Source organism: Thioalkalivibrio sp. ALJ3 (genome assembly GCF_000377205.1).
Classification (GTDB): Bacteria; Pseudomonadota; Gammaproteobacteria; order Ectothiorhodospirales; family Ectothiorhodospiraceae; genus Thioalkalivibrio.
Genome location: NZ_KB897905.1, coordinates 583909 through 812555 on the forward strand (window position 1 = coordinate 583909; position 228647 = coordinate 812555).

At 65.2% G+C, this 228647-nt stretch carries 202 protein-coding genes and 1 tRNA gene (2 of these 203 only partly in view); 101 read left to right on the plus strand and 102 right to left on the minus strand.

Annotation, left to right across the window (positions count from 1 at the left end; translation table 11 throughout):
• On the plus strand, positions 1 to 109 hold the end of the coding sequence (locus C935_RS0102810; RefSeq protein ID WP_018860994.1) for an AmpG family muropeptide MFS transporter. 1319 nt of this gene lie to the left of the window's left edge; 109 of the gene's 1428 nt are visible here — the last part of the coding sequence; the start codon falls outside the window, past its left edge; its stop codon occupies positions 107 to 109.
• A gap of 154 nt (positions 110 to 263) precedes the next feature.
• Here C935_RS0102810 and C935_RS13320 read toward each other — a convergent pair whose 3' ends face one another.
• The 6 genes from C935_RS13320 to C935_RS0102840 all read right to left on the minus strand — a co-directional run bounded on the left by C935_RS13320 (position 264) and on the right by C935_RS0102840 (position 4751).
• Entirely contained in the window at positions 264 to 428 is a 165-nt protein-coding gene (locus C935_RS13320; RefSeq protein ID WP_012981484.1) for a hypothetical protein, read from the minus strand.
• A 92-nt stretch (positions 429 to 520) separates the two neighbouring features.
• On the minus strand, positions 521 to 1033 hold the full coding sequence (locus tag C935_RS0102820; RefSeq protein WP_018860995.1) for a peptidylprolyl isomerase: 513 nt from the start codon (positions 1031 to 1033) through the stop codon (positions 521 to 523).
• 16 nt (positions 1034 to 1049) lie between these two features.
• A complete protein-coding gene (locus C935_RS0102825) occupies positions 1050 to 1400 on the minus strand; it encodes a hypothetical protein (protein WP_018860996.1) in 351 nt (116 codons plus the stop codon).
• Between the two features lie 157 nt (positions 1401 to 1557).
• Positions 1558 to 3456, minus strand: coding sequence for an adenylyl-sulfate reductase subunit alpha (gene aprA, locus C935_RS0102830; RefSeq protein WP_018860997.1), 1899 nt, complete (start codon positions 3454 to 3456; stop codon positions 1558 to 1560).
• The gene (gene aprB, locus C935_RS0102835; RefSeq protein ID WP_038029702.1) at positions 3456 to 3935 is read right to left on the minus strand and encodes an adenylyl-sulfate reductase subunit beta; all 480 of its coding nucleotides are present in this window, start codon (positions 3933 to 3935) and stop codon (positions 3456 to 3458) included. The genes aprA and aprB overlap by 1 nt, the downstream gene beginning before the upstream one ends.
• A 42-nt stretch (positions 3936 to 3977) precedes the next feature.
• The gene (locus C935_RS0102840; RefSeq protein WP_018860999.1) at positions 3978 to 4751 is read right to left on the minus strand and encodes a hypothetical protein; all 774 of its coding nucleotides are present in this window, start codon (positions 4749 to 4751) and stop codon (positions 3978 to 3980) included.
• 571 nt (positions 4752 to 5322) lie between these two features.
• Here C935_RS0102840 and sat point away from each other — a divergent pair.
• Positions 5323 to 6513 (plus strand): sulfate adenylyltransferase, encoded by a 1191-nt coding sequence (sat, locus tag C935_RS0102845; protein ID WP_018861000.1) that lies wholly within the window; start codon positions 5323 to 5325, stop codon positions 6511 to 6513.
• Positions 6514 to 6580: 67 nt separating this feature from the next.
• Here sat and C935_RS0102850 read toward each other — a convergent pair whose 3' ends face one another.
• Together C935_RS0102850 and C935_RS0102855 are read right to left on the minus strand one after the other, a co-directional pair.
• Complete coding sequence (locus C935_RS0102850; protein ID WP_018861001.1) at positions 6581 to 7186, minus strand: CBS domain-containing protein; 606 nt, start codon at positions 7184 to 7186, stop codon at positions 6581 to 6583.
• A 132-nt stretch (positions 7187 to 7318) separates the two neighbouring features.
• A complete protein-coding gene (locus C935_RS0102855; protein WP_018861002.1) occupies positions 7319 to 7855 on the minus strand; it encodes a metallophosphoesterase family protein in 537 nt (178 codons plus the stop codon).
• 237 nt (positions 7856 to 8092) lie between these two features.
• On the opposite strand from C935_RS0102855, the gene C935_RS0102860 reads away from it, so the two are divergent.
• From C935_RS0102860 to C935_RS0102870, 3 genes are read left to right on the plus strand one after another with little or no spacing between them, the layout of a single operon-like run.
• Positions 8093 to 10957 (plus strand): molybdopterin oxidoreductase family protein, encoded by a 2865-nt coding sequence (locus tag C935_RS0102860; RefSeq protein ID WP_018861003.1) that lies wholly within the window; start codon positions 8093 to 8095, stop codon positions 10955 to 10957.
• The gene (locus tag C935_RS0102865; protein ID WP_018861004.1) at positions 10954 to 11685 is read left to right on the plus strand and encodes a 4Fe-4S dicluster domain-containing protein; all 732 of its coding nucleotides are present in this window, start codon (positions 10954 to 10956) and stop codon (positions 11683 to 11685) included. The genes C935_RS0102860 and C935_RS0102865 overlap by 4 nt, the downstream gene beginning before the upstream one ends.
• Before the next feature lie 17 nt (positions 11686 to 11702).
• Positions 11703 to 12686 carry a DmsC/YnfH family molybdoenzyme membrane anchor subunit gene (locus tag C935_RS0102870; RefSeq protein ID WP_018861005.1) on the plus strand — a complete coding sequence of 328 codons (984 nt, stop codon included), beginning with the start codon at positions 11703 to 11705 and terminating at the stop codon, positions 12684 to 12686.
• 70 nt (positions 12687 to 12756) lie between these two features.
• Here the strand turns inward: C935_RS0102870 and C935_RS0102875 are convergent, their stop codons facing one another.
• On the minus strand, positions 12757 to 13923 hold the full coding sequence (locus C935_RS0102875) for a hypothetical protein (protein WP_018861006.1): 1167 nt from the start codon (positions 13921 to 13923) through the stop codon (positions 12757 to 12759).
• 149 nt (positions 13924 to 14072) lie between these two features.
• On the opposite strand from C935_RS0102875, the gene adk reads away from it, so the two are divergent.
• Positions 14073 to 14729 carry an adenylate kinase gene (adk, locus tag C935_RS0102880; protein ID WP_018861007.1) on the plus strand — a complete coding sequence of 219 codons (657 nt, stop codon included), beginning with the start codon at positions 14073 to 14075 and terminating at the stop codon, positions 14727 to 14729.
• 103 nt (positions 14730 to 14832) lie between these two features.
• Here the strand turns inward: adk and C935_RS0102885 are convergent, their stop codons facing one another.
• The 4 genes from C935_RS0102885 to C935_RS0102900 form a co-directional block, all read right to left on the minus strand.
• On the minus strand, positions 14833 to 16041 hold the full coding sequence (locus C935_RS0102885) for a 6-phosphofructokinase (RefSeq protein WP_018861008.1): 1209 nt from the start codon (positions 16039 to 16041) through the stop codon (positions 14833 to 14835).
• 267 nt (positions 16042 to 16308) lie between these two features.
• Positions 16309 to 17184, minus strand: a complete 876-nt coding sequence (locus C935_RS0102890; protein ID WP_018861009.1) for a dienelactone hydrolase family protein — start codon at positions 17182 to 17184, stop codon at positions 16309 to 16311.
• Between the two features lie 63 nt (positions 17185 to 17247).
• On the minus strand, positions 17248 to 18123 hold the full coding sequence (locus tag C935_RS0102895) for a dienelactone hydrolase family protein (protein ID WP_026278607.1): 876 nt from the start codon (positions 18121 to 18123) through the stop codon (positions 17248 to 17250).
• 105 nt (positions 18124 to 18228) lie between these two features.
• Positions 18229 to 18693: a tRNA (cytidine(34)-2'-O)-methyltransferase gene (locus tag C935_RS0102900; protein ID WP_018861011.1), complete on the minus strand. Its 465-nt coding sequence runs from the start codon at positions 18691 to 18693 to the stop codon at positions 18229 to 18231.
• Here C935_RS0102900 and C935_RS0102905 point away from each other — a divergent pair.
• Positions 18692 to 19684, plus strand: a complete 993-nt coding sequence (locus C935_RS0102905; protein WP_018861012.1) for a dihydroorotate dehydrogenase — start codon at positions 18692 to 18694, stop codon at positions 19682 to 19684. The genes C935_RS0102900 and C935_RS0102905 overlap by 2 nt on opposite strands.
• A gap of 32 nt (positions 19685 to 19716) precedes the next feature.
• On the opposite strand, the gene ntrC is transcribed toward C935_RS0102905, so the two are convergent.
• The 6 genes from ntrC to C935_RS0102935 form a co-directional block, all read right to left on the minus strand.
• Positions 19717 to 21153, minus strand: coding sequence for a nitrogen regulation protein NR(I) (gene ntrC / locus C935_RS0102910; protein ID WP_018861013.1), 1437 nt, complete (start codon positions 21151 to 21153; stop codon positions 19717 to 19719).
• Entirely contained in the window at positions 21153 to 22250 is a 1098-nt protein-coding gene (glnL, locus tag C935_RS0102915) for a nitrogen regulation protein NR(II) (protein ID WP_018861014.1), read from the minus strand. The genes ntrC and glnL overlap by 1 nt, the downstream gene beginning before the upstream one ends.
• Positions 22251 to 22427: 177 nt before the next feature.
• The gene (locus C935_RS0102920; protein WP_018861015.1) at positions 22428 to 23084 is read right to left on the minus strand and encodes a DUF4124 domain-containing protein; all 657 of its coding nucleotides are present in this window, start codon (positions 23082 to 23084) and stop codon (positions 22428 to 22430) included.
• An 87-nt stretch (positions 23085 to 23171) separates the two neighbouring features.
• Positions 23172 to 24008, minus strand: a complete 837-nt coding sequence (locus C935_RS0102925; protein WP_018861016.1) for a hypothetical protein — start codon at positions 24006 to 24008, stop codon at positions 23172 to 23174.
• Positions 24008 to 24406 carry a DUF2782 domain-containing protein gene (locus C935_RS0102930; RefSeq protein ID WP_026278608.1) on the minus strand — a complete coding sequence of 133 codons (399 nt, stop codon included), beginning with the start codon at positions 24404 to 24406 and terminating at the stop codon, positions 24008 to 24010. Before C935_RS0102930 ends, C935_RS0102925 begins: the two co-directional genes overlap by 1 nt.
• Before the next feature lie 2 nt (positions 24407 to 24408).
• Positions 24409 to 25134 (minus strand): TIGR00730 family Rossman fold protein, encoded by a 726-nt coding sequence (locus C935_RS0102935; protein WP_018861019.1) that lies wholly within the window; start codon positions 25132 to 25134, stop codon positions 24409 to 24411.
• A gap of 118 nt (positions 25135 to 25252) precedes the next feature.
• Here C935_RS0102935 and polA point away from each other — a divergent pair, with 118 nt between their 5' ends.
• From polA to C935_RS0102950, 3 genes are read left to right on the plus strand one after another with little or no spacing between them, the layout of a single operon-like run.
• Positions 25253 to 27970, plus strand: coding sequence for a DNA polymerase I (gene polA, locus C935_RS0102940; protein WP_026278609.1), 2718 nt, complete (start codon positions 25253 to 25255; stop codon positions 27968 to 27970).
• A gap of 14 nt (positions 27971 to 27984) precedes the next feature.
• On the plus strand, positions 27985 to 28482 hold the full coding sequence (locus C935_RS0102945) for a hypothetical protein (protein WP_018861021.1): 498 nt from the start codon (positions 27985 to 27987) through the stop codon (positions 28480 to 28482).
• 10 nt (positions 28483 to 28492) lie between these two features.
• Complete coding sequence (locus C935_RS0102950; RefSeq protein WP_018861022.1) at positions 28493 to 29140, plus strand: SCO family protein; 648 nt, start codon at positions 28493 to 28495, stop codon at positions 29138 to 29140.
• A 259-nt stretch (positions 29141 to 29399) separates the two neighbouring features.
• Here the strand turns inward: C935_RS0102950 and yihA are convergent, their stop codons facing one another.
• Positions 29400 to 30014 (minus strand): ribosome biogenesis GTP-binding protein YihA/YsxC, encoded by a 615-nt coding sequence (yihA, locus tag C935_RS0102955; protein ID WP_018861023.1) that lies wholly within the window; start codon positions 30012 to 30014, stop codon positions 29400 to 29402.
• Positions 30015 to 30174: 160 nt separating this feature from the next.
• Here yihA and C935_RS0102960 point away from each other — a divergent pair, with 160 nt between their 5' ends.
• From C935_RS0102960 to C935_RS0102995, 8 genes are all read left to right on the plus strand, one after another.
• Complete coding sequence (locus C935_RS0102960; RefSeq protein WP_018861024.1) at positions 30175 to 30798, plus strand: cytochrome c; 624 nt, start codon at positions 30175 to 30177, stop codon at positions 30796 to 30798.
• A 265-nt stretch (positions 30799 to 31063) separates the two neighbouring features.
• On the plus strand, positions 31064 to 33121 hold the full coding sequence (locus C935_RS0102965; protein WP_026278610.1) for a cytochrome c biogenesis protein ResB: 2058 nt from the start codon (positions 31064 to 31066) through the stop codon (positions 33119 to 33121).
• A 25-nt stretch (positions 33122 to 33146) separates the two neighbouring features.
• Positions 33147 to 34319, plus strand: coding sequence for a c-type cytochrome biogenesis protein CcsB (gene ccsB, locus C935_RS0102970; RefSeq protein WP_018861026.1), 1173 nt, complete (start codon positions 33147 to 33149; stop codon positions 34317 to 34319).
• Positions 34320 to 34952, plus strand: a complete 633-nt coding sequence (locus C935_RS0102975) for a thiol:disulfide interchange protein DsbA/DsbL (RefSeq protein WP_018861027.1) — start codon at positions 34320 to 34322, stop codon at positions 34950 to 34952.
• Positions 34953 to 34996: 44 nt separating this feature from the next.
• Positions 34997 to 36640, plus strand: coding sequence for an acetolactate synthase large subunit (locus tag C935_RS0102980; RefSeq protein ID WP_018861028.1), 1644 nt, complete (start codon positions 34997 to 34999; stop codon positions 36638 to 36640).
• A 50-nt stretch (positions 36641 to 36690) separates the two neighbouring features.
• Positions 36691 to 37545, plus strand: coding sequence for an endonuclease/exonuclease/phosphatase family protein (locus C935_RS0102985; protein WP_018861029.1), 855 nt, complete (start codon positions 36691 to 36693; stop codon positions 37543 to 37545).
• 114 nt (positions 37546 to 37659) lie between these two features.
• On the plus strand, positions 37660 to 38940 hold the full coding sequence (locus C935_RS0102990) for a diguanylate cyclase (protein ID WP_018861030.1): 1281 nt from the start codon (positions 37660 to 37662) through the stop codon (positions 38938 to 38940).
• Positions 38937 to 39824: a PfkB family carbohydrate kinase gene (locus C935_RS0102995; RefSeq protein ID WP_019572136.1), complete on the plus strand. Its 888-nt coding sequence runs from the start codon at positions 38937 to 38939 to the stop codon at positions 39822 to 39824. The genes C935_RS0102990 and C935_RS0102995 overlap by 4 nt, the downstream gene beginning before the upstream one ends.
• 30 nt (positions 39825 to 39854) lie before the next feature.
• Here C935_RS0102995 and asnB read toward each other — a convergent pair whose 3' ends face one another.
• The 8 genes from asnB to C935_RS0103035 all read right to left on the minus strand — a co-directional run bounded on the left by asnB (position 39855) and on the right by C935_RS0103035 (position 47647).
• Positions 39855 to 41873 carry an asparagine synthase (glutamine-hydrolyzing) gene (gene asnB, locus C935_RS0103000; protein ID WP_018861032.1) on the minus strand — a complete coding sequence of 673 codons (2019 nt, stop codon included), beginning with the start codon at positions 41871 to 41873 and terminating at the stop codon, positions 39855 to 39857.
• An 88-nt stretch (positions 41874 to 41961) separates the two neighbouring features.
• The gene (locus C935_RS0103005; protein WP_018861033.1) at positions 41962 to 43035 is read right to left on the minus strand and encodes an aspartate carbamoyltransferase; all 1074 of its coding nucleotides are present in this window, start codon (positions 43033 to 43035) and stop codon (positions 41962 to 41964) included.
• Entirely contained in the window at positions 43032 to 43154 is a 123-nt protein-coding gene (locus C935_RS13425; RefSeq protein ID WP_018861034.1) for a hypothetical protein, read from the minus strand. Before C935_RS13425 ends, C935_RS0103005 begins: the two co-directional genes overlap by 4 nt.
• Positions 43151 to 44617 carry a sodium:solute symporter family protein gene (locus C935_RS0103015; RefSeq protein ID WP_018861035.1) on the minus strand — a complete coding sequence of 489 codons (1467 nt, stop codon included), beginning with the start codon at positions 44615 to 44617 and terminating at the stop codon, positions 43151 to 43153. The genes C935_RS13425 and C935_RS0103015 overlap by 4 nt, the downstream gene beginning before the upstream one ends.
• Positions 44614 to 45357, minus strand: a complete 744-nt coding sequence (locus C935_RS0103020) for a cysteine hydrolase family protein (protein ID WP_017925589.1) — start codon at positions 45355 to 45357, stop codon at positions 44614 to 44616. Before C935_RS0103020 ends, C935_RS0103015 begins: the two co-directional genes overlap by 4 nt.
• A gap of 36 nt (positions 45358 to 45393) precedes the next feature.
• The gene (locus C935_RS0103025; protein WP_018861036.1) at positions 45394 to 46635 is read right to left on the minus strand and encodes a Zn-dependent hydrolase; all 1242 of its coding nucleotides are present in this window, start codon (positions 46633 to 46635) and stop codon (positions 45394 to 45396) included.
• A 69-nt stretch (positions 46636 to 46704) separates the two neighbouring features.
• Positions 46705 to 47103, minus strand: coding sequence for a hypothetical protein (locus tag C935_RS0103030; protein ID WP_018861037.1), 399 nt, complete (start codon positions 47101 to 47103; stop codon positions 46705 to 46707).
• Between the two features lie 25 nt (positions 47104 to 47128).
• Entirely contained in the window at positions 47129 to 47647 is a 519-nt protein-coding gene (locus C935_RS0103035) for a MarR family winged helix-turn-helix transcriptional regulator (RefSeq protein ID WP_038044398.1), read from the minus strand.
• Between the two features lie 411 nt (positions 47648 to 48058).
• Between C935_RS0103035 and C935_RS0103040 the strand changes: the two genes are divergently transcribed.
• The 4 genes from C935_RS0103040 to C935_RS0103055 all read left to right on the plus strand — a co-directional run bounded on the left by C935_RS0103040 (position 48059) and on the right by C935_RS0103055 (position 54761).
• Complete coding sequence (locus C935_RS0103040; protein ID WP_018861039.1) at positions 48059 to 49264, plus strand: hypothetical protein; 1206 nt, start codon at positions 48059 to 48061, stop codon at positions 49262 to 49264.
• Between the two features lie 156 nt (positions 49265 to 49420).
• On the plus strand, positions 49421 to 51040 hold the full coding sequence (locus tag C935_RS0103045) for a BCCT family transporter (protein ID WP_026278612.1): 1620 nt from the start codon (positions 49421 to 49423) through the stop codon (positions 51038 to 51040).
• A 199-nt stretch (positions 51041 to 51239) separates the two neighbouring features.
• Positions 51240 to 52652 (plus strand): hypothetical protein, encoded by a 1413-nt coding sequence (locus tag C935_RS0103050; protein WP_196799754.1) that lies wholly within the window; start codon positions 51240 to 51242, stop codon positions 52650 to 52652.
• A gap of 90 nt (positions 52653 to 52742) precedes the next feature.
• The gene (locus tag C935_RS0103055; protein WP_369771385.1) at positions 52743 to 54761 is read left to right on the plus strand and encodes a TonB-dependent receptor family protein; all 2019 of its coding nucleotides are present in this window, start codon (positions 52743 to 52745) and stop codon (positions 54759 to 54761) included.
• A gap of 114 nt (positions 54762 to 54875) precedes the next feature.
• Here C935_RS0103055 and C935_RS0103060 read toward each other — a convergent pair whose 3' ends face one another.
• Both C935_RS0103060 and C935_RS0103065 read right to left on the minus strand, forming a co-directional pair.
• Positions 54876 to 55604, minus strand: coding sequence for a rhomboid family intramembrane serine protease (locus tag C935_RS0103060; RefSeq protein WP_018861043.1), 729 nt, complete (start codon positions 55602 to 55604; stop codon positions 54876 to 54878).
• A gap of 54 nt (positions 55605 to 55658) precedes the next feature.
• On the minus strand, positions 55659 to 57164 hold the full coding sequence (locus C935_RS0103065; RefSeq protein ID WP_018861044.1) for a SulP family inorganic anion transporter: 1506 nt from the start codon (positions 57162 to 57164) through the stop codon (positions 55659 to 55661).
• A 262-nt stretch (positions 57165 to 57426) separates the two neighbouring features.
• On the opposite strand from C935_RS0103065, the gene C935_RS0103070 reads away from it, so the two are divergent.
• Positions 57427 to 57915, plus strand: a complete 489-nt coding sequence (locus tag C935_RS0103070; protein ID WP_018861045.1) for a universal stress protein — start codon at positions 57427 to 57429, stop codon at positions 57913 to 57915.
• Positions 57916 to 57930: 15 nt separating this feature from the next.
• Here the strand turns inward: C935_RS0103070 and C935_RS0103075 are convergent, their stop codons facing one another.
• Positions 57931 to 59433, minus strand: a complete 1503-nt coding sequence (locus C935_RS0103075; protein ID WP_018861046.1) for a YdiU family protein — start codon at positions 59431 to 59433, stop codon at positions 57931 to 57933.
• A gap of 138 nt (positions 59434 to 59571) precedes the next feature.
• On the opposite strand from C935_RS0103075, the gene C935_RS0103080 reads away from it, so the two are divergent.
• Positions 59572 to 60075 (plus strand): hypothetical protein, encoded by a 504-nt coding sequence (locus C935_RS0103080; RefSeq protein WP_018861047.1) that lies wholly within the window; start codon positions 59572 to 59574, stop codon positions 60073 to 60075.
• 49 nt (positions 60076 to 60124) lie between these two features.
• On the opposite strand, the gene argH is transcribed toward C935_RS0103080, so the two are convergent.
• Positions 60125 to 61561 carry an argininosuccinate lyase gene (gene argH, locus C935_RS0103085; protein WP_018861048.1) on the minus strand — a complete coding sequence of 479 codons (1437 nt, stop codon included), beginning with the start codon at positions 61559 to 61561 and terminating at the stop codon, positions 60125 to 60127.
• 106 nt (positions 61562 to 61667) lie between these two features.
• Here argH and C935_RS0103090 point away from each other — a divergent pair, with 106 nt between their 5' ends.
• The 4 genes from C935_RS0103090 (at position 61668) to C935_RS0103105 (ending at position 65313) form a co-directional block, all read left to right on the plus strand.
• Positions 61668 to 62708, plus strand: coding sequence for a sensor histidine kinase (locus tag C935_RS0103090; protein WP_018861049.1), 1041 nt, complete (start codon positions 61668 to 61670; stop codon positions 62706 to 62708).
• The gene (locus C935_RS0103095; RefSeq protein ID WP_018861050.1) at positions 62698 to 63423 is read left to right on the plus strand and encodes a LytTR family DNA-binding domain-containing protein; all 726 of its coding nucleotides are present in this window, start codon (positions 62698 to 62700) and stop codon (positions 63421 to 63423) included. Before C935_RS0103090 ends, C935_RS0103095 begins: the two co-directional genes overlap by 11 nt.
• Positions 63424 to 63546: 123 nt before the next feature.
• Entirely contained in the window at positions 63547 to 64494 is a 948-nt protein-coding gene (gene hemC / locus C935_RS0103100; protein ID WP_081616563.1) for a hydroxymethylbilane synthase, read from the plus strand.
• 3 nt (positions 64495 to 64497) lie between these two features.
• Positions 64498 to 65313 (plus strand): uroporphyrinogen-III synthase, encoded by an 816-nt coding sequence (locus tag C935_RS0103105; protein ID WP_018861052.1) that lies wholly within the window; start codon positions 64498 to 64500, stop codon positions 65311 to 65313.
• Positions 65314 to 65332: 19 nt separating this feature from the next.
• Here the strand turns inward: C935_RS0103105 and C935_RS0103110 are convergent, their stop codons facing one another.
• Positions 65333 to 66361 carry a CDP-6-deoxy-delta-3,4-glucoseen reductase gene (locus C935_RS0103110; RefSeq protein ID WP_018861053.1) on the minus strand — a complete coding sequence of 343 codons (1029 nt, stop codon included), beginning with the start codon at positions 66359 to 66361 and terminating at the stop codon, positions 65333 to 65335.
• A gap of 160 nt (positions 66362 to 66521) precedes the next feature.
• Here C935_RS0103110 and C935_RS0103115 point away from each other — a divergent pair, with 160 nt between their 5' ends.
• On the plus strand, positions 66522 to 67097 hold the full coding sequence (locus C935_RS0103115) for a hypothetical protein (protein ID WP_018861054.1): 576 nt from the start codon (positions 66522 to 66524) through the stop codon (positions 67095 to 67097).
• 34 nt (positions 67098 to 67131) lie between these two features.
• Here the strand turns inward: C935_RS0103115 and ubiD are convergent, their stop codons facing one another.
• From ubiD to dnaA, 8 genes are all read right to left on the minus strand, one after another.
• Complete coding sequence (ubiD, locus tag C935_RS0103120; RefSeq protein ID WP_018861055.1) at positions 67132 to 68595, minus strand: 4-hydroxy-3-polyprenylbenzoate decarboxylase; 1464 nt, start codon at positions 68593 to 68595, stop codon at positions 67132 to 67134.
• A 33-nt stretch (positions 68596 to 68628) separates the two neighbouring features.
• Positions 68629 to 69396, minus strand: a complete 768-nt coding sequence (gene xth / locus C935_RS0103125; protein ID WP_018861056.1) for an exodeoxyribonuclease III — start codon at positions 69394 to 69396, stop codon at positions 68629 to 68631.
• A complete protein-coding gene (locus C935_RS0103130; protein ID WP_018861057.1) occupies positions 69393 to 71441 on the minus strand; it encodes a M3 family metallopeptidase in 2049 nt (682 codons plus the stop codon). The genes xth and C935_RS0103130 overlap by 4 nt, the downstream gene beginning before the upstream one ends.
• Before the next feature lie 109 nt (positions 71442 to 71550).
• The gene (locus tag C935_RS0103135) at positions 71551 to 72078 is read right to left on the minus strand and encodes a hypothetical protein (protein ID WP_018861058.1); all 528 of its coding nucleotides are present in this window, start codon (positions 72076 to 72078) and stop codon (positions 71551 to 71553) included.
• Between the two features lie 6 nt (positions 72079 to 72084).
• Complete coding sequence (gene gyrB, locus C935_RS0103140; protein ID WP_018861059.1) at positions 72085 to 74517, minus strand: DNA topoisomerase (ATP-hydrolyzing) subunit B; 2433 nt, start codon at positions 74515 to 74517, stop codon at positions 72085 to 72087.
• A 65-nt stretch (positions 74518 to 74582) separates the two neighbouring features.
• Positions 74583 to 75656, minus strand: coding sequence for a DNA replication/repair protein RecF (locus C935_RS0103145; RefSeq protein WP_081616572.1), 1074 nt, complete (start codon positions 75654 to 75656; stop codon positions 74583 to 74585).
• Positions 75657 to 75679: 23 nt separating this feature from the next.
• A complete protein-coding gene (gene dnaN / locus C935_RS0103150; RefSeq protein WP_018861061.1) occupies positions 75680 to 76783 on the minus strand; it encodes a DNA polymerase III subunit beta in 1104 nt (367 codons plus the stop codon).
• 254 nt (positions 76784 to 77037) lie between these two features.
• A complete protein-coding gene (dnaA, locus tag C935_RS0103155) occupies positions 77038 to 78405 on the minus strand; it encodes a chromosomal replication initiator protein DnaA (protein ID WP_018861062.1) in 1368 nt (455 codons plus the stop codon).
• Between the two features lie 152 nt (positions 78406 to 78557).
• On the opposite strand from dnaA, the gene rpmH reads away from it, so the two are divergent.
• The 21 genes from rpmH to C935_RS0103260 all read left to right on the plus strand — a co-directional run bounded on the left by rpmH (position 78558) and on the right by C935_RS0103260 (position 98004).
• On the plus strand, positions 78558 to 78698 hold the full coding sequence (gene rpmH / locus C935_RS0103160; protein WP_012983964.1) for a 50S ribosomal protein L34: 141 nt from the start codon (positions 78558 to 78560) through the stop codon (positions 78696 to 78698).
• A 22-nt stretch (positions 78699 to 78720) separates the two neighbouring features.
• Positions 78721 to 79071, plus strand: coding sequence for a ribonuclease P protein component (gene rnpA, locus C935_RS0103165; RefSeq protein WP_018861063.1), 351 nt, complete (start codon positions 78721 to 78723; stop codon positions 79069 to 79071).
• Positions 79068 to 79325 carry a membrane protein insertion efficiency factor YidD gene (yidD, locus tag C935_RS0103170; protein ID WP_018861064.1) on the plus strand — a complete coding sequence of 86 codons (258 nt, stop codon included), beginning with the start codon at positions 79068 to 79070 and terminating at the stop codon, positions 79323 to 79325. The genes rnpA and yidD overlap by 4 nt, the downstream gene beginning before the upstream one ends.
• Positions 79326 to 79333: 8 nt before the next feature.
• Positions 79334 to 81040, plus strand: coding sequence for a membrane protein insertase YidC (gene yidC / locus C935_RS0103175; RefSeq protein ID WP_018861065.1), 1707 nt, complete (start codon positions 79334 to 79336; stop codon positions 81038 to 81040).
• A 7-nt stretch (positions 81041 to 81047) separates the two neighbouring features.
• A complete protein-coding gene (gene mnmE / locus C935_RS0103180) occupies positions 81048 to 82361 on the plus strand; it encodes a tRNA uridine-5-carboxymethylaminomethyl(34) synthesis GTPase MnmE (protein WP_018861066.1) in 1314 nt (437 codons plus the stop codon).
• A 151-nt stretch (positions 82362 to 82512) separates the two neighbouring features.
• Positions 82513 to 84387 carry a tRNA uridine-5-carboxymethylaminomethyl(34) synthesis enzyme MnmG gene (gene mnmG / locus C935_RS0103185; protein ID WP_018861067.1) on the plus strand — a complete coding sequence of 625 codons (1875 nt, stop codon included), beginning with the start codon at positions 82513 to 82515 and terminating at the stop codon, positions 84385 to 84387.
• On the plus strand, positions 84377 to 85006 hold the full coding sequence (gene rsmG, locus C935_RS0103190) for a 16S rRNA (guanine(527)-N(7))-methyltransferase RsmG (protein ID WP_018861068.1): 630 nt from the start codon (positions 84377 to 84379) through the stop codon (positions 85004 to 85006). The genes mnmG and rsmG overlap by 11 nt, the downstream gene beginning before the upstream one ends.
• A complete protein-coding gene (locus tag C935_RS0103195; RefSeq protein ID WP_018861069.1) occupies positions 85003 to 85758 on the plus strand; it encodes a ParA family protein in 756 nt (251 codons plus the stop codon). The genes rsmG and C935_RS0103195 overlap by 4 nt, the downstream gene beginning before the upstream one ends.
• A 327-nt stretch (positions 85759 to 86085) precedes the next feature.
• On the plus strand, positions 86086 to 86928 hold the full coding sequence (locus C935_RS0103200; protein WP_018861070.1) for a ParB/RepB/Spo0J family partition protein: 843 nt from the start codon (positions 86086 to 86088) through the stop codon (positions 86926 to 86928).
• Between the two features lie 132 nt (positions 86929 to 87060).
• Positions 87061 to 87447 carry an ATP synthase subunit I gene (locus tag C935_RS0103205; protein ID WP_018861071.1) on the plus strand — a complete coding sequence of 129 codons (387 nt, stop codon included), beginning with the start codon at positions 87061 to 87063 and terminating at the stop codon, positions 87445 to 87447.
• Positions 87448 to 87478: 31 nt separating this feature from the next.
• Positions 87479 to 88321: a F0F1 ATP synthase subunit A gene (gene atpB / locus C935_RS0103210; protein WP_018868129.1), complete on the plus strand. Its 843-nt coding sequence runs from the start codon at positions 87479 to 87481 to the stop codon at positions 88319 to 88321.
• A gap of 51 nt (positions 88322 to 88372) precedes the next feature.
• Positions 88373 to 88609 (plus strand): F0F1 ATP synthase subunit C, encoded by a 237-nt coding sequence (gene atpE, locus C935_RS0103215; RefSeq protein ID WP_012983953.1) that lies wholly within the window; start codon positions 88373 to 88375, stop codon positions 88607 to 88609.
• 53 nt (positions 88610 to 88662) lie between these two features.
• A complete protein-coding gene (locus tag C935_RS0103220) occupies positions 88663 to 89133 on the plus strand; it encodes a F0F1 ATP synthase subunit B (protein WP_012983952.1) in 471 nt (156 codons plus the stop codon).
• 9 nt (positions 89134 to 89142) lie between these two features.
• On the plus strand, positions 89143 to 89679 hold the full coding sequence (locus tag C935_RS0103225) for a F0F1 ATP synthase subunit delta (RefSeq protein WP_018861073.1): 537 nt from the start codon (positions 89143 to 89145) through the stop codon (positions 89677 to 89679).
• A gap of 13 nt (positions 89680 to 89692) precedes the next feature.
• Complete coding sequence (gene atpA / locus C935_RS0103230) at positions 89693 to 91234, plus strand: F0F1 ATP synthase subunit alpha (RefSeq protein WP_018861074.1); 1542 nt, start codon at positions 89693 to 89695, stop codon at positions 91232 to 91234.
• Positions 91235 to 91246: 12 nt separating this feature from the next.
• Positions 91247 to 92107 carry a F0F1 ATP synthase subunit gamma gene (atpG, locus tag C935_RS0103235; protein ID WP_018861075.1) on the plus strand — a complete coding sequence of 287 codons (861 nt, stop codon included), beginning with the start codon at positions 91247 to 91249 and terminating at the stop codon, positions 92105 to 92107.
• 58 nt (positions 92108 to 92165) lie between these two features.
• Positions 92166 to 93542, plus strand: a complete 1377-nt coding sequence (gene atpD, locus C935_RS0103240) for a F0F1 ATP synthase subunit beta (RefSeq protein WP_018861076.1) — start codon at positions 92166 to 92168, stop codon at positions 93540 to 93542.
• Between the two features lie 12 nt (positions 93543 to 93554).
• Positions 93555 to 93974, plus strand: a complete 420-nt coding sequence (locus C935_RS0103245; protein ID WP_018861077.1) for a F0F1 ATP synthase subunit epsilon — start codon at positions 93555 to 93557, stop codon at positions 93972 to 93974.
• Between the two features lie 127 nt (positions 93975 to 94101).
• On the plus strand, positions 94102 to 95424 hold the full coding sequence (gene glmU / locus C935_RS0103250; protein ID WP_018861078.1) for a bifunctional UDP-N-acetylglucosamine diphosphorylase/glucosamine-1-phosphate N-acetyltransferase GlmU: 1323 nt from the start codon (positions 94102 to 94104) through the stop codon (positions 95422 to 95424).
• Between the two features lie 323 nt (positions 95425 to 95747).
• Complete coding sequence (gene glmS, locus C935_RS0103255; protein WP_018861079.1) at positions 95748 to 97598, plus strand: glutamine--fructose-6-phosphate transaminase (isomerizing); 1851 nt, start codon at positions 95748 to 95750, stop codon at positions 97596 to 97598.
• A gap of 109 nt (positions 97599 to 97707) precedes the next feature.
• The gene (locus C935_RS0103260; RefSeq protein WP_018861080.1) at positions 97708 to 98004 is read left to right on the plus strand and encodes a hypothetical protein; all 297 of its coding nucleotides are present in this window, start codon (positions 97708 to 97710) and stop codon (positions 98002 to 98004) included.
• Positions 98005 to 98067: 63 nt separating this feature from the next.
• Here the strand turns inward: C935_RS0103260 and dtd are convergent, their stop codons facing one another.
• From dtd to C935_RS0103275, 3 genes are all read right to left on the minus strand, one after another.
• The gene (gene dtd / locus C935_RS0103265; RefSeq protein ID WP_018861081.1) at positions 98068 to 98511 is read right to left on the minus strand and encodes a D-aminoacyl-tRNA deacylase; all 444 of its coding nucleotides are present in this window, start codon (positions 98509 to 98511) and stop codon (positions 98068 to 98070) included.
• Positions 98508 to 99494 carry a prolyl aminopeptidase gene (gene pip / locus C935_RS0103270; RefSeq protein WP_018861082.1) on the minus strand — a complete coding sequence of 329 codons (987 nt, stop codon included), beginning with the start codon at positions 99492 to 99494 and terminating at the stop codon, positions 98508 to 98510. Before pip ends, dtd begins: the two co-directional genes overlap by 4 nt.
• Before the next feature lie 73 nt (positions 99495 to 99567).
• Positions 99568 to 99858, minus strand: a complete 291-nt coding sequence (locus tag C935_RS0103275) for a hypothetical protein (protein WP_018861083.1) — start codon at positions 99856 to 99858, stop codon at positions 99568 to 99570.
• A gap of 212 nt (positions 99859 to 100070) precedes the next feature.
• Here C935_RS0103275 and C935_RS0103280 point away from each other — a divergent pair, with 212 nt between their 5' ends.
• Entirely contained in the window at positions 100071 to 100865 is a 795-nt protein-coding gene (locus tag C935_RS0103280; RefSeq protein ID WP_026278613.1) for an ATP-binding protein, read from the plus strand.
• Positions 100840 to 101745: a lysophospholipid acyltransferase family protein gene (locus tag C935_RS0103285; RefSeq protein WP_018861085.1), complete on the plus strand. Its 906-nt coding sequence runs from the start codon at positions 100840 to 100842 to the stop codon at positions 101743 to 101745. The genes C935_RS0103280 and C935_RS0103285 overlap by 26 nt, the downstream gene beginning before the upstream one ends.
• 269 nt (positions 101746 to 102014) lie before the next feature.
• On the opposite strand, the gene glnA is transcribed toward C935_RS0103285, so the two are convergent.
• Both glnA and C935_RS0103295 read right to left on the minus strand, forming a co-directional pair.
• Positions 102015 to 103424 carry a glutamate--ammonia ligase gene (gene glnA / locus C935_RS0103290; protein WP_018861086.1) on the minus strand — a complete coding sequence of 470 codons (1410 nt, stop codon included), beginning with the start codon at positions 103422 to 103424 and terminating at the stop codon, positions 102015 to 102017.
• Positions 103425 to 103621: 197 nt separating this feature from the next.
• The gene (locus C935_RS0103295) at positions 103622 to 104893 is read right to left on the minus strand and encodes a cation diffusion facilitator family transporter (protein WP_026278614.1); all 1272 of its coding nucleotides are present in this window, start codon (positions 104891 to 104893) and stop codon (positions 103622 to 103624) included.
• 86 nt (positions 104894 to 104979) lie between these two features.
• Between C935_RS0103295 and glyQ the strand changes: the two genes are divergently transcribed.
• The 4 genes from glyQ to C935_RS0103315 all read left to right on the plus strand — a co-directional run bounded on the left by glyQ (position 104980) and on the right by C935_RS0103315 (position 109463).
• Positions 104980 to 105924: a glycine--tRNA ligase subunit alpha gene (glyQ, locus tag C935_RS0103300; protein WP_018861088.1), complete on the plus strand. Its 945-nt coding sequence runs from the start codon at positions 104980 to 104982 to the stop codon at positions 105922 to 105924.
• Between the two features lie 61 nt (positions 105925 to 105985).
• Positions 105986 to 108067 carry a glycine--tRNA ligase subunit beta gene (gene glyS, locus C935_RS0103305; protein WP_018861089.1) on the plus strand — a complete coding sequence of 694 codons (2082 nt, stop codon included), beginning with the start codon at positions 105986 to 105988 and terminating at the stop codon, positions 108065 to 108067.
• Positions 108068 to 108076: 9 nt separating this feature from the next.
• On the plus strand, positions 108077 to 108832 hold the full coding sequence (locus C935_RS0103310) for a 1-acyl-sn-glycerol-3-phosphate acyltransferase (RefSeq protein WP_018861090.1): 756 nt from the start codon (positions 108077 to 108079) through the stop codon (positions 108830 to 108832).
• On the plus strand, positions 108822 to 109463 hold the full coding sequence (locus C935_RS0103315; protein ID WP_018861091.1) for a hypothetical protein: 642 nt from the start codon (positions 108822 to 108824) through the stop codon (positions 109461 to 109463). The genes C935_RS0103310 and C935_RS0103315 overlap by 11 nt, the downstream gene beginning before the upstream one ends.
• A gap of 157 nt (positions 109464 to 109620) precedes the next feature.
• Here C935_RS0103315 and C935_RS0103320 read toward each other — a convergent pair whose 3' ends face one another.
• The 7 genes from C935_RS0103320 to C935_RS0103350 form a co-directional block, all read right to left on the minus strand.
• Complete coding sequence (locus C935_RS0103320) at positions 109621 to 110352, minus strand: ThiF family adenylyltransferase (RefSeq protein WP_018861092.1); 732 nt, start codon at positions 110350 to 110352, stop codon at positions 109621 to 109623.
• On the minus strand, positions 110349 to 111131 hold the full coding sequence (locus C935_RS0103325; protein WP_018861093.1) for a TatD family hydrolase: 783 nt from the start codon (positions 111129 to 111131) through the stop codon (positions 110349 to 110351). Before C935_RS0103325 ends, C935_RS0103320 begins: the two co-directional genes overlap by 4 nt.
• An 11-nt stretch (positions 111132 to 111142) precedes the next feature.
• Positions 111143 to 112177, minus strand: coding sequence for an NADP(H)-dependent aldo-keto reductase (locus C935_RS0103330; protein ID WP_018861094.1), 1035 nt, complete (start codon positions 112175 to 112177; stop codon positions 111143 to 111145).
• 14 nt (positions 112178 to 112191) lie between these two features.
• Complete coding sequence (locus C935_RS0103335; RefSeq protein ID WP_018861095.1) at positions 112192 to 113319, minus strand: FIST C-terminal domain-containing protein; 1128 nt, start codon at positions 113317 to 113319, stop codon at positions 112192 to 112194.
• Positions 113320 to 113336: 17 nt separating this feature from the next.
• Positions 113337 to 113795 (minus strand): hypothetical protein, encoded by a 459-nt coding sequence (locus C935_RS0103340; protein WP_018861096.1) that lies wholly within the window; start codon positions 113793 to 113795, stop codon positions 113337 to 113339.
• 110 nt (positions 113796 to 113905) lie between these two features.
• A complete protein-coding gene (locus C935_RS0103345) occupies positions 113906 to 114796 on the minus strand; it encodes a phosphoribulokinase (RefSeq protein WP_018861097.1) in 891 nt (296 codons plus the stop codon).
• Positions 114797 to 114845: 49 nt separating this feature from the next.
• Positions 114846 to 116684, minus strand: a complete 1839-nt coding sequence (locus tag C935_RS0103350; RefSeq protein ID WP_018861098.1) for an SLC13 family permease — start codon at positions 116682 to 116684, stop codon at positions 114846 to 114848.
• A 251-nt stretch (positions 116685 to 116935) separates the two neighbouring features.
• On the opposite strand from C935_RS0103350, the gene C935_RS0103355 reads away from it, so the two are divergent.
• The 3 genes from C935_RS0103355 (at position 116936) to C935_RS0103365 (ending at position 122245) form a co-directional block, all read left to right on the plus strand.
• Entirely contained in the window at positions 116936 to 117784 is an 849-nt protein-coding gene (locus C935_RS0103355) for a universal stress protein (protein WP_018861099.1), read from the plus strand.
• 356 nt (positions 117785 to 118140) lie between these two features.
• Positions 118141 to 120063 carry an ATP-binding cassette domain-containing protein gene (locus C935_RS0103360; protein WP_018861100.1) on the plus strand — a complete coding sequence of 641 codons (1923 nt, stop codon included), beginning with the start codon at positions 118141 to 118143 and terminating at the stop codon, positions 120061 to 120063.
• A 166-nt stretch (positions 120064 to 120229) separates the two neighbouring features.
• Entirely contained in the window at positions 120230 to 122245 is a 2016-nt protein-coding gene (locus C935_RS0103365) for a methyl-accepting chemotaxis protein (RefSeq protein ID WP_018861101.1), read from the plus strand.
• Between the two features lie 21 nt (positions 122246 to 122266).
• On the opposite strand, the gene C935_RS0103370 is transcribed toward C935_RS0103365, so the two are convergent.
• Complete coding sequence (locus C935_RS0103370; RefSeq protein WP_018868131.1) at positions 122267 to 124222, minus strand: GNAT family N-acetyltransferase; 1956 nt, start codon at positions 124220 to 124222, stop codon at positions 122267 to 122269.
• A 210-nt stretch (positions 124223 to 124432) separates the two neighbouring features.
• Here C935_RS0103370 and C935_RS0103375 point away from each other — a divergent pair, with 210 nt between their 5' ends.
• The 10 genes from C935_RS0103375 (at position 124433) to C935_RS0103420 (ending at position 135439) form a co-directional block, all read left to right on the plus strand.
• On the plus strand, positions 124433 to 125155 hold the full coding sequence (locus tag C935_RS0103375) for an SDR family NAD(P)-dependent oxidoreductase (RefSeq protein WP_026278615.1): 723 nt from the start codon (positions 124433 to 124435) through the stop codon (positions 125153 to 125155).
• A gap of 225 nt (positions 125156 to 125380) precedes the next feature.
• Positions 125381 to 125584 carry a cold-shock protein gene (locus C935_RS0103380; protein WP_018861104.1) on the plus strand — a complete coding sequence of 68 codons (204 nt, stop codon included), beginning with the start codon at positions 125381 to 125383 and terminating at the stop codon, positions 125582 to 125584.
• 213 nt (positions 125585 to 125797) lie between these two features.
• Entirely contained in the window at positions 125798 to 127366 is a 1569-nt protein-coding gene (murJ, locus tag C935_RS0103385) for a murein biosynthesis integral membrane protein MurJ (RefSeq protein WP_018861105.1), read from the plus strand.
• A gap of 336 nt (positions 127367 to 127702) precedes the next feature.
• A complete protein-coding gene (gene ribF / locus C935_RS0103390) occupies positions 127703 to 128665 on the plus strand; it encodes a bifunctional riboflavin kinase/FAD synthetase (RefSeq protein ID WP_018861106.1) in 963 nt (320 codons plus the stop codon).
• 32 nt (positions 128666 to 128697) lie between these two features.
• Positions 128698 to 131544 carry an isoleucine--tRNA ligase gene (gene ileS, locus C935_RS0103395; protein ID WP_018861107.1) on the plus strand — a complete coding sequence of 949 codons (2847 nt, stop codon included), beginning with the start codon at positions 128698 to 128700 and terminating at the stop codon, positions 131542 to 131544.
• Complete coding sequence (gene lspA, locus C935_RS0103400; protein ID WP_018861108.1) at positions 131544 to 132053, plus strand: signal peptidase II; 510 nt, start codon at positions 131544 to 131546, stop codon at positions 132051 to 132053. Before ileS ends, lspA begins: the two co-directional genes overlap by 1 nt.
• Before the next feature lie 3 nt (positions 132054 to 132056).
• Positions 132057 to 132491 (plus strand): peptidylprolyl isomerase, encoded by a 435-nt coding sequence (locus tag C935_RS0103405; protein WP_018861109.1) that lies wholly within the window; start codon positions 132057 to 132059, stop codon positions 132489 to 132491.
• A 15-nt stretch (positions 132492 to 132506) separates the two neighbouring features.
• On the plus strand, positions 132507 to 133457 hold the full coding sequence (gene ispH, locus C935_RS0103410; protein WP_018868132.1) for a 4-hydroxy-3-methylbut-2-enyl diphosphate reductase: 951 nt from the start codon (positions 132507 to 132509) through the stop codon (positions 133455 to 133457).
• A 146-nt stretch (positions 133458 to 133603) separates the two neighbouring features.
• The gene (gene purU, locus C935_RS0103415; protein ID WP_018861111.1) at positions 133604 to 134458 is read left to right on the plus strand and encodes a formyltetrahydrofolate deformylase; all 855 of its coding nucleotides are present in this window, start codon (positions 133604 to 133606) and stop codon (positions 134456 to 134458) included.
• 210 nt (positions 134459 to 134668) lie between these two features.
• Complete coding sequence (locus tag C935_RS0103420; protein WP_018861112.1) at positions 134669 to 135439, plus strand: S1C family serine protease; 771 nt, start codon at positions 134669 to 134671, stop codon at positions 135437 to 135439.
• Positions 135440 to 135489: 50 nt separating this feature from the next.
• Here the strand turns inward: C935_RS0103420 and C935_RS0103425 are convergent, their stop codons facing one another.
• From C935_RS0103425 to C935_RS0103450, 6 genes are all read right to left on the minus strand, one after another.
• A complete protein-coding gene (locus C935_RS0103425) occupies positions 135490 to 136608 on the minus strand; it encodes a nucleotidyltransferase family protein (protein ID WP_018861113.1) in 1119 nt (372 codons plus the stop codon).
• Positions 136598 to 137509: an HprK-related kinase A gene (locus tag C935_RS0103430; RefSeq protein WP_018861114.1), complete on the minus strand. Its 912-nt coding sequence runs from the start codon at positions 137507 to 137509 to the stop codon at positions 136598 to 136600. The genes C935_RS0103425 and C935_RS0103430 overlap by 11 nt, the downstream gene beginning before the upstream one ends.
• Positions 137509 to 137775 (minus strand): HPr-rel-A system PqqD family peptide chaperone, encoded by a 267-nt coding sequence (locus C935_RS0103435; protein ID WP_018861115.1) that lies wholly within the window; start codon positions 137773 to 137775, stop codon positions 137509 to 137511. The genes C935_RS0103430 and C935_RS0103435 overlap by 1 nt, the downstream gene beginning before the upstream one ends.
• Positions 137776 to 137818: 43 nt before the next feature.
• Positions 137819 to 138526, minus strand: coding sequence for a hypothetical protein (locus C935_RS0103440; RefSeq protein WP_018861116.1), 708 nt, complete (start codon positions 138524 to 138526; stop codon positions 137819 to 137821).
• Positions 138527 to 138874: 348 nt separating this feature from the next.
• Entirely contained in the window at positions 138875 to 139615 is a 741-nt protein-coding gene (locus tag C935_RS0103445; RefSeq protein ID WP_018861117.1) for a class I SAM-dependent methyltransferase, read from the minus strand.
• The gene (locus C935_RS0103450) at positions 139596 to 141056 is read right to left on the minus strand and encodes a VanZ family protein (RefSeq protein WP_026278616.1); all 1461 of its coding nucleotides are present in this window, start codon (positions 141054 to 141056) and stop codon (positions 139596 to 139598) included. The genes C935_RS0103445 and C935_RS0103450 overlap by 20 nt, the downstream gene beginning before the upstream one ends.
• A gap of 133 nt (positions 141057 to 141189) precedes the next feature.
• Here C935_RS0103450 and C935_RS0103455 point away from each other — a divergent pair, with 133 nt between their 5' ends.
• Positions 141190 to 142572, plus strand: coding sequence for a hypothetical protein (locus C935_RS0103455; protein WP_018861119.1), 1383 nt, complete (start codon positions 141190 to 141192; stop codon positions 142570 to 142572).
• A gap of 21 nt (positions 142573 to 142593) precedes the next feature.
• Here C935_RS0103455 and tviB read toward each other — a convergent pair whose 3' ends face one another.
• Entirely contained in the window at positions 142594 to 143883 is a 1290-nt protein-coding gene (gene tviB, locus C935_RS0103460; protein WP_018861120.1) for a Vi polysaccharide biosynthesis UDP-N-acetylglucosamine C-6 dehydrogenase TviB, read from the minus strand.
• A 500-nt stretch (positions 143884 to 144383) separates the two neighbouring features.
• On the opposite strand from tviB, the gene wecB reads away from it, so the two are divergent.
• Genes wecB through C935_RS0103490 form a run of 6 tightly spaced genes read left to right on the plus strand, consistent with a single transcriptional unit; the run spans position 144384 to position 150812 of the window.
• Positions 144384 to 145526 (plus strand): non-hydrolyzing UDP-N-acetylglucosamine 2-epimerase, encoded by a 1143-nt coding sequence (gene wecB / locus C935_RS0103465; RefSeq protein ID WP_018861121.1) that lies wholly within the window; start codon positions 144384 to 144386, stop codon positions 145524 to 145526.
• Positions 145527 to 145584: 58 nt separating this feature from the next.
• Positions 145585 to 146532, plus strand: a complete 948-nt coding sequence (locus tag C935_RS0103470; RefSeq protein WP_018861122.1) for a polysaccharide deacetylase family protein — start codon at positions 145585 to 145587, stop codon at positions 146530 to 146532.
• A gap of 13 nt (positions 146533 to 146545) precedes the next feature.
• Positions 146546 to 147541 (plus strand): polysaccharide deacetylase family protein, encoded by a 996-nt coding sequence (locus C935_RS0103475; RefSeq protein ID WP_018861123.1) that lies wholly within the window; start codon positions 146546 to 146548, stop codon positions 147539 to 147541.
• Complete coding sequence (locus C935_RS0103480; protein WP_018861124.1) at positions 147538 to 148536, plus strand: GNAT family N-acetyltransferase; 999 nt, start codon at positions 147538 to 147540, stop codon at positions 148534 to 148536. The genes C935_RS0103475 and C935_RS0103480 overlap by 4 nt, the downstream gene beginning before the upstream one ends.
• Positions 148533 to 149651, plus strand: a complete 1119-nt coding sequence (locus C935_RS0103485; RefSeq protein WP_018861125.1) for a sugar-transfer associated ATP-grasp domain-containing protein — start codon at positions 148533 to 148535, stop codon at positions 149649 to 149651. Before C935_RS0103480 ends, C935_RS0103485 begins: the two co-directional genes overlap by 4 nt.
• Positions 149652 to 149690: 39 nt before the next feature.
• A complete protein-coding gene (locus C935_RS0103490) occupies positions 149691 to 150812 on the plus strand; it encodes a sugar-transfer associated ATP-grasp domain-containing protein (RefSeq protein ID WP_018861126.1) in 1122 nt (373 codons plus the stop codon).
• A gap of 19 nt (positions 150813 to 150831) precedes the next feature.
• Here C935_RS0103490 and C935_RS0103495 read toward each other — a convergent pair whose 3' ends face one another.
• On the minus strand, positions 150832 to 151911 hold the full coding sequence (locus C935_RS0103495) for an ATP-grasp domain-containing protein (protein ID WP_018861127.1): 1080 nt from the start codon (positions 151909 to 151911) through the stop codon (positions 150832 to 150834).
• A complete protein-coding gene (locus tag C935_RS0103500; protein ID WP_018861128.1) occupies positions 151908 to 152483 on the minus strand; it encodes an N-acetyltransferase in 576 nt (191 codons plus the stop codon). Before C935_RS0103500 ends, C935_RS0103495 begins: the two co-directional genes overlap by 4 nt.
• 448 nt (positions 152484 to 152931) lie before the next feature.
• Between C935_RS0103500 and C935_RS0103505 the strand changes: the two genes are divergently transcribed.
• The 3 genes from C935_RS0103505 (at position 152932) to C935_RS0103515 (ending at position 157824) form a co-directional block, all read left to right on the plus strand.
• Entirely contained in the window at positions 152932 to 154047 is a 1116-nt protein-coding gene (locus tag C935_RS0103505; RefSeq protein ID WP_026278618.1) for a sugar-transfer associated ATP-grasp domain-containing protein, read from the plus strand.
• An 82-nt stretch (positions 154048 to 154129) separates the two neighbouring features.
• Entirely contained in the window at positions 154130 to 155596 is a 1467-nt protein-coding gene (locus C935_RS0103510; RefSeq protein WP_018861130.1) for a hypothetical protein, read from the plus strand.
• On the plus strand, positions 155596 to 157824 hold the full coding sequence (locus C935_RS0103515; protein WP_018861131.1) for a hypothetical protein: 2229 nt from the start codon (positions 155596 to 155598) through the stop codon (positions 157822 to 157824). The genes C935_RS0103510 and C935_RS0103515 overlap by 1 nt, the downstream gene beginning before the upstream one ends.
• 4 nt (positions 157825 to 157828) lie before the next feature.
• On the opposite strand, the gene C935_RS0103520 is transcribed toward C935_RS0103515, so the two are convergent.
• Together C935_RS0103520 and C935_RS0103525 are read right to left on the minus strand one after the other, a co-directional pair.
• Positions 157829 to 159670, minus strand: coding sequence for a hypothetical protein (locus C935_RS0103520; protein WP_026278619.1), 1842 nt, complete (start codon positions 159668 to 159670; stop codon positions 157829 to 157831).
• Positions 159671 to 159716: 46 nt separating this feature from the next.
• Entirely contained in the window at positions 159717 to 161108 is a 1392-nt protein-coding gene (locus C935_RS0103525; RefSeq protein ID WP_018861133.1) for a putative O-glycosylation ligase, exosortase A system-associated, read from the minus strand.
• Between the two features lie 190 nt (positions 161109 to 161298).
• Between C935_RS0103525 and C935_RS0103530 the strand changes: the two genes are divergently transcribed.
• Both C935_RS0103530 and C935_RS0103535 read left to right on the plus strand, forming a co-directional pair.
• Complete coding sequence (locus C935_RS0103530; protein ID WP_018861134.1) at positions 161299 to 162897, plus strand: acyl-CoA ligase (AMP-forming), exosortase A system-associated; 1599 nt, start codon at positions 161299 to 161301, stop codon at positions 162895 to 162897.
• 41 nt (positions 162898 to 162938) lie between these two features.
• The gene (locus C935_RS0103535) at positions 162939 to 164144 is read left to right on the plus strand and encodes a pyridoxal-dependent decarboxylase, exosortase A system-associated (protein WP_018861135.1); all 1206 of its coding nucleotides are present in this window, start codon (positions 162939 to 162941) and stop codon (positions 164142 to 164144) included.
• An 8-nt stretch (positions 164145 to 164152) separates the two neighbouring features.
• Here C935_RS0103535 and C935_RS0103540 read toward each other — a convergent pair whose 3' ends face one another.
• Entirely contained in the window at positions 164153 to 165952 is a 1800-nt protein-coding gene (locus C935_RS0103540; RefSeq protein ID WP_018861136.1) for an ABC transporter ATP-binding protein, read from the minus strand.
• Between the two features lie 567 nt (positions 165953 to 166519).
• Between C935_RS0103540 and C935_RS0103545 the strand changes: the two genes are divergently transcribed.
• Positions 166520 to 168127, plus strand: coding sequence for an amino acid adenylation domain-containing protein (locus tag C935_RS0103545; RefSeq protein ID WP_018861137.1), 1608 nt, complete (start codon positions 166520 to 166522; stop codon positions 168125 to 168127).
• 43 nt (positions 168128 to 168170) lie between these two features.
• Positions 168171 to 168884 (plus strand): class I SAM-dependent methyltransferase, encoded by a 714-nt coding sequence (locus C935_RS0103550; RefSeq protein ID WP_018861138.1) that lies wholly within the window; start codon positions 168171 to 168173, stop codon positions 168882 to 168884.
• Here the strand turns inward: C935_RS0103550 and C935_RS0103555 are convergent.
• Genes C935_RS0103555 through C935_RS0103570 form a run of 4 tightly spaced genes read right to left on the minus strand, consistent with a single transcriptional unit; the run spans position 168881 to position 171851 of the window.
• Complete coding sequence (locus C935_RS0103555) at positions 168881 to 169882, minus strand: glycosyltransferase (RefSeq protein WP_026278620.1); 1002 nt, start codon at positions 169880 to 169882, stop codon at positions 168881 to 168883. The two genes, C935_RS0103550 and C935_RS0103555, sit on opposite strands and share 4 nt — an antisense overlap.
• A gap of 8 nt (positions 169883 to 169890) precedes the next feature.
• Complete coding sequence (locus C935_RS0103560) at positions 169891 to 170775, minus strand: hydrolase 1, exosortase A system-associated (RefSeq protein ID WP_018861140.1); 885 nt, start codon at positions 170773 to 170775, stop codon at positions 169891 to 169893.
• Complete coding sequence (locus C935_RS0103565) at positions 170772 to 171599, minus strand: hydrolase 2, exosortase A system-associated (RefSeq protein WP_018861141.1); 828 nt, start codon at positions 171597 to 171599, stop codon at positions 170772 to 170774. The genes C935_RS0103560 and C935_RS0103565 overlap by 4 nt, the downstream gene beginning before the upstream one ends.
• Complete coding sequence (locus C935_RS0103570) at positions 171600 to 171851, minus strand: acyl carrier protein (RefSeq protein WP_018861142.1); 252 nt, start codon at positions 171849 to 171851, stop codon at positions 171600 to 171602. It abuts the gene before it with no gap.
• A 422-nt stretch (positions 171852 to 172273) separates the two neighbouring features.
• Here C935_RS0103570 and C935_RS0103575 point away from each other — a divergent pair, with 422 nt between their 5' ends.
• Positions 172274 to 173986: an asparagine synthetase B gene (locus C935_RS0103575; protein ID WP_018861143.1), complete on the plus strand. Its 1713-nt coding sequence runs from the start codon at positions 172274 to 172276 to the stop codon at positions 173984 to 173986.
• On the opposite strand, the gene C935_RS0103580 is transcribed toward C935_RS0103575, so the two are convergent.
• The 14 genes from C935_RS0103580 to C935_RS0103645 form a co-directional block, all read right to left on the minus strand.
• Positions 173980 to 175326, minus strand: a complete 1347-nt coding sequence (locus C935_RS0103580) for a phenylacetate--CoA ligase family protein (protein WP_018861144.1) — start codon at positions 175324 to 175326, stop codon at positions 173980 to 173982. The genes C935_RS0103575 and C935_RS0103580 overlap by 7 nt on opposite strands.
• Positions 175327 to 175328: 2 nt before the next feature.
• Entirely contained in the window at positions 175329 to 176564 is a 1236-nt protein-coding gene (locus tag C935_RS0103585; RefSeq protein ID WP_018861145.1) for a glycosyltransferase, read from the minus strand.
• Complete coding sequence (locus C935_RS0103590) at positions 176554 to 177771, minus strand: TIGR04063 family PEP-CTERM/XrtA system glycosyltransferase (protein ID WP_018861146.1); 1218 nt, start codon at positions 177769 to 177771, stop codon at positions 176554 to 176556. The genes C935_RS0103585 and C935_RS0103590 overlap by 11 nt, the downstream gene beginning before the upstream one ends.
• Positions 177768 to 178715 (minus strand): methyltransferase domain-containing protein, encoded by a 948-nt coding sequence (locus C935_RS0103595; RefSeq protein WP_018861147.1) that lies wholly within the window; start codon positions 178713 to 178715, stop codon positions 177768 to 177770. The genes C935_RS0103590 and C935_RS0103595 overlap by 4 nt, the downstream gene beginning before the upstream one ends.
• A gap of 2 nt (positions 178716 to 178717) precedes the next feature.
• A complete protein-coding gene (locus tag C935_RS0103600; protein WP_018861148.1) occupies positions 178718 to 180649 on the minus strand; it encodes an XrtA/PEP-CTERM system amidotransferase in 1932 nt (643 codons plus the stop codon).
• 1 nt (position 180650) lies between these two features.
• Positions 180651 to 181886: a TIGR03088 family PEP-CTERM/XrtA system glycosyltransferase gene (locus C935_RS0103605; protein WP_018861149.1), complete on the minus strand. Its 1236-nt coding sequence runs from the start codon at positions 181884 to 181886 to the stop codon at positions 180651 to 180653.
• Positions 181883 to 183427 carry an exosortase A gene (xrtA, locus tag C935_RS0103610; protein WP_026278621.1) on the minus strand — a complete coding sequence of 515 codons (1545 nt, stop codon included), beginning with the start codon at positions 183425 to 183427 and terminating at the stop codon, positions 181883 to 181885. The genes C935_RS0103605 and xrtA overlap by 4 nt, the downstream gene beginning before the upstream one ends.
• A complete protein-coding gene (locus C935_RS0103615) occupies positions 183424 to 184665 on the minus strand; it encodes a TIGR03087 family PEP-CTERM/XrtA system glycosyltransferase (protein ID WP_018861151.1) in 1242 nt (413 codons plus the stop codon). The genes xrtA and C935_RS0103615 overlap by 4 nt, the downstream gene beginning before the upstream one ends.
• Before the next feature lie 90 nt (positions 184666 to 184755).
• Positions 184756 to 185826: a FemAB family XrtA/PEP-CTERM system-associated protein gene (locus tag C935_RS0103620; protein WP_018861152.1), complete on the minus strand. Its 1071-nt coding sequence runs from the start codon at positions 185824 to 185826 to the stop codon at positions 184756 to 184758.
• A complete protein-coding gene (locus C935_RS0103625; protein WP_018861153.1) occupies positions 185810 to 186727 on the minus strand; it encodes an XrtA system polysaccharide deacetylase in 918 nt (305 codons plus the stop codon). The genes C935_RS0103620 and C935_RS0103625 overlap by 17 nt, the downstream gene beginning before the upstream one ends.
• A gap of 17 nt (positions 186728 to 186744) precedes the next feature.
• Positions 186745 to 187815, minus strand: a complete 1071-nt coding sequence (locus C935_RS0103630; protein ID WP_018861154.1) for an XrtA/PEP-CTERM system-associated ATPase — start codon at positions 187813 to 187815, stop codon at positions 186745 to 186747.
• Between the two features lie 2 nt (positions 187816 to 187817).
• Positions 187818 to 189248: a TIGR03016 family PEP-CTERM system-associated outer membrane protein gene (locus C935_RS0103635; protein ID WP_018861155.1), complete on the minus strand. Its 1431-nt coding sequence runs from the start codon at positions 189246 to 189248 to the stop codon at positions 187818 to 187820.
• A gap of 94 nt (positions 189249 to 189342) precedes the next feature.
• On the minus strand, positions 189343 to 190233 hold the full coding sequence (locus C935_RS0103640; RefSeq protein ID WP_018861156.1) for an XrtA-associated tyrosine autokinase: 891 nt from the start codon (positions 190231 to 190233) through the stop codon (positions 189343 to 189345).
• A gap of 120 nt (positions 190234 to 190353) precedes the next feature.
• Entirely contained in the window at positions 190354 to 191907 is a 1554-nt protein-coding gene (locus tag C935_RS0103645) for an XrtA system polysaccharide chain length determinant (protein WP_018861157.1), read from the minus strand.
• A gap of 354 nt (positions 191908 to 192261) precedes the next feature.
• Here C935_RS0103645 and C935_RS0103650 point away from each other — a divergent pair, with 354 nt between their 5' ends.
• The 4 genes from C935_RS0103650 to C935_RS0103665 all read left to right on the plus strand — a co-directional run bounded on the left by C935_RS0103650 (position 192262) and on the right by C935_RS0103665 (position 195621).
• Entirely contained in the window at positions 192262 to 192855 is a 594-nt protein-coding gene (locus tag C935_RS0103650) for a PilZ domain-containing protein (protein ID WP_018861158.1), read from the plus strand.
• 40 nt (positions 192856 to 192895) lie between these two features.
• On the plus strand, positions 192896 to 193714 hold the full coding sequence (locus C935_RS0103655) for an acyl-homoserine-lactone synthase (protein WP_026278623.1): 819 nt from the start codon (positions 192896 to 192898) through the stop codon (positions 193712 to 193714).
• Complete coding sequence (locus C935_RS0103660; protein WP_018861160.1) at positions 193704 to 194474, plus strand: PEP-CTERM/exosortase system-associated acyltransferase; 771 nt, start codon at positions 193704 to 193706, stop codon at positions 194472 to 194474. The genes C935_RS0103655 and C935_RS0103660 overlap by 11 nt, the downstream gene beginning before the upstream one ends.
• A 271-nt stretch (positions 194475 to 194745) precedes the next feature.
• Positions 194746 to 195621 (plus strand): ThiF family adenylyltransferase, encoded by an 876-nt coding sequence (locus tag C935_RS0103665; protein WP_018861161.1) that lies wholly within the window; start codon positions 194746 to 194748, stop codon positions 195619 to 195621.
• A gap of 128 nt (positions 195622 to 195749) precedes the next feature.
• Here the strand turns inward: C935_RS0103665 and pepA are convergent, their stop codons facing one another.
• Positions 195750 to 196586: a flocculation-associated PEP-CTERM protein PepA gene (pepA, locus tag C935_RS0103670; protein WP_018861162.1), complete on the minus strand. Its 837-nt coding sequence runs from the start codon at positions 196584 to 196586 to the stop codon at positions 195750 to 195752.
• Positions 196587 to 196815: 229 nt separating this feature from the next.
• On the opposite strand from pepA, the gene C935_RS0103675 reads away from it, so the two are divergent.
• Positions 196816 to 197484 (plus strand): class I SAM-dependent methyltransferase, encoded by a 669-nt coding sequence (locus C935_RS0103675; protein ID WP_018861163.1) that lies wholly within the window; start codon positions 196816 to 196818, stop codon positions 197482 to 197484.
• A gap of 90 nt (positions 197485 to 197574) precedes the next feature.
• On the opposite strand, the gene prsT is transcribed toward C935_RS0103675, so the two are convergent.
• The 5 genes from prsT to C935_RS0103700 all read right to left on the minus strand — a co-directional run bounded on the left by prsT (position 197575) and on the right by C935_RS0103700 (position 205993).
• Positions 197575 to 200355, minus strand: coding sequence for an XrtA/PEP-CTERM system TPR-repeat protein PrsT (prsT, locus tag C935_RS0103680; RefSeq protein ID WP_018861164.1), 2781 nt, complete (start codon positions 200353 to 200355; stop codon positions 197575 to 197577).
• A 34-nt stretch (positions 200356 to 200389) separates the two neighbouring features.
• Positions 200390 to 201727 (minus strand): PEP-CTERM-box response regulator transcription factor, encoded by a 1338-nt coding sequence (gene prsR, locus C935_RS0103685; RefSeq protein WP_018861165.1) that lies wholly within the window; start codon positions 201725 to 201727, stop codon positions 200390 to 200392.
• 26 nt (positions 201728 to 201753) lie between these two features.
• Positions 201754 to 203820 carry an XrtA/PEP-CTERM system histidine kinase PrsK gene (gene prsK / locus C935_RS0103690; protein ID WP_018861166.1) on the minus strand — a complete coding sequence of 689 codons (2067 nt, stop codon included), beginning with the start codon at positions 203818 to 203820 and terminating at the stop codon, positions 201754 to 201756.
• A 3-nt stretch (positions 203821 to 203823) separates the two neighbouring features.
• Positions 203824 to 205218, minus strand: a complete 1395-nt coding sequence (locus C935_RS0103695; protein WP_018861167.1) for a TIGR03013 family XrtA/PEP-CTERM system glycosyltransferase — start codon at positions 205216 to 205218, stop codon at positions 203824 to 203826.
• Between the two features lie 136 nt (positions 205219 to 205354).
• Complete coding sequence (locus C935_RS0103700) at positions 205355 to 205993, minus strand: XrtA/PEP-CTERM system exopolysaccharide export protein (protein WP_018861168.1); 639 nt, start codon at positions 205991 to 205993, stop codon at positions 205355 to 205357.
• Between the two features lie 494 nt (positions 205994 to 206487).
• Between C935_RS0103700 and C935_RS0103705 the strand changes: the two genes are divergently transcribed.
• The gene (locus C935_RS0103705) at positions 206488 to 207069 is read left to right on the plus strand and encodes a YdcF family protein (RefSeq protein ID WP_018861169.1); all 582 of its coding nucleotides are present in this window, start codon (positions 206488 to 206490) and stop codon (positions 207067 to 207069) included.
• Between the two features lie 59 nt (positions 207070 to 207128).
• A complete protein-coding gene (gene galE / locus C935_RS0103710) occupies positions 207129 to 208181 on the plus strand; it encodes a UDP-glucose 4-epimerase GalE (RefSeq protein ID WP_018861170.1) in 1053 nt (350 codons plus the stop codon).
• Between the two features lie 283 nt (positions 208182 to 208464).
• Here galE and C935_RS12945 read toward each other — a convergent pair whose 3' ends face one another.
• Positions 208465 to 208917: a very short patch repair endonuclease gene (locus tag C935_RS12945; RefSeq protein WP_018861171.1), complete on the minus strand. Its 453-nt coding sequence runs from the start codon at positions 208915 to 208917 to the stop codon at positions 208465 to 208467.
• A 59-nt stretch (positions 208918 to 208976) separates the two neighbouring features.
• On the opposite strand from C935_RS12945, the gene C935_RS12680 reads away from it, so the two are divergent.
• The 6 genes from C935_RS12680 (at position 208977) to C935_RS13325 (ending at position 218091) form a co-directional block, all read left to right on the plus strand.
• Positions 208977 to 210584 carry a DNA cytosine methyltransferase gene (locus tag C935_RS12680; RefSeq protein ID WP_018861172.1) on the plus strand — a complete coding sequence of 536 codons (1608 nt, stop codon included), beginning with the start codon at positions 208977 to 208979 and terminating at the stop codon, positions 210582 to 210584.
• Positions 210585 to 210829: 245 nt separating this feature from the next.
• On the plus strand, positions 210830 to 213469 hold the full coding sequence (locus C935_RS0103720; protein ID WP_038044407.1) for a Z1 domain-containing protein: 2640 nt from the start codon (positions 210830 to 210832) through the stop codon (positions 213467 to 213469).
• Entirely contained in the window at positions 213426 to 214475 is a 1050-nt protein-coding gene (locus C935_RS0103725; protein WP_196800527.1) for a PD-(D/E)XK motif protein, read from the plus strand. The genes C935_RS0103720 and C935_RS0103725 overlap by 44 nt, the downstream gene beginning before the upstream one ends.
• Positions 214472 to 216325 (plus strand): hypothetical protein, encoded by a 1854-nt coding sequence (locus C935_RS12950; RefSeq protein WP_081616565.1) that lies wholly within the window; start codon positions 214472 to 214474, stop codon positions 216323 to 216325. Before C935_RS0103725 ends, C935_RS12950 begins: the two co-directional genes overlap by 4 nt.
• Complete coding sequence (locus C935_RS0103735; protein WP_018861177.1) at positions 216322 to 217227, plus strand: hypothetical protein; 906 nt, start codon at positions 216322 to 216324, stop codon at positions 217225 to 217227. Before C935_RS12950 ends, C935_RS0103735 begins: the two co-directional genes overlap by 4 nt.
• A complete protein-coding gene (locus C935_RS13325) occupies positions 217228 to 218091 on the plus strand; it encodes a hypothetical protein (RefSeq protein WP_196800528.1) in 864 nt (287 codons plus the stop codon). It begins immediately after the preceding gene.
• Positions 218092 to 218279: 188 nt separating this feature from the next.
• On the opposite strand, the gene def is transcribed toward C935_RS13325, so the two are convergent.
• Complete coding sequence (gene def / locus C935_RS0103745) at positions 218280 to 218828, minus strand: peptide deformylase (protein ID WP_018861179.1); 549 nt, start codon at positions 218826 to 218828, stop codon at positions 218280 to 218282.
• A gap of 92 nt (positions 218829 to 218920) precedes the next feature.
• Between def and C935_RS0103750 the strand changes: the two genes are divergently transcribed.
• Both C935_RS0103750 and C935_RS0103755 read left to right on the plus strand, forming a co-directional pair.
• Positions 218921 to 219202 carry a type II toxin-antitoxin system mRNA interferase toxin, RelE/StbE family gene (locus C935_RS0103750; protein ID WP_018861180.1) on the plus strand — a complete coding sequence of 94 codons (282 nt, stop codon included), beginning with the start codon at positions 218921 to 218923 and terminating at the stop codon, positions 219200 to 219202.
• 1 nt (position 219203) lies between these two features.
• Positions 219204 to 219464: a helix-turn-helix domain-containing protein gene (locus C935_RS0103755; protein WP_018861181.1), complete on the plus strand. Its 261-nt coding sequence runs from the start codon at positions 219204 to 219206 to the stop codon at positions 219462 to 219464.
• Positions 219465 to 219590: 126 nt separating this feature from the next.
• Here C935_RS0103755 and C935_RS0103760 read toward each other — a convergent pair.
• The 5 genes from C935_RS0103760 to moaC all read right to left on the minus strand — a co-directional run bounded on the left by C935_RS0103760 (position 219591) and on the right by moaC (position 223860).
• Positions 219591 to 219666, minus strand: a tRNA-Phe gene (locus C935_RS0103760).
• A 92-nt stretch (positions 219667 to 219758) separates the two neighbouring features.
• Positions 219759 to 220034, minus strand: coding sequence for an oxidative damage protection protein (locus C935_RS0103765; protein WP_038040088.1), 276 nt, complete (start codon positions 220032 to 220034; stop codon positions 219759 to 219761).
• Complete coding sequence (gene mutY / locus C935_RS0103770) at positions 220018 to 221073, minus strand: A/G-specific adenine glycosylase (RefSeq protein ID WP_018861183.1); 1056 nt, start codon at positions 221071 to 221073, stop codon at positions 220018 to 220020. The genes C935_RS0103765 and mutY overlap by 17 nt, the downstream gene beginning before the upstream one ends.
• Before the next feature lie 70 nt (positions 221074 to 221143).
• Positions 221144 to 223372 carry an AsmA family protein gene (locus tag C935_RS0103775; RefSeq protein ID WP_018861184.1) on the minus strand — a complete coding sequence of 743 codons (2229 nt, stop codon included), beginning with the start codon at positions 223370 to 223372 and terminating at the stop codon, positions 221144 to 221146.
• On the minus strand, positions 223372 to 223860 hold the full coding sequence (gene moaC, locus C935_RS0103780; RefSeq protein ID WP_018861185.1) for a cyclic pyranopterin monophosphate synthase MoaC: 489 nt from the start codon (positions 223858 to 223860) through the stop codon (positions 223372 to 223374). The genes C935_RS0103775 and moaC overlap by 1 nt, the downstream gene beginning before the upstream one ends.
• 45 nt (positions 223861 to 223905) lie before the next feature.
• On the opposite strand from moaC, the gene moaD reads away from it, so the two are divergent.
• On the plus strand, positions 223906 to 224139 hold the full coding sequence (gene moaD / locus C935_RS0103785; protein WP_018861186.1) for a molybdopterin converting factor subunit 1: 234 nt from the start codon (positions 223906 to 223908) through the stop codon (positions 224137 to 224139).
• Between the two features lies 1 nt (position 224140).
• Positions 224141 to 224578: a molybdenum cofactor biosynthesis protein MoaE gene (locus C935_RS0103790; RefSeq protein ID WP_018861187.1), complete on the plus strand. Its 438-nt coding sequence runs from the start codon at positions 224141 to 224143 to the stop codon at positions 224576 to 224578.
• Positions 224579 to 224657: 79 nt separating this feature from the next.
• Here C935_RS0103790 and C935_RS0103795 read toward each other — a convergent pair whose 3' ends face one another.
• From C935_RS0103795 to C935_RS0103815, 5 genes are all read right to left on the minus strand, one after another.
• Complete coding sequence (locus C935_RS0103795; protein ID WP_018861188.1) at positions 224658 to 226010, minus strand: DegQ family serine endoprotease; 1353 nt, start codon at positions 226008 to 226010, stop codon at positions 224658 to 224660.
• 23 nt (positions 226011 to 226033) lie between these two features.
• Complete coding sequence (locus C935_RS0103800; RefSeq protein WP_018861189.1) at positions 226034 to 226948, minus strand: DnaJ C-terminal domain-containing protein; 915 nt, start codon at positions 226946 to 226948, stop codon at positions 226034 to 226036.
• Positions 226949 to 227190: 242 nt separating this feature from the next.
• Complete coding sequence (locus C935_RS0103805; RefSeq protein ID WP_018861190.1) at positions 227191 to 227622, minus strand: Hsp20/alpha crystallin family protein; 432 nt, start codon at positions 227620 to 227622, stop codon at positions 227191 to 227193.
• Positions 227623 to 227721: 99 nt separating this feature from the next.
• Positions 227722 to 227949, minus strand: a complete 228-nt coding sequence (locus tag C935_RS0103810) for a DUF2835 family protein (protein ID WP_018861191.1) — start codon at positions 227947 to 227949, stop codon at positions 227722 to 227724.
• Between the two features lie 13 nt (positions 227950 to 227962).
• Positions 227963 to 228647: the 3' portion of a YicC/YloC family endoribonuclease gene (locus C935_RS0103815; RefSeq protein WP_018861192.1), read on the minus strand. It continues 179 nt past the right edge of the window; the window shows 685 of its 864 coding nt (coding positions 180-864); its start codon lies beyond the right edge, outside the window; the stop codon is at positions 227963 to 227965.

A 228647-nucleotide genomic window follows, 5' to 3' on the forward strand; every position in this document is an offset into this window, starting at 1 on the left:
GCTGGCGCTTGCCCTGATGCGCTGGGCCAACCCGGACCGCATGGCCCAGCCTGGAAGGCCACCGGAACTGCAAGAACCGCCGCAGGAACAAGAACGCTCCCCTTCGTAGAGACTTACCGGGGTTCAAGACGCCCCCCCTCGCATGGCCCCGCAGGCCCAGACCTGAGCGACACAAAATCGCCCGCCGGCGATGAACATCGCGGGCGGGCGGCAGGTAAGGCTGCGCCCCGTTCGACAAGGGGCGGTTGTCGGCTACCCCGGCTTCAGGGGCGCTTCGGTGTGGTGTACTCGGCCTCTTTCTGGAAGGACTCCCAGATCGTTTCGTAACCGACAAACCCCTTTTCGTTAGGCGGCATCTGACGGGTCACGAGATAACGGGACTTGCCATCCGGGACCTGCGGGTGTTTCTTCTCGGTATCCTGGCTCATGTTTCATTCACCTCGCTTCGATGAAAAAAAGGGGATGGGACACTCACGTCTCGCTCCCCAGACATACTGACAGGCCGGGTGAACCGGCTCCATCACTCGATGGGCACCGCTCGTCCGCTGTCGATTTCCGGGCCCGACTCCACCTTGCCACCATGCTCGATTTCTTCAGCAGTGGCATCACGCACCAACAACACATTCAGCTTGAAAATCACCTGTCGGCCACACAGTGGGTTATTGCCATCGATGGTGATCGTCTTGTCGTCGAGCCGCGTAACCAGAAAGTTCTTGGTCTGGCCTCGATCGTTTTCCATCAGGATCGCCGTACCGACTTTGCGGTACTCCTCCGGCACGTTTTCGATCGCTTCCGTGATCACCAGGGACTCGTCGCGCGGACCGTACAGCGCATTGCAATCGATGGGGACCTCGATGGTTTCGCCCTGCGCCTTGCCCTCAAGCTCGCCCATCACCTTGGGCGACAGGACTTCATTGACGCCGTGCACATAACCCAGCGGGAACTCGACCTCGGTCAGGACCTGGCCGGATTTCTCGTCGATGACCTGATAGTTCAGTTCGACGTACTTGTTGTCCTTGATTACATCTGTCATTCAAAGTCCCGCAATCTCAAAAAATGGACGCACCGAAGATCCGCACCTCGCCTTCCTCGTAACCGAGGACCATGCGGCCAAGCCACTCGCCTTCCTTCTTCGTGCTGCGCACCCGGTACAGAACGGTCACGTGTTCGCCGCGACGGATGATGCCGAGGAAATCCCAGTCCTCCTTCAGGTTGCGGGTCAGTTCGCTCTGGGCGAACTGTTTGCCCACTTCAACCTCGTTAAGGCCGAACAGCAGATGATAGGAGAACCGGCGGACGAACTTGCCGTACTGGCCCTTGTTCGAGTACTTGATCAGATCACTCCACATGGGGTGGGCGATCTCCAAGATCTCCTCGTCGGAGTGATCGATGATGTTCATCGACGTCTCCTGCGGTGTCTGTGCTTCAGCTGCACTGGTCATGTTGAAACCCCCGGGGGGTGGCGGTTGAAAGAGAAGACCAACGCGCGAACGCGTTGGCCAACGCTGCTTCCGGTCGTGGTGACGGGGTCGCAGCCGACCCCGTCACGTTAGTACCCTAGGCTTCCGCTTTCTCGGGCTCGGCCGGGGCCTCGTCCTTGTCGACCAGGTGATAGCACGGCGCCTTCTCCATGGTGTACTCGCCGGTCTTCGGATCACGACGGGAGACCGTCAGGTGATGCCAGTTCTTGTCGTCGAGCTTCATGTAGTCGCCGCGATAGTAGTAGCCCGGCCAGCGCGTTTCCTTGCGGAACAGCGTGTGGTGGAAGACGCTCTCGGCCGTGCGTACGCGGTGCTTCAGCTCCCAGGCACGCAACAGCTCGTGGATGTCCTCCGCGGCCAGCTTTTCCAGGTCCTCTTCGAGGATGTGCATCTTCTTCAGGCCGATATTGAGCAGCTTTTCGTTGGTCATGTAGCTGACCGTCACGCCACCGCAGTATTCGTCCATCAGCTTCTGCAGGCGGTCAAGGCCCTGGCGCGGGTTGATGTAGTTCGGGTTGACCGAACCGGCAACAACCTCGTTGCGGTAGATCTTGTAGTGCTCGAGCGGTTTGTAGATCTCCTCTTTGCGCTTGTTGATCTGCGAATCGGAGACGCGGATACCGTCGGCCTTGCCATCGTCGATGTACTTGCAGGCAGCCTTCGCGGCCAGCCGGCCTTCGGTGAAGGAACCGGAGGAGAACGCATGCGGCGTCCCGCCCACGGCGTCGCCGGCACCGAACAGGCCTTCGACACTGGTCATGCGATTGTAGCCCCAGAAGTACTCGGGCGGGGAGACATCCTCCGGACCGGAGCACCAGGCGCCGCAACCCGTTGCGTGCGAGCCCATCACGTAGGGCTCCGAGGTGGTCAGCTCGGGGTTCTCGTTCTTGGGGTCGACGTCGGTGGCGGCCCACAGCACAGCCTGGCCGACGGTCATGCCCAGGAAGTTTTCCCAGCCCACCTCTTCAAGGTGCGGATCCTGGAAGGCCTCCATGGTAACCATGTGGATCGGACCACGACCAGCGTTCACTTCGTTGAGGAAGGCATGGTTGCGCAGGCAGGTCGGGATCGGACGGTGGGTCCGGTGGGAGGCCTCCGGATCGAGGTACTCCTTGCCGACCATCTCCTGTAGCCCTGGCCACCACTTGGACTCGTACTCTTCACCGTTGCAGTTCTGCGTACGGGTCTTCAGGTGCAGGAAGTAGGCACCGACCGGGCCATAGCCATCCTTGAAGCGGGCCAGCACGATGCGGTTTTCCATCTGGGTCATCTTGGCGCCGGCATTGATCAGCAGACCGTAGGCCGAACCGGAAGACCACGGCGCGTACCAGACGCGGCCCGCACCTTCACCGACCGAACGCGGCTTGAAGATCATCGAGGCGCCGCCCGCGGCAACGATTACCGTCTTCGACTTAAAGACGTGATAGTTGCCGGTACGCACATTGAAGCCCACGGCCCCGGCCACCCGGTTCTCCTTGGACTCGTCCATCAGGAGATGGGTGACACAGATGCGGTTGTAGATCGTGTCGGCGGACTTCTTGGCGGCCTCGGCCACGATCGGCTTGTAGGACTCGCCGTGGATCATGATCTGCCAGCGGCCCTCACGCTGGTAGGCCCCCGTCTTCGGGTCGCGCATCAGCGGGAGACCCCACTCCTCGAACTGGTGCACGGTGGAATCCACGTGGCGCGCCATGTCGAACAGCAGATCCTCGCGCACCATACCCATCAGGTCGATGCGGGCGTAGCGCACGTGGTCTTCTGGGTTGTTCTCGCCCCAGCGGGTCCCCATGTAGCAGTTGATCGCGTACAGGCCCTGCGCCACCGCGCCGGAACGGTCGATGTTGGCCTTTTCAGCAATCACGACCTTCTTGTCCTGGCCCCAGAACCGGGCTTCCCAGGCGGCACCCGTGCCGCCCAGGCCGGCGCCACAAACCAAGATGTCGATGTTGTCTTCGACGATTGTCTTGTAGGCCATCAGTAGTACACCCCTTCTTTCAGTTTGAGACCGGCGGCCTCAAGCGTGTGCAGATCCCCCTCATCCATGCGGATGTACTTGGGCTCGTTGAACAGCAACTGGCTGTCCCGCATCGACTTGTCCGGCGCGGGCACGTCGGCCAGCTGCGGGATGTGCTTGCCCCAGGGCTTGGTAGTGATCGGCGACAGGAAATTCTTTTCCCGACCATCGCGGAACTTGATCTTCCAGGCGATGGTGCCGCGCTCTTCGTCGCGGTCGACGCGCACGCTGTGGCCCAGAGGCGCGAAGTCCGCGTAGCCGCGTACGTCAATGGCGTGGTGCGGGCAGGCCTTGACGCAGGAATAGCATTCCCAGCACATGTTGGGTTCGATGTTGTAGGCACGACGGGTGGTTTCGTCGATATGCATGATGTCTGACGGGCAGATGTCCACGCAGTACCCACAGCCATCGCAACGGGTCATGTATACGAAAGTTGGCATGGTAGTCCTCGATCGATGCTGATGTTCGGGTAAATGGCTTTATTAGTAGTGGTTGGGCTCTTCGCGCTGGATACCCTTCCCCATGTCCATCGGCGCGTCACGCAGCAACTCCATCGAGTGGCGCTGCTGTTGCTCGGGGTCGTCGCGCGTGAGGGTCGGGAGGTTCTCGGCGGAACCATCAGCCCGGGTAAGGCGCTTCTGATAGGCCGCGGCGGGCTTGAAGAACATGTGCGCGAACTTGGACCAGTAGACCGTCGCGAACAGCGTCGTGGTGGCCGCCAGGAACAGCGCAAAGAACAGCCAGCCGAGCGCAGTACCCTGGGTCAGCGACCACAGGATGGCGAACGTCGACATCGCCAGCAGCGACACGATGAACAGGTCGGCACGGACCAGCTGGTACCAGCGGCGACCTTCGGAATTCACATCGACGCGAATGAAGAACCAGAACCAGTAGCCACCAAAGGCGAGCGACAGAGCACCCAGGTGCCACAGGACCGGCCACACCCCGGCTGCCGGCTCGGTCGCGTAACCAAAGATCAGCACGGCGGAGGAGACCACAAACACGATAAAGCCCCACATGGTGAAGAGGTGGGAGGCGCGACGCGTCGGATTCTTGAATTCGCCAGAGGTGATGACCTCTTTCCCGATGGTCTGCATCGCCATCGAAAATTTCTCGCCACCACTCACGGTACGGGTTGCGTTCTTTTCCCCTTTCTTGGCGTTCTCGAAGAAATACGTGGCGCTCCTCTTGTGCATCATGTCGAGGATCGTGCCAGCAGCCACCAGGATGACCATGAGCACGACATACCACTGCATTGCGGCTGGTGGAATAAACGCAGCCAGTTCGGCAAAGGGATTACTAGTGATCACGGCGTCAGGCCTCCTCAACATGTCCAATTGGCCCACCGAGTCTGTGATAAATCGATCTTGCGCTTCAAATCAAACTTGCTTGCCGCGACATAAGCGGAATGAATGGGTCGATATGCTAATTTAGGGAAACGCTAATCTATGGCGTCAGCCGCCGCTTTATCCCGTACTGGGATTCCACCCTGAGCCGGTATCTGTTTGGAAAGTCGTGGCACGCGGCCTTTGGCATCGTGCAACCCATGGTTGCGGGCCTGTCGACCACGAACGACCGGCCGGAGGCGCGGGGCCCCGGACCGAGCCGCGTCGACCCTGCCCACCACAGGCCCCTTGTGTCAGCGCAGGCTGGATAGGGGTCAAGTAACCCGGCGCTTTATGGACTATCTTGTGCTACGTTCGGGTTCGACTCGCACGGCGGCCAAACACGCGCCCGGCCGATCGCATGCGATCCGAGCACGACATCCGGCGGCTTCGGCCGCCCCATACATAGCCCACAACCAGCGTCGGCAGGAGACAAAGCCCCATGATCAAACCGCACGGTGCAGACACCCTGAAGCCCCTGTTTGTCTACGAACCCGAGCAACATCACGCCCTGTTGAAAGAGGCCGAAACCCTTCCCTCCGTGATGATCAGCTCCGCTGCCGCGGGCAACGCCGTCATGATGGGAGGCGGCTATTTCACGCCTCTGACCGGCTTCATGAACGTCGCCGACGCGATGAGTTGCGCGGAAAACATGAGGACCACCAGCGGGCTGTTTTTCCCGGTCCCTGTGGTCAACCTCCTGGAGAACGCGGATGCCATTCGCGGGGCCAAGCGCATTGCCCTGCGCGACCCCAACATGGAAGGGAATCCGGTTCTCGCGATTCAGGAAGTCGAGGCGATCGAGGAGTTCACGCCCGAGCAGATGGCGACCATGACCGAGAAGGTCTATGGCACGACCGACATGGAGCACCCCGGAGTGGCCGCCTTCAACAGCGTAGGCCGCGTCTGCGTGTCGGGTCCCATTCAGGTACTTCACTTCTCCTATTTCCAGGACGACTTCCCCGACACCTTCCGCACCGCCGTGGAGATCCGCAACGAGATCGCCGAACGCGGCTGGAACAAGGTGGTGGCCTTCCAGACCCGCAATCCGATGCACCGCGCCCACGAAGAGTTGTGCCGCATGGCGCTGGAGCAGCTCAATGCCGATGGCGTGGTGATCCACATGCTGCTGGGCAAGCTGAAACCCGGCGATATCCCGGCCCCGGTGCGGGACGCCGCGATTCGCAAGATGGCGGAGATCTACTTCCCTCCGAACACGGTGATGATCACCGGTTACGGCTTCGACATGCTCTATGCGGGGCCGCGAGAGGCGGTGCTGCACGCGCTGTTCCGCCAGAACATGGGGGCCACCCATTTCATCGTCGGTCGTGATCATGCCGGCGTGGGGGATTACTACGGCCCGTTCGATGCCCAGACCGTCTTCGATACGGACGTCCCGGACGGCGCCTTGGAGATCGAGATCTTCCGGGCGGACCATACCGCCTTCTCGAAAAAGCTCGGCCGCGTTGTGATGATGTGCGATGCGCCCGACCACACAAAGGAGGACTTCGTGCTCCTGTCCGGCACCAAGGTGCGCGAGATGCTGGGCCGCGGCGAGGCGCCTCCGGTCGAGTTTTCGCGCCCGGAAGTGGCGGAGATCCTGATGGACTACTACCAGAGCATCAACAAGTAGCGGGACCGGGCTGCGGCCCGGTTCACGAGGAGAAATGGTGGCGGGGAATCCCGCCACCGTTTTGCATTCAGTAGGTCTTCGACAATGCCGCCTGGATCTCGGCGAAGGTCCGTGCGACATCGAATGTCTGCACCGACACCCCCAGCTGGCGGCCAATCTGCGTGGCCGAGAACATACCCCGGATGCGGGTCTCACCAGTAGCCGGGTCAGTCTGCCCGACCAGCGCATGCTGACGCCCCCAGTCCTTCAGGGTCGCGATAATGTCGCCGACATCGGCCTGCATCACCCGCTGCATGTCCAGGAGATCCACGTCCTCCAGGGGCGCCATCAGGTCGCGCACTCGCAGGTCCTCGTGCCGCAGGCCACGCTCGTTGACCATCTGGATCGGGCGTTCTCCCTGCGTGTCACGCGCCGTGATCAGACCACGCACGCGCCGCGCATCGTCGACCACAATCAGCAACCGCACACCCTTGGCAATCATCTGCTCCGTCGCCTGACCCAGTGTCGCGTCGGGACCGATCGTGGCCACCGGCACGCGGCGGAAGTCGGTCAGCACACACAGGGCCGAGGAGGCCAGCGTGACCCGCGGTTCCTCGTCGGTTACCTGCTGCAGCCCGGTTCCGGGAGCCGCCTTGCTCGATGGCAGGGGTTTGTGCGGAAATTCTGCGGTCATCGCGTTTCTCCATCCAGGGTGGGAACCTAGACGATGCCCTGACAAACGCGTGCTGACAAGCCAACCCCGTGCGACACGAGCATTGCCGCGATATGCGACAGACGGGGATAGCCCCCAACGGCCCCCGACAGGTCACTGCGTTGCGGCCGCAGCCTCCTCCGGCGTCGGCCGGATCTCGAACGACATGCTGTCGAGGTCCCCCAGCGCCCAGGTAGCCTCGGGCGCACCAAGACCGGCCACAGTACCTGGATTGACGACCCAGGTGGTCCCGTCCTTCACATGCGGTTGCTGGCGAATTTCAGTCTCGTGGCTGTGCCCGCAGCAAACGAGATCGTAGTCTCCCGTGCAGGCCATTGCATGGGCGTAGTGGGGATAATGCGTGACAAAGATGCGGCGGCCACCGAGGGTGATGGTGGCATCCAGCCCGTAGTAATGCAGCAGGCCGTTGGACTGGTGGGCGATGCGCGAGATCGCGACCGGGTCACCCAGGTTGTTGCCATGCACCGCGTGGATCGGCACACCCAGCTTCAGCGAGGCGCGCAGCGTATTTCCGCCAATTACGTCACCACAGTGGATGACGGCCTCGGCCCCCGCGGCAATACCGGCCTCGATCGCCCGGGCCAGCATGGGGCCGCGGTCATGGCTGTCGGAAACAATGCATACCTTCATGGGATTCGCAGGCCTCTGTTTTCAAAATCCTGGCGCGAAACCATAACACTGCCGCGTCCATGCTCGCGGCCACTCCCAATCCGGGCCTCTCGCGAAACCGATCGCCGGATGCCCGATTGCTCCCGAAATGCCTTGTGGTGGACCCCCCGGAACTGCATAGTGGGAGTAACCCCGGGCGGCACACAGGGGGACGCAAGTATATCGTAATTGTCTAAACTTTCAAGGCGTTAACGATCTATGGCACAGACCCCGTCGCACGAAATCAAGAACACCACCTGTTACATGTGCGCCTGCCGTTGCGGCATCCGGGTGCACCTGCGTGACGGGGAGGTGCGCTACATCGATGGCAACCCCGAGCACCCGATCAACGAAGGCGTGATCTGCGCCAAGGGCGCCTCCGGGATCATGAAGCAGCACTCGCCGGCACGGCTGACCCAGCCGCTGCGGCGCAAGGCCGGCGCCGAGCGCGGCGATGCCGAATTCGAGCCGATCTCCTGGGAGGAGACCTTCGAGATCCTCGCCGAGCGCCTCGGGCACATCCGCGAGACCGACCCGAAGCGCTTTGCGCTGTTTACCGGGCGCGACCAGATGCAGGCCCTGACCGGGCTGTTCGCCAAGCAGTTCGGCACCCCCAACTACGCAGCACACGGCGGCTTCTGCTCGGTGAACATGGCCGCCGGCATGATCTACACCATCGGCGGGTCGTTCTGGGAGTTCGGCGGCCCCGACCTGGAACGCTCGAAGCTGTTCGTGATGATCGGCACCGCGGAGGACCACCACTCCAACCCGCTGAAGGTCGCAATCTCCAAGTTCAAGCGCCAGGGCGGGCGCTTTATCTCCATCAACCCGGTGCGCAGTGGCTACTCCGCGATCGCCGACGAATGGGTCCCGATCCGTCCGGGGACCGACGGCGCCCTGCTGCTGGCGCTGATCCACGAGATCATCAACAAGGGCCTGTACGACCGCGACTTCCTGGTGCGCTACAGCAATGCCGGCCAGCTCGTGAACATGGACGAGGAGCAGGACGAGTTCGGCATGTTCCTGCGTACCGAGAAGCCGCCTGAAGAAGGCTGCTACGACGCACAGAATCAGCTCTGGTGGGATCGCAAGACGGGTCGCCCGGTCGCCACCCATACCCCGGGGGCCGATCCCTTCCTGCTCGGCGAATTCACACTCGACGACGGGACACGGGCGAAGCCCTCGTTCCAGCTGCTGCAGGACCGGGTCGCGGAGTACACCCCGGAGTGGGCCGAGCGCGTCACCGGCATACCGGCCAAGGATATCCGCCGCCTGGCTCACGAGATGGGCGTGACCGCGCGTGATCAGCGCATCGAACTGCCGATCGCCTGGACCGACTCCTGGGGCGTGGAGCACGAGTCGGTCACCGGCAACCCGGTTTCCTTCCATGCGATGCGCGGGCTGGCCGCCCACTCGAACGGCTTCCATACCATCCGTTCGCTGTCGATCCTGATGTCGCTGCTGGGCACGATCGACCGCCCCGGTGGCTTCCGCCACAAGGCCCCGTTCCCGCGTCCGATCCCGCCCTGCGCCCGCACCCCGAAGGGGCCGGAGGGCGTGCAGCCCGGCAAGCCGCTGGACGGCATGGTGCTCGGCTGGCCGGCCAGCCCGGACGACCTGTTCGTGGACGACAAGGGCGAGCCGGTCCGGCTCGACAAGGCCTTCTCCTGGGAGTACCCGCTGGCCGTGCACGGCATGATGCACAACGCGATCACCAATGCCTGGCGCGGCGACCCCTACCCGATCGACACCCTGCTGATCTTCATGGCCAACATGGCGTGGAACTCGACCATGAACACGGAAGAGGTCCGCAAAATGTTGAACGACAAGGACGACAACGGGGAATACAAGATCCCGTTCCTGGTCGTCGCGGATGCCTTCCAGTCGGAGATGACTGCGTTTGCCGACCTGATCCTTCCGGACACCACCTATCTGGAGCGCCACGACGTGATGTCGATGCTGGATCGCCCGATCTCCGAGTTCACCGGCCCGGTGGATTCGGTGCGCATCCCGGTGGTGCCACCCAAGGGCGAGTGCAAGCCCTTCCAGGATGTACTGATCGAGCTCGGGTCGCGTCTGAAACTGCCGGCCTTCGTGAACGAGAAGGGCGACCGCAAATTCCGCGACTATCCGGACTTCGTGGTCAACTACGAGACCGAGCCGGGTTCCGGCATCGGCTTCCTCGCCGGGTGGCGCGGCAAGGGCGGCGAGAAGTCCCTGCGCGGCGAACCGAACCCCAACCAGTGGGAGATGTACGCGAAGAACAACTGCGTCTTCCAGTACGAACTGCCACGCAGCTACCAGTACATGCGCAACTGGAACAAGGGCTATCTCGAGTGGTCGCAGCGCAACCGCATCACGCGCTATGGCGAACCCGTGCTGATTCACCTCTACTCCGAGGTGTTGATGAAGTTCCGCGCCGCCGCCCAGGGCAAGGGGACCACACGCAAGGTGCCGGCGCACCTGACCAAGCGCGTCGAAACCTTTTTCGATCCACTGCCCTTCTATTACGACCCGTTGGAACACCAGTCCACGGACAAACACACCTACCCGCTGGCCGCGGTCACCCAACGGCCGATGGCGATGTACCACTCCTGGGACTCCCAGAATGCCTGGCTGCGCCAGATCCACGCCCACAACCTGCTGTACGTAAACGCGCGCACCGCGCGGGCCGCCGGCATCGAGGACGAGGACTGGATCTGGGCGGAAAGCCCCTGGGGCCGAGTGCGCTGCATGGCCAAGTACTCGGAGGCCGTCGAACCCGGCACCGTCTGGACCTGGAATGCAATCGGCAAGGCCGCGGGGGCCTGGAACCTGACCCCGCGCGCCAACGAGGCGCGCAAGGGCTTCCTGTTGAACCACCTGATCTCCGAGGAGCTGCCGGGGCATGACGGCCCGATCTCGAATTCCGATCCGGTCACCGGTCAGGCGGCCTGGTATGACGTCCGCGTACGAATCTACAAGGCCGAAGAAGGGGAGCCGCAGGAGACCTCCCCCCAGTTCAAGCCGCTCAAACCGTATCCCGGCCAGTCCACACGGGCACGTGTTTTGAACTTCTTTGCGGGCATAGGAGGCAAGAAATGACCCAACTCGCCCTCGTCATCGATCTCAACGTCTGCGTGGGCTGCCACGCCTGCGTGACCAGTTGCAAGGAATGGAACACCTCCGGCGACGCCGGTCCGCTGGTCGACCAGAATCCCTACGACGCGGACCCTACCGGTACGTTCTTCAACCGGGTGCAAACCTTCGAGGTGGGTGAATACCCGAACACCGAGACGGTGCACTTTCCGAAGTCCTGCCTGCATTGCGAGGAGCCGCCCTGCGTACCGGTGTGTCCGACCGGCGCCTCCTACAAACGCGAGTCGGACGGCATCGTGCTCGTCGACTACGACAAGTGCATTGGCTGCAAGTACTGCTCCTGGGCCTGCCCCTACGGCGTGCGCGAGGTGGACGCCGAAAGCAAGGTGATGACCAAGTGCACCCTGTGCGTGGATCGCATCTATGACGAGGAGTTGCCGGAATGGGACCGCAAGCCGGCCTGCGTGCGGGCCTGCCCGACCAATGCGCGACTGTACGGCGATATCCATGACCCCGAGTCGGTCGTCTCGAAGGCGATCCGCGAGGCGGGTGGCTACCAGTTGATGCCGGAATGGGGGACCAAGCCGGCCAACCATTACCTGCCACGGCGCAAGACCCAGCTGACCATCCGCGAGGACGAGGTGGAACGCGCGGACAATCCGCTGAAGATCGACAGTCAGTTGCCGAAGCCCGGGCAGGACGAACCCTCGCTCGACGACGTCACCAGCTGGTAAACAGGGACGAAGACACTATGCATCCAGCCTTCTCGGTCATTTTTCTCACCACCCTGATCGGCGCCGGACAGGGCCTGTTTCTCGGCCTGTTCGGTGCCGAAGCCCTGAGCCTGCTGGGCGTGCTGCCGCCCCCGGGTTCGGACTTCCTGGCGCTTGGCTCCGCGCTCGCGCTGGCCTTCCTGGTGCTGGGACTGGTCGCCTCGTTCTTTCACCTGGGTCGGCCGGAACGCGCCTGGCGCACCGCCACCAAGTGGCGCACCTCCTGGCTCTCGCGCGAGGTGATCGTGCTCCCGGCGTTCATGGGCCTGGTGTTTCTCTACGGCGCGGCCCATGCATTCGGGTTCAACCCGCCCCTGGGTACGCTGGCCGGAGACATACCCGTGCTGCCAACCATGGTGCTCGGTGCGATCGGGGCGTTGCTGGCCATCGTGCTGTATGTCACCACCGCAATGATCTATGCCTGCATCAAGTTCCTGCAGGAATGGCATTCGCCACTGACGGTGGTGAACTACACCGTGCTGGGCGCCGCCAACGGCTTTACCCTGGCCGCCGCCTATGCTGCCTGGGCCGGTGTCCCGCTGGTCGCCTTCATGGCGACGGTGGCGATCGTGCTGACCGTTCTGGGGCTAGGCACCCGCAGCGCGTCGCTGGTGCGCAACGCCCGCATCAAGTCGAAGTCGACCCTGCAGACCGCGATCGGGGTGAAGCACCCGAAGATCCAGCAGAAGTCCCAGGGCTTCATGGGCGGGTCGTTCAATACGCGGGAGTTCTTCCACCACATGTCGGCGGCATTTCTGCGCGGGATGAAGTGGATCTTCCTGCTAGGCGCGTTCGTGGTCCCGGCGATCCTGCTGCTGGTCGTGCTGGTCACTCGGGTCGACCCGGTCAACGTGCTGATCGCCGCGTTCGTGATTCAGTATCTGGGCATGGTCGCCGAGCGCTGGTTCTTTTTCGCCCAGGCCAACCACCCGCAGAACATCTACTACCAGTCAGTCGCCTGACCATGACCGGGGGCGGTCCGTCCGCCCCCGGTACATCATTCATTATCCGGGCACACCCGATCCGGCCCGGTCAGCCGGCAGGCCAGCCCTCGGTCGCAATCCCCTCGCCCAGGTCGACCTCGACCAGGCGGCGACGCACTTCCAGCAGCTTTTCTACAAGGGCCGGTTCGACACGCTCGTAGGCCTCCGCGTCCGGCACCCGGTTGACGACGACGCCCAACAGTTCGGTGATCGCGTTGCCGATTGAATTCTGACTAATGGTCACGATCAGACGACCCTCGTCATTGCGGTAGATCAGCTGCTTGAAGGCCGGCTGCCAGCGGATCGCATGGGCGTACTTGGCATCCGTGAAGCAGCGATCGCGTACCTTCTTCGCGGTCTTCAGGAAATCGTTGTTGAACAGCAGAACCTCCTCCACCGCATCGGGAAAATGTACGCCCTCGGGCATCGGCGCATTGCGGGTGGAGACCTGCGAAAAGAAGGTCCGGTAGAAGTCCAGAAAGCCCTGCAGGACCGCGTCGTATTCCCGCCAGAAGCGGATATCCTTCAGCGCCTCGACCCCACCCTGGATCTCCCAACTCGGGAGGCCGTGCGGGTAGCCGGTCAGCCCCAGGCGTGCCTGGTGATCCGTAGCGGGACGCAGGATTTGCAGATCCAGGGCCCGGGTAAAAAACGTCCGATAGACATCGCGCATATAGGCCTGGAACAAGCTGTGCTGGCCGCCATCGGTCAGGTTGGGGTTGCCGGGATCCGCCAGTGGCGCCTCGGTCAGCGTCGCCATGGGAAAGACGATGAAGTGATTGTGCAGCATGCGGATGCTGGGCACGCCCGGCGCGGTCAGCGGCCAAGTCGCGTCCAGGCTGGCCTCGCCCGCCAGCACCAGGGCCTCGGCCGGGTCCGGATACTGCTCCAGCATGTACTCGATGATCACCCCGTTCATCCGATTCCAGACATGCCGCACCGGCTCCGGCACCTGGGTGCGCCGCACTGGGCGCCCCATCGGGTCGAGGATGGTCTGCGAGGTGTTGTAGATGATGGAGCAGTCGAATTCGTTGCTGTGCCCCAGCGCCTTGCGGTAGAGCAGGAGGTTCTCCGGATTCACCAATAATCCGTTGTTGTGGACCAGGTCGGCGAGGTTTTCGGTGCTGTTGAAGAACTCGTTGGGCTTCATGCCTTCCGGGATATCCAGGGGGATAGGCCGAAAGGGCGTGGTGATCTCGCGGGGGCCGGCTTGCATGTCGGTCGATGACTCCTTACGGGGCGGGTGTCAGATAGGCATGGGCAGGCTTGTACCCACAACCACAACCCTTGTACTGTAACTTGCGCGGCTCGGAAGCGTCCGCCGCGACCTTAGCACAACCACCCACTCCTCATAGGAGCGAGAGTATGCGACTGATTCTGTTGGGGGCGCCCGGCGCCGGCAAGGGCACTCAGGCCCAATATATCTGCGAGAAGTACAACATCCCGCAGATCTCCACCGGAGACATGCTGCGCGCAGCCGTCAAGGCGGGCACTCCACTGGGTCTGAAGGCCAAAGAGGTCATGGATGCAGGCGGCCTCGTCTCCGACGACATCATCCTGGGCCTGGTGAAGGAACGCGTGGAGCAGCCCGACTGCTGCGACAGCGGCTTTCTGTTTGACGGCTTTCCGCGCACCATCCCGCAGGCCGAGGCGCTGAAGGAACAGAACGTGCCGCTCGACTTTGTGGTGGAGGTGGATGTCCCCGACGAAGAGGTGATCCGCCGCATGAGCGGGCGCCGCGTGCATCCTGGATCCGGCCGCACCTACCACATCGAGTTCAACCCGCCGAAGGTCGAGGGCAAGGATGACGTCACCGGCGAGGATCTGATCCAGCGCGAAGACGACAACGAAGAGACGGTGCGCAAACGCCTGGAGGCCTATCACAGCCAGACCCAGCCACTGGTCGAGTTCTACTCGAAATGGGCGGACAGCGGCGAGTCCGATGCGCCGAAGTACGTCCACATCAAGGGAACCGGATCGGTGGAAGACATCCGCGACCAGATCTTCAAGGCTCTGGGCTAAAAAAAGACCCGCCTGGCATTCCGGGCGGGTCGTCTTGATTGGGGCCGCGGCCCCGCGCCTACTGCCCCTGGCCCCGAACACGGGACCAGGGGCTTTCTTGTTACTAGCGACCGAGTACCTTGGTCACCTTGTTCTGACGCAGGCGATAGGCGTCCGGCATGCCCGAGCCCAGCAACGGGCGCAGATACATGCGGAAGGCGTCGGTGACGTCGGTGCCTGAGGCATCGATGAACTCGTCCGGCATGACCTTGGTCTTGCCGGCGACGGCCTCCAGCGGCACGTACTCGTAGTCCACCGAATAAAAGCCGGTACGCTTGATCGCGACCGAGCCGTCGCGGCCCTGCCACATCGCAAACTGCACGGCCTTCTCGCCCACCTCGCGGGCCTCGCGCTGGTCGACGTCCGAGACACAGCCAATAAAGGCACGTTGCAGATAGCCGAAGGTGTCGCCGCGCACGCGCTTGACCCCCAGCTTTTCCCGGATCTCGCCACAGAGCATGTCGGCCAGGGCGCCGGTGCCCGAGAGCTGAACATTACCGTGGGCATCCTTCTCGACATCCTTGGCGAGCTTGGTCGCAATCGGTTCTCCGTCCGCGTCGTGGATCCCCTCGCTGACCGCGATCACGCAGCGGCCGTAACGGTCCATGGTCGCCTTGACGTCCGAGAGGAAGCGGTCGACCTCGAACACCCGTTCGGGCACATAGATCAGATGTGGCCCGTCGTCCGGGAATTTCTTCCCGAGGGCGGAGGCCGCGGTCAGGAATCCGGCATGGCGGCCCATGACCACTGCCAGATAGATCCCCGGCAGGGCATAGTTGTCGAGGTTGGCGCCGACAAAGGCCTGGGCCACAAACCGCGCCGCCGAGGGAAAGCCCGGCGTATGGTCGTTCTCCACCAGGTCATTGTCGATCGTCTTCGGAATGTGCACGCAACGCATCGGATAGTTGGCCTTGCGCGCCTCCTCGCTGACGATACGCACGGTGTCGGAGGAATCGTTGCCGCCGATATAGAAGAAGTAGGTGATCCCGTGGGCCTTCAGGACCTTGAAGATCTCCTTGCAGTAATCGAGGTCCGGCTTGTCACGCGTGGAGCCCAGTGCCGAGGAGGGCGTCCGAGCGACCATCTCCAGGTTGTGGGTGGTCTCCTGGGTCAGGTCCAGGAATTCCTCGTCGATGATCCCGCGGACCCCGTGGAAGGCCCCGTACACCAGTTCGACGTCGGTAAACTTTCGGGCCTCGAGGACCGCACCCACCATGGATTGATTGATTACCGCCGTCGGGCCTCCACCCTGGGCGATCAGAACCTTGGCCATCCTTACTCCTCCTTATTGCGACTGCAGTGCGAACAAACCGGGGACCCGCCGCGAAGCGACCGGGGCTTCTCGATTTCACGAAGCCCGAAGATAGCAAATTCCACAACGCCCGTATGCAAACGTCTTCTTTATTATCAAAGGCTTATAAAGGAGGCTGACCGAGCCCGCCGGACCCCATGACGGGATGCGCAGGGCTCGGTTCGATCAGGAAGGGAAAGCGCCCGAGGGAGACGCCGAGCAAGGCCGGCGCCCCTTCCCCGGGCGATGTCAGTCGTCGCGCAGGTGCTGATTGACGAAGCGGGTGACGCGGATCATCGCGTCACGCGAGGCCAGGTCGTCGGCGAAGGTGCGGTTGTTGCCGTTACGAAAATCGAAGCCGCGGCCAACGCCCGGATACTCGATCCAGGTCACATCACCACCGCGGCTTTCCAGCCCGTCGGCGGCCATCTTGGCGGTCCGGTGGCGCTGATACTGCTCGTCCTCGCCGATCAGGATCATCATCGGGATCTCGAGCTGGTTCACCTCGTTGGCATAGCGATACACCTGATGGGGTTCGCCGAGGTTCGGGTCCTGCAGATGCGGGTAATAGCCAGCCCAGCAGGCGACATCTTCGACCTGCCGCTCGTAGGTCACCGCCACCTTCAGCGTCTTGTAACCCCCGCGCGAAAGAGACACCAGGCAGGCACGGTCCCCAACGATGTCGTCGCGCTCGAGCAGGACATCCAGACCCTTGTTCAGATCACCTTCCAGCTCGTAGTCATGATCCAGCGGATGGCTCTCCATGAAACGACCGGTGTACATGTCCGGCGCCATCACCACGAAGCCCCGCGCGGCCAGACGCTTCACATGAAACTCGGCCAGATCGCCCAGGCCTCGCCGACCGTGGGCCCAGAGGATGGCGGGGTAGGCCTTGCCATCGGCAGGACGCGCGACCATGGCCGGAATGTCCACGCCGTCGCGTTCGTACTCGAAACGCTCGACCTGCACCTCGTGGTTTTCAAGATCGGAATACAGGACACCATCCTCCCACCAGTCGTCATTCCACCACCAGTTGTCGGAACCGGTGGGTTCGTCCGCGGCGAGCGGTGCGACAATGAGGCTGGCGGCAGCCAGCAGGCTGAGCGAGCGCAGAGCAGAAAACATAAACCCCGGACCTTTTTTTGAGACCACGCGGGCTACCCGGCCGGCGCCCCTCCCTGGGCGATTTCAGTCGTCGCGCAGGTGCTGATTGACGAACTGGGTAACGCGGATCATCGCGTCACGCGAGGCCAGGTCGTCGGCGAAGGTGCGGTTGTTGCCGTTACGAAAATCGAAGCCGCGGCCAACGCCCGGATACTCGATCCAGGTCACATCACCACCGCGGCTTTCCAGCCCGTCGGCGGCCATCTTGGCGGTCCGGTGGCGCTGATACTGCTCGTCCTCGCCGATCAGGATCATCATCGGGATCTCGAGCTGGTTCACCTCGTTGGCATAGCGATACACCTGATGGGGTTCGCCGAGGTTCGGGTCCTGCAGATGCGGGTAATAGCCAGCCCAGCAGGCGACATCTTCGACCTGCCGCTCGTAGGTCACCGCCACCTTCAGCGTCTTGTAGCCCCCGCGCGTGATGGACACCAGACAGGCACGGTCACCCACGATGTCGTCGCGCTCGAGCAGGACATCCAGCCCCTTGTTGAGGTCGCCTTCCAGTTCGTAGTCGTGATCCAGCGGATGGCTCTCCATGAAACGGCCGGTGTACATGTCGGGCGCCATCACCACGAATCCCCGCGCCGCCAGACGCTTCACATGAAGCTCGGCCAGATCATCCAGGCCTCGCCGACCATGGGCCCAGAGGATGGCGGGGTAAGCCTCGCCATCGGCGGGGCGCGCCACCATTGCCGGGATGTCCACGCCGTCGCGCTCGTATTCGAACCGCTCGATCTCGACTTCGTGATTCTCGAGATCGGAATACAGGACACCATCCTCCCACCAGTCGTCATCCCACCACCAGTTGTCGGAACCGGTGGCTTCGTCCGCCGCGAGCGGCGAGACGATAAGACTGGCGGTGGCCACCAGACAGAGCGCACGAAGAGCAGAAAGCATAAATCCCGAACCCCTTTTTCTTTGAGGCCGCGAGGGCTACCCGGCCGGAGCCCCGCAGCGATGAGCTACGTCTCAGAGCTTAGAGCAAAGCGCGATGTCCTGCCTTTACTCCCCGCCCGGAAAACCAATCTGGCGCCAGGCCTCGTAGACCACCACAGCCACCGCGTTGGAGAGATTCAGGCTGCGGCTGTCGGGCTGCATGGGCAGGCGCAAGCGATGCTCGGGAGGCAGCGCTTCGAACACCGATTCGGGAAGACCGCGGGTCTCCGGGCCGAACAGCAGGGCATCGCCGGACCGGAACCCGGCCTGGTCGTAACGGGCCTGCCCGCGCGTGGTCAGGGCGAACACGCGTTGCGGCCGGGTCGATTCCCGCCACTGTTCGAGGCTGTCATACTCTTGCACCCGGGCCAGCTCGTGATAGTCGAGCCCGGCGCGGCGCGCGCGGGCGCTGTCCAGCTCGAAACCGAGCGGGTGGATCAGGTGCAACGCCGCCCCGGTGTTGGCCGCCAGACGAATAATATTGCCCGTGTTCGGCGGGATTTCCGGTTCATAAAGGACGATGTGAAGCATGAGTGATTCGCGCACCGATCCGCGGCTGGCCGTTGATTTCTGCGGGCTGCATTTGAACACGCCCCTGGTGCTGCTGTCCGGCTGTGTCGGCTTTGGCGAGGAATACACCCGGGTCGCCGGGTTCTCCAACCGCGACGCAGGTGCGATCTGTCTGAAGGGCACGACCGGCCAGGCACGCCTGGGCAACCCGCCGCACCGCGTCTACGAGACCCCGGATGGCATGCTGAACGCGATCGGGCTGCAGAATCCGGGCGTGGACAGGGTGGTGGACGAGATCCTGCCCGTGCTCGATTTTGAGGAGACGCGCTTTTTCGCCAACGTCTCCGGCTCGACCATCGAGGAGTACATCGAGGTCACCCGGCGTTTCGACGACTCGCCGATCGATGCCATCGAGATCAACATCTCCTGCCCCAACGTGAAAGAGGGCGGCGTGGCCTTCGGCAACGACCCGGAGATGTCCGCACGCGTGGTCGAGGCCTGCCGTTCGGTGACCTCCAAGCCACTGATCACCAAGCTCTCGCCCAACCAGACCGACATTGCCGAGAACGCGCGCCGCTGTATCGACGCCGGGACCGACGGCTTTGCAGTGATCAACACCCTGATGGGCATGGCGGTCGACGTCGAGAACCGCCGCGCGGTGATCGGCAACAACCAGGGCGGACTGTCCGGCCCGGCGATCAAGCCGATCGCGCTATTGAAGGTACAGCAGGTCTATCAGGTGGCCGCGCCGCACCACATCCCGATCATCGGCCAGGGCGGCGTGCTGACCGCGCGCGACGCGCTGGAATTCCTGATCGCTGGCGCCAGTACCGTGGGTGTCGGGACGGGGCTGTTCTACGACCCGCTGTGCCTGCCGAAGATCCTCGACGGCATCCGTGACTACATGGATCGCCACGGGATCGAGCAGGTCAACGAACTGACCGGAACCCTGCAGCTCAACAGCGGGATCTCCGCCTGCGCGGCACCGGCCCCGGAAGACCCCACGACCTGACCCGGCTCAAGGAAACACTGATCCATGTTTCCTTAGTCGTCGTCGATGCCCAGTTCCTGAATCTTGCGGGTCAGGGTGTTGCGGCCCCAGCCCAGCAGGGCGGCGGCCTGCTGGCGGTGGCCGCCCGTCACATTGAGCGCCTCGCGGATCACCGTGCGTTCCAGTTGCGGCAGCACCCGCCCGAGCAGGTCGCGCTCGCCTTGCTGCCAGTGCGTCCGTGCCACCTGAGCCAGGTCGCTGGTCCAGTCGCGGGGCGAGGGATGGTGCGTATCGGCCAACTCGCCGCGCACCTCCGCGGGCGGGCTCTCGTGATGCAGCTCGGCCGGCAGGTCGTCCAGATGCACCTCCCGACCCGAGGCCATGACCGTAAGCCAGCGGCAGGTGTTTTCCAGCTGGCGAACGTTCCCCGGCCAGGGCAGACGTTGCAGCTCGCGCACCACCTCCGGACGCATGGTTTTCGCCTCGACCCCCAGCTCGCGCGCCACCTCGGCCATGAAATGCTGCACCAGCAGCGCGATGTCCTCGGGGCGCTCGCGCAACGAGGGCACATGGATGCGGATCACGTTCAGGCGATGGAATAGGTCTTCGCGGAACAGGCCGGCGCGAACGCGCTCCTCGAGGTCCTGATGGGTCGCGGCGATGATGCGCACGTCCACGCGGATCGGGGTGTGCCCACCGACGCGATAGAAGGTGCCGTCCGCCAGCACCCGCAACAGACGCGTCTGCAGATCGAACGGCATGTCGCCGATCTCATCGAGGAACAGCGTGCCGCCATCAGCCTGCTCGAAGCGGCCCTTGCGGCTCTGACTGGCACCGGTAAAGGCGCCACGCTCATGGCCAAACAACTCGCTTTCCAGCAGATCTTTCGGGATCGCGGCGGTGTTCAATGCGATCAATGGCTGGTCGGCGCGCGGGCTGTGCTGGTGCAGGGCTCGCGCAACCAGTTCCTTGCCGGTACCGGATTCGCCATTAATCAAGACGGTGATGTTGCTGCGCGACAGACGCCCGATCGCGCGGAACATCTCCTGCATCGCCGGCGCCTCGCCGATGATGGGTGTGTCCTCGATCCGGGCACCTCCCTCGGCGTTTTGCTGTGCGGTCGCCCGCGCCTCCAGCGCCCGCTGAACCAGGGCCACGGCATCGTCGATGTCGAAGGGCTTGGGCAGGTACTCGAAGGCCCCCGTCTGGTAGGCCCCGACCGCGCTCTCGAGATCCGAAAAGGCCGTCATGATGATCACCGGCGGCGGATCCGGACGGGTCTGCATGCGCGCCAGAAAATCGAGGCCGTTAAGTCCCGGCATACGGATGTCGGCCACCACGGTATCCGGGGCCTCGTCCGTCTCGAGAGCGGCCCAGGCCGCGTCGGCCGTTTCGAACCCGCGCACCTGTATACCGGCACGCTGCAGGGCACGATCCAGCACCCACCGGATCGAGTCGTCGTCGTCAATGATCCAGACGATGGGGTCCATCAGGCAGCGGCCTCCTGGGTCTTTTCGGATTCGATGGGCAGCAGGATGTCGAACGAAGTGCCGCCCGGTCGGGAGTGACATTCAATGAGTCCGTTGTGCAACTGGATCAGGCTCTGCGCGATGGGCAGACCGAGCCCGGTGCCGGCGGCGCGCCCGGTCACCATCGGGAAGAAGATGCGCTCGCGGATCTCCTCCGGGATGCCGGGGCCGTTGTCCCGCACACTCAGGCGCGCCACCAGTCGGTGGCGGTGGCCGGAAATGGTGTACTGGCGCAATACGCGCGAGACCAGAGTGATCTCGCCACCCTCGTTCAGCGCCTGCACCGCGTTTTGCACCAGATTCAGGATGGCCTGCACCAGCATGTCGCGATCGGCGCGCACATCGGGGATGCTCGGGTCGTAGTCGCCGCGGATCTTCAGGCCCAACGGCAACTGCACGCTGACGAGGCCGCGCACATGCTCGAGTACTTCGTGCAGATTGACGGCCTCGAAACGGGGCAGGTTGTGAGGCCCGAGCATGCGATCGACCAGACCACGCAGCCGGTCCGCTTCGCGGATGATGATGCCGGTGTATTCCTTCAACCCGTCATCGTCCACCTCGCTGGCCAACAACTGTGCCGCGCCACGCAAACCACCCAGCGGGTTCTTGATTTCGTGCGCCAGCCCCCGGGTTACCGCACGCGTGATCGCCTGCTGCTTCTGTAGCTGCTCTTCCCGGCTGATGCGCTCATGGCGATCAATGGCATTCAACTCGAACAGAAGCTGTGGTCCCGAGCCGTCGTCGCCACGCAGCGGCGTGATGGTGATGTCCGCCAGAAAGGGCTCGGCGCGCAAGGGCTCCATCTGTCGTGCCCTCAGGGTGATCGGCTGATCGAGCGAAAGCACCGACCGCAGCCGGCTGGACAGGCTGCGGTCGAGCCGGAGCCACTGTCCCAGCCCGTGGCCGACAATGCGCTCGCGGCTGAGGCCCAGCAGGACCTCGGCCGCACTGTTCAGACTCACCAGGCGCAACTCGTCATCCGTCACCAGCACGGCGGTGGACAGGTCGTCCCACCAGGGCCAGGGAGCTGGAGCGGACTTGGCAACGGGATTGTTCATCAACGGACCTCAAGCAGGAATCGCGCCAAGCGGGGGTACCTCGCGGGTTGGATTGCCTGCGGGCGGGAAAGCGGTTATAGCGGATTCCATTAGGGCACCCAGCGAGGCCTGCCCCATTATAGTGCTTTATATGCACTATAATGGGGCGTTCGCTGCACGCCAATGGTGCGATCGGTGTCAGTTCGGCGGAGTCTGCGGGGCTTGCGGCTGCGGAGCCCGCGGGGCCTGCGGGGCACGAGGGGCCTGTGGCGCCCCGCCTTGGGGAAACTGCTGCGGACGCTGTTGCTGCTGCTGTTCGCGCGGAATGGCCATACGCAGCACGTTGAACTGAATGGGTTCGCTGCTGGCAAGCTCCTGCCCGGCGTCGTCCTCCACCCGGGCCTGCAGGCTGTACTCGCCGCGATCGAGACCCTCGAACGTGATATTGGAGCCACGGCTATCCCCAGCCTCTTCGCCGTTCAACAACCAGACCACACGGTGGCCGGCGTCGGCGTCCAGTGCCGGGTTCAGCTCGATCTCGGCAGTAACATTGCCATCGTTGGCTCGCACGCCGGAACCATCCTCCGGCTGCGTGATGGCGATGCGCTCGTAGCCTGGCGGCGCGTCCTCCTCCTGCTGCTGAGGTCGAACCGGGCGCTGCAGGATCTCGCGGGCGCCCTCCAGTGGCACACCGCGCATGGGTTCGCGCACATCGACCGACTCGCTGGCGCGGCCCTCGGGAGGACGGTCGCCAAAGTGCACATTGCCCTGGTCATCGGTCCAGCGGTAGATCTCGGCCTGGGTCAGCGCCGGGAGGCACAACGCGATTAGAAACAGCACCCAGACCTTGTTCATCGCCGATCTCCTTGGGCCGGTATCCTTGATCAGCCCCCTCTAGGGAGCACCGATCTGTCAGCCTGGGAAACACTGATCAGTGTTTCCCTAGGCGGCGCGCACCCACAATCCCTGCACGCGGGCCGCGTGCCCCTGCAGCGCAACGAGCCGTTGCCGCTCGGACTCGCCCGCCGCACCCGATTCGCGCCGGGCGATCCAGTCCTCCAGCGCCGCCAGGCGCAGCAACGTCGGTGCCGCGCCGCGCTCGATCGCGGCCAGCGGGCGCCTGGCATGGTAGCCCGCCAGCAACGCACGGTAGGCATCGCCACGGATCTCGCCCGCCTCGTCCACCGCGAGCGCCAGCGCGATGCGGGCGAGCTGCCAGAAAGCGGGCACCGGCGCCGGTGGCATCACCAGATCCGCGGGCCCCGCCCCATCCGGATAGACCCGCACCGAGTGCCAATAGCTCCCGGCCAGCGGCAGATCCTCGAAACGATAGAGGCTCTGGTGGCGGAGTTCGGCATCCAGCGTCTCCCGCTCGTCGGCCGACAGCGTCTGGCCCAGCGAATCGGCGCGTTCACGCAGCAGCTGTTGCAGCACCCCGCGGCGGTAGCCCGTGGCGTCCGGCATCGCACTCGCCGGATGCCGCGCCTGCCAGTTGGCGGCCTGCTGTCCCAGGGCATCGAGGCTTCCGGGGCCCTCGGCGGACAGCGGCTCGCGTAACGCCTGGCCCCGATCCAGCAACAAGGTTCGCATCCCATCGGCATCGGCCATGGCCAGCGGGCTGATGCCTGCGTCGTCAAGCGCAGCCTCGATACCGGAGGCGGCATCCGCCGACAAACGCAGACACTGAACGGGCTGCCCCGCCAGCAAGGCCTCGCCCTCGCGAAACTCGATGCTTACCCCGCAGGCCTCGGCACAGGCCTGGCAGTCGTTTTCGTTCATTACCATTGGAAGATCACCCAGGACGGCGGTACGAAATCGGGTTCCAGCTCGCGCTGTCGGCGATCGAGCAGGCCGTCGCCGGTGCTGTCGATCAGGTAGTAGGAGGGACCGGCCGCGGGGATCACCTCAACCATCACAAGCTGCCCGCCCATGCGGTACTCGCGCCGGGTCTCCCCATCGCGTTCGATGATCACGATGTCGGCCTCTTCCAGGCCGCGCTGCTCGCGCGCGCGTTCGTCGAGCACGGGCGGCGCGGGGTCGGCCTCGGCCTCGTCCGGCATCTCGGGCGGCGGCGGGGCATCGTCCCACTCGCGCTCCTGCTGGGCAATGGCCAAAGCCGGCGCGAGAAAAAGACCGGCCAGGATGGCGGCGGAATAATGGGGGTGCTTGGCGGCCATGCTCACAGCTCCATCATGCGTTTCTTTTCTTCCGCGGAAGGCTCGAAGCTGCGCGCCTCGTAATGCTCGAAGATCACGTCCACGACGTCTTCCGGGGCATCCACCAACGAGTATAGCTTCAGGTCCTCGGCATCGATTGTGCCTTCGGACACAAGAGTGTCGTCGAACCAGTGCAGAAGCCCCTTCCAGAACTCGGAGCCGACCAGCACGATCGGGATGCGCCGGGTCTTGCCGGTCTGCACCAGCGTCAGGATCTCCGCCAGTTCGTCCAGCGTGCCAAAGCCGCCAGGGAGCACCACGTACGCAGAGGCGTACTTCACGAACATCACTTTGCGCGAGAAGAAGTGACGAAACCCGAGGCCGATGTCCTGATAGGGGTTGGCGCTCTGCTCGTGAGGGAGCTGGATATTCAGGCCGATGCTTGGCGACCGGCCGGCGTAGGCACCCTTGTTGGCCGCCTCCATGATGCCCGGGCCGCCGCCGCTGACCACCGCGAAGCCGGCATCCGACAACTGGCGGGCAACCTCTTCGGCCAGCTGGTAATGCGGATGCCCCGGCGGAAAGCGCGCGGAGCCAAAGATGCTCACGGATGGTTTGATATGCGCCAGGCGCTCGAAACCCTCCACGAACTCCGCCATGATCTGGAAGATCTTCCAGCTCTCGCGGGTCAGGGCGGAATCGTCAATGGGGCGCAGGCCGGGGTGTTCGGCGCGTTCGCGGTCGTTCATGCGGCGGGTTCCTCGTGTCGAAGGCCAAGCGTAACGGCCGCCCCGGGTCCGTACAAATGGTCGTGGCCTGAGACGGGGCTGTAGAATGGCGCGCACCTTCCGTACGGATGCCGCATTGATGCCACAACCACCCCTTGTCCTGGTCGACGGCTCGTCATATCTGTTCCGGGCCTTCCATGCCCTACCGCCGCTGACCGCGCCGGATGGCGCCCCGACCGGGGCGATGATCGGTGTGGCGAACATGCTGCGCAAGCTGCGCGCGGACTACGGCCCGGAACACATGGCGGTGGTGTTCGACGCCAAGGGCAAGACCTTCCGCGACGACATTTACCCGGAATACAAGGCCACCCGCCCGCCCATGCCGGAGGAGCTCGCGGCCCAAATTGAACCGCTGCATGAACTGGTGCAGGCCATGGGGCTGCCGCTGCTGTGCGTCGAGGGGGTGGAGGCCGACGACGTGATCGCGACCCTGGCCGACCAGTCGGCCCGCGCCGGGCACGACGTGGTGATCTCGACCGGCGACAAGGATCTCGCCCAGCTGGTGAATGACCGCATCACGCTGGTCAACACCATGAGCGGGGTCACACTGGACCGTGAGGGCGTGCAGGAGAAGTTCGGCGTGGCCCCGGAGCAGATCGTCGACTACCTCGCTCTGATGGGCGACAGCGTCGACAACATCCCGGGCGTGGACAAGGTAGGCCCCAAGACCGCGGCCAAGTGGATCGCGACGTACGGCGACCTCGACACCATCCTGGAACAGGCCGGCGATATCGGCGGCAAGATTGGCGAGAACCTGCGCGCCGCGGCCGACCGCCTGCCCACCTCGCGGGAGCTGATCACGGTCAAGCGCGATGTCGAGCTGGACGTCGGCCCCGACGATCTCAACATCCGCGAGCCGGATCACGGGCGCCTGCTGGAGATGGTGCGCCGCTACGGCTTCACCCGCTGGCGCGCGGAGCTGGAGGGTGGCGAAGCCGAGGCCGGCGACAGCGCCGACAACGGGGGCAATCCGGGCCCGTCCCAGGCGAAGGGCGACTACCGCACGTTGCGCGAGGAGACCGAACTGGCCGAGCTGCTGGAACGCCTGGACAAGGCCGACCGGGTCGCCTTCGACACCGAGACCACGAGCCTGGATGCCATGCGCGCCGAGATCGTCGGCATGTCCTTCGCCTTCGAGCCGGGCACCGCGTACTACCTGCCGCTGGCCCACACCGGGCCGGATGCCAAGCCGCAGCTGCCACGCGAGAAGACGCTCGAGCGCCTGAAGCCGTGGCTGGAGTCGGAGCGCCACGGCAAGCTGGGCCACCACCTGAAGTACGACCGCAACGTGCTGGGCAATCACGGCATCACCCTGCGCGGCATCGTTGACGACACCCTGCTCGAGTCGTTCTGTCTGGATGCCGGAGCCAACCGCCACGACCTGGACTCCCTGGCCGAGCGTCACCTGGACTACCAGACCACGCACTACGAGGACGTGGCCGGCAAGGGGGCCAAGCAGATCCCGTTCGCCGAGGTGGATATCGGCATCGCCACCGATTACGCCGGCGAGGATGCCGACATCTGTCTGCAGCTGGATGCGGTGTTCCAGCCGCGCCTGCAGGCGGCCGAAGGCCCAGCATTTGTCTATCGCGAGATCGAGATGCCACTGGTCCCGGTGCTGGCGGATATCGAACGCGTGGGCGTAAAGGTGGACCCGGACCTGCTCGGCGAGCAGAGCCAGGAGCTGCTGGCCGAGATGGAGCGCATCGAGCGCGAGGCCTTCGAGGAGGCCGGCGGCGAGTTCAATCTCGGCTCGCCCAAGCAGATCCAGGAGATCCTGTTCGAGCGCCTGGGCCTGCCGGTGCTGCGGCGCACGCCCAAGGGCCAGCCCTCCACCGCCGAAGACGTGCTGGAGCAAATGGCGGACGACTACCCCCTGCCGCGCCTGATCCTCGAGCACCGCGGCCTGTCCAAGCTGCGCAGCACCTACACCGAGACCCTGCCCCGGCGCATCCACCCGGAGACCGGGCGGGTGCACACCTCCTACCACCAGGCGGGGGCGGCCACCGGGCGGCTGTCATCCTCGGAGCCGAACCTGCAGAACATCCCGGTGCGCACCGAGGCCGGCCGGCGCATCCGCCGCGCGTTCATCGCCGAAACGGGCCACCAGCTGCTGGCGGCGGATTATTCGCAGATCGAGCTACGTATCATGGCCCACCTGTCGCAGGATGCCGGCCTGCTGAAGGCCTTTGCCGAGGGCCAGGACATCCACCGCGCGACCGCCGCCGAGGTCTTCGGGCTGGACTCGGAACAGGTCTCCGGCGATCAGCGTCGCGCGGCCAAGGCGATCAACTTTGGCCTGATCTACGGCATGTCCGCCTGGGGCCTGGCGCGCAACCTCGGCATCGAGCAGGGCGAGGCGCGCGAGTACATCGAGCGCTACTTCAAGCGCTATCCCGGCGTGCACGACTATATGGAACGGGCGCGCGCCTCCGGGCGCGAGAACGGCTACGTCGAGACCCTGTTCGGCCGCCGCCTGTACCTGCCGGAGATCAACAGCCGCAACGGGGCGCGACGCCAGCAGTCCGAGCGCGTGGCCATCAATGCCCCGATGCAGGGCACCGCCGCCGACATCATCAAACGCGCGATGGTGGGGGTCGCGAACGACCTCGCAGGGGCGAAGATCGATGCCCGCATGATCATGCAGGTCCACGACGAACTGGTGTTCGAGGTGGCCGATACGTCGGTGGACGACCTGACCACGCTGGTGCGCAAGGCCATGAGCGGGGCCGCCGATCTCGAAGTGGAGCTGGTCGTGGACGTCGGTGTCGGCGCCAACTGGGACGACGCCCACTAGGGAAACACCGACTAATGTTCACCCACCGTTTCAACCGGATTGCCGCCTGGCTGGTGGCCCTGCTGCTGCTCGCGACGGCCTGGGTTCTGGCCGACCGTTACCTGGATGATGGCGGCTCGGTGGGTCTGCCGGTGGTCCAGCCGGAGGCCTGCGATCTGAATGCCGGGTCATGCACAGCCGAGTTAGCCGAGGGAGGCACGATCACGCTCGCCATCAGTCCGCGGCCTGTACCCATGCTGAGCGAGCTCCAGTTGCAACTGGTGCTGGATCAGCAGGCGCAGGAGGTCCTGGGGACGCACGATACGCTGGAACTCGATCTGGCGGGCGTGGAGATGTTCATGGGCTACCAGCGCCCGACACTGGAGCACACCGGCGAAGGCCGGTACCACGGCACGACCACCCTGCCGATCTGCGTGACTGAATCCATGACCTGGGCCGCCACGGTCATGCCCGCTGGCGCCCCGGACGAGGCCTTTGCACAATTCCGTTTTGTCACGGCGCGCGATCACTGATGAGTCCGTTATGAACCGTATACCCGTCAGCAGTCTGTTCTGGGCCTTCGCGGTGGTCGCCGCCGGAGCCCTGCTCGTGTACGTCACCCTGGAGCCGGGCGAGCCGCCGGCGCGCGATTTCGCGGGTCACGCACAACTGCCCGTTGCCGACGACGTACGGGGCGGACCCATCGAGCTGCCAGTGGCGACCCACGCGGAGCGCTTCGACCTGGACGACTACGCGGGCCAGTACGTCTGGCTGTATTTCGGCTATACCAGCTGCCCGGACGCCTGCCCGACCAGCCTGGGCTGGATTGGCGGGGCGCTGAACCGCCTGCCGGACGACATGCAGGGCCAGGTGAACGGCGTGTTGATCAGCGTCGACCCGGAACGTGATACCGAAGACCGTATGGCGGATTACGTGGGCCATTTTCATGCCGACATGCACGCGGCGACCGGGCCCGAGGACGACTTGCGGCCGGTGGCCGAGCGTTATGGCGTCTACTTCGAGCGCCATGCAACCGATTCCGCCATGGGCGATGTCATCGACCACAGCTCGTCCACCTACTTGATCGGGCCCGATGGCGAACTGCTGGAAATCCACCCTCACGGGACCAGCGCCGCCGAACTGGTCGAGTCCCTGCTGGGGCACGCGCAGTCCGGGGAAGACGCTGATTAAGGGGTGATTTCTTGTTGCCTGGCGCACGCGCTCAGGAGTGTGAAGCCAGTCACGGTCATTTAGGCGAACCGGTGGAACTCCAGCCGACAAACGCTTTCATATTCTACAAGCGCTCTAGCCCAGCGCGAGCCCGCTTCTCTCCCTGAGCGGGCAGGCCTCGCTCCCCCCTGTCGAGGCCGAATCTTGCCCCGGTCCCACCCCAAGGCCGGGGCATTTTTTTGTCTGGGGTTCATGGTTCGCGTCCGAAGGCGGGCCGCGGTCAGTCTGCAGCCGGTTGGAGCCACTCAGTCAGCAGACCGCGCAAATCGTCGACCCCCTGATTCTTCAATGAAGAAAAGGTCTGCAAGGTCGCTTCTACCCCCAACCCTTCCAGCTCGCGCTGGGTCGCGTGCAACTGTTTGTCGGCCGCCTGCCGCGAGAGCTTGTCAGCCTTGGTCAGCAGGCAATGCAACCGACAGCGGTCCAACGGCACCCATTCCAGCAGCTGACGGTCAAGATCGGTCAGGGGACGACGGATGTCCATGATCAGTACCAGCCCTGCCAGGCACTCGCGCGACTGCAGGTAATCCCCCAGCAGCCGATCCCAGCGCTGGCGCTGACCTGCGGACACCTTCGCGTAGCCATAGCCGGGCAGATCCACCAGTCGCCAGTCGTCCCCCGGAGGAAGTGCGAACAGATTGATCTCCTGGGTACGCCCCGGCGTGCGACCCACCCGAGCCAGGGCCTTGCGACCGCACAGGGCATTCAGGGCGCTGGACTTGCCGGCATTCGAACGCCCGGCGAAGGCGATCTCGATGCCGTCATCCTCCGGGAGCTGTTCGACCTGGGCCACGCCACGCAAAAAGCGGGCTTCACGGAATTGGGGTTCGGACACGAGAGAGCGTTCCTTGGCCGAGTGCGGTGCTCGGGATATTTTTGAGCGCAATTTAGCATTGTGCTATAAACTGCGCCGCTTATGTTGATCGCCCTGCCAAGGGGCACAAGGAACGCGGGTCCGACCCGGCACGCATATACATGCAGGAGAATTTTCGACCATGAACCACAAGCTTTCCGCTCTCTTTGCTGCCCTGTCCGTCTCCCTGCTGCTCCCGCTGTCGGCAGCCCAGGCAGGCGATCCCCAGCGCGGCCAGGGAATCTCCCAATCCTGCGCGGCCTGCCACGGGGCGGACGGCAATTCGACCAATCCGGAGTGGCCGAAGCTCGCGGGGCAGCACCCGAAGTACATCGTCAAGCAGCTGCGCGACTTCAAGGAGGGCGAGACCCGCTCCGACTCCCTGATGGCGGGCGAAGTCGCGGACCTGGACGAGCAGGACATGCGTGACCTGGCCGCCTTCTACGCCGAACAGTCCGGCACCACCGAGACCGCCGACGAGGACGTCGTCGAGCGTGGCGAGCGTATCTACCGGGGCGGCATCCCGTCGAAGGACGTCGCGGCCTGTATCGCGTGCCACGGCCCGAACGGGCAGGGCAACCCGGAGGCCATGTTCCCGAAAGTCGCGGGGCAGCACGCCACCTACAGCGCGAACCAGCTGCGCAAGTTCCGTGACGGCGAGCGCACCAACGACGCCGGCCGCATGATGCGCAACGTGGTTCAACGCATGTCCGACGAAGACATCGAAGCCGTGTCGCAATACATGGCCGGGCTGTCGTCCGACTGAGCGTGCAGGAGCGGCCGTGCAGTGCAGGCGGCGAACCTCCCAGGGAAGGGGCGGCCATGGCCGCCCCTTTTTTGCTGTCCAGGGCGGACAAAACCCGCCACCGCCGGGAATGGCGAACGGGTTGTGCACGTCACACAGATCGGACCACAGAGGTCGGCCGCTTCTCATAACAGGGTTTGCGCGAAACTTCCGTGCAGTTTGTCTAGGAAATTGAACCCAGACAGGGGTGCTTCGCATAGTCGCGAAGGCTAAAGCAGGTTACAAAATGTCGAATAACGAACAGGTGGCAGGTTCTTCCCCAGCAGCCACCGCCCGCAGCAAATCCGCCCGCGCTCCGCGACGCAGCCGCATCCTGGTCGAGTTCATGGGGTCAATGAATCTGGCGATCACCTTGCTGGTGGCGCTGGCCATTGCCTCCGTAATCGGCACCGTGCTCGTCCAGAACCAGCCTTATACCGATTATCTGATCGACTATGGCCCGTTCTGGCACGAGATCTTCGCCGGCATGGGGCTTTACCAGGTCTATTCCGCCACCTGGTTCCTGCTGATCGTCACCTTCCTGGTGGTTTCCACCTCGTTCTGCGTCTATCGCCAGAGCCCGGGGATCCTGAAGGACCTGCGACGCTACAACCTGCAGGTGAAAGAGAAATCCCTGCGTTCGTTCCACTCCAGCGCAACCGGCGAACTGGATCAGTCGCAGGACGAGTTCCTGGATCATGCCCGGCGCGTACTGAAGGCTCAGGGCTTCAAGGCACGCGAGAAGAAATCCGAAGGGCAGACGGTGATCGCGGCCATGAAGGGCCGCTGGAATCGCCTCGGCTACCTGCTGACCCACGTCGGCATCGTGGTGATCTGTGTGGGCGCGCTCGCGGACGGGCAGACCCTGCTCAAGGTAAACGAGTGGCTGGGCAATATCGAGATCGAGACCCGTGGCATCCCGGTGTCCGAGGTGCCGAAGTCAGCCTGGGTGCCCGTATCCAATCCCTCGTTCCGCGGGATGGTCGAGATCCCGGAGGGCTCCTCCGCGGATGTGGTGTTCCTGCCGATGCGCGAGGGCTATTTCGTCCAGCAACTGCCGTTTCGCATCGAACTGGAGGAGTTTCGCATCGAGCGTTTCTCCACCGGGGCGGAAAGCTCCTACGAGTCGGACCTGATCATTCATGACCCGAACCGCGATGAGCCCCTGCGCCACACAATCTCGGTCAACCACCCGCTAATCTACAACGGCTACGCGATTTATCAGGCCAGCTTTGCCGACGGCGGGACCAAACTGGACATCGAGGCCATCCCGCTGGGGGCGGAAGCGCTGCGTTCGCTGGAGGTTCCGGGCCGGGTATTCCAGGAGCAGGAGATCCCGACGCCGCAGGGTGACACGCGGACCATCGAGTTCATCGACTTCCGTGACGAAAACGTCGTCCCACTGTTGAACGAGGAAGGGCAGCGAGAAAACCGACACCTCGGTCCCGCATTTGACTTCCGCCTGATGGACCGCACCGGCCACGGGCTGTACTACCGCAACTACATGCGCCCTGCGTTGCAGGAAGGCGCGATGTACTTCCTCAGCGGCGTGCGCGAGAGCCCGGGCGACGAGTTCCACTACCTGTTCCTGCCAGCAGACGCCGATGACTCGCTGGACCGCTTCCGCACCTACCTGGCGATGCTGCACAACGCCGAGGTGCGCAATGCCATCGCGCGCGAAGTCGCGGCCGATGACCCCTCCGGTGCCGCGATCGCCCAGACCACGGCGGAACTCATGCGCCTGTTTGCCGAAGGCGGCTACGGGGCCGTGCACGCCGAGCTTGACCGACGCGTACCGGAAGAACAGCGCGAGCAGGTCGGACAGCTCCTCATGCGGGTGCTGCATGCCGGGTTGCAGGCCCTGTACATGGAGGTCCTCGAGGATGAGGGTGTCGTCTCGATCCAGGAAGAGGAACAGCGCTGGCTGGAAGACGCCGTCTCGGCGATTAACGCGATCAGCCTTTATGAATCACCGTTCTTCTTCCAACTCACGGACTTCGAGCACCGCGAGGCTTCGGGTCTGCAGATCGCACGTGCGCCGGGACAGAGCACCGTGTACACCGGCAGCGTGATGCTGATCATCGGGATCTTCCTGATGTTCTACGTGTCCTATCAGCGTCTGTGGATTATCGCCCGACGCCGCGAGGACGGCGACGGAACGCAGGTGACCATGGCCGGCACCAGTAACCGGCACAAGGTAGAATTCGAGAAACGTTTCGCGCATCTTAAGCGCTGGATCATCGATCAAAAGCCGGCCAACGGGTCCGACGATGATCACCGTGAATCAACCAATAAGAACGACTAACCGGTAGCAGTCGGAGGAGCGATCCATGTCAGTACCCCACGAGGCCCTGGATTTTGAACGGCCCAGCATCTTCCGGCGCATCCGGCCGCTCGACTGGGCATACTTTGCGCTGGTGCTCGCCGTTGCCGTAATCGCGCACTGGCAATATGGCCACCTGATGGATCGTTATGACACCGGCGGGCTGATCCTGGCCGCCGGCATGAGCGCCTGGCTGGGCTGGTTCTGGCGGCCCTGGCAGCTCTTTTCCATCATCGTCGCCGCGCTCTCGCTGTTCGGCGTCTGGCTGTACGGTGACGACCTGGCCCGCGGCAGTACGAATTTCTGGCTGAACTACGTGGGCTCCGGTCAGGCGGGCGTGATGTGGATGAGCGTGATGCTCTACATGGCCACTGCGACCTACATCCTGGGCCTGTTCAGCAAATCCGACTTCCCGTCTCGCCTCGGGGCCGCGTTCGCCTGGATTGGGTCGGGCGCCGGCCTGATGGCGCTGATGGTCCGCTGGCGCGAGATCTATCTGACCGATCCGACCTGGGGCTACATCCCGGTGTCCAACCTCTACGAGGTGTTCATCCTGCTCGCGGTGATGACCACGCTGATGTACCTGTACTACGAGCAGCGCACGGGCCAGCGCACCATGGGCGCGTTCGTGATGCTGGTGATCGCGGCCTCGGTGACCTTCCTGCTGTGGTACATGTGGGATCGCCAGGCGCACGAAATCGAACCGCTGGTGCCTGCCCTGAACTCCTGGTGGATGAAGATCCACGTGCCGACGAACTTTGTCGGCTACGGCGGATTTGCCATCGCGGCCATGCTGGGCGTGGCCTACCTGCTGAAACACCGCTTCGAGCGCACCCGACCGGATGCCGCGATCACCCACCGGCTGCCCAGCAAGGAGGCACTGGACGGCGTGATGTACAAGGCCATCGCGATCGGTTTCGCCTTCTTCACCATCGCGACCGTATTGGGTGCGATGTGGGCGGCCGAGGCCTGGGGCGGCTACTGGACCTGGGATCCGAAGGAGACCTGGAGCCTGATCCTGTGGCTGACCTACGCCTCCTGGCTGCACATGCGATTCACCAAGGGCTGGCGCGGACCGGTCATGGCCTGGTGGGCCATCATCGGCCTGTTCGTGACCACGTTCACCTTCCTCGGCGTGAACATGTTCCTGTCCGGCCTGCATTCCTACGGAGAGCTGTAAATGAGGCGTCGTGATTTCCTGAGTGCGATGGGTGGAGCCGGGCTGCTGCTGGCCACCGGCACCAGCCTGGCGGCCGAGTATCGGGACGGCCAGAACTTCCGTACGATTCAGCCGCCTGTGCCAACCGGCCTGGACGATGGCAAGATTCAGGTCGTCGAGGTGTTCTGGTACGGCTGCCCGCACTGCTACTCATTCGAGCCCTATGTCCAGGAATGGCAGAAGGGGCTGGACGACGATGTCGAGTTCGTTTATCTGCCCGCGCCGATGAACGATGTCTGGGCCCTCCATGCGCGCGTGTTCTACACCGCGCAAAAGCTGGATGTCCTGGACGAAGTCCACCAGGCCTTTTATGACGCCATCCATGACCAGGGGCGCGAGATGCGGTCGGAAAGCGCGATTTTGCGTTTTATCAGCCAGCGCGGCCTGGACGCCGACGAGTTCCGCGACGTCATGCGCTCGGAAGAGATTCGCCGCAAGGTCACCGAGGCCGGTCAGGATGTACAGGAGTACGGGGTCGAAGGCGTGCCCACGCTGGTCATCGATGGCGAGGCCATCGTGTCGGCCAGCATGACACGCAGTCACCAGGAGATGCTCGACGTCGCCGATTTCCTGATCGAACGGGCACGGGGCTGATCCCGGCCGTGCCCCAATCTCCTGTCGGCCGGGTGACGTAACGCGTGAGCACGACCGTCACCACGGCCCAGCGGCTGGTCGAATGTCTGGAACAGGAACAGGTCGAGCGTGTATTCGGCCTGCCCGGCGAAGAGAACATGGCCGTTCTCGACGCGCTGGCCGATTCCCCGATCGAGTTCATCACCACGCGCCATGAGCAGGGCGCGGCCTTTATGGCCGACGTGCACGGCCGTCTGTCCGGACATGCCGGCGTCTGCCTGGCAACCCTCGGCCCGGGTGCGACCAACCTGATCACCGGCGTCGCCGATGCCAACATGGACCACGCACCGCTCGTCGCGATCGCGGGCCAGGCCAGTACCCACCGTCTGCACAAGGAGTCGCACCAGGTCCTTGACCTGAAGGGCCTGTTCCAGCCGATCACCAAATACAGCTCCAGCGTGGTCGAACCCGAGATCCTGCCAGAGGTCGTGCGCAAGGCATTCAAGTGGGCCGAGGGCGGCAAACCCGGAGCCAGCTTTATCGAACTGCCGGAGAATGTCGCGGCGCTGCCGTGTCCCAACCCCCCTCTCCCGGCCCATGCCGGCCCCGAGGCCGTACCCGCCGAGGCCTCGCTGGAAGCGGCCGCTCGGCTGCTCAATTCGGCGCAGCATCCGCTCATCCTCGCCGGCAACGGCGTGATCCGCTCGGGCGCCAGCGGCGCGCTGTCGCAGCTCGCCTCCGCGTTGAACATCCCGGTGGCCAACACCTTCATGGCCAAGGGCGTACTGCCCTTCCGCCACCCGCTGGCCCTGGGCTCGGTCGGACTGCAAAGCCAGGATTTCGTGAACTTCGGCTTTCACAAGGCCGACGTGATCGTCTGCATCGGATATGACCTGGTGGAGTATCCGCCGAAGCTCTGGCATCCCACCGGGGACCGCACGCTGATCCACATCGACTCCGCTCCGGCCGAGGTTGATGGCCACTACAATGTGTCCGCCGAAGTGATCGGCGACCTCAACACCTGCCTCGCACGCCTGATGGATCTGGTCGACCCACGCGAGGAGACCATCCTGCGCCCGCTGCGTCAGAGCTTGATCGACGACATGAACGAGCACTGCGAGGACACCCAGTTCCCGCTGAAGCCGCAAAAGCTGATCTGGGACCTGCGCACGGCAGCGGAGCTGGATGCGGTGGTGATTACCGACGTCGGTGCGCACAAACTCTGGATGGCGCGCATGTTCCGCTGCGAACTTCCCAACACCTGCCTGATCTCGAACGGCTTCGCCAGCATGGGCATCGCCCTGCCGGGGGCCATCGCGGCGGCACAACTCTACCCCGAACGCCAGGTGATCGCGGTCACGGGCGATGCCGGCTTCCTGATGAACGTGCAGGAACTGGAAACGGCCGTGCGGCTGGGTCAAAACTTCGTCGTACTGATCTGGAACGACAACGCCTACGGCCTGATCGAGTGGAAGCAGGTGCGCGAATACGGTCGCAAGGCCTTCGTCGACTTCGGAAACCCGGACTTTGTCCAGCTGGCACGCTCGTTCGGAGCCAGCGGCGTGCGCATCGGCCCTGACGACAGCCTCGAGGCCGCCCTGCGCGAAGCATTGGCGGCGCCCGGCGTCACAATCATTGACTGCCCGGTCGACTACAGTGAAAACCTGAAACTGACGGAACGTTTGGGCGAACTGGTCTGTCCATTCTAGTGCCGCCCCCCATGGGTCGCGGTCGTCGCACAGGGATTACACCAACCGATATGGGCAACGCCTCTGGAGCCAACGCCGAAGTCGAGCCGGCTGTTCCGGCGCCGGCTTCGCCGGGCCTCACCTATCAGCACGAGCAGGGTGCGCAGCGCCTGCGCTTGTTGAGCTTCAATGCGCAGGTGGGTATACCGTCCTCGCGCCTGCACCACTATGTGACCAATAGCTGGAAGCATGTCCTGCCCTACAAGGGCCGGCTGGGCAATCTCGACCGCGTTGCCCGCTTTATCTCGGACTTCGACATCGTGGGCGTGCAGGAGCTGGATGGTGGCAGTTTGCGGTCGAATTTCGTCGATCTTGCGTCGTACCTTTCCGAACGTGCCCGATTTCCGCACACCTACAATCGCATCAATCGCGACCTTGGGCAGTTCGCCAAGCACTCACTGGCGCTTTTTTCACGGCTGGAACCACAACGCGTGGAGATGCACCGGCTGCCGGGCCCGCTGCCCGGGCGTGGCGCCATCGAGGCACGCTACCCAATGGGCGATGGCCAGGAGCTCGTCCTGTTTCTTCTGCACCTGGCGCTGGGTCGCCGAGCCAGACGGGCACAGCTCGACTATGTCGCCGAACGCATCCGCTCCGAACGGCACGCAATCGTGATGGGGGACCTGAATTGCCAGCAGGACAGCCTGGAGATTCGTCACCTGGTCGCTCGCACCGGGCTGATGGAACCGATGAGCTGCCCGGCGACCTACCCCTCCTGGGATCCGCGTCTGGTCTTCGACCATATCCTGCTGACACCTGACCTCCATGTCAGCGACATGCGCGTGTACAACGTCGCGCTGTCGGACCACCTTCCGGTTGGCATCGAGATCGAGCTGCCACAAAGCCAGGCACTGCGAAGCGCCTGACGGCGGCCGTCCCAACCAGATCCCAAGCGCCACCGTCGGCTTTGCTGGCAACGACAGCAAATCCGCGCTTAAATAGGGCCAATTCAAATTCCCCGAGTACCCCGAGACCCCGCCATGTCCGCCTCTGACTTCCGCAGGACCATCATCGACCTGGAGCGGAGGCTGGATGTCGAGCAGGCGCGGCAGGATGCCCTGCGCCGCGTCGCCCTGCGGGCCCTTTCGGTCGTCGCCGCCCGTGTCCCCGCGCTGGAGGGCGCCGCCCATGAGCTGACGCGCGCGATCGAGACGGATCCGGCGGATACCGCCTCGCTCGACCGACTCGGTGGCCAGCTGGCAGATGCCATGCGCTCCAGCGATCAGCGCGCGGACCTGGCGGATACCATCCTGAATGTGGTCGAGCGCGGCCTACATGGCTTCGAATTCCTCGATTCCGAAATGGGGGAGTTCGCCCGCGCGACCGATCACCGCGACACGATCGAAATCGAACGCACGCTGGCTCGCGTGTTCTCCGTCCTGCGCGACAAGTGCCAGACCGCACTCCACGAACGGGAGGAATTGACCGAGGTGGTCGGCGAGATCTGGAGCCGCCTGGAGGAGGTCGACCAGGCCCTGTCGGAGGACGAGGCGCGGGGTCAGCGGGCGCGGACCTCGCTAAGCGCACTGCACGAGGGGATCTCCGGCGATGTCCAGGCCCTCAAGGGCGACCTGAACGCCAGCGACGACCTGCAGAGCCTCCGGGCACGCGCGATCGCGGGACTGGATCGCGTCGTGGTCCGCGTAACGGAATTTCGCGAACAGCAGGAGGGCGAACTGCGCTCGGCGCTCGAGCGCAATCGCCACCTGCGCGGCAAGGGCCGCGCACTCGAGTCGCAGATCCAGGTCCTGCACAAGCGGCTTGAACAGGCGCGCGCGGAGGCCGCGCGTGACAGCCTCACCGGCCTCCCCAACCGCACCACATTTGAACGCATGCTCGAGGATCTCCGGGCCGCACTGGCCGACGGGATGCAAGCCAGCCTGGTGGTCTGGGACATCGACCGCTTCAAGGCGATCAACGACGAGTACGGCCACAATGCGGGCGACAAAGTGCTCAAGGCGGTGGCCGAGATCCTGGCCGAGGGACTGCACGGCTCCGACTTTGTCGCGCGCTACGGGGGCGAGGAGTTCGTGATGGTGCTTTACGGTTCGCCGGACGACGTGCGCGAACGTGCGGAGACGATCCGCCAGGCCGTGGATCGCCTGATCGTGCGTGCAGGCCATACCCGACTCAAGGTCACGATCTCGGCCGGCATGGCTTCGATCGATCCGGGTCTGCCGGCAGAGACCATTTTCGACCTGGCCGATCAGGCCCTGCTCAAGGCCAAGAAGAACGGTCGCGACCGCATCGAGCACGCATGACGACGAGGACCACGGAACCCGTGCTGGTCTTTGGAGAGGCCCTGTTCGACGTCTTCCCGGACGGACAGCAGGTACTGGGTGGCGCCCCATTCAATGTCGCCTGGAACTTGCATCAACTGGGCGCAACGGCCTGCTTTGTCGGCGGCGTTGGACGCGATGACGCGGGCGCCCAGATCCGCTCCGCGATGCGCGCCATTGGTATGGACGAACGCGGGCTCTATGACCACCCAAGCGCACCTACCGGGCGGGTCGATATCCACCTGGATCGGGGCGAGCCCAGTTACGACATCGTGCCGAACCAGGCCTATGACGATGTGTCCCCAAGTTGGGCCGAGACCCTGCCCGACCCGCCCGCGTTGCTGTACCACGGCACCCTGGCCCTGCGCGCGGGCAACCGCGGGCTGCTCGATCACCTGCGCAACCGGGCTCGACGCCGTTTCGTAGACGTCAATCTGCGCGCGCCCTGGTACTCGCTGGAGGATGTGCACACATGGGTGCGGGGTGCGGACGTCATCAAACTCAACCGCGATGAGCTGGATGAACTGATGCCCGGCTCCACGCCTGACCGGCGTGCACACGACCTCCTGCGCAAGGCGGAGGTCCGCGAGGCCGTAATCGTGACCCTGGGAGCCGAAGGTGCCGAGGTACATCCGGCGCATGGCGATGTGGTGAAGGCCCCGGCCCCGGACGTTACGGGGTTCCGCGATGCAGTCGGCGCCGGAGACGCCTTTGCCAGTGTCGCGATCATCGGGCTTGTTCAGGGCTGGGCCACACCGCTCATTCTGGACCGGGCGCTGGAGTTTGCCGCCCGCGTCTGCACGCTCCAGGGGGCCACCTCCCAGGATGCGGCGTTCTACCACGCCGCAAGGGAGAACTGGGAGTAGCGAGGGGCATCAAAGCCCCTACAGGGCCGTTCAGGGCCGCCAGCCGAACTCGTCGGCCTTCTGGCGGGCCAGCGCCGGGATGTCGGTGGCGACGAACTTCTCGTGCAGCACCTGCACCCCGATCATGTGGTTGATCACAGCATCCAGCTGGACCTGGGTGGCCGCCGGGGTGTTCTCGTCCTCGTGGATTTCGAACACACGACGCACACCTTCCGGGTCCAGCAGACCCGCCTCGGCCACCTTCTCGGGCGACAGGTAGCGATCGGCCAGGGCCTTCATCGCCGCCCACTTGACCGGGTCGGTGTGCGCCGGCGGGGCCATGAACGCGAACTTCTCGCGCTCGTAGAGCACCTTGGGCAGCAGGCCCTTCATCGATTCGCGCAGCACATACTTCTCGGTGCGGCCCTTGATGCGCATGGTCGGCGGAAGGTGGGCACAGAATTCGGCCAGGTGGTGGTCGAGGAACGGCGGGCGCGCCTCCATGGAGTTGGCCATGTCCATGCGGTCACCACCCCAGGTCAGGATCTGGCCCTCCAGCATGGTCTTGATCCAGACGTACTGGGCCTTGTCCAGCGGATGACGGCCTTCCAGCATGTCGTCATCCAGGGCGTTGGCGATCGCCTTGCCCGGCTGGTAGCCCTCCATGCGTTCGCGGCGTTTCGGGTGCAGCAGACCCGGGACGTGCTCGGCCGCTGCCAGCCAGGGCTGCAGGCACGACGGGGTAAAGCCCATCATCTTCGTAAACTCGGGGTCGTCGACCTCGTCCTCGGCCAGCATGGCGCCGGAGAACAGCTCGTTGGACTCGTTCAGCATCTGCTGCCAGGCGGCGCGGTCGGCCTCGGGCAGGGTGTCCAGGCCGTGCAGGAACATGTCGCGGCGGAAGGCCGGGTAGCCGCCGAACAGCTCGTCCGAACCCTCGCCGGTGACCACCACCTTGTAGCCCGCCTCGTTCACGTGGCGGCTCATCAGCAGCTTGGCCACGCCGAGGGTATTGTAGATGGTGCGCTCGGCGTGCCACAGGGCCTCTTCGAAGTTGTCGTAGAGGTGGTCGGCGTCCAGTTTCAGGATGTCCTGATCGGCGCCGACGCTCTCGGCCATCTCGCGGGCGATCGCGGTCTCGTCGTAGTCGTCGTTGTCGAAGCCGATGGTGAACGCCTTGACCGGCGACTGTTGGCTGGCCGAGGCCAGGCCCAGTGTGATGCAGGAGTCGATCCCGCCGGAGAGGTAGCAGGCCACCGGTACGTCGGCCTCCAGGCGCAGCTGGACCGCCTCCATCAACTGACTGCGCACACCCTCGATCCAGTAGTTCTCGTCGGTGTTCTCCTCTGGTGGGCGCTCGCTGGCCAGCGGGAAGTCCATGTCCCAGTACTTCTCCTGACGCACCTTCAGCTTGCCGTGGGCGCGCTCGACGATGACCATGTGGCCGGGCTTCACCTGCTGGATGCCCTCGAAGGCGGTGGTGCCCGGGACCATAGTCTGCATCAGCTGATGATAAAGCCCGTCATCGGCGAACTGGCGCGGAACATCGGGGTTGGCGAACAGCACCTTCAATTCGGAACCGAACACGAAGCTGCCGTTGGCCTCGGTGAAGTACAGGGGTTTGATGCCGAAGCGGTCGCGGATCAGCACCAGGCGATCATGCTCGCGGTCATACAGCGAGATCGCGAATTCGCCGCGGAAGTGCTTGATCGCGTCCTCCAGGCCCTCGCGCCGGTACAGGTGCATGACCATCTCGGAGTCGCTCTTGGTGCGGAACTGCACCCCGCGCGAGGTCAGGTCGGTGCGGATACGCTTGTAGTCGTACAGCTCGCCGTTGACTGCGGTCATGATCGATCCGTCGGTCATGCAGAACGGCTGGCGTCCGCGGTTCTCGTCCAGGTCGATGATCGACAGCCGGGCGTGCGAGAAACCCACGCCACGATCGTCCTGGGTGCGATAGCCAAAGCCGTCGGGCCCGCGGTGATACTGGATCGCGGCCATATTGACCAGGGTCTGCGGGTCCACCTTGCGATTGGGGTCGGCGTGAAAGATTCCGGCGATGCCACACATGGCATGTCTCCTTGGTTCGATTACGTGATGCGAGCGGGGCGCGGTTCATGGCGCGCCACGCCGCTCGCGGTTCAATTGCTACGCTGAATCAGTCGTCCGGGGTGTCCATGACGGCACTGATGCGGCGGACCACCGTGGTCAACAGCGCCATGCGCACGAACACGGCCCCGCGGGCCTGGGCGAAGTACCAGTTGTGCGGGGTGTCGTCGAGATCCGTGGACAATTCGTCACCGCGGGCCAGGGGGTGCAGGATGACCGCGCCCTTCTTGAGCGGCGAATTGCGGTCCAGTTTCAGACCCTCGCCCATGGATTCGAAGGTATCGCCCACCCAGGCAATCGCGTTGATGTAGACGACGTCCAGTTCCGGCAGCAGCGGGTCCAGTTCGTGCACTACGCGAAGTTTCAGGCCAGCCTCTTCCAGTTCTTCGCGCTGGCCGGGATCGAAGTTCTCGTCCTCACGCGAGATGATCGCTACCTCTTCGACCGCATCCGGGAACAGGCTCAGCATGCGCAGCAGCGAACGCACGGTGCGCATGCGCGAGGGCACCCCGATGATCCCGACCTTGATGCGGTTCTCCGCGGCCACGGAGCCGGTGAACAGTTCCGGTCGCCACTTGGCCAGGGTGTAGACATCGGCCAGGGCCTGGGTTGGATGCTCGTCGATGCCGTTGCCGGCGTTGACCAACGGGATACGCAGGTTCTCCAGCATGTTGTGCGCCGCCTCGCCATCCGAGGAACGCAGCACCAGCACGTCGCCGTAGTTGTTGAACATCTCGGCGATGTCCGCTAGCGACTCGCCCTTGGCGATGCCGGTGCTCTTGGGGTCGGTGATCGACATCACCGCCCCGCCCAGGCGATGCCAGGCACTCTCGAACGACAGCCGCGTGCGGGTTGAGGGCTCGTAGAACGCGCTGATCAGGATCTTGCCGGCCAGCGGCAGATGCATCAGTGCCGGCGTGGTTTCGTACTGCGCGGCCAGGCGAAAGAGCTGCAGCAATTCGTCGCGCGAGAACTGCTGACTGGAGACCACATGCGCGGCTGCCAGCTTCAGGAGCGGGTCCGGGTCTTCCTCCACCGCCTCGACTAGGGCCTTCGGCCGGTCGGTACCGGCGGCGCCGTCTTTCGGGTGGAGCACGTGCAATGGATCTTCTGTGTAGTTCACCAGAGGCGTCCTTTTTTCCAGTCGCGAATGAACATCGCCAGCAGCAGGATCGGGGTCAGTGTGGCCACCAGCGTGGCCACCACCACGATTACGGACAGGGCGGTCGTCGAGATGATCATGCGGTCCGGACCTCCTCGGCCGTGGCGTCGCGGGACAGGCGATCCCAGTCAAACGGCCGCGGCGCCAGCCAGGTACTCAGCACCATCACGGCCAGGGAAACGGCCGCGCCCACCAGTGCCGCGACATAAAAACCGATCAGGAAATAGCTGGCCAGCCCAATGCCCGACCCCAGTATCATCGACCAGGCCGCGCCGTGCGGGTTCGCGCGCCGCCAGTACAGCCCGGCCACAATCGGCCAGATCGCCGAGGCCACGAACGCACCCGTGAAGTACAGCAGCTCGGCCAGCGAGCCGATGATCGGCAGCTCGCCGCGATAGCTCGCAGCCAGCCAGGTCAGCAGACCCAGCAGCACGACGATCACCTTGGTCGCGCGGAACTGATTCTGTTCACTGGCCTGCGGGCGGATGTGGCCCCGGTAGATGTCGCGGGTAACCAGGTCCGAGGTGGCCGCCAGCAGCGAGTCGAGACTCGAGGCGAGCGCGGCGAAGACCACGATGAAAACCACGATCGCGCCGGTCAGCCCGAGCACCTCGGCCGCGACCAGCGGCCCGACCATGTCCGCGGCGGGCACATTGATGCCCAGTGCCGGCGTGGCGAGGGCGATGAAGCCGGCCACGATCGGGATCGGCAACCACAGCAGTCCGCCCAGCAGGTAGGCACGGAAGCCGACGTTGCGCCCGAAGGCGAACGCGCGCGACCACCAGACGTTGGAGTGGAAGATCTCGCCCACCCCGAACAGCAGGTTGTTGAACAGGAACATGATCGCGGCCGGGAACAGCAGGCTCAGCAGTTCCGGACGCTCTTCCATCAGGTTGAAGTGGATCGCCTCGAAGCCAACCTTGTCGATGGTCAGCCAGGCGATGAACGCCGCGCCGGCGATGATGATGATGGTCTGGATGAAGTCCGTGCCGATGACCGCGCGCAGACCGCCCAGCAGGGTGTAGATCACGCAGACGGCCAGGATCACGGTCATGCCCACGCGGTAGTCGATCCCGGCCAGGGCATTGATCAGCACCCCGCCGGCCATCGCCATCGAGACCAGCCAGCCGAAGGCGTAGATCAGAGAGACCAGCAGGAACACGCGCCAGGTGAAGGTGCCGAAGCGCAGGCGTATGAAGTCCCCGGAGGTGAAGCCGCGTGGCATCAGCTCGCGGATGCGACGCGCCAGCGGCGCGAACAGGACCAGGCCCAGCGCGCCCAGCGAATACCCGAGCATGCCCCAGACCCCCAGCTGCAGCGCCAGCTGCGGGGCAGTCATCGTAGTGTTGGCCGTCACCCAGGTGGCCATCGCAGTCGCGGTGGCCAGCGCGAGCCCCACGTTGCGACCGGCCAGCATGTGGTCCTCGGCGGTCTTGTTGTGACGACCCAGCCACCAGCCGAGCGCCACCCAGAGGATGCTGAACGCAATCAGCAGCCCCCAGGCGATGGAGGTCGGGAGGATCGGGTCGTCGAGGCCGGTCACGAGGCCTCCTTCACCTTCTTGATCTCGCGGATCGCCTCGTCGGTGGTCATCACGCGGGCGTAGCGATCCTTGATGGTGGTAATCGTCGCCTTCTGCATCTCCGGGGTCACCGTCGCGGTGGCGTCGTCCATCAACGTGACATAGAAGCCCAGATCACAGGCATCGCGCACGGCCGTGGATACACACTCGTTGGAGTACACGCCGACGATGAACAGCGCCGAAATGTTCAGGTTGCGCAGGATGTAGTGCAGGTTGGTCGAGTTGAAGACCCCGCTGGCGGTCTTGTCCAGCACGATCTCGTCGCCCACCGGTGCCACCTGCTCGACGAACTCCGCGTCCTTGGAGCCGGGCGCGGCATGCAGACCCAGGCGCTTGTGTCCCGGACTGCGGTCGCGGCCGTCGTGGGTCAGTGAGCGGATGCGCGTGTGGATGACCTCCAGCCCCTGCTCGCGAAACGCGTCCTGCAGCCGGCGCACGTTCGGCAGCACCGTCTGCTCCAGGCGGTTGAAGTAGTACTCCTGCGCCTCGGGCGGTACCCCCGACTGCACCGAGTCGGCGAACACGCCGTGACCGCGCGCGGCGTCGAGGTACTGCAGGTCGATACACAGCAGGGCGACGTGATGCTCGCGCAGCTCCTGACGCAGGACCGGGGTCGTGATCAGGCTCTCCTGGTACTGCTCGCGCAGCGGATCCAGGGAGTCGTAGTCGGTGAGCTGGGAGACGTTGTCGTTATTGGCCATGCCGAGCGGTCCTTGGGTCGCGGTGACGAGAAATGCTCACGAACGGGCGGCCAGGGCCAGGGCGCTTTGCAGCGTCAGGTTGGCGCCGGTCTCGATGTCCTCCCAGTTTGTCCATTCCGCCGCGGAATGGCTACGCCCCTGCAGGCTCGGCACGAAGATCATGCCGGTACGCGTGATCGCGCTCATGCTCTGCGTGTCGTGCGCGGCCCCGCTCGGCATGGTCAGGTACTCCAGGCCCATGCGTTCGGCCGTCGCCTCGATGGTCTGCACGATGCCCGTGTCGCAGCGCACCGGATCGATCTCGGAGAGCACATCGAACTCGAACATCAGGTCGCGCCGGCGCGCGAGGCTGGACAACGTGCGGCGGGCCGCGTGGGCCAGCGCGGTCAGGACTTTCTCGTCGGTATCGCGCACCTCGAAGGAGAACGTCGCCATGCCCGGCACGGTGTTCGCCGCCCCCGGCGAGAGCTCCACGCGGCCGATGGTCGCGCGCGAGTTCGGGCTGCCGTGTTCCTCCAGCAGTCGATTGATCTCGCCGCCGAACTCGGCCAGCCCCTGGAAGGCATCGATGCGCATGTCCATGGGCGTGGTGCCCGCATGGTTCGGCTGCCCCTTCAGGCGCACCTCCCACTTGAACAGGCCGGTGATCGCCTCGACCACGCCCACGCTCAGGCCGCGGCGATCCAGCACCGGGCCCTGTTCGATATGGGTCTCGATGAAGGCATGCAAGGTGTGCGGGTCGCGTCGGGCACTCAGCGCATCATCGGCGTTAAGTCCCCAGTCCGCCATCGCCTCGACCAGGGTGATGCCCTCGAGGTCACGGGCATGGCTGATGCTTTCCGGAGTCAGCTTGCCGGCAATCGCCTGGGAACCAAACATGCCGCCAAACCGGCCCTCCTCGTCGGTAAAGTCGATCACCTCGAGCGGATACTGCAGCTCGACCGCGTTCTCCTTGGCCGTGCGCAGGACCTCCAGCCCGATCAGCACACCGAGCGCACCATCCAGTGGCCCGCCACCGGGCACGGTATCGAGATGCGAGCCCATGGCGACCACCGGGCGCTTGCCGTCGTAGTCCAGGCGACCGTGCAGATTGGCGGCGCCGTCTTGCCAGACATCCAGCCCCGCGGCCTCCAGCCGGCCACGAAACCACTCGCGCCCGGCACGGTCACCCTCGCTGAAGGCACGCCGGTGCAGACCACGGTCGGCATCGCGCCCGATCTGGGCCAGGTCGCTGATGTCCTGTTGCAAGCGCGGCATGTTGATCTTGAGTTCGTGCATCGTGTTCTCCGTCAGGGCCTCCAGGCCCGGTCGCAGTGCACGCGGATCGACGGGGCGGGGCAGATGAATTCAGTCGCGCGGCCGGCCGCGCAGGATGGCCACGATCAGGACCAGGAAGACGACGCCACCCAGTACAAAGAAGCCGAAGGCCCGGGTCAGGCTGTGATGCGCCACCTCGACGCGGGCCTCGTCGGCCCAGTCGTCCGCGCCCTCGGCCCTGAGGCGAAAGCGATACTCGCCATCCGGGAGGCCGCTGATCACGCTGCTGGTATCCCCGCCGCGATAGATCACGCGGGCGTCATCGAAGTCCGGGCCGCTTGCCTGTTCGAGTTCGACTGGGCCCTCGGCGTTCCATTGCAGTGTCAGGCCGCCATCACGCGTGTCGCTGGGCGGGTCGTCGAATCGCGGCTCGGCCAGAGCAACCAGCGGCAACAGCAGCAACAGGCTGGAGAGCAGGAGAGAGCGCATGGCGCATTCCCGGCGGCAACGCCGCTCAGGTCTTCACCTCGAACGGCTGCAGACCGGCGCGAGGCTCGGTGGTGTTCATCGCCTCGACCAGCAGGGTCAGCCCCTGATCCAGCTCCGCCAGGCGCTCGGACGGGAGGGCGTGCAACGCGCGGTTCAACTCGCCCTGGGGGGCCGCCGGGGCATCGGACAGGAGCTCCTCCCCCTTGGGCGTGACATACAGCCGTACGATGCGCTGGTCCTTCTCCGGGCGGCGGCGCTCGACCAGCCCGCTGTATTCCAGCTTGTCCAGCAGGTTCGAGGTGGTCGAGGCATGGACCGACAGCCGGCGAGAAAGATCGCTGACATTCAGCCCAGGCGTACGCTGCAGCTCCCACAGGGCCCACAACTGCGAGGCGCTGATGCCACAGGCACGCTCGACGGCCCGCGAGTGCCCCTGCAGGGCGCGGATGATCACGCGCAGCTGACGGATCACGGAACGCGGCAGATCCGGTTCCCCTTCCGTCGCGGGGCGTTGAGGTTCGTTCTGGGCAGAAACAGCTGACATCACAGTCGGGCTCAGTGTGGCTATTGCCATATAGTTTTGTACAAAAATACTATTAGCGCAAGTCTGGGCTACTCAGTCATTGGACAAGACGTGTACATGCGTCTATCTAGGGGAGGGGCCACGGAGATGGTCCATTCGGCCAGGTACGGCGATCTATTCCTTGCCGGCAATGCCATCATTAAGGACCGCGCTCGCGGTCAGATCTTGGGACGCACTACTACAGGGGACAGGGACAGGGACAGGCAGGTCGGCATCAAGAGGAGTTTGACCAAACCGGCAACGTCCGCGAAGCGCGGCCATCCATCAGAGGAGTGCATATGCTGTACACCAATCCTCTCGCGGCGGGAATGGGTCAGTCGTCTCCCCAGAATGCTTGACCTCCCTGACGGACCTTTTCGGGAGGAGAACAGCATGGACAAGTACACGTTGTGCCGGCCCCTGGGTATGGGGCTGTCCGGAGCCATGGCGCTAACCTTGGCCCTTAGCCCGCAGTCCGCGGCCGCCGAGTACGACGGCATCCAGGTGGGGAATCTGACCATCGGGGGCGCCCTGCGGGCGAACTACATCCTGGGCGACTACCCCGATGGCGATCGCCGCGAATGGGGCAAAGGGGGCGACTTCACCCTGGATACCGCCCGCATCAACCTGGATTACGAGAATGGCGCCTGGCTCGGGAAGCTCGAGTATCGCTGGTACGAGGGATACAACATGCTGCATACCGGCTGGGTCGGCTATCAATTCGACAACGAGAGCCAGCTCGAAGTCGGCGTGACCCGCGCGCCCTTCGGTCCCGGACCCTGGGGTGTCTCCCAGAGCTGGTTCTTCGACCAGCACTATTACCTCGGCCTGTCGGACAACATGAACCTCGGCGCCAAGTACACGATGCCGATGGGCGACTGGACCTGGGATTTTGCCTATTTCTATTCCGATGCCGGTTCCTACTCGGGTGATACCGAAGACAGCGCCCGCTACTCCTACGACGTCGTAAACGAGACCGGAGACGGTTACGAAGAGCGTAACCAGGTGAATATCCGCGGCATTTACAGCATCCCCGATACCGAACACGAGGTGGGCTTCTCGGCGCAGTACGGAGAGCTGCGAAGTCGCGGGCCTCAGGATGACGGAGACCACTTCGCAGTATCCGGCCACATGGTCAACAGCTGGGGCAACTGGACACTAGCCAGCCAGCTGACCTATTACAAAATGGATGTGGACGAACACACGCTGCTCGACGGCAGCGTCACAGACCGCCGCATTGACATGGGCGCGTACGACTTTCCGAATACCGTGGCCACCGAGGGCTGGGTGCCGGCAATCTCGCTCAGCTACTACCACGAGACGCCAAACATCGGATGGCTCGACTTCGTGATCCCCTATGCCGAATTCAGTTCCGTGGTGAAGCGCGAGAGCGATTTCAACAACAGCGATCTTCTGGTTCTGGGTGCCGCCTGGGGCCGAGGCAACTGGTACATCTACACCGATCTCGCCTACTCCAACGGCAACGAGTTTGTTGGTGGCAACCGTCGGGGCGACAACCCGTTCGGCGACCGTCTCGGTGCTAACGAGGACGACAACTGGGAGGCCCGCTTCAACATCAACTTCGGCTACTACTTCTGACGCAGATGCAGGAAGTAGCGGGCTTCATGCGGATGAGACCATGCGCTTCGGGGCCACAAAAACAAGGCACATTCACGACGCCGGACCCCCGCAGCCCGTACACGGATGGACCAAAGGCTGTCGGCGGTTCCGGACCTGTTTTCCAAGGAGGAGATCGTGAGCGACAACGCACAAGATCCACAACGGGAGATCGAGGAGCTCGAAGCCCGTTACGAGACCGATCACGAGATCGGCGAACAGAACATCAACCCGCTGGGGCTGGATCTGCACAACCCGGTATTCGCCGTCAGCGCCCTGTTGATCCTCGTGTTCGTGATCCTGTCCCTGCTGTTCCCGGAACAGGCCGACGAGGGCCTGGGCGCCACGCGCGCCTGGATCGGCGAAACCTTTGACTGGCTGTTCCTGTCGGCCGGCAACCTGTTCGTGCTGTTCTGCCTGGCCCTGATCCTGCTGCCGATCGGGAGCATCCGGATTGGTGGTCAGGATGCGAAGCCGGACTTCGGGGTGCTGTCCTGGTTCTCGATGCTGTTCGCCGCCGGCATGGGCATCGGGCTGATGTTCTGGGCCGTGGCCGAACCGGTGGGCTACTTCACCGAGTGGTTCGGGACGCCGCTCGGCATCGAGGGCGGCACCGAGGCCTCCAAGCACGCGGCCCTTGGCGCCACGATGTATCACTGGGGCCTGCACCCGTGGGCGATCTATGCCGTGGTGGGCCTGGCCCTGGCGTTCTTTGCCTTCAACAAGGGCCTGCCGCTGACCATCCGCTCCGCGTTCTACCCGATCTTCGGCGAGCGGATCTGGGGCCCGATCGGGCATGTGATCGACACCCTGGCGGTACTCGCCACCCTGTTCGGCCTGGCCACCTCCCTGGGTCTTGGGGCGCAGCAGGCGGCATCGGGGCTGGAGTCGGTGTTCGGCATCGAGGCCGGGCTGAACACCCAGGTCGCGATCATCATCGGCGTTACCGTCATCGCCCTGTTGTCGATCATGCGCGGCATCCATGGCGGGGTGCGCGTGCTCAGCAACATCAACCTGACGCTGGCGGCCATCCTGCTGCTGTTCGTGGCCCTGTTCGGCGGCTTTATCGCCTTCCTCTCCAACACCGGCATCACGTTGAGCGCCTACGCCCAGTACATGTGGCCGCTCAGCAACCCGGTGGGCCGTGATGACCAGACCTTCTACCACGAGTGGACGATCTTCTTCTGGGCCTGGTGGATCTCCTGGTCGCCGTTTGTCGGCATGTTCATCGCGCGGGTCTCGCGCGGGCGCACGGTGCGTCAGTTCGTGACCGCGGTGCTGCTGGTGCCGACGGCCGTGACCGTGATCTGGATGAGTGCCTTTGGCGGGACCGGCCTCGATCAGGCCCGCGACGGAGTCGGCGCGCTGGCCGACGGCATCAGCGACTCCTCGCTGGCGCTGTTCCAGTTGCTGGAGCACCTGCCGCTGACCACGATCACCTCGCTGCTGGCGATCACCCTGGTGCTGGTCTTCTTCATCACCTCGTCGGACTCCGGCTCGCTGGTGATCGACTCGATCACCTCCGGCGGCAAGACCGATGCCCCGCAGTCCCAGCGCCTGTTCTGGGCCACGGTCGAGGGCGTGATCGCTGGCGTGCTGCTGGCGGTGGGTGGCGCGGCCGCGCTGCAGGCCCTGCAGGCCGGCGCGGTGAGCACCGGCCTGCCCTTCGTGATCGTGCTGCTGTTCATGTGTGTCAGCCTGATGATGGGGCTGTTCCACGAACTGAAGCTGATCCGGCTGAAGGAGGCGGCCGGGTAGTGCTCCATTCGAACGGATTTCGCCGCAATGCGTAATCCACGCCCCGCCGGTTCATGACCGGCGGGGCGTTTTTCCGTGGGCGAACGCACCGACCCTCTGCCGATGGTGCGATGCAATCGAAGCGGAACCGAAGTTTATGCGCCCGGTCCGGATAACAAAGGCCGGCCAGGCCCGGAGCTCACAGAAAACCAGGGAGTCCATGATGAAGCAGTCCGCAATCGCGGCGGCGGCCGCGTTTTCGCTCTTGGGGCCCGTGCTCGCACAGGCCTCGCCACTCGGGATCGCGCACGCGCTGGATAGTCAGGACCGTGTGCTCGTGCATGCCGACGGGATGACGGCCGATGATGCGTTCATGGTGCTCGGGGCGCTGGCGGTCAAGGGGCGGCTGATGCGCGACAGTGAGTTGGGGCATGACGGATACCGCCCCGAACTGGTCGATGACCCGATGCAGCAGGTCGGCGAGACCTGGCTCGGCCTGCTGGATACGGTGCACGGCAAGCTGGTGGAAGAAGGGCGCATCCGCGCCCAGTCCGGCAGTGACGACGAGGCCGATCCGGCGGCCTATGCCGATGCCGCGTATCTCTACCATATGCATCACAGTGGCGGACGTTTCGAACACCTGGGCCTGTACGACGAAATCACCCACAACCCGGCACCGCTGATGGCGGCGCTGACGGACCACCTGGTCAACGAACGCTACGCGGACGGCGAGGTGGCCGCCGCCAACGATTCGGATCTCGACGCCCTCGCCTTCGGCCTCGACGCCTTGCACGCCCCGGCCTACGCCTGGGTGCGGCAGGACAAGCCCGGTGGCGAGGACGACATGGGGCAACTGGAGCTCCAGACCCTCGCGGGCTGGCTGGGCCACTCGCGCGAGGACATGGTCGAGATCGCCCGGGCCATGGCGGACACCGCTGACGCGGCCTGGGACGACGATGCCGGGATGTTCGTCCGCAACCAGGGCGCGGAGTGGTCGGTGGACCAGGTCGGGGCGCTGCTGCGCGGCCTCAAGGGGATCTACGAGACGCTCTACCTGTTCGGGGATGCGGACGACCAGGCGCGCGCCGAGAGGCTGGCGGATCGCACCGCCTCTATCACCCGCGCCATCGTGGCCGAAGACGGGCCGATCCGCGACTGGGGCCTGCCCGCACGTATCGAGTTCGAGGACGGCGAGGCCCACGCGGCCTCCACCCACGTCGACGTCGCCGCGCAATGGCGGTTTGTCCACCAGGTCACCGGAGGCTTTTCCCTGCTGCGCGAACGCGAGGGGACCGCCAAGCTACTGAGCGAGCGCGCACCGGAGCTGGAAGACGAACTGGGTGCGGCGATTGACCGCCTGCTCGAGGGCGCTCTCGAATACCATCTTGGGTCCGACATCGTGCCCACCCGGCTGGCCTACAAGGATGGGTCGGTGACCGACCCGACCGTAACCACCCAATCCGTCACGGCCTTCATGATGGCCGTGGCCAACGGCTACCGCACGGGCGAGGCCTTCGACAACCCGGGTGCCTGGGGCGACGACGAGGCACTGGCCGAACGCAGCCGCGCGCTGTACGACGCCTTCCTCGATCATGGCGAGCTTCTCGCTCAGCAGCTGATCATCCGGGACTGACCCGCGATGCCCGGGCGGCTAGCAGGGGGGCGAATCCGGAGTCTCGGGGCCCCGGCTGCCCTGTTGCCGGTGCTGGGCCTGGCGGTCCCGATGGCCGTCGCTGAAGACGACGTGCCGGTGCTCGACCCGGTGGAGATCACGGTGACCGCGCCCAGGCTGGCCACACCGTTGGCGGACCTGCCGGCGGCGGTATCGCGCGTGGACGAGCGCCAGGCCACCGAAGGACGCCAGGGCCTGCAGCTGGACGAGTCGCTGAACCGCGTGCCGGGGCTGTTCGCCCAGAACCGCTACAACTTCGCGCAGGACGCGCGCATCTCCATCCGCGGTTTCGGCTCGCGGGCGCCGTTCGGGGTGCGCGGGCTGCGTATCCTGCAGGACGGGATCCCCGAGACCACGCCCGACGGCCAGTCACAGGTGGATGCGATCGACCTGTTGAACCTGCGCGACATCGAGGTCCTGCGCGGGCCCAGCGCCGCGCTGTACGGCAATGCCTCCGGTGGCGTGATCTCTGCGCGCACCCGCGACGGCCGCGACCCGCGTGGCTTTGGTGGCGGGGTCATGCTGGGCAGCTATGGCTATCGCCGCGCCGAGGCCATCGCCGAGCAGGATCACGGAACCCATCGCTATTCCCTGACCGCCCACGACTTCGCCATCGACGGCTACCGCGACCAGTCCACCGCCGAGAAGCGCTACCTGCGCCTGCACACCGCCTCGGAACTGGAGGCGGGTACGCTGAACTTCCACCTGCGCTACCTCGATGCCCCGCGCACCGACGACCCTGGCGGGCTCACGCGCGAGGAGATGCGCCAGAATCGGCGCGCCGCCGCGCCCCTGGCCACGGCCCTCGACAGCACCCAGGAGGCCGAGCAGCTGACGACGGGGTTGCAGTGGGAGCAGTCGCTCGGCCCCGGCGAGCTGCGCCTCGGCGGGTTCTGGACCCAGCGCGACTACGCGCAGCAACTGCCATTTCCCGGCGACTCGCGGGTAGCCTTTGATCGCGACTTCTACGGGCTCAACGCGCAGTACGAACAGGACATCGGCCCGACCCGGGTGCTGACCGGTATTGATCTGGAGGAACAGCGCGACGACCGCACCCGGCGTTGTACCGATATCCAGGGACAGGCGAACTGCCCGGGCGGCACCCCCTCGATCGACGATCTCGCGCTGGACCAGCGCGAACGCGCCCGCTCGCGCGGGGTGTTCGTGCAGACCGACACCGCGCTGGGGTCGGACTGGAACATGGTGCTCGGCGCGCGCCACGACCGTATCCGCATGTCCATCGATGACCATTTCTCCGAGCGGGTGGGCGAACCGGATCGCTCGGATGCGCGGACCTTCCGCGAGACCAGCGCGATGGCGGGGCTGATCTGGCACTTCCGGCCCGAATACCGAGCGTACGTAAACGTGGCCACCAACTTCGAGACGCCGACCTTCACCGAGTTCGCGAACCCCGAGGGCGGGGGTGGATTCAACGCCGATCTCGACCCCCAGCGAGCGCGCAGCATCGAGGTCGGAATCCGCCGCGAGACCGGCCGCCTGGCCTGGGATGCCTCGGTCTACGCGACCCGCGTGCGCGACGAGATCGCCCCGTTCGAAGAGCCCAACGTGGACGGGCGCACCTTCTACACCAACGCCGGGCGCACCGCGCGCAACGGCTTCGAGCTGGCGGTCGACTGGTCCGCAACGGAGCAGTGGACGCTGTCCAGCGCGCTCAGCCTGAACGACTTCCGCTATCGGGATTTCGTGGACCAGCAGGGCGAGCGGCGCGACGGCAATCGCCTGCCCGGGCTGCCGCGCGAGCAGTTGTTCGTGGAGGCCGGCTGGCGCCAGGGCCCGTACTTTGTCACCGTCGATGCGCTGTACACGGGCGGGCGCTACGTGAACGACGCCAACGACGAACGGGTAGGTGGACAAACCACGCTGAACCTGCGCGCGGGCCGCCACTGGCAGGACGGCAACGCCCATGTCGAGGCCTTCGTGGCCGCGAACAACCTGCTGGATGCGGACAACGTCGACAACATCCGCATCAACGACGGCAACCGCCGCTACTACGAGCCGGCCCCGGGCCTGACCCTGATGGCCGGCATGCGCATGACCTTCGGGCGGTAAGCGGGGCGGGGCCGGTGCGGTTCGCTGCGCTCACGGCACCCTACGAACCGTCGTCGCCGACCCCATCACCGTAGGATGCACTGAGCGCAGCGAACTGCATCAAGGACAGATGCCCTAATCACGCCGCCCGGGCCCCTCCGGCGGTTCTTTCGGCTCGATCTCGTCGAGCCGCCCCTGTTCGATCTTGCGCAGGGTCTCGGGGTCGGTGGGGTCGTCGTCCTCCCAGTCATGCCGGCGATACACCGGGAACGGGTCACGGCGATAGAGGAACCAGCCGCAGACCGCACCGACAACCGCGCCGAAAAGGTGCGCCTCGAACGAGACCTTGGGGCCGCTGGGGAAAACGCCCCAGAGCATGCTGCCGTAGAGAAACAGGATGATGATGGCCACCGCGATGGACAGCGCATCGCGCCGGCGAATCCCGATCACCACGGCGAAGAACATCAGCCCGTGGGTCAAGCCCGAGGCGCCAATGTGCAGCCCCTCGCGGGCGAACAGCCAGACGCCCAGCCCCCCCATCAGCCAGATCAGCGGGACTGCAACGCGCGTGGCGCGCGGGAAGCCGTAGAGCGTGAGCATGCCAAGCACCCACAGGGTCGGCACATTGGCGAGCAGGTGGCCCCAGGAGCCGTGGATCAGCGGCGAGGTGATGATGCCCAGCGCCCCGACCGCGTCGCGCGGCAGGATGCCCAGCCGCGACCAGTCCCCGCCGACCAGGTCGTGCAGGGCATGGATGACGATCAGGATGGCGGCCCCCAGCATGGGCCAGAGCAGCGCGCGCCGAATCCGCTCGCGCTCGGCCCGGGGGTCGGCCGGGGGTACCGGCCGGCGAAGGTTCATCATCCGCCTAGCCTGCCATGCCCCGGCGCGCGGTCCAATTTCTCCGGAAGTTGGGCGCTAATGCCCGCCGGGTTCTTGGCTGGCATCCTTGTCATGCAGGGCGAGGCGGTCGTGGAGTTCGCCGCTCTCGCCGCGCGGCGTCCTGACCTCGACCTCCATGCCGTTGCGGCGGAACTTGCCGACCACCTTGTCGATGGCGGCCACCGCCGAGCTGTCCCACAGCGAGGCGCGGGTCAGGTCGATCTCGATGTGGTGGATGCCCTCGCGGTAGTCGAAGCTGTCGATGAACTTGTCCACGGCGACGAAGAACAGCTGGCCACGCACGGTGTAGATGCGCGTCCGGCCGTCTTCGGACAATGCGCTGGTGACCTCGACCGCCTTGACCATCTTGCGCGCGAAGAAGATCGCGGAGAGCAGCACACCGGCGAACACGCCCAGCGACAGGTCGTGGGTGATCACGGTGGTGCCGACGGTCACGATCAGCACGGTGGCGTCGGTGCGCGGCAGCTTGTGCAGGGTGGTTAGCGAGCCCCAGTCGAAGGTGGCGATGGAGACCATGATCATCACCGCCACCAGCGCGGCCATCGGGATCATCGAGACCAGATCGCCGAGGAACACGATGAAGATCAGCAGGAAGATCCCCGCCGACAGCGTGGACAACCGCCCCAGCCCCCCGGACTTGATGTTGATTACCGACTGGCCAATCATCGCGCAGCCCGCCATGCCGCCGAAGCAGCCGGTGACGACGTTGGCGATGCCCTGGCCCTGGGCCTCGCGGTTCTTGCCCGACGGGGTGTCGGTCAGGTCGTCGAGGATGGAGGCGGTCAGCAACGACTCCAGCAGGCCGACGATCGCCAGCGCGAAGGCGGTCGGGAAGATGATCTGCAGGGTCTCCCAGTTCAGCGGGATGTCCGGGAACAGGAACACCGGCAGGCCGTCCGGCAGCTCGCCCATGTCGCCGACCTCCAGCGTCGGCAGGCCCATGAAGTAGACCAGGACGCTGAGCACCACGATCGCGACCAGCGGCGGCGGCAGCAACTTCGGGTAGCCCGGGATCATCGGCAGGCCGTAGAGGATCAGCAGGCCGGCGGTGACCAGCGCCCACATGGTGGTGTCGCCGTCCACCAGATAGGGCACCTGCGACATGAAGATCAGGATCGCCAGCGCATTCACGAACCCGACAAGCACCGTACGCGGGATGAACATCATGTAGCGGGCGAGCTTGGCCCAGGCGAACAGGATCTGGATGATCCCGGTCAGGATGGTCGCGGCCAGCAGGTACTGCAGCCCGTGTTCCGCCACCAGCGTCACCATCAGTAGCGCCATGGCCCCGGTCGCGGCCGAGATCATGCCGGGGCGTCCGCCGGCGAAGGCGATCACCACCGCCATGGTGAACGAGGCATACAGGCCCACGCTCGGGTCGACCCCGGCGATGATGGAGAACGCGATCGCCTCCGGGATCAGCGCCAGCGCGACCACGATCCCGGCGATCAGGTCAGCGCGCACATTGAACAACCAGATCTTGCGCTGGCGTTGCAGGAAGTCGGTCAGGGTCTGCTGCACGTGGGAATCCCCAATACGGATGCGCGCCGCTGTATCGACCGGGGCCGGGACAGGCGGGCGGACAGGCGCGAGGGGAGGCTCACCGGTATTCCACCTCTCGCAGGCGCGGTTGCAAGCGGTCTGATGCCAGTACAGACTGAAACCGCCGAAAGGGGGCGAAGTCTAGCACCTCGCACCACGACGCTGAACCGCGCGTCCCCTGTGGGGTCTCGCCGAGGCCCTTCCCACGACCAGCCCGACCACGACCAGTCCGAGGATCTCCATGCTGCAGCGCGTCATCATCGCCGTCGACTTCTCGCCTGCCTCCGCCGCGGCCCTGGCCGTCGCGCGGCAGCACTGCCCGGGGGCGAAGAAGCGCCTGCTCTACGTGATGAAGCCTTCGGACGTGGCGGGGCCCAGCGCGGCCGGCGCCTTCAGTGGCGCCGGTACCTCGCCGCTGAACGCGAAGGACATGCGTCACTCGGCAGAAGACAAGGTCCGCGCACAACTCGAGGACTGGGCCGAGGCGGACGACGAGGTCGCCGTGGCTATCGGCAGCGCACCGGAGGAGATCTCCCGCCATGCCGAGGAATGGGGCGCGGACATGATCGTGATGGGCACGCGCGGTCGCAGCCAGATCGCCAGCATGCTCTCCGGGTCCGCGACCGAGTGGCTGGTGCGCAACGCACGCCTGCCGGTACTGGTGGTGCACGACGTCCCGCTGTCCGAAGCCATGAAGGAAAAGCTGCCCCCGGAGGGCGCGGTCAACTGATTAGGCAGCGGATCATCAGGAGGAGCAGCTCAGCTGGATGCCGGCGGCCCAGGCGGGCGGCAGGTCCGCGTAGGCCTCGAACTCGGGCTGCTCGTCGAACGGGCGTTCAAGGATGGCCTGCAGCCGCAGCAGCTCGGAGGTATCGCCCGCCTCGGCCTGCTCGATCGCGGCCTGCGCCAGGTGGTTGCGCAGGATGTACTTGGGGTTGACCGCGTTCATCGCCGCCCGACGTGCCTCGAACGGGCGGGCCTCCGTCTCCAGGCGCGCCTGATAGCGCGACCACCATGCGCGCCAGGTCTCCGCGTCTTCCAGCTCGCCCTCAAGCTGTTCGCGGATCTCGGGCTGCTCCAGGTCCGGTAGCTGACGGAAGAAGCGAGTGTAATCGACGCCCTCCGCGGCCATGCGCGCCAGCAGGTCATGGATCAGCTCAAGGTCTCCTTCGCGCTCCTCCGCCAGCCCCAGCTTCGCGCGCATGCGCGTCAGCCAGGCCTGCTCGAACCGGGGCATGAAGTCCACCAGCAGTGCCTTGGCCCGCTCGATCGCGGCCTCGCGGGTGGTGTCCTGGAAATGGATTACCAGGGTCTCGGCCAGACGGATCAGGTTCCACTGCGCGATCGCCGGCTGCTGGTCGAAGGCGTAGCGGCCACCCTGGTCGGTGTGGTTGCAGATGTAGCCCGGGTCGTAGGCATCCAGGAACGCGAACGGGCCGTAGTCGATGGTCAGGCCCAGCAGGCTCATGTTGTCGGTGTTCATCACCCCGTGACAAAAACCCACGGCCTGCCAGTCGGCGATCATCTCGGCGGTATTCGCGATCACCTGTTCGAGCATCGCGGCCACCGGGTCGTCGGCGTCCGCCAGCTCGGGGTAGTCGTGCGCCAGCGCATAGTCGATCAGTTCACGCAGGCGTTCGCTGTAACCGTTGTAGAGGAAGTACTCGAAGTGCCCGAAGCGCAGGAAGCTGGGTGCCGCGCGCAGCACGATCGCCCCCGGTTCCACGCGCTCGCGCAGGACCTGGAGGCTGGAGCCGAACAGGGCCACCGCGCGGGTAGTCGGCACGCCCAGCGCGGCCATCGCCTCGGAGATCAGGTACTCGCGGATCGAGGAACGCAGTACCGCGCGGCCGTCGGCACCGCGCGAGTAGCGCGTGCGCCCGGCGCCCTTCACCTGCAGCTCCCAGTGTTCGCCGGAGACGGTTCGGACCTCGCCCAGGAGCTTCGCACGCCCGTCCCCCAGTTGCGGGACAAAGACGCCGAACTGGTGCCCGGCATAGACACTGGCGAGCGGGTCGGGGCCCTCCATCGGATGTCCTTCGGTGCAGGCCCCCAGCCACGGTTGGCTGGCCAGGTCGGTCTCGGCCAGCCCCAGGCGCTGGCACATCTCGGCGCTGGTCGCCAGGCACGTGGCATCCGGGAACGGGGCCGGCGCCGGACGGTCATAAAAGGCCTCCGGCAGGCTGGCAAAGCGGTTTACCCATTGCAGTTCGGGGGCGCTGGGTGCTGGGGCTTCGGCGCGGGACATCGATACCTCGGCAGATCGCGGCTTCAGGCGTTATGATGCGCGACGTTTCGATTTTGCACCTTTGGGCCCACACAGCCCGGGTGTTCCGTCACGCGGGCACGGCGTCCATGCCGGTGCCCCATTTCCGGGAGGAGACTCGTGACCGAAGAGCAGGACAATAAAAATCAGGGTGGCCTGAAGAACAGCGAGCGCCTGGCCTGGCTGGGCTTCATGCTGTTTTTCGTCATCATCCTCGCCATTTACATCGCCCGCGCCACCGGGCTGGAGCAGGATTTAACCGAGGCCCAGCGCGAGCTGTACCAGACGCAGGTGCAGCTGCAGGAGTACACCCGGCACGAGATTCCGCGCCCGGTCGAGCTGGGTCTGACCAATGCGCATATCCAGGATCTGCAGCGCCGCGGCATGGCACGTGCCGAGGAGCGCCTGCGTGACGATCTGATGGAGCATCCGGAACTGATCCCGCACGAGGCCGAGGGCGACGAGGGCTTTGCGTTCCGGCCCGACGGCATCCACGTGCTGAACCACCGCTGGGTACTGGCGAACTTCGAGGGCGACGGGGCCCATGGCCAGGTCCTGCTCGGCTACGAGGTGGTGCACGGGAACGTGATGTGGGAAGTGATCGACTCGACGCTGGACTACTAACGGTCCTGACCCATCAGGTGGTGCGGCTTCGCACCACTTCAATCTCGTCTCAGTCCAGCGTGCCCGCGAGATGTTCGCGCGCAGCCGCGACCTGGCGCCGGACCTGCTCCGGGGCCGTGCCGCCGGTCAGGTTGCGGGCGGCGGCCGACCCCTCGGGGGTCAGCACGGTATAGACGTCGTCGCCCACCGCATCGCTGATGGCCTGCAGGTCGGCCAGCGGCAGCTCCGCCAGATCGACCCCGCGCTCCTGCGCGACCCGCACCGCACGGCCCACGACCTCGTGGGCATCGCGGAAGGCCACACCCCGCCCGACTAGGTAGTCGGCGAGATCCGTCGCGGTGGCAAAGCCCTTGGTCGTGGCCGCCAGGGTGTTCTCCGCACGCACCTCCAGGTTGGGCACCATGTCGGCGAACGCGCGCAGCGAGCCGAGCAGCGTGTCCACGGTGTCGAACAGCGGTTCCTTGTCTTCCTGATTGTCCTTGTTGTAGGCCAGCGGCTGGCCCTTCATCAGGGTCAGCAGGGACATCAGGTGGCCGTAGACCCGGCCGGTCTTCCCGCGCACCAGCTCGGGCACATCCGGGTTCTTCTTCTGCGGCATGATCGACGAACCGGTGCAGTAGCGATCCGGCAGGTCGATGAACGCGAACTGCGCGCTGGTCCAGAGGATCAGCTCCTCGGCCTGTCGCGACAGGTGCATCATCAGGGTCGCCGCCGCAGCGGTGAATTCGATCGCGAAGTCGCGATCCGAGACCGCGTCCAGTGAATTGCGTGTAACGCCATCAAAGCCGAGCAGCTCGGCGGTGTACTCGCGATCCAGCGGATACGGTGTCCCGGCCAGCGCGGCCGCGCCCAGCGGGAGAACATTGACCCGCGCGCGGCAGTCGACCAGGCGCTGGGCATCGCGCTCCAGCATCTCGTACCAGGCCAGCATGTGGTGCCCGAAGGTAACCGGCTGCGCGGTCTGCAGATGGGTAAAGCCGGGCATCACCGTCGCGGCCTCGCGCTCGGCCAGATCCACCAGCCCGCGCTGGTAGCCCCGGATCAGGCCAAGGATGTCGTCGATGGAGGCGCGCAGCCACAGGCGGATGTCGGTCGCCACCTGGTCGTTGCGCGAACGGCCAGTGTGCAGCTTCTTGCCGACATCACCGATGCGCTCGATCAGCCGCGCCTCGATGTTCATGTGCACGTCTTCGCGGCCGATCTGCCAGTCGAATTCGCCGGCGGCGATCTCGTCACGGATGGCGTCCAGCCCCTGCAGGATCTGTTCGGCCTCGGCGTCGGTCAGCACGCCGACCTTCGCCAGCATGCGCGCATGCGCCTGCGAGCCCTGGATGTCCTCGCGGTACAGGCGCTGGTCGAACTCGACCGAGGCGGTAAAGCGTTCGACAAAGGCATCGGTGGGTTCGGAGAAACGGCCACCCCAGAGCTTGGCCTCGCCCTCGGGGGCCGGGGCCTGCGGCTTGTCGCGTGCGGAATCCTGCGTCATGGTGCACCCTGAACCGGGTTGGAAAGACACGGAAGTATAAGGGAGACACGTCACAGTGTCCCCCGGCCAACACAGGGATGGGCGGCACCCGGAGGGGAGACGGGTCGTGAGGGCACACAAGCCGGACGACGAAACAACCGAACTGGCGAATCCATCGCCGCTGCCGGATTTCTGCAGCGCCGAGACTCTGTTGCGCGTGTTGATGGTCGCGGTACTGCTGGCCCTGGCCGTGACCCTGCTGCGCGGGGGCGGGCAGGACTGGGTGCCGGGGCTGGCCCTGCATGCGCTGTTCATCTTCTGGGTCGCGCTGACCAGTCTGCTGATCCTGTGCGCCGGCAAGCGGCTGCTGGTGCGCCTGCCCCTGTGGGGCCAGATCGTCCTGCCCCCGCTGGTGCCGATCGCCAACACGGCGGCGGTCTTTCTGGGGGCCGAGGAGCTGCAGCTGGCAGACCCGGCCTGGCGCTGGCCGGCGATCGCGGTGGCCACAATCCTGAGCCTGGTGGCGATGCATTACCTCTACCTGCAGGCGGCCTGGCAGCGTGAGACCCAGGCCGTCTCCCGCGCTCGCGAGCAGGCCATGCGCGCGCGGCTGCGCCCGCACTTTCTCTACAACAGCATGAACACCATTGCCGGGCTGTGCCGCAGTGATCCCCCACGCGCGGAACAGATCACCCTGGATCTGGCGGATCTCTTTCGCGCCACCTTCGCCACCGGCAATCGCCAGGCGCTGCGTGCGGAACTGGAGCTGGTGCGGGCCTTCCTGAACATTGAGCAAACCCGCTTTGGCGAACGCCTGCAGGTGGAATGGGATTGCCCGGATCAGGCCGGCCTGGACGTCAGCGTGCCGACCCTGATCCTGCAACCGCTGGCGGAAAACGCGATTCAGCACGGGATCGGACCGGCCCGGGGCCCCGGCTTCGTGCGCGTTCGCTGTCGGCTCGACTCCGGCACGGTGATGCTGTCGTTGACCAACAGCGTCGACCCGGAGGCGCACAGCAAGGGGACCGGCACCGCCAGCGATGCCGTGCGACTGCGCCTGCACCATGCGTTTGGCGATCGGTTCCGCTTCGAAGCGGAGGCTAGGGAACGCGAATTCGAGGTCCGCATTCGCCTGCCACTGGAATGGGGGAAACGTCATGTCGACTGAAGCCTTGCGCGTCCTGATCGTGGACGACGAACCGATCGCACGCCAGCGCCTGGCCGGGATGATCAACGATGCCGGACACCAGGTGATTGGCCAGGCGGCCGAGGCGATCGGCGCACGCGACGCCATTAATCGCGAAGGGCCGGACCTGATCCTGCTGGATATCGAGATGCCCGGCGAATCGGGCATGGAGTTGGCCGCCGAAATCGGCGCGCAGCGCCCGGACCTGATGGTCATCCTGGTGACCGCACACGATCAGTTCAGCCTGGAGGCCTTCGAGGCCGGAGTACGCGACTACGTGCTCAAGCCCGTACGCGCCGAGCGCCTGACCCAGGCCCTGGAACGTGCGGCCCGGCACAAGGCCGGCTCGTCGGCACGCATGCCGCAGACCGTTCGCCTGACCATCGGGCGGCGCGAGGAACGCGTTCCCCTGGACCGGATCGGCTACTTCGTGGCCGAAGACGGTTACGTGATCGCCCGCGGCGAACAGCTCGAGGGGTTTGTGGATACCCGGCTGCACGAACTGGAGTCGCGGTTCGGAGAGGCGCTGCTGTGCGTGCGCCGGGGTTGCCTGGCAGTCCGCGCGGCGATCCGGGGGCTGGAGACGCGCGGTCCGGCCGACCACCGTCTGCTGTTTCACGGCGACATCGATCCGGTCGCCATCAGTCGGCGACAGCTTCCGCAGGTGAGGGCCTTCCTGCGCGGTGATCTGCCTTGAGAAGACACTGAAATCGGGCTTTCCTTAAAGAGGGATCGATAGCCCCGCGATCCGGGAGGATTCGGGCCACCGTGCCGAAACCGTTATACTACGGCGCTTTATCCTCCAGCCGCCGGACCCCGCATGAAACCCCTGCGCATCGCCACTCGAAAAAGCCCGCTCGCCATGTGGCAGGCGGAACATGTCGCCGCGCGCCTGCGGGAGCTGCACCCGGATCGGCCTGTGGAACTGGTCGGCATGACCACGCAGGGCGACCGCGTCCTCGACTCCCCACTGGCCCGCATTGGCGGCAAGGGGCTGTTCGTGAAGGAGCTGGAGATCGCGATGCTGGAAGATCGTGCGGACATCGCGGTGCATTCGGTCAAGGACGTGCCGATGGAGCTGCCGGCGGACCTGGTGCTTCCGGTGATCCTCGACCGGGAGGACCCGCTGGATGCGTTCGTCTCCAACACCTATGCCCATGTCGATGAACTGCCAGAGGGGGCGCGCGTCGGATCGTCCAGCCTGCGCCGCCAGTGCCAGCTGCGGGCGCGACGGCCGGATCTTCACATCACCGATCTGCGCGGCAACGTGAATACCCGACTGGGCAAGCTGGATGCCGGCGAATATGACGCAATCCTGCTGGCGGCCGCCGGGCTCAAACGCCTCGGGTTCGACGAACGCATCCGCGCCCGGCTGGAACCGGCGGTCAGCCTGCCGGCGGTAGGCCAGGGGGCAATCGCCATCGAGTGCCGCGAGAACGACCCGGAGATTGGGGCGCTGATCGCACCCCTGAACGACGGCGACACCTCCGACCGTGTGCGCGCCGAACGCGCGTTCAATCGTCGCCTGGAGGGCGGCTGCCAGGTACCGCTGGCCGCCCACGCAACCCTGGACGGCGACCGGCTGCACCTGGATGGTCTGGTCGGCGCGGTCGATGGCAGCCAGCTCCTGCGACGCCAGGTGGAAGGGCCGCGCAGCGACGCGGAGGCCCTTGGGGTGCAACTGGCCGAACAGCTGCTGGAACTGGGGGCCGGCGAGCTGCTGGCCGCCGCCCACGCCGAGAACGCAGCCTCCACGAAAGGATCCTGAAAAATGGCCGATCTGGATATCATGAAGCCCACCGCCGACGGCCCCCTGAACGGCTGCGGGATCCTGGTTACGCGGCCGGCGGCGCAGGCAGAGGAGTTCTGTAACCTGCTGGCTGGCGATGGCGCCGAGGTGATTCGCTTTCCGGTGCTGGAGATCCTGGCGCCCAGCGACCCGACCAATCTGCGCGCGGTGCTGGATCAGCTGGACTCCTTCGACATCGCGGTCTTTATCAGCCCGAACGCAGTGCAGCGGGTGCTGAACCTGGCGCTGGCCGACCACGCGTGGCCCGAAGGGACGCGGATCGCAGCCATCGGCAACCGCACCGCGAAGGAGCTGAAGGGCTTCGGCCTGAATGTGGACATCGCCCCGCCGCGGCGCTTCGACAGCGAGGCCCTGCTGGAACAGCCGGCGATGCAGGAGGTCACCGGCCAGCGCGTGGTGATCTTTCGCGGTGACGGCGGGCGCGAATACCTCGGCGATACGCTGAAGTCGCGTGGCGCTGAGGTCACTTTTGCCGAGGCCTATCGGCGCGGGCGACCGGACGGTGATACCGGCGCGCTGATGTATGCATTCTCGCGCGACCAGATCGACATCATCACCATCACCAGCGGCGAAGGCCTGCGCAATCTCTACGAGATGGTCGGGAAGCTCGGGCGCATGTGGCTGCGCAAGACGCCGCTGGTGGTGGGTTCCGAACGTATCGGCGAGATCGCGCAGGAGCTGGGGTTCAAGGCCGCCGTGGAGATCGCCGAGGATCCGACTGACGCCGCGATGCAGCAGGCGGTGCAGCGCCTGGCCGCGCAACTCGCGACCAGCTGATCAGCGAGGTCGCGCGCCCCTACTCGTGGGGCGCGGCCGGCTCGAAGCTGTCGTAGTAGAGCTGCTCGGTCGGCAGACCCGCGGCGAGGAAGGCGTTGGTTGCCGCCTCGATCATCGCCGGTGGGCCGGCCATGTAGACATCGAATCCGGACAGGTCCGGGTATTCGGCCAGTACCGCGTCGTGGGGCCAGCCCGTGACCGCCGGGAACCCGGCCGCCGTATCCGCCGGTACATCCGAGAGCACCGGCGTAAAGCGGAAGTGCTCGCCGTGTTCGGTGGTCATCCGGCCAAGCCAATCGGGGGCGTAAATCCCGTCTGAGCTGCGCGCACCCCAGAACAGATGATGCCGTCGGTCGAAACCCTCGACCGCCAGATGATCCAGCATTCCCTTGAGCGGGCCGAAGCCCGTGCCACCGCCAACGAACAGGCGCGGCCGCTGCGATTCCTCGTCGACAAAGAACGTGCCGAGCGGCCCCTCGATACGCAACAGCGCCTTGGGCTTCATCTCCTCGAACACCATCTTCGAGAAGCGCCCACCCTCCAGATTGCGCACATGCAGAACCAGTTGCTCGTCGTCATGCGGGGCATTGGCCAACGAGTAGCTGCGGCGACTGCCACCCTTGAGCAGGACATCCAGGTACTGCCCGGCGAGGAACTGCATGCGCTCGGTTGCAGGGAGCTGCAGGCGCAGCTCCATTACATCGTCTGCCAGGCGGTTCAACTGCGCGACACGACAGGGCAGCGTCTTCACGACAATGTCCTTGGCCGCGCCAATCTCGCGCACCTCGATCTCCAGATCATCCACCGGGACCGCCTGGCAGAACAGTGCCCAGCCGTCGGCCAGTTCGGCCTCGGTAATGCCCGGCGGCTTGTTCGGCCCGTGGTCGACTTCGCCCGCGATGACGCGACCCTTGCAGGATCCACAGGCGCCGTTGCGGCAGCCGTAGGGAAACGCAAAGCCCTGGCGCAGCGCGGCCTCGAGTACGGTCTCGTCGTCCTCGACCTCGAGCTGCTGCCCGCTGGGCTGGATGATCACGTCAAAGGCCATGCGCTGCTCCCGCTGCTGATCCAACAAGGGGGCTTATTGTCGCCACGGTCGGCGCGAACGCAAACAACCCCGGAAGCCGCATGCAGCGATGCTGCACGTGCAATCCACAGGCGGGATGGGGCAGACTCGGGGGCGCCAACCACAGGCAGGGAGAAAGGGAATGCAGGGAGAAAAATGGGCGGCCGCACTGGCCGCTGGCGGGCTGATGCTGCTCGGCGGCTGTGCGGCCAACGAAACCCGTGAAGCGGACTCGGGGGCCGATGCAGGCGCCGAAGCCGCCGAGGTCACTGATCCGGAGGTGATCGTGACGGTGCCGGACCGCTTCGCCTACAGCGAGGACGCGACAGTGGCGGAGGCCATCCGCCGCGAATGCGAGCTGGAGGAGCGCTTCCCCGGCTTCGTTCAGGAGTTCGGAGCGCGCCACGATGTGCGGGTGGAGACGGGGGCGGACGTAAGCCCCGGCGATGCCGGAAAGGTGCTGATGGTGGAGATCACCCAGGCCCGCAATGATGGCAATGCCTGGTCGGGACACCGTTCCCTGGCGGAGGCCGAAGGCACGCTGTACGAGAACGGCGAGGCGGTGGCCGAATTCACCTCGCGCCGGGTCTCCGGTGGCGGCGCATTCGGCGGGTTCAAGGGCAGCTGCTCGGTGATGGGGCGCACGGTTCGGGCCATGGGCGCCGACATCGCGGCTTGGGTGCGGCTACCCGAGGACGGCGCACACCTGGGCAACTAGGAGCCCGTCGGGTTCGGGCGGGGCGTAGCCAGGGCTACAGCCCCAGCTCGTGCCAGAGGGCGTCCACCCGCTCGCGTACGGCCGGATCCATCGTGATCGGTCGACCCCACTCGCGCTCGGTCTCACCCGGCCACTTGGTGGTCGCGTCCATGCCCATTTTCGAACCCAGCCCCGAAACGGGCGAGGCGAAATCCAGGTAGTCGATCGGCGTATTCTCCACCAGCGTCGTGTCACGCGCGGGGTCCATGCGCGTGGTAATCGCCCAGATCACATCGTTCCATTCGCGCGTGTTCACGTCATCATCGACGACGATCACGAATTTTGTGTACATGAACTGGCGCAGGAAGGACCACACGCCCATCATCACGCGCTTCGCGTGGCCAGGGTACTGCTTGCGCATGGAAACCACCGCCATGCGGTAGGAGCAGCCCTCCGGTGGCAGGTAGAAGTCCACGATCTCCGGAAACTGCTTCTGCAGGATCGGGATGAAGACCTCGTTCAGGGCAACCCCCAGGACCGCCGGTTCGTCGGGCGGGCGTCCGGTGTAGGTCGAGTGATAGATCGGCTGGTCACGATGGGTGATGCGGTCGATGGTGAATACCGGGAACTCGTCCACCTCGTTGTAGTACCCGGTGTGATCGCCGAACGGGCCTTCCGGCGCAGTGTCGCCGGGGTGGATGTGGCCCTCCAGCACAAACTCGGCCGATGCCGGGACCTCGAGATCGGAGCCGATGCAGCGGGTGACTTCGGTGCGGCTGCCGCGCAACAGCCCGGCAAAGGCGTATTCCGACAGCGTATCCGGCACCGGTGTGACCGCACCGAGGATGGTCGCGGGATCGGCCCCCAGGGCCACGGCAATGGGGAAAGGCTCGCCCGGGTGCGCCTGACACCATTCCCGGTAGTCGAGCGCGCCCCCGCGATGTGACAGCCAGCGCATGATCACGCGGTTGCGGCCGATCACCTGCTGACGGTAGATGCCGAGGTTCTGCCGCGACTTCTCGGGCCCGCGGGTCACGACCAGGCCCCAGGTGATCAGCGGCCCGGCATCCCCCGGCCAGCAGGTCTGCACCGGCAGGGTCGATAGGTCCACATCGTCGCCCTCAAGCACATGGCGCTGACAGGCGGCCCCGCGCGTCTTTTTGGGTGCCATGTCGAGCACCTTGCGGAAGACGGGCAGCTGCTCCCAGGCTGCGCGCAGGCCCTTCGGCGGGTCCGGCTGTTTGAGGAAGGCCAGCAACCGGCCGACCTCGCGCAGGGCCTCCACGGAGTCCTCTCCCATGCCCATGGCCACCCGCTCGGGCGTACCGAACAGGTTGGCCAGCACCGGGATATCGGAACCCTTGGGGTTCTCGAACAGCAACGCGGGTCCGCCGGCGCGCAGGACGCGATCGGCGATCTCGGTCATCTCGAGGTTCGGGTCGATCTCGGTGGTGATGCGCTTGAGGTCGCCGCGGGCCTCTAGCCCGTCGATGAAATCACGCAGGTCCCTGTATTTCACGGGTATCTCCCAGGGCGCGGCCGTCAGCCGAGCCTAGTCGCTGAATTCGGCCCAGACGGGGGCGTGGTCGGAGGGTCGCTCCCAACTCCGTGGCTCGCGGTCAATGCCCGCGGCGGTCAGGCGTTTCTGCAGCGCATGGCTGGCGAGCACCAGGTCGATCCGGAGGCCGCGGTTGCGCCGGAAGGAAGCGGCGCGGTAATCGAACCAGGAAAATTCCTCATCCGGCTGGTCGAATGCACGGAAGGTGTCCGCGAGGCCAAGGTCCGTGAGGGCCGCCAGGGCCTCGCGTTCCGGAGTAGAGCAGAGGATACGCTCGTGCCAGGCCTCGGGGTCGTGCACGTCACGGTCCTCCGGGGCGATATTGAAATCGCCCAGCACCACGAGATTCGGGTGGGCCTCGATCTCGGCGGCCAGCCAGGTGCGCATGCGCGCGAGCCAGTCGAGCTTGTAGGCGTATTTTTCGGTACCGACGTTCTCGCCGTTCACCACATAGAGGTTGACCACGCGGATATCGCCGACCGTGGCGGCCAGAATGCGGCGCTGGGCGTCCTGCAGACCGGGCGGGTCGGTGACCAGGTCCGTTGCCTGTTTGCGCGAGAGGATGGCCACGCCGTTGTAGGTCTTCTGTCCGGAATAGACGACCTGATACCCGGCGTCTTGGATCGCACTGACCGGAAAGTTCTCGTCGGTCAGCTTGGTTTCCTGCAAAGCGAGGATGTCGGTGCGCGAACTCCGAAGCCAGTCGAGGACCTGGGGCAGGCGGACCTTCAGGGAGTTGACGTTCCAGCTGGCGATCTTCACGCGGCATCCTCCAGACCACTGTGGCGCAGCAGGGCGTCGATCTCGGGATCGCGGCCACGGAAGGCACGAAATGAATCGGCCGCGGGTCGCGAGGCTCCAACCTCCAGGATCTCGCGCAGATAGGCCGCACCGACCTCGGGCGAAAACAGGCCCTCCTCCTCGAACCGCGCAAAGGCATCGGCGGACAGGACCTCCGCCCACTTGTAGCTGTAATAGCCCGCCGCATATCCGCCCGCGAAGATGTGCGCAAAACCATGGGGGAAACGGTTGAACGCGGGCGGCCGAACCACTGCGACCTCGTCACGCACAGTCTCCAGGAGATCGAGGATGGCCTGTGCACTGTCCGGTGCGGACCTCGCGTGCAGGCGCATGTCAAACAGGGAGAATTCGACCTGCCGCAGAAGCTGCATCGCGGCATGGAAGTGGCGGGTATCGACGAGGCGCTGATAGAGGTCATCCGGCATGGGTTGGCCGGTTTCGTAATGACGGGCAAACAGATCCAGCGCCTCGCGCTCCCAGCACCAATTCTCCATGAACTGGCTCGGGAGTTCGACGGCATCCCACTCGACCCCATTGATCCCGGCGATCTCCGGCTCGTTCACGCGCGTCAGCATGTGGTGGAGACCGTGGCCGAACTCGTGGAACAGGGTGATCACTTCGTCGTGGGTAAACAGCGCTGGCTTGCCATCCACGGGCGGGGTGGAGTTGCAGGTCATGAACGCGACCGGGACCTGCTGGGCCTCGGCCGAGACAAAACGCTGCCGGCAGACATCCATCCAGGCCCCGCCGCGCTTGTTCTTGCGAGCGTAAAGATCAAAGTAGAAACCCGCACGTTCGATGCCGTTCGCGTCAACTACTCGGTAGTAGCGAACGTCTTCATGCCAGCATTCGACATTCGGGTCGGCCTCGAAGCGCACGCCAAACAGGCGCTCGACCAGGCGAAACAGGCCTTCCACCGCCTGGCTGGCGGGAAAATAGGGCTTCAGCATTTCCTGACTCAGCCCGAGACGTCGCTCACGCATCTTCTCGGCGGCATAGGCCATGTCCCAGGCTTCGAGGGATTCGAGAGAGAGCTCTTCGCGGGCGAAGGCGCGCAGGTCGTCCAGATCCTGTTCGGCCCGGGGGCGTGCGCGCTGTGCGAGGTCGTGCAGAAAGGTATCAACCTGGGCGGCGCTCTCGGCCATCTTGGTCGCCAGCGAGCGCTCCGCGTAGTGCGCAAATCCCGTGATACTCGCCTTCTCCTCCCGCAACTGGAGGATCTCGACCATCACCTCGCTGTTGTCGAAGCGACCTGCATCGGATCCCTGGTCGGATGCTCGTGTCGCGAAGGCCTCGTAGACGCGGCGGCGCAGGTCTCGGTCGTCGGCATGGCTCATCACCGCGAAATAGCTGGGAAAATCCAGGGTGACAAGATAGCCGGTCTGTTCGTGGGCCCGGGCATTCTGGGCCAGCATGGCCTGTTCTGCGGCGGGTATGCCGGCGAGTGCGGCAGGGTCGTCGGTCTGCCAGGTCCAGGACTGGGTGGCATCGAGCACATTCTCCTCGAAGCGCGCGGTCAGTGCAGAGAGGCGGGAGTCGATCTCGCGCAGCCGTGCGCGCGCATCTTCGGGAAGAGCCACGCCGCTGAGGTGAAAGTCACGCAGGGCGTCATCGATCACCTTGCGCCGCTCGGGCGCGAGCCGCTCGTATTCGGGGCCATCTGCCAGGCGGCGGAAGGCGGCGTACAGGCCCTGGTGCTGCGACACCCAGCTGGCAAACTCAGACAGCTTGGGCAGACAGGCGTTGTAGGCCTGACGCAGGTCAGGGGTGTTCATCACCGCGTTCAGGTGACCGACCGGCGCCCACACTTGGGAGAGGCGGGCATCCAGGTGCTGCAATGGCGCGACGAGACCATCCCAGGTGGGCGAATCCCCGGCCTGCTGGACAAGATGCTCGATGCCGTCGCGGTTTTCCTGAAGGACGGTATCGAGTGCGGGGATCACGTGTTCGGGGGCGATGGATCGAAACGCGGGGAGGCGATCCGTTTGCAGTAGGGGGTTGGTCACGGTGACTCCTGATTCGGCCAGGTGGAATTATGCCATTCGGACCGCTGGCTCGGGAGGGTGTTCCGGTGGGGACAACCGCGTCGGCCATCCCACCCGCCTCTCCGAGGAGTCAACGCGAGGGATTGTCTGAAGAGGGAGGATTCAGCGGGGCGTAAGGCCCCATTCCAACGGCCCATGCGAGGGGCCCGTAGAAGGGAGAGCGTCGAGTGTGCTGATACGTCTCCAAGGCGGCGTTGTAGCGCACCAGATTGTCTCCGATGGCCTGGTCGAGGGCACCGACCCGCCTCTCGGCTTCGTCCATTATTTCTTCTTTAATATCAACAGGTTGTTCTAATATCAAATCCCAGGTGGCTCGAATCTCGCGCTCAGTGTCGGCGACGGTCGACAGGTCCCCCTGGCGGCGGGCCATTTCCTGACGTTCTAACAACCGGTGAAGGTTCTGGAGTGCGCACACGCGGCTTCCTGCTTCGGAGCATAGCCGCTGAAGATGGCCGTTTCGCTGGACCAGGAGGCGTTCCAACTGGTCCCATGCCCCGACGACCCGGCGCTCCTGAACAGCCAGGTGGGAATACATGCGGATGACAGCCAGTGTCAGGCTGACCAGCCCGACGATCGCAAGGATGACGAAGCCCGCCATCGGGAGCTAGACGTCGACGTTCTCCGCGCTCAGGGCTCGGGTCTCGATGAAATCGCGGCGCGGTTCGACCTGGTCCCCCATCAGGGTGGTGAAAATTTCGTCCGCCCGGATGGCGTCCTCAACACGAACTTGCAGCAATCGGCGGGTTTCCGGGTTCATTGTGGTCTCCCACAGCTGCTCGGGGTTCATCTCGCCCAGGCCCTTGTAACGCTGGGTACCCAGACCCCGGCGACCCTCCTGAAGCAGCCATTCCATTGCCTCGGAAAAACCCTGGATCCGATGAATTCGCTCGCCACGCTTGATGTAGGCACCATGCTCAAGCAGGGCATTCAGTCGCGCCGAAAGGTCGAGGATCGTCTGGAAATCGCGCGAGGCCAGCGTATCGTCGTTGATGAACTGGGAGAGCGCGGCGCCGTGCTCTATCCGGTCCAGACTCAGCTGAGCGTGGCCATCCACATCGGTAACCGGTCCCAGACTATAGCGTGTGGCGCCCGCTCGATCACTGGAAATCGTCTTGAGGATCCGGGAAAACCAAGCCTGAACGTCCGGGTTGGTTACGCTGCGGGGATCAGGTATGGCATCGGCTTCGAGCATGGCCCAGAGAATGCGGGAATCATACATCCGACCCAGGCGTTCGACCGCTCGGGCCGCCTTCTGGTAACCCTTCACCAGCTCTTCAAAGGCTTCACCCGTAACCGGCGGGGCATCAGGGCCTGGATGCAAAGCCGCCCCGTCCAGGGCGAGCGACACGACGATTTCACCCATCTCGGCCTCGTCGCGGACGTACTGCTCGCGCTTGCCACGCTTGATCTTGTACAGCGGCGGCTGCGCGATATAGACGTGTCCACGCTCGATGAGCTCGGGCATCTGGCGAAAGAAGAACGTCAACAATAGTGTCCGGATATGCGAGCCGTCGACGTCCGCGTCCGTCATGATGATGATGCGGTGATAGCGCAGCTTGTCCGGGTCGTATTCGTCTTTCCCGATGCCGCAGCCAAGCGCAGTAATGAGCGTGCCGACCTCGGCCGAGCCGAGCATGCGGTCGAAGCGCGCACGTTCGACGTTCAGGATTTTGCCTTTCAGTGGCAGGATCGCCTGAAAGTGGCGATCGCGACCCTGCTTGGCCGATCCGCCCGCCGAATCGCCCTCCACCAGGTAGAGCTCCGAATGGGCCGGATCCTTTTCCTGGCAGTCGGCGAGCTTGCCCGGCAGGCCGGCGACATCCAGCGCCCCCTTGCGGCGCGTGACCTCGCGGGCCTTGCGGGCCGCCTCGCGGGCGCGCGCGGCCTCGAGCACCTTGTCGGTGATCGCCTTGGCCTCAGTCGGGTTCTCCAACAGGAAGTTGTGTACCGCGTCGGACAGGACACTGTCGACGATCGGCTTGACCTCGGACGAGACGAGCTTGTCTTTGGTCTGTGACGAAAACTTCGGGTCCGGTACCTTCACCGACAACACAGCCGTCAGGCCTTCGCGCATGTCGTCGCCAGCGGTCGCAACCTTGGCCTTCTTGATCAGGCCTTCGTTCTCCAGGTACTGGTTGATCGTTCGTGTAAGGGCCGCGCGAAAACCGGCCATGTGGGTCCCGCCGTCACGCTGCGGAATGTTGTTCGTGTAGCAGAAGATGTTTTCCTGGTAGGAGTCATTCCACTGCAGGGCAACCTCCACGACATAGTCATCCTCGCGCGTCTGGTTCGCGTAGACCACGGTCGGATGCAGAGCGGTTTTCTTCTGATTCAGGTGTTCGACAAAGGCGCGGATACCCCCTTCGAACAGGAATGTCTCTTCCCGGTTGTCACGCTGATCACGAAGCGTAATGCGAACCCCGGAATTCAGGAATGAGAGTTCGCGCAGGCGCTTTGCCAGGATCTCGTAATGGAACTCGATATCGCTGAAGATCTCGTCGCTGGGCCGGAACCATATCCGGGTCCCGGTACGGTCCGTCGGACCCGCAACGGCCAGCGGTGAATCCGGCACGCCGAGGTGGTAGATCTGCTGGTGCCGCTCACCCGCTCGGTGAATCTCGAGTCGAAGCTCTTCTGACAAGGCATTGACTACCGACACACCGACGCCGTGGAGCCCCCCGGATACCTTGTAGGAGTTGTTGTCGAACTTGCCCCCGGCATGCAGGACCGTCAGGATGACCTCTGCGGCCGATTTACCTTCTTCCTCGTGAATATCCACCGGGATACCACGACCGTTATCGGAGACTGATACCGCATTGTCTTCGTGGATCGTGACCTCAATGGTGTCGCAATAGCCCGCCAGGGCCTCGTCGATCGAGTTATCGACGACCTCAAACACCATATGGTGAAGTCCGGTGCCATCATCGGTATCACCGATGTACATCCCCGGCCGCTTGCGCACGGCATCGAGACCCTTGAGGACACGGATCTGTGAAGAGTCGTAGGTTTCGGGGTCGAGCGGTTCAGTTTCGGACATGGAGTGCGGTATCCGGCCGGTGGCAGACACTGCAGTATAACGCAAAGGAGAGTCCCGGGGCGGGGTCAGTCCCGAGTCACCACACCGTGTTCCACGTGAAACAATTGCGTCGATTGGGACCCGTCCAGCCCGGGAATATTCGGATCTACTGCCGACACAAAAACCTGCCAACCTGATTCCAGCAGTCCCGCCATCAGCCCTTCCACAGCCACAACGTCCAGTTCGGATACCACATCATCCAGCAAGACAACCGGCGCCCTGCCGGTCTCCACCTCCAGCATTCGGGCCTGCCCCCCCGTCAGTGCCGTCACCAGCCGTTTTTGTTCGCCCCTCGACGCTTCGATCGCCGATCGACCATCGAAGCGCAATTCAATATCAGCCCGTTGCGGCCCCACCTGCCCAAAGCCCCGTTCCTCGTCCGATGGTCGACTGCGTTCAATGGCCTCTGCCAGTGAGTATTCCCGATCCCAGCCCACCCGAAGACGAATCCGGAAACCATCCAGGCGGCCCGAGAACCCGAACGACTCTGCGGCCTTTGCCGTGCTCGATTGCCAGCGATGGATATACGCCTCTCGTGCTTGGGTGATCGATTCACCCGCTTCGACCAACGGACGTTCGAATTCACGCGCCGCCCGATGGTTGCCCTTGCGCAGGGCCGCATTTCGCTGTTCGTGGGCTCGGCGCCATTGCTGCCACTGCCACCTGTACGGACCCGTCGCATGAAAGCAGCCCCAGTCCAGCAGCCGCCGCCGTTCCTCGGGCGCGCCGGTCAGTAATTCAAAGGACCCGGCATGCAGCACCCGCACAGGGAGCCATTCCGCGACGCTTGCATGCCCCTCCATCCAGCGTCCATCCAGCCGCGACCGCCGACTGCCCTCCCAGCTAAGACCCAGCCGATGGACTCCACCTTGAAGGTCTCGCACCTGCCCCCCAACCCACAGGCGCTTCTCCCCAGTGGTGATCACCCTGCGAAGTTGCGATGTCCGGAAAGAACGGCCCGCCGCGAGTACATGGCAGGCCTCGAGTACCGAAGTCTTGCCCGCCCCGTTCGGGCCCACCAGACGGTTGATCCCCCTCCCCGGCTCGAACGTCTGCTCCGAGAGATTGCGCACACCATGCCACCAGAGGGCTTCCAGCACGACCGGCAATCACCCCACCGCGGCTACAGTCGCATCGGCATAACGACGTAGCGCGCGCCGCCCGGTGGTTCCGCCTGGACCAGAATCGAGGAATTGCCATCGCGCAGACCAATGCGCACCCGATCGGTTTCGATGGCGTTGAGAACATCCACCAGGTACCCGAGATTGAATCCAATCTCCATGGCCGGCCCTTGATATTCGGCCTCGACCGATTCCTGGGCCTCTTCTCGATCCGCATTGTGCGTCATCACCTGACACCCTTGGTCCCCGAGCGTCATGCGAACACCGCGGTACTTGTCCGATGCCACGATCGATACCCGCGAGAGCGCCTGTTTCAGCCGCTCTCGCTCCACCGTCAGGGTGGCCGGGAGATCGGTCGGGATCACGCGCTCGTAATCCGGAAACCGCCCTTCGATCACCTTGCTCCGCAATACGGCGCTCCCAAGATCGAACAGTACCTGATCGTCACTGAACCCCACTCGGACCGGGACCTCATCATCCGACAGATTGCGGCGCAGCTCCGCGACAGTCTTGCGGGGAACGATCTTCTCCACTCGCCCGTCAATCGCCTGATCCAGTTCCGCCTCGGCCAGTGCCAGCCGATGCCCATCAGTGGCCACGGCCCTCAGACTGTGTCCACTGGCCACCAGCAACAGACCCTGCAGGTAGTAGCGCACGTCCTGCTGCGCCATGGAGAACATCGTCGCTTCCAGTAATCGACGCAGGCGGTTCTGGGGGATGTCTAGGCTCCATTCCGGGCTTTTGCCCTCCCAGTCAGGAAAATCCCCGCCCGGGAGCGTCGCCAACGAAAATCGCGAACCTGCGAATCCCACCGACATCCGTTCACCGTCGATCGTCGCACGGATCTCGCAGTCCTCCGGCGCCGCCTTGACCACATCCAGCAGCTTGCGGACCGAAACGGTCACGTCGCATTCGCCCGGGATACTTCCGGCCGCTTCGCCTTGCCAGGCGAGTTCCAGGTCCGTCGTATCCATCCGGATACCGCCACGTTCGTCCGACCGTAAACGGACGTTGCCGAGGATCGGCATCGTCAACCGTTTTTCGGCCGCCCCGACAATCCGTTGCAGGGCATCAGTCATCGCTTCGCGCTGGAAAGTGAGTTCCATGGCGGTGTCCTGTAATTGGGTTTAAGTAATATAGAACTGATAATAATAAGGCCCGCTTCTCCTTGTGCGGAAATCCTTTATCTATTTGAATATACGACACTTTATGGCCATAAATCGGCCTTGAAACCTCTGTGTTGGCTGTGTCTATCCTGTGGATGAAATTGGCTGGAAAAATCTTTGGCCAGATACCAACGTCTTCTACCCATCTTATCCACAGTTTGTTCCCGATCCACGATGTCGCATCCCGAAAGGCCTCAGCTGCTCAACGTTCGCAGCAGATTGGCGTAGTCCTCGTCCAGGCTGGCGTCCGCTTCGCGTAGTTCCGTAATCTTGCGGCAGGCATGTATAACCGTCGTATGGTCGCGACCGCCAAAGGCCTGCCCGATCTCCGGCAGGCTGTGCTGGGTCAGTTCCTTGGCCAACGCCATGGCCATCTGCCGCGGCCGGGCGACAGAACGGCTGCGGCGGGTCGACAGCAGATCCGCTACCTTGATGCGATAGTAGTCCGCCACGGTTTTCTGGATGTTTTCCAGCGTGATCAACTTGCTTTGAACCGCGAGCAGGTCGCGCAGGGCCTCCTTGGCGAAGTCCAGGGTGATGGGCTTGCCGGTGAAGTGCGCATTGGCGATCACGCGCCGCAGCGAACCCTCCAGCTCGCGAATGTTGGAGCGGATGCGCTTGCCCATGAAAAAGGCCACCTCGGTTGGCAGCTCGATCCCGGCCTGTTCCGCCTTGCGTTGCAGGATGGCTACGCGTGTCTCCAGCTCCGGAGGCTCGATGGCGATGGTCAGGCCCCAGCCAAAGCGCGACTTCAGTCGTTCCTCCAGCCCTTCGACCTCCTTCGGATAACGATCCGAGGTCAGAATGATCTGCTGCTGACCTTCCAGCAACGCATTGAATGTGTGGAAGAATTCTTCCTGTGACCGTTCCTTGTTGGCAAAGAACTGGATGTCGTCGATCAGCAGGGCATCGGCCGAGCGGTAGTGCTGCTTGAAGTCGTCGATCGCGTTGTGCTGCAACGCCTTGATCATGTCGGCGACGAAGCGTTCCGAGTGCAGATAGATGATCCGTCCTTCGGGCTGTCGTGCCAGGATGCTGTTGCCGATCGCGTGCATCAGATGGGTCTTGCCCAGGCCGACCCCGCCATAGATGAACAACGGGTTGTAGGCCACACCCGGGTTTTCCGCCACCTGCAGGCTCGCGGCTCGCGCCAGCTGGTTGGACTTGCCCTCGACAAAGGTGTCGAAGGTGAAGGCCGGATTGAGGTTGCTGACAGGTCCCTTGGGCACCGCCGCCCGGCGCGGCGCCGAGGTCGTCTGGACCGAGGGCGGGGCAGCGTCTTCCGTCGCCTCGGCCGACCATTCCGCACCACCGATCCCCAGGCGTACGCGCTGCCCGTCGACCCCGTCGGCGCCAGGACGGACCTCGCTCACGGCTTCCTCGATCGAACCGAGCAGGTGGTCACGGACGTGCTCGAATACGAACTGGTTCGGCGCCAGCAAGCGCAAGGCCCCACCATCCTCTTCGGCATGCAGGGGCCGCAGCCAGGTGTTCAGCTGTTGCTCACTCACGCGACCCTGCAGGCGATCCAGACAGGCTGTCCACAGGGTATTGGCAGTCACACGCGGGTCTCCGGAATCAAGAGAGGTTCAGGGGATCCCGAGTCTACGCCGATGCCACCCTGCTGCGCTAGCCGCTGCTCGCCCCATGATTGACTTCGTGCACGGTTGACGGTAGTTTTCTCCGCCCTTTATCCCATAGTCCGAGATTCGTCATGAAGCGCACCTTTCAACCGAGTCGGCTTGTCCGCGCCCGTACCCACGGCTTCCGTGCCCGCATGGCCACCCGTGGCGGCCGCAAGGTCCTGAACGCCCGTCGCGCCAAAGGCCGCAAGCGTCTCTGCCCGACCAACTGATTGCGCTGACCGGCCGGCCATTATGACCGCCCGGGCGCAGGGCTTCCCGCGCCAGGCGCGCCTGCTGGTCGGTGCTGATTTCCAGCATGTTTTTGCCGATGCGCGGCCCGTCCGTGGTCGTTACTTGACGCTGCTGAGTCGCGCGCGCGAGGGTGCCGAGGAGCCGCGCCTGGGGTTGGCCATTGGCAAGCGTCATGTCCGGAACGCCACGGACCGCAACCGGATCAAGCGCATCGCGCGCGAGGCCTTTCGCCAACGCCGCGCTGTGTTGCCACCGGTGGACCTGATTGTCCTGGCCCGGCCAGGGGCCGGAGCCTGTGACCGTCGAGCCCTGCGCTTGGAGATGGAAACGCTGCTGGATCGCCTGCAATGACGCTTGTACGCAAGATCGCCCTGCTGCCGGTGCGTGCCTATCAATACGGTCTTTCCCCGTTCATGGCCCCGCACTGCCGGCATTATCCGACGTGCTCCGCCTACACCGTCGAGGCGGTGGAAAAACACGGGGTAGCACGTGGCTTCTGGCTTGGCCTGCGGCGAATCCTGCGCTGCCACCCGTGGTCGCCCGGGGGCTATGATCCCGTGCCGGAACCCCGTCTGTCCGCCCATTCGCATCGATCCCGGAAATAGTCGCGCTCATGGATAACTTGCGTCCCCTTTTGTGGCTCAGCCTGGCCTTCGTCCTGTTCCTGATGTGGCAGGCCTGGAATCAGGATTACGGCACCCCTGCGGAACCCGAGACCGCCGAGCAGGAAGTCGAGGATCCCGAGGCGCGCCCCGAGGACGTGCCCGATGCCCCGCAGTTCGAGGACGAGGATGATCCCCGCGCCGCGGCCGAGGACGAGCCCGATCTCAGCCCGATCCAGGAGCCGGATCGCCGCCAGTTCACCGTTCGTACCGACAAGCACGAACTGCTGATCGATACCCGTGGCGGCACTATCCTGCGGGCTGATCTCCTCCAGTATCCGCGCGACCTTCAGGACGACCCGCTGGTGCCCGTGCGCCTGTTCGACCACCGTGTGCGGGGCTATGTCGCCCAGAGCGGCCTGACGCACGACCGCGTCAACGATCGGGCGATGGAAGGCCGGGCCCCCTCGCACCACGCCAACTTCGAGGTCGAAGGCGATCATTTCGAGATGGCCGAGGGCGACGATACCCTCCAGGTGCCGATGCGCTGGGTCTCGGACGATGGCGAGATCGAGGTCATCAAGACCTACACCTTTACCCGCGGGACCCACCTGATCGAGGTGGATTACGAGGTCCGCAACCAGGGCGATTCCACCTGGAGCGGACGCCAGTATCGCCAGCTGCGCCACGGGCCAACCCCGGATCGCGAATCCTGGTGGTTGTACACCTTTACCGGCGCGGCCTACTACGACGGCAGCTACCAGCGCGAGCGCTTCGAATCGCTCGCCGATGACCCGATCCAGCAGCGCTTGCATGGCGGCTGGGTGGCGATGATCCAGCACTATTTCGTCTCCGCCTGGGTTCCGGGCGAGGACGAGGTGAACGCCCTGTACGCGCGCGCCGTGCCCGGCGAAGTCGGCGAGGAATACCTGATCGGCCTGCACTCGGCCGAGCCCCTGACTGTGCGCCCGGGCGAAAGCGGGCAGCTGCAGACGCGCCTGTGGGTCGGGCCGAAGCTGCAGGATGAACTCTCCGAGATCGCCCAGGGGCTGGAACTGACCGTCGACTACGGGATGTTCACCTTCCTGGCCAAGCCGCTGTTCTGGCTGCTGGACCTGATCCACAGCGTCGTCGGGAACTGGGGCTGGTCGATCGTGCTGCTGACCATCCTGATCAAGATCGCGTTCTTCAAGTTGTCCGCGACCAGCTACCGCTCCATGGCGCGCATGCGCAAGGTCGCGCCCAAGCTGCAGGCACTGAAGGAGCGCTACAAGGACGACAAGCAGCGCATGAACCAGGCGCTGATGGACCTCTACAAGAAGGAGAAGATCAACCCGCTGGGTGGCTGTCTCCCGATCCTGGTCCAGATCCCGGTGTTCATCGCCCTGTACTGGGTGCTGCTGGAGAGTGTGGAACTGCGCCAGGCCCCGTGGTGGCTGTGGATCCAGGATCTGTCCTCGCGTGATCCGTACTTCATCCTGCCGATCCTGATGGGCGTGTCCATGTTCGTGCAGTACAAGCTGAACCCGCCGCCGATGGACCCGGTGCAGCAGAAGATCTTCATGGCGCTGCCGTTCGTGTTCACCGTGTTCTTCGCCTTCTTCCCGGCGGGCCTGGTGCTGTACTGGTTCACCAACAACCTGTTCTCCATCGCCCAGCAGTGGTACATCACGCGCAAGATCGAGGGCGGCGAGGACCCGGACAAGCAGAAGAGCTGACCGGGCCGTGACCGTGGCGGATACCATCGTCGCGGTTGCCACCCCGCCGGGGGTCGGCGGCATCGGCGTGGTCCGCCTGTCGGGCCCCGAGGCACTGACGATCGCGCGGCGCCTGACCGGGCGCGACCGCCTTCGACCGCGCCATGCCCACTACGGCCGCCTCCTCGATCCGGGCAGCGGCGAGGCGATCGACGATGGCCTGATCCTCTATTTCCCCGCGCCTCATTCCTACACCGGCGAGGACGTGATCGAGTTGCAGGGCCACGGCAGCCCGGTGCTGCTGGAGGCGCTCGTCGCGGCATCAGTCGATCTCGGCGCCCGCCGCGCGCGGCCGGGCGAATTCACCGAACAGGCCTTTCTGAACGGCCGCCTCGACCTCGCGCAGGCCGAGGCCGTCGCCGATCTGATCCATGCCCAGACGGCCCAGGCCGCGCGCCTGGCCCGCTCCAGCCTCGATGGCGCGCTGGCCGCGGAGCTGGAGCCGGTCTCCCGGGCCATCCGCGACATGCGCGTGATCATCGAGGCCGAGATCGACTTCGGCGAGACCGACCTCGAATCCGAGGCCGCCCCGGATATCGCCCGGCGGGCGGAGAACCTGCACACGACTATCCTTGCGCTCCTCGAGCGTTTGCGCCCGGCCCGCTACTTCGCCCAGGGCCTGCGTCTGGCCCTGGTGGGTGCCCCGAATGTCGGCAAGTCCAGCCTGATGAATCGCCTGGCCGAGAGCGAGGTGGCGATCGTCACCGACCGCCCCGGGACCACCCGCGACGTGCTGCGCTCACCCATCGCCATTCACGGCATCCCGGTCGAGCTGATCGATACCGCCGGCTTGCATGCCAGCGACGATCCCGTAGAGCGGATCGGCATGCAGCGCGCCCGCGAGGCGGCGACCGGGGCCGACCTGATCCTGGAGCTGCGGGATCTGACCCGGCCGGACGCCGTCCCCGATCTGGAGGCCCCGCCCGAGATCCCGCGGCTCACGGTCTGGAACAAGCAGGACTGCGTTGGGGATTCCCGACCTGCAGAGGGGATCGTCATCTCGGCGCGCACGGGCGCGGGCATCGATGAACTGAAGCAGGCGATCGTCGAGCGGCTGGGTGCCGGCGAGGGCGGGCAGCAGCGCTTCAGCGTGCGGGCCCGCCATCTCGATGGCCTGCGCCTTGCGGCGCTGCATCTGGGTGGTATCGAGGCCAGTGCTGCACCCGACCTGATCGCCGAGGAGCTGCGCCTGGCCGAGGCCGCGCTGGATGCCCTGCTGGGTCGCCAGGACCACGAGGCCCTGCTCGGCGAGATCTTCGCCGGCTTCTGCATCGGCAAGTGATGGCGTAGCAAAACCCTGATCCATGTATACGCTCGCCTTGTTACCCCAGGATTCCGCGATCCCGTTGCGGCCGCTTCGATGCCGCCGCCACTCCTGCTAAACTGCTGATTTTACGTTTTCGGGCCGACCATCGGTCGGGCTTATAGAGGTCATGGCAGAAGAATTCGATGTCATCGTGATTGGCGGCGGACACGCCGGCACCGAGGCCGCACTGGCCGCGGCGCGCGCGGGTGCGCGCACGCTGCTGCTGACCCACAACATCGAGACCATCGGCCAGATGAGCTGCAACCCGGCGATCGGCGGCATCGGCAAGGGCCACCTGGTGAAGGAGATCGATGCCCTGGGGGGCGTGATGGCGCGTGCGGCGGATGCCGCCGGCATCCATTTCCGCATCCTCAATCGGCGCAAGGGCCCGGCGGTGCGCGCAACCCGCGCCCAGTCCGACCGGCAGCTCTATCGCCAGGCCATTCGCCAGCTCGTGGAGGCCGAGCCGAATCTCGAGATCTTCCAGCAGCCGGTGGCCGACATCACCATGGAGGGCGATCGCGTGACCGGCGTGGTCACCGAGGCCGGCATTGCGTTCCAGGCCCGCGCCGTCGTGCTGACGGTGGGGACCTTCCTGAATGGTCAGATGCATACCGGGCTCACCCAGCAGCCGGGCGGCCGCGCGGGCGATCCGCCGAGCGTGCGCCTGGCCGCGCGCCTGCGCGAGATGGCCTTTGCGGTCGGGCGCCTGAAGACCGGAACCCCGCCGCGCATCGACGGGCGCAGCGTCGATTTTTCGCGCCTCGAGGTGCAGCCGGGCGATGACCCGCGCCCGGTGTTCTCGTTCACCGGCTCCGCCGACGACCACCCGGCCCAGCGCCCCTGCCATATTGCGCGCACGAGCGAGAAGACCCATGACTTGATCCGGGCGAACCTCGATCAGGCCCCGATGTATTCCGGCCAGATCGACAGCACCGGACCGCGCTACTGCCCCTCGATCGAGGACAAGGTCGTGCGCTTTGCCGACAAGAGCAGCCACCAGGTCTTCGTCGAGCCGGAAGGGCTGACCACCCACGAGCTCTACCCGAACGGCATCTCCACCTCCCTGCCCTATGCGATCCAGGTGCCGCTGGTGCAGAGCATCAAGGGCTTCGAGCACGCCCGCATTACCCGTCCGGGCTACGCGATCGAGTACGACTACTTCGACCCGCGCGGCCTGCGCCCGTCGCTGGCCACGCGCGAGGTCGCCAATCTGTTCTTCGCCGGGCAGATCAACGGCACCACCGGATATGAAGAGGCCGCCGCCCAGGGCCTGGTCGCCGGGCTCAATGCCGCCCGCCTGACCCGGGACGCCGAACCCTGGATCCCGCAGCGTTCCGAGGCCTACATCGGCGTGCTGATCGACGACCTGGTCACCCGCGGCACACAGGAGCCCTACCGTATGTTCACCTCGCGCGCCGAGTACCGGTTGCTGCTGCGCGAGGACAACGCGGATCTGCGCCTGACCCCGATCGGCCGCGAGTACGGCCTGGTCGACGATGCCCGCTGGGCACGGTTCGAGCGCCGCGCCGCGGCGATCGAGTCGGAGATGGGCCGGCTGGCCCAGACGCGGCCGGACCGCGATCAGCGCACTCGCCCGGCCCTGGCCGAGCTCCTCGGCAAGGCCCCGGAACCGGATGCCACGCTGCTCGATCTGCTGCGCCGGCCGGAGGCCGACTATGACGGGTTGATGCAGGCCCTCCCGGAGCTGGATGCGGGCTGCACGCCGGACGTGCGCGAGCAGGCGGAGATCCAGGCCAAATACGCCGGGTACATCGAGCGCCAGCAGGCCGAGGTCGCACGCCAGGCGAAGGCCGACCAGACGGCGCTGCCGGATAACCTCGACTACGCGCGGGTACATGGCCTGTCCAACGAGATCCGCCAGAAGCTCGCCGAATTCCGACCGCATACGCTGGGCCAGGCCCAGCGCATCCCGGGCGTAACCCCGGCTGCGCTGTCCGCCCTGGCCGTACACCTGAAACAGCGCGCCAGTGGCGAGTAACGACTGGCGCGCGGCGCTGGGCGCCGTGGCCGACGAGTGGGCGCTGGACAGTGCGGCCATCGAGGCCCTGGCGGTCTATCTGGAGCAGCTCGGGCGCTGGAACCGGGTGCACAACCTGACCGCCGTGCGCGACCCCGAGCAGTGGATCCCCCGACACATCCTCGACAGCCTGACCCTGCGCCCGTATCTTCACGGGGACCGCATCCTGGATGTCGGGACGGGCGCCGGCCTGCCGGGCTTCGTGCTGGCCGCCTGCGAGCGCGCGCGCGATTTCTGCCTGCTGGACAGCGCGGCCAAGCGTATCCGCTTCCTGCGCAACGTGATCGGGCTGGCCGGCCTGACCCGCGTCGAGGCCGTGCACAAGCGGATCGAGGATTTCCGACCCGCCGCGCCCTACACCACGGTGCTGGCGCGGGCATTCAAGGCCCCGGCAGACATGGTGGCGCGCGTCGCACCGCAGGTGGCCACGGGCGGGCGGGTGCTGGCCATGCTCGGGCAGCGATCGGTGGCGGACGCGCCGCTGCCGACCCCATGGTCGTACCGGAGTGTGGACCCGGTTACCATTCCCGGCGAGACCGCCGAGCGGCACATCGCCATTATCGAGAGAGCCGACACGTGACCGATACGCTGGCCATCACCAATCAGAAGGGCGGGGTGGGCAAGACCACGACCTGCGTGAACCTCGCCGCCTCGCTTGCCCGGCTGGGCAAGCGCGTGCTGGTCGTGGACCTCGACCCGCAAGGCAATGCCACCACCGGTTCCGGCGTCGACAAGCACGCCGACGATCCGACCTCCTGCGAGGTGCTGCTGGGCCAGGCCACGGTACCGGAGGCGGCCCATCGCGTGGAAGGCGGTTTCGATCTGGTGCCGGCGAACGGGGACCTGACCGTGGCCGAGGTGCGATTGATGGACCAGGAGCGACGCGAGTACCGCATGCGCGAGGCGCTGACCCCGGTGGCCGCCGATTATGACCACATCCTGATCGACTGCCCGCCCTCGCTGAACCTCCTGACGGTCAACGGGCTGGTGGCCGCCGACGGGGTCGTGATCCCGATGCAGTGCGAGTACTACGCGCTCGAAGGCCTGACCGCGCTCATGCGCACGATCGAAAGCATCCAGAAGGGCCCGAACCCGCAGCTGCGCATCGCCGGGCTGCTGCGCACCATGTTCGATCCGCGCAACCGACTGTCCGGTGACGTGTCCGACCAGCTCACCGGCCATTTTGGCGAACGGGTGTTCCGGACTGTGATCCCGCGCAACATCCGTCTGGCCGAGGCCCCCAGCTTTGGTCAGCCGGCCTTGTTGTATGATGCCTCTTCGCGCGGGGCGGTGGCCTACCTCGCGCTGGCCGGCGAGATGCTGCGCCGCTGATCGCGCCCAGGGAAACACTGATTAATGCACACGCTCGCGTTGGCACCCCAGGTTTTCCGAGACAAGGCGCGTCGTGCAGCGGGTAGTGGTTCTACCCGTCCGTTTTCGATTGATTCGGGGCGCAACGCAGAATCGGGGAACCTGGGGTGCCAACCCCGAAGGGGCTCGGCCGCCCGTTGTTATCGCAAACGGGCGCGCGCACGGCGTTGCGGTTCCCTTGTGCAGAATGCTGCACGGCAGTCACCGCGCCTTGTTCGCACGCAAAAGCGACTCGAGCGCGAGCGCGTGCATTAATCAGTGTTTCCCTAGACGAGCAGGACTGAAACGATGGCAAAACGTGGACTGGGCCGCGGGCTCGATGCCCTCCTGTCGGGGGCACAGAGCGGCGGCGACGAGAGCGACTCCCTGGCGCAACTGCCGATCGAGCAGATCCGCCGCGGTCAGTATCAGCCGCGCGTGCATATGTCCGAGCCCGCGCTTGCGGAGCTCGCCGAATCGATCCGCGCCCAGGGCATTGTCCAGCCGGTGGTCGTGCGTCGGGTCGAAGGTGGCTTCGAGCTGATCGCCGGCGAGCGCCGCTGGCGCGCCGCCCAGATCGCGGGACTGGAGAGTGTGCCCGCCGTGGTCCGCGACATCCCGGACCAGGCCGCGGCCGCGATGTCGCTGATCGAGAATATCCAGCGCGAGGACCTGAACCCGCTGGAAGAGGCCCAGGCCATCCGGCGCCTGATCGACGAATTCGAGATGACCCACCAGGCGGCCGCCGATGCGGTCGGCCGTTCGCGCACCTCCGTCACCAACCTGCTGCGTCTGCTCGAGCTGCACGACGTGGTCAAGGAACACGTGAACGAGGGCCGGCTGGAGATGGGTCATGCCCGTTCGCTGCTGGCCCTGCCGCTGGACGATCAGCCGGGTGTGGCCGCGACGGTCGTCAAGCGCGACATGACCGTTCGTGCCACCGAACAACTGGTCAAGAAGGTACTCTCGGCGCAGCCGGAACCGCGCAAGGAGGCCGGCCCCTCGCCCGAGGTCAGGCAACTCGAAAGCCGTCTGTCCGACCGCCTCGGGGCGCCCGTTCAGGTCCGGTACAACCGTCAGGGCAAGGGCCGGCTGGTCATCGAATACAACAGCCTCGACGAACTCGACGGCATCCTCGAACACATCCAGTAGACTGCCCGCCCGCCTGCCCCAAAGCCCTTCGCCACAAGGCTTTGGGCGACCCATAACGGTTTGACCTAATAGAAGGGTGCACTTATAATGCGCGCACTTTTTGGGAGAGGGGTGGGTGTGCCCATCCGCTGAATGACACCGCGACGCTACAGACACGCCCTACAATCGCTTGGTCTGCAGCTCGCCCTGACGCTGATACTGTCGGGCCTTCTTCTGGCCCTGTTCCCCCCGATCGTGGCGATCTCGGCCGTGGTCGGCGGTATGACCGCGACTCTCGGCAATGCCGTGGCCGCGGTCGTTGTGTTTCGAGCCTACCGTTCCGATCAGGTGGGCTCACTCACGGCGCGCATGATGGGCGCCGAGCTGGGACGACTCGTAATCATCGCGGTGGCATTCGGGGTGGCGTTCGCTCACCTGGACGAGCCGAATCTGCTGGCTTTGTTCGGCGTCTTCCTCCTGGTGCACCTGGCCCCGCTGTGGTGGCTGCACCGGGTTTCTGATCAAGCAATGACGAGATAACTGCATGGCTTCAGAAAGCGAACTGCCCACGATGGAAGAGCACATTGCTCACCATCTCACCAACCTGACCTTCGGCTATCACCCGGAGCAGGGGCTCGGGATCGCCACCACCAGCACCCAGGCCGCCGAGATGGGTTTCTGGGCCATCCATGTCGATTCGATGCTCTGGTCGATCGGTCTTGGGTTGCTCTTCCTGCTGACGTTCCGCGCCGCGGCCAAGAAGGTTACCGCCGGCGTCCCGGGTGGCTGGCAGAATTTCGTCGAAATGATCATGGACTTCGTCAATGACAACGTCCGTGGTTCCTTCAAGCACAAGAACGACATGGTTGCGCCGCTTGCGCTGACCATCTTTGTCTGGATCTTCCTGCTCAACCTGATGGACCTGGTGCCGGTGGATCTCCTGCCGCACATCGCCTATCTGCTGGGCATCCCGTACTTCAAGATTGTGCCGACCACGGACATCAACGTGACCGCGGGTCTGGCGTTGGGTGTGTTCGTCCTGATCATCTACTACTCGCTGAAGATCAAGGGCCCGGTCGGCTTTATCAAGGAACTGACGGGTATCCCGTTCCAGACCAACATCGTGTTCCTGAAGCCGATCTTCTGGGTGATCAACTTCGTGCTGGAGTTCATCAACCTGCTGGCCAAGCCCGCATCGCTCGCCCTGCGACTGTTCGGCAATCTGTACGCGGCCGAGATGATCTTCATCCTGATCGGCGTGATGTACTCCGCGGGCCTGATCCTGGGTCTGGCTGGCGGCGTGCTGCATGTTGGCTGGGCGATCTTCCACATCCTCGTGGTGCCGCTGCAGGCCTTTATCTTCATGGTGCTGACCGTCGTCTACCTCGACATGGCGTACAGCGAAGACCACTGATCCGATTCACCTTCAAACTGACCGTTTCAACACTCGACTGGAGATACAAAAATGGAAATGGCTAACGCTCTGATCGTCCTGGCTGGCTCGCTGCTTCTGGGTCTGGCCGCTGTCGGCGCCGCCATCGGCGTGGGTACCCTGGGTGGTCGCTTCCTGGAAGGCGCCGCGCGTCAGCCCGAGCTGATCCCGATGCTCCGCACCCAGTTCTTCATCGTGATGGGTCTGACCGACGCCGTGCCGATGATCGGCGTGGGTATCGGCCTGTACGTTCTGTTCGCCCTGGGTTAACAAGGCTGAGCGAGTCCCGAGGTCCCCTCCACTCGTCAACCTGAGGTAGCAGGATGAATATCAATCTGACCATCATCGGCCAGCTCCTCGCGTTTGCGGTCTTCGTGTGGTTCACGATGCGCTACGTTTGGCCGCCCATGTCCGCCGCCCTGGAAGAGCGCCGCAAGAAGATTGCGGACGGCCTGGCTGCCGCCGAACGCGGCGAAAAGGAACAGGAGCTCGCCCAGGAGCGAGCGACCGCGGTGATCAAGGAGGCCAAGCAGCAGGCCAACGAGATCATGGCCTCTGCGCAGAAGCGGGCCACCGAGCTGGTCGAGGAAAGCAAGACCACCGCGCGCGAGGAAGGCGAGCGGATCAAGGAACAGGCGCACTCCGAAATCGAGCAGGAGATCAACCGCGCGAAGGAAGAGCTGCGCAAGCAGGTCTCCCAGCTGGCGGTTGCCGGTGCCGAGCAGATCCTGGCCAAGGAGATCGATGCCAAGGCCCATGGCGATCTGCTGAAGAAGCTCGCGGCCAAGCTCTAAGGAGACGTTATGTCAGACCTGATTTCGGTCGCCCGACCCTACGCCCGCGCCGCGTTCGAGCGGGCCCAGGAGAAAAACGATCTCGCTGGCTGGGCCGAGCAGCTCGAGTTGCTGGCCGCGATCGCCCGGGACTCGCAGATGCACAGTCTCCTCTCCAACCCGCGGCTCCCGCGTGCCGATCGCGCGCAGCTCGTGCTGGATGTGGCCGGCGACAAGGTCGGCCCCGAGGCCGGCAACCTGGTTCGGCTGCTGGCCGAAAACGGTCGCCTGCCCGCGCTGCCTGCTGTGTTTGATGCGTTCTCCACGATGAAGGCCGACGCCGAAAAGCGCGTGCACGCCGACGTAATCGCCTTCCGCAAGCTCACGCAGGCGCAGGAGAAAGAAATCCACGATGCCCTGGCCAAGGGCCTGGGCTGCGAAGTCGATCTCGAGTGTTCGGTCGACAGCTCCCTGCTCGGGGGAGCCATCATCCGCGCCGGCGACCTGGTAATCGACGGCTCCGTGCGAGGCCAGCTGAACCGCCTGGCTGCCAATTTGAGTCGCTAAGAGGATATTTAACATGCAACTGAATCCCTCCGAGATCAGTGATCTGATCAAACAGCGCATCGAGAAATTCGATGCCTCCTCCGAGGCCGCCAACGAGGGCTCCGTGGTCAGCCTGACCGACGGTATCGCTCGTGTGCACGGCCTTGGCGATGTCATGCAGGGCGAGATGATCGAGTTCCCCGGCGACACCTTCGGCATGGCGCTCAACCTCGAGCGCGACTCTGTCGGCGTCGTGATCCTGGGTGACTACAAGCACATCAAGGAAGGCGATACCGCCAAGTGCACCGGCCGCATCCTGGAAGTGCCGGTGGGCGAGGGCCTGCTGGGCCGCGTGGTCGATTCCCTCGGCCGCCCGATCGACGGCAAGGGTCCGGTAGACACCGGTGTCACCAGCCCGATCGAGAAGATCGCCCCCGGTGTTATCGACCGCCAGTCGGTTGACCAGCCCCTGCAGTCCGGCATCAAGGCGATTGACGCGATGGTCCCGGTCGGCCGCGGCCAGCGCGAGCTGATCATCGGTGACCGCCAGACCGGCAAGACCGCGGTGGCCATCGACGCGATCATCAACCAGAAGGACTCCGGCGTTAAGTGTATCTACGTCGCCGTGGGTCAGAAGGCCTCGTCGGTTGCCTCCGTGGTGGCCAAGCTGGAAGAGGCCGGTGCGATGGAGAACACGATCATCGTCGCCGCCAACGCCTCCGAGTCGGCCGCGATGCAGTTCATCGCCCCGTACGCCGGCTGCGCGATGGGCGAGTACTTCCGTGATCGCGGCGAAGACGCCCTGATCGTCTACGATGATCTGACCAAGCAGGCCTGGGCCTACCGCCAGGTGTCCCTGCTGCTGCGTCGTCCGCCGGGCCGCGAAGCCTATCCGGGTGACGTCTTCTACCTGCACTCGCGTCTGCTGGAGCGCGCCTCGCGCGTGAACGCCGACTACGTCGAGCAGATGACCGACGGCGAAGTGAAGGGCCAGACCGGCTCGCTGACCGCGCTGCCGATCATCGAGACCCAGGCGGGCGACGTCTCCGCGTTCGTGCCGACCAACGTGATCTCGATCACCGACGGCCAGATCTTCCTCGAGACGGACCTGTTCAACTCCGGTATCCGCCCGGCGATCAACGCCGGTCTGTCGGTCTCCCGAGTCGGTGGTTCCGCACAGACCAAGATCATCAAGAAGCTGGGTGGCGGTGTGCGTCTGGCGCTGGCGCAGTACCGCGAGCTGGCCGCGTTCTCGCAGTTCGCCTCGGATCTGGACGAACTGACCCGCAAGCAGCTCGACCGCGGCAAGCGCGTGACCGAACTGATGAAGCAGGGCCAGTACCAGCCGATGTCTATCGGCGACATGGCGTTCTCGCTGTTCGCCGCTAACGAGGGCTACCTCGATGACGTCGAGGCCGAGAAGGTCGTGAGCTTCGAAAAGGAACTGATCTCCTACGCGCGTTCCTCGCAGAAGGACCTGCTTGACGAGATCAACAGCTCTGGCGACTACAACGACTCCATCCAGGAAAAGCTGAAAAAGGCCCTGGAAGAGTTCAAGGCCAAGCACAGCTGGTAACGGGAGCACGCAATGGCGGGCACTAAGGAGATTCGGACGCAGATCAAGAGTATCCAGAATACTCAGAAGATCACCAAGGCCATGGAGATGGTCGCCGCGTCCAAGATGCGCAAGGCCCAGGACCGCATGGAGGAGTCCCGGCCTTACGCCCAGAAGATCCACGACGTGATCGGTCACGTCGCGATGGCCAATGCGGAGTACAAGCATCCGTTCATGGTCGAGCGCGACGTGAAACGCGTGGCGCTGATCATCGTCTCGACCGATCGCGGTCTTTGCGGCGGGTTGAATACCAACCTGTTCAAGAAGGCCGTCGGCGAGATGCGGCGCTATCGCGAAGAGGGCGTCGAGGTCGACCTGTGCGTGATCGGCAACAAGGCGCTGCAGTTCTTCAAGCGCCTGGGTGGCAATATCGTGGCCGAGGCGCGCGATCTGGGCGACCGCCCGCACATCACGGACCTGATCGGCTCCATCAAGGTCGTGCTGGACAACTTCCGCGACGGCAAGGTCGATCGCGTCGTGCTGCTGGAAAACAAGTTCGTCAACACGATGACCCAGCAACCGGAGGCGACCCAGCTCCTGCCGACCGCGCCGAGCAAGGACGAGTCCCTGAAGCATCACTGGGACTACATCTACGAGCCGGATACGGTTCCCGTGATGGATACCCTGCTCGAGCGTTATGTCGAGTCGCTGATCTACCAGGCAGTGGTCGAGAACGTGGCCTGCGAAATGGCCGCGCGCATGGTCGCGATGAAGTCCGCCTCCGACAACGCCGGCACGATGATCAAGGACCTGCAGCTCGTCTACAACAAGGCGCGCCAGGCCGCGATTACCCAGGAGATCTCCGAGATCGTCAGCGGCGCGGCTGCGGTCTAGCGCCCGCCGGCACGATTCGATCGGCTCGGCACGAATTACGACTTACGAGGATGAACAAATGAGTTCCGGAAAAATTGTCGAAATCATCGGCGCCGTCGTGGACGTGGAGTTCCCCCACGGCGAAGTGCCCAAGGTCTACGACGCTCTGACCCTGGAGAACGGCCTGACCCTGGAAGTCCAGCAGCAGCTGGGTGACGGCGTCGTGCGTACGATCGCCATGGGGACCACCGAGGGTGTGAAGCGTCAGACCCCGGTCACCGCGACCGGCAAGCCGATCTCCGTGCCGGTCGGCAAGGGGACCCTGGGCCGCGTGATGGACGTCCTTGGCCGCCCGGTGGACAACGCCGGCGACGTAGAGGCCCAGGAGACCTGGTCGATCCATCGTGCCGCCCCGACCTTCGACGAGCAGGCGGGCTCCACCGAGCTGCTGGAAACCGGCATCAAGGTTATCGATCTGCTGTGCCCCTTCGCGAAGGGCGGCAAGGTCGGCCTGTTCGGCGGTGCCGGCGTGGGCAAGACCGTGAACATGATGGAGCTGATCCGCAACATCGCGATCGAGCACTCCGGTTACTCCGTGTTCGCCGGTGTGGGCGAGCGTACCCGTGAAGGGAACGACTTCTACCACGAGATGAAGGACTCCAACGTCCTCGACAAGGTGGCCCTGGTTTACGGCCAGATGAACGAGCCGCCGGGCAACCGTCTGCGGGTCGCGCTGACCGGTCTGACCATGGCCGAGTTCTTCCGTGACGAAGGCCGCGACGTGCTGATGTTCATCGACAACATCTACCGCTACACCCTGGCCGGGACCGAGGTCTCCGCGCTGCTGGGTCGTATGCCGTCCGCGGTGGGCTACCAGCCGACCCTGGCGGAGGAGATGGGTGTGCTGCAGGAACGCATCACCTCCACCAAGAAGGGTTCGATCACCTCCATCCAGGCCGTCTACGTGCCGGCGGATGACCTGACCGACCCGTCCCCCGCCACGACCTTTGCGCACCTGGATGCGACCGTCGTGCTGTCGCGTCAGATCGCCGAGCTGGGGATCTACCCGGCGGTGGATCCGCTGGACTCCACCTCGCGCCAGCTGGACCCGCAGATCATCGGGCAGGAGCACTACGACACCGCCCGCGCGGTGCAGGGTACCCTCCAGCGCTACAAGGAGCTGAAGGACATCATCGCGATCCTCGGCATGGACGAACTGTCGGAAGACGACAAGCTGGTCGTGGCCCGCGCGCGCAAGATCCAGCGCTACCTGTCGCAGCCGTTCTTCGTGGCCGAGGTCTTCACCGGTGCGCCCGGCAAGTACGTGTCCCTGAAGGACACCATTCGTGCGTTCAAGGCCATTGTCGCGGGTGAGTACGACCACCTGCCGGAGCAGGCCTTCTACATGGTCGGCACCATCGAGGAAGCCGTCGAGAAGGCCGAGAAGCTCGGCTAAGGAGTGAGCAGCATGCCCATGACGATGCACGTGGATGTGGTCAGCGCCGAGGAGTCCATCTACTCCGGCACCGCGCTGATGATCGCGGCCCCGGCCGAGGGTGGCGAGGTTGGCGTTTATGCCGGCCATACGCAGATGCTGGCCCGCCTGAACCCGGGCGAGCTGCGCATCCAGGAAAAGGAAGGCGCCGATCCGCAACCGGTGTTCGTCTCGGGCGGTATCCTTGAGGTCCAGCCTTACCATGTGACCGTATTGGCGGACACGGCGGTGCGGGCCAAGGATCTGGACGAGGCCGAGGCGCTTGAGGCGAAGAAGCGTGCGGAAGAGGCCCTGGAAAACTCCAAGGCCGATTTCGACTACGCCAAGGCCCAGGCGGAACTCGCGGAGGCTGCCGCCCGCCTGCAAATGATCCAGAAGTTGCGCCGGCAGTAATCCGGCAAATTGCGACGGATGACCGACCCCAAGGGCCAACCAACTGTGTTGGCCCTTTATGATTGTACCCATGCCTGAAACGACACCCCTTCATATCGCGGTCCTTGCGGCCGGCAAGGGGACGCGCATGCGGTCCCGCCTCCCCAAGGTCCTGCAAACCCTGGCCGGACGTCCCTTGCTGGCCCATGTACTCGAACGCGTCGCGCCCTTCGAGGCTGCGGCCCTCCACGTCGTGGTCAGCCACGAACAGGAACGGGTCCGTGCCGCTTTTGCCGATCACCACCCCGTTATCGACTGGATTGACCAGGGCGAGCCACGCGGTACCGGGCACGCTGTGTTCCGCGTGCTCCAGGAGATCCCGGATCCCGCGCGGGTCCTGGTTACCTACGGGGACGTGCCGCGGATTCCGGTCGCTGACCTGGAGGCCTGTGTCCGGGGCGAGGGCGTGACGGTGCTGGCGGCGCAAGTCGCGGACCCGAGTGGCTACGGGCGCCTGATCCTGGACCCTTCCGGCGGGCTCGAGCGTATTGTCGAGCACAAGGAGGCCACTGCCGCCGAGCGGGCGGTGGACCTGATCAATACCGGAGTACTCGCCGCTCCCGCGGGTGATTTGCGCCGCTGGCTGACAGCCTGTGAACCGGACGCGGCCGGGCCTCGGGAGTGGTACCTGACGGACATCGTTGCGCAGGCGCGCGCGGAAGGGCGAGGTGTCGACGTGGTCCGCAGCAGCGACCCGGCCGCCGTACTGGGTGTGAACGACCGCGAGCAACTGGCCGTTCAGGAGCGCCTGCACCAGGCGGAGCAATGCGCACGCATGATGCAGGAGGGCCTCTGCGTGGCGGATCCCGCACGTCTGGATGTGCGCGGTGTCCTGAAATTCGGACAGGACTGCGCGATCGACGTGAACGTCGTGATCGAGGGCACGGTCACCCTGGCGGACGATGTCTATATTGGCCCCGGCTGCGTGCTGCGCGATTGCGATATTGGATCCGGCACGCAGATCGCGGCACACAGTGTCCTGGAAGGTGTGCGCATCGGCGATGGCGCGAACGTCGGACCGTTTGCCCGCCTGCGACCGGGGACCGAACTGGGCCCCGGCGCGCGCGTCGGCAATTTTGTCGAGATCAAGAACGCCACGCTGGGTCCCGGCGCGAAAGCCAACCACCTGACCTACGTCGGGGACGCGAGCGTCGGGGCCGGAGCGAACCTGGGGGCAGGAACGATCACCTGCAACTATGATGGTGCGAACAAGCATCGCACCGAGATCGGCGAGCGTGCGTTCATCGGCTCGAATACAGCCCTGGTGGCGCCCATTCGCATCGGCGATGATGCGACGGTGGGCGCGGGCTCGACTTTGTCGGACGACGTGGACCCGGGCGCGCTGGCGTTGACCCGCGCCCGACCGCGCATCATTCAGGACTGGCCGCGACCCAAAAAGAAATCCGACTAGGGAAACAATGATGAATGTACGCATTCGCGTTGGTACCCCAGGTTTTCCGAGACAAGGCGCGTCGTGCAGCGGGTAGTGGTTCTACCCGCCCGTTTTTGATGGATTCGGGGCGCAACGCAGGATCGGGGAACCTGGGGTACCAACCCCACCATTTAATAAACGAAGGGGCTCGGCCGCCCGTTGTTATCGAAAACGGGCGTGGGAACGGCGTTGCGGTTCCCTTGTGCAGAATGACTGCACGGCAGTCGCCGCGCCTTGTTCGCACGCAAAAGCGACTCGAGCGCGAGCGTGTACATTCATCATTGTTTCCCTGAGGAGTTTGCATGTGCGGTCTGCTGGCAGGCATTGGTGAGCGCAACCTGGTCCCCATCTTCATCGAGGGTCTGCATCGACTCGAATACCGTGGCTACGACTCCGCCGGCGTAGCCGTCGTCGCCGACCATGCGGTGCGCGCGGTGCGCGCCGTCGGCAAGGTGGCCGCGCTCGAGGAACAGATCCAGGCTGGGGGGCTGCAGGGGCCGGTCGGGATCGCGCATACGCGCTGGGCCACGCACGGCCCACCCAACGAGGTGAATGCGCATCCCCACCGCTCGCGCGACGGCCGTGTGGCCATTGTGCACAACGGCATTATCGAAAATCATGCGGCTTTGCGCGCCGATCTCGATGCAGCCGGCTGGTCCTGTGTCTCCGCGACCGACAGCGAGGTGATCGCCCACCGCCTCGAGCAGCTCCTGGTGGATGGGGCCTCCCCGATGGCCGCCATGCGCCGCGTCTGCTCGGAACTGGAGGGCGCCTACGCCCTCGCGGCGGTGTTCGCCGATTGCCCGGACGAGCTGATCGTCGCGCGCTCCGCCAGCCCCCTGATCCTGGGGCTGGGGATCGGCGAGTTCTTTGCGGCCTCGGACGTCCAGGCACTGCTGCCGGTCACCCAGCGTTTTGTCGATCTGGAAGACGGGGACGTCGCACGGCTCACGCGTGCCGGTGTGGAAATCCAGGATGTTCACGGCCAGCCTGTGGAACGTGCCATTCGTGAGGCACGCACTCAGGCGAGCATCGCCGATCGTGGCGAGTATCGTCACTTCATGCTCAAGGAGATCTACGAGCAGCCCCACGCCCTTGAGGAGACGCTTTCCGGCCGTCTGGGCGAGGATGCCGTGCTCGAGAATATCCTGGGCCCCGGTAGTGACGAGCGCCTGACCGACGTCGGCGCCGTCCAGATTGTGGCCTGCGGTACGAGTTACCACGCGGGGCTGGTGGCCGCCCACTGGATCGAAGAGCACCTGGGCCTGCCCGCCCGCGTCGACGTGGCGAGCGAATACCGCTATCGGCGCCATGTCCTCGCCCCGGGCACGCTGCTGGTCGTGATCTCCCAGTCGGGGGAAACCGCTGACACCCTGGCCGTTCTGCGCCAGTCCCAGGAAGAGCCTTTCCTGGCACGCCTGGCGATCTGCAATGTCCCCGAAAGCACCATGGCCCGTGCGGCCGATCTGGTGCTGATGACCCATGCCGGCCCCGAGATCGGGGTCGCATCGACCAAGGCCTTTACCACCCAACTGGCCGCGCTCGCCACGCTCGTGCTGCTCCTGGGGCAGACTGCCACCGCCGCCCGCATGACCGCCGAGGAACGCACGGCCGCTGTCACTGCCCTGCGCAGTCTGCCCGATCAGGTGGCGCGCATCCTGGCCCTGGACGGTCCGATTGCGCGCATCGCCGAGGACCTCCTCGAGCGGCAACATGCCCTGTTCCTGGGGCGGGGTGCCTATTTCCCCATCGCACTGGAAGGCGCGCTCAAGCTGAAGGAGATCTCCTATATCCACGCGGAGGCCTATCCCTCGGGCGAGCTGAAGCACGGCCCACTGGCGCTGGTCGACACCGAGATGCCCGTGGTCGCCGTGGCCCCTGACGATGCGCAGCTGGAGAAACTCTCCAGCAACTTGCAGGAGGTGCGCGCCCGTGGGGGGCAGTTGATCGTGATTGGCGAGTCCAGCGCCGCTCGCACCCTGGCCCCGGAGGACATCTGGATCGGCCTGCCTCAGAGCGAACCCCTCAGCCCCTGGTTGGCACCGGTTCTGCTGACGGTACCCTTGCAATTGCTGGCTTACCATACGGCCGTGCTCAAGGGCACGGATGTCGACCAGCCGCGCAACCTGGCGAAATCGGTGACGGTTGAATAGCGCCCCCCGCCTGGCACTACCGGACTTTCTATCAGGAAACGCTTGTATTCGCCCGGCGGGTCGGCTAGATTCGGGCGCGCTTGAATAACCGTACGATCAGGAGTACCCCATGGATCAGCAAGAGCTCAACAACCGTTGCGTCACCCTGTTTCAGTCCCCGCGTATCCAGACCAAGCTCTGGAATCCGCGCATGTTCTGGAACGTTGGCCGCAAGCTGAATGTGACCCCCGACGAACTGACCGAGCCGAAGGTCGACCTCTGCGAGCTCGAGGTGATGCTGTCCGCGGCTGCCTATGAGCCGTCCCAGTGCGCCGACAACCTGAACGACCGCGAAACCGGTCGCGCCGACTTCATCCGTCGGGCTGTGCAGTCTGGCCAGCGTCCGTTTCTGCGTCGCGCCGCCTGATCCGGTCTCCTGACTGGTGATGTCGAAGACCCGGCCCTTGTGCCGGGTCTTTTGTTTGGCGTGTCAGCCACGCGTCTCCAGCCAGAAGGTCACCGGGCCGTCGTTGACCAGGCTGACCTGCATGTCCGCACCGAAGCGGCCGCTGGCGACCCCCGGGTGTGAACCCCGCGCCTGAGCCACCAGGTATTCGAACAGGGCCTGCCCGTGCTCCGGGCTGGCGGCGGTCGTAAAGCTCGGACGCATCCCCTTGCGCGTATCCGCGGCCAGCGTGAACTGCGGCACCAGTAGCAGACCACCGCCAGTGTCCTGGAGGCTTCGATTCATGCGCCCCTCGTCATCCGTGAACACGCGATACCCGAGCATGCGCTCCAGCAGCCGTTTCGCCGCCGATTCGTTGTCCTGTGGTTGCACCGCGACCAGCGCCAGCAGCCCCGGCCCGACCGCGCCGACGCGCTCACCACCGATGTCTACCGCGGCCTCGGTCACCCGCTGAATCAGGGCGATCACGTCGTGGTTGCCCCGGTCCTGCCCGCGACCTGCCCTTTAAGTTCGTCGGCCAGCGTGTCGGTCGCAGCGACCAGCTCGCGCACGATGCCGGTCTCGGCCGCGGAGTGCCCGGCATCGGCGACGATTGCCAGGCGTGCCTGCGGCCACGCCCGATGCAGCTCCACCGCCTGCTCCACCGGGCACACTACGTCGTAGCGCCCGTGCACGATCCAGCCCGGTATGTCGCGCAGGCGCGGTGCGTCGCGCAGCAACTGATCCGGTTCCAGGAAGGTGTCGTGCATGAAGTAGTGGCATTCCAGCCGCGCCAGGCTCACGGCCACGTCCGGGTCTTCAAAGTGCGCGATCACGTCGTCGTTCGGGATCAGGCAGGAGGCGTGTCCTTCCCAGCCCGACCAGGTGCGGGCAGCCGCTCGGCGGATTTCGGGATCTGTGTCGGTCAGCCGCCGGTAGTAGGCCCCGACCAGGTCGTCGCGCTCCTCCGGCGGGATGGGCTTCAGGTAGTGCGCCCAGGCCTCCGGGAATAGACGGTCGGCCCCTGACTGGTAGAACCACTGGATATCCCGCGGCCGGCACAGGAATACCCCGCGCAGGATCAGTCCCAGTACGCGATCGGGATGGCTCTGGGCATAGGCCAGCCCCAGCGTCGAGCCCCAGGAACCACCGAACACCGCCCAGCGCTCGATCCCCAGGTGTTCGCGCAGGCGTTCGATATCAGCCACCGCGTGCCAGGTGGTGTTGGCCTCCAGGCTCGCGTGCGGCGTCGAGCGCCCGCAGCCACGCTGGTCGAACAGCACGATGCGGTAACGTTGCGGGTCGTAGAAGCGCCGATGCCACGGCTCGCAGCCCGAGCCCGGCCCGCCGTGCAGGAATACGACCGGGATCCCGTCGGGTGTGCCACATTCTTCAAAGTAGAGCTCGTGGCCGTCACCTACCGCGAGCCTTCCTGTGCTGTGCGGTTCGATCTCCGGGTAAAGGGTGTCCATTGATCAGTGCTTCCCTAGATTGCGGGCCCCGAGTGTCGCCAAAACGCTCGCGCAGGGAAAGTGCGCAGTCCGTCTATTCGTCGATGATCTGTCCCCGGTAGACCCGGCGCCGTTGCGGTTCCACGCGGCGCTCCGGCGTGTCCGGGGCCGCGCTCGGCGGTGCCAGGTGTCCCGAACGGTGTAATTCCGTTCGCAGCGCAAGCGCCGCGGCCCGGGCGGTGCTCGATTGCGAGCGTGAGGCGTAGTCCAGGATGGCCTCCATGAAGTCCGCGTTGGTGACCGACAGCCGCGCCACCGCCGGGAACTCCGCACGCAGGTTCCGGCGCAGCTCGGCGGCCAGACTCAAGCTCTTGCGATCGTGCATACCCGTCCCCAACCGTTGATTCGTCCGTCCATCATCGTATGCAAGCGGGATGCCATGGGTTTGGTCCCGGCTTGGGCGATATGCGCGGGTACCTGTTGCATCCACGGTGTGCAGAAGGGCGTGCCCCTGCACCGACAATGGGCCCCACCCGGCAACCGCTGCGGGTATGGCGGCGCTTGCGAAGCGGGCTTCACCGCCCTATGTTGCGGGCCATGGAAACGCCCACCGTCCCCGCCTCCATCCGCCGCCTGGCCGGCCGTGCCATCGCGGACTTCGACATGATCCGCGAGGGCGACCGCATCTTGGTCGGGTTGTCCGGCGGCAAGGATTCGCTGACGCTGCTGTGGCTGCTGCATGGCCTGGCGCGGCGGGCGCCCGTGCGCTTCGAGGTCGGCGCGGTCACGATCAATCCGGAGATCGAGGGCTTCGAGCCGCAGCAGCTGATGGACTATCTCGGCGGGTATGGCATCCCGTACTACTTCGTCTCCGAGCCGATCGCGGAGCTGGCCGGCGAGCACATGGACAACGACTCGTTCTGCTCCTTCTGCTCGCGCATGAAACGCGGCCTGATGTATCGCACCGCGCGCGAACACGGCTACAACGTGCTGGCCCTCGGCCAGCACCTGGATGACCTGGCCGAGAGCTTCATGATGAGTGCCTTCCACGGTGGCCAGCTGCGCACAATGAAGGCCCACTACGCGATCGACGCGGGCGACCTGCGGGTGATCCGCCCGCTGGTCTATGTGCGTGAACGCCAGACTCGCGATTTCGCCGAGGCCGCCGGGCTGCCGGTGATCCTGGACAACTGCCCGGCCTGCTTCGCGATGCCCACCCAGCGCGAACACATGAAGCAGCTGCTTGCGCAGGAAGAGGCACAGCACCCGCGGTTGTTCCGCAACCTGCGCACCACCCTGAAGCCGCTGATGACCGAGGGCGGCATCCCGCCGCGGACCCTGGCCGACCCACCCGAATCCCGCGATCATGGCCGAACGCCGGCATCTGCGTGACCGGCTGATCGCCGGCGGTCTGCGCCTGCTCGCCCGCCTGCCGCTGCGCGTGAATCATGCGCTGGGCGGGTTGCTCGGCGCGCTGGCCTGGTACTGGCCGACGCGCTCCGCCCGGATCACCGGCCGCAACCTCGAACTCTGTTTCCCGGACAAGGACACCGCCTGGCGCCGTCGGGTCGGGCGTCGATCGCTGATGGCGATGGGCCGGGCGCTGACCGAGTCCCCCTGGCTCTGGCAGGCCTCGCCGCAGACTCTCTCACGACTGGCGGTCGAGCCGCCCCGCTACGCCCGCCTGCGCGAACGCGAGGGCGGGCGGGCACTGTTCCTGTGCGCCCCGCATCTGGGTTCCTGGGAGTTCGCCGGGCTGCAGGCCGCCTGCCACGGGCCGATGGCCACCCTGTTCAGCCCGTTCAAGACCCCCGAGATCGACCGCTGGGTGCGCGAGGCCCGCGCCTCGACCGGCGCGACCCTGGCCCCGGCCGACCGCTCCGGGCTGCGCGTGCTGCAGCAGGCGCGCGATCGCGGCGAGATCATCGGTATCCTGCCCGACCAGAGCCCGAAGGGCGCCTCCGGTACGCATGCACCGTTCTTCGGCCGCCCGGCGCTGACCATGACCCTGCTGCCGCGCCTGCTGCGCGGGCGCGAGGACCATGTCGTGTTCCTGTTCGCCGAACGTCTGCCGAAGGGGCGCGGGTTCCGCTATCACGAGATCGAGGCCGGGCCGGAGGTCGCCGACCGCGACTTTGCCCGCGCGGCGGCCGCGATCAACGCCCATGTGGAGGCCCTGGTCCGGCGCTGCCCGGAGCAGTACAACTGGGCTTACAAGCGTTTCCACCCGGCCCCCGAGGGTCAGCCCAGCCCTTATAGAAGCGCTGAATAAAGCCATCCTGGCTTTCGGAGCCGCACGCGGCGCTACAACGTTCTGTATGTCTTTGCACGGGTAAAGGGGGTTTGCGGCTTGCTTCGGAACCAACCACTACGGTGGCCGGTTCCGGCGGCACGTACCTGTGCCGCCGGGAAACGCCGATAAATCAGCGTTTCCCGGTCGCTGAAACGCGGTCGGGTCGGATCCCGCGCACAAAAAAGCCGCCGGACCCGGAGGTCGCGGCGGCCAGTGCCTCTGGCCCCGAGGGGCCGGAAGCGGATGCCTTACAGGCTGAAGTACATGTCGAACTCGACCGGGTGGGTGGTCATGCGCATGCGCGTGACTTCTTCCATCTTCAGGTCGATGTAGGCATCGATCATGTCGTCGGTGAACACTCCACCCTGGGTCAGGTACTCGCGGTCCTGGTTCAGGGCTTCCAGCGCCTGGTCGAGCGAATGGCAGACCTGCGGGATGCCCTTTTCCTCTTCCGGCGGCAGGTCGTAGAGGTTCTTGTCCATCGCGTCGCCCGGGTGGATCTTGTTCTGGATACCGTCCAGACCGGCCATCAGCATCGCGGCGAACGCCAGATACGGGTTGGCGGTGGAGTCCGGGAAGCGCAGCTCGATGCGGCGGGCCTTCGGGCTCATCACGAACGGGATGCGCAACGACGCGGAACGGTTGCGCGCGGAGTAGGCCAGCATCACCGGCGCCTCGAAGCCCGGCACCAGACGCTTGTAGCTGTTGGTGGACGGGTTGGTGAAGGCGTTCAGCGAGCGGGCGTGCTTGATGATGCCGCCGATGTAGTACAGCGCGGTCTCGGACAGGCCGCCGTACAGGTCACCGGAGAACAGGTTCTTGCCGTCCTTGGACAGCGACTGGTGCACGTGCATGCCGGAGCCGTTGTCGCCGACGATCGGCTTGGGCATGAAGGTCGCGGTCTTGCCGTGCATGTGGGCAACGTTCTGCACCACATACTTCAGGACCTGAACCTCGTCGGCCTTCTGGGTCAGCGTCGCGGGGCCGACACCGATCTCGCACTGGCCAGCGGTGGCCACCTCGTGGTGGTGCACCTCGGTCACGAGGCCCATCTCGGTCATCACTTCGCACATGGTCGAGCGCAGGTCGTGCAGGCTGTCGACCGGCGGGACCGGGAAATAGCCGCCCTTCACGCCCGGGCGGTGGCCGATGTTGCCGTCCTCGTAGACGCGCTCGGAGTTCCAGGAGGCCTCGGAGGAGTCCACTCGGCAGTAGGAGCCGGAAAGGTCGGCACCCCATTTCACGTCGTCGAACACGAAGAATTCGTTCTCCGGACCGAACAGCGCGGTGTCGGCGATGCCGGTGCTCTGCAGGTAGGCCTCGGCACGGCGCGCCAGGGAGCGTGGGCAGCGGTCGTAGCCCTGCATGGTGGCCGGTTCGACCACGTCGCAGCGAATGTTCATGGTCATGTCCTCGAAGAACGGATCGATGACCGCGGATTCCGCGTCCGGCATCAGGATCATGTCGGATTCGTTGATGCCCTTCCAGCCGGAGATCGACGACCCGTCGAACATCTTGCCTTCCTCGAAAGACTCTTCGTCGAGGTCATGGGCCGGCACGGTTACATGCTGTTCCTTGCCCTTGGAGTCGGTGAAGCGGAAGTCGATGAAGCGCACTTCCTTTTCCTGGATCTGCTTCAGCACGTCGGCTGCGGACATGGGAGTCTCCTTAAGGTTTGCTCTTGGTCTTTGGATTCGCCGCATCGATTCGAGGTCGGGCGGCGTTGAAGCGGTTCTATGCAGGCATCATGCCACTTCGCCCGGATGGCCCTGTGACGGAGGTCCAGGGCCTGCCAGACGAGCGCCGAACGTGGCGTTGCACGATATCCGTGCGACATTGGCACCACATTAGTGCATCAAGGCTTTTGTTGCACACCTGTAGTGCACGGGCGGTAGAGGATCTTCACCTCGCCCAACCGCCCCTTGAGGCGCGGGTGGCCTTGCAGCAACTGTGACAGGGTCTCGCCACGCGCGTTCAGGTCCGCAAGCGAAGATGCCCCGTCAAGGCGCAGGGTCAGGGTCAGGTGAATACGCCCGTTCAAATAGTGCAGGGAAAGGTGCTCCAGCGACTCCAGCTCCGGGGCATCCATCCAGGCCTCGCGCACCGCTTCGGCGACATCCGGACGCAGGGGCAGATTCGAGCTGCGCGCCTGCTCCTCGTCGTTCTCCGGGTCAACGTGAACGGTAAAATCGCGCAGGCGCTCGTGGCGCTGCGTGACGGCCCAGTACACAGCATCGGCGATCCGGTGCCCTTCGGAAACCGAGATCATCGGGGCGACCTGAATATGCACATCGGCGACCACGTCGCTCCCGTGACGCCGCGTGCGCAACATGTGCGCATCCTTCACCCCGGGCACTTCCATGATGGTGTGATGGATGCGCAGGACCTCGTCCCGGTCCAGTGCCGTGTCGATCAGTTCGGCGGCGCTGCGTACGATCAGGCGTCCGGCGATATGCAGGATGAACAGGGCGACGATCAGCGCGGCCAGGGCGTCGGCCCACGGGAAGCCTGCGACCGCGGCTCCGACCCCGACCAGCACGAACAGCGACGAGATCGCATCCGTGCGGTGGTGCCAGGCGTTGGCATCCAGCATGCGCGACCCGATCCGTTTCGCGACCCGGTGGGTGTACTGATAAAGCCCTTCTTTGGCCACCAGCGTCAGCACCGCAAAGGCGAGCGCGGCCGGGGCCGGTCCGGTCGCGGCTGCGGTATCCACCAGCCGTTGCCCCGCGGCCCAGGCGATCCCGAGGCCGGCCAGCGCCAGAAACACGCCGACGACCACGGTGGCCAGGGTCTCGATGCGCCCGTGTCCGTAGGGGTGGTCATGGTCGGGCGAGGCGGCGGCCTTGCCGGCGGCGAACAGCACCACACCATCGGTGATCAGGTCCGACAGGGTGTGTACGCCGTCGGCGATCAGGGCCTGCGAGTTCAGCAGCCATCCGCTCAAAAGCTGTGCCAGGGCGAGGAAGGCATTCACCACCGCACCCACAACGGTCACCCGGCGCGTGGCACGGTAGCGCCGGCCGTTTTCTGGCGTGACTGCGGTTTCGGAGTTGGCGTGGGGATTGCTCAGGGCGGCTCTCCCGAAGAGAATCCAGACCCCAGTATGGGCGTGCTTCCGCCACATGCAAGACGCTTGCACGGCCGTCAGCGGTGGCCGCAGCCGGAGCCCGGCCGATATACTGTCTGCTTTGCCCTGATCCGGGACCCCGCATGTCGCAAGAACGCAATCCGTCCAGCAGCCGCCCGACCTTCCAGGACCTGATCCGTCGCTTGCAGGACTACTGGAACGACCACGGCTGCGTGGTCCTGCAGCCCTACGACATGGAGATGGGGGCCGGCACCTTTCATCCGGCGACCTTCCTGCGCTCGATCGGGCCGGAGCCGTGGCGTGCGGCCTATGTGCAGCCCAGCCGCCGTCCGACCGACGGGCGCTACGGCGACAACCCCAACCGCCTGCAGCACTACTACCAGTTCCAGGTGCTGCTGAAGCCGTCGCCACCGGACATCCAGGATCTCTACCTCGGCTCCCTGGAGGCGCTGGGCTTCGACACGCTCACCCACGACGTGCGCTTCGTCGAGGACAACTGGGAATCCCCGACCCTCGGTGCCTGGGGCCTGGGCTGGGAGGTCTGGCTGAACGGCATGGAGGTCACCCAGTTCACCTACTTCCAGCAGGTGGGCGGGCTGGACTGCCACCCGGTCTCCGGCGAGATCACCTACGGGCTGGAGCGTCTGGCGATGTACCTGCAGGGGGTGGAGAGCGTGTTCGACCTGGTCTGGACCGTCGGCCCGGACGACCGCCCGGTGACCTACGGGGATGTCTATCACCAGAACGAGGTGGAGCAGTCCGCCTACAACTTCGAGCACGCCGATCGCGATGCCCTGTTCGCCGCCTTCGATCAGCATGCGAACGAGAGCGACCGCATGATCGAGCTGGGCCTGCCGCTGCCGGCCTACGAACAGATGCTGCGCGCCTCGCACAGCTTCAACCTCCTGGATGCCCGCGGCGCGATCTCGGTCACCGAGCGCCAGCGCTACATCCTGCGTGTGCGCGAGCTGTCGCGAAACGTCGCCCAGAAGTACTACGAGTCGCGCGAGGCCCTGGGCTTCCCGCTGTGCGCCGACGACGACACCAACAAGCCCGACGCCGCCTGAACCCTCTTCCCGGATCGCGCGCCCTTGCGCGCGGTCGTGATGGACCCGACACGGACCCGACATGGCTGAAGCCCGCGAACTCCTGATCGAACTCGGCACCGAGGAGCTGCCCCCCACCGCCCTGCCGCGCCTGCGTGATGCCCTGGCCGAGGGCCTGGCCACCCGCCTGCGCGAGGCCGGTCTGGAACCGGGCGCACCCGAGGCCTTCGCCACCCCGCGGCGGCTGGCCGTGCTGTTCCCCGACGTGCCCGCGCGCCAGCCGGACCAGCTCCAGGAGCGTCGCGGCCCGGCCGTGGCCGCCGCCTTCGACGCCGCCGGCGAGCCGACGAAGGCGGTGCTGGGCTTTGCCCGCTCCTGCGGCGTGGAGGTCGAGCGCCTGGAGCGCGAGACCACCGACAAGGGCGAATACCTGGTCTTCCGCCAGATGCAGCCGGGCCGCGCCCTGGGCGAACTGCTGCCGGAGATGCTGGAGGCCGCGCTGGAGGCCCTGCCCACGCCCAAGCGCATGCGCTGGGGAAGCAGTCGCACCGAATTCGTGCGTCCTGCGCACTGGCTGGTCGTGCTGCACGGGACCGAGGTGCTGGAGCTGACGGTGCTGGAGCAGACCTCCGGACGGGCCACCCATGGCCACCGCTTCCATCAGCCCGGCGCGCTGGAACTCAAGCGCGGCAACGACTACGCCGAACGGCTGCGCAGCCCCGGCTTTGTCGAGCCGTCGTTCGAGGCGCGGCGCGAGAATATCCTCGCGCAGGTGCACGAACAGGCCAAGGCCCTGGGCGGGCGCGCACTGGTGGATGCCGACCTGCTGGACGAGGTGACCGCGCTGGTGGAGTGGCCGGTGGCCCTGACCGGCGGCTTCGACCCGCGTTTCCTGGATGTCCCGCAGGAGGCGCTGATCTCCACGATGCAGGACAACCAGAAATACTTCCCGGTGGTCGACGAGGCCGGGCGCATGCAGCCGCACTTCATCGTGATCAGCAATATCGAGTCGCGCGACCCGCACGCGGTGCGCGACGGCAACGAGCGCGTGCTGCGCCCGCGCTTCGCCGATGCCGAATTCTTCTGGCAGCAGGACCGCAAGAAGCGCCTGGAGGAACGGCTGGACGCGCTGGACTCCGTGGTGTTCGAGAAGCGTCTGGGCACGCTGCGCGACAAGTCCGTGCGGCTGGAGGCCCTGATGCAGCGCCTGGCCGGCCTGATGGGGCTGGATGCCGGGCTGGCCGCGCGCGCTGCGCGCCTGGCCAAGTGCGATCTGGTCACCCAGATGGTGTTCGAGTTCACCGAGCTGCAGGGCACGATGGGCCGCTACTACGCCCTGCACGACCGCGAGGACGACGCGGTCGCGGCCGCGATCGAGCAGCACTACTGGCCACGCCAGTCCGGCTCGGAACTACCGGATGTCCCACTGGCCCAGGCCCTGGCACTGGCGGACCGACTGGATACGCTGGTCGGGATCTTCGCGATCGGCAAGCAGCCCACGGGCACCAAGGACCCGTTCGCCCTGCGCCGCGCCGCGCTGGGACTGGTGCGCATCCTGGTCGAGCGCGAGTTGCCGCTGGCCCTGACCCCGCTGCTGCAGGCGGCGGCCGAGCCGATCCGCGACCGCGTGCCGGAGGCCGACCAGGCGGTGGAGCCGGTACGCGAGTACATCCTGGAGCGTCTGCGCGGCTACCTGCTGGAGCAGGGCCAGGCACACGAGACCATCGAGGCGGTGGCCGCGGTCGCGCCCGATACGCCGCTGGACTTCGTCCGCCGCGTGCGCGCGGTCAGCTTGTTCCGCGAGCGCCCGGAGGCCGAGGCCCTGGCCGCGGCGAACAAGCGCATCCATAACCTGCTGCGCAAGGCCGGCGAGGAGGCCGAGGCCGACCTCGATCCCGAGGCCCTGGCGCTGGACGAGGAGCGTCAGCTTTACCAGGGCCTGCAGGCGGTGCGGCCGGGGGTCGAGCAGGCGGTGGCCGACGGCGACTACCTGCATGCCCTGGGCGAGCTGGCGAGCCTGCGTGATCGTGTCGATACCTTTTTCGACCAGGTGATGGTGATGGCCGAGGATGCCGCCGAGCGGCGCAACCGTCTGGCCCTGCTGCGCGAACTGCGCCGCGCCTTCGAGACCGTGGCCGACATCGGCCGCCTGGCCACGGGATAGCGCCGCCGCATGCTCCCCCTGATCCGTGGCCTCCTGTTCCAGTTCGGGTTCATCGGCTCCACGCTGGTGTTCGGCCTGCTGGTCCCGCCGCTGATCTGGCCGCTCTCACGCCCGATGCGCTATCGCGTTCTGACCCAGTGGGGGCGTTTCAACGTCTGGTGGCTGCGCATCACCTGCGGGCTGGATTACCGGGTGCGAGGAGCCGAGCACATCGACTCCTCGCGACCGCATGTGGTGCTCTCCAAGCACCAGTCCGCGTGGGAGACGGTCGCCTATGTTGCGATCTTTCCGATGCAAACCTGGGTGCTCAAGCGCGAGCTGATGCGCATCCCCCTGTTCGGCTGGACGCTGGCCATGCTGGACCCGGTCCCGATCGACCGCGAGGCCGGGCGCCAGGCCCTGGAGAACCTGGTTGCGGAGGGCCAGCAGCGCCTGGACCAGGGCCGCTGGGTGATCGTCTTCCCCGAGGGCACGCGCGTGGCTCCGGGCGAGCACGGCCGCTACCGCCAGGGCGGCGCGATACTGGCGGCACGCACCGGCTATCCGGTGCTGCCGGTGGCGCTCAACAGCGGCAGCTTCTGGCCGAAAAAGGGCCTTCGGCGCTACCCCGGCACCATCGAGGTGGTGGTCGGCCCGCCGATCGAGACCGCCGGGCGCAAGCCGGTCGAGGTGCTAAGCGAGGCCGAGGAATGGATCGAGGCCACCATGGCCGGGATCGAGCCGCGTCCCGCCAAACCGTCGTCGGAGGAGTCGCATGGGCAGTGAACCGCTGATCAGTGCCCCGCTGGTCGAGTTGCGTGACCGCAGCATCTACCGCGTGGGCGACTCGGACCCGGCCGTCTGGCTGATCGACGATCGCGAGCTGGGGGGTGTGCTGGTCAATGCCCCGGCCTACTCCGACTCCCTGCTGGAGGCGATTCGGGCGGTCACGAAGCCCGCCTACCTGTTCCTGCCCAGCCGCCATGGCGCGCAGGACCTGGATGCCTGGCGGGCGGCTGGCCTTGAGACCCTGGCGTTCGAGGCCGAGGCCCCGGCGATCCGTGCCGCCGGCGGCGAGATCGATATCGCCTTCAACCGCAAGCAGCGGCTGTCGCGCACCATTGATTTCCTGCCGATGGCCGGGGTGACCGAGGGTACCTGTGCCCTGCGCCTGAAGAATCTGCCGGGGGTCGTGTTCTTCGGCCCGGCGCTGGCACCGGGGGAGGATGGCTGGCCCACGCTGATCCAGACGCCGGAGGATCACTCCTTCGAGGCGCGCCTGTTCGGCGCCCTGGGCGTGAAGGACCTGAAGTTTGCCTACGCCTTCTGCGACCGCTTCGACCCGGCCAGCACGCAGTACGGCCCGGACGCCGACCAGCATATCCAGGCCCGCATCGAGGCGGTCTTCGACGAATAGCATCTTCGTAGGGGGTTGGGTTGTCCTGGCCTGTGGGAGCTCAGCCCTCTGGTCGATGGGGTCGGGCCGCGCCGTATCGCTCAGGGGGCTGAGCTCCCACAGGGCAGGACGATACTTGTGGGCGCAGGGGTCTGACGGAGCGAGCCGTGTATGGCGGTCAGGCGCGGGCGATCAGGGTCTGGATCACGTGGCCGGCGGCGGTCAGGCCGAAGATCGCGGGCAGGTAGGAGATCGTGCCGTTGACCGAGCGCGGGCGGCCGCCCTCGACCGGCCGGTGTTCGGTGCCCTTGCGCGGCTGCTCGATCGAGAACACCACGGGGTAGTCGAGCCGCGCGTCCATGCGGCGCAGGTTCTTGCGCATCTGCCGCGCCAGCGGACATACGCGGGTGGACTCCAGCGGGCCGACTCGCACGGCCGTGGGGTCGATGCGCCCGCCGGCCCCCATGCTGGAGATCACCGCCTGGCCGCGGCGCTGGGCCCCGGCCACCAGCGCCGCCTTGCAGGCGATGGAGTCGATCGCGTCGAGCACGAAGTCGGCATCTTCCGGCACCAGGTCGACGATGCTGTCCGGGCGCAGGAACTCGCGCTGGATGGTCAGCTCGATCTCCGGGTCGATGTCGCGGATGCGGGCCTCCATTACCGCGGTCTTGGGCTGGTCCAGGGTGGAGCGCAGCGCGACCAGCTGGCGGTTCAGGTTGGAGGCGGCGACGACGTCGTGATCCACCAGGGTCATGCGTCCTACTCCGGCGCGCGCAATGGCCTCGGCGGCATAGCTCCCGACGCCGCCCAGCCCGGCAATGAACACATGCCGGTCGCGCAGGCCGGCGGTGACATCGGGACCCAGCAGGAGGTCGGTGCGTTCGCTGTAGGGATTGTTGGACGTGCTCATGAATCCGGGTCGCTCGGGAGCCGGAGGACCCGGCGTGCGTTTTGTGACGTGATTATAGCCATCTCGGCCGGGTCGATGTCCCGCAGGCGGGCCAGATGGCGGTTCACCTCGGCGGTCATCATCGGTTCGTTGCGCTCGCCCTGGTGTCCGGCCAGTGGCTGGTCCGGGGCATCGGTCTCCACCACCAGTGCCTCCAGCGGGGCCTCGCGCACCACGCGGTGCAGTCGTTTCGCCCGCTCGTAGGTCACCGGCCCGCCGATGCCCAGGCAGCAGCCGAGATCCGCCGCCTGCCGGGCCTGCTGCGGCGAGCCGATAAAGGCATGCAGGATGCCGGTCACGCCGGGGTGCTCGCGCAGGCCCTTGAGCACCGCGTCCAGCGCGCGCCGGCTGTGGATGATCACCGGCAGGTTGCGTTCGCGGGCGATGGCCAGCTGCCGCGTGTAGAACCGCCACTGGCGGTCCCAATCGAGACCCTCCTGATAGCCGTCCAGCCCGATCTCGCCGACTGCGATGGTCTCCGGGTGCTTATCCAGCCAGGCCTCCAGGGCTTCGAGGTCCGCGTCCGCATGGTTCTGCAGGAAGATCGGGTGCAGGCCGTAGGCGACATGCAGACCCGCGTGCTGGCGGTGCAGGGCGTCGAGGTCCGGCCAGCGCGTGCGGGTGACGCCGGGCAGGACCAGTTCCCGCACCCCGGCGGCGCGGGCGCGGTCCAGCACCGCCGGGCGATCCGGATCGAACGCGTCCAGGTCCAGGTGGACATGCGTATCGATCAGGTGCACCGGCGGTGGTCCTACGGACAGGGGTAGGTATAGCGGGCGTGGATGGCCTCGATGGCCTCCAGCACGGCATCGGACAGGGTGATGTCGACGGTCGCGATGTTCTCGCGCAGCTGCTCCATGGTGGTCGCCCCGATCAGGTTGCTGGTCACGAAGGGCTGCTGGTTGATGAAGGCCAGCGCCAGCTGGGACGGGGTCAGGCCGTGTTCGCGCGCCAGGCGCGCGTACTCCGCGGTCGCGGCCAGGCCGGATTCGTTGCTGTAACGCTGGAAGCGCTCGAACAGCGTCAGGCGCGCCCCCGCGGGCTTCGCGCCGTCCAGGTACTTGCCGGAGAGCATGCCGAAGGCCAGCGGCGAATAGGCCAGCAGGCCGGCATCCTCGCGGATGGCCATCTCGGCCAGCCCCGCCTCGAAGCTGCGGTTGAGCAGATTGTAGGGGTTCTGGATGGAGACGATGCGCTCGGACAGGCCGCGGTCATGGGCGCGGATCCATTCCATGAACCCCCACGGGGTCTCGTTGGAGATGCCGATGGTGCGCACGCGGCCGCTCTCGACCAGGGCCTTCAGCGCGGCCGCGGTCTCCTCGATCGGGGTCGCGCTTGCGTCCGGCTTGTGGACGTAGCCGAGCTGGCCGAAGAAGTTGGTGGCGCGCGTCGGCCAGTGGACCTGGTAGAGGTCCAGGTAGTCGGTCTGCAGACGCTTCAGGCTGTCGTTCAGGGCCTGCTCGATGTGTTCGCGGTTCAGCTGCGGGCCGCCGCGCAGGTAGTCGATCATGCCGGGGCCGGCGACCTTGCTGGCCAGAACCACGCGGTCGCGGTTGCCGGTCTTGGCCAGCCAGTTGCCGATGTAGCTCTCGGTCAGCCCCTGGGTCTCCTCGCGCGGCGGCACCGGGTACATCTCGGCGGCATCGATCAGATTCACGCCCTGGCCGAGCGCGTAGTCCAGCTGCTCGTGGGCTTCGGCCTCGGTGTTCTGCTCGCCCCAGGTCATCGTGCCCAGGCCGATCAGGCTGACCTCGATGTCGGTACGTCCCAGTTTGCGGTATTGCATGTCAGTCCCTTGGTTCAGGTGAACAGGGTGAGGACCCCGGTGTAGCCGTACAGGCGGTTGGCGAAGATCTCGCCATTGGCGAAGAAGCCGACCAGGGGTACATCCCCCAGACCCTGCTGGACGATTGCCAGTTCCGCGCCCTCCTGGCCGAACTGATGGCGCCCGCGCCCGATGCAGGAGACATAGATCGCCCCGCGGATCCCGTTCGGGGCCTGGGTGCGAATCTGCTCCAGCATGCGCTCAAGGTCGTCGCGGGCGGCCTGGCCGTCGCGGCGCACGAACAGGATCTTCTGTCCGGGCTCCAGCAATTCGCCGACCGCGAGCACCTGCTGGTCGAGGTCCACGCCGATGATGTTGCGGACCCGGTAGTCGCCGGTGTCCGAGCCGGGGATCGGGAAGCCGACCAGGATGTACCCCAGCGCCCGCTCCAGGTCGCGCGACAGGACATCGCCGATGATGCCCTTGAATGCTGGCAGTGCTCGCTGACCATCCAGCTGGACGATGATGTTGCGCCAGGTCTCGGTCAGCTCGTGCTGGCCGGGCAGCGGGGTACAGCCCTGGCTGTGGCGTGCGGCAATCGCGACATCGTCGCGCAGCGCGAGCCCGGTGATGCCTGACGCGACCACACCATCGGCGATCTGCACAGCCCCCTCCTCGCCGGAGTGGATACCGCCGGTCGCGAACCAGGCGGTCTGGTCGCCGATCTCGGTCAGCACGGCCTCGACACCCTCCATGCGTGGATCGGCATTAAGCAGCAGGCGCCCCGGGGTGGCGGGGTCGAGGAAGCCGTCCAGGGCCTGCTTCAGCTCGTCCAGGCTGTGGACCGGACGCTGGATCACGCGCGTGGAACCGGCCGGGAAGTCGCCGATCATCAGGGTAATCGCCGGGTTCTCGTAGAATTCCTGGGTCGGCCCGATCACTGCCATGCCCATGCCGCCGACGAAATGGTCCACCCCGAGTTCCTTGCGTAGCGTGTCCATGACCAGCCGGGCATTGCGGGCCAGTGCGTCCGACACGTAGATGAACCCTACGCGCACGGTCTCCGGGTCCCGGGGCGGCAGCGGGCCCAGCCCCTGGATCAGTTCCGCGGCGAGGGCGCGCGGGTCACTGCCGCTGGCGGCGGTACTGACAAAGCGTTCCATCAACGTTCAGGACTCCATCAAAGCCCCAGCTGCTCCAGCATGCTGAGGGCCTCGTTGTCGGTTTCGGGGATGCCGCGCTGGACGGTCATCTGGTCGTTCTCCTTGAACGCCAGGCGGGCATGGTGGCGGGTGTCCAGCTCTTCCAGGAACCAGGCGATTTCGGAGGGATGGACCGCGCGTTCACCCCGCGTCAGGTGGCGCGCGAGGATCGCGTCCTCGCGGATGTCCAGATACAGCGGCTGGGGCAGCGCCAGGGGCAGCACATGGGTCTGTACCAGCCACTCGATCGGCGTGGGGCGCCGCGCCGGCAGGCGGCGACTGTCGATGCGGAAGTGCCCGCCGCCGCCGGGCTGCTTCAGCAGTTCCTCCAGCCAGTCGCCCTCGAAGCCCTGGTGCACAATCAGCGAGCGGCCGGTATAGCGGCTGCGAAAGCGCTCCATCTGTTGCGCGGGGCGCGGCCCGAACAGTCCGAACACGGCAACTCCATGAGTCCAAGTGGGATGGCCGGAATGCTAGCCCAACCGTCGGCGACCACAAAAAAGCCCCGCCGGAGCGGGGCTTGGACACCGTCGATACGGTGCTGCGATCAGCCGCGACTCTTCAGCATGTCATGGATGATCGGGGCGAGGATGACCTCCATCGCAAAGCTCATCTTGCCGCCGGGTACCACGATGGTGTTCGGCCTGGACATGAAGGAGTCGGGCAGCATGTTCAGCAGATAGGGGAAGTCCACGCCGAACTTCTTCGGCTCCTTGAAGCGGATTACCACCATGCTCTCGTCCGGGGTGGGGATGTCTCGGGCGATGAACGGGTTGGAGGTGTCCACCGTCGGCACGCGCTGGAAGTTGATGTCGGTGTAGCCGAACTGCGGGGTGATGTAGTTCACGTAGTCCGGCATGCGACGCAGGATCGTGTCCACGATGGCCTCGGCGGAATAGCCGCGTTCGGCGTTGTCGCGGAAGATCTTCTGGATCCACTCGAGATTCACGATCGGCACCACGCCGATGCCCAGGTCCACGTGCTGCGCGGCGTTCACGTCACCGTTCACGACCAGGCCGTGCAGGCCTTCGTAGAACATCAGGTCGGTGCCCGGCTGGATCTCTTCCCAGGGGGTGAACTCGCCCGGGCCGAGGTTGGTGCCGAGACGCTCGTTGTGGGCGGCCGCTTCCTCGTCGGAGTGCAGGTAGTAGCGCTTCTGGCCCTGGCCGGTTTCGCCGTAGGTCTTGAACAGGTCCTCGATGCGATCGAACAGGTTGGCCTCGGGACCGAAGTGCGAAAAGTGGTGGTTGCCTTCGTCGGCGGCCTTCTGCATGGCCTCCTTCATCGCCTTGCGGTCATAGCGATGGAAGCTGTCGCCCTCGATGACGACCGGGTTGATCTGCTCGCGGCGGAAGATCGACTCGAACGAGCGCTTGACGGTGGAGGTGCCGGCCCCCGAGGAGCCGGTGACCGCGATCACGGGATGTTTTTGCGACATGGGGTTTCTCCTTGCATAGCTTCTTGCGACGAATAGTGTACGGACGAGTTTAGAAAACGAGATTGAGCATCAACATGGCCACGATACCGAACAGCAGCGTCATGATACCGCCGGCCTTCATGTAGTCCTTCACCCGGTAGCCGCCGGGGCCCATGATCAGGGCGTTCACCTGGTGGGTCGGGATCAGGAAGGAATTCGAGGTGGCGATCGCCACGGTCAGCGCGAACACGCGCGGGTCGGCGTCCATGCCCGCGGCCTGGGCGGCGACCGCGAAGTTGATCGCCAGCGGGACCAGCAGCACGGTGGCGCCGACGTTGGACATGACTAGGGTAAAGAACGTGGCCAGCGCGAAGATCGTCGCCTGCAACACCCACGGCGGGACGGTCCCCAGCAAGTCCAACGTGTTCTGCGCAATCCAGGCGGCCGTGCCGGTGTTTTCCACCGCCATCCCCAATGGTATCAGCGAGGCCAGCAGGAATACGGTCTTCCAGCTCACCGAGCGGTAGGCGTCGTCGATACTGATGACCCCGGTCAGGATCATGCCCAGTGCGCCGGTCAGCAGTGCCACCGACAGCATGATGTCGGTGAACAGGATCAGTCCGACGGTCAGCGCCAGGAAGAACAGCGCATGCGGGACCTTGGAAGGGCGCAGTTCCTCGTGCGGGTAGTCGGAGGTGATCACGACAAAGTCGCGATCCTTGTCCAGGCGGGCAAGGGACTCCCAGGTGCAGTGGACCACCAGGATGTCCCCGATCTCCAGCGGGATGTCGCGCAGGCCCTCGCCAAAGGTCTCGCTGCCCCGCTGGATGCGCATCACCGACAGGCCGTAGGTCTGGCGCATGGCCAGTTCGGTTACGGTCTTGCCGGCGAGATTGGAGCCGGGCGCGATCGCGACCTCGGCGACCCCGGAGCGGCCGGTATCCAGGGCGTTCGCGAACACGTCCAGGCGGGTCGTCGGGCGCTTGCGCGTGTCCGCGCACAGCTTCTCCATGCGTGCGGGGCTGGCCAGCACGGCCAGATGCGAGTTGGGCTGGATCTCGTAGCCGGTCCAGGGCGCCATGCGCAGTTCGTCGTGCTTGTAGGTGCCGACGATCGCGATCCCGCTCTCGCGCTCGATCTCGGCCACAGTACGGCCGACCAGCGGATCCTTCTCGGGCACGAACACCTCGTGGATCTCGTAGGACAGGCCGTAGACGCGCTGGAAATACTCCTTCGCGCTCTCGCCCTGCGTGGCCTTGGACTTGACCGAGGGCAGCACGAAGCGGCCCAGCACCACGAAGTAGACGATCACCGTGACCAGCAGCGCCAGCCCGATCGGTGTCACGTCGAACAGCTGGAAGGGCTCCATGTCCGACGGCAGCAGGTCGTTCAGCAGGATCAGCGGACTGGAGCCGACCAGGGTGATGGTGCCGCCGACGATCGCGGCGAAGCCCATCGGCATCAGCAGTCGCGACAGGGGAATGCCCAGGCGATTGGAGATCCGGCTCATCACCGGCATGAACAGAGCGGCCGCGCCAATGTTCTGCATGAAGCTCGAGATCACGCCGACGGTACCGGAGACGGTCGGGATGATGCTCTTCTCGGTGGTGCCGCCCACGCGCATGATGAACGCGGCCACTTTGTGCATCACGCCGGTCTTGTCCAGTCCGGCCCCGATGATCATTACCGCGATGATCGCGATCACCGCGTTGGAGGCAAAACCGCTGAACAGCTCGTCCTGCGCGACCAGCAGCCCGAGCCCGGGCACCAGCGTCAGCAGGCCGAGCAACACCATCACCGAGATGGCGGCCAGGTCCACGCGGATGATCTCCGTGACAAACAGGAAGATGGTGAACGCAAGAAGCGCGAGCACCACGATCATCTCGGTGGTCAGCGTAAGGTTTTCCATGTATCGAGTTCGTGTCCTGAAGACCCGCGCCGGACGGCGCAGGGTCGGGGCCGAGGGGACTGACGGGAGGGCCTCGACCGCTGGCCGAGGGTGCGGCAGTTACCGCCAGCACTACCCCTTGAAAGCGCGGGATTATTTCATCCCGGGCGGTCGGACGCAAAAACCGGGCCGCTTGCGCCGTTCGCGAAATGCCGGCTGCCGTATCCCGGCCGGTCGGTTATGCTGGGCAGAAACCGTCAGGGAGACGCCCCATGTCCGACACTCCGCTTTGCCGTTTCGAGACGGTCGTGCTCGCGACCGACGGGACCGAGTTCAGTGCGTCGGCCGAGGCCGTTGGCCTGGATCTGGCTCACCGTTGCGGGGCCCGACTGATCATCGCACGCATTATTCAGACGGATACGCAGCACGACGCGCTCTCGCCCCGGCGCAGCCACGATGCGAGTGTAGCGGCGCAGGGCGACCTGGACGCGATCGAGAAAAAGGCGCGTGCGCTGGGTGTCGATGCCTCGCCGATCCTGCGCCACGGGGTCGATCGGTACAAGGAAATCGTCGGTATTGCCGAGGAATACAAGGCCGGACTGGTCGTGATCGGACGCCGCGACCGAAGCGATCTCGCGCGCCTGATGGTCGGCGATGCGACGCGCAAGGTGGTGGGCACCGCACCGTGCAACGTCATGGTCGTTCCGCGTGGCGCGCAGCCGCCGCACCGCGGTCTTCTGGTTGGGACCGACGGCTCCGAGTTGGGGGACCAGGCCGCGCGGGCCGCCATCGAGTTGGCCGGCCATTGCCAGTTGCCGATCACCATTGCTTCGGTTGCCGTGCCCGGCCAGAGCGACGAGCGTCGTCAGGAGGGCGTGGATGCAATTCAGCGCCTGCAGGGCGAGGCCCGCGAGCAGGGCCTTACGGCGGACGCGACCTTCGAGGAGGGGCGAGCCGAAATCACCCTGATTGATCTGGCGCGACGGGACAACCGCGACCTGATTGTGGTGGGCAGCCATGGACGCACCGGTCTCAAGCGCTTGCTAATGGGCTCGGTGTCGGAACGCGTGATCGGCGGTTCCGAATGCCCGGTGCTGGTGGTCAAGAACGCTAACGTCTGATCACGTGTCGATGCGGCGCGTCTGCCCCTGAAACCCTTCTCGCTCGGCGCCTGCCGGGTTCTTCAACTGGATTCCTCTAGGGAAACACTGATTCATGTACACACTCGCGTTGGCACCCCAGGTTTTCCGAGACAAGGCGCGTCGGGCAGCGGGTAGTGGCTCTACCCGCAAGCGGCGCAACGCAGGATCGGGGAACCTGGGGTACCAACCCCAAGGGGCTCGGCCGCTTTTGCGCGGGAACGGCGTTGCGGCTCCCTTGTGCAGAATGACTGCACGGCAGTCGCCGCGCCTTGTTCGCACGCAAAAGCGACTCGAGCGCGAGCGTGTATCATGAATCAGTGTTTCCCTAGATCCCGATGGCTCTGCTGACCCTGCGCGATATCCACCTGGCCTATGGCATGGCGCCGTTGCTGGATGGCCTGAACCTGAGCCTGGAGCCCGGTGAACGCGTGGCGGTAGCCGGGCGCAACGGCGAGGGCAAGTCGACCCTGCTCAAGGTGATCGCGGGCGCGATCCAGCCGGATTCGGGCGAGGTGGTCCGCCAGGACGGCCTGACAACCGCCTGGCTGACCCAGGAGCTGCCGCCCGGGGTCGAGGGGACGGTGTTCGATGTGGTCGCCGAGGGGCTGGGCGATGCCGGGCAATTGCTGGAGCGTTTTCATCACCTGAGTCAGGCCGCCGCCAGCGGGGATGCCGAGGCCCTGGAGAAGATGGGCCCGGTCCAGGCCCGGCTCGAGGCGATCGACGGCTGGAGCCTGCAGAACCGGGTCGAAACGACGCTCTCGCGCCTGGAGCTCGACCCCGACGCCGGTTTCAGCGCGCTCTCCGGCGGGCTCAAGCGCCGCGTCTGGCTGGCGCGCGAACTAGTGCGCGAACCGCAGCTGTTGCTGCTGGACGAGCCGACCAACCACCTGGATGTGGCTGCGATCCGCTGGCTGGAGGAATTCCTGCGCGGGAGCGGGCTCACGGTGGTGTTCATTAGCCACGATCGCCAGTTCATGGAACAGGTCGCCACCCGCATCCTGGAGCTGGACCGCGGCAAGGTGCACGAACATCCGCCCTCGATCGAGGCCTTCCGCACGCGCCAGGCTGAGCGCCTCGAGGTCGAGGCACGCCAGCGCGCCGAGTTCGATCGCAAGCTGGCACAGGAGGAGGCCTGGATTCGCCAGGGCATCAAGGCGCGGCGTACCCGCAACGAGGGCCGGGTGCGCGCCCTTCAGGCCCTGCGCAAGAAGCGCGCCGAGCGCCGCGAGCGCAGTGGGCAGGTGCGCATGCAGCTGTCCCCCGAGCAGCGTTCCGGGCGTCTGGTGATCGAGGCGGAACATGCGGACTTCGGCTACGGCGACCAGCCGGTGGTACGAGACGTGAACCTGCTGCTCCAGCGCGGCGATGCCCTGGGCATTGTTGGCCCGAATGGCGCCGGCAAGACCACGCTGCTGCGCGGGCTGCTGGGCCAGGTGGCACCGCTTGCCGGCACGGTGAAGCTGGGTACCCAGCTCGAGATCGCCTATTTCGACCAGGCCCGGGCGCGTCTCGACGAGACGACGACCGTGCAGGATGCGGTCGGCGAGGGCCGTGACCGGGTCACCGTGAACGGCGAGACCCGGCATGTGCTGAGCTATCTCGGGGACTTCCTGTTCCCGCCGGAGCGCGCGCGCCAGCCCGTATCGGCCCTGTCCGGTGGCGAGCGCAACCGGCTGCTGCTGGCCAAGCTGTTCCTGCGCCCGGCCAATCTGCTGGTGCTCGACGAGCCCACCAACGACCTGGACGTCGAGACCCTCGAGCTGCTGGAGCAGCTGCTGATCGAGTACACCGGCACGGTGATCGTGGTCAGCCACGATCGCGCCTTCCTCGACAACGTCGCCACCAGCACGCTGGTACTGCCGGGAGATGGCACGGTCGAGGAATTCGTCGGCGGCTGGTCGGATTTGCCCGCCCGCGTCACGCAGCGCCTGCTGACCCGCGAAGCGGATACCGGGGTCAGGGAGACTCCCCCCGCGCCAGCCGCTCGAGCCCCGTCCGAGTCGACGCCTGCGGCCCCTGAACCGGCGCCCCCCCGCGCCCGCAAGCTCTCTTACAAGGAATCCCGCGAACTGGAGGCGCTGCCGGGCCGGATCGAGGCGCTGGAAAACGAGCACCAGTCGCTGGCCGAGGCCCTGTCGGACCCGGAGGTGCTGCGCGACGGCGAGCGGGTGCGCGAGCTTCAGGCCCGGCTGGAGCAGGTCGAACGTGACCTGGCGGTGGCCTTCGAGCGCTGGGAAGCGCTGGAATCACCCTGATCCTTCCTGCGTCACTCGGTGTGATGTAATTCTCAAAACGGTTGGGGCTCAACTTCAGGGGAGTGCGGCCGTAACAGGGGATGAATCGTCTCTACAGGCAGCGGAATAGTCCGCTTGCGTATGCAGGCATGCGCCCGGCAGAAGGCGCTGAGGAAGGAGTCAACCCATGCTCGACAAACTCTCCATTCGGGGGCTGCTGATCGCCGGCTTCGGCCTGGTCGTCGCCATCCTGATCATCAATTCGCTGCTGGCGCTGCGTGCCCTGAATGTGGGCGGGCAGGGCGTAGCCGAGCTGACGCAGTCGGATTATCCGGCCGTCGCGCGTGTCAACCAGGTGGAGCAGCTCCTGCAGGAGAGCGCGGCCTTTCTCGGGTTCTACCTGATGAGCGAGGAAGACGAGCACCGCGATGCCTGGCTGACCGCGATGGACGAGCTGGACGTCGCCATGGATGCACTGGTCAACGATCCGGTGGTGCAGGCCTCGGACGAACTGAGCGCCTCCGCGGAGCAGGTACGCGCGAGCGTCGACGGTTTTGCCGGTCACCGGGAGCGACTGATCGAGATCGCCGAAGACGTGGCCCAGAACATGCCGGCGCAGGGTGTTGCAAACTCGCGAGCCAACCCGGCAACCATGCAGATGACGCAGCTGACCAGCACCATGATCGACGAGGAGATGGCGCGGGCACGCTTCCAGCGCTCGTTCGAGCGCCTCAACGATTTCTACAGTCTGCGCACCAACCTCCTGCAGATCACCTCGAACCTGCGCGGCTTCATCGCGTTTCGTGATGACTCCTTCGAGCAGAACCTGAGGCTGTATCTCGGCCAGACCCATGACGTGCTGGCGCGACTGCTGGAACAGTACGACGAGCTCGATTTCGAACAGCAGATCGCGGTCGAGGACTTCGAGGGGTTGCTGAGTGATCTGGACAGCGCGATTCAGGAGATCGTCCGCATCCACGGCAGCGAAGAGGCCCTGCAGGACGCGTTCCTGATCCGCACCGAGGTCGGCCCGGTCATCCTGGAGGCGCGCACCGAGTTGCAGCAGTTGTCGGAGCGGATCACCGACCGGGCCGAGCGTTCCGCCGAGGAGCTGACCGCGACCATGCGCAACACGCAGATGACCCAGGGCGTGCTCGCGCTGATCGGCGTGACCCTGGGTGTGGCCGGCGCGGTGTTCATCATCCTGGTGGTGCGTCGTGCGCTGGCCCACTCGACCGAAGCGCTGGAAGAAATCGCCGACGGTGACGGCGACCTCAGCCGTCGCTTGGACGAAGACGGCCTGCTGGAGACTGCCCAGCTGGGACGCGCCTTCAACCGCTTCACCGACAAGATCGCGCAGGCCGTGGGTAATGCCCGTAGTGGCACCGAGACCCTGAATCGCGCGACCGAGAACCTGAACCAGGAGGCCTACCAGGCCCGCGAGGCGGTCTCGCGCCAGCGCGACGAGACGGAACGCGTCGCCACCGCGATCAACGAACTGCAAAGCAGTGCCGAGGAGATTGCGCGCAACACCGACGCCACCTCCCAGGCCGGGCAGGAGGCCAGCGGGGCGGTGAACAACGGCTCCGAGGTGATGGAGAAGAACATCACCTCGATGTCCTCTCTGCTGGGCACGGTCGAACAGGCCGCCGGTACGGTTGCCAAGCTGGGCGAGGACTCCAAGCAGATCGGCACAATCCTTGAGGTGATCCGCGGCGTGGCCGAACAGACCAACCTGTTGGCGCTGAACGCAGCGATCGAGGCCGCGCGTGCCGGCGAGCATGGTCGCGGGTTCGCGGTTGTGGCCGACGAGGTGCGCAAGCTGGCGACCCGGACGCAGGAATCCACCGACGAGATCGAGAGCATGATCTCGCGCCTGCAGACCGCCACCAGCACGGCAGTGAAGGCCATGGAGCATGGCCAGGAAGAGGCCGAGACGACCATGGAGCACACCGCCGAGGTGAACGGCGCCCTGCAGCAGATCCGCCAGTCGGTGACCACGATCGTGGAGATGACCGACCAGATCGCGGTTGCCGCGCGTCAGCAGACCACCGTAGTCGAGGACATCAACCGCAACATCGTGCAGATCTCCGACGGGGCCGACCAGTCGGCCAACACCGCGGATCGGGTCAGCGCGGCCTCCGACGAGCTCAAGCAGGTCGAACGCGAGATCCAGCAGGCGCTGGCCCAGTTCCGCCTGTAGTGTCGCTGGCGCACCCCGGGCTCACGCCTCGGGGTGCGCCAGCCAGGTCTGCGCGGCCTGGCGCAGGCGCCGAATGGCCTCCCGCCGTCCGGAAAGCCCCAGTTCACGGGCGAGCGCCTCGCCATCCAGGGACTCGATGGCGGATTGCAGCAGCCTTCCTTCCGGCCCTTGCGGCGGGTGCGCAACAAGGGAGCGTCGCAGGGCAGCGCGTATCCATTCGAGTGGGCGTTGCCGCAGTGCAAAGGCCCCAATCTCTTCGATGTCCCGGGCGTGATCCCGGACGGGTACCGTGACGGTGGACGGCTGGATGGCTTCAAGGGCCCGGCGTTGCCGCCCCGTCTGATCGCGTAGTAGCGCGGCCCCGCCCTCGCGCCAGTCGCGCGCGAAAGACGCTGCGGCTGCATCGACGAGGGCGGCGGTGTCTTGTGTCATCGCCCGGATCAGTACGATCGACACCTCGCCGCTGGCGGGATCGGGTCGTTCCCCGACCCGCACCGGCCGCCAGCCCGTCTGCCCCCAGAACCGTACTAATGCCGGTTGCAGTCCGAAGCTCGTGCCGAGCAGCGCGATGTCGTGGTGTGCCGCGCATTCCTCGACTGCGCGCAGCAGGCGGCTCCCAAGTCCTCTGCCTTGCCAGGAGGGGTGTACGGCGAGCCGTTGGATGCGCCACCAGGCCCGGGTGGCCAGCGCGAACTCGCCGCGAGCCGCCAGTGTGCAGGGCAGGAAGTGTCCCTGGGGGCGCCGCTCCCCGGCCCAGACCGCTTCTGCAAGTTTGGGCGCAAGCCCCCCCTCTTTCTGGACCAGGGCAACCCCGAACAGCGCCCGGTCCTGCGCACCGACGAGCAGCATCAGGTACGCGTCAGGATCGTCCAGCCAGCGGGTCAGGTCCGACGGGCGTGTGCGATAGTGGGCGTCGGCGAGCAGGCCGGCCACGTCCTCGAGCCGACGCGCGTCACGGGCGAGCTCCTTGCCACGCAGCCAGTGAAATCTCACGGCCTGAGGGGCGGGGGCGCGACTCCTGGCCTGCATCAGGAACAGGCCATCCAGCCAGGCCTCCAGCGGGTCGCCGCTCGCCCAGCGCACAGGCTGTTCAAGCCAAATCTGCCGGATTCGGAAGCCCAGGCGCTGCAGGGCGGGAAGCGCGCGCAGGCGAAAGCCCTGTCCGCTGCCCTCGAAGCCGCCGGTGGTCGTCGCCAGCACCAGTCGTCGGACCCGTTCCGCCAGCCGCACCAGGCGGTCGACCGGAAGAGCCGCCGCCTCGTCGATCACCAGGGTGTCGGGCGGAGTGGCGAGGGCTTCGACCTGGTCGGGGGCGAAAAAGGACACTGATGGTCCCGGGTGGCATTCCAGCTGACGAAAGAGCGCTTGCACCGCACCTGCGCCTGGTGCCGTGACGATGACCGGGGCGCTGGTGCTGCGCTGGCCGGCGATCCATTCCCCCAGCAAGGTCGACTTGCCACGTCCGCGATTGGCGACCAGTGCGCCGCACTCCCCGGGGCCAAGCTCATCCAGGGTCGCGAGCCCACGCCGCTGACCTTCCGTCCAGGCCCAGGGGGGCTGGACGCCCGCGGTGGGGATTGGCCATTGTTCGACATCGTCATCCACCCAGTGAACGGATGCGTGCCGCAGGGCTTTCGCCCAGCGCCGGCCAAACGCTCCGTCGCCAGGTGGGGCGACTAGCAGCAGGAGTACGCCGCCCCCGCGCAGCAGCCCCCCGACGATGGCGAGGGCGTCCGCCGGGAGGGGCCAGGTGGCCTCGAACACGATCGCGTCGATCTCGCGTCCCAGCCAGTGACCCGCCTGCGCGGGGTTCACGCGCGCCACGTCCGCTGGTGCCCCGTGGCCGACCCAGAGCGAGCTTGTCCCACTGGGCATCCGTCCGAGCCAGGTGGCGGCTTGCTTGCGGGCCGCCTGCGACATCGGGTGGGCCAGTAGCCGCCGCCAGCCAAGGGTGGGTTTCTCCTCCGCTTGTCTCATAGAGGTCCTTGTCGCATTTCGGCGTGGCGCCAGAGATGAATCTGCGCGCCGCTCCTGAGGGTATCAACACGAGTGTCTACATTGATCCGTGTTTCCTTGTGCGGCCGCGCCGGTTCGGTCTGGGCACGATGCCCGAAGGGGAGTCTTATGGCGAGCGAAAGGGGTTCCGGTTAGCCTGCACGTTTGTTCCATCCCGGCAGGAGAAATTGCATGAGCAATGGTGTCATTGGTACAGCACTAGTGACGGGCAATTCCAGTGGTTTTGGTCTTGGACTGACGCGGGTGCTGCAGGGGCAGGGTGCGCGTGTCTACGGGATGAGCCGCAGGGGATGCCCGGAACCGGGTGTGGCGGGTGACGAGCGCGCAGATCTGTCCGACTTCGACGCCACCGCCGCTGCGATGGAACGTCTGCTCGAAGGGGTCGACGAGCTGGATCTGGTGATCCTGAATGCCGGGCTGCTGGGCCACATGCAGCGCATGCAGGACGCTCCGATGGACGAGCTGCGCCTGCTGATGGACGTGAACACATTCGCCAACAAGGTCATCCTGGACGCCCTGCTACGCCGCCGCGTGCGCGTCGGGCAGATCGTCGCGATTTCGTCCGGGGCCTCGGTGTCCGGCCATGCCGGCTGGAGCGGCTATTCGCTGTCCAAGGCCGCACTGAACATGATGATGCAGCTTTACGCCCACGAGTTTCCCGAGGACACCGCGATCAACGCCCTGGCCCCCGGGCTGATCGATACCGCGATGCAGGATTACCTGTGCGATGAGGCCGACCGCGAGGCCTTCCCCGTGCTCCAGCGGCTGAAGGCCGCGCGCGGAACCGAGACCATGCCGACGCCGGAGAAGGCCGCTGAGGCCGTGCTGGCGGTGCTGCCGCGCCTGCGCCGGACGGCGCGGGGGAGTTTTGTGGACATCCGGCAGCTGGACTAGCCAGACATCGATGCAGGAGGTATTCCAGCCGAAGCCCCTGAATGTCACGTAAATTTCTTGGAAGGCGGTTGGCTTTTGCCGGAATGCAGGCGTATAGTCGTGATCGTGGTCTGCGGATGAACGGCAACACTAGGAAGTCTCTAGTTTCTGAACCAGTGCTCCCGTTGATCTGTTGGCAGCATCCCGCGACCACATTTGTTAGTTACATTGAAGAGGTTACAAGTTGTGAATACTGGTGTTGTTAAGTGGTTCAACGAGAGCAAGGGTTTCGGTTTCATCACCCCGGATGATGGCGGCAAGGACGTGTTCGTTCACTTCTCCGCGATCAACGGTTCGGGTTTCAAGACCCTGGCCGAAGGCCAGAAGGTCTCCTTCGAAATCCAGGAAACCGCCAAGGGCCTGGCCGCCGGTGAAGTGACCGCCCTGTAAGGCGCGCTTCCCAAGGCTGACGGCCCCTCGCGGGTCGTCCAGAAAAGGTCGCCTCCGGGCGGCCTTTTTTTGTGTCCGCGCTTCTGTCATTGCGAGGCGTCGAATAACGGCCGAACAGGGCCGACGCGCCCCCCTTTTGAACGCTGCGCACGGCCGGGAGTATTCGATTGCAGTACACTGCGGGCCTTTGTGCATGGATCCGCGCTGCCCGCGATGAATCGCCTGTTCCGCTCCACCGCCGTTGTCAGTGGCATGACCATGATCTCGCGGATCATGGGCTATCTGCGCGACATGGTGCTGGCGGTCACCTTTGGCGCCGGGGCCGCCACAGACGCCTTCTTCGTCGCCTTCCGCATCCCCAATTTCCTGCGCCGACTGTTCGCCGAGGGCGCGTTCAACCAGGCCTTCGTGCCGGTGTTTGCGGAGTTTCGCGAGAAGCGCGGGCGCGAGGCCCTGCGCGACCTGCTGGATCACACCGCCGGCACGCTGATGGCCGTGGTCGCGGTGGTCACGCTGATCGGGATCCTGGCCGCGCCGCTGCTGATCTGGGTGTTCGCCCCGGGGCTCGCCACGCAGGAGGAGGGGCGGCAGGACCTTGCGGCGCAGATGCTGCGCATCACCTTCCCGTATCTGCTGTTCATCTCGCTGACCGCGATGGCTGCGGGGATCTTGAACAGCATCGGGCGCTTTGCCGTCCCCGCCTTTACCCCGGTGTTCCTGAACCTGGCATTGATCGTCGCGGCGCTGTGGCTGGCGCCGATGTTCGCGGAGCCGATCGTGGCGCTGGCCTGGGGGGTGTTCGCCGCCGGTGCCTTGCAGCTCGCCTTCCAGATCCCGTTCCTGTTGCGCGCGGGGCTGTTGCCGCGGCCGCGTTTCCGCCGTGCACACGAGGGGGTGCGGCGCATCGTCAAGCTGATGCTGCCGGCCATCCTCGGGACCTCGGTCGTGCAGATCAACCTGCTGGTGGACACCCTGGTGGCTTCGTTCCTGGTCGCCGGGTCGATCTCCTGGCTGTATTTCGGCGACCGCTTCGTGGAGTTGCCGCTCGCGCTGTTCGGCATCGCGATCGGTACCGTGATCCTTCCGCGGCTGGCGCGGCAGTACAATCAGGCGGACCCGGCCGCTTACGGGCGCACGCTGGACTGGGCCCTTCGCCTGGCGATGCTGGTGGCCCTGCCCTCGATGGTCGGCTTGGTCGTACTCGCGGTCCCCATCCTGGCCACGTTGATCCAGTACCAGGCCTTTACCCAGTGGGACACCTACATGGCCGCGATGGCGCTGGCCGCGTATGCACTGGGTCTGCCGGGCTTCATCCTGATCAAGGTGCTCGCCCCGGGGTTCTTCGCCCGCCAGGACACCAAGACCCCCGTGAAGATCGCGATCATCGCGATGCTCGCCAATATCGTGCTGAACGCCGCGTTCGTGCTGCCCTGGTACCTGTCCGGTATCCCGGGCGCGCATGCCGGGTTGGCGCTGGCCACCTCGGCCTCCGCCTACATCAACGCGGGTCTGCTCTATCGCGGGCTGGTTCGAGAGGGGATCTATCAGCCGGGGGCCGCGCTGAAACGCCTGCGCGTGGGGTTGCCGATCGCGCTCGGGGTGATGGCCCTGGTACTGGCCGCGCTGTCGCCGTCGTTCGGGCAGTGGACCGACTGGACGGTCAGCACGCGTCTGCTCGCGCTGACCGGTCTGATCACGGCCGGGGCTGGCGCGCTGCTCCTGACGCTGCTCGCCGCAGGGCTTCGCCCCCGACACTTCCTGTTACGGGAGGCCAGCGAATGATGCCGGGGCGCTTAGGGAAACAATGGTTAAGGTACACGCTCGCGTTGGTACCCCAGGTTCCCCGATCCTGCGTTGCGGCACTTGCCGGTAGAACCACTACCGGCTGCGCCCCGCGCCTGGTCTCGGAAAACCTGGGGTGCCAACCCCGAAGGGGCTCGGCCTCCCGTTGTTATCAATAACGGGCGTGCGCACAGCGTTGCGGCTCCCTTGTGCAGAATGACTGCACGGCAGTCACCGCGCCTTGTTCGCACGCAATAGCGACTCGAGCGCGAGTGTGTACCTTAATCATTGTTTCCCTGACGGGTTATACTCGCGATTTTGCGCAGGATCGGGGCGATGCGGCTGATTCGCGGCCTGGGGCCGTCCGACAGCAGGGCTTCCACGGCAGCGGCCGTGCATGGCGCGGTGGTGACCATTGGCAACTTTGATGGTTTCCATCGTGGCCATCAGGCTGTTCTGGGGCGCCTGCTCGAGGCGGCGCAGGATCGCCAGGCGCCGTCGGTCCTGATGACCTTCGAGCCGCTGCCGCGCGAGTACTTCGGCAGCCGGCCCGAGGCCCCGGACCCGCCCGGGCGCCTGCAGCGCCTGCGCGACCGCCTGATCACGCTGGGGGATACCGCGCTCGAGGCCGTCTGGATCCTGCGCTTCGATGCGCAGCTGGCCGGGCTGTCGGCGACCGCCTTCATCGAGGAGGTGTTGCACCAGCGCCTCGGCGCGCAGCATGTACTGGTCGGGGACGACTTTCGCTTTGGCCGTGGCCGCGAGGGCGACCAGGCCTTCATGCGCCGCGAGGGCGAGCGCCTTGGCTTCAGTGTCGAGGGTACCCCGACGGTCGCGGATGCCGAGGGCCGGATCAGTAGCACCCGAGTACGCGCGGCGGCGCTGGACGGCGACTTCACGCGCATGGCCGAGTTGCTGGGCCGGTCCTACCGACTGCACGGGCGGGTCGCGCACGGCGACAAGCGCGGCCGTACGATCGGCTTCCCCACCGCGAACCTGCGCATGGGGCCCTGGCCGCTGGCGCTGCGCGGGGTCTATTCCGGCTGGCTGCGCCGCGCCTCGGGCGAGGCCCTGCCGGCAGTCGCCAATATCGGCTGGCGGCCGACGGTGGCGGGTACCGAGCAGCGCCTGGAGGCGCATGTGCTCGAAGGCAGCCCCGACCTCTACGGCGAGGCCGTGTGCTTCGAGCCGATCGCGCAGGTGCGCGGCGAGCAGCGCTTCGACGGGTTGGACGCCCTGCGCGCGCAGATCGCGCGCGACGTCGAGACGGCCCGCCAGCAAATTGCAGAATTCAGCTGAAACGCGGCCCCGAGGGCCGATCCGGAAAAAACATGGCACGCAAACCGGCACCGCCGAATCCCTACAAGGACACCCTTAACCTGCCCGAGACGGCCTTTCCGATGCGCGCCGGCCTCGCCCAGCGCGAGCCGGAGTGGCTGGAGGCGTGGAAGGCGGAGGATCGCTACCAGCGCCTGCGTGAGCACTGCGCCGGGCGCCCCCGCTTCGTGCTGGCCGACGGCCCGCCTTACGCGAACGGTTCGATCCATGTCGGGCACGCGGTCAACAAGATCCTCAAGGACGTCATCGTCAAGAGCCGCACCCTGTCGGGCTTCGACGCCCCCTACGTGCCGGGCTGGGACTGCCATGGTCTGCCGATCGAGCTGAAGGTCGAGCAGAACCTGGGCAAGGCCGGCCGCGACGTGGATGCCGCGACCTTCCGCAAGGCCTGTCGCGAGTACGCGCAGGAGCAGGTCGACGGCCAGAGCGCGGACTTCCAGCGTCTCGGCGTGCTGGGCGACTGGGACCATCCCTACCTGACGATGAACTATCAGGTCGAGGCGGACACCGTCCGCGCGCTGGGTCATATCTTCAAGCGCGGCCATGTGCAGATGGGCGAGAAACCGGTGCACTGGTGCGTGGACTGCGGCTCGGCGCTGGCCGAGGCCGAGGTGGAGTACGAGGACAAGATCTCGCAGGCGATCGACGTGCGCTTCCGCGTGATCGACGACATCGACTTCCTGCGTCGCTTCGAGGGGGCCAAGGACTCGCGTGGCCCGATCAGCGTGGTCATCTGGACGACCACGCCCTGGACGCTGCCGGCCAACCAGGCCGTGGCCCTGCACCCGGAGCTGGACTACGCGCTGGTGCAGCTGGACAACGAGCGCCTGCTGCTGGCCGAGGCCCTGGTCGAGGACTGCCTGGCGCGCTACTCGCTGGGAGAGGGGGCCGTGGTCGCACGGGTCAAGGGCCAGGCCCTGGAGGGCCTGACACTGCAGCACCCGTTCCTCGAGCGTGAGGTGCCGCTGATCCTGGGTGACCACGTGACCACCGAGACGGGTACGGGCGCGGTGCACACCGCCCCCGGACACGGCCAGGAGGACTACGCGGTCGGCCTCAAATACAGCCTGCCCGTGCACAACCCGGTCGGCCCCGACGGCCGCTTCCTGCCGGACACGCCGCTGTTTGCCGGCGAGAACGTGCACCAGGCGAACGGCCATGTGATCGACGCGCTGAAGGAGCGCGGCGCACTGGTCGTGGCGGTGAAGTTCGAGCACAGCTATCCGCACTGCTGGCGGCACAAGACGCCGATCATCTTTCGCGCCACGCCGCAGTGGTTCATCAGCATGGAGCGCGCCGAGCTGCGCGCGGACGCGCTGAAGGCGATCGCCGATACCCGCTGGATGCCGAACTGGGGCGAGGCGCGCATCCACGGCATGGTGGTCAACCGCCCGGACTGGTGCATCTCGCGCCAGCGCAACTGGGGCGTGCCGATCCCGTTTTTCGTGCACCGCGAGACCGGTCGGCTCCACCCGCATACCCCGGAACTGATCGAGCTGGTGGCGCAGCGTATCGAGCAGGCGGGCATCGAGGCCTGGTTCCAGCTCGACCCGAAGGAGCTGCTGGGCGACAAGGCCGATGACTACATCAAGCTGAACGACACCCTGGATGTCTGGTTCGACTCCGGTGTGCTGCACAGCACCGTGGTGGAGAAGCGCCCGGAACTGGGCGGGCTGCCGGTGGACCTGTTCCTGGAGGGCTCGGACCAGCACCGCGGCTGGTTCCAGTCGAGCCTGCTGACCAGTGTCGCGATGCGTGGCGAGGCCCCGTACCGGGCCGTGCTCACTCACGGCTTCACCGTGGACGAGAAGGGCGAGAAGATGTCCAAGTCGCGCGGCAACGTGGTCGCGCCGCAGGAGGTCGTCTCCACCCTGGGGGCGGATATCCTGCGCCTGTGGGTGGCCGCGACCGACTTTTCCGGCGAAATGGCGATCTCCCAGGGCATCCTTGACCGCACGGCCGACGCCTACCGCCGCATCCGCAACACCACGCGCTTCCTGCTGGGCAACCTGAACGGCTTCGACCCGGCCGAACATGCGCTGGAGCTGGACGAGCTGCTGCCGCTGGATCGCTGGATCGTCGCGCGCGCCCTGCAGGTGCAGGAGCAGGTGACGAAGGCCTACGACGACTACCTGTTCCACCAGATCTACCAGCGCGTGCACAACTTCTGCTCGGTGGAGCTGGGGTCGTTCTACCTCGACGTAATCAAGGACCGCCAGTACACCACGCAGGCGGACTCGCGCGCGCGGCGTTCCGCACAGACCGCGCTGTATCACGTGGCCGAGGCCCTGACCCGCTGGGTCGCCCCGATCCTCACCTTTACCGCCGAGGAGATCTGGCAGCTGCTGCCGGGCGAGCGCGCGGACAGCGTGCTGTTCGCCACCTGGTACGAGGGCCTTGCCCCATTGCCGGAGGGGGCCGAGTTCTCCAGCGCGGACTGGGACGGCATCCTCGAGGTGCGCACGCATGTTGCCCGTGCGCTGGAGCTTGCGCGCAACGAGCACGGGATCGGGGCCTCGCTGAATGCCGAGATCGAGGTCTACCTGCCGGCGGGCTCCGCCGCCCATGGGCGCCTCGCGCGTCTGGAAGACGAACTGCGCTTTGTGCTGATCACGTCCGAGGCCCGGCTGGTGGACGGCGCGGCCCCCGAGGGGGCGCATACCGCCGAGCTGGAGGATGGCACCGCCATTGGCGTAGTCGTCCACAAGAGCGAACATGCCAAGTGCGTGCGTTGCTGGCACCGCCGGCCGGATGTCGGCCAGCATGACGCCCACCCCGAGCTGTGCGGGCGCTGCGTGACGAACGTGGAGGGCCCGGGCGAGACCCGGCGCTTCGCCTGATGGGGCTGGCGCAATCGGGCCTGCGCCCGGGGCTGCTGATCGCGGTCGCGGTTGCGCTGCTGGACCAGGTGACCAAGTGGTGGGCAGAGAATGCCCTGACCCTGTACGCGCCGGTCGAGGTGACGTCGTTTTTCAATCTCTCCCTGGTCTACAACCCGGGGGCTGCGTTCAGTTTTCTGGCCGGCGCCGGGGACTGGGGGCGCTGGTTCCTGTCCGGCGTGGCGGTCGTGATCGGGTTGCTGATCCTCTGGTGGCTGGCACGGCTGCCACGCCAGGCGCGCTGGTCGGTCACCGCCCTGGGGCTGGTGCTGGGCGGCGCGGTCGGCAATCTGATCGATCGCATCGCCCATGGCCGGGTAATCGATTTTCTCGATTTCCACTGGGCCGGCTATCACTGGCCGGCGTTCAATGTGGCCGATATGGCCATCGTCGTCGGCGCGGTCACCCTGATCGTGGCAACCTTTATTGAAGGTGACCGTAGCGGGTCACCAACGGATTCGCGGGAGTAAGGCATGACAACGGTAACCAAGGGCGCGACGGTGGAGATGCACTACCGCCTGATCCTGGACAGCGGCTTTGTCGTGGATGGCACCGACGAGGAGGCCATCCGCCTTGAGGTCGGGGCGGGCGAGATCCTGCCCGGTCTGGAGGACCTGCTGGTGGGTCTGGAGCCCGGCGATCACCGGGAATTTGCGATCGAGGCCGGGGCCATGTTCCCGTTGCGGGATAATGCGGCGGTGCAGACGATGCCCCGTTCACAGTTTCCGGCGGACATGCCGCTGCAGAAAGACTACATTTACGAGTTCACCAGCCCGTCGGGTGATGCGGTCCCGGGCCGCATTGAAGAGGTCGGCGACGAGAGCGTCACCGTGGATTTCAACCACCCCCTGGCCGGGCAGTCGTTCACCTTCGAGGTGGATGTGGTATCGGTTAGCGAACCCCAGTAGTTCGCGGGAGCCACTATGAGTATGCAGGTCCAGCTCGCCAATCCGCGCGGTTTCTGCGCTGGGGTCGAGCGCGCCATCGAGATCGTCGAACGCGCGCTGGAGATCTACGGCGCGCCGCTCTACGTCCGCCACGAGGTGGTGCACAACCGCCATGTGGTCGGGCGCCTGGAAGCGGCCGGCGTGAAGTTCGTCGAGGAGCTGGACGAGGTCCCCGATGGCCAGGTAGTGATCTTCTCCGCCCACGGCGTGCCCAAGCGCGTGCAGCAGGAGGCGGAGAACCGCGGCCTGACCGTGTTCGACGCGACCTGCCCGCTGGTAACCAAGGTCCACCTCGAGGTCGCGCGCTATGCCCGCCAGGGTCGCGAAGTGGTGTTGATCGGCCACGCCGGCCACCCCGAGGTCGAGGGGACGCTGGGCCAGTTCGATGACACCCAGGGCGGGCGAATGATGCTGGTCGAGACCGTGAATGATGTCGCCAGCCTCGAGGTCGCCAACCCCGACCGCCTGGCCTTCGTCAGCCAGACCACGCTGTCGATGGACGACACCGCCGAGATCATCGACGCCCTGACCGCGCGCTTCCCGAAGATCGAGGGCCCGCGCAAGATGGACATCTGCTACGCGACCCAGAATCGTCAGGATGCGGTAAAGGACCTGGCGCAACAGTGCGATCTGCTGCTGGTCGTCGGTTCGAAGAACAGCTCCAACTCCAATCGCCTGAGCGAGATTGGTGCCCGCCTGGGCGTCGAGTCCTACCTGGTGGATGGTGCGGCTGACGTCGATCCGGCCTGGCTGAAGGACAAGCAGCGTATCGGCGTGACCGCCGGCGCCTCCGCCCCCGAGATCCTCGTCAACGAGGTGCTGGACTTCCTGCGCGCCCAGGGCGTCGAGGTGGTCTCCGAACTCTCCGGTCGTGAGGAGACCATCACCTTCTCCATCCCCTCCGCCCTGCGCCGCGAATCCGCCTGACTGGCCCCGTTTTTTCCGGTGCTGCTATTGGCACCATGAAGCCCACGAAGGCCGCCGCGCAGTGGCGATTTCCGCATGTGGCCCCAGTGCCGGATCGGCTATGCTCGGCGCTGCACCCCGCTACCCTTCGTGATCGCGAGACATAGATGATTGAACGTCCCCGCTTTCGCCTCAGCATTCGCTGTCCTGACCAGCACGGGATCGTCTCGCGTATCGCGGCGGCCATTGCCGATACCGAGGGCTGGATCACCGAGGCCGCCCAGCACACCGACGAAGAGGCGGGCTGGTTCTTCATGCGCTGGGTGTTCTCGCTGCCCGCCGATGGCGAGGCCCTGCTCGAGCAGCGGCTGGCCTCTCTGGCGCCCGCGCTGCGCATGGACTGGTGGCTGAACAATGCCGACACCCGTCCACGCGTCGTGCTCCTGGCCTCGCGCGAGCCGCACTGCCTCAGCGACCTGCTGGCCCGCTGGAGTACCGGCGAACTGGCGATGGAGATTCCCGCGATCCTCTCGAATCATCGCGATCTGGAACCACTGGCCGCCTGCCACGGCATCCCGTTCGAGCACATCCCGGTACCGAAGGATGATCGCGAGGCCGCCTTCGCCACGCTCCAGCAACGCCTGGCCGTCCTGGAACCGGAGACCATCGTGCTCGCGCGCTACATGCAGATCCTCCCGCCGGGGCTTTGTGCGGAGCATCCCGAGCGCATCCTCAACATCCATCACAGCTTCCTGCCCTCGTTCGTCGGTGCCCGTCCCTATCACCAGGCCTTTGCCCGCGGGGTCAAGCTGATCGGAGCGACTTGCCACTACGTGACCGACGAGCTGGACGCCGGCCCCATCATCGAGCAGGACGTCACACGCATCCGCCACGACGACGGTGTGCAGGACCTGATCCGCAAGGGTCGCGATGTCGAGCGCTGGGTCCTCGCCCGTGGCCTGCGTTATCACCTCGAGGGCCGCGTCCTCACCCACGGCAACAAGACCATCGTCTTCGACTGACCGCCTTTCCGGGGCTGAGTATGGCCCTCCTTATCGTCGCCGAGCGGGTGAGTTATTGCATGCCCGGAATGCCCGTCGCGCCGCGCGCTGCGCGCTATCCTTGAGGGGGTTGGTAACGGGGCTGGAGGGCGCGGCATGTGGGGATGGGGACACCTTCTTGAGGGCCGTCGATGGCCCGTCCGTTGCCAGCGCCCGCGGGCCCCGTTCTGGATGGCGATACCGCTTGCGCTGGTCGCCCTGGTGCTTGCGCCGGGCCAGGCGCTCGCTGATCCGCTGCCCGACACGGCCGAGCGGGTGAAGGCCTCGGTGGTGAGTATCGCGACCTATCAGCCCACCCGCAGTCCACGCGCCCAGTACCTCGGGACCGGCTTCGTCATCGACGATGGCCGTCTCGTGGTCACCAACGATCATGTCCTCCCCGGAAATCTGGACCAGGACAACCGGGAACGTCTGGTGGTGGTGAGTGGCCAGGGTCGGGACAACACGATCCATCATGCCGAGGTCGTAGCCCGAGCCGCGAGCGATGACCTGGTCCTGCTGCGTATCGCCGCACCCTCCCTTCCCGCGCTGCAACTTGGCAATTCCAGCCGCGTGCGGGTTGGAGAAGAGGTCGCGTTCACCGGCTATCCCATCGGCATGATCCTGGGGCTCTACCCGGCCACGCATCGCGCGGGCATCTCGGCGATGACCCCGATGGCGATCCCGGCGCGTCGCGCCGCGGAGCTGGATGACAGCCGCATACGCGCCCTGCGCAATGCCCCGCCGATGGTCTTCCAGCTGGATGCCACGGCCTACCCGGGCAACAGTGGCAGCCCCCTGTATCGCAAGGACACCGGCGAGGTGATCGGGGTGATCAATCAGGTCTATGTCCAGGGCGGGCGCGAAGCGGCCGTGCGCAATCCAAGCGGGATTACCTATGCCATCCCATCGGACCGTATTCGTCCCCTGCTGGAACAGTACCGCTCGCAGGCGGGTGGTTAGGGAGACGCTGATTCAGTCGCGCGTTCGCATTCGCACGGCGTTGCGACTCCCTAACCGTGCTGTTCCGGCTGCGGCTGGGCCGTGGCCGTCTCCGGTTTCTCGGCCAGGAAGGCCTTGTGGAACAGGTGTCGCGCCAGCAGGCCGGCCGGCATCTTGAGCCAGTGCCCACGCAGAAACAGCATGCCCCGCGCGACCGCATCGCGGCGGGGGGTGATCGAGCCGGCGCGCGTGTGCAGTCCGTGTACGAACGACCATCGGCCAAGTCCCCGCAGGGCAATGCCCGCGCGTGCCCGGGCCAGCCGTTTCACGGGCTCGGCCGGGATTTCGGTCAGCAGTAGTCGGTTTGCGGTCCACAGCGCGCGCTCCGCCATCCAGGCGATGTTCAGGGCCTCGGCCTCCGCGACGAAATGCTCCCAGAAGGCATCGCCGTCACGTGTGCTGAAATGGCGGAGCAGCACATGGATGTCGTAGAGGTCGCGCAGGCCCCGGTCCCATTCCGTCTCCGAAAACAGGTGCACGATCGCGTGGAGGACCAGGTGCGCCGGGCACAGGATCCGGAACCGGAACGGTTCCGGGAGTGCCTGGCTTTGCTGCCGCAGGCGGGCGGGATCGGGATGGCCGCGAAAGGTCTCCGGCAGGATGTTGTGGTGCAGGTCCAGCGTGGTGCCGCGGTTCTGGTGCACCAGTGGCGGCAGTTCGTGCATCCACTCGCGGTAGTAGCGCTGGTCGTAGACATTGTGGTGCGTGCCCGACCAGCCCTCGAAGAACAGGAGCTTCTCGGCCCGCTCCACCTCGTTGCGGGGAAAGAGGAGATCGATATCGTTGGCCAGGCGCCCGCGCGCGTTTGGCAGCCCGGCCGCCAGGTAGGCCGCCCCTTTCAGCACAACACCCGGGCTCATCCTTGAGAGCAGCCCGTCCGCCAGGCCGTGCAGTTCCCAGACCAGTGCCCGCGATCGATGTTCGGCGATCAGGGCGGCTCCCCAGAGGTGGCTGGCCACTGGTTCCGGCAGGCCTTCCGCAAGACCCGCGTCGTCCGCGAGGTGCCAGAGCGTACCCAGCAATGCGCTCTCGCGTGCGGCCGCCAGCAACGGGGCCCATTCGGCCGTCGTGCGCTCGGCCATGCTCTCTGGCCGTGCCAGGGCCAGGCGCAGTGCGGTGTCAGCGTCCATCGGCCAGCCTGTCGAATTGCTGCATGGCCTCGTCCAGACGGCTGTAGGTAAAGTCAAAGCATGCGGACTCTTCGGCCAGTCGCCCGGCACTATGAAAGGCTCGCGTGCCCAGTGCGGCGTAATTGAAGGCGTTGGCGATCAGCTGCATGAACCCCGAACCCGCCGCGCGCGGTTTCAGCTGAATGGAGGCGCCCGGCCGATAACGCGGGAAGACGATCCACCCGGGTCGGGCGGTCTCGTGACTGCGATGCACGGCATCCGTCGGCGGGCGCATGTGCGCCACAGCCCCTTTCAGCGTATCTGCGATCGGCGTACTCAGGACGGCCGATGGACAGGACTCGCGTATCACCCGGATCGAGTCGTTCTTCAGACTCACCGGCCGCGCAGGCCCGGATACCTCGTTGGTCGCCAGGTCCACCAGCACGGATTCATCCGTCAGCAGGCGCCAGCCGTGATGGGCCAGGGCCGCGCAAAGCGTGCTTTTCCCGGCGCCCGGCGGGGCGGGGAGAATCAGGGCCTTCCCGTTGCGTTCCAGGGCCGCTGCGTGCAGCACCAGCCGATATGGCACCTGATTGGCGATGCACCAGTTCAGCCCCCATTCGAGCATCGGGTATGCCTGCTGGCAGGCCAGAGGCTTGAAGACGCTGCGCCGGTCGGAAAGAAACAGGACCTGGGGCCGATAGAAGCGGCGGTGGGAACGCGGTGCGCGCAGCTCGCAGTGGAAGTCGTAGAAACTCGAGTTGTCGGCTACTTCGAAGTCCCGGTACAGCGACTCGATGCCCCGGGCCACGCTGGCGATGGGACTCTGGATGCGGCTGGTGAAGGGGCCGGTGCGCAGATAAAGCCCGCGGCCCGCCAGGCTTTGCTGGAGTCGGGCCAGCCCGAGATCGGCGATCCGCATCAGTGGCGGCCCCGGATCAGGTCGGCACTTTGCAGGCTGGACAGCCAGCGCCCCAGTTCGACGTCCGTGCCATCCGCCGGCAGGCCGAGCTGCCGGGCCAGTTCGGCCTCGTCCATCGCCACGCCTGCAGTCAGGCAGTCCATCAGCGCGGCGGCCGCGGGCGTCAGCAGGTGGGTTGTGCCGGCCCCGGGATGAAAAACAACGCACTCCTGCCCCAGGGTGCGCTGCTGCAGCCCGTCAGTCCGTTGCCACCTGCGGCGCGACATATGATTCCCCCTGGTGTCCAGCCATTACGCAAGACCGAATGGCTCAGGCGGATCCCCAGCTCGGGAGGCCCATGGTGTTTTCCAGGAATCGGTATACCTGTTCCGGGTACAGGCGGTCACCACCATCGGTCTCGTAGTGGCCATTCTCCAGCGTGTCGGTGACGATGTCCCGCACCAGACGTTCGGACAGCGGGTACCCGTTGGTGTACTTGGCATTCAATAATGCGGCGGTGCCGTAGCGGATCACTTCACGCTCGGCTGCCCCCTGCACATCCAGTACGAACACCGAAGCGGAGACGGCCCCGATCATGGTGAGGTCCCCCTCCTCTTCCTGGAAGCCCCGGCTCACGCCCGGGAAGCCATAGTTCGAATCGAACAGGACCCCGGACTCCACAGCCACACGCCACTCCGGGTGGCTGTGGAAGGATGCGCTGTTGAACAGGTGGCCGCCGCCCTGACTGCTGGCGCTTACATTGCTCGCATGGCTGGCGTGGGTCGGGTCATAGCCCCCGCTCCAGTAGTCCGGCGAGTGGCCCCCGCAGTCCTGTGGCCCATCGTGGCGTGACACATTGCCGGACGCCCAGCCCGAAGGCATGCAGTTCGCGCCGGCCGCCTTGAGCGGCGACGCGTGCAGGGTCATCAACAAGGGGGTCGCACCGAGCATCGCCCGGCTCAGGCGGCGTCGGCTCTGGCCGTGTGTATCCAGCCTCTCCTGGCGACGGTTCGGATCCTGGTTGTCGTTTTGTTCCATCGCGTCCCTCCAGAATTATCGGGACCGGGCCTTGGTTGGAGTGGTATCGCGTCAAGGGAGACGCGGGCAGTCCAGGCCTCTTGGCTTGATCCTAGTCCGGGTCACCCGGGATTTCGCATTCGGTCGCTGAATTTGTGTATGCCGCACGCATTCGCGACGACAACCAAAACACAGAGCAATATCTATACCCCAAATCAGCAGCGGTGTAATCCACTGTTTGGAAGGCTTTTTCTAATACCAGGGAGCCCACGAAGGTCTACGGCTCGAAGGAAATGTAAAGCACACTGACACTTCGGCGGTGAGGGTGTGCCGGTACGGGAGGGGCCTGTGCGGCGGTGTCACAACTCTTTACACCGGCTCCCTTCGCGCACGCAGGATGAACGAATGGCACAACCGTTCCGCGAGCCACGGTGATGTTCTCCACAGGGCCTTGGCCCAGCGACTCTCCATGGGCTCCTGGAGCCAGCGCAGCCGTCCCGGGACCAGGGGCAGCCAGTAACATGACGCCGGCTGCAGGCCGACCGCACGTGCTGCCGCCTGCAGGGAGTCGCGGGTCTCGTATCGCAGATGCGGTGCCTTCCCGGCCCTGATCCGCCGGCGCTCCTGCAACACGGTGGGCCATGTCCTGGCGTTCAGTGCATCGACCCAGATCTCGCCGCTGGGGCGCAGGACCCGGCGCATCTCCGCGAGGGCCGGGCGAGAGTCGGCCAGCGCCTGCATCACCCCGAAGCAGAGCACGCCATCAAACTCGCCATCGGCGAACGGCAGGCGGTGAACATCCGCCGCGAGCCAGTCGATCGCGGTGGGGCTGCGCTGCCGGGCCTTGTGCAGCGAGGGGGCGGAGTAGTCCAGCCCGACCGGGCTGCGGCCCTCGGTGTGGAGCAGCCGCGTATAGGTGCCGGCCCCACAGCCGATATCCAGCCAGTGCGCGCCCGCGGGTCGGGCCTGTTGCCAGAGCGCCTGGAACTGGCGTACCCGACTGGCCAGCCCGGTGGGCGTCCAGCCCGCGATTGACGCGTCGTCGTCGCACTGGCTGCCGCGCTGGGTAAAACGCTGGCGCCAGCGCTGCTCAAAACTGGAGTTCGTCACGTTGTTGTTCCCGCTGTGATCGTTCGGTGTTGACTGTAGACCGCGCTGCCAGGCCCGGCGCCGAGGCGGATGGCTGGACCCGACGCCGACCCGTGGCAGCGGGTTCGATGGTGATGTGTGTCATGAAGTGCAGTATTGCCGCCATGGTCCAGGCGGCCGCGGGGGCCAGCACCAGGCTGGCCGGGTCGGGCCGCAGCCCCACGACCAGCAGCTTGCCCCCTTCCACCAGAAGTGCCACGAGCAGCGCGCCCAGTGCCGCGAGCCATTGCAGCCGGCGGGCATCCAGTGGGCGTCGGATCTGCGCCAGCCATATCAGTGCGCCCAGCGGCAGATACATGGCCACATGCAGTGCCGCGCTGCGCATCGCGACCGTCTCGCCGACGAAGTAGTGGTAATAGAACGGCCAGAGATTGAGTTGATCCCATTGTGCCGCTACGGCGTCCCGGTCCCAGTGGTAGGGACCCAGGTCATGGTTCAGGGCGAGCAGTGCCGCCCCGTACAGCGGGGCCGCAATGACCAGCAGCGGGAGTGCGGTGCGACGCAGGGCGTGCATGGCCTGCCGAGGTGAAAGGTATGCGTACAGGAGCATCCCCACGATGAATCCGGTACCCCGCAGTACTGCCGAACGACCCTCCGCAATCCCCGACAGCGTGGCGAGATTCAGGGCTTCCAGCAGGGTGGCCAGCAGCGCGGCGAGGGTCAGCAGCAGGGCCCAGTTCGCGTACGGCAGCCGCCTTAGTCCGTACGCGAGCAGAATCCCGACCGGCACACTGGCCGCAAGTGTCAGGCCCAGTTCGGAGATACAGCGAAGACCGGATGTACAAGCCCCGTCAGCGACCCACAGGCCCCATGCGCTGGAGCCGAGACGCTGGCTCCACTCGGCGGTGGACAGCACCAGGTCGAACGGGGCCAGGCCAATCACGACGTACAGGATTGCGTAGGCGATCAGGACCGCGATTGCGGTGGTTCGACCGGGGTTCGCCAACTGGCTCCGCCAGTTGAGCATCGGCCGGCGAAGCCCCCACCACATCAGGGCCCCGACGACCGCACCGAGAAAGTTGCCTGCGATGTCCGCCCCGGCCGGATGGCGATAGGGCAGCCAGACCTGAAGAAACTCCACCGTTGCCGTGGTTGCCAGCCCGACAAGCGCGACCAGCGCCAGGGCCCCCAGTCGCCAGACGGGGCCATCGCGGCCATGGGTGAGCCAGGCCATCCAGAAAAAGCCCAGCGGCATGAACATCATGACATTGGCCATGAACTGGGCGCGCCCGCTCGTGCCGGGTCCCTGCAGGCTCATGTCGCGGTAGAGCGACCACGCCTCCTCCAGGCTCACCTCGCCGAACTCGAACGGCAGCAGGGTGAGATAAAGGGCAAAACCGAGCGACAGCCATGCCCCGATGACACAGGTCCGAAAGGCCAGTGGTTCGCGCGTGTGCATCATGGTTTCCTGCGCTGGCGCATGGTCTAACCTGACAAGGGGGCGTATACCGGAGTATGGCCCCGCCAACAGACACGGAACCGCCTCGCATCACGGGGTCGGGGTGAGGAGTGCGTTGATGATGGTGCGGTGGTCAATGGTCCTCTCGCTTGCGTTCTGGGTATGGGTGCTGGCGGGCGTGCTGCTGGTGACCACGGTACCGCTGAGCGCCGATGCGCCCCGTCCAGGCGGGGCCTCGGAGCCGCCCGCTGCTGCCACCCGTGTCCTGCATACCGATCCCGAGGGGTTGCGCCGCGCAGTGCGCCAATTGCGCCCGGGTGACCACCTTCAGCTCGCCCCGGGTGAATACCCCGAGCCGTTGGTGCTGCGGGGCATTAGCGGGACGGCCGAGCGGCCGATCGTGATCACCGGCCCGGATTCCGGGGATCCGGCCATCCTCCGCGGCCGTTCGGGCAGCAATACCATTCGTCTGATCAATACCGCGCACCTTGTGATCCGGCACCTGACCCTGGAGGGAGGCGGGCACAACATCGCCGGAGTCGTGGTCGAGCACGACAGTGAATACGCCCACGACATCACGCTGGAGCACCTGACCATCCGCGGCTATGACCGTTCGCAGGGCAACAGTGGTATCACCACCCGCGCGCCTGCCTGGAACTGGACCATCCGTCACAATGACGTTCGCGATGTCGGCACCGGCATGTATCTCGGTCGTCCGGACGGGACGGGGCCGTTTGTCGCGGGCCTGATCGAGCACAACTTCTTTGCCCGAACGCTCGGCTACAACGTGCAGATCAAGCACCAGCGTTCGCGAACTCCGCGCGCGGGGATGCCGACCGAGCCCCATGCCACCATCATCCGCCACAACGTGTTCAGCAAGGCGGAGCGCGCGAGCAGCGGCCATCGTGCGCGTCCCAACCTGCTGGTGGGGCATTTCCCGCCCGAGGGGCCGGGCCAGCACGACTGGTACTGGATCTACGGCAACCTCTTCTACCAGAACCCCCACCAGCGCCTCTTTCAGGGCGAAGGCCGCCTGGCCCTGTACAACAACCTGTTTTTCAACGACGCCGGTAGTGCCCTGATCGTGCAGCCACACAACCACATCCCGAAGGATGTCCTGATCGTCCACAACACCGTGGTGGCGCAGGGATTCGGGATACGGCTGATCCCGGGCGATCGGCGCTATGAACAGATCATTGCCGGCAATGCGGTCTTCGCGGACCCGGCGATTGATGCCGCCCGCACGGCGCATACGGAAATCAACCACGAGGCCGGCTTCGAACGGGCTTCGGCCTACCTGGCGCAGCCGCACGCGGCGCTCGCGGAACTCGACCTGTTCCCGCTTGAGGGGGTGCTGGGGTACAAGGGCCTTCCCGAGTTCCAAAGTCCGGTTCCTCCCGGTCTGGATCGCGATTACAACGGCCGCGATCGCGCCTCCCCCCGCTACGGGGCCTATGCAGGCGATCGCGAGTCCAACCCGGGGCGGCGCGAAGGGATCGGCCCTGAGGCTCTCGATTGAAGCCCTGCCGCCTGGAGCTCGTCACAGGCGCAGGTCGGTGGCCTCCCGCGGGAAGGCCGATTTCACGTCGAACAGCACCGCTTGCGGGTGTGCGAGCGCACGGATCGCTTCCACCCCCATGTCCAGGAACGCCTGATGTGGCACCGCCACGATGATGGCGTCGAACGAGTCCGCCTCGGGGGCCGAGGTGATCGGAGTGATGCCGTATTCGTGCTCGGCCTCCTCCGGGTCGACCCAGGGATCGAACACCACGACCTCGGTGTTGTATCCGTGCAGCGTATGGTAGATGTCCATCACGCGCGTATTGCGCAGGTCCGGGCAGTTCTCCTTGAAGGTCAGGCCCATCAACAGGATGCGCGCCCCCACCGGATTGATCCCCTTGCGCACCAGCGCACGGATGGTCGCGTCCGCGATGTGGGCCCCCATCGCGTCGTTCACGCGGCGCCCGGCCAGAATCATCTCCGGGTGGTGTCCGACGGCCTGGGCCTTGTGCGTCAGGTAGTACGGGTCCACCCCGATGCAGTGCCCGCCGACTAGCCCGGGCCGGAACGGCAGGAAATTCCACTTGGTCCCGGCGGCCTGCAGGACCGCCTCGGTGTCGAGTCCCAGGCGCTCGAACAGCAGCGCCAGCTCGTTGATCAGGGCGATGTTCACGTCACGCTGGGTGTTTTCGATCACCTTGGCCGCCTCGGCGACACGGATGCTCTCGGCCTTGTGCGTACCGGCCGTGATGACGCGCGCATACAGGGCATCGACGAAGTCCGCCACCTCCGGCAGCGACCCCGAGGTGACCTTCTTGATGGAGGTGACCCGGTGCGTCTTGTCCCCGGGGTTGATCCGTTCGGGACTGTAGCCGGTGAAGAAGTCCTCGTTGTGGGTCAGCCCGGATTCCTGTTCCAGGATCGGGACGCAGTCTTCTTCCGTTGCCCCCGGATAGACCGTTGACTCGTAGATCACCACGTCGCCGCGCTTGAGCACCTGTCCCACGGTATGGGTGGCCCCGAGCAGGGGGCGCAGGTCGGGTCGCCGGTGGGCGTCGATTGGTGTCGGTACCGTCACCACATAGACATTGCACGGGCGCAGTGCCTCGAGCTCCGTGGTGTAGTCCAGGTGCGACGCGGCGGCGAGATCTTCCGGTTCGACCTCGCGGGTGCGGTCGATACCGTTTTTCAGTTCCTGGATGCGGTTGGGCTGGATATCGAATCCCAGGGTAGGCCAGACCCGGCCGAACTCGACCGCCAGGGGCAGGCCGACATAGCCCAGTCCGATAACCCCGAGGCGAATCTCTTCCGATGAGGGGAGTGCATGCATGAGTGAAGGCTCTTCCGTGCAGCGGGTTGAGTAACGGGCGTCTTGCCGGGTCGGTTTCCTTTACACCCGGGCAGCCAGCGTAGTGCGAGCTTAGGCACAACATGGATGGCGGGACAATGATGAAAAATCTGGACAAATTTCGTCCTTTCGTCCTATGCCCATTTCCCTCAATTCGAACTACATTGAGCGCTAATGCCCCAGCCAAACCGGCGTTTCGGGGCTTTAAGGAAACACTAATCAATGTACACACTCGCGTTGGTACCCCAGGTTTTCGGAGGCAAGGCGCGTCGTGCAGCGGGTAGTGGTTCTACCCACAAGCGGCGCAACGCAGGATCGGGGAACCTGGGGTACCAACCCCAAGGGGCTCGGCCGCTTTTGCGTGGGAACGGCGTTGCGGCTCCCTTGTGCAGAATGACTGCACGGCAGTCGCCGCGCCTTGTTCGCACGCAAAAGCGACTCGAGCGCGTACATTGATTAGTGTTTCCTTAACGGGATCTCTTATGCCAACCGATTCGCAATGCGACATCCTGTGCGTCGTCGGGGCGCGCCCCAACTTCATGAAGATCGGCCCGGTGATGCGGGCCCTGCAGCAGGCCGGGATACCGGCGCAACTCGTGCACACGGGGCAGCACTACGACCCGGCGATGAACGAGCGGTTTTTCACCGATCTGCAGATTCCCCGACCGGATATCAATCTCGAGGTGGGCTCCTGTTCGCATGCCGTGCAAACGGCCGAGGTGATGATGCGTTTCGAGGGCGTGCTGGACCGCGTGCAGCCCCGGGCCATCCTTGTGGTGGGCGATGTGAATTCCACGATCGCCTGTGCCCTGGTGGCGGCCAAGAAGGGGGTCGGGGTGATCCATGTGGAGGCGGGGTTGCGCAGCTTCGATCGCAGCATGCCGGAGGAGGTGAACCGGGTGCTCACCGACCAGATCTCCGATCTGCTGTTCATCACCGAGCGCCATGCCCGCGACAACCTGGTACGCGAGGGCATCGACCCCGGCCGGGTCCACTTTGTCGGCAACGTGATGATCGATACCCAGCTCTACAACCTGGAGCGTGCCGTGCCGTGGCAGGAGACGCTGCGGTCGGCCGAGGTGGAGACCGATGCGTTCTCCGACGACCGGGCTTACGGGGTGCTGACCCTGCATCGCCCCTCCAATGTCGACCATGCGCCGGTGATGAAGCGTCTGGTCGACAGCCTGGTGGCCATCGCCCGGGAGCTTCCCCTGGTTTTCCCGTTACACCCTCGAACCCAGGCCCGTTTGCAGGGCTTCGGACTGGAGTCTGCCCTGCGCGAGGCGCCGATCGCCGTGCTGCCGCCGGCCGGCTATCTGGAGATGCTGGGGTTGATGAAAGATGCCCGAGTCGTGCTCACCGATTCCGGGGGTATGCAGGAGGAAACCACCGCCCTCGGGGTGCCCTGCATCACCCTGCGCGAGAACACCGAACGGCCAATCACGATCGATGAAGGTACCAATATTTTAGTAGGCAATGATCCGCAACGACTGATGGAGTCTTTCCGCGAGGTCATGGACCATGGGGGCAAACAGGGGCGCATCCCGGAGTATTGGGACGGCAATGCCGCAGAACGCATCGTGGCCGTCGTGGCTGACTGGCTGAATCACGCAAGAAAATCCTGACCGGTACGTTCGCGCCCTCCGACCGACGCCCCCAGAGGGTTCAGGAGATCGTGAGCGCATGCTGCGAGTACCGTTGTCCATGCTGTCGCCGCAAGGCTGGCGCGCACGCCTGACGATCCTCGCCTATCATCGCGTGCTGGCGGACCCCGACCCGCTACGACCGGAAGACCCGGTGGCCGAGACCTTTCGCTGGCAGATGCGCCTGCTGGCGAGGGAGATGAACCCGCTGCCGCTGGACGAGGCCATCGAGCGTCTGCAGGAAGGCCGGCTCCCGGCTCGGGCCGTTGCGGTTACTTTCGACGACGGTTATGCCGACAACGCGGAGATCGCGCTGCCGATCCTGCGCGAGGAGGGGGTGCCGGCGACGGTCTTTATCGCCACCGGCTATCTGAATGGCGGCTGCATGTTCAACGACATGCTGATCGAAACGGTTCGCCAGATACCCTCCATGGCAGTGGACCTGACCCCGGAGGGGCTGGGCACGCGTTCACTGGAATCCGTGGCGCAGCGCCGCGCCACGATCCACGCCCTGATCGGGGCCCTCAAGTATCGGCCGTTGGCCGAACGCAGCCGCCGCGCCGAGGCGTTGGGTGCCCGTTTCGGTATAACGCCCCCCAGCGACCTGATGATGACCGATGCCCAGGTTCGTGAGCTTGCCGATGCCGGCATGGGGATCGGCGGGCACACCGTCCTGCACCCGATTCTGGCCGAGACCGATGCCGAGACCGCAAGGCAGGAGATTGCGGAGGGCAAGGCCGAACTCGAGGCCCTGGTGGGACGTCCCGTACGGTTGTTTGCCTACCCTAACGGGCGCCCCGGAAAGGACTATGCGCCGGAGCATGTCGAGATGGTGCGTGCCAGTGGGTTCGACGCCGCCGTATCCACCATGGCCGGTGCTGCCGGCCGCGACACGGATCCGCTGCAGCTCCCGCGCTTTACCCCCTGGGACCGAACGCCTCTGCGCTTTGGCCTGCGGCTGGCGCGCAATCTGGCCTCTGCCCACTGAAGGTGCGAACACGATGACGACCCGCGTCCATTTGACCGTTGATACCGAGTTCAGCATCGCGGGGGCCTTTCGCGAGCCGCAAACCCACCGGCCGGTCGGGCCGCCGTCGGTTTACTGCCATCGTGACGGGCGTTCGGAAGGTCTTGGCTATCTGCTGGACACCCTCGACCGGTATGCGGTTCGCGCCACCTTCTTTGTCGAGACACTGAACACGACGTACTTCGGCGACGAGCCCATGGGTGAGATCGCCCACGAGATCGCCGGCCGCGGGCACGATGTCCAGCTCCATCTGCACCCCTGCTGGACGTACTTCGGGCATCCGGACTGGGCCCAGCGGCTGCAAAGCGACCCGCCAAATGACAATGTCACCCGGCGCAGTGTCGAGGAACTGGCCGACCTGATCGAACAGGGAAGGGCGACGTTCCGCCGCTGGGGGCTGGATGCCCCAAGTGTGCTGCGTACCGGCGGGCTCAAGGTCGACCTGAAGGTCTACGCCGCCATGCGCCAGGCCGGGCTCCCCCGGGCCTCCAATATCGGGCTCGCGATCTATCCGCCGGCCGAGCCGGAGCTGCAGTTGCGGGGCGGCTGCCATGTGATCGACGGGGTGCTCGAGTTCCCGGTGACCACCTACACCGATTTCCAGTGGGGGCCGCGGGCCCATCTGAAGTCGCTCACTATTACCGGCACCTCCTGGCCGGAGATGCGCAGGTTGCTGTTCCAGGCCCGACGCCAGGGTCTTAGCGACGTGGTCGTGCTCACCCACCCGTTCGAGTTTGTGCGCTATCGGGACGACCAGCCGACACCCGGCATCAATCCGCTGACTCGCCGCCGCCTGGAACGACTGTGCCGCTTCCTGAAGACGGAACCGGGGTTCAGTCCTGCCTGTATGGCCGATGTGCTGGCCACGCCGGCGCCTCGGGAGGCGACCCCCATGCTCACCGTTCCCGCAGCCCAGGCAGCACTGCGTGCCCTGGAGAACTGGACCAGTCAGCGGGTGTTCTGGGGATGAAAGCCGACCACCCAATGGCCGGACATTCTGTGGCCCGCTATCCGATCGAGCGGGTCCGTCTCGCCCTGCGCATCGGCGAGATCACGCTGGGCGACGTCTCGCTGCGAATGTCGGTCGACAGCCGTCATTTCCTGCAGCGCCCGGCGGCCCAGGGCCCGTACGCCGGGGATGCGGTTGCCGATGGCCACCTGGCCCGCTCGCAGCCCGTCGAGGCGCCCTTGCCACGGCTGTCATGGGTGGAGGGCTATCTGCGCTACGTCCCCAGCCAGTACATGCGCCACTACATCGATCTGGACATGGGCTGGGAGGCGTATCAGGCGAAGTTCTCCTCCAAGTCCCGCCAGACGCTGCGGCGCAAGGTGCGCAAATTCGCCGATGCTTCCGGGGGCACGATCGACTGGCGCACCTATCGCACGCCGGAGGAGATCGAGACCTTCCGCAGCCTGGCGCGCGAGGTCTCGCGACTGACCTACCAAGAGCGCCTGCTGAACGCCGGCCTCCCGGACGATGACGCGTTCGCCGAGCGTGCCGCGCGGCTGGCTGCCGCCGACCAGGTGCGGGCCTACCTCCTGTTCCTGGACGGCGAGCCGGTGGCCTATCTCTATTGCCCGGCCCGGGACTCGGCCCTGCTCTATGCCTACCTGGGCTACCACCCGAAGGTGGCCGCCCTGTCGCCGGGCACGGTACTGCAATGGCTGGTGCTGGAATCCCTGTTCCACGAGGGCCGGTTTCGCTTTTTCGATTTCGCCCCGGGCGACAGTCCGCACAAGGCCCTTTTTGGTTCGGGCCACCAGCTCTGTTCGGATATCTATTACCTGCGGCGCCGCCCGCGCCCGCTCGCCCTGGGTCTTGCCCATGCCGCCACGACGCTGGGCTCGGACGCCGTCTCCGCGGCCCTGTCCCGGCTCGGGTTCAAGCAGTCGCTGAAGCGTTTCCTGCGCCGCGGCGGGACGGCCCGCCCCGCGGGTCACGAACGGGAGGTGATCAAGAAATGATCCTGAAGCGCCACCTTCGCAAGGCCTACACCTGTGCCAGGGGCTACTACCTGGCGGTATCGCAACCGACCCCGGACGCTCCGCGCGTCACAACCCGGCTGCATGGTGTTCTCAAGGCCCGGTTTCGGCATCGTATCGGGCCGCGTTATTACTCGCTCTTCCGCCTGGCAGCGGTCGAGTCCGCGCAGTGGGACGACTATGTGATCGACAACGAAGCCTACCGAGACCACTTTCGCGCGTGCAGCGCCGAACGGTACCGACGCATCCTCAACCACAAGAGCCTGTTTTTTGAACATTGCCAGCGCCATGGTCTGCCCACCCCGACGTTGCGGGCCATTATCCCGACGAGCGCGGCCACGTCGGCTGGGGATGGTCTCGATGTTTCCGGGCCGGTCACGCCAACCGTCCAGCACTGGCTGGAGTTCCTTGGCGATGGCACCGATGACCTGTTCATCAAGACCGATGACGGGTCGTATGGCGACGGGGCGTTTTCTGCCACTCGGCGGGGCGATCGCTGGGAATACTGCGGCAGGACCACGACGCTCAGCGACCTGTTCCATTTCGTCCGTGAGCGAGCCGACCAGAGCCGCAGGCCCTATATCGCCCAGTCGCGCATCCATGTCCATCACGGGCTCCGGCACCTGATGTCGCCCACGGCCGTGGGCTGTGTGCGGATCGTGACCTACATGAAGGATGGCGAGGTCCATTTCTTTCGCGCCGAGATCAAGCTGACCGCGGGGGAGGGGGATATCGACAACTTCGTGCTGGGAACCACCGGCAATGTGGTTGCGGCGGTGGATATCGACAGTGGTCGGATGTCGGTTGGCTATGCCTCGCGCAGTCCTGCCTGGCCGGTCATACAACCGGTGACCGAGCATCCAGATACCGGCGAGCCTATCGAGGGCACTCCGGTGCCGCTGTGGGAAGAGGTCAAGGCGCTCGCGCTCCAGGCCCAGCGCAGCCTGCCCGAGGTCAGGACGGTTGGCTGGGACATCGCGATTACCCCGGACGGGCCCGTGATCCTGGAAGGCAACTCGACCTACGGGCTGGATATCCTCCAGATCGCCCATCAGCGCGGGTTCAAGCGGGAAATGGAGCAGATCTTTCGTGGGTGACATCCGCCCGCTCGATCAAGATCGAGAGGTGATCAAGAAATGATCCTGAAGCGCCACTTACGCAAGGCCTACACCTGTGCCAGGGGCTACTACCTGGCGGTATCGCAGCCGACTCCCGATGCCCCGCGCGTCACGACTCGAATGCACGGCGTCCTCAAAGCCCGATTCCGGCATCGTATCGGACCGCGTCATTACTCGCTCTTCCGTCTGGCCACGGTGGACCCTTCGCACTGGCAGGACTATGTGATCGACGACAAGGAGTATGGCGATCACTTCCGTGCAATCAGTGCGGAGCGTCATCGAAGCACCGTGAGTCGAAAGAGCCTGTTTTTTGCTCACTGCGTGCGCCATGGGCTGCCAACCCCGCCGGTGCAGGCGATCATCCCCCCGGGCCATGAAACCCCTCCCGCGGAGGGCAGTCCCGAGGGGGCAGGGACGGTTGTCACAAGCGCCCGCCGCTGGCTGGAAGTGTTGCAGGCCGGTGAGGAGGACCTGTTCATCAAGCCCGATGACGGCGCGTATGGGGATGGCGCCTTCTCCGCCACTCGACGGAATGATCGTTGGCATTACTGCGGTCGGCTCACGGCTCTGAGCGACCTGTTCTATTTCGTACGGGCGCGTGCCAGCCAGAGCCAGACCTGTTTCATCGCCCAGTCGCGCATCCAGCCCCACGACAAACTCAGCGGCTTGATGTCCCCCACGGCCGTGGGCTGTGTGCGGATCGTGACCTACATGCGTGACGGGAAGGCCCGCCTGTTCTGTGCCGAGATCAAGCTGACCGCGGGTGAGGGAGACACCGACAATTTCGGGCTGGCGGCCAACGGAAACATGGTTGCTGCCGTGGATATGGACAGCGGTCGGTTGTCTCTTGGATATACCTCGCGCAGTCCAGCGTGGCCGGTCATCCAGCCGGTGACCGAGCACCCGGATACCGGCGAGCCTATCGAGGGCACTCCGCTGCCGCTGTGGGAGGAGGTCAAGGCACTCGCGCTGCAGGCCCAGCGCAGCCTGCCCGAGGTCAAGACGATCGGCTGGGACATCGCGATTACGCCCGAGGGCCCGTTAATCCTCGAGGGCAATACGACCTATGGGCTCGCCAGCCTCCAGATCGCGCATCAGCGCGGGTTCAGGCGCGAGATGGAGCAGATCTTTCGCGGGTAGTTGCCCGTTCCGTGTTTTGCTAGAGCAGGAAAGGCAGTGGGTCGCGCATCGCCTGCCACAGGCCGCGCAGGTTGTACGGAGCGATCCCGCGCCACTGGCGGGGCTGCCAGAGCAGGTGTTTTACTAGATGGCTGTGCAGGTGGTAGGCGCCGGCCACGGGGGAGGCGCGCACAAACGAGCCCCCCGCGGCCAGCGCAAAACCCGCCTCGACGAAGTTGATCCCCGCCCACAGCGAGGCCTGCAGGGTGTACCAGAAGCGCGGGTTGCACTCGAGTACGCGAACGTCCCCGGTCGATTCGTCCACGCGCAGGTCGATATTCGCCACGCCGGTATAGTGCGCCGCCCGAACGATCCGGCGACCGATCTCCAGCAGCCGCTCGTCGGCGAAAAATTCCAGCGAACAGGGATTCCGGCGCGATTGCAGGAGGTGGCAGACCACCTCCCCATCCCGGGCCAGCAGGCTCAGGTCCGCGTCGAATCCGGGCGCATATTCCTGCACCACCAACGGGAAGCGGGCATGCCGGCCACCTCGCTCCAGGTGCGCCTCGATATCCTCGAGCCGCTTCGCCTGAAGGATTCCATGACTGGATTCGCCGTACAGCGGCTTGACCACCAGCGGGAATGTCATCCCGGCATTCTGCAGGCGCTCCAGGTCCTCGGGGCCTTCCAGGCGCAGCGCCTTTGGACACGGAATTCCGCGGGTCTCCATGAAACGCTGAAAGGCCCATTTGTCGTCCAGCATGCCCAGCACCTCCAGGCTGCTGGAGGGAAAGGCCGTCACGCCCGGCAGGCGCGGTGCGAGCGCGTGGACTACGCCGGCTCCCAGGATGTCGGCCCCGACAATTCCGTCGATACGGTGCCGTGTGCAGTAGTCGCGCAGGCGGCCGCCAAAGGTTTCCAGGGTTTCCGGCTGAGTGTCCGGCAGGGGCATGCGCTGGTAGCGATCGCGGTACCGGGAGTGACGTGCGGCCCCCGGGGACTTGAGCTCCAGCAGGTGGATCTCGGTGCCCATTCGCTGCAGGCAGTACAGCACCTTCAGGGCGAGCGGCGAACCGTCCGAGAGCACCGCGACGCGCTGCGGCCTGGTGGTTTCGGTCATACCGGCAGGCGAAGCTGGATGCGTCGGCGGAACGGGCAGATCTCGATGTAGGAACCGGCAATCCGCCAGCCGGTTTTCTCGCTCACCCGAATCGAACTCTTGTGGCTGTGCCAAATGCGGCTGTACAAGCGGGTGAAGCCGCGTTGCGACATCAGGTAGGCGGTTTGTCGTTTTAGCAGGGCTGCATATCCCTGCCCGCGATGCTGGGCCAGGGTGTAAAGCCCGGTGGATTTCGCGGCGCCCTCGGGCAGCCTCCAGCTGCGCCCCTGGCGTTCGGCCTCGTAGCGTTTGCCCCACCAGTACCACTGCACCGCCACCAGTTCATTGTCGCGAAAAAGGCCGAAGCCCTGGGCCCCTTCACCTCCGAACTCCCGGCGTTGGAGCATGCCTTCATCCACCACGCCGTCCAGGTCCTCGGGGGTGATCGGCTCGACGCGGATACCGGCGGGCATCTCGACCTCGGGCTGCGGGAGGTCGATATAAAAGACCTTCCAGTACTGATAATCGCCCAGGCCCAGATGCAGGGCCTCCTTTAAAAGGCTACGCGGACTATAAACATTGACGGTGGCCACACGCTTCCCCCATTGCGAGCTTCGCTGACGACGCGAGTGCTGAACAAAGCGGTCCTGGATTTCTGTGCATGCTACCCCGCTGGCGCGGTTTCAGGATGGCCTTTGAATCAATCACCTATGGGGCTTGTGCTGGCAAAACGCCCATCATTCTTCAGCAAGCGATTATCAATCAGCGCTTCCCTAGCATATATCGCGTTGTTGCACTTGTCGGTACGGTTTTTTTGGTACGCGAAAGCCCTTTTCGTGCAGCTTCAAGCTGCTAATCTGAAACGTCCGGATCGGGTGTGTCCTGGCGCCGGTCGCGCCGCTTGAAATGGGCTCGTATGAAGGGGAGCACGTGCATCCACGAGACTGGGAACGTGCGGATGGTTGCTTGAATGCTGTGGAGGGTGTCGTGGGTAAAGTCTCGGGGTTGCTGGCATCCGCGCTCTATCGTTCCAACCATATCGTGCGGCACTTTTGCCGCTCCGATGTGTGGGGCCAGTTTCAGGCGGCCGCCGACCACTATGGTTCGTCAACACCGGTCATCGCCTGGCGGGCGCTGCGGTTGTATGGGGCGGGTCGTTTTCTGCCTGGCGAATCGCTCTGCCGGGGGCTGCTGGACCCGCGGCTGCCGGTGAACGAGCACCTGGCGCACGTCAGTGAGGAGCGCCTGCACGGGCTCCAGCTCGCGGTAAATTCGCCGCATGCGGCGATGTGTCGTGACAAGCTCATGTTCCACGACTTCTGTCGCAGCCATGACTTGCCCGTGCCCGACCTGCTCGGCGTCGTTTCGCGCCATGGTTCGCGCGACGCCCGGGGGGAGCCTCTCTCCACGTCCGCACAATGGGAGGCCTTCGTGCGCCGGTTGCCCGCATCGTTTCTCGCCAAGCCCAGACATGGGCGTCAGGGATACGGGATTACCGCCCTGGGCTTGGGCGCAAGGGGAGGGATCGTACTACCCGACTTTGCCCGGGACGTGGCGGCTCTGGCCGATGATGGCGAGGACCGCATCCTCGAGCGGCGCCTACAGTGCCACGATCGGGTCGCCGAACTGACCGGCACTCGGTCCATTTCGGCATTGAGGCTGTTTACCCGGGTCAGCCCGGAAGGCGAACCGGAGGTGCTGGACTGTCACTTCCGGCTGATCGTCGGCGACTCGGTGACCGACAATATCAGCGACCCGCGAACGGGCCGTTTCACGGCCAATGTAGTGGCCCTGCCGCAGCTCGGCGATGGGAGGCTGGGGAAGGCCTGGACGTTCAATGCCAATGGGCTGGGGTACAAGTGGGTTACCCACCACCCGCGGACGGGCGTCCTGATCGAAGGCTTCGAGGTCCCGTTCTGGCCGGAAGTGTTGCAACTGGTCAAGACCGCCGCGAGGGACCTGCTGCCGATCCGGACCGCCGGCTGGGACGTGGCCCTGACCCCGAACGGCCCGGTCCTGATCGAGGTGAACGAGCGTTTTCAGCATGTCGGGTTCGGTGATGGCATTCAGCGCATCCGGCAGGCCCTGCTGGCGGACAAGCACTACCTGGAAACCGCTGGCTTCTCGTGTCCCCCTTCGTCTTCGCAGCTGCATTAACCGCCATGACTATGGTGTCAACTCATTACGCGAATCGGCGAAACCGCCTCCAGGGCCACCGGTGGCTCTCGCGGAGCACACAATGGCTTTCTTAGAAGTTATCGGTCGCCAGTGCCTGGGGCAGGTGTCGCATCATCTGGAGTTCGACTGGTTAGCCGGAGGCCCGACGCTCGTCGCGGGCTGGTCATTCGACGGGGCGAGTCTGTCCGTCTCGGCCGATCGGCTCGGATTCATCCCGCTGTTCTATGCCCGCGAGGGCAGTCGCCTGATCGTGGCCGACTCCCTGCAGGAGGCCGCGGCGCGCTTGTCGGCCCCCGCCTTTGACGACGAGGCCATCGCGGTATTCATGGCGCTGGGTTATCTCGTGGGCGACCAGACCCCGCTGGCGGGCGTAAAGGTCCTGATGCCGGGAGAGACCCTGCTGTGGCGAGAAGGCGTGCTCTCCGGCGAACGCCCCGCCATCCCCCTGATACCTCCATTTTCCGGAGATCCGCACGAGGCGCGGACACGATTCACGGAGCTTTTTGCGCGGGCGATCGAGCGGCGCGCCGCTGGCGGTGTGGGGCGCCTGCCGCTGTCCGGTGGCCGCGACTCGCGCCATATCTGTCTGGAGCTGGCGCAACAGGACACCCCGCCACCCCGAACCCTGGTCCTGCGGGCGAAGAGGGGGGACGAGAGTGGCGTGGCGTGTGCGTTGTCCCAGCACCTGGGCATCGAATGTCAGGTGATCGACAATCCCCAGGATCGTATCGCCGCGGAGCGACAGAAAAACCGCCTGAACCACTACTCCACCGACGAGAACAGCTGGTACCTCGCGTTGATGCCGCATCTGGAGGGCCCGGTATTCGATGGCCTGGCCGGCGATGTGTTGTGCAACGGTTCCTATTTCGACGCACGTCTGGCCGAGTGCCTGGATGCCGGTGATCTCGAAGGGGCGGCAAATCGTGTGTTGATGGCGGGCAGTTACACGTCGTTTCTGAAGCGGACCTTCCAGGATCGCTGGCGCCTGCAGGTCGCTCGTGATGCGATCATTCGGGAGCTGGGCGCGCACGTCGGTACGCCCGATCCGGCCAAGTCGTTTGTTTTCTGGAATCGGATTCGCCGCGAGATCGCCCTGTTGCCGATCGCCATGGCCGGACAGCAGCAGGCCGTCTGTCTGCCCTATCAAGACCCTGACGTGCTGGAGTTCCTGCTGAGCCTGCCGTGGCAGTCGTTCGCGACGCGCGCGTTCCACGACGAAGTGATCCGGGGCTGTTATCCCCACGCCGCGCATATCCCGTACAGCCAGAAGGCCACGGGATCACCGCCACGGGTCGAGTGGGCGAGTCTCAGCCGCCGGGTGTCGCATCTGGCGCGGCCGTTGTTCAACGGCTTTACGCGCCCCGAGCGTGTCGTCGGGTATACCCTCGAGGCCCTGCGCACGGGCCATATCCGCCCGCTCACGCCGACCTTCGTCAAGGTGATGCCGCTCCTCCAGGCGGTACAGGAGCTGGGGGTCGACCCTCACTGTCACAAGGCGGCTGCCCACCCAGCCGGAAAGGCTGCCTGATGCGCCGGCTCGCGCGTCGCAGCACCGTCTGGTTGCTGACCATCCTCGCGCTGGCGCTCGCGACCAGCCAGGCAGCGGCCAGTGACAGCTCGTTGGGGCGGATGGCGGCGGGTCTGCAGCCCGGGGAGCTGGCCCCCCTCGATGCCGGCTTTCCAGAGGGGTTCCAGCGCTACTACGACTTCCTGCGCGCCAAGTCGAGCGATCCGGATACCTGGAATGACAGCGCGCACTGGGATGCCAGCCGGCGCCAGGTCTTCATGTATGGCGATCGCGGATCGCGACCGGTATTCATTACCTACCGCGAAGACCAGCATGCATGGCAGCACCTGTCCGCCGAGGGTCCGCCCCCCTTCGCGCATGTCTATGGCGGCGTGGCGCTCGACCCCGAGCGGGGGCATTACTACAAGATCAGTGCCGGCCGTTCGCAGCGCACCCTGTATCGCTATTCCATTGCGGATGATCGCTGGGAACTCGCGACGCGCAGTTTGCCCGGGCCCGGCGGGGGGTGGGAACACACCGACCCGATCGAGTGGCACGACGCGCTGGACCAGCTGATCTACCTCCGCGAGAACCAGGTTTACGGCCTTCGCGATGGTCGCTGGGTCGAACACGGCAAGGCCGCGGTCGATGGCTATCACTCCTCGGCCCAGTACAACCGCGTGCGCGACGAGATGCTGTTTATCGGTGGCAACAAGTCGCGCAACAAGGTCTCCCTGCTGGATGCGAATGGCACAGTGCGTGATCTCGGCGATACGCCGTTCGTGTTCGGGATCATGAACGAGAGCCTGACCTACGACCCGCAAACGGGGAACTACCTCGTGCTGCGGGCCGGCCGTGTACGCGAGTTGTGGGAGCTCGATCCGGACAAGGACGAATGGCGCAAGGCTGCGGACTGGAGCGGCCAGCGCTGGCCATTCGACCGCTATGGCGGGATCGTGCCGGTGCCGATTGACGACCACGGGGTGGTCCTCTGGCTCAACCAGGCCGGCCCTTTGCTGCACCGGCACCAGTCTGCGTTCAGCCAGGAGCGATCGGGGGCCGACACCCTGCCCCCGGCCGAACCCCGCGCGGCGTTCCTGAAGGTTTCGGCCAGTGCGCCAGCGCCCGCGTCGGAGGGGCGCTCAAAGCTTTACGACATTGCCGAGACGCTGGAGCCTGGCGAGTTCCGCCGTGTCGAAACCCGGCTGCCGGAAGGTGTGCCGGACATGGCGCGAATGAACAACACCCAGTGGCACGACCCGGACAAGCGCGGCACGTTCGGGGTGGGGTGGACCGACCGCCATATCTTCGATCCGGAGACCGGGCGGCTGTTCAATATCCTGATGCGGGACAATTCCGTCCGCTCGGTGACCTGGCTGGAGCCGGATCTGTCCTGGACCGGCGTCGTAGCCCCGCCGGGCCTCGACTATGACGGGGGCGAACGGCGTCCGTACAACCGCCTGATGGATGGCGGTGATGGCTACATGTACTTTTCGCCGAGCGAACCTCGTCGATCCGATATTGGACGTCTGGTGCGCGCCCCGTACACCGATCCGACCGCCTGGGAAGAAGTGGGTCTGGGCGCGGGCCAGGGCAATGCGCACGCGGTGGGCGACCACTCCACCGTGTGGCATCCCGATATCGAGAAATTCGTCCTCTACACGCTGGGGTCTGCCAGCTACGACCACCTGCCGGGCGACGGCATCGAGGCCCACACGATGGGGCAGGTCCGTGTCTGGGGGCATGGTGACCGGGCGTGGACCTATCCCCGGAATCATCCGGACTACCGGGGCCCCGAGGGCCGCACCCAGTCCTCCGGATATGGCGGGACCATGCTCTACAACCCGGTCCACCGCGAGGTACTGATCTACGGCGGGATGACCCAGTACGGTGGCAACCACCGACGCGGGGCCGAGGCCACGGCCACCATCGACCGCGAGGGCCGATTCCAGCGGCACGGGGCCTCCGGACAGGCCTATGTTGCCGGCGGCAGCCGGCTGACCTATCACCCGAAGACCGGGGACTACATCCTGTTGCAGAACAATGCCCGGCAGATGTACATCGGCGATCCGCCCCGCGGCAAACCCTGGCGGCTCCTGTACAACTGGCAAGATGTGGACTTTGCCGATCGCCCGTTTGACCGCTACGAGAACTGGCATCGGGTCACCCCGCTGCCGGGAACGGACGTGCTGATCTGGTCCGACCTGCGCCGCGGGATCATCCTGCAGCGCCTGCCCGAAAGCGACTAGGCGCTCAGTCGCCCCAGCCGAGCGTCAGCCGATGGGCGTAGGGGCCCGGGTGCAAGGGCTTGGGCGGCAATGCGCAGCCCAGCCCCGGGATTGTCGAGGGCAGCGGAACACTGACGATCGAGGGCCCGGAGGCAGGAAACAGGACCTCGGTCCACTGGCGTGTCAGGGGGTCCTGCTGCTGAAAGCGCCGCGCGGGGGGAGGTTGATCGGCGACCAGCGCATGGCCACCCGGATTCAGGTAGTGGACCGGATCTTCACCCCGGCATTCGAGCCGGATCTCCTGGCGCAGTGAGGGTCCCGCGGGGTCAAGCCACAGCGTGATGGCCCCGAACAGGGCCGACGAGCGTGGGCGTCGCAAGGCCGCGCCGCGCCCCAGGGCCCCGTCGAACCAGCGCCAGTCCAGCGCCGCAAGGCCGCGCCTCCAGAGGGTGCGGGCCGCTGCGCGCACCACGGGCACCGCCCGGCCGCCGTCCAGCTGTATTCGCACGGCAGGCGCCGCCGCGTCGACCGCAACCGAGCGAAAATCCGCCAGGGCCCAGAGCTGGTCCCCAATCTGAAACAGGGGTACCCACCCGGCCAGGGCCGGGCTGCGCGACAATGATTCGGCGCTGACCCTCACCGGTGGCGGGCACAAGACCCGGTCGCGATAGCGGACATGAACGGGCTGACCGCCTGCGTAGCGCAACTCGGCTGTATCTCGGCTGTAGGCCTGGGGCGCCTGCCCGCGGGTACTGATGATGGCGCACAAGTCCGGCCCCGCCTGGGCGCGCAGCACACCCGCCTGAGCGTCCTGCTGGCAGACATCTGTGCGCCCTCCTGCCCACTGGAGGCCCGCGATCTCTCCGGGGATCCCGTGGCGACGCTGCCGGTCGCTGGCCCAGGCCAGGAGTGCCGCCGCCCAGGCGTTGTAGACCGACAGATGCATGTAGTCGTCCCATCCTGCAGGGCGGGTTCCGGCTTCGGAAACACGATCCGCGGGCGTCAGATCCAGCAGCCCGTCGATCCGGCGTTGCCGTTCCCACCGTCTCAGGACGCCACGCAGCGCTCGCCCTGGCGGGGTATCCGCCTGCTCGGCGCCGGCCAGCCCGAGGAGCTGCAGACTGGCCACCAGACAGGCATCGCCGAACAGGGAGTGTGTGCTGCGGCCGAGGCCACCTGCGTATTCTCCGCCATCCCAGGTCAGGGCGACCCAGCCATAGAGCTGCTGGGTGATGTTCGCCAAGGCAGGCGCGCGCGTATAACGCACCGCGATCGAGGCGATCAGCAAGGCCTTGTGGTGGTAGGCCATCGGGGTGGCCACGCCGTGTGGGTCGGGTCGGGCAGGAAAATCGATGAACCCGCCGCGAGCGCTCGTCCAGCGCTCCAGAAGCGTGATCAGCCGTTGTGCCGCTCGCTCCCGCGGGTGACCGGGCTGGGCCTCGATGAGACGGCACAGCTGCGCCAGCAAGGTCCAGTTGTTCGAAGGATAGTGGCGGTCCAGGCGACACCGCTGCAGAGCCTCGTCGAGCATCGTTTCGAGGGCTGGCGTGACGGGTTGTGCCCCGGTAATCACTCGCTCCCGCAACAGCAGCAGCAACAGCCGGTTGAAGGGTGCGTGGCCGGCACGGCTGCCACAGCGATCGAGCCAGGCCCGCAGGGCCCAGCCCCACTGTTCCATTTCGGGGCCGCCCTGCAGGTACAACGCCAGCGCGGCGCTGGTCTGACCGTAGTGATCGGCAGGGCTCGGGCGTTGTTCGAGGGCATCCCAAAGTCCGGTGTCCGGGCGTACATGAGCCGCAACCGCCTGGGTCAGGCGGTCGACCCAGGGCTGGAGCACGGAAGCGCCCAAGGTTGCGACCTCACTCACGAGGGGCGAACCGGGTCGGGAAACACGATGCCCGGCGCAACATGTGTCAGCGCGAGGTCCCGGGTGCCTCTGTCGCATTGTCGTGCGCGGCAGTCCCCGGGAAATAGTCCGTCGCGGTGTGTGCGGGTGCGGGCGCCTCGGCGACCCGCGGTGCCTCCTCCAGTTCGCGGCGCATGATGACGGCCAGGGCGATGAACGCGAACAACAGGTTGAAGTAGATCACGTCGAGGAATGTCCCGGCGGCCAGGTAGCCGACCAGGCCTATCTGGATTGCCCACGCGTATTCCGCCAGCCAGACCTGCCCGGTCACGGCCCGCGCACGCTTGCGGATCCGGTTCAGCGTAAAGAACGTGAAGCCGACCAGTAGCAGGAAGGTCGCGAGGCCGCCAAAGCCGTGTTCACCCATCAGACCGAAATAGATGCTGTGCGGCGAGAGCACATGGCGCCAGTCCCCCTCGAAGTTCGCGTAGCGGACCCACCAGTCGTACCCGAGGTGGTGGTTGCGGAAGCCCATTCCGGTCAGGGGCCGTTCGGTGGCCATGTTCCAGTTCACGCCCCAGGCCTGGATGCGCTGCATGGCGGAACGGTCTTCTTCGTAGGTCTCGATGGTGCCCCAGCGATCGAGCAGGCGATCGGGAGCAGTGACTCCGATGACCCCGAAGACCAGCACGCCGACCATCACCATCGCCAGTTTGTGGCGCATATGCCAGAACAGGAACGGGGCCACCACCAGGATCCCGAGCAGGGCCCCGCGAGAGTAGGTCGCGAGGATCGCGATCGCGGTCAGCCAGAAGACGCCGTAGATGGCCCAGCTGATCGGCCGGTAGAAGCGCTCCATGCCGGGAATCTCGAGATCCACCCAGCGCTCGCGGAACAGCCGCGCACTGACCAGAATCAGCGGCAGCACCATCACCATCGCCAGCCCGATGTAGGTATTCCCGGAAAGGTAGGAACCGGGCGGACCCAGCACCATGAACTGGCCGCCCGTAGAAAGCGTGAACAGCCCCCCCTTGAATCCGTAAAAGGCGATCGAGAATGTAATAACTAATAACAACCAGACTATACGAAGCTGACCAAATATCAGCATGGGTGTGATAAATGTAATCAGCAGGATCTTAAAAACGTGCTGCCAGAAGTCCCATGCACCGCTGGGATTTACCGCAAAATACGAAGTCATGGTGATGTAGCCGAGAAAAACCCAGAGCATCACCATTTCGCGGGTCATCGGCATTGGGCGCCGATCCTTGGCCAAGAACAGCGCTGCAATCGTGGTCATGCCGATCACAGCGGCCACGGGGAAGCTGCGCATGAACGACCAGGTGAGGCCGTGCGGGGCCATAAGGCCCACCCAGAACCAGGCAGGGATGCCAACCCAGGGCCTTGCCAGGATCACCGGGATCAACACCATAATTATAAAAAACAGCAGGTAGTCGCGCATTCCAGAGAATTCCGCTATACAGCAGTACGGGTGTGTCGCGACACATCGCGAACACGTGAACGTGGCAATATGATTCAGCCCACTCGAAGAGTAGCCTATTTGTAGAACGTTTGGGTATTTTTGCAAAAGATTCGTAATACACTGCACGCCAGAGCATTTGATCCTCAGATTGAAGGAGTCCACCCTGATCATGCGTCCCACGACCCTGCTGCACGATGGCGTCCTGCATAGCGCCGAGCGAACCCCAATGGCCTCGGCGATTACGCATCGGGGCGTCACGCAGTCCTACGAGGCGCTCGCCAGCGACATCGAGAATGCGGCACAGCGGCTTCTGGCAGCGGGAGTCCGGCGACACGACCGGGTGGCCGTGTATCTGGACAAATGCCCGGAAGCAGTACACGCGATGTTCGGAGCCTCGCGGGCTGGCGCGGTGATGGTCCCGGTCAACCCGCTGCTGAAGGCCTCGCAAGTCGCGCACATCCTCCAGGACTGCAAGGTACGGGTCCTGGTGACATCCGCGACACGCTATGCCGCACTGCGGGATGTCCTGGCGCAATGTCCGGATCTGGACACGATCCTGCTCGTGGACACACTGCCTGACGCCGGCGCATCGGGTGGTGCGCAACTGGCTGCCTGGCAATCCAGGACGGATTTCGGGATGGGGCCGTCGGCACACCGGGTCATCGATACGGACATGGCGGCCATTCTGTATACCTCCGGCAGCACCGGGCGGCCCAAGGGTGTGGTGCTGTCGCACCGCAACCTGGTGGCCGGAGCGCAAAGCGTCGCGCATTACCTGCACAATCGTGCGGAGGACCGCATCCTCTGCGTACTGCCGTTCAGCTTCGATTATGGCTTCAGTCAGTTGACGACCGCGTTCCTGACCGGGGCCCATGCCACGCTGCTCAATTACCTCCTGCCTCGCGATGTGATCAAGGCGGTGGGTCAGGGCGGGATCACCGGGCTGGCGGCGGTGCCACCGTTGTGGATCCAGCTCGCCGAGATGGAGTGGCCGGAGGCGGCACGGCGATCCCTGCGCTACATCACAAACTCGGGTGGCGCGATGCCCCTGAAGACCCTGAGACGCTTGCGGGCGCATCTGCCGCGTACCCAGGTGTATCTGATGTACGGGCTCACGGAGGCCTTTCGTTCCACCTATCTGCCGCCCGAGGAGGTCGATCGTCGCCCCGACTCGATGGGGCGGGCGATACCCAATGCCGAGATCATGGTCGTGCGCGAGGACGGCAGCCGTTGCGCACCCGGAGAACCGGGTGAACTGGTCCATCGCGGGGCCCTGGTCGCGATGGGCTACTGGAATGATGCCGTCCGCACGGCGGAGCGCTTCCGGCCCGCGCCGGGGCAGCCCGGTGGCGTGCCGGGCCAGGAGATGGCCGTATGGTCCGGCGATACGGTGCGCATGGACGAGGACGGATATCTGTACTTCGTCGGCCGGCGCGACGAGATGATCAAGACCTCGGGGTACCGGGTGAGCCCGGTGGAGATCGAAGAGGTTGCCTATGCAACGGGGCTGGTGACCGAGGGAGCCGCGTTGGGCATCGCGCATCCGCAACTGGGCCAGGCGGTGGTCCTGGTGGTGTTGCCACACGACCCTGCGGTGACCCATGACCAGATTCTGGCCCTTCTGCGCGAGCGCCTGCCCGCCTTTATGGTGCCCACCCACCTGGAGTTGCGGACCGAGCCCCTGCCCCGCAATGGCAATGGCAAGATCGACCGCAAGGCGCTGGCGCTGGAGTTCGAAGGCCTGTTTCAGGAGGTCGCCCTGCCATGAACCGGGAGGTGTCCCTAACGCCCGCCCCTCGTCATGCAGCAATGGCCGCCTTCGAGGTACGTGAGCGCTCGCTGCTGATCGGCGGTGTGCCCCTGCCCGAAGTCGCCCGCCGCGCGGGGCGGACCCCGTTCTATGCCTACGATCGACAGGTCATGACCCGCCGCGTCCAGGCCCTGCGCGAGGCCCTGCCCCGGGACCTGTCGGTGCACTATGCGATGAAGGCGAATCCGATGCCGGCGGTGGTCGGCCATATGGCCTCGCTGGTTGACGGTCTGGACGTGGCTTCCGGGCGCGAGCTGCAGATCGCCCTGGATGCCGGGGTATCCGCGGCCGATATCAGCTTCGCCGGGCCGGGCAAGTCCCCGGCGGAGCTGGAGATGGCGGTAGCCGCAGGGATCACGATCCACCTCGAATCCGAGACCGAACTGACGCGAGTGGCGGTGATCGCCGAGCGCACCGGCAAGACCCCCTGCGTCGCGGTGCGTGTGAACCCCGACTTCGAGTTGAAGACCTCGGGCATGAAGATGAGTGGTGGGCCCAAGGTATTCGGCGTGGATGCCGAATGCGTGCCCGAGATGCTGGGGCGCATTGACGAACTGGGGCTGCACTTTCGCGGCTTTCACATCTTTTCCGGCTCGCAGAACCTGCGCGCCGAGTCGCTGGTGGAGGCCCAGGGCCTGACCCTCGACCTAGCATTGCGCCTGGCCGACCATGCCCCGGGGCCGGTGGAGACCCTGAACATCGGGGGCGGTTTTGGCATCCCCTATTTCCCGGGCGATCAGCCGCTGACCCTGGGGCCCATCGCCGAGCAGCTCGAGCAACGCCTGCCGGAGGTGCGTGCGCGGATGCCGCGGGCCGAGATCATCCTCGAGCTGGGTCGCTACCTGGTGGGGGAGGCGGGCGTTTACGTGGCCGAGATACTGGACCGCAAGGTCTCGCGCGGCCGGGTGTTCCTCGTTACCAACGGGGGCCTTCATCATCACCTGGCGGCCTCGGGCAATTTTGGCCAGGTGATCCGCAAGAACTACCCGGTCGCCATCGGCAACCGCATGGGCGAGACCAACACCGAAGTCGTGGACGTCGTCGGACCACTGTGCACGCCGCTGGACGTCCTTGGCCAGCAGGTGGAACTGCCCCGCGCGGAGATTGGCGATCTGGTGGTGGTTTTCCAGTCCGGTGCCTACGGGTACACGGCCAGCCCCAGAGGCTTTCTTAGCCACCCGGAACCCGCGGAGATCCTGGTCTGAGGCAGCCGTCAGGCGTGACCGGCGGCCAGTTGCTGGAAGTGCGTGCTGCCATCGGCGAGCATCTCCCAGCTGCCCTGGTCGACCAGCCGTCCGTCCTTGAGCACGTAAATACGGTTGCAGGGCTTGACGGTGCTGAGCCGGTGCGCGACCAGGATGATCGTTTTGTTTCCGCTCAGGTTGTGGATGGCGTCCATCACGGCACGCTCCGTGGCGTTGTCCAGGGCGCTGGTCGCCTCGTCGAAGAACAGCACCGCCGGGTCGCGGTAGAGGGCCCGGGCGATGCCGATCCGCTGGCGCTGCCCGCCGGACAGGCGTGTCCCGCGTTCGCCGATCAGGGTGTCGTAACCCTGCGGGAGGTCGTTCACCACGAAGTCATGCAGGTTCGCCAGGCGTGCGGCCCGCTCCACCGCAGCATGATCAATCTCGGCCTCCGGTACGCCCAGAGCGATATTGGCGGCGACGCTCTGGTCGGCCAGAAAGATGTGCTGCGGAACATACCCGAGCGCCGCCTGCCATTGGCGCACGCTCGCTGCGGTTAGTGGCTGGCCGTCGACGAGAATCGTGCCCTCGTCGGGTTCCAGCAGTCCCAGCAGCAAGTCCACCAGTGTGCTCTTGCCGGCCCCGGATGATCCCACCAGGCCAATGGTCGTGCGGGCGGGGATTTCCAGCGAGAGTTTGTCCAGCGCGGGGCGGTCATGCTGTGGATAGCGATACGTCACGCCCTCGACCCGAATCGCCCGTTGCAAGGCCAGCGCAGGAGCGGCCCCGTCGTGCAGGGGCAGGATGTCGCCGCCGCGGTCGCCCAGATCCTTAAGGATGTTGTCGACGGCCGCAAAGTTGAAGCGCAGGGCCGCCACGTTCTGAAAGACCTTCTGGAAAGCGGGAATCAGCTGCTTGCCCGCCAGCGCATACAGGCCGAGCAGGGGGAGGGCCTGGGCCAGCCCCCCGTCGCCTGCCATCAGGTACAGCACGAGTAGCAGTACGCCGCCGAAGGCGATCGCCTCGATTGCGTATTGCGGGGTGTCCTGCAGGAGCACCGCGTTTGCCTGGTGCCGGGCATAGCGCCTGGACGGGTGGCGGTAGCGTTCCAGGTAGTCACGCTCGCGTCCCAGCAGTCGGATCTCCTTGGCGCCCGCGAAGGCCTCGGCCGCTGCGGTGAAGCGTTCGCGGTTGGCCTCTACCCGGTCTTGCCCGATCCGGTTCAGCCAGATCCGGGCCACGACGTAGATGGCCGCATAGACGCTGCCCAAGCCCAGGGCCACGGTGAGCGCGAGCCACGGCTCCACCAGGATGAGCAGGACGATAATCGAGAGCGCCAGCAGGCCCTGGCTGACCAGACGCATGGCCGGCATCAGCGCGCCACTGATCGCGTGCGTGGTCTCCTGCAGGATCGTCTTGGCCAGATCGCCGGAATTGCGGTGCAGAAAGAAGGTAAAGGGTCGCCGCAGGTAGTCGCCCATCAGGCGGCGCGACAGCTCGTATTGCTGCATGTGGGAGAAGCGGGTGATCGACCACTGCGTCAGCGCTTGCAGCAGCGTCCCGAACATGAACATTACAAATGCTGCCACGCCCAGAAAGTAGAGGAACTCTCCGGTCGACGCGAACCCGAGGGTGCTGTACGCCTGACTCAAGAGTGCGTGTTCATGAACCATGTCAGGGTCCGACAACACGGCGAGAAACGGCATGATCGCAGCGACACCCACGGTCTGCATGAATGCCGTGATGATCATCAGGATCACCAGGAGCCCTACCTTGCGCCGATCCCGGGGGTGCAAAAGTGCATTCAGCTTGCGCAAGGTCCTGAACATGAATCAACCGGTTTTCGTTGTCGCGATCCTTACGACGTATAGCGTTTTTTTGCCGTCGAGGAAACGGAAAAGTCGGGTCTGGCGGGGTGGAATGGACTGTAAATTAAAAAACTCATGCAACTGTCCGGTCCGGATCATCAGGTAAATCCCTCGCACTCGGGATTGCGTGATTTCACGGGTTTTTGGATCCTCCAGTTAGGGAAACACTGATTAATGTACACACTCGCGTTGGTACCCCAGGTTTTCCGAGACAAGGCGCGTCGTGCAGCGGGTAGTGGTTCTACCCGCAAGGGGCGCAACGCAGGATCGGGGAACCTGGGGTACCAACCCCAAGGGGCTCGGCCGCTTTTGCGCGGGAACGGCGTTGCGGCTCCCTTGTGCAGAGTGACTGCACGGCGGGCGCCGCGCCTTGTTCGCACGCAAAAGCGACTCGAGCGTGAGTGTGTACATTAATCAGTGTTTCCCTAGGGGATGGACAGACAGGTGCCGGCGATCAATTTGCATGGAGTCTCGCCACAAGCCGCGACTGCCACCCCATGCCTGTTTACGATTTCAAGGGGTGGTCGGATGGCCATGGACGCGTTCGGTTTGCATGCCGGGTTCCTGAGTTCGGCAAGGGGGTTCCCGGAACGTCCGGCGCTGGATGTGGAGGGTAGTGCCACTTCCTACCGGGATCTCTACGCCGCCAGTGCAAACCTGGCCTCGGATCTGCAAGCCGTTTTGCCCGCGGGCGGGCCGCACACGATCGGGATCCTGGCACAGCGCTCGCGGATCATGTACCAGGGGCTGCTCGGGGTTCTGATGGCCGGTCACACGGTGGTTCCGCTGAATCCCTCGTTCCCCTCCGACCGCACGCGCCGGATGATCGAGCTGGCGGAGCTGGCGGCCCTGGTCGTGGATGCCACGGGGGTGGAGTCACTGGATGCCCTGCTGGGGCCGGAGATCTCCGATTGTGCGATCTGGCTCCCTACCCTGGAGGATTGCAAGGCCTTCGGGCCCCGCTGGCCCGGCCATGCGTTCCATGCCCTGGACGAGAGCTCGCGGCCCGAGGAGTGGGCTCCCGCCGAGGTCAACCCCGATGATCTCGCCTGTCTGTTCTTCACCTCGGGCAGTACCGGCGTGCCCAAGGGCGTGGGCGTGCGCCATCGCAATGCGGCGCGGTTCGTGGCCATGTCGCGGGAGCGCTACGATGCGCTCGGCCTGAGTCAAGAGGATCGCTTTTCGCAGTTCTACGACATTACGTTCGACTCCTCGATGTTCGACCTGTATGTGGGCTGGGCCTACGGGGCATGCCTTTGCTGCCCCTCCGCTCGCGAGTGGTTCAACCCCAACCGGTATATCGTCGACAAGGCCCTGACCGTCATCGACATCACGCCTTCGGCCGGCCATGGCATGAGTCGCCGCAACGGCTGGGCCCCTGGCCGGTTCCCCCAACTGCGGCTTTGTCGCTTTGGCGGCGAGGCCCTGTCGGCGGAACTGGCAAGGATCATGGAGAGCGCGGCCCCCAACGCTGCGATCGACAATGCCTACGGGCCGACCGAATGCACCGTCGATGCCTGCTTTTACCGCTGGGATCCCGAGCGGTCGCCGGCGGAGTGCATACACGGGATGGCCCCCATCGGCTATCCGGGCAATCAGGTCGGGGTTCTTGTGGTCGACGAGGCCTTTCACGAGGTACCGGAAGGGGGCGAGGGCGAACTCCTGATCAGCGGGCCGCAGGTCAGCGCCGGGTACTGGAAGGACCCGGAGCGCACCGCGGCCGCATTTATCCGGCTCGGGGACGACAGCACCCTGTATTACCGCACGGGTGATCTCGTGCGGTGCCCGTATCCCGGAGAGCCCCTGCAGTTCCTCGGGCGCTTCGATCACCAGATCAAGATTGGCGGCGTGCGCATCGAGCTGGGAGAAATCGAACAGGCCCTGCGCGAGGCTGCGGCGACCGACCAGGCTGTTGCGATCGGCTGGCCGCGTACCGCGAGTGGGGCCTCCGGCATCATCGCGTTCGTGGTGGCCGAACACGCCGACGTCGAGGGGATTCGGGAAAAACTGAGGCAGCGGCTCCCCACCGTGATGGTGCCACGGGAGATCCATCTTCTGGACGAGCTGCCACTGAATGCGAATGGCAAGGTCGACCGCAAGATGCTCGTCGAGACGCTGCAGGCGGCCGAAGCGTGAATAGCTCAGTGCTTTCAGATTCTGCCACTGCGGGTACCGCGAGATGATGGATGCGCTGGTTCAGTTGCGCTCCTCCCTGCACCGGCACGGCTGGTGGCGCACCCTGGCCCTCATCCCGCGGAACATCCTGTTCCGGCTGACGGACTTCGACCGCAAGCATGGCACCAATACCGGCATGCAGGCCGAAGACGATGCGGGCCTGCCGCAGGAGCACGAGGGCTACGAGGGCGCCCCACCGCGCTTGTTCCATCGGATCATCTGGTCCCTGGATATTGCCCCGGCGCGCTACGCGTTCATCGATCTGGGGTCGGGCAAGGGCAAGGCGCTGCTGCTGGCCTCCCACCATCCGTTTCGCCGGATCATCGGAGTCGAGTACAACGCCCGTCTGGATGCGATCGCCGCCGCGAATGCGCGGATCTATCGGCACCCCGAGCGCTGCATGCACCGGATCGAAACCGTCTGCGGTGACGCCGGTGCATTCGAGTTGCCGCCGGGCGACCTGCTGATCTACCTGTTCAATCCCTTCAAGGCCGTGATCATGGAGCGCGTGCTCGCGAATCTTGAGAGCGCCCTGCAGGCCGACGCCGAGCGGGACGTGCTGGTGGTGTACCAGAACCCGACCCAGAGAAGGCTGCTGGACGAGGCGCCGTTTCTGGAGCGGGTGGCCTACCGGGAATACCGCACCAGGCGGCTGCGAAAGATGCCGATCGGCCGTGTCGCGGTTTATCGAAATCGCTGGAGCCCTGCTCGCGCTTAGCTACGCGCGAGCAGGGCCTTCACCGTACTGGCCCCCAGATACCCCCAGGTCTTCATGCGTCCCGGTCGGCGGACCAGGGCCTGAAAGAACGCGCGCCGGGCGATCCGTGCGTCTCCCTCCCAGTAGTGGTGGTAGCCGAAGGTGAAACAGGCATCGCCCAGGCGCTCGCGGACCCGGGACCAGGGGGTCGTTTCGCCATTGGGTCCCACCAGACCCCAGCGGCCCAGCGCCCGCTGGACCACTTCGACCTCGTAGTTCACATCCGGGTACTTGGTCATGCAGCCACGCCCGTGCAGGCGATAAAGGGCGGTGACCCGGTCCAGCTGGCGGTATTCGGTCAATCGCGAGGCTCGAATCCAGTAGTCATAGTCCTGGCCGCGTTTGAGCTGCGGATCGAACGAGCCGACCTGTTCCACCAGCTCCCGCCGCATCATTACCGTGATGGTATGCGGCAGGGATTCCATCAGCAGCTGGTTGTACACCCAGCCCGAACCCTCCGGGACAATTCCCGGCGCCTCGGTCACCGGGACCGGGGGGTCGGCCAGGGTATGGGCCGGGGCGAACTGCCCGCTGGCATCCGGCTTCCACGCCAGAAAATCCGTGTGCACCAGACCGATCTCCGGGTGCTGCTGCATATACAGCACCTGGGCTGTGAGCTTGCCGGGCAGCCAGACATCGTCGGAATCGATAAAGGCGATGAAGTCGCCCCGCGCCATTGCGATGCCGGCATTGCGGGCCACGGCTGCCCCCTGGTTTTGCTGGGTCAGCAGCGTCAGGCGGTTGCCATACCCGCGCAGGATTTCGATCGTTCCGTCGGTCGAGCCGTCGTCCACCACGATCAGTTCGATGCTGGGGTAGTCCTGATCCAGAACGCTGTCGACGGATTCCGCAATGTAGGCCGCCGTGTTGTAGGCCGGCATGATCACCGACACCAGTGGCTTGTGCAGGCGGGTCTCCGGTTCGGCCGGGACTGTACTGTGCGCCAGGGACGTTTCCACGGGTGACATCATCCCGCGCTGCGCTCTGGCGACCGGTGCAGCCAGTCATGCGTCCATATGGCCACCTGGTCGCGCCATTCGCGGCGGGCAAAGGTGTGGTTGGCGTCGGGCAGTTCGCGCAGGGTAACCCGTGGTTGTCGCAGCAGGCCGCTCCATGCCGGTGCGCTGGTGGCGACATCTCGAAATTCGGCGGCTGTCAGGTCTTCTCCACTCAGAATCACCAGGATCGGCCCCTGGAAGCGGCGCCACCCCTCGGCCATACGGTCCGGCAGGGGGGCAGGCTGGATACCGTTGGTGTCATGGTCGCCCGAGTCTCGGGAGCCCCCCGCACGAGGGCCCACGACCGTACCGACCATTCGTCCCAGAGAGCGCAAGGATACCCAGGGGTTGAAACGCCCCTTCAGGGCGCCCGACCAGAAGTCGCGCGAGAACAGTCGCTGGAGGTAGTAGGTCTTCAGGTAGGCACGGGCCAGCCCCTCGTCGGTGCGGACCCAGGGGTTGGCCAGCACAAGGCCCGCTACGCGAGGGTCCCGCCAGGCATAGAACAAGGCCGCAGAGGCCGCACCGCACAGGCCCCAGATCGTCACCTCGCTCATCTCCGGCACCTCGAACGAGAAGGTATCCATCGCCGCGCGCAGGTCATCGTGCACCGCTTCGTAGTCGCGCTGGGGGCCGGAAGAGTCGCCCATGCCGCGGAAGTCGAAACGGAATACCGGGATCCCCTGGGCCGCCAGGTAGCGGGCCAGGAGCAGAAACTGGCGATGACTGCCGACGCGATACTGCGGGCCGCCCACGGCGATCAGCACACCTCGCGTGGCCCCGGCGGCACCGGGGTGGAGGATGCCGAGCAGCTCATCCTCGCCCAGCCGGAAGGTGACGGCCCGTTCGCTCATGCCGCACGTCCCAGACTGGCCGAACGCCGCAGGCAGCCCATGGTGTGGTCCAGCAGTTCCGGGGCCTCGAGGATGTCCGGCGCGTTCCAGAAGGGCTCGCCGGCTATGACCGATGCGTGGACCTCGACGCCCTGCTGGCGCCACGCCTCCAGCACTCGAGTACTCGCCGGCGACAGGGCGGCGCCTTCGATGTCGTTGATCTCGCACCAGTGCAGCGGTCCATTCTGCGGTGGTGCCAGGCGGGCCTTCGCCAGGGCGGCCGCCAGCTCCGGCGCGAGGGTATAGCCGGCGACTTCGACGGCTTCTCCGGATTCCAGGCGCGCGCGCAGTTGTCCCGTGCTTTCCTTGTCGCCACCCATCATTGCGGCCGCCATGCGCAGGCGAAGGAACTGGGTCAGGTGCTGCTCGCCGTTGGTGATCGGTTGCCACAGCACGGTGGCCGCCACGGGCGGGGCGTGTGTGGCCAGAAGGTCGCTGATCAGCAAAGCGCCCGCGCGCAGTCCCCAAAGGATCACAGGACTCTCGTCGCCCGATGCGGACTCCAGGTGATCCAGGCAGCAAGTGAGGTCATCGAGCCAGATCTCCCAGCGCGCATCGCTGAAGTCGCCGCCGCTGTCCCCGCAGCCGTACAGGTCGGGCAGCAAGACCGCGAACCCCTCGTGGGCCATGCGCCGTGCCTGCAGTGCCACCATGCGTCGTGCCTTGTTCAGTTCCTCGGCGAACGGGGGGACAAACAGAACCCGTCCACGGACCGGGGTCCGGGATGCCGGGTGCAGTACATAAAAGATCGGGCCGGCGCGGCCCTGCAGGAAACCGGCTTCCACCTAGCCACCATTCTTGTGTTCAACGAAATCGACCAGGGCGCCGACGGTCTCGAAGGTCTCCGCACTGACGTCGTCATCATCGATCACGATGTCGAACTGTTCCTCCATCTCGTTGATCAAGGAAACCACCGCCATGGAGTCCAGCTCGGGGACCCCGCCCAGCAGAGGCGTGGAGCGGTCAAAGTTCTGGGCGCGGCCGTTCAGGCCGAGGGCGCTGTCAAGCAAGGCCTTGATGTGCTCGAGCGTCGACATGATGCAGATCTCCTGTTCCCTGGGGGCGCAATCCGTACAAAATCCGGAATCCCTATTCTGAAAGCATATGGCCGACAACTGGAGGCCTTCTGGGTACCAAATAATCAATACTTTAAAGTGGTCGGAAGCCCCTCCATCATTGAGTTTTACCTTTTGCCGGTATTTCTTTGCTGAAAGGTAAATGTGGAGACTTGTATATCGGCATGCCCACGGGAGCCATCACAGGCGGGCGTTTGTCGCTTTGAACGCCACCGAAGGCGACAGGAAGGCCAATGGCGGGACTATGTGGATGGTTTGGAGCGCCCAGGGAGGCGGCAGGCGATATTCTCGGCCTGCAGGAGGCCGGGCTCCCTTCAGCTCCGGGTAGGTCCAGCGCGCGCTGCGATGGCCCCCGGGGCGGGTGTCTGGTCCAGGGCGGCTGGGTGGCCCAGGCCCCGGATGGGCTGATCGCGGGCATCACCGGCCATCCCCGGTGGCGGGAACAAGGCCTGCAGCGCCTGGCGCTGGAACAGTCGCCCGCGCATGCCTTGCTGGATGCCTATCGGCGTTTTGGCGAGGCCCTGTTCAGTCAGCTCGCGGGCGATTTTGTCGTGGCGATCCTGGACCCGGAGCGGCCGCGCCTGCTTGCGGGCGTAGACCGCATGGGACAGGCCTCGCTGCACTGGGCGGCGGTGCCGGGCGGGGTCGTCTTCGGGACAACGGCCGGCAGTGTGGTTCGCTATCCCGGTCTGAGTCGCGAGCCGACCCCTTCGGGGCTTTATCACTACCTCTTCTTCCATATGCTGCCCGCACCGGTCAGTGTGTTCGCGGGCGTCGAGAAGCTGCGCGCCGCGCACTACCTGGAACGCCAGGCGGACACAATCCGCGTGAAGCCGTACTGGCTCCCGCATTTCCGCGAGGCGCGCATGGGCAATGCCGCCGAGATGGGGACGGCCCTGCGGGATCAGCTGCGCAATGCCGTCAAGCAGCAGCGGGAGACGCCGAAGCCTGGGGCTTTTCTCAGCGGAGGGCTGGACAGCTCGACCGTGGCCGGGCTCCTGGCCGAGACCACCCCCGAGCCGCCGCCGACATTCAGCATCGGTTTCGATGCCCCGGGTTACGACGAGATGGAGTACGCCCGTATCGCGGCCCGGCACTTTGCGACCCGGGCGAACGAGTACTACGTGACGCCGGACGACGTCGTCGCCGCCGTTCCCTTGATTGCCGGCAGTTACGACGAGCCCTTTGGCAACTCCTCGGCACTTCCCGCCTATTTCTGTGCACGCATGGCGGCACAGGCGGGCGTGACCCGGATGCTGGCTGGCGATGGTGGTGACGAGCTGTTTGCCGGCAACGCGCGTTATGCCAAGCAGGGCCTGTTCGAGCACTGGCAGCGTCTGCCGCGCCCATTGCGCCAGGGCATGCTGGAGCCCCTGATGACGCGCATCCCGCAACAGGCGGGGTGGCTGGGCAAGGCGCGTCGCTACGTGGAGCAGGCGCGTATCCCGCTGCCCGATCGGCTGCAGACCTACAACTACCTGTATCACCTGTCGCCCACGAGCATGTTCGAGCCGGAGTTTCTCGCGGCGGTGGACACGCGGGCGCCATGGGATTTGATGCGCGAGATCCACGATCAGCCGGCGCACGCCTCGCCGCTCAATCGCATGATGTACCTGGACTGGCAGCAGACCCTGGCCGACAACGACCTGCGCAAGGTGACGCGCATGTGCGAGCTGGCCGGCGTGGATGTCGTCTTTCCGATGCTGGATGACGACGTGGTGGAGTTCTCTCTGGGCATCCCGTCCGACCAGAAACTGCGCGGGCAGCGGCTGCGCCACTTCTACAAGGAGGCGATGCAGGGGTTCCTGCCCGACGCCATCATCGACAAGAAGAAGCATGGCTTTGGTCTGCCCTTCGGGGTGTGGATGCACGACCACGCGCCGCTACGCGAACTGGCCTATGACAGCCTGCTGCGGCTCAAGGGGCAGGGCTTTCTGCGGCCGCAGTTCATCGACGAACTCATTTCGCTGCACCGCGACGGACACGCGGCCTACTACGGCGACATGGTGTGGGTGCTGATGATGCTGGATCTCTGGCTGCACGCCCCGTCGAGCGAGATGCCAGCCGAAGCGCGCGCCCAGGCGGGCGGTTACTGAACCCGACAGACCACGTGCCGGTGCTTGCCACCGGCTTCCGGGGCGATCGCCTCGACTTGGCGGACCTCCACCGTCAGGGGGTCCCCCAGGGTCTGCGTGAAGGCGCGCCGCAGGCGCTGCTCCACGGCCTCGGGCAGTGGCTTGTCGAGGACCAGCAACAGCTCGACCCGGTCCGGCGCGTGCTGGATGATCTTGTACGAGCGCAGGCCCGCGATCTCGCGCAGGCAGTAGTTGAAATGACTGCCGTGCACCCAGCGGCCATCGAGGGCGATCAGGCCGTCGTTGGCCCGCCCCTCGATCGCCCGCAACAGGGGCAGGCCGCGCCCGCAGGGGCAGGGCGCCGGGTCCAGCGCGCCACGATCCCCGGTGCGGTAGCGGATGAAGGGATACTCCGGACCCATCAGATTGGTGACCACGATCTGCCCGGTCTCGCCGGCCGGAAGTGGTCGCCCGGCATCGTCCAGGATCTCGACGATCAGTGCCTCGGCGGTCAGGTGCAGCCCGCCATGCGGGCATTCGCGTGCGATCAGGCCGGCATCCCGGCCACCATACTCGTTCGCGACCCCACAACCCAGTACGTCGGTAATGATCGCTCGCCACTCCGGGCGCAGGACCTCCGACGTGGTAAAGGCCACCCGAATGCCCAGGTCATCCAGGCGCCGGCCCTGTTCCCGCGCGTGCGCGCAGACCCGTGCCAGCACGGAGGGATAGCCGAAGATCATGCGCGGGCGGAACTCGCGAATCTGGTCAATGATGGCATCGACCCGTGCCCGGTCGAGGTCGCGGGCCGGGACCAGGCGCGAGCGCAGCACGCGGTCGCGCCAGGACCGCAGGCGATTCTGCGCGTCGGTCTCGTTCGGCGCGCCCCACAGGACCAACTCGCGATCGCCAATGTCGACATCCCACCACCGGGTCGCGCGCCACTTGGCGGCGATGTCCATCGCAATGCGCTCGCGCCCCAGCCAGAAGGCCAGCGGTTCGCCGGTCGAACCGCTGGTACGTTGCGCGACCAGGCCTTGTGCCCCGTCCGCTCGCCACTCATGGCCTGCCTGGCGCAGCACGGCCTTGTCGATGACCGGCAGGCGCTCAAGATCCGCAAGGCACGTCAGCGCGCGGGGTGACCAGTCCTGGTCGGCGAACCACTGGCGATAGAACGGAATCTGTTGTGCCACGCGTTCGAGCAGGATCTGCAGGCGGGTCAGCTGCAGGTTCTCCAGCGCCTCGGGCGTCCACCACTGGGTCGCCTCCAGCGCCTTGCGCAGGGGCACCGTCGGGTGCCCCTTCAGCCGTTCGTGCACGGGAAAGGCGCCATGTGCGACCAGCGATGTGTACAGCCCCATCTTCAGGCGCGCCGTGGCAGGCGATGTCCGACGGGTCCGGCGATCGTTTCGAAGGCCGCGACCAGTTCCGGAATCCGCACCCGCCAGTCATTCGCCCGTGCATGGGACAGGATCACCGAGCGGTCCCATTCGCGACCCAGGGCCTCGTGGATCGCTGAGCGCAGTGCGTCATGATCCCCGTACGGGACGATCAGCCCCACCTGCTCCGAGGCGACCACCTCGGCGTTGCCTCCCACATCCGTGGTGACGATGGGCAGCCCGCAGGCCGAGGCCTCCAGGAAGACATTCGCCCAGCCTTCAAAACGCGTGGCAAGCACGAACAAGTCCCCTGCGGAGTACACGAACCGCAGCTCGTCGGGCGCGACGGGCCCGAGGAACCACACCCGGTCCTGCAGCCCCAGTGACTGGACCTGCTGGCGCAGCTCGGGCTCGTTGTTTCCCTCGGGGGTGCCGCCTCCGGCAATCACCAGATGCAGGTCCGGGTGCTGTTGCAGCAACTCCGGCAGGGTCGCGATCACCCGGTGAAAGCCCTTGCGCTCGGACAGCCCGCCGACGGAGATCAGGAATTGCCCCTCAGCGGGCAGGCCCAGGCGCTTCCGGGCCTGGGCCCGCTCCTCCGGCTTGAAGCGGTCGAGATCGGCCCCGTTTCCCACGACCTGCACGTGGTCGGGCTCGATGCCCCAGTCCAGTGCCTCGTCGCGCAGCGCGCCGGCCACCGAGAACACTCGCGCTGCATCCTCCAGCGCCCGGCGAATCTGCACCCGGTGCAGCGGCCGGTTGCGGAAACGGTTCAGGCTGCCGCGCAGGGTGATGGTATAGGGGCGGTGCAACCAGCGTGACAGCCAGCGCGCGGCGACCCCGTCGGGATAGATGAAATGGGCATCGATCACGTCGAAGCCGAACTCGCGCTGCAGCCGGCGCATCAGGCGCAGACTGCCGAGCGCCTGAAAGAAACCGTCGGTCCACTTGAACAGGCCCGGGATACACAGGAAACGGGGGTGGTAGACGCGAATCGACCCCTGCATCTCGAAGGCCGGCTGCGGCGGTCGGGCGTGCGGACGCAGGCGTCCCAGCCAGTTCTGGAACGGGAACCAGGGCGCCGGGGCGACGACGACCAGATCGAGATGTTCGGCGACACGGCGCATGCGCTCGCGCACGAACAGCCCCAGATTGGGCTGCGCCGCGCTCGGGTACACGCGGGTGTAGACCACCAGACGTGGGCGCCCGTCATCCGGCACGCAGCACCTCCGGCCGGGCCCGCAGCCCGTCGTAGACCGACTGGTAGCGCGCGACACTCGCCGCCCAGGTGCGCTCCTGCTCCACGAAGCGCCGCCCGTTCTCCCGCACCCGTGGCCAGTGTTCCGAGTGCTCCAGCGTCTCCAGCACTCGGGCGGCCAGGGCCTCCGGGTTGTCGGCGGGGAACAGCCAGCCGGTCTCGCCATCCCGGATCAGTTCCCGGTGTCCGCCCACGTCCGATGCCACCAGCAGGCGTCCCTGGGCCATTGCTTCCAGTGGTTTCAGCGGCGTGACCAGATCGGTCAGGCGCATCGAATGGCGCGGATACACGAGCAGGTCAACCAGGTCGTAGTAGCGCTGCACCTGGTGATGCGGGACGCGCCCGGTGAAGATGACACGGTCCTGGATGCCGAGGTGTTCGGCCCGGGCCTTCAGGCGCTCGGCTTGCGGCCCGCCCCCGACCAGCAGGATGCGGACATCGGGCGCTCGGGCCCGGATGCGCGGGTAGGCCTCGAGCAGGATATCGAGCCCCTCGTAGGCATAAAAGGACCCGAGAAAGCCGAGCACACGGGCGTCGCCCAGACCCAGTTCGGCCTTCAGGGCGGGATCGGGCTCACCGCCCAGGTGGAAGTCATCCGCGTCCACCGCATTGGGGATCACAGTGACCCGCTCGGCCGGGATGCCGCGCGCGATGATGTCGCGGCGCAGCCCCTCGCAGATGGTGGTGATATGTCCCACGCGCTTCAGGGCATAGGTCTCCAGCTCCCGCGTCAGGCGGTAGCGCAGGCCATGTTCGCGGGCGGTGCCATGGTCTACCGCGGCGTCCTCCCAGAATGCCCGCACCTCGTAGACCACCGGGATCCCCAGCCGGCGACCGGCACGCAGGGCCGGCAGGGCATTCAGTGCGGGCGAGTGGGCATGGATGATGTCGGGCGCGACCTGGCAGGCGACGCGGGTCAGCCGCTGGGTCAGTGCCTGCATCAACCCCCATTGTTCGATACCCGGGATCGCACTCGCGTTGTGGGCCGTTCGGTAAAAGTGCAGGCCGTCGATCGTCTCCTCGTCCGCCTGGGCCATTGTGTGCTTGGGACTGGTCAGGTGAAAGGTCCGCCAGCCCCTGCGGCGCTGCTCGCGCAGGATGGCCGCGGTGCGAAAGGTGTACCCGCTGTGCAGTGGTATGGAGTGATCGAGGACGTGGAGGATTTTCATGCCGCAGCCCTCGCTTCGCCGCCCGGCACTGGTCGGGTCACTACGAGCCAGAATCCCAGGCAGCGTAGTGTGTCCGCGTCGAGACGGCGAAACGGCTCGGCCAGATAAGGCGTCACTGCCGCCACATCCTCGTCCAGTGCCTCGGCCGTGGATTCGAAATGCCGTATCACCAGCCCTGCGTTCTTGATTGCATGCTGGTAGCGGTCCAGACGCCAGCGGTTCGGGACACCCTTGCCGGCATACATCCAGTGCCACAGACCGACCGGCCAGGTGAGAAAGTCGAGTGGGTTCTCGCGGTGCAGGCCGTGGCTCTTGAGGTCCACCTGGTGGACCGCCAGCCCCCCCGGTTTCAGGGCCGTCGCCATGTCGCGGAAGGTCGCGTCCAGGTCGTTGACGTGTTCCAGCACCGCGCGCGAATAGATCAGGTCGACCTCGGAGTTCAGGCCCGAAAGTCCATCCCGGGTCACGCGATATTCCAGTCGCTCGCTGCGAAAACCCGAGGCCGGATCGCCTGGGCGCTCAAAGCACGCGGCCGCCCGTTCATGGGCCTCGGGATCCAGGTTGTCCAGCAGGCACTGCAGGACCTCCAGCTGAAAGGGGCTGCGCTGCGACAGGGCAAAGCGGTCGACACAGGTCACCCGGGCCGCGCCATGGGCCAGCATCAGCAGCGCCACGCCGGGTACATCGCCGGGCCCGTACTCCAGCAGGTACTTGTCGCGAAGGCTGCCCTCGATCGCCTCGGGCGGGACCGCCAGCTGATCGAAGTAGTCGAAGAAACAGGTGGTGAAGTACTGCGCCACGGATTCCGCCGTCTCCGCGCCCCGACCACGGCCGGTCTCGTGGGTCAGTCGCACATAGAGCCCCGGGGCCCCTCGGGCCAGGAGGTTGCTGAGGATGGCGCGGGTGGCACGCGAGGCATCGGCAACGGGACGACGTCCATACATGGCTAGGCTCCAGGCAGGACACAGCCGCTGCGCGGGCTGGTCGGTTGCACCTTTTCCAGAAAGGTCTGGAACATCATCAGTGACCACAGCGCCGCGCTGTGATCGCGTGCGCCCCGGCCGTGCTCGTCGACCAGACGCCTGAGGGTGTGCTCGTCGAACAGCCCGGAATCACGCATCTGCTCGCCCAGCACCCGCTCGTGCATTGCCTCGCGCAATGGCCCCCGGAACCAGTTGGCCAGGGGTACGGCGAAGCCCCGTTTGCGTCGATAGAGAATCGAGTGGGGCAGGTAGGGCTCCATTGCCTTTTTCAGGACCGCCTTGCCTTCGCCGTCGCGCAGCTTCAGTTCCGGCGCGAGGGTGGAGGCCCACTCCACCAGCGGGTGATCCAGCAGCGGCACGCGGACCTCCAGCGAGTGCGCCATGCTGGCGCGGTCGACCTTGGTCAGGATGTCGCCCGGGAGGTAGGTCTTGAGGTCCAGGTATTGCACCAGCGAGAGCGGGTCATCGGTCGGGGCCCGCCCGGCATGGGCGCGCAGCACCTCGACCGCCCCGTAGCCCTGCAACTCGCGCCGGAACGCCGGCGAGAACAGCGTGCTGCGCTGCTCGTCGCGCAGCACCGACACGCCCTGGAAGTATCCCTCGACCGCATCCCGCGCCAGTGCCTGGAAGGTCGCCCGGGCGCGCAGCGGGCGCGGGGCCCAGTCCGCCTTGGGGTAGACCTGGGCCAGGCCGCCGAACAGCACGCGTCGCAGGCCCAGGGGCAGCGGATTGCGCAGGCGTTCCTCGGCCAGGTGGTGCCGATATCGGCGATAGCCCGCCAGGTTTTCGTCGCCCCCGTCGCCGGACAGCGCGACCACGACCTGTCGGCGCGCCTGCTCGCAGACGCGGTAGGTCGGCAGGGCCGAGCTGTCGGCAAACGGCTCGTCATAGAGATCGCCCAGGCGTTCCAGCAGGGCAAAGTCATCGGGGTCGACCTCGCGGTTGTGATGCTCCGTCGCGTAACGCTCGGCAACCTCCCGGGCATAGCGCGACTCGTCATAGGCGGGGTCGGCAAAGCCGATGGAACAGGTGCGCACGGGATCCGAGGATAGCCCGGCCATCATCGCCACCACGGCGCTGGAATCCACGCCCCCCGACAGGAAGGCGCCCAGTGGCACCTCGGCAACCATGCGGATGCGTACGGCCTCGCGCAGGCGTTCGGTCAGCTCCTCTGCCGCCTCCGACATACCGATGGGGGCGGCTGTCGCAAAGGGGACATCCCAGTACGCACGCGGGCTGGCGGCGGAGCGCTGGTTGCGGCGTACGGTCAGCGTATGCCCCGGTGGCAGTTTGTGGACGCCGGCCAGAATGCTGCGCGGCTCGGGCACATAGCCAAAGGCGAAGTACTCCTCTACCGCGCAGGGGTCGAGCTCACGCGTCTGCCCGGGGTGGGCCAGCAGGACCTTCAGCTCGGAGCCAAAGATCAGCTGGTCATCTGGCAGCTCGCTGTAGTAAAGCGGTTTGATGCCCAGGCGATCGCGTGCCAGAAACAGGGTTTGGGTGTGGCGGTCCCAGAGGGCGAAGGCGAACATCCCGCGAAAGCGCTGCACGCAGTCTTCGCCCCATTCCTCCCAGGCGTGCACGATGACTTCCGTATCGCAGTGGGTACGAAAGCGATGGCCTGCCCGCTGGAGTTCGTGGGTCAGCTCCGGGAAGTTGTAGATCTCGCCGTTGTAGGTGACGACGACGCTCCCATCCTCGTTGAACAGCGGCTGCTGGCCACCTTTGAGGTCAATGATGGACAGGCGTCGATGCGCCAGCCCGACCCCCGGCTCCAGGTGGATACCGCCCTCGTCCGGGCCCCGGTGGAACTGGGTGGCGTTCATGCCCTCCAGGCAGGCGCGATCAATCGGACGCCGTCCATGCAGATCGAAAATGCCTGCGATACCACACATGTCAGCGCCCCATCGTTCCGTGTTGTCGCCGGCGGCTCCCTGCCCGAACCGAGGGGGTCCGGGCGTTGGCCTTGTCCAGCAGGTTGTCGTAAACCCCGAGATAGCCCTCCACCATGGCATCCATGCTGAACTGCGCCTTGGCACGGGCGCGGGCCGCCTGACCCATGCGCTCGCGGGCATCGGGACTGGCGAGGCCGTCAGCAATGGCGTCGGCGAGGGCGGCAGGCATCCCAGCGGGCACCAGGGTCCCCGTTTCCCCCGGGGCCACCAGGTCGGGATTACCGCCCACCTTGGTCGCAATCACCGGCAGCCCGGAGGCCATGGCCTCGAGAATGGTGTTGCAGATGCCTTCGGCCAGTGACGGGAGGATAAAGAGGTCCATGGCTCGCAGGCACTGCGGAATATCCTCGCGGGCACCCGGTAGCCATGCCTGTTGCGCGACACCGGCGGCTTCCAGGCGCTGGAGGGCGCTTTCCCTCAAGGGACCCTCACCCACGATCACCAGGCGAAGGCGGTCGAAAGGCACAGGAGCGTTTTCGCGCAGGGCAATGAACGCCTCCACGAGATCCAGCGGGGCCTTCACCGCCTGCATCCGCATTACACTCCCGATCACGATGTCCTCGGGTCCGGCAAAGTTCGAGGGCCAAGGTCCGGTGCGCACACCCTCGCGTGGGTGGAAGCGCCGGGTATCCACCCCGTTGTAGATGTGCGTCAACCGCTCGGGGCTGACACCAATCCTCTGTTGCAGGTAGTCCATCTGGTGTCGCGACAAGGCGATATACCGGCCGACCAGGGGCCGCACCAGCCTTCGCATGTGGCGATGCTTGTCGCGGGAGCCGTCCAGGTCCGCGATATCCCATCCATGCTCGCCATGCACCCGGGCACGCACTCCGGCGAGCGTAGCGATGACCTGTGCCTCCAGCGTGGCGAGATTGCGGGTATGGACGATCGCCGGGCGCAGCTCGCGCAACAGCCGCCAAAGGCGCCAGTGCACGCCAAGGTCCTTGCCTTCGCGCTTGTGCAGGGCGTGCAGGGTGACGTCCTCGCGTTGCAGACGTTCGCTGAACCGCGTGTAGTCGGTCATGCAGATGATCGCGTGTCGGTAGCGCTCGGCCGGCATGTGGTTAAGCAGGTTGACCAGACCGTTCTCCATGCCGCCGACATCCAGGCGATGGATGACATGGGCCACGCATGGGCGCAGGTCAGAGGGGCTGTCCTGGGAGGCGCGGGCGTTCATCGCTGGTTGACGTCCTGCAGCTGTTCCAGCATCTGCGGCATTGCGGCTTCCACATAGGCCCGCATCGCGTCCTCGGCCGGCTGCGGGTCGTCGCGGTACTCGGCATAGATCACAATGAGTGCGGCATCGTCACGCCCGCCCAGCACGCGGCTGATGGCCTCGCGCGCCTTGACTTCGAAGGGGCGGGTGGTGAGATGCCCGTTCACCCAGTACCACTGCCAGGCCACCATTTGCTGGTGGCGGCCGCGCAGCAGGACTCGTTGCGGGTCGGGATATCCCGCCACCTCCGCATGGCCGCGGCGGGCCTGGCTCCATTCCGCCCGCTCGCGGCCTGCCAGCGTGTTGTGCCAGCCAAGCATGTTTCCGTGGCGTGCCTGTTCGCGGTAGAAGCCCAGGTGCATGCCGACCACCGCCCGAGAATCGTTCACGACCCAGCCGCCGCGCTCGGCGCGCATGAACTGATAGCCGGGCTGCCAGCCGGGCCGGTCCTGAGTGGGCACCGCGGCCCATCCCGAGGGCACCACCGGTCCGCTGCCCAGCCCCTGCACCGGGCCGAGGTCCCGAGTGTCCATCCAGTAGGTGTATACAGGGCCCAGCGTGACCACCAGTGCGGCGATGACCGCCACATGGGCAAAGCTCATGGCTCCGGCCTGCGGGGTGTTCGCAGTGGCCCGGCGAGCGGGTTTTGTGGCTGCCCCATCCTCGCGCCAGATCGCGCCGATCCAGAACATCAGGAAGATCACGATGCCAAAGAAGACCCACCCGTAGATCAGGTGATCGGCGCCCGCGGCATACTCCATGCCGCTCAGGTGGCCCACCATTACGATCATGTATGCGCGCAGGCCATTGGCGACGATCGGCACGATGATCGCGACACCGACGAAGGCGAGCCGCCGCCAGAGGCTGCGGTACATCAGGTAGGCATACAGCGTCCCCAGCGCGACCGAGGCGATCAGATAGCGTACGCCGCTGCAGGCCTCGACCACCGACCAGCGTCCGGTCGGCAGCTCGAAATGCAGGCCGTCTCGGTAGATCGGTATCCCGGACAACTGCACGGCTGCAACGGTGAAATTCGCGGTGAAGTCCATCAGCGGGGGCACCAGAAATTCGCCAAAGGGGACGGCGAACAGCAGGTAGGCCAGGGGAAACTGCAGTACACGCACTACCGCGGTGCCCATCACGAGCCACACCAGGAAAGGGATCACCAGGGTCGCGGAGAACTGGCGTACCGAGGTGACATCCACCAGCTCGCCCATCACCCAGGCCAGCCCAAGCAGCACGATGGGGATCAACGCCAGGGGAAAGGGGTGGGGGGATGCAGCCGCCAGGTCATCACGCTTGAGATACACCAGAAACAGCACGATCGGCACGATCAGGAACCCGTGCGCGAAGGTGTCCGAACGCGCCCAGGTATCCACCATCGAGAGATAAGTGGGTGCGAACACGATCAGCACGATGGTGATCAGGGCAGTCAGGGCCAGCGCGGGCGCCCACCAGCGCTGTGCTTGTGGCCGGGTCATTACGGCAGGCGGTGCGCTCATGCATCCCCCCGGGAGGCGATGGCCTCGCTCTCGGGTGCCAGCCCGCTCTCGAGATAGTCGCGCAGGCGAGCGAGATTGTGCCCCCAGTCGTAGTCCGTAGTGATGCGTCGGCGGGCACGAGCGGCCATCTGGGGATCGGGCTGTTCCAGACACTGCAGGACCGCACGGGCGAAAACGTCGGGATCGGTCTCGGCCTCGATCACCTCGTCATTGCGTACGGCGGTGATTCCCTCGAGCGCCTGCGGGGAGGCGACGACCGGGCGTGCCAGGGCCATGGCTTCCAGCACCTTGTTCTGGACGCCGCGCGCAATCCGCAGGGGCGCCACCGAGACCGCGGCACCGCCGACCCAGGGGCGCATGTCCTCCACCGGCCCCACGACCTCGACGCCCGGCTGGCGTTCCAGTTCGCGGACCTCCGGCGCGGGCCGGCTGCCGACAATATAAAAACGCACATCCGGGTGTACCTGGCGAATGCGTGGCAGGACGGATTCCGCGAACCAGACCACCGCCTCCACGTTCGGCCAGTAGTCCATGGCCCCGCTGAACACGATCGGCTGGAAATGATCCGGATAGGGGCTCTTGTTCGGTAGCTGCTGTGGGTCGAAGTACGCCGCGTCCACGCCGTTGTTCAGTGCATGTACTCGATCGGCGCTTTCCGGTGCCAGGGCCCGGAACGCCGCGGCCTCGTCGGGAGACACAAACAGGCTGGCCTCGCTGCGCGCCGCGACCTGCCGTTCATAGCGCAACAGCTGGCGGCCCTCGCGGCGGTAGATCGCGCTCATTGGCCAGGGCTTGCTGGCGGCGTACTGGGTCCACTTGTCGGAGTCGACATCCACGAAGTCCACCACGCGCGTCAGGTCGGCCCGGTGCGGCAGGTATTGCGCCATCGCCGAGGAGAACACCAGCGCACGGGTGATCTCGTGCTGCCCCAGCACCTGGTCGACCCAGCGCTGCAGCTCCGCATCGCGATACCAGGGCAGGGTCAGTGGTTGCTGTGTCAGCAGGCCCCGCAGCGCACGCCATTTTGCGCGCCCCGGCGAGAGCGGCCGAACGCAGACGCCCTCGCAGCAGCGCTCCAGCTCTTCGACGTAAGCAGCGTCGGCCGGATCATCGATAAAGGTGCCCAGGTAGACCCGATAGCGCCGCGTCAGATCGCGCAGGATATGGTGCGAGCGAATCTTGTCGCCTTTGTTGGGCGGCCACGGGATTCGATGGGTCAGATAAAGTACGGCATCCATTACAAACTCACCCGCTGCTGCGGTCGAAACGGAAGCCCCAGTGCGACCCTTCCCCGGGTGTGCTGGGGTGTTGACTAACGATCACGAGCACTACCCGAGATTGCGGGACAGCCAGGGCCCCACGCGGTTGGCCACGCCCAACGGCAGTCGCTGCCACGCCTGGATGAAGTAGCGGTACTTCGGGTTGAGCGGGTTCACGTCGGGCATGGCCCGGGCACGCACCAGGTCGTACTCGTAGTACAGGGGCTGCGGTTCGAAGCCCCAGTTCTTCTTGAAGCTGAACGACCCGGTATCGCGCTTGCTGCGGCCAAAATCGAAGATGCGCCGCCCCGACTCGCAGGCTCGCCGCATCACCTCCCAGTACATGAAGTCATACCCGGCCACCTCGCGGGCGCGCGGTGTGCCGCCGCCGTAGTAGGGCAGGACCTGGTCGCGGAAGTAGAAGTTGAGCACGCTGGCCACAGGGGTCCCCGCGTCGGTGATCGTGAGAATCTGGCAGTCGTCGCCGAACACGGTGCGCAGGATGCGGAAGTAGCGCCGGCTGAACACGGGCGTCCCCATGCGGTGCACGTTGGCCGCATAGATCGGGAAGAAGCGATCGATGTCCTGGTCGATCTCGCTGACCAGGCCGGCCTTGATGCCCTTGCGCACCATGCGCCGCTGTTTGCGCGGTATCGCCTCCAGGTTCTCTTCGACCTCTTTCGCCATCTCCTTGCGAAAGGTCACATACAGGTGCTTGGTCGGCCGATCCGGGTGGTAGGGCGCCATATGGCGGTACTCGAGATAATCCACCTTGTACTGCCGCGCGAGCTCCCGGGCCCGGTTGTCCAGGGCCAAGAATGCCTCTTCCGTACGTGCGGCGATGCCGCCATACACGCAGAAGGGCAGCGAAACCAGGGAATGGCCGAAAAACAGACTGCGTACGCGCGCCAGGGGCAGGACCCCTTCGATCCCGTTCGGGCCCTCGGCAAACAGGAAGTGCGTCGAGTGTCCGAAGGCCCGTTCGATCACCGTCTGCCAGCCCGCTCGGTGGAAGAACGTCGCCACCGGACAGGTCTCGACGAAGGCGTCCCAACGCGCCACATCGGCGGGTCCGAGTTCCTGGACCCGAATCGTGGATGCGGGCGCCACCGTGGGATGCTGGTCAGTGGACTTGAGCATGGCTTTTCGCTGTCGTTGGGGTTGGTGCTGGCGCCGGCGTCGGGCGGGCGAGCAGATGGGCAAAGACTTGATCCATGCGATCCCAGCGGAAGTCCTGCAGCAGCCGTTGCAGCCGTTGCTCCGTTCGTCCCAGGTTGAGGTAGTGACGAAAGCGGGTCTTGACACTGACCCCGGGGATACGCGGCTGCCCCGGGTCGATCTCCCAGGGGTGGAAGTAGAACACCCCGGACAGCCCGTCCCGGGTGTTGATCCTCCGCAATGCCTGCCGCGAGACGGCATACGGCAACAGCCGAAAGTAGCCACCTCCGGCCGCCGGCAGATTGCGGCCGGCCACGCGCAGGGTGGCCGGTGGGAGTTCCAGCACGCCTTGGGGCCCCCGCGGACGGTAGGGGTGGCGCGGCGCGGTCGGCGTGCCGTAGTGGTCGTGCTGCACCGGATAGATGCTCGAACTGTAGGTGTGTCCCGTCTCGGCCAGCAGGTCGAGTGCCCAGAGGTTGTCCTCGCCGATCGAGAAGCTGGGGGCGCGGTAGCCACGCACCTCGACTCCGGCGATGTCCTCCAGGATGGCCTTGGCGCGGACCACGTCTTCGCGAAACGTCTGGGGCCCCAGCTCGGTCACCCGCTGGTGGCCGTATCCGTGGCTGGCCAGCTCGTGTCCGGCGTCGACGATCCGGCGAACCGCCTGCGGGTAGCGCTCGGCGATCCAGCCAAGGGTAAAGAAGGTCGCGCGCACCTGGTGATGATCGAACAGCGCCAGGATCCGCTCGAGGTTGTATTCCACACGGCACTCCTGGTTCTCCCAGCAATGCCTCGGGAAATGCGGCGCCAGCGCCGAGACCTGAAAGTAGTCTTCTACATCGACGGTCAGGGCATTGGATACGGGAGGCTGCGCGGACGACATGGCGGATTCCCCGGGCACTAGTGCCGGGCGACCTCCTTGTGATTGAGGTCCGAGAACTTGTTCAGCGAGTCCAGCGTGTCGAGGATGCGCTGGGACTGCCGGAAGCTGATCGCCAGGGCGTGTTCGATCCGGTCCAGGCGTTTTTCCATGACCTCGAAGCTGTCTTCCAGGCGAATCAGGGTCAGTTCGTTGGCAACGGCTCGGTCGGGATCGACAGCACCATTGAGGGCCCCGGTGGCGGCCCCGTTCGGTCCTGTTGCGGCGGCTTCTTCCCTACCGAAGTCTTCCTCGATCTCTTCGATCACCCGGTGTGCTTCGTCGGCGTCGAGGTCGTAGCGCTCCTCGAGATAGCCCATCAGCAACAGGCGGTCGCACAGGGTGTTCACCTTGCGCGGGATGCCGCCGGTGAACTCGTGAATCACAGGCCAGATATCGGTGGCGAAGTGGGGCGTTCCCTCCCATCCCACGCGCGACAGGCGGTGTTCGACGTAGGCGCGGGTATCGCCCTCGTCCATCGGGCCCAGGTGATAGGTGGCGATCACCCGCTGGCGCAGCTGCTGCATGTTTTCGCTGCGAAGGATGTCGCGAAACTCCGGCTGGCCCAGCAGGAAGCTCTGCAGCAGCGGCCCGTCAATGCCCTGAAAATTGGACAGCATCCGCAGCTCTTCCACTGCATCCATGCTCAGGTTCTGCGCCTCGTCCACCACCAGCAGCGCCCGCTGCCCCCGTGAACGCGTGTTCAGCAGGAAGCGTTCCATGTGGCGCAGCTGGCTGGCCTTGTCGTCGCCGGTTCCTTCCAGGCCGAAGGCCAGACACACCGAACGCAGCAGGTTCTCGGCATCGAGCTGGGTGCTGACCAGTTGTGCCGCGAGTACCCGCTTGGTGCCGAGTGTCTCGAACAGACTGCGCACCAGAGTCGTCTTGCCGGCCCCGACCTCGCCGGTGATGACGATGAATCCCTCTTCCTGCTGCACGCCGTATTCGAGGTAGGCCATGGCACGGCGATGGCCCTTGCTGGCGTAGAAGAATTTCGGGTCCGGGCTCAGGGCGAATGGTTTGCCCTGCAGCCCATAGAAGTTCTCGTACATGCTCAGAACTCCTTGGTGATCAGCGCGAGAATCGAGTTCTCCCGGTATTCGTTGACCCGGCTGTTCGAATCCCGCTGCTGGTAGCGGTACGCCAGACTGCCCCGCAGGTCGGGGGCGAACTGGCGGTTCAGGCTGGCGCGGAAATAGAAAAAGTCGTCTTCGCGGTCGCTGCCAAGAAACTCCGTGCGCGAGATCCCGGAGCTCAGCTCCGTGGTGGTGCGCGGTCCCAGCGTCAGCTCCCAGAACGCAATCACGCCGGTGCGTCGGTGGTCGTCCTCGAACAGCCCTTCTCCGACCTGAAATTCCGCCTCGCGTCGGGTCTGGTAGCCGGTAACTCCGACCACACTGCGACCGGTGTCGTAACGCCAGTTCGCGCGCACGCTGCGCGTCAGGTAGAAGCCCTGGACGAGCGCCTCCTGCGTGATGATCGGGTTGTTCAACAGAAAGGCGATCTCCTCCAGTGTGTACTGGTCAAAGAGTTCATCGATGGTCATCCCCTCGAGTGCCGCCAGTTGGTTGAACTGGAATTCGCGACGATCGCGGGTCGAGGTAATGCCTTCGGTGTAGCTGATCCCGTAGCTGTGGCGGCGACTGCGATGCGTCGCGCTGAGGGCGCGTGTCTTGCCGAAAAAGCGCTCGCCATAGCGGGCCTCGACCGAAGTCACTGGCGTCGGGGTCCAGCCCACACCCACTTCCCAGAAGCTGCCGTCGTTCTCGTCGCGCAGGGTTTCGTAATCGTTGAATTCCTCGCCCACGACCCCGAATACGCGCACGGTGCGCCCGATGTGGTAACCCAGAGTCGCGCTGATCTCGCTGAACTCGCCCTCCAGACCGTCCTCGTACTTCAGCCGGTCGTAGAAGCCCGCCAGCTGCCAGAACACCTGATCGAACAGCGGACCGCTGTCCAGGGTGTACTCGGCCCGGTTGCCGGTGCTGCTGGCGCGGTTGCTTCGGTGGTAATGCCGTTCGTCGTAGGTGTAGCGAATGTCCTGGCGGGCAAAGGTGCCGAACTCGTTTTGCAGGTTGGGCGACACGCTGTAATAAGAGGTCTCTTCGATGTTGCGGCGCGGGGTGCTGCCGCCAACGCCGACCGGATCCAGCAGCGAGGTGGCCTGTTCCCGGCGCGAGGCGGTCACATCGACGAAGAACGTGTCCTGTATGACTTCGGTCTGGTTGTGAGCGCGCAGCATGTGCGTCGTGCGGTCTTCGCTCGACTCGGACAGGTGCCTGCGGTGGTTGAGCTGATAATCCACTCGGGTGTCATTGCGTACGCCGTCCCGGCGCAGGGTAAAACCCGGGCGTGCATGCCCGATCAGGTCGGCATCTTCCTGTCCCCGCGGCGCCAGGCGGACGTTGTCGGTGACCTCCGCCCCCACGGTTACCCGTGGCGTAAAATCCCATCCGGTCGCCAGGGCCGTGGTGGGCAGTGCCATCGAACTCCCGCCCAGTGCGGCCAGAAGGCAAACGGCACGGCCTCGCCGCTGTATCGAGGTCCCTTTCGCAGTCGCAGAATGTACCCATCCCTGGTTAGTGCTCATGACTCACCTCTCCATACGGGCGGTCGTGGTAGTAGCCGCCATCGCCAAAGCCCGGAGTGGAGGGCGCCCGGTTGAGCGCGGTCAGTACCACGTCGCAGCCAGCAAGCTGCTGCATCGCGTTTTCCACCGAGGCGGCCGGCGTGCGGTCGGCGTCGACCACCATCACGACCTGCCCCATCCCGGCAGCCAGCACACCCGGTTCACTGGTGGCCAGCAGCGGCGGGGAGTCGAAGAGGATGATGCGGTCCTGATAGCGATCGTGGAGTTCATCGAGCAATGTCCGCATGGCATCGCTGGCCAGGATCTCGGTGGACCGACCGTGCGGGCGACCGGCGGGCAGTACGCTGAGGTTCTCGATGCTGGTCCGCAGAAGGACATCGGGGATGGTCAGATCCGGGTCGGTGAGGACATCCATCAGCCCGCGATCGGCCTCGAATCCGAGGACCCTGGGGATCGATGGGTGGGCCACGTCGGCATCCACCAGCAACACCGTGCGATCGATCTCCATGGCCATGCTGATCGCCAGGTTGGTGGCCAGAAAGGTCTTGCCCTCGCGGGGTAGCGCACTGGTCATCATGATCAGCCGGCCGCGAGGAATCCGCATGGCCGAATGACGCCCGAACGCGTTGTTCAGCAGTGGCCGTTTCATCATCCGAATCTCTTCGGCCAGATTGGAACGCTGGTCGCCGGGCACGATCAGTCCCTGCCGTCGCAGGTGTCCAAAATCGATACGCGCCGATACCGGGTGTTCGCCGTGCGCGGGTGTCGGGGTGGCGGGGCTGCCCGCGTCCTGGTCCGGGTGTTCGAGTTGAGCTCCGGCGGGCGAGGGACGCAAGGGCGCCGATCGGTTCTTGTCCAGGGCTTTTTCAATGATGCTCATGTTTGTCTGGCTCCCCTTGCCGTGCGCCGGTCCCGGTCCGCAGGACCGGCGCCTCCATGGAACAAATGCATCCCACTCCCCGATGCCCCGCATGCAGTGCCGGGCCGGCGTCGTGGCTGCTCATCGCAGCAGGCTCAGAAGTTCGTCGAGAACACCGGCCGACCCGGTGAGGTAAAGGGCCATTACCACCGCGTACACCAGAAGGAGTGTCGCCAGGGCCATCGTGAAGGCCGACAGTTCCAGTCTGCGACGGCGCCGTGTCTGCGGAGTGCGCACGGGGGATACTGTGCCCAGCACCGGGCGCCCGGCGATTTCCGCGAGCTGCCGGCGATTACTGATCGTCCGCCGTAATTGCGAAAGCAGGAAGGCGAACCCGGTGCCTGCGCCCAGCCCGACCAGCAGAATGCCGGTGGCCAGCAGCGGACGGTCGGGTGCGGAGGGCGCGGCCGGTCGGCGCGGTGGCTCGAGCACGCGGAAATCGACCGAGTCGGTCTCCGACTCCACCGCACCCGACATGATCGCCTGCTCGCGCCGGCTCTGGAGCTGACGATAGGAATCGCGAAGGACGTCATAATTGCGCGTCAGGGCGGTGAGTTCGGACTCCACGGCTGGTGCCCGATCGACGTCCTGTTCCAGTCGCGCGACACGCGCCTGGAACTCCTCGATGCGGGTCTCGAGCATCGCGATTTCACTTTCGGTATCGGTAATCGCGGCTTGCAGGGCGTCGTTTCCGCCGCCGGCGATGGGTACCATCGACGGGTTGCGGGCATGTTCGGCGGCTTCGCGTGAACGGCGTTCTTCCAGCTCGGACAGGATGCGCCGTGCGGCGACGATGTCCGGGTGGTCGTCGGTATACCGATGCCGCATGGAATCGATGTTTTCCTGCAGGTCGTTGATCCGCCGGTCCAGTTCCGGGTTGCGGTATTGCGCTCTCACCGTGCCTCCGCCCGATCGGTTCTCCTCGGCGCGGCGTTGCAATGCGGCCAGACGGCTGTGCGCTTCGCGCAGTTGCAGTTCCGCCTGCGCCACCTGATCGCGGGTACGTTCCAGACGCGAGTAGAAGTTGCCGTCGCCGCTGATAAAGCGCGCGTTCTGCCGCTTGAAGTCCTCGATCTCGGCTTCCTTGCTTCGCAACTGACGCTCGTAGGTCTCGATCTGACGTTCGATAAAACGCTGCGAAGTGCTCAGATCGAGCCGTGAATCGCCCAGTCCGCGCTCCATGAACAGATTTACCGTCTCGCGTACGACACGCTCGGCGACTTCCGGGTTGCTGTGCCGAAAACGCACGGTGTAGATGTTTTCGCGCCGCTCACCATCAAGGGACAGCCTGCTGCGCAGCAGATTGACTTGCGCGTCGAGGTTGGAGCCCCCCATGTACACGTCCAGGTCGCTTTGCTGGGCGATGGTCTCCAGGTTGTCGCGACTGAGCAGGGTGCGCGTCACCATGCGCAGCCGTTCTTCCGTATCCGGGCGCACGGTCATTCCGCGCAGCAGGGGATTGAGAACGGATTGGGTGTTTACAAACACCTGGGCATCGGCCTGATAGGTGTCAGGGAGGCTCTGGATGTAAGCCCATCCGCCTAGGCACACCACCCAGGCGATCGGAAGAATCCACCAGCGACGGCGCCAGGTGGCACGCGCCCGCTGTACGAAATCCTGAACAACTTTTTCCATCTTTCGTAGCCCCCTGTTAAACCCATTGACGCTTATCTTGACGCCCGCTGGGTCTTTCAAACGGAGTAACACTCGGCCGGGTAAAGAGGGTGCCTGGACAGCGGTTTTAACCGCTTTCCTTGGCCCCACCCGGGAGACGTCTAGGGCTATTGAAGATGGTTTATTTCGGCTTGTCTACACGTGTCGAGAATGTTTACACCTCAGAAGATTTCATTGCTGAGTTTTCTAATAAATTTTCGTGGTTTTTTAACGGATCAGGGGGTTACGTTAACTGGTACGCAGTTTGCTGGGGTTTGTTCGATTAGGATCGAAACCGGCCGCGAGGGGGAGTGGCTGGATGGGAGAGATTCTCAAATGGACGACGATCTAAGCCAGAAAAGCCTCGCGCAGAATCTCGCGGATTTTTGGCATCCCGCCATGCTCAAGCGCAGCTGGGGCGAGAGGCTCGACTTGATGAACGACATCTACCAGCAGCTTCACCGGTTCAGCGCGAATGACGAGGAATACGAGTCTTGGGCCGGACAAGTGGTGGCGGCAGTCATCGAACGGCTGGGAGAACCCCCCATAACGGATCCGGATCAGGCCGATCTCTATGTCTGTTCGCTGGAGCCAAGGCACTGGGCCGCTGCGTTTGCCTGGCGGTACGGGCGCAAGTCACCCAACAGGCCTGACCAACGCTGCTGGCCACGATACGCGGTCAATCTTTTGACGGAGATCGGTATACGAAAGGAGTGGCACAAGTGTCGTCTGATCGACCTGTCAAGGGGGGGTGCGCGGATTGCACTGGTCAGACCATTTCCGTACCTGTCGCCCGATACCGCCCTGCAACTGCTGATTCCCACCGCCGGGACCTTCGATGCCGTTGTGGTATCCGATCGCCGGGTTGGCCTGGGTCTTCGGTTCCTCAGGCGCAGTGGTCCCGGTCACCGCATCAACACGACGGCCTGAACCCGTGTCTCCCCGGCCGACCTTGTTACTCAAATGCGCAATGGAGGACGAACGTTTGTACACACATGCCGGCGTCGAGACTGGATGCCCCACTTCAGAACTTTGCCCGTCGGGCGAGGCCTCCCCGTCCTATCAGGTGTATCTCGCGACGGGTGCGCGGGCGCGCCACATTCACTACCGCATGCGCTATGCGGTGTATTGCCTGGAAACAGGCTTCGAAGCGGCCGAACAGTATCCGGGGGGCTTCGAACGCGATATCTATGACGAGCACGCCGCACATTTTCTGGTACGTCTGGGAGGACTGTACGCAGGTGGTCGCTGGGTCGGCGCCATGCGCCTGATCCGGCCGGACACGATGCCGCTCCCTACGATCGCCACCGGGCATCTGTTTCCGGATGCCTTCGCCAGGCCGCAGGCCGAATCCCCGCGGGTGCTCGAGGTCTCCCGCCTGATTGCCCGTGGCGCTCCGGACCGTGGTTCGCCGCTCCTGTTGTATCACCTTTGCCAGGCTGCCCAGTCGTATGCCAGGAATCATGGCTATGATTTTTTGTTGTTCATGATTCGGCCGGCACTTGCACGGCTGCTCCAGCGCCACCACATCCCGATTGAATTGTGTGGCGAGAAGTGTGATCACCGGGGGGTGCGTTTGCCGTTCCGGGCGCCCACCGACGAGTCGGGGGTAGCCCTTTCTGCCTGGCGCCGCCGTCTGGGACTGGGCGATGCATCGGAGCACTCCCACTATGCAGAGTTTGCCGGGAATCCGCCGTTCTCCAGCCGTGCGAAACCGGTTTACAAGCGTTGCTGGCGCAGGCGTCCGTATCGCGCCCCTGGGGCTATGGAAGTGCCCTGTGCAGGATGACCCGCTCATTACGGCCTTTTGTCGCTACTTCTCTCTGGTGCAGCCGGATGAGGAGCAGATGGAAGCCGTTTACCGGCTGCGCTACGAGGTCTACTGCCGCGAGTTCGGTTACGAATCCGAGGAAGACTGCCCTGACGAGCGCGAGATCGACGAATATGACGCCCAGTCGACACACTGCCTGCTGCAACATGTGGTGAGCGGTACCAGCGCGGGCTGTGTCCGCGTGGTGCATGTCGACGACGCCCGCCGGAAGTTGCAAGAACTGCCGATGGAACGGCATTGCCAGAACAGTTTTTACGAGACCGAGTATCGTCCGGACCGGATGGAGCGGGGCGACATATGCGAGGTTTCCCGGCTGGCGGTCAATGGCCTGTTCCGGCGACGTCTGGGTGAATCGGTCACCCCGGTGGGGGACCTTCACCTGTTGAATGTGCCCTTGGAACAGGCGCGCACCTTCCCGCTACTGGCGTTGAGCCTGTTCATGAGTGCGGTCGCGATGATGGAGATCCAGGGCCGTTCGCATGCCTTTGCCATGATGGAGCCATCGCTGGCGCGAATCCTTCGTCGCCATGGGCTGAAGGTCAAGCAAATCGGCACGGTCCAGAATTACCATGGTCGCCGCGCGCCGTTTCATATCAGTCTGCTCACGGCCCTGGCCGGGATTCACCGTTCGCCGTCGATGAGCCAGCTCTATGCGCACTCCTATGTGAACCTCTCCGATCCCCATCCCTCCGACTCTCTCTGGGATGCGGCTGCTTAACCAACGCCGATCAAGGCGCATGCCCGCGTAGGCCGTTCCTGTCTTTCCAGACGAGCGCGCCCGGAGCTTACGCACACTGCGCAGCGGGTAGCGGGTTCTGTTTGGCCGCTATGGATTGACTCGGCGTGCAACGCAGGACCGAAGCAGGGCGGACATCAACCCCGGAGCCATTCAACGGAAACCGGCTTGGCCAGCCACTGCGCCTTGTTCGTTCGCAATCGCGACGAAGCCGTGAACGTGTACACTGAATGGCGTTCCCGGGGGCGGCCTGATGCCTGAGTTCGACTATCACACGGCCTTTCGACGCACTCACGGCTGGGTCACCTGGCCCGAGCTGGAGCGCCTGCGTGGCTCACGGGTGGCCATTGCCGGCCTCGGCGGTGTTGGCGGGGCCCACCTGCTGACGCTGGCTCGTCTCGGGATCGGCCGGTTTCATATCGCAGATTTCGACTCCTTCGAGTTGCACAACCTGAACCGTCAGGCGGGGGCGGGTATGTCTCGCCTGGGCAGGCCCAAGGTCGAGGTCCTGCGCGAGATGGCGCTGGACATCAATCCGGAACTCGAGATCACCACATTCCCGGAAGGCATTGACCGCCACAATCTGGATGCCTTCCTGCAGGACGTCGATCTGTACGTCGACGGGCTCGACTTTTTCGTGTTTCAGGCGCGCCGCGAGGTCTTCGCCGCATCTGCCGACCGGGGCATCCCTGCGATCACCGTTGCCCCGCTTGGCATGGGGGCGGCCTTGCTGAATTTCCGCCCCGGCGGGTTGTCGTTCGATGATTACTTCGATCTGCGCGATGGGTTGCCCGACGAGGAGCTGGCCCTGCGTTTCATGATGGGGCTGGCCCCTTCGATGATGCAGATGGGGTACCTGGCCGATCCCGCGGCCGTTGACCTGGCGGCCCGGCATGGCCCGTCGACCGTGATGGCCTGTGAACTGTGTGCCGGAGTTATGGGCACCGAGGCCCTGAAGATCCTGCTGGGGCGGGGTCGCGTCGCCTGGGCGCCGCATGGAGTCCACTTCGATGCCTATCGCCAGCGCCTCGCCCGCACCTGGCGCCCTGGCGGCAATCGCAATCCCCTGCAGCAACTGTTTCTGGCGATCGGGCGTCGCCGGATGGCGCACCTCCGGGCAAAGGTCTAGAAAGCTTCTGTCCGGTCGTTCTTGTTGTAGTGCATGGTCCAGACACAAAAAAACCCCTCGTCCGAAGACGAGGGGCCGGGAGAGGACTTCCACCCAGGGGGGAGCAGAAGGCCCAACCACAAGGGCTGCTAGGCTTCCAGACCGGTCTCGCGGCGGCGTCGCGTGGCGACGAAGCCGAGCAGTACCAGCCCGGTTCCCAGCAGAAGCAGCATGGCCGGTTCCGGCACTTCCTGCCGTTCGGACCAGCGGGCGTCGGCCGAGCCGACCACCTCGAAGGTGGTGCGCTGGTCGACTTCCTCGAAGCCTTCGATGAAGTCGAACTGGCCGGTTACACGAACGTTCATGTAGAACGGCTCCGGACTGGTGAAGAATTGCTTGCCGTCGTCCGAAAGCATCCATTCGTTGAAGATCAGCGCGAAGCTGCCGATATCGTCCGAATCGGGATCGAAGGAACCCGCGCCCCGTTCGAACACGTCGGACCAGCCGACAAGGATGTCATCACCCGTGTTGCCAAGGGCGACACCGTCTGCGGCATCGTTCGAGTTGAACCCGAAGGAGGTATCCAGGTTCGGGTCCAGATAGAGCGCGATCGAGCCGCTTGCCCCGGTGAACTCACCTGTGGCTGCGTTGTAGTTGCCCGAGGACTCGAACACGGCATACAGGCCGTAGAACAGATCGGCATCGTCTCCCGAGGAACCCAGCCGGTTGCTTACTGACGTGCCTCCAAGGAAGTACTGACCGACGTTCCAGTAGGCCGCCGCATCGAAGGAGCCGTCGGCATCGAGGGTCAGCAGTTCCTCATAGCCACCGGTAATACGGTCGACCTGACGCTCACCTACCGGGATGTTCGTCAGCCCAAGCTGCGAATCATCAATGGTAAAGACGCCGGCGTGGGCGGTACCTGCAAGCCCCAGGCTGGCAACTGCCAGTACCGCGCCCAGCGCTGTTTGCTTGAACCTTTCCATGTTGAAATCCTCCACCTGTTAGTGTCTACGTGTTTGAAATTGCGTTTGCTTTCACTTTGGCTTGCTAGCCTTCCTGTCCTGCACTCGAAGTAAAGCAGGCTGCGTGCCAATCGATATAACTAACGGATAAATTTGGTATTTTTTGTTTTTTGTGCTGACTCGAGAAAGGCCCGTGTAAAAAAACCGGACAGCCGGGCAACGAGGCGCTTGAGTCGTTAAGGAGATGCTCATGTCCAAGCGCGCCAAGACCCGAGACGAGATTGCCGAGGCCTACAAATCGCCACCGTGGTGGTACGACGCTCGCGGCTTCCTGATCCTCACTTTTGCCTACAACAGCACGCTGGGCGCCCAGGTCCGGTTTTTTGGCCGAAACATGGGGGCCCGGCACCTGGAGATCGGCTGTGGCACGGGGACGCTGCTGGAAATGGCGATCAAGTGGCGCCGGCGGCGGAAGCTGCCGGAGAGCGAGGTGGTCGGTGTGGATTACGCCGAGTCCATGCTGGCGGGCGCGCGTCATCGTTTCGCAAAGGACGAGCACGTGACTGTCAAACACGCCGACGCCGCGGAGCTGCCGTTCGCCGACGGCGAGTTCGATACGGCCAACATCGCCAACTCCGTGCACTGCTTTCCGGATGTGGATGGCGCCATCCACGAGGCCCTTCGGGTGCTCAAGCCCGGGGGTACGCTGGCCGCGAACGTATTGCTGTATCCACGCACGCCCCAGCCGCTGAAGGTCATTGCCGAACGCATCAATCGCTGGGGCATGCGCAAGGGCATCCTGCACACGCCGTACGAGGCAAGGGATATCCTGAGCCGGTTCACCAGTGCCGGATTCCAGGTGGTCGACTCCTCGATCTCGGGCAACTGCTACAACCTGCTGTTAAAGCGACCGCAGTAGCCCCGGCGTCGATTTCATCGCTGGCTGGAAAAGCGAAAGCCCACGCGAACGTGGGCTTTCGCTCGGTATGTCGTTCTTGCTGTTCCGGCTTTACAGCGACTCGTGCAGCGACTGGGCCTGCTCGCGTTCCGGGAAGTCCTCGTGGGCGTCCAGTAGCTCCGTCAGCAGGGCGCGCGCCTGTTCGGTTTCGCCGCTGGCCTGGTAGGCCTGCGCCAGATGGAACCCGATATCCGGTGCCTGTGGGCTCATCCGATACGCCCGTCGCAGGGTCTCCAGGGCGCTTTCGGTATCACCACCCTCCAGCAGTACTACCCCCAGAGTGTCGAGAACGGCGGGTTGGTCCGGGGCCAGCTCGACGGCCCGCTGGGCGTACTCGCGGGCGCGGCGGTTATCGGACTCTCGGGCCAGCCACGCCGCATTGTTCAGCGCGATGACATCGTTGGGGCGTTGTTCCAGCAAGGTTTCGTAGGTGTCCAGTGCCTCGGGCTCCCGTCCCGAGTTGATTTGCGCAGAACCGAGCAGGTGTCGTGCGGCCGTATCTTCGGGGTGATCCTGCAGCCAGCCCTGGAGGGTCTCGATTGCCGCCTCGGTCTGCCCGGCCCGTTGCTGCACCTGGTATTTCTCCACCAGCCAGTCGCGCCGGACTTCGCGTTCGAGTGCGCGTTCATAGCCCTCGATCGCCTGTTCAAGTTCACCGGCTTGTGCGTCGAACCATGCCTGTTGCGCGATGACCTGGGCCGCCTCGGGGGCACGCTCCGCGACAGGCTCGAAGACGCTGCGTGCCTCGTCTATCTCGCCGGCCAGGCTGAGGTGTCGGGTCAGCACCATGCGCGCACTCATGTGGCTGGAGTCGATCGACAACGTCTCGCGCAGGGCCGTGACGGCCTGCTCGGTCTCGCCCAGGGCGGCGAGGTTACGTGCCAGCCGGAAACGTACTTCCGCGGCCTCCGGCCGCAGCACGGCCAGATGTGCGAGCACTTCCGCCGCGCCCGCGAAATCCCGTTCGCGTTCCTGCAAGTCGACCAGCAGACCGAGTACGCGCGTGTCGTTGGGGTGGTGTGCGCGCGCCTTCTCCAGGGTGGAGCGGGCGGCTGAATAATCCTCCTGCTGGTTCTGCGCGCGGGCCAGCATCAGGTAGGGTTCGATCCGGTCAGGGTGTTCCTCGATCGCGCTTTGCAGCCAGCGCTTGCCGGCCTCCATCTCGCCCTGCTGAAAGTGCAGCGTTGCCAGCCGGATGGCCGAGGTGGGGTGCCCGGGCTCGCGTTCCTGCAGGTCCTCGAGAATCTCGCGGGCGGTGTCCAGGTTGCCCTGGCGTACCTCAAGCGAGCTCAGATTCAGGGCCAGGGGACTGTTGTCCGGATGGAGCGACAGACCTTCCTGATAGACCAGACGTGCTTCGTGGATTTCGCCGAGGCCCAGCAGGGCTGCCCCCATCAGGTTGTATCCCTGTGGGTTTTCCGGGTCCTTTTCGCGCAGGCGTTCGGTTGCCTCGAGCGCCTTGTCGTACTGCCCGTCCCGAATATGTGCCAGGGCAACCGAGTAGTCGGCCAGCCGTACATCGGTGCTCTCGATGGCGACACGTTGCAGGAGTTCCATCCCCTGTTCGTGATCCCCGTGCCGTACGAGGGCAATCCCCAGCATCTCCTGCAGTTCCGGCCGGTCGGCACGGTTGGCCAGTGCCTCGCGCAGGATTTCGATCCCGCTTTCGGTGTCCCCCTCGCCGATGTAGAGCGCGGCCAGCTGGTCCCCCAGGGCCTCGACCAGATCGGGTCGCTCGCTCAACGCGTCGGCCAGGATGCGTCGAGCCTCCTGGGGACGCCCTTGCTCGATGCGCAACTGGGCCAGCAGCCGATAGCTCATCGCGCTTGGTGGGCCCAGCGCATGGTGGCGCTCGAGCAGGCGCTCGGCCTGGGACCAGTTGCCTTCTTCCAGGCGAATGGCCGCCAGATAGGGCATCGCGAGGCGATAGTTGCCGGCTACCGCCAGCGTTTCTTCCAGATGGGGGCGAGCCGCCGCAGGCTCGCCGCTCTCGAACTCGACCAGGCCCAGCAGGAAGTGGCCGCCGGGGTTGTCCGGGGCGCCTTGCTGGAGAAACTTGCCGTCCTCGCGGGCCTTGTCGAAGTGCCCCAGTTCGACATGCATGAGCCCTCGTTTCAGGCGCTCGGCGATGGCGTCCGGACGCAGTTCAACGGCACGGTCGAATGCCTTGAGTGCGGCTTCGGGGTCGCCCTGCACCCGTTCCAGGTCGCCCTTGAGGGACCAGGCTGGCGAGAACTCGGGGTCGGCCTCCAGGGCCGCATCGGTCATCTTCATCGCCTGCTCGGCGTCTCCATCGGACATGGCCTTGTAGGCGCGCGCCAGGTGAATCTCCACCAGGTCGTCGCGTTTTTCCTCTGCCGCCGCCAGGTACTCCGCGCCGGTGGTGGCCTCCCCGGCCTGGAATGCCGCCAGCGCGCGGTAAGCCTGCAGGCGCGCGGCATCTTCGCCTTCCAGGTCGTCGGCCTCAGGGATCTCGCTGATCGCGCCACTGCCCCCCAGGGTGAACAGGAGCTGCGCCAGAGGCAGCGCATAAACGTTCGGGTCGGCTCCAGATTCCAGTGCTCGTTGCAGGTGGCGTACGGCTGGCTGAGGCTGCTGGTCGCGCAGATACGCGAGCCCCAGGCGGCCGCGCATCTCGGGGTCCGGATTGTGCTGCAGCGCATTGCGGTACTCGATGGTGGCCGCGGCGTATTCGCCTGCCTCCATATGGCGCTCGGCACGTTCCCGGTGTTCGGCCTCGGTCGGGGTGCCCAGGGCATCGCAACCGACGAGGGTCAGCGCCATCAGCAGCGGGGCCAGGCGTGGAAGGGTACGGCGGGGCGAGCCCACCACATGGCGTACAGGACGGAGAGTCTTCATGGCGGGTTTACCTCAGGCCAAATTTGTCGAGCAGGCTGTAGAGAGTGGGCCGCGTGATTCCGAGTTGATCCGCGGCCTGGGCAATGTTGTTCTTGCTGCGGGCCATCGCTTTCAGGATGGCTTCGTGTTCCGCGTGTTCGCGGATGTCGCGTAGTCGCACTGCCGGGACGTCGCCATGGGGGGGCTCCAGGCCCAGGTCCTTGGCGGTAATCATCTGGCCGTCGGCCATGATCACGGCGCGGCGGATCAGGTTTTCCATCTCGCGCACGTTGCCTGGCCAGTCGTAGGCCTCGATCGCGTTGGTGGCGTCCAGCGTGAAACCGCGTCGCGGTCGCCGCTGATCTTCGGTAAAGCGGTCGAGCAGATAGTGCGCCAGCAGGGTTGCGTCTCCCTTGCGCTCGCGCAGGGGAGGGATGGAGACCGAAATCTCGCTGATGCGGTAGTACAAGTCCTCGCGAAACTCGCCTTCCTGAATCAGTGCCTTCAGATCCTGATTCGTGGCGCCGATGATGCGGACGTTGACCGGGATCTCGGCGCGGCCGCCGAGGCGTTCGACCTTGCGCTCCTGCAGAAACCGCAGCAGCTTGGCCTGCAGGCTGTGTGGCAGGTCGCCGATCTCGTCCAGGAACAAGGTGCCGTTGTTGGCGTGCTCGATCTTGCCGATGGTCTGGCGCGAGGCCCCGGTGAAGGCACCTTTCTCGTAGCCGAACAGCTCGCTTTCCAGCAGGTTCTCCGGGATCGCGGCGCAGTTGATCGCTACGAAGCGCTCGTTCGCGCGACCGCTCAAGTCGTGCACTGCACGCGCCAGAACCTCCTTCCCTGTGCCGCTCTCGCCCAGCAACAGTACGGTGGCATCGGAGGGCGCGACACGCTCTACAACCCGACAGACATCCAGCATGCCCGGGTCGGCGGTGATGACTCCGCTCAGGGAGGCCCCAGGCCTGCGCGCCAGCTGGCGGTTTTCCGCCTCGAGTTCATACAGGTGCGCGGCGCGATCGACGATCATCCGCAGGAGGTCCGACTCGACTGGCTTGATGTAGTAGTCGTAGGCGCCCATGGCCACGGCCTTGAGCGCGTTCTCGCGATCATCGTTTCCGGTCACGACGATCACCTTGGTCTCGGGATCCATCGCCAGGATGTCCTGCAGCAGCGCCAGACCCTCGGAGGCGTTGGCCGGGTCGGGCGGCAATCCCAGGTCCAGCGTCACCAGTTCCGGCTGGTGGCGTCGTATCCTGGTCATGGCGCTTTCCCGGTCTTCCGCCTGCAGGATTTCGTATCCCTCGAAGCACCAGCTCAGCTGGCTGCGCAGACCCTGGTCGTCTTCAACGATGAGAAGCTTCAACATAGAACCCTCGCAATCACCAGCGGTCCTCATGACGGCTCGGCCAGCGCCGGAGCCACCTGCAAGGGGAGCTTCAGGGTAAACGTCGTTCCAACGCCGGCCTCGCTGTCCACCGAAATACGACCGCCCATGCGCGAAATGCGGTCTCGTGCCTCATATAAACCAATCCCCATCCCCGCGTTTCCCTTGGTGGTCTGAAAGGGTTTGAAAAGCCGATTCTTGAGAAATGCCGGGTCCATGCCGCTACCCGTGTCTTCGATTTGAACAATAGCCCAACCCTCTTCGGTGTAAAGATTGAGATTAATTGAGCCATCATCCGGCGTAGCTTCTTGAGCATTTCTTACAAGGTTGAGTAGGACATTTTTAAGTCCTTCCTGGTCGCCTGTTACAGCGGCGGGTTCGCGAAGATCGAGCCGGGGCAGGGGCGAACGATGGCGGCTGGCCTCGGAGACCTCGGCCAGTAGTCGGTCCAGTGGGATGATGCGGCTCGGCGTCTCGGGTGTGGCCTGGGCATGGCGCAGCTGGGCCAATGTCCGTTCGAGCCGGTCGCGGGCATTGCCCACCGTGCGCAGGGCATCGCGGACAAAGTCCGGATTGGACAGATGTCGTTCCGCGTTGGAGCACACCAGGGACAGCTGGGCCGATACATTCTTGAGGTCGTGCACCAGAAACGCCGCCAGTCGGTGAAACGCCTCGAACTGACGGGCCTCCAGCAGGGCCTCGTCGGTTTGCACCAGCGCGACATAGATGGCGAGCTGGCGTCCGGCGGTCTTCAGGAGGTCACGCTCCTCCCAGTCGATCTTGCGCGGTGCCCGCGGGTGGGCGAGCACAACAAACCCCTGCAGCAGATCCCCCTTGAGCAGTGGCACCACCACCCACAGGCGCGCGTTGCCAACCAGCCATTCGGGCAGTTGCAGGCCCTGATACAACTCGGGATCCCGGCGGTATTCGTTGAGGTCGATCACCCACCCGGTGCGCGCCACGAACTCCACCAGCGCCCCGTCGGGCTCTTCCGGCGGGTAACTGGGATCGCCCAGATTCAGGACCCCCTCCAGGGCATAGGTACCGTTGCGGTCGCGCACCCACAGCAGGCCCCCGGGGCTGTCCACCAGCTCGCCGATGGCCTGTATGGCGCGCTGGCGGAACGGAATCTCGTCGTCCTCGGCCGACAGGGTGCCGGTGAAGCGCAGCCATTCCTGTCGATAGTCGAACGAGTAGCGAAAGAAATGCTTGGCCAGAAACACTCGCAGGCGGGAGCGCAGGCTGCCCGATGCGACGATGACGGCTAGCAGCAAGGCGGCGCCGAACAGGAAGACCACCTGCAGGAAGGCGCCCAGGTCGCCCCCAACATGCTGCAGGTAGTAGGCGGCCGCGCCGATGGCGAGCAGGTATAGCCCGGCCCCGATCAGCGCCGCGGTATGGAACAGGAGGTGCCGCGAGACCACCGGTGCCTCGCGTGCCTGTAGCGGCCGGCGGGCCAGCGAGATCGCGAGCAATGGCACGACCAGGGCATTCACCAGGCCGCGCGCCTGCCAGACCGGGCTGTTGATGGCCCCGAACAGCACGAGATCGGCATACAAGAACAGATCGAAGGCAAACATCGCCCCGAGGCCCAGGCTCAGAAACTTGATCTCCCAGCGCCGTTGCAGCGGCGTATTGCGAAAGACCTGTTCGACCAGCACCAGGCCCAGCACCACCATACCGAGCATCGCAATGCCCACCCAGGCGCCGAGGGGCAGGGCAACCGGCAGGGCCAGAGCCACGAACAACCCCGCCATCAGCGCCGCCGTGGCGATCATCGCCGCGCGCAATGGAGCCGGAGGCCTCGAGCCGGACTCGCCGCGACGAACCAGCAGGGCGAACAGGACTGCAAACCACCCGGCATTGCGCAGGACCTCGAAGGCCCCTCCGGAGACCGGGGTCTCGCCAATCTCGTGGGCCACGAACGCCATGTGCAGGGCCCAGATCACCGACAGCAGCGCCGCGACCGCGATCCACAGACTCCCCGGGCGTTGTCGCCAGGTCCACAAGGCCAGCACCACCAGCACCAGGAAGGCGAGGGCAGCCAGCAGATAGCTTGGGGCGGCGAGGTTCATCGCTCAGCGGGCGCCGCGGCCAAACAGGACCACGCGGACCGTCTCGAACAGGATCATCAGATCCATGAACAGGCTGTGGTTCTTGACGTAGTACAGGTCGTACTGGAGTTTCTGGCGTGCATCCTCGACCGATGCGCCGTAGGCGTAGCGCACCTGGGCCCAGCCGGTAATGCCGGGGCGGATGCTGTGGCGGGCGAGGAAATACGGGATCTGCTCGCTGAGCTGTTCCACGAACACCGGGCGCTCCGGGCGCGGACCCACGAACGACATCCGCCCCTGAAACACGTTGATGATCTGCGGCAGTTCGTCGATGCGCAGCTTGCGTATCACGCGACCCACCCGCGTGATGCGGTCATCGTCGCCACTGGCCCAGCGGGCGACTCCGTCCCCTTCGGCGTCATCGCGCATGCTGCGGAACTTGCAGATCTCGAACGGGACATTGCCCAGGCCGATCCGGGTCTGCCAGTAGAGAACCGGCCCGGGGCTGTCGAGCTTGATCGCAATGGCCGTGATCAGCATGACCGGGAAGGTCACCACCAGCAGGGCGGTGCTCGCCAGCAGATCAAAGCCGCGCTTCACCACGGTGCGCGGCCAGTACTGGCGGAAACCATCGCCAAATACGAGCCAGCTGGTGTTGATTCCGTCCAGCTGGAGCTGTCGGTCCTCGCGTTCGAAGAACGACGACAGATCCGTAACGCGGATACCGTTGAGCTTGCACTCCAGAAGCTGATTGAGCGGCAGGTTCTCGCGGCGCTCGCGCATCCCCACCACGATCTCGTCCGCGCGCAGGGAACGTGCCACGTCCAGAAGGCTGGTCTGGGCATCCAGCACCCAGAGCCGCCGGTTGTCGACCAGCCGGTCGGTCTCGCGCTCGGTCGCGACATATCCCACGATCTGGTAGGTGGCGTCGCCCGCGCCGGGGTCTGACTGGCGTGCCTCCAGCGACCGGGAACGGCTCCCGGTGCCCAGAACCAGCACACGGCGCTTGAAGGCGTCGGTCTCGGACAAGCCGCGGAACAGGCTGCGTTCGGCTGTCAGACTTGCCAGCAGGATGACCGCGCTGCTGCCCACGATCGTGGGTGTAACGAGGCTGCTCGCCGTAAGCATCCCGAGGATCGCGAGCGCGACGCCGGCCAGGATCAAGGCACCGCCAAGGCGTACCACGGCAGAGCGCAAACTGAAGGTCGCCAGACACTCCTGCTCGTAAAGGCCCACCAGCATCACCGCGAACAGAACGACCGCCACCGCGATCAGGAGCTCCGGCATCCAGGGGTCCATCGCGCCCAGCGACAAGGTGAACAGGGCAAGTGTCAGATAGAGCGCGATGTAAATGGCGAGCAGCTCAAGCCCAACCAGCGCCAGAATCCGCCGCGATACATAGTGTCCAAGTATTCGCATGCTCAAAATGCCCCCCGGTCACCTCCCCAGCGATCAGGGAGATGATCGATGCCTGTTCCTTTCCCGAATATCCGGCCCGTTCACCCGAATGGTGGCTGGCGAGTGGGGCGAGTCGCCTCGCTGCACCCGTAGCCAGTCAGAAGCGGCGTTCCGGAATGATCAGGATGTCGCCCGGCAACATGGCCACGTTCGCCGAGATGTCGCCGCCGTAGATCAGGTCGTTCAGGCGGACCCGGTACTGCTTGCGTTCACCGTCTTCGTTACGTACCAGCACGGCCCGGTTGCCGGCTGCGAAATCGGTGATTCCGCCGACCGCGATCATCACGTCCATCACGGTCATTTCTTCGCGGTATTGCAGGGCCTGCGGCTCGGCGGCCTGCCCGATCACGCGCACCTGGCGGTCGTAGGGCCCGGCAAAGCTGGTCACCATCACTGTCACGATCGGGTCGCGCAGGAAGTCGGACAGCTTGTCTTCCATATCCCGTGCGAGTTGGCTGGGGGTCCTTCCGCTGGCCTGGACGTCCTCCACCAGGGGCGTGGTGATCTGGCCATCCGGCCGCACCGCCACCGAGGTGGACAGATCCGGGTTGTTGCGCACCGCGATGGTCAAGGTGTCGCCGGGCCCGATGATGTACTGGTCAATCGTGGTTTGTTCGACCGTGGACGGGGCATCCGGGTGAGGTGTGGTCGTGCATGCGCTGGTGGTCACCACGACAAATGCCACGGTCAAAATGAAAACAACAAAAGTGCTCTGTGGGCCGGTCTTGAGGGTCATCGCTCGTCTCCCCTTTTAGGCGTTGAGTCAGTCCAATTTGACACCGCCGACTTCGTTGTCCGGCGAAACCCGGACCAGGCCCGATCGTGCCCGGACCTGCTTCCGCTTAGCCTCGGAGCGGTGCGGGCAATAGCAACCACTTATTAGTATTGGCTATTCCCCTGGATAATCGATGGTAGACGTGCCCCGCGCCCCGGGCTATCAGTCTTTAGACTGACGATGGGGTGTTTTTCGTTCGGTTTATTTGGTTCTTCTAAACCCGGTTGGTGGGCCCAAAATAGGGTCCTCGATTTTTCATCTACTACCGGGCAAAAACATTGGACCCCATTCCTCTGCGTCTGCTAGCCAATTGGCTTCTGCTACCTCCTTCTGGTCCTCTAATACTCGCCATTGTCGGGTGGGCCATTTACCGCACAAATGTTGGAAAAGGGCTGTTGGTAATCGGCCTTTTATTGAGCTATTCCTTTTCTACTCCAGCGGTCAGTTATGCGCTCATGAAGCCTTTACAAGAGGGCTTTTCGCCGCCCAGCGATGACCAGCTGACGGGCGTGCAGGCGATTGTGGTGCTGGGGGCGGGGTATCGCACTGGAGCCGAGGAGTTCTCGGGCGAGACCGTCCATGACCTCGCGCTGGTGCGCCTTCGTTATGCGGCGTATCTGCACAACCGCACCGGGTTGCCCGTGATGGTTTCGGGGGGTGGCCCGGAGGAGCGAGCTCCAGAAGCCGACTACATGGCAGAGGTACTAAAGGAATATGGCGTCCACCCGATCCTGCGGGAGCCCAATGCGCGCGACACCTGGGGCAATGCCCAGCATTCGGCGAAACAGCTGCGCGCAGAGGGGATCGAGCGCGTGGCACTCGTGAGCCATACCCACCACATGCCGAGGGCCACCTGGTCGTTCGAGCGTGCGGGGCTGGACGTTATCCCGGCCCCGACCGGTGCCTTTGTGCCACGTCATCCGCGTTGGTCCCTGGAGGCGTTCCGCCCGCAGGCCAGCGCGCTTTGGGCCAGCTGGCTGGCGCTTCACGAGTACTGGGGCATGGCCTGGTACCGCTGGCAGTACGGGCCGGGATAGCCCGGCGCGCCACCCATTTATTACAGCCGTTCGATTCAAGGCGAGGCGAAGGTTCGATTATGAAAATCCTGGTAACCGGTGGGGCGGGCTACATTGGTTCACACGTCGTGCGCCAGCTGCTGGCGGAAGGTCACGACGTCGTCGTCTACGACAATCTCAGTACAGGGCACCGCTGGGCCATCGGTCATGCCGCGCTGATCGTCGGCGACATGGCCGATCGACAGCGCCTGCAGACGGTCCTTGCGGAATACGCGTTCGACGGAGTTCTGCACTTTGCCGCCAGGATCGTGGTCCCGGAATCGCTGGCCGATCCACTCGGCTACTACGGCAGCAACACCCGCAACACCCTGAACCTCCTGGAGGGATGCCAGCGAACAGGGGTTCGCTTCCTGGTCTTTTCCTCGACGGCCGCGGTGTATGGCATCCCGGCGAAAAACCCCGTGGACGAAACCAGCCCACTGGCGCCGATCAACCCCTACGGCGCTTCCAAGGTCATGTCCGAGCGAATGATTGCCGACTTCGCCCAGGCGAGCGATCTGCGGTATGTCTGCCTGCGCTACTTCAATGTGGCCGGCGCGGCCCCCGACGGCACGCTGGGCCAGGCCACCCCCAACGCGACCCACCTGATCAAGGTGGCCTGCCAGGCGGCCCTGGGCGAACGCGAAAGCATTACCGTGTTCGGGTCCGACTATCCGACCCGCGATGGCACCTGCGAGCGCGACTACATCCATGTCGAGGATCTTGCCGCGGCACACCTGCGGGCCATGGATTACCTGGTGGCCGGCGGCTCCTCGCAGGCGCTCAACTGTGGCTATGGTCACGGCTACAGCGTGCTGCAGGTCCTGGAATCCGTGCAGCGCATCAGCGGCTACCGATTCCCCGTCATCCATGGCCCCCGCCGAGCCGGCGATCCGCCCGCCCTGACCGCAGACGCGTCCCGCATCCGTCAACTGCTGGACTGGTACCCCGAATACGACGACCTGAACCTCATCGTCCGCCACGCCCTCACCTGGGAACGCCGCATGACCACCGCTGCCGCACCCCCTCTGGCCGTCCGACTCCACCCCCTGCCCATGCCGGAAACCACCGCCCACGCCTACGGCGCCCCCTGACAGACGGCGGTTTCGGTTACGAGCCTTTCGGGGGGCGAGAGAGTGCATCCCCCATGCCTCGTCTCCCATCAATACATCGCGCTTGCGTAAGCGCTGGTAGCCGGGTGCGCTGCCGCCTGAGTGACGGGAGGCAGAGTGCCGGCGTCCGTTGGGCGAGCGGGCGGTTAGCCTCGCGGGCTCGCGATAGGTCGATGATTCCAGCAGCATGAAATCCGGTTTCCATCAGGACTGTATGGGAAAGGCTGGGTCGAACCTGGTACCATGCCGTGAAGGGCTTGGCTGGCTACTTTGGGCGAGGCCATTCATATTGCTGCTGGGCGCCCTTGATCCATCCAGGGAGCCAAGCCAGATCAGAGTCTTTGGATTGCGGTCCCTTGAGTCCACACTCCCAGATCGTGAGAACACGCCAGCCTGAAGCGAGAAGCGTCTCCCGGTTGCGGCGGTCTCGCCTGACGTTGGCAGCAAATTTCGCCTGCCAGCGGTCTTGATTGGTGGCGGGGGTAGTACAGAGCCGGCAACCCTGATGTCGATGCCAGAAACAGCCATGTACAAAGACAGCAAGGTTGTGCTTTTTGAGTACCAGGTCCGGTTTTCCTGGGAGTGCCGAAACGTGCAGCCGATAGCGAAACCCTCGGGAGTGAAGGAAGCGTCGGACCCTCATTTCGGGCTGCGTGTCGCCAGACCGAATCCCGGACATCATCCGGGAGCGGGTGGCTTTGTCCACTACGTCAACCATTCGCACATGATCCCGGCCCCTGCTCCTCAGGGGCAACTCTCGACGTCAAGGACAGGTTAGTGACCCAGCGCATACCGGTAGTCGATCTCTTTGCGGGGCCCGGCGGGCTGGGTGAAGGGTTTGCCTCGCTCAGCGACTTCTTTCGCATAGAGGTGTCCGCGGAATGTTCGGTTCCTGCTCACAAGACACTGAGGCTCCGGGCATTCAAGCGACTTCTCGACGAAGGCGGGAGCTCCCTGGACGACTATTACCGGTACGTTCAGGGACACAACTCCGTCCCTTATTCGGACAGAACCCGAGATGCATGGGAAGAGGCCGGCCACGAAGCGCTGCGTGTCACGCTCGGTGACCCGGACGATGACAGGTGGTTTGCCGGCAAGCTCGATGAACGGGGGTTCGATGGCGCGAATGGCGTCCTGATCGGCGGCCCTCCGTGCCAGGCGTACTCGCTTGTCGGCCGTGCCCGGAATCGCGGTATCGCCGGGTACGTGCCCGAGGAAGACAAGAGGCATTTTCTTTATCGTGAATACCTCAAGCTAATCCAGCACTATCGCCCGGCCGTCTTTGTCATGGAGAACGTGAAGGGGATTCTCACCTCCAGGGTTGGTGGCGAACGCATCTTTCACCGAATTCTGGAAGACTTGGTGGATCCCGACGAAGCCCTCGGGCGGGGCAGCAACGGCCCGGGTTATCGCATCCACTCTCTCGTTGATCCCGAGGTTGTCTTCAGGCGGGGTGACTCGCCCGCCTGCCTTCGAGGCCATGAATTTCTGGTCCGCTCCGAAGATTACGGTATTCCACAGACCCGTCACCGGGTATTCCTTGTCGGCATTCGGGAAGACATAGAAGCTGTCCCCGGGGTGCTGGAAACTCGCCAGAAGATCTCCCTCAGTCAGGCTCTGGCCGATCTTCCGCCCCTTCGGAGCGGGCTGTCTCGAGGTGACAGTCAGGATGCCTGGGTAGACGCTGTCCGGGATCAGATCAGCCAGCTCGCCCGTGACGCGCGAAGTCACGGTCAGAGCGATATTGCGGCCAGGCTCGAGCGTACGCGTCGCGAGATACGGGACAAGCAAAGCTGGTCCCGTGGTGGCCTGAGATGTCCGAAGGTGGCGATCTGCCGGCTCCCCGAACACGAAGCGCTCGAGCGGTGGTGGAACGATGACGGGCTTGAAAGTGTGCTCAACCACGAGGCCCGCTCCCATATGCCTAGTGACCTGGGTCGATACGTCTACGCAGCGACATTCGCGAGGGAGTACGGCCGTTCGCCTTCCGGCGCTGGAGACTTCCCCTTGCCGAGTCTGGCTCCCAACCACGCAAACTGGATGAGTGGAAAATTTGCGGACCGCTTCCGTGTCCAGTTGCGAGACGAGCCGGCGAAGACGATAACAAGCCACATATCCAAGGACGGGCATTACTACATTCACCACGACCCGGAACAGTGCCGATCCCTTACGGTACGCGAAGCCGCCCGCATCCAGACGTTTCCCGACAACTACTTCTTCGAGGGCAATCGCACCGAGCAGTATCATCAGGTCGGTAATGCCGTACCGCCTTGGCTCGCTCGACAGATTGCGCTGCTCGTGAAGGAAGTGCTTGTCGCTCACAAGCAAGAAGGGGGCCGCGTCACTGTCCGGGGCGCAGACAGAAAAACGGAAGTCGCTATTTGATTCAGGACTGGATCGAACAGTCATGTCTGACGAAGGGGCTTCTCGGGGCCGAGTGAAACACTCCAGCGTTGACCCTGCCCGGGAGCTCGTTGTCATCAAGCCTGTGACACATGAAGATCGATGTGCGGCGTTTAAGGGGGGGCGGAATTTCCCAGCCGGCCTTGATTCTGCAATGACCGCGTGATTTTTTACGGCTGTGTCCGCACCGCTGATATTAGCCTTTTCGCCATTCGATGGGGGCGTTTATGCCAGGGCCACAAGTAGATAGTCTGATTGAGCGTATTCGTCAGGCCCTTCCACGACACGGGCATCTTGATGCTGCTGTTACAGCAGTTCGGGGCGAGCTGGATACGCTGGCCCCCGGGCTTGCGCAACAGCTGGCTGCAGAAATCGACGAAGCTCGGGATCTCGTCGCTCGGGAATTCGAACGGATAGACATACTCCACACGTATTCCGTTATCAGAAAGCGTCCACAGTGGTATTTCGGTCCTAAGCCCACCGACCTGCACTGGCCTGCGGTCAAGGCATATCTTCTGAACCGGAAGGGGTGGCCGGAAGATGATGTTCGGGGGATCGACGACGCTTCCAACGAGGTTGTGTCCGTACTGGAGAACCCCCGGAACCCCGATAAAAATCAGTTCTCCGCCCGGGGGCTGGTTGTCGGTCATGTCCAGTCGGGAAAGACCGCCAACATGACCGCGGTTATCGCGAAGGCGCTGGACGCCGGGTACGACACGGTCATCGTCCTTGCCGGCCTCACCAATAAGTTGCGGTATCAGACACAGCGCCGACTTCACGCGGACCTTGTCCAGCGGAATCCACTCAGTTGGCAGGTTCTGACCCCTAATGACATGGATAGGGATTTCCGTGCGCCACCTCAAGGCGGATTCCTGTCGCATGTCGACAAGGCGCAGCTAGCCGTGATCAAGAAGAACGTGTCGCCACTGGGAGAACTCAAGAGGGCGATCAACGAGACCTATCCGGCTGTCCTCAGGCAACTCAGAGTCCTCGTGATTGATGACGAATGCGACCAGGCTAGCGTGAACTCAGCGCGAGACGAATTGGACATGACCGCCATCAATCAGCGCATCCGCGAAATCCTGTCTCTTGTGCCGGCCGCCACGTACGTTGGTTACACGGCCACGCCATTCGCCAATGTTCTGATCAACCCATACCGCGTTGATGGGCAGGAACTGGACGATCTCTACCCGCGGGATTTCATTACTGCACTTCCGCATCCGGAAAGATACTTCGGGACGGAGCGCCTGTTTGGAAAGACCCCGGACGACCCTGGAACCCCACGACCCGAGGAGGAGGGTCTCGACATGATCCGGGAAGTTCCCCCGGAAGATGAGACACTACTGCAACCGCGCAACCGGAACGAGCGGGATGCATTTCAGCCTGTCATGACGTCCAGCCTCGAAGAAGCGATCCTGTATTTCCTTGCCTGCTGCGCCGCAAGGCATGCGCGAGGCGACGGCGAGGAACACATGACGATGCTAGTCCACACGTCGGCCTATGTGACAGCGCACGAGCGTGTCGCCTCCCTCATACAGGGCTGGGTCGATATCAACAGGGGCAATCTAGCCGACCGCGACTCGGACCTTGGCAAGAGGATCCAGAGGATATGGGATGACGAGGCCGGACGGCTTCCGGCCAGCATTACCGAAGCCCCTCGAGTGTCGACGGGGCAGATCTTCGAGTACTTGCCGAGGGTGCTGGACCGGCTCGAATTCCCGGTAGAGAACGGAGCGAGCGACGACCGTATTGATTACACCGTCCCGTCACGGACCTATGTCGTCGTCGGTGGCTCGATACTCGCTCGTGGCCTTACGCTCGAAGGGCTGATGGTGAGCTACTTTCTGAGATCAGCAAACCAGTACGACACGCTGCTGCAAATGGGTCGTTGGTTCGGTTATCGCCCCGGCTACGAAGATCTCCCGCGAATCTTTATGCCAAATGAACTCAAGCTGAGGTTCAGGGCATTGGCGGCTGTTGAGCAGGAAATCCGCGACGATATCGAGCAGTATCGATTGCAGGACCTGACTCCAATGGACATCGCGGTGCGTGTTCGCGCCATACCCGGCATGGCAATAACCGCTGCTAGCAAGGTGCGGGCGGCCCGTCGTTGCGCGGTCAGTTACTGGGGTACCCACCGCCAGACCTTCCGGTTTGCTCACTTGGATAGAGACTTACTGAAACAGAACTGGCATGCCGGGGCGGAACTCATCAGCCGGATCGAGACCCTCGGCTTGCGGGACAAAGAGGCAGAAGCAACTGGTCGAAAGCTTTGGCGCAAAGTCCCGAGATCGTCAGTGCGTCGGTTCCTGGAATCCTTCACGATGGAACCGTCTCACGCCGACCTGCAGCCTGATCTGCTGATCCCCTTCCTTGAAGGTGGCGACCCCCGCCTTGACCATTGGAATGTGGGCATTGTGGAATCCGGGCGAGGAGATCTCTCTGAGTTCGAGCTTGGCAGTGTCGGACAGCTTAGAACGGTGCGGCGCGCCAAATTGGACGACCCGGGGCAGATCGCTGACATCAAGGCTCTCATGTCCAAGCAGGACATCGTTTTCGACTGCGGCAATCGCATCGAGCAATCCGGTGGGTGGGACGACCTAAAGGCGGCGCGTCTCGAGGAAGTCGGGCAGGTGCCACTACTTCTTCTCTACGCCATCGATCGGTACTCGGCTCCTGATCCCAAAAGAACGACGCGCAAGCCGCTGGATGCGCTGCACGATGTCTTGGGCCTAGGCATCGTGTTCCCGGGTTCCATCACCGAGGGCGGGAATTACATTTCGGTCGAACTGAAGCCGATCTCTGCAGAGGAAATCGAAGAGATTGAAGAAGAAGAAGCCGCGCAGGCGGAGGCAGCCGGTGTCTGAGAGTCGCGCCGAGGGGGCTGTCGCCGGGCAATGGAATGTCCTTCGCGCCGGCGGAGGTGGTGGTGATGGCCTTGAGGTGCCTTCTCTGGCTCTAGCGGCAAGTACTGACGCGGGCCGCATCCGTCTCGCCGTTGGTCCGAACGGCGAAGCAAGGCTTCTTGTTCCATTGGCGCGGGATGACCGCCCGCATCCAATGGAGCCAGGGCCTGCCTTGCGTATCAGCGTATCGACCTTGATGCACAAAGGCCGCGCATTGCGGTTCTTGGATGTCATGTGTCTGTCAAACGAACTCGAAGCCGTGTTCGGGGACGTCGTGGACGAGATACTTGCCCGCATTGCTGCAGGAGCGGGTGTCTCCGAAGCGACGAGCAAGACCATCGAGGATTTTCGTGCACTGCTGGTTCCGCAGTCCCATCGCGAACTAGAGAGGAGCCAGGTTGCAGGCCTCGTAGCAGAACTCATTGTACTGAACCGGCTCCTTGACCTTTCGCCATCTGCCTGGCGCACATGGCGTGGGCCCATGGGTGATCGTCATGATTTCAGGGTTCGTGACAAATCTCTCGAGGTTAAGGCATCACTTCGAGCGGGCGTCAGCATTGTCACTATCAACGGACTGAAGCAGCTGGAGCCCCCTTCGAATGGATCACTCCAGCTTCTCCACGTTGTCCTTGAAGCGGTCGATGGTGGCCTTCTGACTGTTTCCGCCTTGGGCGGCAAGGCACTTTCACAGGCAGATGATTCCTCGGGGCTCCGGGAGCTGCTGTTGTCCGTCGGTTGCAGTGACATTCATGATCAGAGATGGAACCGCCACGCCTTTCGGCTCGAAAGGGAGCTCCTCTATTCCGTTTCAGGCGATTTTCCCCGGATCGCTCCATCATGTTTCGCAGACGGCGACGTGCCGGCGGGCATCGTCGATGCAACCTATCAAGTCGATCTTGGCTTCGCGGAAGATTGCATTCGGTCCCCCGCCGAGTTTGAGGACTTGCTTCGAGAATTCACCACATGATCGTGCCCGTTCTTGACCTGCACTCGGAGCCCTACGGTGCTACTGGCAACATAGGCGAAAATTTCCGGAAATTACTTGGCGCTCCGACCCTGGATCCCTTGCAAACCGTCATACGGGAGTCCGTCCAGAATATTGCCGATGCTGCAAAACTTGGAAGAGGCCCGGAAATCCTCATCAGAATCCGAAGGCTTACTCCTGCTCAGCGTGACCTGCTCAGAATCCGGGGCCTCGCGGAATTGCCCGACGAACCGACGTCCGACAATCTGATCCGCAGAGCCCTGGATCGCGAGCCCTTGGTTGTTCTGGAAATCTGTGACTTCGGAACAACGGGCCTGGGAGGACCAACACGATCAGACCGGATTCCTGTCGGGACGAAGCGCACCGACTTCATCAACTTCCTGCGCAACATCGGAACACCTCGAGACACCGAGTACGGTGGCGGAACCTACGGCTTCGGCAAGGTTGCGCTGTATCGCGCGAGCTCATGCAGCACGATCATAGTCGACACCCTTCCGCACGGCGTCGGCCCTGACAGCCGTCGACTCATGGGCTGTCATGTCGGACGGTCTTTCGAGATTCCGGAAGATGGCATGCTCCGCCGGTTTACCGGGCGGCACTGGTGGGGAGTACGGGATCCAGAAGACGCGATTGTAGAACCGTTAACCGGGGCGAGTGCCGATGAATTTGCCAGCGCCCTCGGCTTTCCCGATCGCCGGCAGTGGGGCAGCGGAACCTCAATCATGATCATCGGATTTCAGGCCGAAGATGAGGACCTCCGAATAACGGCACACCGCATCGTCGAGTCACTCCTTTGGAATTTCTGGCCGAGATTGATGGCGGATGCGCCTGACGCCCGACGGTTTCGGTGCAGGATTATGCTTGACGATGAGGAGGTTCCCGTACCGGAACCCGAAAGCCTTGCTCCATTCGATCTATTCTGCAAGGCCATGCGAGCGGCGCGCCGCCGAGAGGGAAATGACGTTCGCCCTATCGAGTCCTTGAGGCCACCGAAACGTGTCGGAACTCTTGCCATCGAGAAGGGGTTGAAGTCGCCACGTCGTCGCCTTGTGGCGGCAGATTCGCTCGTACCAGAGCAGGTTCACCACATCGCGCTCATGCGGCCTATTGAACTCGTCGTGAAATACCTTGAGGGCAACCCGCTTCCAGACGGGCGTTTCGAATGGACTGGAGTGTTTCTGGCGAGTGACGAGGATGAGGTCGAACGCGCCTTCGCTGATTCCGAACCGCCCGCTCATGATGACTGGGTCCCGGGCAACCTTCCCAAGGGAAACCCAAAGCGCTACGTGAACAAGGCGCTGAAAGAGCTTGGCGGGGTGGCTAAAGAGATGGGCCTGGAGTCAACACCACAAGGAACGGGCAGCCGCAACGACGGACCGCCGTTAGCACGGCTGGCGGGACGGCTGGGTGCTGTTCTCGAGGGTGTTGAAGGAGATGGTGCCGGCCGCCGCCGCGGAACTGGTGGGGGCGGCGGACCCCGGCCGAGGCGCGCGCGAGCTACGCGCCCAAGCTTCGAACGTCTGGAAACCCAAGCGACGGGAAAGGTTGCCGTATTTTCGACCGAAGTAACACAGGACACGAAACGCAGTGGTTTCGCATTGAGCGCGTCGGCAGCCGTTGCCGTGGAGGGGGCAGGACTTGGGCATATGGCGGAGGATGCACCGAAACCCGAAGTGCTTTCCATTCAATGTTCTGACGGTAGCGAAGTCGCCGATGGCCCGGTCTTCAATCTTTCCGGACGCGAGGGATGCTTCGAGATTTTCGTGCGAGTCCCTGATGACTGCGCGGTCACAGCTGCGGTCGATGTTCTGGAAGGGGCGCCTTCGACATGAATCGAAGAATTGCCTTCCCTTTCCTTACGCTTTCGCATGCCTCGGTCGAGGCGGCGCCTTGGGAGATTTCGCTCGACGGCGATGAGTGGGTTGAAGCAGGCGAGTTTCTGCAGAACTGGGATTCGTCCTGCGACGTGCACGTGCGGCGAACGGTCCGGTTGGTGCCAGAAGTTGCAGGAGCTGATTTGTCCCTCTCGGTCGACGACCTTCAGCTATCTTTGGGCGTCCGTATGGGTACGGGGCAGGGGCGCCTGCCGCGTTTGGTCATCGGCAGGCATTCGGAATGCGTGAATTGGGAAAGCCCTGTCTGTAAATTCGAGCGGATAATCGAGGGGCGAGCGCTCTCGATGGTTCTCGATCTTCAGACGGAGGTGATACTGGCCTCTTCTCCAATCTCGCCGGGCGTGCTTTCCCCGCGAATCACGGGCGACCGCGTATGGTCGGACAGCGTGCGTGTCCGCCTCGAGGGCGAGGAGCCCCGTTTCCCGATTGAAACGGCCAATCTTGTCCAGCTCTTGGGGGAAGGCATCGTTGGCAGTGCGCCATGGTATCTGCACTGGTCGCCACGGGACTGGAATCGGGATTTCAATGGCGCTGTCCGCCTGTACCTGAACGAGAGCGCGGCCGAATTTCTGGAGAGGATTGAGAATGAGGATCCGGCAACCCTTCAGCTCATCTTGGCGGACATCATGGGCCAGATCTGCGAAAGGTTTCTAGCCGATGCCGAAGCAATCGAGTCGATCGACACTGCGGAACCCGGTTCTCTTGGGGCCCAGGCAGCCTACTGGCTCCGCACAGCCTGGCCAGGAAAGGATGTCGCCTTTATTCGGTCTGTGCTCGATAGTCGTCCGGGCATGTTCCGGTCTGCCTTCCTTGCTCTTGCTGAGCTTGGGGAGGTCTAGATGAACATTTTACTTCCAAGGCTTCCCAGCCCCGCCTGTGAAACTCTCGTCAGAAGTTTCCTTGAACAGGGCCCTGACAGATGGACGGGCTTTAATCCGGCGAACCTTCCGTCTTCGGTGCATTTCACGGCGACGGGCGGAACACCCCTAGGGCTTGCACAGATGACCCAATTGCGCGCCGACCTGGAGGAGCTTGCCCGCGCCCATGGTTTCGGGGACGGCAATGCCCGCAATTCTCTTGCCGCATTCGATGCGAAAGTAGCGTCCTGGCTCGCGGAGGTGGATTTGTTTTCGACCGGTGAGGCGCTGAGGGACGATGTCTGGAGCTTTGTTGCTACCGTCATTGCACCCGACATCGTGTACTGGCGCTTCGGCGCTGCGATGGAGCGTTACACGGGCGGCGTACGGAACACGTTTCAGCGTCTGTGGATGCGCGGCCGCGTTCTCGACCGGGGGGCGGAGCACCCAGAGCGCTGGAACTTGCTGGTGGAGTTGACCGAAGATGCCTTGGTTCAGATCACCGAGCGCCCCAGCATTGGAGGTGATCCGGTGCTTTCCTTGGCTGTGGCGGAGGCATGGGTACGAGCGTCGAAGCTTCACGGCAGATCCTCGATGGAAGACATCATGAGGAGGGCCGTACTAGGAATCCGCATCCGAAACGAGATCAGATCCCTATCCGATCTTTCAGCAACCGAACTTGCCAGCTTTCTCCACGAAATGTTCGGCATTCGCAATGAACTTGGTACAGCAGCGGCCGGCATGTCTGAGGGTGGAGATGAGGCGGACAGATCGGTGAACGATGACGTTGGGGGCGCGGGCAGATCTTGGTCCATGACAACGCTGTTCTCTAGACGAAGCCGCTAATTGGGCAGTCTGGCCAAGCCACGGCAGGCTGCTGAGTTCGGCGTGAAGCACGCCTCCATTTTCTGCTCAATTGGCCTTGTGTAGTCCCTCCGCCGTACGCGAGTTTTCGGGTTGGGATGTCGAGCATAAGTCGGCCGCATTATCACCAGACCACTCCGGGGCCAGTTAACGTGCCGGGATCCGGGCGTTCAAATTTGTTGCGAGGGTGTCGCATGGAACTCGCGGTATTCGTCGAGGAAGGCGAGGCGGGTGGTGTCGGTGACGCGATCGATGAACAGGATGCCGTCGAGGTGGTCGATCTCGTGTTGGAACACGGTGGCGAGGAAGCCTTCCGGTTCCAGGTGGCGGGGCGTGCCGCCGGGCTCGCAGTAATCCACGGCGATGTGGCACGGCCGGGCGACTTCGCCGCGCAGGCCGGGCACGGACAGGCAGCCTTCCCAGTAGCACTGCGGGGTTGCGTCCAGCACCGTGACCACCGGATTCACGAGGGTCAGGCGGCCGGTCGGCACGGCGCCGGGGTAACGGCTATTGCCCGGCTGGATCTCGATCACGGCCACGCGTTGCGGAACGCCAATCTGGGCAGCAGCTAGGCCGAGGCCTTCGCTGGCGTGCATGGTATCGACGAGGTCGTCCACCAGAGCGTAGAGCCCGGGGCTGTCAAAGTCCGAGTCGGGTACCGGGTCGCAGACGCGACGCAGGTCGGGGTGCCCCATGCGCAGGATACGGCGAACGCTCATGGGAAGGATGATGCCACGATGCCGTATCTTCCGCCCTCGCGTCGGGATGCCAAAGTTGACATACCATATTTGGCATACATACTCTATTTGGTATGTGGGATGTCTTTGAACACAAGAGGGTAGAAAAGAACCTGGCGGCCGCGCCTGCTGAAGTTCAGAAGCGGTACGAGAAGTGGAAGGACATCGTCACCATCTCCGGTCCGCAGGGGTTACGGCATATTCGGGGCTTTAATGACGAAGCCTTATCGGGCAAGTGGAAGGGCTTCCGATCGTCGCGACTGAATATCCAGTACCGCGTTATTTACCGGGTGGAGAAGGACAAGGTGCTCGTAGAAGTCGAGAAGGTAACTCCCCACGATTACGGGAGGGCGTGACATGAGTGATTATCGCAAGGCAAACAAGAGGGTTGAGGTTTCGGTTGGCGAATCGGTCCGGATCCTGCGTGAGCTTCAGGAAATGAGCCAGAACGATCTGGCGAATGCTTCCGGGATTCCCCAGTCGACCATTTCGGCCATTGAGAACGACCGCGTACGACTCGGTGTTGATCGTGCCAAGGTCCTGGCAAGGGCATTGCGCTGCCACCCCGCCGTACTCGTATTCCCGGGCTGGGATGTCGAGCATGAGTCGGCCGCATAGCCATCAAGCCATTCGGGGACGCTCAAAGTCGGATCAGGTACCAGGCCGAAGGCACGACGCGGTCGGGGGTCCACGCGCAGGATACGGCGAACGCTCATGGGAAGGATGGTGCCACAGGAGAGATAATGGTGGCCGGGGACGGAATCGAACCGCCGACACGGGGATTTTCAATCCCCTGCTCTACCGACTGAGCTACCCGGCCATTTCTCGGAAGGATTCGCCCTTCGGGCGAAGGGCGGTATTAAAGCGGTCCGGGGCGTCCACGTCAAGCAAACGCGGCCGAACCGCCCGCAATCAGGACTGGTTCGGGTCGACGAAGCCTTCCGGCTTTTCCGAGCCATCTCCGAACAGGAATTTTTCCATTTCCTCTTCGAGGAACTTGCGCGCCTTGGGGTCGACCGGGGTCAGGCGGTATTCGTTGATCAGCATGGTCTGGTGCGCCAGCCAGGCATTCCAGGCTTCCTTGGAGACGTTCAGGTAGATCTTCTTGCCCATCTCGCCCGGGTAGGGCGGGTAGTCGAGGCCGTCGGCCTCCTGGCCAAGCTTCACGCAGTTAACGGTTCGTGCCATTGCCGGAATCCTTGTAGTCGTGCAGATAACGCTGGATGGGGGCCGGGATGCCGACCGCCCGTGATGTGCCGGGTTTATACCAAATCGCCCTCTCGCCTTCCATGATCCCACACGCGTTCGGCGGGAGGTGGTAGCGGTGGATACGCAGATCAAGGTGATAGTGGCTGAAGGTGTGACGCAGCCCGGTCGTGTCGTTTGCCTCGGCCTGGGGCCACTGGCTGAGTACCCACTGGTCCAGCTCGGGCGCATCCGCGGCTTCCGGGAGGCTGTACAGCCCGCCCCAGATGCCCTGCGCCTCGCGCTGCACGAGCAGGCTGCCGTGTTCGGTCTGCAGGTGGGCCGCGTGGCGGATGCGCGTGGGCAGGCCCTTGCGCGGGCGCGGCGCGGGTAACTGTCCGGTCCGATCCTGGGCCAGTGCCTGGCAGTCGCCGGCCACGGGACATTGCGGGCAATCGGGGCGGGAGCGGGTGCACAGCAGTGCGCCCAGATCCATGATGGCCTGGGTGTAGTCGGCGCAGCGTGTAGTCGGGGTGCGTGCCTCGGCCTCGACCCATAGCTCGCGTTGAACGACGGGGCTGCCAGGCCAGCCTTCGATCGCCGCATGTCGGGCGAGGACGCGCTTGGCATTGCCATCCAGGATGGGTTCCGGGCGGTCGTGGGCCTGGGCGATGATGGCAGCGGCGGTGGAACGGCCGATGCCGGGGAGCTGTTCCAGTGCCTCGCGCGTATCCGGGAAGGTCCCGCCATGCTCGCTGACGACCTGCTGTGCTGCGCGATGCAGGTTGCGGGCTCGGGCGTAGTAGCCCAGGCCGGACCACAGGTGCAGGACCGTGTCCTGGTCGGCGGCCGCGAGTGATGCGACGTCGGGGAAGCGCTCCATGAAGCGCTGGAAGTACGGGATCACCGTCTCCACCCGCGTTTGCTGCAGCATGATCTCGGAGACCCAGACGCGATAGGGCGTGCGCGGGTGCTGCCAGGGGAGGTCACTACGCCCGTGCTGGTCGAACCAGCCGAGCAGGCGTTCGGCAAAGGGGGTCATCGCGGGGGTGTCGAAACGAAGCGGCCGGCCCCGAAGGCCGGCCGCTTGAATCCCGGGAGCACCGACACGATTAACGCAGGCGTTCGCGCAGGCCGCGCTCCAGCTCACGGCGCAGGTCGCGCTCGCCGGACTCTTCGGTCTCGCCTTCCGCATCGTCGCGGCTGCCGCTGTCGAGGCGCTGCATCAGGCGGTCCCGCAGGCGGTCTTCTTCTTCGCGCAGGCGGTCGCGGACATCGCCCTCGAAGCGCTCGCGCAGGATGTCTTCCAGGTCGAGGCGAAAGCTCGGGTCGCTGAAGGTGCCGGTAATGCGGATCGGCAGGCGAATACCGCTCAGGTCTTCCAGGGGGCGGCCGCCCTGGCCCTCGATGGTGCCCACGATGGTGGTGTTCAGGAGGTAGTCGAGGGTGTCGTCCGTCAGGTCCGCACTGCCCTCGCCACGCACGCGCAGGAGAGGGGAGTTGCCCTCCAGGTCGTCGCTGTTCACGACGCCGTCGCGAATGTCGAAGGTAGCGGTCAGATCGCTGAAGTCGGTCTGGTTGGGTTCGTCCTCTTCCAGGCGTTCGCCACGCAGGCGCGCCTCTGCGCGACGGATTACCTGGGCGACGTTAATACCGCGCACGGCACCGTCGGAGAACGCCAGGGAGCCGGAGCCGTTCAGCGCACTGCGCAGGGCATTGACGGTGTTGCCCCGGGTGGCGATGTCCAGCTCCAGGTCGCCCATGCCCATAAGTCGTGCCTCGTCGCCCTGCATGTCTTCCAGCAGCGCGCCGATGTCCAGCTCGGACAGATCCGCCGCGAGTTCGTAGCGTGGCGTATCCTCGCGCACGTCCACGCGCACTCGACTGGTCAGCTGGCCGTCATAGGCCTGAGCCTCCAGCGGCTCGATACGCCAGTCGCCTTCGTTGGCGCGGATTTCGAGCTGGATGTTGCGCATCACCATGCCCAGGGCGTCCAGACGCTCCAGCGCCATCTCGCCCCGTACGTCGATCCCGCGCAGCAGTTCAACGGGAAGCTCGATGGCGATGTCGTCATCGTCGTCGCGTTCGCCATTGGAGGGGCCCCCTTCGGTGCGGGCCCGCTCCACCTCCGGCGGCAGGTAGCGGTCAAGATTGAATTCGTTGCCGCTCAGGTCGAAGTCGAACAGCGGACGTTCGCCACTGGTATCCCAGCGGGCGTTGCCGGTCAGCCGGGTGTCGTCGATGGTCACCAGGAAGGGCCGCAGCTCCAGCGAGGTGAGGCTTCCCGTCGCTGACAGGTCCAGGGCGACGTGCTTGAGGGCATCCGGATCGTTGGTTTGCGGCGGCTCGTAGCCCAGGTCTTCCATCAGGGCTGGCAGCGAGAAGGTATTGCTGCGCAGTTCGCTGCGTACGGCAAGGTCTTCGCTGGCGTCCAGACCGGTCAGCTCGGCAAAACCGGTCACGCGCATATCTGCCAGGCCCACCGTCACGCGTTCGAAGCGCATGCTGGTCTTGTCGGCCAGTTCGAGTGCCACGTCGGTTTCCAGCGTGAAGCCGACAGGGCGCGGCAAGCCCGCCCCTTCCACGCCGAAGGTCGCGTTCAGTCGACGGATCGAATAACGATTACTCAGAAGGTCCACATTCAGCAGGCCTTCCAGGTCCATCGCGAATTCCACCGGCTCCTCCAGGTTGCCGCCTTCGGCATTGACCACGGCCTCCATCTCCAGCGGCGTTTCCACGCCGGGGCGGAAACGCCCGACTTGCAGCCGGAACGGATCCAGCGTGGCTTCCAGCCCGGTCATGCGGTCATCCCAGTTCACCCGGGTGTTGGTCAGGGTTACGCCGGCAATGCCGATGCGCTCCATCGCCAGGCGGGATTCGGTGGTGGTGCGTTCCTCGCCATTGTCGCCGGTAACGGCTTCGTCGCGGGCCTGCTCGGCGCGCTCGGTAAGGTCGTCCCAGTTGGTGCGCCCGTCTTCGTCACGTGCCAGGTTCAGGCGGACGCCATCGCCTTCAATGTGCTGGACATCCAGCTCGCGGCGCAGCAACGGCAGCACGGCGACCGACACATCCACCACGTCGAGTTCGGCGAACGGCTCGTCGCCGAAGCCTTCGGCATTGCCGAAGCGCACTTCTTCCAGGCGCAGGCCGAGGTTGGGGAAGAACGTCAGGCCTATTGGGCCCTCCAGGGTCAGTTCGCGACCGGTAGCATCGCGGACTTCAGCCTCGATGCGCTCCTTGTAGTCGTTGGCGTCGAAAGTCGCGACCAGGTAGACGGCGACAATCACGGCCAGTAGCAACAGGATCGCGATCAGGGCCAGCAGGCGCTTGATCCATTTCATCAGGTGTCTCCTTGCGTCGTGTCCGCCCTCCAGGTGCCGCTGCGGCCGCCGCGCTTTTCCAGCAGGCGCACGCCATCGATCACCATGCCGCGGTCCACGGCCTTGCACATGTCATACACCGTCAGCAGCGCGGTGGAGACCGCGGTCAGGGCCTCCATCTCCACACCGGTCTTGGCGTGGACCTCGCAGGTCGCCTGCACGCGGACGGCGGTACTCTCGATATCCAGTTCCAGGGCCACCCGCGTCAGGCCGATCGGGTGGCACAGGGGGATCAGCTCACCGGTACGTTTGGCCCCCATGATACCCGCGACGCGGGCGATCCCCAGAACATCCCCCTTGGTATGACGGCCTTCGCGGATGCGCTGGAGCGTCTCCGGTTGCATGTGAATGCGGCCTTCGGCAATCGCCACCCGGTGAGTGACCGACTTGTCGCCGACGTCGACCATATGCGCATGGCCTTCGTCATCGAAGTGAGTGAGATCGTTCATCGTCGCTATAATGCTTGACTTGAACCCGTGATGACAGGGGCCCGCATGACCGTAACTGTTCACTACTTTGCACGTCTGCGCGAGGAAATGGGCCGCGCCGACGAGACCGCAGAGCTGCCTACCGAATCGATCTCCGTGGGCGATCTCTGGCGGCATCTGCATGGTGATGCGCCGCCGGAACGCCTGATGGTGGCGGTCAACCAGGAGCAGGCCGCGCTGGATACGCTTGTGCGGGATGGTGACGAGGTCGCGTATTTCCCGCCGGTGACCGGGGGCTAGGGTGGCCGTCGAACTCTACAGCGAAGACTTCGACCCCTGGGCGCTGGTCGCCCGTGCCGAGCGGGACATCCCGGCCCAGGCGCGCGGCGCGGCCAGCGTGTTTGTCGGGCGCATGCGCGACTTCAACGAGGATGACACCGTGACCGGGCTGTTCCTGGAGCACTATCCCGGCATGACCGAACGCGAACTGGAACGCATCGTCGCCGAGGCCGAGTCGCGCTGGCCGCTGCTGGGCTGCCTGGTCGCACATCGTGTAGGGGACGTGCGACCCGGCGATGCCCTGGTCCTGGTGGCCACCTGGTCCGCGCACCGGATCGCCGCGCGCGATGCCTGCTCCGACATCCTGGAGCGCCTCAAGCACGAGGCCCCGTTCTGGAAGCGCGAACGCCTCGCCGACGGCAGCGACCGCTGGGTCGAGAAAAACACTCCCGGCTTCTGATCCTTCCACCGCACGCGGCGGAAGAACCCTTGTGGGAGCCCGCTTGCAGGCGAAGCTCTGCCAAAGCCGGAAGGGGGCTTTAGCGCAGAGTCAGGTAGAGCGTCTGGTTGCCGCGGCGCAACTGCAGCTCCAATGCCTGATGCGGCGATAGTTGGCGTGGCAGATCGGCCAGGTGCTCAACGCGCTGGCGGTTGACGGCCAGCAGCACGTCGCCGGGGCGAAGCCCCGCTCGGGCGCCCGGGGTGCCCGCCTCCACGTCGATGATCACGACACGGCTGCGGCTGGCACCGGGCGGTGTGTGCTCCGCCAGGCGCACGCCCTCCAACCGTGGGTGAATCGCCGCGCCCTCGGCCTGACGGACCTCGGGGCGTTCCAGGCGCGCGGTCAGGGTGCGCTCGCGCCCGTCGCGCAGGATATCCAGTCTCACCTCGCTTCCCACACGCAGCAGGCCCAGACGATTGCGCAGGTCGGCCGCATTGCGTACCGCTTGTCCGTCGACTTTCAGCACCACGTCGCCGGCCTCCATGCCGGCGCGGCTCGCGGCGGAGTCAGGTTGCACGTCGGTAATGACCGCGCCCTGGCTGACGTCGAGATCGAAGGCCTGCGCCAGCGCTGGCGTCAGGTCCTGGAAGCCGACGCCCAGCGCGCCGCGCTCGACGCGGCCGTCGGCCACCAGCAGGTCCTGGATCTGGCGCGCCATGTTGGTCGGGATCGCGAAGCCGATACCGATGTTGCCGCCACCACGCGCCAGGATGGCGGTGTTGATGCCGACCAGTTCCCCGCGCAGGTTCACCAGCGCCCCGCCCGAGTTGCCTGGGTTGATGGAGGCGTCGGTCTGGATGAAGTCCTCGAAGCCGGAGCCGCCGAGTCCGCTGCGCCCCAGCGCGGAGACGATGCCACTGGTGACCGTCTGGCCGAGGCCGAACGGGTTGCCGATCGCGACCACGAAGTCGCCGACGCGCAGGGCATCGGAGTCCGCCAGCGGGATGGCGCGCAGGTTCTCGGCGTCGATGCGGATCACGGCCACATCGGTCGCCGGGTCGGTACCGACCACCTCCGCCTCGTACTGGCGGCCGTCATACAGGGTGACGAGGATCTCGTCCGCGCGCGCGATCACATGGCTGTTGGTCAGGATGGTGCCTTCGGCCGCATCCACGATCACGCCTGAACCGAGCCCCTGGCGCTCGCGTTCACGCTGGCGCTCCGGCAGGTCGAAGAAACGGCGGAAAAAGGGATCGTCGAACAGCGGGCTGACGGACTCCACCACGCGGGCGCGGGTGGCGATATTGACGACGCCGGGGATGGTGCGCTCCAGCATCGGGGCCAGCGAGGGCAGGGGCTGGCCGTCGACTTCGGCGGGGAGCTGTGCCAGCGCCGGGCCGGCCCAGGCCAGGGTCGACAGCAGAATCAAAAAAGAGACCAGCCGACGCATGCGCGCTCCTTGGTGTTCGCTTGTTACGGGGTCAGCCCCGCGCGCGGCGCAAACGAGGACTGTTCCGCCATCTTGCGGTACCAGTCACCGGCTTCGTCCTCGGGCGGGGCCTGGATCATCAGCTTCAGGTACAGGTCGCCGGGCGGTTTGCCGGGCAGGCCCTTGCCCTTCAGGCGCATCTGCTTGCCGGATTGCGAACCCGGCGGAACCTTCAGGTTGACCCAGCCGTGCGGGGTGGGCACCTCGATGGTGGCACCCAGTGCGGCCTCCCAGGGGGTGATCGGGATGTCGCGATAGAGGTTGCGGCCGTCGACGCGGTAGCGGCTGTCGGGCTTGATACGGATCTCCAGCAGCAGGTCGCCAGAGCCGCCGGTTCCCACGCCAGGATCGCCCTGACCGCGCACGCGCAGGCGCGAGCCGTCCTTTGCGCCGGCCGGGATGCGCACGCGCTGCACGCGCCCGTCGGCGTCGTTGACGGAGATCTCGGTGCCCTTCAGCGCCTGATCGAGCGTGATCTCGACCCGACCCTCGCGGTCGGCACCGCGCATGTTGAAACCACCCGAACCGCGGCGTCGGCCCGCGCCGCCCATCCCGGCACCGCCGAAGATGGACTCGAAGAAGTCGGAGAAGCCGCCGAAGTCGGCCCCGCCTCCCGGGCCGGCGCCACGGTGCTGGGTCCAGCCGTCCCATCCGGGCGGTGGACGAAAGTCCTGCCCCTGGCGCCAGTTGGATCCCAGCTGGTCGTAGGCCTTGCGCTTCTCCGGGTCACCGAGGGCCTCGTAGGCCTCGTTGACCTCCTTGATGCGCGCCTCGGCGTCCGGGTCCTTGCTGACGTCCGGGTGATACTTGCGCGCCAGCTTGCGGTACGCCTTCTTGATGGCGTCCTGGCTGGCGTCGCGGCTGACGCCGAGGATTTTGTAATAATCCTTGTATTCCATTGCACTCCCGGAGTTGCCTCTGTCCGATCCTCGGGGGACACCCGGATCCCTCCGTGGGCAATCGGTTCGTGTCCGATCCTTACCATCATAGCCGGGATCCGGCTGTCACCCGTGTATCGGTCTTGTGAATCGCCTCGCATGCATCCTTTGGTGACTTCCAAAAAACCGGGCGCCGCCCGCTCGCGCCGGCAGCGCCCGAATCGTCCGCAGCCACAGCGGTTGCGGACGGGTATGGTGCCGGATCAGCTGGCGATCTCGATCCGCCGCGGCTGTACACGCGCCTGTTTCGGGATGCGGACCTCCAGCACTCCGTTCTCGGAGCGTGCGGAGATGTTTTCGGCATCCGCCGTGTCCGGCAGCGAGAAGCGGCGGAAGAAGGTGCCGCGCACCCGCTCGATCCGCTTGTAGCCGTTCTGTTCCTCTTCGCTTTCGTGCCTGCGCTCGCCACGCAGGGTCAGCACGCCGTTTTCCATGTTGAGCTCGATGTCCTTCGGGTCCACGCCGGGGATGTCGGCGTGCAGTACGTAGGCATCGGTCTCTTCGCGGATATCCACGGCCGGGGCCCAGTCGGATGTCGCGGCGGAGTCGTCCGTGCCGGGCATATCCGGCATGCGGCCGAGTTCGCGCGACAGCTGACCCAACAGGCTCCACGGTTCGTAACGCATCATTGTCATGGCTTTACCCTCCTCTTCCGGGTGTCAACTCTGACTCATCCATGGAGATAGGGGCCGCGGGGTGGATTTCAAGGGGGTGAAGAACGCGATACGCCGACGTTAACGGTGCTCCAGTCGGCGAAAATCCAGCAGGCGATGCTGGTCGTCGGTGATCAGCTCGAACACGCCATAGACACCGCGCTGATCGAGGTGCTTGCGCAGCAGTCGGGCCGGAAACTGCACGCTGACCCCGCCTTCGGATTCGGCGTAGACGACCGCCGCGCGCCCGGTGTAGTAGTCCTCCATCTCGTGGCGCGAGATGGCCAGGTGCACCCGGTAGCGACGCATCGACGTTTCCGGGTTATTCGAGGTTCTGGACCTGTTCGCGCATCTGCTCGATCAGGACCTTCATCTCGACCGTGGCACGGGTGATTTCCAGATCATGCGACTTGGAGGCCAGGGTGTTCGTCTCGCGGTTGAACTCCTGCATCAGGAAATCCAGGCGGCGTCCACTGGGGCCGTCATTCGTCAGGATGTCGCGCACCGCCTTGACATGGCCTTCGATACGGTCGAGCTCCTCGGCGATATCCAGCCGCTGCGCCAGCAACGCAACCTCCTGCTCCAGTCGCTTCGGGTCCAGGCTCAGGTCCAGCTCGTTGATGCGGGCAAGGGTGCGTTCGCGCTGCTCGGCCAGCATAGGCTCACGCCGCTCGCGGATGAAGGCGACATGCTCGGCCACGGCCTCCAGCCGTTCGCGCAGGCCATTGGCCAGCTCCTGGCCCTCGGTTTCGCGCATCGCGACGAGGGCATCGATCGCGGTATCGAGCCCGGCAAGAACAGGAGCAGCGAGGCGGTCGGGATCGACTTTGGCGCCCTCCAGCACACCCGGCCAGGCCAGGATGTCCAGCGGCGAAACGCTGGCATCGTGCTTCATGATGTCGGCGATCGACTCGGTTGCATTGATGAGCGACCGCACGCGGTCCGCATCAAATGCGGTGGGCGAGGCACCCGACTGGCCACGGTCGCGCAGCACTACATCGATCTTG

What these genes read in the sequence shown, in the direction of transcription:
- C935_RS13320 (WP_012981484.1), bottom strand. Translation starts at nt 428, where the DNA reads ATGAGCCAGGATACCGAGAAGAAACACCCGCAGGTCCCGGATGGCAAG.
- C935_RS0102820 (WP_018860995.1), bottom strand. Translation starts at nt 1,033, where the DNA reads ATGACAGATGTAATCAAGGACAACAAGTACGTCGAACTGAACTATCAG.
- C935_RS0102825 (WP_018860996.1), bottom strand. Translation starts at nt 1,400, where the DNA reads ATGAACATCATCGATCACTCCGACGAGGAGATCTTGGAGATCGCCCAC.
- aprA (WP_018860997.1), bottom strand. Translation starts at nt 3,456, where the DNA reads ATGGCCTACAAGACAATCGTCGAAGACAACATCGACATCTTGGTTTGT.
- aprB (WP_038029702.1), bottom strand. Translation starts at nt 3,935, where the DNA reads ATGCCAACTTTCGTATACATGACCCGTTGCGATGGCTGTGGGTACTGC.
- C935_RS0102840 (WP_018860999.1), bottom strand. Translation starts at nt 4,751, where the DNA reads ATGCAGTGGTATGTCGTGCTCATGGTCATCCTGGTGGCTGCTGGCACG.
- sat (WP_018861000.1), top strand. Translation starts at nt 5,323, where the DNA reads ATGATCAAACCGCACGGTGCAGACACCCTGAAGCCCCTGTTTGTCTAC.
- C935_RS0102850 (WP_018861001.1), bottom strand. Translation starts at nt 7,186, where the DNA reads ATGACCGCAGAATTTCCGCACAAACCCCTGCCATCGAGCAAGGCGGCT.
- C935_RS0102855 (WP_018861002.1), bottom strand. Translation starts at nt 7,855, where the DNA reads ATGAAGGTATGCATTGTTTCCGACAGCCATGACCGCGGCCCCATGCTG.
- C935_RS0102860 (WP_018861003.1), top strand. Translation starts at nt 8,093, where the DNA reads ATGGCACAGACCCCGTCGCACGAAATCAAGAACACCACCTGTTACATG.
- C935_RS0102865 (WP_018861004.1), top strand. Translation starts at nt 10,954, where the DNA reads ATGACCCAACTCGCCCTCGTCATCGATCTCAACGTCTGCGTGGGCTGC.
- C935_RS0102870 (WP_018861005.1), top strand. Translation starts at nt 11,703, where the DNA reads ATGCATCCAGCCTTCTCGGTCATTTTTCTCACCACCCTGATCGGCGCC.
- C935_RS0102875 (WP_018861006.1), bottom strand. Translation starts at nt 13,923, where the DNA reads ATGCAAGCCGGCCCCCGCGAGATCACCACGCCCTTTCGGCCTATCCCC.
- adk (WP_018861007.1), top strand. Translation starts at nt 14,073, where the DNA reads ATGCGACTGATTCTGTTGGGGGCGCCCGGCGCCGGCAAGGGCACTCAG.
- C935_RS0102885 (WP_018861008.1), bottom strand. Translation starts at nt 16,041, where the DNA reads ATGGCCAAGGTTCTGATCGCCCAGGGTGGAGGCCCGACGGCGGTAATC.
- C935_RS0102890 (WP_018861009.1), bottom strand. Translation starts at nt 17,184, where the DNA reads ATGTTTTCTGCTCTGCGCTCGCTCAGCCTGCTGGCTGCCGCCAGCCTC.
- C935_RS0102895 (WP_026278607.1), bottom strand. Translation starts at nt 18,123, where the DNA reads ATGCTTTCTGCTCTTCGTGCGCTCTGTCTGGTGGCCACCGCCAGTCTT.
- C935_RS0102905 (WP_018861012.1), top strand. Translation starts at nt 18,692, where the DNA reads ATGAGTGATTCGCGCACCGATCCGCGGCTGGCCGTTGATTTCTGCGGG.
- C935_RS0102900 (WP_018861011.1), bottom strand. Translation starts at nt 18,693, where the DNA reads ATGCTTCACATCGTCCTTTATGAACCGGAAATCCCGCCGAACACGGGC.
- ntrC (WP_018861013.1), bottom strand. Translation starts at nt 21,153, where the DNA reads ATGGACCCCATCGTCTGGATCATTGACGACGACGACTCGATCCGGTGG.
- glnL (WP_018861014.1), bottom strand. Translation starts at nt 22,250, where the DNA reads ATGAACAATCCCGTTGCCAAGTCCGCTCCAGCTCCCTGGCCCTGGTGG.
- C935_RS0102920 (WP_018861015.1), bottom strand. Translation starts at nt 23,084, where the DNA reads ATGAACAAGGTCTGGGTGCTGTTTCTAATCGCGTTGTGCCTCCCGGCG.
- C935_RS0102925 (WP_018861016.1), bottom strand. Translation starts at nt 24,008, where the DNA reads ATGAACGAAAACGACTGCCAGGCCTGTGCCGAGGCCTGCGGGGTAAGC.
- C935_RS0102930 (WP_026278608.1), bottom strand. Translation starts at nt 24,406, where the DNA reads ATGGCCGCCAAGCACCCCCATTATTCCGCCGCCATCCTGGCCGGTCTT.
- C935_RS0102935 (WP_018861019.1), bottom strand. Translation starts at nt 25,134, where the DNA reads ATGAACGACCGCGAACGCGCCGAACACCCCGGCCTGCGCCCCATTGAC.
- polA (WP_026278609.1), top strand. Translation starts at nt 25,253, where the DNA reads ATGCCACAACCACCCCTTGTCCTGGTCGACGGCTCGTCATATCTGTTC.
- C935_RS0102945 (WP_018861021.1), top strand. Translation starts at nt 27,985, where the DNA reads ATGTTCACCCACCGTTTCAACCGGATTGCCGCCTGGCTGGTGGCCCTG.
- C935_RS0102950 (WP_018861022.1), top strand. Translation starts at nt 28,493, where the DNA reads ATGAACCGTATACCCGTCAGCAGTCTGTTCTGGGCCTTCGCGGTGGTC.
- C935_RS0102960 (WP_018861024.1), top strand. Translation starts at nt 30,175, where the DNA reads ATGAACCACAAGCTTTCCGCTCTCTTTGCTGCCCTGTCCGTCTCCCTG.
- C935_RS0102965 (WP_026278610.1), top strand. Translation starts at nt 31,064, where the DNA reads ATGTCGAATAACGAACAGGTGGCAGGTTCTTCCCCAGCAGCCACCGCC.
- ccsB (WP_018861026.1), top strand. Translation starts at nt 33,147, where the DNA reads ATGTCAGTACCCCACGAGGCCCTGGATTTTGAACGGCCCAGCATCTTC.
- C935_RS0102975 (WP_018861027.1), top strand. Translation starts at nt 34,320, where the DNA reads ATGAGGCGTCGTGATTTCCTGAGTGCGATGGGTGGAGCCGGGCTGCTG.
- C935_RS0102985 (WP_018861029.1), top strand. Translation starts at nt 36,691, where the DNA reads ATGGGCAACGCCTCTGGAGCCAACGCCGAAGTCGAGCCGGCTGTTCCG.
- C935_RS0102990 (WP_018861030.1), top strand. Translation starts at nt 37,660, where the DNA reads ATGTCCGCCTCTGACTTCCGCAGGACCATCATCGACCTGGAGCGGAGG.
- C935_RS0102995 (WP_019572136.1), top strand. Translation starts at nt 38,937, where the DNA reads ATGACGACGAGGACCACGGAACCCGTGCTGGTCTTTGGAGAGGCCCTG.
- asnB (WP_018861032.1), bottom strand. Translation starts at nt 41,873, where the DNA reads ATGTGTGGCATCGCCGGAATCTTTCACGCCGACCCCAATCGCAAGGTG.
- C935_RS13425 (WP_018861034.1), bottom strand. Translation starts at nt 43,154, where the DNA reads ATGATCATCTCGACGACCGCCCTGTCCGTAATCGTGGTGGTGGCCACG.
- C935_RS0103020 (WP_017925589.1), bottom strand. Translation starts at nt 45,357, where the DNA reads ATGGCCAATAACGACAACGTCTCCCAGCTCACCGACTACGACTCCCTG.
- C935_RS0103025 (WP_018861036.1), bottom strand. Translation starts at nt 46,635, where the DNA reads ATGCACGAACTCAAGATCAACATGCCGCGCTTGCAACAGGACATCAGC.
- C935_RS0103030 (WP_018861037.1), bottom strand. Translation starts at nt 47,103, where the DNA reads ATGCGCTCTCTCCTGCTCTCCAGCCTGTTGCTGCTGTTGCCGCTGGTT.
- C935_RS0103035 (WP_038044398.1), bottom strand. Translation starts at nt 47,647, where the DNA reads ATGTCAGCTGTTTCTGCCCAGAACGAACCTCAACGCCCCGCGACGGAA.
- C935_RS0103040 (WP_018861039.1), top strand. Translation starts at nt 48,059, where the DNA reads ATGGACAAGTACACGTTGTGCCGGCCCCTGGGTATGGGGCTGTCCGGA.
- C935_RS0103050 (WP_196799754.1), top strand. Translation starts at nt 51,240, where the DNA reads ATGATGAAGCAGTCCGCAATCGCGGCGGCGGCCGCGTTTTCGCTCTTG.
- C935_RS0103055 (WP_369771385.1), top strand. Translation starts at nt 52,743, where the DNA reads ATGGCCGTCGCTGAAGACGACGTGCCGGTGCTCGACCCGGTGGAGATC.
- C935_RS0103060 (WP_018861043.1), bottom strand. Translation starts at nt 55,604, where the DNA reads ATGATGAACCTTCGCCGGCCGGTACCCCCGGCCGACCCCCGGGCCGAG.
- C935_RS0103070 (WP_018861045.1), top strand. Translation starts at nt 57,427, where the DNA reads ATGCTGCAGCGCGTCATCATCGCCGTCGACTTCTCGCCTGCCTCCGCC.
- C935_RS0103075 (WP_018861046.1), bottom strand. Translation starts at nt 59,433, where the DNA reads ATGTCCCGCGCCGAAGCCCCAGCACCCAGCGCCCCCGAACTGCAATGG.
- argH (WP_018861048.1), bottom strand. Translation starts at nt 61,561, where the DNA reads ATGACGCAGGATTCCGCACGCGACAAGCCGCAGGCCCCGGCCCCCGAG.
- C935_RS0103095 (WP_018861050.1), top strand. Translation starts at nt 62,698, where the DNA reads ATGTCGACTGAAGCCTTGCGCGTCCTGATCGTGGACGACGAACCGATC.
- hemC (WP_081616563.1), top strand. Translation starts at nt 63,547, where the DNA reads ATGAAACCCCTGCGCATCGCCACTCGAAAAAGCCCGCTCGCCATGTGG.
- C935_RS0103105 (WP_018861052.1), top strand. Translation starts at nt 64,498, where the DNA reads ATGGCCGATCTGGATATCATGAAGCCCACCGCCGACGGCCCCCTGAAC.
- C935_RS0103110 (WP_018861053.1), bottom strand. Translation starts at nt 66,361, where the DNA reads ATGGCCTTTGACGTGATCATCCAGCCCAGCGGGCAGCAGCTCGAGGTC.
- C935_RS0103115 (WP_018861054.1), top strand. Translation starts at nt 66,522, where the DNA reads ATGCAGGGAGAAAAATGGGCGGCCGCACTGGCCGCTGGCGGGCTGATG.
- C935_RS0103135 (WP_018861058.1), bottom strand. Translation starts at nt 72,078, where the DNA reads ATGGCGGGCTTCGTCATCCTTGCGATCGTCGGGCTGGTCAGCCTGACA.
- gyrB (WP_018861059.1), bottom strand. Translation starts at nt 74,517, where the DNA reads ATGTCCGAAACTGAACCGCTCGACCCCGAAACCTACGACTCTTCACAG.
- dnaN (WP_018861061.1), bottom strand. Translation starts at nt 76,783, where the DNA reads ATGGAACTCACTTTCCAGCGCGAAGCGATGACTGATGCCCTGCAACGG.
- rpmH (WP_012983964.1), top strand. Translation starts at nt 78,558, where the DNA reads ATGAAGCGCACCTTTCAACCGAGTCGGCTTGTCCGCGCCCGTACCCAC.
- rnpA (WP_018861063.1), top strand. Translation starts at nt 78,721, where the DNA reads ATGACCGCCCGGGCGCAGGGCTTCCCGCGCCAGGCGCGCCTGCTGGTC.
- yidD (WP_018861064.1), top strand. Translation starts at nt 79,068, where the DNA reads ATGACGCTTGTACGCAAGATCGCCCTGCTGCCGGTGCGTGCCTATCAA.
- yidC (WP_018861065.1), top strand. Translation starts at nt 79,334, where the DNA reads ATGGATAACTTGCGTCCCCTTTTGTGGCTCAGCCTGGCCTTCGTCCTG.
- mnmG (WP_018861067.1), top strand. Translation starts at nt 82,513, where the DNA reads ATGGCAGAAGAATTCGATGTCATCGTGATTGGCGGCGGACACGCCGGC.
- C935_RS0103200 (WP_018861070.1), top strand. Translation starts at nt 86,086, where the DNA reads ATGGCAAAACGTGGACTGGGCCGCGGGCTCGATGCCCTCCTGTCGGGG.
- C935_RS0103205 (WP_018861071.1), top strand. Translation starts at nt 87,061, where the DNA reads ATGACACCGCGACGCTACAGACACGCCCTACAATCGCTTGGTCTGCAG.
- atpB (WP_018868129.1), top strand. Translation starts at nt 87,479, where the DNA reads ATGGAAGAGCACATTGCTCACCATCTCACCAACCTGACCTTCGGCTAT.
- atpE (WP_012983953.1), top strand. Translation starts at nt 88,373, where the DNA reads ATGGAAATGGCTAACGCTCTGATCGTCCTGGCTGGCTCGCTGCTTCTG.
- C935_RS0103220 (WP_012983952.1), top strand. Translation starts at nt 88,663, where the DNA reads ATGAATATCAATCTGACCATCATCGGCCAGCTCCTCGCGTTTGCGGTC.
- C935_RS0103225 (WP_018861073.1), top strand. Translation starts at nt 89,143, where the DNA reads ATGTCAGACCTGATTTCGGTCGCCCGACCCTACGCCCGCGCCGCGTTC.
- atpA (WP_018861074.1), top strand. Translation starts at nt 89,693, where the DNA reads ATGCAACTGAATCCCTCCGAGATCAGTGATCTGATCAAACAGCGCATC.
- atpG (WP_018861075.1), top strand. Translation starts at nt 91,247, where the DNA reads ATGGCGGGCACTAAGGAGATTCGGACGCAGATCAAGAGTATCCAGAAT.
- atpD (WP_018861076.1), top strand. Translation starts at nt 92,166, where the DNA reads ATGAGTTCCGGAAAAATTGTCGAAATCATCGGCGCCGTCGTGGACGTG.
- C935_RS0103245 (WP_018861077.1), top strand. Translation starts at nt 93,555, where the DNA reads ATGCCCATGACGATGCACGTGGATGTGGTCAGCGCCGAGGAGTCCATC.
- glmU (WP_018861078.1), top strand. Translation starts at nt 94,102, where the DNA reads ATGCGGTCCCGCCTCCCCAAGGTCCTGCAAACCCTGGCCGGACGTCCC.
- glmS (WP_018861079.1), top strand. Translation starts at nt 95,748, where the DNA reads ATGTGCGGTCTGCTGGCAGGCATTGGTGAGCGCAACCTGGTCCCCATC.
- C935_RS0103260 (WP_018861080.1), top strand. Translation starts at nt 97,708, where the DNA reads ATGGATCAGCAAGAGCTCAACAACCGTTGCGTCACCCTGTTTCAGTCC.
- pip (WP_018861082.1), bottom strand. Translation starts at nt 99,494, where the DNA reads ATGGACACCCTTTACCCGGAGATCGAACCGCACAGCACAGGAAGGCTC.
- C935_RS0103275 (WP_018861083.1), bottom strand. Translation starts at nt 99,858, where the DNA reads ATGCACGATCGCAAGAGCTTGAGTCTGGCCGCCGAGCTGCGCCGGAAC.
- C935_RS0103280 (WP_026278613.1), top strand. Translation starts at nt 100,071, where the DNA reads ATGGAAACGCCCACCGTCCCCGCCTCCATCCGCCGCCTGGCCGGCCGT.
- C935_RS0103285 (WP_018861085.1), top strand. Translation starts at nt 100,840, where the DNA reads ATGGCCGAACGCCGGCATCTGCGTGACCGGCTGATCGCCGGCGGTCTG.
- glnA (WP_018861086.1), bottom strand. Translation starts at nt 103,424, where the DNA reads ATGTCCGCAGCCGACGTGCTGAAGCAGATCCAGGAAAAGGAAGTGCGC.
- C935_RS0103295 (WP_026278614.1), bottom strand. Translation starts at nt 104,893, where the DNA reads ATGTGGCGGAAGCACGCCCATACTGGGGTCTGGATTCTCTTCGGGAGA.
- glyQ (WP_018861088.1), top strand. Translation starts at nt 104,980, where the DNA reads ATGTCGCAAGAACGCAATCCGTCCAGCAGCCGCCCGACCTTCCAGGAC.
- glyS (WP_018861089.1), top strand. Translation starts at nt 105,986, where the DNA reads ATGGCTGAAGCCCGCGAACTCCTGATCGAACTCGGCACCGAGGAGCTG.
- C935_RS0103310 (WP_018861090.1), top strand. Translation starts at nt 108,077, where the DNA reads ATGCTCCCCCTGATCCGTGGCCTCCTGTTCCAGTTCGGGTTCATCGGC.
- C935_RS0103315 (WP_018861091.1), top strand. Translation starts at nt 108,822, where the DNA reads ATGGGCAGTGAACCGCTGATCAGTGCCCCGCTGGTCGAGTTGCGTGAC.
- C935_RS0103320 (WP_018861092.1), bottom strand. Translation starts at nt 110,352, where the DNA reads ATGAGCACGTCCAACAATCCCTACAGCGAACGCACCGACCTCCTGCTG.
- C935_RS0103330 (WP_018861094.1), bottom strand. Translation starts at nt 112,177, where the DNA reads ATGCAATACCGCAAACTGGGACGTACCGACATCGAGGTCAGCCTGATC.
- C935_RS0103335 (WP_018861095.1), bottom strand. Translation starts at nt 113,319, where the DNA reads ATGGAACGCTTTGTCAGTACCGCCGCCAGCGGCAGTGACCCGCGCGCC.
- C935_RS0103345 (WP_018861097.1), bottom strand. Translation starts at nt 114,796, where the DNA reads ATGTCGCAAAAACATCCCGTGATCGCGGTCACCGGCTCCTCGGGGGCC.
- C935_RS0103350 (WP_018861098.1), bottom strand. Translation starts at nt 116,684, where the DNA reads ATGGAAAACCTTACGCTGACCACCGAGATGATCGTGGTGCTCGCGCTT.
- C935_RS0103355 (WP_018861099.1), top strand. Translation starts at nt 116,936, where the DNA reads ATGTCCGACACTCCGCTTTGCCGTTTCGAGACGGTCGTGCTCGCGACC.
- C935_RS0103360 (WP_018861100.1), top strand. Translation starts at nt 118,141, where the DNA reads ATGGCTCTGCTGACCCTGCGCGATATCCACCTGGCCTATGGCATGGCG.
- C935_RS0103365 (WP_018861101.1), top strand. Translation starts at nt 120,230, where the DNA reads ATGCTCGACAAACTCTCCATTCGGGGGCTGCTGATCGCCGGCTTCGGC.
- C935_RS0103370 (WP_018868131.1), bottom strand. Translation starts at nt 124,222, where the DNA reads ATGAGACAAGCGGAGGAGAAACCCACCCTTGGCTGGCGGCGGCTACTG.
- C935_RS0103375 (WP_026278615.1), top strand. Translation starts at nt 124,433, where the DNA reads ATGAGCAATGGTGTCATTGGTACAGCACTAGTGACGGGCAATTCCAGT.
- murJ (WP_018861105.1), top strand. Translation starts at nt 125,798, where the DNA reads ATGAATCGCCTGTTCCGCTCCACCGCCGTTGTCAGTGGCATGACCATG.
- ribF (WP_018861106.1), top strand. Translation starts at nt 127,703, where the DNA reads ATGCGGCTGATTCGCGGCCTGGGGCCGTCCGACAGCAGGGCTTCCACG.
- ileS (WP_018861107.1), top strand. Translation starts at nt 128,698, where the DNA reads ATGGCACGCAAACCGGCACCGCCGAATCCCTACAAGGACACCCTTAAC.
- lspA (WP_018861108.1), top strand. Translation starts at nt 131,544, where the DNA reads ATGGGGCTGGCGCAATCGGGCCTGCGCCCGGGGCTGCTGATCGCGGTC.
- C935_RS0103405 (WP_018861109.1), top strand. Translation starts at nt 132,057, where the DNA reads ATGACAACGGTAACCAAGGGCGCGACGGTGGAGATGCACTACCGCCTG.
- ispH (WP_018868132.1), top strand. Translation starts at nt 132,507, where the DNA reads ATGAGTATGCAGGTCCAGCTCGCCAATCCGCGCGGTTTCTGCGCTGGG.
- purU (WP_018861111.1), top strand. Translation starts at nt 133,604, where the DNA reads ATGATTGAACGTCCCCGCTTTCGCCTCAGCATTCGCTGTCCTGACCAG.
- C935_RS0103420 (WP_018861112.1), top strand. Translation starts at nt 134,669, where the DNA reads ATGGCGATACCGCTTGCGCTGGTCGCCCTGGTGCTTGCGCCGGGCCAG.
- C935_RS0103425 (WP_018861113.1), bottom strand. Translation starts at nt 136,608, where the DNA reads ATGGACGCTGACACCGCACTGCGCCTGGCCCTGGCACGGCCAGAGAGC.
- C935_RS0103430 (WP_018861114.1), bottom strand. Translation starts at nt 137,509, where the DNA reads ATGCGGATCGCCGATCTCGGGCTGGCCCGACTCCAGCAAAGCCTGGCG.
- C935_RS0103435 (WP_018861115.1), bottom strand. Translation starts at nt 137,775, where the DNA reads ATGTCGCGCCGCAGGTGGCAACGGACTGACGGGCTGCAGCAGCGCACC.
- C935_RS0103440 (WP_018861116.1), bottom strand. Translation starts at nt 138,526, where the DNA reads ATGGAACAAAACGACAACCAGGATCCGAACCGTCGCCAGGAGAGGCTG.
- C935_RS0103450 (WP_026278616.1), bottom strand. Translation starts at nt 141,056, where the DNA reads ATGATGCACACGCGCGAACCACTGGCCTTTCGGACCTGTGTCATCGGG.
- C935_RS0103455 (WP_018861119.1), top strand. Translation starts at nt 141,190, where the DNA reads ATGGTCCTCTCGCTTGCGTTCTGGGTATGGGTGCTGGCGGGCGTGCTG.
- tviB (WP_018861120.1), bottom strand. Translation starts at nt 143,883, where the DNA reads ATGCATGCACTCCCCTCATCGGAAGAGATTCGCCTCGGGGTTATCGGA.
- wecB (WP_018861121.1), top strand. Translation starts at nt 144,384, where the DNA reads ATGCCAACCGATTCGCAATGCGACATCCTGTGCGTCGTCGGGGCGCGC.
- C935_RS0103470 (WP_018861122.1), top strand. Translation starts at nt 145,585, where the DNA reads ATGCTGCGAGTACCGTTGTCCATGCTGTCGCCGCAAGGCTGGCGCGCA.
- C935_RS0103475 (WP_018861123.1), top strand. Translation starts at nt 146,546, where the DNA reads ATGACGACCCGCGTCCATTTGACCGTTGATACCGAGTTCAGCATCGCG.
- C935_RS0103480 (WP_018861124.1), top strand. Translation starts at nt 147,538, where the DNA reads ATGAAAGCCGACCACCCAATGGCCGGACATTCTGTGGCCCGCTATCCG.
- C935_RS0103485 (WP_018861125.1), top strand. Translation starts at nt 148,533, where the DNA reads ATGATCCTGAAGCGCCACCTTCGCAAGGCCTACACCTGTGCCAGGGGC.
- C935_RS0103490 (WP_018861126.1), top strand. Translation starts at nt 149,691, where the DNA reads ATGATCCTGAAGCGCCACTTACGCAAGGCCTACACCTGTGCCAGGGGC.
- C935_RS0103495 (WP_018861127.1), bottom strand. Translation starts at nt 151,911, where the DNA reads ATGACCGAAACCACCAGGCCGCAGCGCGTCGCGGTGCTCTCGGACGGT.
- C935_RS0103510 (WP_018861130.1), top strand. Translation starts at nt 154,130, where the DNA reads ATGGCTTTCTTAGAAGTTATCGGTCGCCAGTGCCTGGGGCAGGTGTCG.
- C935_RS0103515 (WP_018861131.1), top strand. Translation starts at nt 155,596, where the DNA reads ATGCGCCGGCTCGCGCGTCGCAGCACCGTCTGGTTGCTGACCATCCTC.
- C935_RS0103525 (WP_018861133.1), bottom strand. Translation starts at nt 161,108, where the DNA reads ATGCGCGACTACCTGCTGTTTTTTATAATTATGGTGTTGATCCCGGTG.
- C935_RS0103530 (WP_018861134.1), top strand. Translation starts at nt 161,299, where the DNA reads ATGCGTCCCACGACCCTGCTGCACGATGGCGTCCTGCATAGCGCCGAG.
- C935_RS0103535 (WP_018861135.1), top strand. Translation starts at nt 162,939, where the DNA reads ATGGCCGCCTTCGAGGTACGTGAGCGCTCGCTGCTGATCGGCGGTGTG.
- C935_RS0103540 (WP_018861136.1), bottom strand. Translation starts at nt 165,952, where the DNA reads ATGTTCAGGACCTTGCGCAAGCTGAATGCACTTTTGCACCCCCGGGAT.
- C935_RS0103545 (WP_018861137.1), top strand. Translation starts at nt 166,520, where the DNA reads ATGGCCATGGACGCGTTCGGTTTGCATGCCGGGTTCCTGAGTTCGGCA.
- C935_RS0103550 (WP_018861138.1), top strand. Translation starts at nt 168,171, where the DNA reads ATGATGGATGCGCTGGTTCAGTTGCGCTCCTCCCTGCACCGGCACGGC.
- C935_RS0103560 (WP_018861140.1), bottom strand. Translation starts at nt 170,775, where the DNA reads ATGAGCGAACGGGCCGTCACCTTCCGGCTGGGCGAGGATGAGCTGCTC.
- C935_RS0103570 (WP_018861142.1), bottom strand. Translation starts at nt 171,851, where the DNA reads ATGTCGACGCTCGAGCACATCAAGGCCTTGCTTGACAGCGCCCTCGGC.
- C935_RS0103580 (WP_018861144.1), bottom strand. Translation starts at nt 175,326, where the DNA reads ATGGGGCTGTACACATCGCTGGTCGCACATGGCGCCTTTCCCGTGCAC.
- C935_RS0103590 (WP_018861146.1), bottom strand. Translation starts at nt 177,771, where the DNA reads ATGAAAATCCTCCACGTCCTCGATCACTCCATACCACTGCACAGCGGG.
- C935_RS0103595 (WP_018861147.1), bottom strand. Translation starts at nt 178,715, where the DNA reads ATGTATGGACGTCGTCCCGTTGCCGATGCCTCGCGTGCCACCCGCGCC.
- C935_RS0103600 (WP_018861148.1), bottom strand. Translation starts at nt 180,649, where the DNA reads ATGTGTGGTATCGCAGGCATTTTCGATCTGCATGGACGGCGTCCGATT.
- C935_RS0103605 (WP_018861149.1), bottom strand. Translation starts at nt 181,886, where the DNA reads ATGAACGCCCGCGCCTCCCAGGACAGCCCCTCTGACCTGCGCCCATGC.
- xrtA (WP_026278621.1), bottom strand. Translation starts at nt 183,427, where the DNA reads ATGAGCGCACCGCCTGCCGTAATGACCCGGCCACAAGCACAGCGCTGG.
- C935_RS0103615 (WP_018861151.1), bottom strand. Translation starts at nt 184,665, where the DNA reads ATGGATGCCGTACTTTATCTGACCCATCGAATCCCGTGGCCGCCCAAC.
- C935_RS0103620 (WP_018861152.1), bottom strand. Translation starts at nt 185,826, where the DNA reads ATGCTCAAGTCCACTGACCAGCATCCCACGGTGGCGCCCGCATCCACG.
- C935_RS0103625 (WP_018861153.1), bottom strand. Translation starts at nt 186,727, where the DNA reads ATGTCGTCCGCGCAGCCTCCCGTATCCAATGCCCTGACCGTCGATGTA.
- C935_RS0103630 (WP_018861154.1), bottom strand. Translation starts at nt 187,815, where the DNA reads ATGTACGAGAACTTCTATGGGCTGCAGGGCAAACCATTCGCCCTGAGC.
- C935_RS0103635 (WP_018861155.1), bottom strand. Translation starts at nt 189,248, where the DNA reads ATGGCACTGCCCACCACGGCCCTGGCGACCGGATGGGATTTTACGCCA.
- C935_RS0103640 (WP_018861156.1), bottom strand. Translation starts at nt 190,233, where the DNA reads ATGAGCATCATTGAAAAAGCCCTGGACAAGAACCGATCGGCGCCCTTG.
- C935_RS0103645 (WP_018861157.1), bottom strand. Translation starts at nt 191,907, where the DNA reads ATGGAAAAAGTTGTTCAGGATTTCGTACAGCGGGCGCGTGCCACCTGG.
- C935_RS0103650 (WP_018861158.1), top strand. Translation starts at nt 192,262, where the DNA reads ATGGACGACGATCTAAGCCAGAAAAGCCTCGCGCAGAATCTCGCGGAT.
- C935_RS0103655 (WP_026278623.1), top strand. Translation starts at nt 192,896, where the DNA reads ATGGAGGACGAACGTTTGTACACACATGCCGGCGTCGAGACTGGATGC.
- C935_RS0103665 (WP_018861161.1), top strand. Translation starts at nt 194,746, where the DNA reads ATGCCTGAGTTCGACTATCACACGGCCTTTCGACGCACTCACGGCTGG.
- pepA (WP_018861162.1), bottom strand. Translation starts at nt 196,586, where the DNA reads ATGGAAAGGTTCAAGCAAACAGCGCTGGGCGCGGTACTGGCAGTTGCC.
- C935_RS0103675 (WP_018861163.1), top strand. Translation starts at nt 196,816, where the DNA reads ATGTCCAAGCGCGCCAAGACCCGAGACGAGATTGCCGAGGCCTACAAA.
- prsR (WP_018861165.1), bottom strand. Translation starts at nt 201,727, where the DNA reads ATGTTGAAGCTTCTCATCGTTGAAGACGACCAGGGTCTGCGCAGCCAG.
- prsK (WP_018861166.1), bottom strand. Translation starts at nt 203,820, where the DNA reads ATGAACCTCGCCGCCCCAAGCTATCTGCTGGCTGCCCTCGCCTTCCTG.
- C935_RS0103695 (WP_018861167.1), bottom strand. Translation starts at nt 205,218, where the DNA reads ATGCGAATACTTGGACACTATGTATCGCGGCGGATTCTGGCGCTGGTT.
- C935_RS0103700 (WP_018861168.1), bottom strand. Translation starts at nt 205,993, where the DNA reads ATGACCCTCAAGACCGGCCCACAGAGCACTTTTGTTGTTTTCATTTTG.
- C935_RS0103705 (WP_018861169.1), top strand. Translation starts at nt 206,488, where the DNA reads ATGAAGCCTTTACAAGAGGGCTTTTCGCCGCCCAGCGATGACCAGCTG.
- galE (WP_018861170.1), top strand. Translation starts at nt 207,129, where the DNA reads ATGAAAATCCTGGTAACCGGTGGGGCGGGCTACATTGGTTCACACGTC.
- C935_RS12945 (WP_018861171.1), bottom strand. Translation starts at nt 208,917, where the DNA reads ATGGTTGACGTAGTGGACAAAGCCACCCGCTCCCGGATGATGTCCGGG.
- C935_RS0103720 (WP_038044407.1), top strand. Translation starts at nt 210,830, where the DNA reads ATGCCAGGGCCACAAGTAGATAGTCTGATTGAGCGTATTCGTCAGGCC.
- C935_RS12950 (WP_081616565.1), top strand. Translation starts at nt 214,472, where the DNA reads ATGATCGTGCCCGTTCTTGACCTGCACTCGGAGCCCTACGGTGCTACT.
- C935_RS0103735 (WP_018861177.1), top strand. Translation starts at nt 216,322, where the DNA reads ATGAATCGAAGAATTGCCTTCCCTTTCCTTACGCTTTCGCATGCCTCG.
- C935_RS13325 (WP_196800528.1), top strand. Translation starts at nt 217,228, where the DNA reads ATGAACATTTTACTTCCAAGGCTTCCCAGCCCCGCCTGTGAAACTCTC.
- def (WP_018861179.1), bottom strand. Translation starts at nt 218,828, where the DNA reads ATGAGCGTTCGCCGTATCCTGCGCATGGGGCACCCCGACCTGCGTCGC.
- C935_RS0103750 (WP_018861180.1), top strand. Translation starts at nt 218,921, where the DNA reads ATGTGGGATGTCTTTGAACACAAGAGGGTAGAAAAGAACCTGGCGGCC.
- C935_RS0103755 (WP_018861181.1), top strand. Translation starts at nt 219,204, where the DNA reads ATGAGTGATTATCGCAAGGCAAACAAGAGGGTTGAGGTTTCGGTTGGC.
- C935_RS0103765 (WP_038040088.1), bottom strand. Translation starts at nt 220,034, where the DNA reads ATGGCACGAACCGTTAACTGCGTGAAGCTTGGCCAGGAGGCCGACGGC.
- mutY (WP_018861183.1), bottom strand. Translation starts at nt 221,073, where the DNA reads ATGACCCCCTTTGCCGAACGCCTGCTCGGCTGGTTCGACCAGCACGGG.
- C935_RS0103775 (WP_018861184.1), bottom strand. Translation starts at nt 223,372, where the DNA reads ATGAAATGGATCAAGCGCCTGCTGGCCCTGATCGCGATCCTGTTGCTA.
- moaC (WP_018861185.1), bottom strand. Translation starts at nt 223,860, where the DNA reads ATGAACGATCTCACTCACTTCGATGACGAAGGCCATGCGCATATGGTC.
- moaD (WP_018861186.1), top strand. Translation starts at nt 223,906, where the DNA reads ATGACCGTAACTGTTCACTACTTTGCACGTCTGCGCGAGGAAATGGGC.
- C935_RS0103795 (WP_018861188.1), bottom strand. Translation starts at nt 226,010, where the DNA reads ATGCGTCGGCTGGTCTCTTTTTTGATTCTGCTGTCGACCCTGGCCTGG.
- C935_RS0103800 (WP_018861189.1), bottom strand. Translation starts at nt 226,948, where the DNA reads ATGGAATACAAGGATTATTACAAAATCCTCGGCGTCAGCCGCGACGCC.
- C935_RS0103805 (WP_018861190.1), bottom strand. Translation starts at nt 227,622, where the DNA reads ATGACAATGATGCGTTACGAACCGTGGAGCCTGTTGGGTCAGCTGTCG.
- C935_RS0103810 (WP_018861191.1), bottom strand. Translation starts at nt 227,949, where the DNA reads ATGCGTCGCTACCGGGTGCACCTGGCCATCTCGCGCCACGAGATGGAG.